This is a genomic window from Curvibacter sp. GW821-FHT09D12, assembly GCF_059416245.1.
This window is the reverse complement of the sequence record NZ_JBWKOU010000001.1, coordinates 386,529-560,684: the sequence shown is the minus strand read 5'-3', so window position 1 is coordinate 560,684 and position 174,156 is coordinate 386,529. Positions and strand designations below refer to the sequence as shown.

General features: G+C 65.8%; 154 protein-coding genes, 1 tRNA gene and 5 riboswitches. Of the genes, 77 read left to right on the top strand and 78 right to left on the bottom strand.

What is annotated here, in order from left to right:
- The 4 genes from AC07PT_RS02610 to AC07PT_RS02595 form a co-directional block, all read right to left on the bottom strand.
- Positions 1 to 833, bottom strand: an 833-nt coding sequence (locus tag AC07PT_RS02610; protein ID WP_494655672.1) for a branched-chain amino acid ABC transporter substrate-binding protein, incomplete at its 3' end; no start/stop codon positions are given.
- Between the two features lie 149 nt (positions 834 to 982).
- Positions 983 to 1,282, bottom strand: coding sequence for a hypothetical protein (locus AC07PT_RS02605; protein ID WP_494655671.1), 300 nt, complete (start codon positions 1,280 to 1,282; stop codon positions 983 to 985).
- Positions 1,282 to 1,716: a DNA polymerase III subunit chi gene (locus AC07PT_RS02600; protein ID WP_492345368.1), complete on the bottom strand. Its 435-nt coding sequence runs from the start codon at positions 1,714 to 1,716 to the stop codon at positions 1,282 to 1,284. Before AC07PT_RS02600 ends, AC07PT_RS02605 begins: the two co-directional genes overlap by 1 nt.
- The gene (locus AC07PT_RS02595) at positions 1,713 to 3,296 is read right to left on the bottom strand and encodes a leucyl aminopeptidase (RefSeq protein ID WP_494655670.1); all 1,584 of its coding nucleotides are present in this window, start codon (positions 3,294 to 3,296) and stop codon (positions 1,713 to 1,715) included. Before AC07PT_RS02595 ends, AC07PT_RS02600 begins: the two co-directional genes overlap by 4 nt.
- A gap of 22 nt (positions 3,297 to 3,318) precedes the next feature.
- Between AC07PT_RS02595 and lptF the strand changes: the two genes are divergently transcribed.
- The 5 genes from lptF (at position 3,319) to AC07PT_RS02570 (ending at position 8,136) form a co-directional block, all read left to right on the top strand.
- Entirely contained in the window at positions 3,319 to 4,425 is a 1,107-nt protein-coding gene (gene lptF / locus AC07PT_RS02590; RefSeq protein ID WP_494655669.1) for an LPS export ABC transporter permease LptF, read from the top strand.
- Positions 4,422 to 5,519, top strand: a complete 1,098-nt coding sequence (gene lptG / locus AC07PT_RS02585; RefSeq protein WP_494655668.1) for an LPS export ABC transporter permease LptG — start codon at positions 4,422 to 4,424, stop codon at positions 5,517 to 5,519. Before lptF ends, lptG begins: the two co-directional genes overlap by 4 nt.
- Positions 5,520 to 5,557: 38 nt before the next feature.
- A complete protein-coding gene (locus AC07PT_RS02580) occupies positions 5,558 to 5,917 on the top strand; it encodes a sirohydrochlorin chelatase (RefSeq protein ID WP_494655667.1) in 360 nt (119 codons plus the stop codon).
- Between the two features lie 72 nt (positions 5,918 to 5,989).
- On the top strand, positions 5,990 to 6,931 hold the full coding sequence (locus AC07PT_RS02575; RefSeq protein WP_492345363.1) for a CysB family HTH-type transcriptional regulator: 942 nt from the start codon (positions 5,990 to 5,992) through the stop codon (positions 6,929 to 6,931).
- A gap of 26 nt (positions 6,932 to 6,957) precedes the next feature.
- A complete protein-coding gene (locus AC07PT_RS02570; protein WP_492345362.1) occupies positions 6,958 to 8,136 on the top strand; it encodes a pyridoxal phosphate-dependent aminotransferase in 1,179 nt (392 codons plus the stop codon).
- Positions 8,137 to 8,209: 73 nt separating this feature from the next.
- Here AC07PT_RS02570 and AC07PT_RS02565 read toward each other — a convergent pair whose 3' ends face one another.
- Positions 8,210 to 9,439: a cyclic di-GMP phosphodiesterase gene (locus AC07PT_RS02565; protein WP_494655666.1), complete on the bottom strand. Its 1,230-nt coding sequence runs from the start codon at positions 9,437 to 9,439 to the stop codon at positions 8,210 to 8,212.
- A 166-nt stretch (positions 9,440 to 9,605) separates the two neighbouring features.
- Between AC07PT_RS02565 and AC07PT_RS02560 the strand changes: the two genes are divergently transcribed.
- The 3 genes from AC07PT_RS02560 (at position 9,606) to AC07PT_RS02550 (ending at position 12,460) form a co-directional block, all read left to right on the top strand.
- Positions 9,606 to 9,878, top strand: a complete 273-nt coding sequence (locus AC07PT_RS02560; protein WP_492345360.1) for a hypothetical protein — start codon at positions 9,606 to 9,608, stop codon at positions 9,876 to 9,878.
- A gap of 158 nt (positions 9,879 to 10,036) precedes the next feature.
- A complete protein-coding gene (locus AC07PT_RS02555; RefSeq protein ID WP_494655665.1) occupies positions 10,037 to 11,089 on the top strand; it encodes a P1 family peptidase in 1,053 nt (350 codons plus the stop codon).
- A 9-nt stretch (positions 11,090 to 11,098) separates the two neighbouring features.
- Positions 11,099 to 12,460, top strand: coding sequence for a TAXI family TRAP transporter solute-binding subunit (locus AC07PT_RS02550; RefSeq protein ID WP_492345358.1), 1,362 nt, complete (start codon positions 11,099 to 11,101; stop codon positions 12,458 to 12,460).
- 33 nt (positions 12,461 to 12,493) lie between these two features.
- Here AC07PT_RS02550 and AC07PT_RS02545 read toward each other — a convergent pair whose 3' ends face one another.
- Entirely contained in the window at positions 12,494 to 15,061 is a 2,568-nt protein-coding gene (locus tag AC07PT_RS02545; RefSeq protein WP_494655664.1) for a DUF1631 family protein, read from the bottom strand.
- 79 nt (positions 15,062 to 15,140) lie between these two features.
- On the bottom strand, positions 15,141 to 16,802 hold the full coding sequence (gene ettA / locus AC07PT_RS02540; protein ID WP_492345356.1) for an energy-dependent translational throttle protein EttA: 1,662 nt from the start codon (positions 16,800 to 16,802) through the stop codon (positions 15,141 to 15,143).
- 231 nt (positions 16,803 to 17,033) lie between these two features.
- On the opposite strand from ettA, the gene AC07PT_RS02535 reads away from it, so the two are divergent.
- Complete coding sequence (locus tag AC07PT_RS02535; RefSeq protein ID WP_494655663.1) at positions 17,034 to 18,851, top strand: DEAD/DEAH box helicase; 1,818 nt, start codon at positions 17,034 to 17,036, stop codon at positions 18,849 to 18,851.
- An 8-nt stretch (positions 18,852 to 18,859) separates the two neighbouring features.
- Complete coding sequence (locus AC07PT_RS02530; protein ID WP_492345354.1) at positions 18,860 to 19,915, top strand: endonuclease/exonuclease/phosphatase family protein; 1,056 nt, start codon at positions 18,860 to 18,862, stop codon at positions 19,913 to 19,915.
- A gap of 25 nt (positions 19,916 to 19,940) precedes the next feature.
- Here the strand turns inward: AC07PT_RS02530 and AC07PT_RS02525 are convergent, their stop codons facing one another.
- Entirely contained in the window at positions 19,941 to 20,360 is a 420-nt protein-coding gene (locus AC07PT_RS02525) for a cupin domain-containing protein (protein WP_494655662.1), read from the bottom strand.
- A 91-nt stretch (positions 20,361 to 20,451) separates the two neighbouring features.
- Between AC07PT_RS02525 and AC07PT_RS02520 the strand changes: the two genes are divergently transcribed.
- Positions 20,452 to 21,255, top strand: a complete 804-nt coding sequence (locus AC07PT_RS02520) for an SDR family NAD(P)-dependent oxidoreductase (protein WP_492345352.1) — start codon at positions 20,452 to 20,454, stop codon at positions 21,253 to 21,255.
- 16 nt (positions 21,256 to 21,271) lie between these two features.
- Here the strand turns inward: AC07PT_RS02520 and AC07PT_RS02515 are convergent, their stop codons facing one another.
- A complete protein-coding gene (locus tag AC07PT_RS02515; protein WP_492345351.1) occupies positions 21,272 to 21,775 on the bottom strand; it encodes a MarR family winged helix-turn-helix transcriptional regulator in 504 nt (167 codons plus the stop codon).
- Positions 21,776 to 21,828: 53 nt separating this feature from the next.
- Here AC07PT_RS02515 and AC07PT_RS02510 point away from each other — a divergent pair, with 53 nt between their 5' ends.
- The gene (locus tag AC07PT_RS02510) at positions 21,829 to 22,422 is read left to right on the top strand and encodes a PaaI family thioesterase (protein WP_492345350.1); all 594 of its coding nucleotides are present in this window, start codon (positions 21,829 to 21,831) and stop codon (positions 22,420 to 22,422) included.
- A 57-nt stretch (positions 22,423 to 22,479) separates the two neighbouring features.
- Entirely contained in the window at positions 22,480 to 22,926 is a 447-nt protein-coding gene (gloA, locus tag AC07PT_RS02505) for a lactoylglutathione lyase (protein ID WP_494655661.1), read from the top strand.
- 62 nt (positions 22,927 to 22,988) lie between these two features.
- On the opposite strand, the gene AC07PT_RS02500 is transcribed toward gloA, so the two are convergent.
- The 10 genes from AC07PT_RS02500 to AC07PT_RS02455 form a co-directional block, all read right to left on the bottom strand.
- The gene (locus AC07PT_RS02500; protein WP_494655660.1) at positions 22,989 to 24,251 is read right to left on the bottom strand and encodes a type II toxin-antitoxin system HipA family toxin; all 1,263 of its coding nucleotides are present in this window, start codon (positions 24,249 to 24,251) and stop codon (positions 22,989 to 22,991) included.
- A 16-nt stretch (positions 24,252 to 24,267) separates the two neighbouring features.
- Positions 24,268 to 24,810, bottom strand: coding sequence for a helix-turn-helix domain-containing protein (locus tag AC07PT_RS02495; RefSeq protein WP_494655659.1), 543 nt, complete (start codon positions 24,808 to 24,810; stop codon positions 24,268 to 24,270).
- A 158-nt stretch (positions 24,811 to 24,968) separates the two neighbouring features.
- A complete protein-coding gene (locus tag AC07PT_RS02490) occupies positions 24,969 to 26,432 on the bottom strand; it encodes an N-acyl-D-amino-acid deacylase family protein (RefSeq protein ID WP_494655658.1) in 1,464 nt (487 codons plus the stop codon).
- Complete coding sequence (locus AC07PT_RS02485; RefSeq protein WP_494655657.1) at positions 26,422 to 27,330, bottom strand: MurR/RpiR family transcriptional regulator; 909 nt, start codon at positions 27,328 to 27,330, stop codon at positions 26,422 to 26,424. Before AC07PT_RS02485 ends, AC07PT_RS02490 begins: the two co-directional genes overlap by 11 nt.
- 12 nt (positions 27,331 to 27,342) lie before the next feature.
- The gene (locus AC07PT_RS02480) at positions 27,343 to 28,647 is read right to left on the bottom strand and encodes an alanine racemase (RefSeq protein WP_494655656.1); all 1,305 of its coding nucleotides are present in this window, start codon (positions 28,645 to 28,647) and stop codon (positions 27,343 to 27,345) included.
- Positions 28,644 to 29,630 (bottom strand): ABC transporter ATP-binding protein, encoded by a 987-nt coding sequence (locus tag AC07PT_RS02475; protein WP_492345343.1) that lies wholly within the window; start codon positions 29,628 to 29,630, stop codon positions 28,644 to 28,646. Before AC07PT_RS02475 ends, AC07PT_RS02480 begins: the two co-directional genes overlap by 4 nt.
- Positions 29,627 to 30,688, bottom strand: coding sequence for an ABC transporter ATP-binding protein (locus tag AC07PT_RS02470; protein ID WP_492345342.1), 1,062 nt, complete (start codon positions 30,686 to 30,688; stop codon positions 29,627 to 29,629). Before AC07PT_RS02470 ends, AC07PT_RS02475 begins: the two co-directional genes overlap by 4 nt.
- Entirely contained in the window at positions 30,685 to 31,557 is an 873-nt protein-coding gene (locus AC07PT_RS02465; protein WP_494655655.1) for an ABC transporter permease, read from the bottom strand. The genes AC07PT_RS02470 and AC07PT_RS02465 overlap by 4 nt, the downstream gene beginning before the upstream one ends.
- A complete protein-coding gene (locus AC07PT_RS02460) occupies positions 31,554 to 32,504 on the bottom strand; it encodes an ABC transporter permease (RefSeq protein ID WP_492345340.1) in 951 nt (316 codons plus the stop codon). The genes AC07PT_RS02465 and AC07PT_RS02460 overlap by 4 nt, the downstream gene beginning before the upstream one ends.
- A 14-nt stretch (positions 32,505 to 32,518) precedes the next feature.
- Positions 32,519 to 34,117 (bottom strand): ABC transporter substrate-binding protein, encoded by a 1,599-nt coding sequence (locus tag AC07PT_RS02455; protein ID WP_494655654.1) that lies wholly within the window; start codon positions 34,115 to 34,117, stop codon positions 32,519 to 32,521.
- Positions 34,118 to 34,226: 109 nt separating this feature from the next.
- On the opposite strand from AC07PT_RS02455, the gene AC07PT_RS02450 reads away from it, so the two are divergent.
- Entirely contained in the window at positions 34,227 to 34,628 is a 402-nt protein-coding gene (locus AC07PT_RS02450; protein ID WP_492345338.1) for a RidA family protein, read from the top strand.
- A gap of 121 nt (positions 34,629 to 34,749) precedes the next feature.
- Here AC07PT_RS02450 and eda read toward each other — a convergent pair whose 3' ends face one another.
- Positions 34,750 to 35,418: a bifunctional 4-hydroxy-2-oxoglutarate aldolase/2-dehydro-3-deoxy-phosphogluconate aldolase gene (gene eda / locus AC07PT_RS02445; protein WP_492345337.1), complete on the bottom strand. Its 669-nt coding sequence runs from the start codon at positions 35,416 to 35,418 to the stop codon at positions 34,750 to 34,752.
- A complete protein-coding gene (gene edd / locus AC07PT_RS02440) occupies positions 35,409 to 37,232 on the bottom strand; it encodes a phosphogluconate dehydratase (protein ID WP_494655653.1) in 1,824 nt (607 codons plus the stop codon). The genes eda and edd overlap by 10 nt, the downstream gene beginning before the upstream one ends.
- 447 nt (positions 37,233 to 37,679) lie before the next feature.
- On the opposite strand from edd, the gene AC07PT_RS02435 reads away from it, so the two are divergent.
- The 15 genes from AC07PT_RS02435 to AC07PT_RS02365 all read left to right on the top strand — a co-directional run bounded on the left by AC07PT_RS02435 (position 37,680) and on the right by AC07PT_RS02365 (position 52,194).
- A complete protein-coding gene (locus tag AC07PT_RS02435) occupies positions 37,680 to 38,123 on the top strand; it encodes a universal stress protein (RefSeq protein ID WP_492345335.1) in 444 nt (147 codons plus the stop codon).
- Between the two features lie 378 nt (positions 38,124 to 38,501).
- Positions 38,502 to 40,223 (top strand): allophanate hydrolase, encoded by a 1,722-nt coding sequence (gene atzF, locus AC07PT_RS02430; RefSeq protein WP_494655652.1) that lies wholly within the window; start codon positions 38,502 to 38,504, stop codon positions 40,221 to 40,223.
- A 38-nt stretch (positions 40,224 to 40,261) separates the two neighbouring features.
- Positions 40,262 to 41,269, top strand: a complete 1,008-nt coding sequence (locus AC07PT_RS02425) for an ABC transporter substrate-binding protein (protein WP_494655651.1) — start codon at positions 40,262 to 40,264, stop codon at positions 41,267 to 41,269.
- A gap of 5 nt (positions 41,270 to 41,274) precedes the next feature.
- A complete protein-coding gene (locus AC07PT_RS02420; protein ID WP_494655650.1) occupies positions 41,275 to 42,150 on the top strand; it encodes an ABC transporter permease in 876 nt (291 codons plus the stop codon).
- Positions 42,151 to 42,153: 3 nt separating this feature from the next.
- On the top strand, positions 42,154 to 42,975 hold the full coding sequence (locus AC07PT_RS02415; protein ID WP_492345332.1) for an ABC transporter ATP-binding protein: 822 nt from the start codon (positions 42,154 to 42,156) through the stop codon (positions 42,973 to 42,975).
- Positions 42,972 to 43,238, top strand: a complete 267-nt coding sequence (locus AC07PT_RS02410; RefSeq protein WP_494655649.1) for a DUF4089 domain-containing protein — start codon at positions 42,972 to 42,974, stop codon at positions 43,236 to 43,238. Before AC07PT_RS02415 ends, AC07PT_RS02410 begins: the two co-directional genes overlap by 4 nt.
- The gene (locus AC07PT_RS02405; RefSeq protein WP_494655648.1) at positions 43,228 to 44,664 is read left to right on the top strand and encodes an AtzE family amidohydrolase; all 1,437 of its coding nucleotides are present in this window, start codon (positions 43,228 to 43,230) and stop codon (positions 44,662 to 44,664) included. Before AC07PT_RS02410 ends, AC07PT_RS02405 begins: the two co-directional genes overlap by 11 nt.
- 42 nt (positions 44,665 to 44,706) lie before the next feature.
- Complete coding sequence (hpxZ, locus tag AC07PT_RS02400; protein WP_494655687.1) at positions 44,707 to 45,081, top strand: oxalurate catabolism protein HpxZ; 375 nt, start codon at positions 44,707 to 44,709, stop codon at positions 45,079 to 45,081.
- A gap of 89 nt (positions 45,082 to 45,170) precedes the next feature.
- Positions 45,171 to 46,286, top strand: a complete 1,116-nt coding sequence (locus AC07PT_RS02395) for a BMP family ABC transporter substrate-binding protein (RefSeq protein ID WP_492345329.1) — start codon at positions 45,171 to 45,173, stop codon at positions 46,284 to 46,286.
- A gap of 20 nt (positions 46,287 to 46,306) precedes the next feature.
- Positions 46,307 to 47,380 (top strand): ABC transporter permease, encoded by a 1,074-nt coding sequence (locus tag AC07PT_RS02390; protein ID WP_492345328.1) that lies wholly within the window; start codon positions 46,307 to 46,309, stop codon positions 47,378 to 47,380.
- Positions 47,377 to 48,294, top strand: a complete 918-nt coding sequence (locus tag AC07PT_RS02385; protein WP_492345327.1) for an ABC transporter permease — start codon at positions 47,377 to 47,379, stop codon at positions 48,292 to 48,294. The genes AC07PT_RS02390 and AC07PT_RS02385 overlap by 4 nt, the downstream gene beginning before the upstream one ends.
- Positions 48,295 to 48,330: 36 nt before the next feature.
- The gene (gene biuH / locus AC07PT_RS02380; protein WP_494655647.1) at positions 48,331 to 49,059 is read left to right on the top strand and encodes a biuret amidohydrolase; all 729 of its coding nucleotides are present in this window, start codon (positions 48,331 to 48,333) and stop codon (positions 49,057 to 49,059) included.
- 36 nt (positions 49,060 to 49,095) lie between these two features.
- The gene (locus AC07PT_RS02375; RefSeq protein ID WP_494655646.1) at positions 49,096 to 50,712 is read left to right on the top strand and encodes an ABC transporter ATP-binding protein; all 1,617 of its coding nucleotides are present in this window, start codon (positions 49,096 to 49,098) and stop codon (positions 50,710 to 50,712) included.
- A gap of 60 nt (positions 50,713 to 50,772) precedes the next feature.
- Positions 50,773 to 51,450, top strand: coding sequence for a cysteine hydrolase family protein (locus AC07PT_RS02370; protein WP_492345324.1), 678 nt, complete (start codon positions 50,773 to 50,775; stop codon positions 51,448 to 51,450).
- A gap of 12 nt (positions 51,451 to 51,462) precedes the next feature.
- Positions 51,463 to 52,194: a GntR family transcriptional regulator gene (locus tag AC07PT_RS02365; RefSeq protein WP_492345323.1), complete on the top strand. Its 732-nt coding sequence runs from the start codon at positions 51,463 to 51,465 to the stop codon at positions 52,192 to 52,194.
- Between the two features lie 266 nt (positions 52,195 to 52,460).
- Here AC07PT_RS02365 and AC07PT_RS02360 read toward each other — a convergent pair whose 3' ends face one another.
- The 11 genes from AC07PT_RS02360 to AC07PT_RS02310 all read right to left on the bottom strand — a co-directional run bounded on the left by AC07PT_RS02360 (position 52,461) and on the right by AC07PT_RS02310 (position 62,555).
- Positions 52,461 to 53,603, bottom strand: coding sequence for an FIST C-terminal domain-containing protein (locus AC07PT_RS02360; protein ID WP_494655645.1), 1,143 nt, complete (start codon positions 53,601 to 53,603; stop codon positions 52,461 to 52,463).
- 78 nt (positions 53,604 to 53,681) lie between these two features.
- The gene (locus AC07PT_RS02355) at positions 53,682 to 55,043 is read right to left on the bottom strand and encodes an FAD-binding oxidoreductase (RefSeq protein ID WP_494655644.1); all 1,362 of its coding nucleotides are present in this window, start codon (positions 55,041 to 55,043) and stop codon (positions 53,682 to 53,684) included.
- Positions 55,044 to 55,092: 49 nt separating this feature from the next.
- Positions 55,093 to 55,920, bottom strand: a complete 828-nt coding sequence (locus AC07PT_RS02350) for an ABC transporter permease (protein WP_494655643.1) — start codon at positions 55,918 to 55,920, stop codon at positions 55,093 to 55,095.
- The gene (locus tag AC07PT_RS02345; RefSeq protein ID WP_492345599.1) at positions 55,917 to 56,765 is read right to left on the bottom strand and encodes an ABC transporter ATP-binding protein; all 849 of its coding nucleotides are present in this window, start codon (positions 56,763 to 56,765) and stop codon (positions 55,917 to 55,919) included. The genes AC07PT_RS02350 and AC07PT_RS02345 overlap by 4 nt, the downstream gene beginning before the upstream one ends.
- Before the next feature lie 73 nt (positions 56,766 to 56,838).
- The gene (locus tag AC07PT_RS02340; protein ID WP_494655642.1) at positions 56,839 to 57,849 is read right to left on the bottom strand and encodes an ABC transporter substrate-binding protein; all 1,011 of its coding nucleotides are present in this window, start codon (positions 57,847 to 57,849) and stop codon (positions 56,839 to 56,841) included.
- A gap of 64 nt (positions 57,850 to 57,913) precedes the next feature.
- Positions 57,914 to 58,762, bottom strand: coding sequence for a creatininase family protein (locus tag AC07PT_RS02335; protein WP_494655641.1), 849 nt, complete (start codon positions 58,760 to 58,762; stop codon positions 57,914 to 57,916).
- A 28-nt stretch (positions 58,763 to 58,790) separates the two neighbouring features.
- The gene (locus AC07PT_RS02330; protein ID WP_494655640.1) at positions 58,791 to 59,249 is read right to left on the bottom strand and encodes a RidA family protein; all 459 of its coding nucleotides are present in this window, start codon (positions 59,247 to 59,249) and stop codon (positions 58,791 to 58,793) included.
- The gene (locus tag AC07PT_RS02325) at positions 59,246 to 60,544 is read right to left on the bottom strand and encodes an amidohydrolase family protein (protein ID WP_492345598.1); all 1,299 of its coding nucleotides are present in this window, start codon (positions 60,542 to 60,544) and stop codon (positions 59,246 to 59,248) included. Before AC07PT_RS02325 ends, AC07PT_RS02330 begins: the two co-directional genes overlap by 4 nt.
- Positions 60,545 to 60,573: 29 nt before the next feature.
- On the bottom strand, positions 60,574 to 61,161 hold the full coding sequence (locus AC07PT_RS02320; RefSeq protein WP_492345316.1) for an NAD(P)H-dependent oxidoreductase: 588 nt from the start codon (positions 61,159 to 61,161) through the stop codon (positions 60,574 to 60,576).
- A gap of 145 nt (positions 61,162 to 61,306) precedes the next feature.
- A complete protein-coding gene (locus AC07PT_RS02315) occupies positions 61,307 to 62,002 on the bottom strand; it encodes a TetR/AcrR family transcriptional regulator (RefSeq protein WP_492345315.1) in 696 nt (231 codons plus the stop codon).
- A gap of 10 nt (positions 62,003 to 62,012) precedes the next feature.
- Positions 62,013 to 62,555 carry a nucleoside deaminase gene (locus AC07PT_RS02310; protein WP_494655639.1) on the bottom strand — a complete coding sequence of 181 codons (543 nt, stop codon included), beginning with the start codon at positions 62,553 to 62,555 and terminating at the stop codon, positions 62,013 to 62,015.
- 209 nt (positions 62,556 to 62,764) lie between these two features.
- Between AC07PT_RS02310 and AC07PT_RS02305 the strand changes: the two genes are divergently transcribed.
- A complete protein-coding gene (locus AC07PT_RS02305; RefSeq protein WP_494655638.1) occupies positions 62,765 to 64,933 on the top strand; it encodes an NAD(P)-binding protein in 2,169 nt (722 codons plus the stop codon).
- Here AC07PT_RS02305 and AC07PT_RS02300 read toward each other — a convergent pair.
- Positions 64,911 to 68,159: an AAA family ATPase gene (locus AC07PT_RS02300; protein ID WP_494655637.1), complete on the bottom strand. Its 3,249-nt coding sequence runs from the start codon at positions 68,157 to 68,159 to the stop codon at positions 64,911 to 64,913. The two genes, AC07PT_RS02305 and AC07PT_RS02300, sit on opposite strands and share 23 nt — an antisense overlap.
- Positions 68,160 to 68,319: 160 nt before the next feature.
- Entirely contained in the window at positions 68,320 to 69,765 is a 1,446-nt protein-coding gene (locus AC07PT_RS02295) for an oxygenase MpaB family protein (RefSeq protein WP_494655636.1), read from the bottom strand.
- Positions 69,766 to 69,985: 220 nt separating this feature from the next.
- Between AC07PT_RS02295 and AC07PT_RS02290 the strand changes: the two genes are divergently transcribed.
- Positions 69,986 to 70,594, top strand: coding sequence for a gamma-glutamylcyclotransferase (locus AC07PT_RS02290; RefSeq protein ID WP_494655635.1), 609 nt, complete (start codon positions 69,986 to 69,988; stop codon positions 70,592 to 70,594).
- Positions 70,595 to 70,612: 18 nt separating this feature from the next.
- Here the strand turns inward: AC07PT_RS02290 and AC07PT_RS02285 are convergent, their stop codons facing one another.
- From AC07PT_RS02285 to AC07PT_RS02275, 3 genes are all read right to left on the bottom strand, one after another.
- The gene (locus AC07PT_RS02285; RefSeq protein WP_494655634.1) at positions 70,613 to 71,194 is read right to left on the bottom strand and encodes a nucleotidyltransferase family protein; all 582 of its coding nucleotides are present in this window, start codon (positions 71,192 to 71,194) and stop codon (positions 70,613 to 70,615) included.
- A 136-nt stretch (positions 71,195 to 71,330) separates the two neighbouring features.
- Positions 71,331 to 71,969 carry a CoA transferase subunit B gene (locus tag AC07PT_RS02280; RefSeq protein ID WP_492345308.1) on the bottom strand — a complete coding sequence of 213 codons (639 nt, stop codon included), beginning with the start codon at positions 71,967 to 71,969 and terminating at the stop codon, positions 71,331 to 71,333.
- A gap of 2 nt (positions 71,970 to 71,971) precedes the next feature.
- A complete protein-coding gene (locus AC07PT_RS02275; protein WP_492345307.1) occupies positions 71,972 to 72,679 on the bottom strand; it encodes a CoA transferase subunit A in 708 nt (235 codons plus the stop codon).
- Between the two features lie 103 nt (positions 72,680 to 72,782).
- Here AC07PT_RS02275 and AC07PT_RS02270 point away from each other — a divergent pair, with 103 nt between their 5' ends.
- The gene (locus tag AC07PT_RS02270) at positions 72,783 to 73,337 is read left to right on the top strand and encodes a helix-turn-helix transcriptional regulator (protein WP_494655686.1); all 555 of its coding nucleotides are present in this window, start codon (positions 72,783 to 72,785) and stop codon (positions 73,335 to 73,337) included.
- A gap of 75 nt (positions 73,338 to 73,412) precedes the next feature.
- The gene (locus tag AC07PT_RS02265) at positions 73,413 to 73,919 is read left to right on the top strand and encodes a DUF1993 domain-containing protein (RefSeq protein WP_494655633.1); all 507 of its coding nucleotides are present in this window, start codon (positions 73,413 to 73,415) and stop codon (positions 73,917 to 73,919) included.
- 327 nt (positions 73,920 to 74,246) lie between these two features.
- Here the strand turns inward: AC07PT_RS02265 and AC07PT_RS02260 are convergent, their stop codons facing one another.
- Positions 74,247 to 75,698, bottom strand: coding sequence for a catalase (locus AC07PT_RS02260; protein WP_494655632.1), 1,452 nt, complete (start codon positions 75,696 to 75,698; stop codon positions 74,247 to 74,249).
- A 178-nt stretch (positions 75,699 to 75,876) separates the two neighbouring features.
- On the opposite strand from AC07PT_RS02260, the gene AC07PT_RS02255 reads away from it, so the two are divergent.
- The gene (locus AC07PT_RS02255) at positions 75,877 to 76,458 is read left to right on the top strand and encodes a peroxidase-related enzyme (protein WP_492345304.1); all 582 of its coding nucleotides are present in this window, start codon (positions 75,877 to 75,879) and stop codon (positions 76,456 to 76,458) included.
- 10 nt (positions 76,459 to 76,468) lie between these two features.
- Positions 76,469 to 77,338 (top strand): metal-dependent hydrolase, encoded by an 870-nt coding sequence (locus AC07PT_RS02250; RefSeq protein WP_494655631.1) that lies wholly within the window; start codon positions 76,469 to 76,471, stop codon positions 77,336 to 77,338.
- 4 nt (positions 77,339 to 77,342) lie between these two features.
- On the opposite strand, the gene AC07PT_RS02245 is transcribed toward AC07PT_RS02250, so the two are convergent.
- Both AC07PT_RS02245 and AC07PT_RS02240 read right to left on the bottom strand, forming a co-directional pair.
- On the bottom strand, positions 77,343 to 77,765 hold the full coding sequence (locus AC07PT_RS02245; protein WP_492345302.1) for an acyl-CoA thioesterase: 423 nt from the start codon (positions 77,763 to 77,765) through the stop codon (positions 77,343 to 77,345).
- A gap of 11 nt (positions 77,766 to 77,776) precedes the next feature.
- Positions 77,777 to 78,559, bottom strand: coding sequence for an SDR family oxidoreductase (locus tag AC07PT_RS02240; protein WP_492345301.1), 783 nt, complete (start codon positions 78,557 to 78,559; stop codon positions 77,777 to 77,779).
- Between the two features lie 127 nt (positions 78,560 to 78,686).
- Between AC07PT_RS02240 and AC07PT_RS02235 the strand changes: the two genes are divergently transcribed.
- The 7 genes from AC07PT_RS02235 to gcvP all read left to right on the top strand — a co-directional run bounded on the left by AC07PT_RS02235 (position 78,687) and on the right by gcvP (position 88,346).
- Positions 78,687 to 80,378 carry an electron transfer flavoprotein-ubiquinone oxidoreductase gene (locus AC07PT_RS02235; protein WP_492345300.1) on the top strand — a complete coding sequence of 564 codons (1,692 nt, stop codon included), beginning with the start codon at positions 78,687 to 78,689 and terminating at the stop codon, positions 80,376 to 80,378.
- A gap of 257 nt (positions 80,379 to 80,635) precedes the next feature.
- A complete protein-coding gene (locus AC07PT_RS02230; RefSeq protein ID WP_492345299.1) occupies positions 80,636 to 81,610 on the top strand; it encodes a TRAP transporter substrate-binding protein in 975 nt (324 codons plus the stop codon).
- Between the two features lie 107 nt (positions 81,611 to 81,717).
- The gene (locus AC07PT_RS02225; RefSeq protein WP_492345298.1) at positions 81,718 to 82,230 is read left to right on the top strand and encodes a TRAP transporter small permease; all 513 of its coding nucleotides are present in this window, start codon (positions 81,718 to 81,720) and stop codon (positions 82,228 to 82,230) included.
- A gap of 18 nt (positions 82,231 to 82,248) precedes the next feature.
- Positions 82,249 to 83,541 carry a TRAP transporter large permease gene (locus tag AC07PT_RS02220; protein ID WP_494655630.1) on the top strand — a complete coding sequence of 431 codons (1,293 nt, stop codon included), beginning with the start codon at positions 82,249 to 82,251 and terminating at the stop codon, positions 83,539 to 83,541.
- A gap of 31 nt (positions 83,542 to 83,572) precedes the next feature.
- A riboswitch (glycine riboswitch) is annotated at positions 83,573 to 83,684 on the top strand.
- Between the two features lie 9 nt (positions 83,685 to 83,693).
- A riboswitch (glycine riboswitch) is annotated at positions 83,694 to 83,806 on the top strand.
- Positions 83,807 to 83,856: 50 nt separating this feature from the next.
- On the top strand, positions 83,857 to 84,999 hold the full coding sequence (gene gcvT, locus AC07PT_RS02215; protein ID WP_494655629.1) for a glycine cleavage system aminomethyltransferase GcvT: 1,143 nt from the start codon (positions 83,857 to 83,859) through the stop codon (positions 84,997 to 84,999).
- Positions 85,000 to 85,045: 46 nt separating this feature from the next.
- Entirely contained in the window at positions 85,046 to 85,420 is a 375-nt protein-coding gene (gene gcvH / locus AC07PT_RS02210; RefSeq protein ID WP_494655628.1) for a glycine cleavage system protein GcvH, read from the top strand.
- Positions 85,421 to 85,448: 28 nt separating this feature from the next.
- A complete protein-coding gene (gene gcvP, locus AC07PT_RS02205; protein ID WP_494655627.1) occupies positions 85,449 to 88,346 on the top strand; it encodes an aminomethyl-transferring glycine dehydrogenase in 2,898 nt (965 codons plus the stop codon).
- Positions 88,347 to 88,411: 65 nt separating this feature from the next.
- Here gcvP and AC07PT_RS02200 read toward each other — a convergent pair whose 3' ends face one another.
- Positions 88,412 to 88,639: a HepT-like ribonuclease domain-containing protein gene (locus AC07PT_RS02200; RefSeq protein ID WP_494655626.1), complete on the bottom strand. Its 228-nt coding sequence runs from the start codon at positions 88,637 to 88,639 to the stop codon at positions 88,412 to 88,414.
- Between the two features lie 126 nt (positions 88,640 to 88,765).
- Complete coding sequence (locus AC07PT_RS02195) at positions 88,766 to 89,056, bottom strand: nucleotidyltransferase family protein (protein ID WP_494655625.1); 291 nt, start codon at positions 89,054 to 89,056, stop codon at positions 88,766 to 88,768.
- 241 nt (positions 89,057 to 89,297) lie between these two features.
- Here AC07PT_RS02195 and AC07PT_RS02190 point away from each other — a divergent pair, with 241 nt between their 5' ends.
- From AC07PT_RS02190 to AC07PT_RS02175, 4 genes are all read left to right on the top strand, one after another.
- On the top strand, positions 89,298 to 91,451 hold the full coding sequence (locus tag AC07PT_RS02190; protein WP_494655624.1) for a PAS domain-containing hybrid sensor histidine kinase/response regulator: 2,154 nt from the start codon (positions 89,298 to 89,300) through the stop codon (positions 91,449 to 91,451).
- Between the two features lie 34 nt (positions 91,452 to 91,485).
- On the top strand, positions 91,486 to 92,364 hold the full coding sequence (locus AC07PT_RS02185) for an RluA family pseudouridine synthase (protein ID WP_494655623.1): 879 nt from the start codon (positions 91,486 to 91,488) through the stop codon (positions 92,362 to 92,364).
- A gap of 10 nt (positions 92,365 to 92,374) precedes the next feature.
- Positions 92,375 to 92,947, top strand: a complete 573-nt coding sequence (locus AC07PT_RS02180) for a flavin reductase family protein (protein WP_494655622.1) — start codon at positions 92,375 to 92,377, stop codon at positions 92,945 to 92,947.
- Between the two features lie 77 nt (positions 92,948 to 93,024).
- Positions 93,025 to 93,783, top strand: coding sequence for an SDR family NAD(P)-dependent oxidoreductase (locus AC07PT_RS02175; protein WP_492345289.1), 759 nt, complete (start codon positions 93,025 to 93,027; stop codon positions 93,781 to 93,783).
- Positions 93,784 to 93,792: 9 nt separating this feature from the next.
- On the opposite strand, the gene AC07PT_RS02170 is transcribed toward AC07PT_RS02175, so the two are convergent.
- Positions 93,793 to 95,871: a TonB-dependent receptor gene (locus tag AC07PT_RS02170; RefSeq protein WP_494655621.1), complete on the bottom strand. Its 2,079-nt coding sequence runs from the start codon at positions 95,869 to 95,871 to the stop codon at positions 93,793 to 93,795.
- A 219-nt stretch (positions 95,872 to 96,090) separates the two neighbouring features.
- Positions 96,091 to 96,302: riboswitch (cobalamin riboswitch) on the bottom strand.
- 148 nt (positions 96,303 to 96,450) lie between these two features.
- On the opposite strand from AC07PT_RS02170, the gene bktB reads away from it, so the two are divergent.
- On the top strand, positions 96,451 to 97,635 hold the full coding sequence (bktB, locus tag AC07PT_RS02165; protein ID WP_492345287.1) for a beta-ketothiolase BktB: 1,185 nt from the start codon (positions 96,451 to 96,453) through the stop codon (positions 97,633 to 97,635).
- Between the two features lie 56 nt (positions 97,636 to 97,691).
- Here the strand turns inward: bktB and AC07PT_RS02160 are convergent, their stop codons facing one another.
- Entirely contained in the window at positions 97,692 to 98,210 is a 519-nt protein-coding gene (locus tag AC07PT_RS02160; RefSeq protein ID WP_494655685.1) for a peroxiredoxin, read from the bottom strand.
- Between the two features lie 203 nt (positions 98,211 to 98,413).
- On the opposite strand from AC07PT_RS02160, the gene AC07PT_RS02155 reads away from it, so the two are divergent.
- Positions 98,414 to 99,955: a phospholipase D family protein gene (locus AC07PT_RS02155; protein ID WP_494655620.1), complete on the top strand. Its 1,542-nt coding sequence runs from the start codon at positions 98,414 to 98,416 to the stop codon at positions 99,953 to 99,955.
- Positions 99,956 to 99,999: 44 nt separating this feature from the next.
- Here the strand turns inward: AC07PT_RS02155 and AC07PT_RS02150 are convergent, their stop codons facing one another.
- From AC07PT_RS02150 to AC07PT_RS02135, 4 genes are all read right to left on the bottom strand, one after another.
- Positions 100,000 to 100,212, bottom strand: coding sequence for a DUF2788 domain-containing protein (locus AC07PT_RS02150; protein ID WP_492345594.1), 213 nt, complete (start codon positions 100,210 to 100,212; stop codon positions 100,000 to 100,002).
- Entirely contained in the window at positions 100,209 to 101,054 is an 846-nt protein-coding gene (locus AC07PT_RS02145; protein WP_492345286.1) for a DUF2189 domain-containing protein, read from the bottom strand. Before AC07PT_RS02145 ends, AC07PT_RS02150 begins: the two co-directional genes overlap by 4 nt.
- A 156-nt stretch (positions 101,055 to 101,210) precedes the next feature.
- A complete protein-coding gene (locus AC07PT_RS02140) occupies positions 101,211 to 101,648 on the bottom strand; it encodes a universal stress protein (protein ID WP_492345285.1) in 438 nt (145 codons plus the stop codon).
- A gap of 88 nt (positions 101,649 to 101,736) precedes the next feature.
- On the bottom strand, positions 101,737 to 102,495 hold the full coding sequence (locus AC07PT_RS02135) for a 2OG-Fe dioxygenase family protein (RefSeq protein WP_494655619.1): 759 nt from the start codon (positions 102,493 to 102,495) through the stop codon (positions 101,737 to 101,739).
- A 49-nt stretch (positions 102,496 to 102,544) separates the two neighbouring features.
- On the opposite strand from AC07PT_RS02135, the gene AC07PT_RS02130 reads away from it, so the two are divergent.
- Positions 102,545 to 102,685: a hypothetical protein gene (locus AC07PT_RS02130; RefSeq protein WP_494655618.1), complete on the top strand. Its 141-nt coding sequence runs from the start codon at positions 102,545 to 102,547 to the stop codon at positions 102,683 to 102,685.
- Positions 102,686 to 103,146: 461 nt separating this feature from the next.
- Here the strand turns inward: AC07PT_RS02130 and AC07PT_RS02125 are convergent, their stop codons facing one another.
- The 5 genes from AC07PT_RS02125 to hrpA form a co-directional block, all read right to left on the bottom strand.
- The gene (locus AC07PT_RS02125; RefSeq protein WP_494655617.1) at positions 103,147 to 104,004 is read right to left on the bottom strand and encodes an ion transporter; all 858 of its coding nucleotides are present in this window, start codon (positions 104,002 to 104,004) and stop codon (positions 103,147 to 103,149) included.
- A 48-nt stretch (positions 104,005 to 104,052) separates the two neighbouring features.
- Entirely contained in the window at positions 104,053 to 105,711 is a 1,659-nt protein-coding gene (locus AC07PT_RS02120) for a methyl-accepting chemotaxis protein (protein WP_494655616.1), read from the bottom strand.
- 373 nt (positions 105,712 to 106,084) lie between these two features.
- The gene (locus AC07PT_RS02115; protein WP_494655615.1) at positions 106,085 to 107,713 is read right to left on the bottom strand and encodes a methyl-accepting chemotaxis protein; all 1,629 of its coding nucleotides are present in this window, start codon (positions 107,711 to 107,713) and stop codon (positions 106,085 to 106,087) included.
- 325 nt (positions 107,714 to 108,038) lie between these two features.
- A complete protein-coding gene (locus tag AC07PT_RS02110; RefSeq protein WP_494655614.1) occupies positions 108,039 to 109,724 on the bottom strand; it encodes a long-chain fatty acid--CoA ligase in 1,686 nt (561 codons plus the stop codon).
- A 133-nt stretch (positions 109,725 to 109,857) separates the two neighbouring features.
- On the bottom strand, positions 109,858 to 113,943 hold the full coding sequence (gene hrpA / locus AC07PT_RS02105) for an ATP-dependent RNA helicase HrpA (protein WP_494655613.1): 4,086 nt from the start codon (positions 113,941 to 113,943) through the stop codon (positions 109,858 to 109,860).
- An 87-nt stretch (positions 113,944 to 114,030) separates the two neighbouring features.
- Positions 114,031 to 114,187, top strand: a riboswitch (FMN riboswitch).
- Positions 114,188 to 114,307: 120 nt separating this feature from the next.
- On the opposite strand from hrpA, the gene AC07PT_RS02100 reads away from it, so the two are divergent.
- From AC07PT_RS02100 to rbp, 10 genes are all read left to right on the top strand, one after another.
- On the top strand, positions 114,308 to 114,826 hold the full coding sequence (locus tag AC07PT_RS02100; protein WP_492345278.1) for a 6,7-dimethyl-8-ribityllumazine synthase: 519 nt from the start codon (positions 114,308 to 114,310) through the stop codon (positions 114,824 to 114,826).
- A 138-nt stretch (positions 114,827 to 114,964) separates the two neighbouring features.
- Positions 114,965 to 116,311, top strand: coding sequence for an amino-acid N-acetyltransferase (argA, locus tag AC07PT_RS02095; protein WP_019575251.1), 1,347 nt, complete (start codon positions 114,965 to 114,967; stop codon positions 116,309 to 116,311).
- A 262-nt stretch (positions 116,312 to 116,573) separates the two neighbouring features.
- Entirely contained in the window at positions 116,574 to 117,200 is a 627-nt protein-coding gene (locus AC07PT_RS02090) for a protein phosphatase CheZ (protein ID WP_492345276.1), read from the top strand.
- Between the two features lie 310 nt (positions 117,201 to 117,510).
- Positions 117,511 to 118,884 (top strand): OprD family outer membrane porin, encoded by a 1,374-nt coding sequence (locus tag AC07PT_RS02085; RefSeq protein ID WP_494655612.1) that lies wholly within the window; start codon positions 117,511 to 117,513, stop codon positions 118,882 to 118,884.
- Positions 118,885 to 118,902: 18 nt separating this feature from the next.
- Positions 118,903 to 119,718, top strand: a complete 816-nt coding sequence (locus tag AC07PT_RS02080; RefSeq protein ID WP_494655611.1) for a histidine phosphatase family protein — start codon at positions 118,903 to 118,905, stop codon at positions 119,716 to 119,718.
- 103 nt (positions 119,719 to 119,821) lie between these two features.
- The gene (locus tag AC07PT_RS02075) at positions 119,822 to 121,090 is read left to right on the top strand and encodes an MFS transporter (RefSeq protein WP_494655610.1); all 1,269 of its coding nucleotides are present in this window, start codon (positions 119,822 to 119,824) and stop codon (positions 121,088 to 121,090) included.
- 40 nt (positions 121,091 to 121,130) lie between these two features.
- A complete protein-coding gene (locus tag AC07PT_RS02070) occupies positions 121,131 to 123,887 on the top strand; it encodes a beta-glucosidase (protein ID WP_494655609.1) in 2,757 nt (918 codons plus the stop codon).
- A gap of 108 nt (positions 123,888 to 123,995) precedes the next feature.
- Entirely contained in the window at positions 123,996 to 126,122 is a 2,127-nt protein-coding gene (locus tag AC07PT_RS02065) for a glycoside hydrolase family 3 N-terminal domain-containing protein (RefSeq protein ID WP_494655608.1), read from the top strand.
- Between the two features lie 429 nt (positions 126,123 to 126,551).
- The gene (locus AC07PT_RS02060; RefSeq protein ID WP_494655607.1) at positions 126,552 to 126,761 is read left to right on the top strand and encodes a hypothetical protein; all 210 of its coding nucleotides are present in this window, start codon (positions 126,552 to 126,554) and stop codon (positions 126,759 to 126,761) included.
- Positions 126,762 to 126,881: 120 nt separating this feature from the next.
- The gene (gene rbp, locus AC07PT_RS02055) at positions 126,882 to 127,232 is read left to right on the top strand and encodes an RNA-binding regulator (protein WP_492345269.1); all 351 of its coding nucleotides are present in this window, start codon (positions 126,882 to 126,884) and stop codon (positions 127,230 to 127,232) included.
- A 230-nt stretch (positions 127,233 to 127,462) separates the two neighbouring features.
- Here the strand turns inward: rbp and AC07PT_RS02050 are convergent, their stop codons facing one another.
- The 8 genes from AC07PT_RS02050 to AC07PT_RS02015 all read right to left on the bottom strand — a co-directional run bounded on the left by AC07PT_RS02050 (position 127,463) and on the right by AC07PT_RS02015 (position 135,411).
- On the bottom strand, positions 127,463 to 129,160 hold the full coding sequence (locus AC07PT_RS02050; RefSeq protein ID WP_494655606.1) for a glycoside hydrolase family 3 protein: 1,698 nt from the start codon (positions 129,158 to 129,160) through the stop codon (positions 127,463 to 127,465).
- On the bottom strand, positions 129,138 to 130,172 hold the full coding sequence (locus tag AC07PT_RS02045; protein WP_494655605.1) for a helix-turn-helix transcriptional regulator: 1,035 nt from the start codon (positions 130,170 to 130,172) through the stop codon (positions 129,138 to 129,140). Before AC07PT_RS02045 ends, AC07PT_RS02050 begins: the two co-directional genes overlap by 23 nt.
- A 217-nt stretch (positions 130,173 to 130,389) precedes the next feature.
- Positions 130,390 to 130,896, bottom strand: coding sequence for a disulfide bond formation protein B (locus AC07PT_RS02040; protein ID WP_492345266.1), 507 nt, complete (start codon positions 130,894 to 130,896; stop codon positions 130,390 to 130,392).
- A gap of 1 nt (position 130,897) precedes the next feature.
- Complete coding sequence (locus tag AC07PT_RS02035; protein WP_492345265.1) at positions 130,898 to 132,013, bottom strand: sulfate/molybdate ABC transporter ATP-binding protein; 1,116 nt, start codon at positions 132,011 to 132,013, stop codon at positions 130,898 to 130,900.
- An 11-nt stretch (positions 132,014 to 132,024) separates the two neighbouring features.
- Positions 132,025 to 132,957, bottom strand: a complete 933-nt coding sequence (cysW, locus tag AC07PT_RS02030) for a sulfate ABC transporter permease subunit CysW (RefSeq protein ID WP_492345264.1) — start codon at positions 132,955 to 132,957, stop codon at positions 132,025 to 132,027.
- Positions 132,954 to 133,817 (bottom strand): sulfate ABC transporter permease subunit CysT, encoded by an 864-nt coding sequence (gene cysT, locus AC07PT_RS02025; RefSeq protein ID WP_492345263.1) that lies wholly within the window; start codon positions 133,815 to 133,817, stop codon positions 132,954 to 132,956. The genes cysW and cysT overlap by 4 nt, the downstream gene beginning before the upstream one ends.
- A 5-nt stretch (positions 133,818 to 133,822) precedes the next feature.
- Positions 133,823 to 134,833: a sulfate ABC transporter substrate-binding protein gene (locus AC07PT_RS02020; RefSeq protein ID WP_492345262.1), complete on the bottom strand. Its 1,011-nt coding sequence runs from the start codon at positions 134,831 to 134,833 to the stop codon at positions 133,823 to 133,825.
- Positions 134,830 to 135,411 carry an RBBP9/YdeN family alpha/beta hydrolase gene (locus tag AC07PT_RS02015; protein ID WP_494655604.1) on the bottom strand — a complete coding sequence of 194 codons (582 nt, stop codon included), beginning with the start codon at positions 135,409 to 135,411 and terminating at the stop codon, positions 134,830 to 134,832. The genes AC07PT_RS02020 and AC07PT_RS02015 overlap by 4 nt, the downstream gene beginning before the upstream one ends.
- A 361-nt stretch (positions 135,412 to 135,772) precedes the next feature.
- Between AC07PT_RS02015 and AC07PT_RS02010 the strand changes: the two genes are divergently transcribed.
- Positions 135,773 to 136,384 carry an FMN-dependent NADH-azoreductase gene (locus AC07PT_RS02010; RefSeq protein WP_492345260.1) on the top strand — a complete coding sequence of 204 codons (612 nt, stop codon included), beginning with the start codon at positions 135,773 to 135,775 and terminating at the stop codon, positions 136,382 to 136,384.
- 95 nt (positions 136,385 to 136,479) lie between these two features.
- Here the strand turns inward: AC07PT_RS02010 and AC07PT_RS02005 are convergent, their stop codons facing one another.
- The 11 genes from AC07PT_RS02005 to ssuE form a co-directional block, all read right to left on the bottom strand.
- On the bottom strand, positions 136,480 to 136,959 hold the full coding sequence (locus AC07PT_RS02005) for a cupin domain-containing protein (protein WP_492345259.1): 480 nt from the start codon (positions 136,957 to 136,959) through the stop codon (positions 136,480 to 136,482).
- Positions 136,960 to 137,032: 73 nt separating this feature from the next.
- Entirely contained in the window at positions 137,033 to 138,331 is a 1,299-nt protein-coding gene (locus tag AC07PT_RS02000; RefSeq protein WP_494655603.1) for an O-acetylhomoserine aminocarboxypropyltransferase/cysteine synthase family protein, read from the bottom strand.
- 157 nt (positions 138,332 to 138,488) lie between these two features.
- Entirely contained in the window at positions 138,489 to 139,283 is a 795-nt protein-coding gene (locus tag AC07PT_RS01995) for a MetQ/NlpA family ABC transporter substrate-binding protein (protein WP_494655602.1), read from the bottom strand.
- Positions 139,284 to 139,353: 70 nt separating this feature from the next.
- Complete coding sequence (locus AC07PT_RS01990; protein WP_492345256.1) at positions 139,354 to 140,019, bottom strand: methionine ABC transporter permease; 666 nt, start codon at positions 140,017 to 140,019, stop codon at positions 139,354 to 139,356.
- Positions 140,012 to 141,052: a methionine ABC transporter ATP-binding protein gene (locus tag AC07PT_RS01985; RefSeq protein WP_494655601.1), complete on the bottom strand. Its 1,041-nt coding sequence runs from the start codon at positions 141,050 to 141,052 to the stop codon at positions 140,012 to 140,014. Before AC07PT_RS01985 ends, AC07PT_RS01990 begins: the two co-directional genes overlap by 8 nt.
- 186 nt (positions 141,053 to 141,238) lie before the next feature.
- Complete coding sequence (locus AC07PT_RS01980) at positions 141,239 to 142,054, bottom strand: ATP-binding cassette domain-containing protein (RefSeq protein ID WP_494655600.1); 816 nt, start codon at positions 142,052 to 142,054, stop codon at positions 141,239 to 141,241.
- A 40-nt stretch (positions 142,055 to 142,094) separates the two neighbouring features.
- Positions 142,095 to 142,988: an aliphatic sulfonate ABC transporter permease SsuC gene (gene ssuC, locus AC07PT_RS01975; protein ID WP_492345253.1), complete on the bottom strand. Its 894-nt coding sequence runs from the start codon at positions 142,986 to 142,988 to the stop codon at positions 142,095 to 142,097.
- A 13-nt stretch (positions 142,989 to 143,001) separates the two neighbouring features.
- Positions 143,002 to 144,174: an FMNH2-dependent alkanesulfonate monooxygenase gene (gene ssuD / locus AC07PT_RS01970; RefSeq protein WP_494655599.1), complete on the bottom strand. Its 1,173-nt coding sequence runs from the start codon at positions 144,172 to 144,174 to the stop codon at positions 143,002 to 143,004.
- A gap of 42 nt (positions 144,175 to 144,216) precedes the next feature.
- Complete coding sequence (locus AC07PT_RS01965) at positions 144,217 to 144,450, bottom strand: hypothetical protein (protein ID WP_494655598.1); 234 nt, start codon at positions 144,448 to 144,450, stop codon at positions 144,217 to 144,219.
- Positions 144,451 to 144,489: 39 nt separating this feature from the next.
- Positions 144,490 to 145,458 carry a sulfonate ABC transporter substrate-binding protein gene (locus tag AC07PT_RS01960; protein WP_494655597.1) on the bottom strand — a complete coding sequence of 323 codons (969 nt, stop codon included), beginning with the start codon at positions 145,456 to 145,458 and terminating at the stop codon, positions 144,490 to 144,492.
- A 60-nt stretch (positions 145,459 to 145,518) separates the two neighbouring features.
- A complete protein-coding gene (gene ssuE, locus AC07PT_RS01955) occupies positions 145,519 to 146,106 on the bottom strand; it encodes an NADPH-dependent FMN reductase (RefSeq protein WP_492345249.1) in 588 nt (195 codons plus the stop codon).
- Positions 146,107 to 146,357: 251 nt separating this feature from the next.
- On the opposite strand from ssuE, the gene AC07PT_RS01950 reads away from it, so the two are divergent.
- The 11 genes from AC07PT_RS01950 (at position 146,358) to AC07PT_RS01900 (ending at position 159,798) form a co-directional block, all read left to right on the top strand.
- Entirely contained in the window at positions 146,358 to 146,630 is a 273-nt protein-coding gene (locus AC07PT_RS01950) for an oxidative damage protection protein (protein WP_492345248.1), read from the top strand.
- A 74-nt stretch (positions 146,631 to 146,704) separates the two neighbouring features.
- Positions 146,705 to 148,447: an FAD-dependent 5-carboxymethylaminomethyl-2-thiouridine(34) oxidoreductase MnmC1 gene (mnmC1, locus tag AC07PT_RS01945; RefSeq protein WP_494655596.1), complete on the top strand. Its 1,743-nt coding sequence runs from the start codon at positions 146,705 to 146,707 to the stop codon at positions 148,445 to 148,447.
- A gap of 140 nt (positions 148,448 to 148,587) precedes the next feature.
- On the top strand, positions 148,588 to 149,379 hold the full coding sequence (locus tag AC07PT_RS01940; RefSeq protein ID WP_494655595.1) for a sulfite exporter TauE/SafE family protein: 792 nt from the start codon (positions 148,588 to 148,590) through the stop codon (positions 149,377 to 149,379).
- A 21-nt stretch (positions 149,380 to 149,400) separates the two neighbouring features.
- Positions 149,401 to 151,188 carry a nitrite/sulfite reductase gene (locus AC07PT_RS01935; protein ID WP_494655594.1) on the top strand — a complete coding sequence of 596 codons (1,788 nt, stop codon included), beginning with the start codon at positions 149,401 to 149,403 and terminating at the stop codon, positions 151,186 to 151,188.
- Positions 151,189 to 151,213: 25 nt separating this feature from the next.
- Positions 151,214 to 151,597, top strand: coding sequence for a DUF934 domain-containing protein (locus tag AC07PT_RS01930; RefSeq protein ID WP_494655593.1), 384 nt, complete (start codon positions 151,214 to 151,216; stop codon positions 151,595 to 151,597).
- A gap of 45 nt (positions 151,598 to 151,642) precedes the next feature.
- On the top strand, positions 151,643 to 152,416 hold the full coding sequence (locus tag AC07PT_RS01925) for a phosphoadenylyl-sulfate reductase (RefSeq protein WP_494655592.1): 774 nt from the start codon (positions 151,643 to 151,645) through the stop codon (positions 152,414 to 152,416).
- Complete coding sequence (gene cysD, locus AC07PT_RS01920; protein WP_492345243.1) at positions 152,413 to 153,384, top strand: sulfate adenylyltransferase subunit CysD; 972 nt, start codon at positions 152,413 to 152,415, stop codon at positions 153,382 to 153,384. The genes AC07PT_RS01925 and cysD overlap by 4 nt, the downstream gene beginning before the upstream one ends.
- A complete protein-coding gene (locus tag AC07PT_RS01915) occupies positions 153,384 to 154,685 on the top strand; it encodes a sulfate adenylyltransferase subunit 1 (protein WP_494655591.1) in 1,302 nt (433 codons plus the stop codon). Before cysD ends, AC07PT_RS01915 begins: the two co-directional genes overlap by 1 nt.
- Before the next feature lie 150 nt (positions 154,686 to 154,835).
- The gene (fdxA, locus tag AC07PT_RS01910; protein ID WP_492345241.1) at positions 154,836 to 155,165 is read left to right on the top strand and encodes a ferredoxin FdxA; all 330 of its coding nucleotides are present in this window, start codon (positions 154,836 to 154,838) and stop codon (positions 155,163 to 155,165) included.
- A 38-nt stretch (positions 155,166 to 155,203) separates the two neighbouring features.
- Positions 155,204 to 156,277, top strand: a complete 1,074-nt coding sequence (locus AC07PT_RS01905; protein ID WP_494655590.1) for an NAD(P)/FAD-dependent oxidoreductase — start codon at positions 155,204 to 155,206, stop codon at positions 156,275 to 156,277.
- 473 nt (positions 156,278 to 156,750) lie between these two features.
- The gene (locus AC07PT_RS01900; RefSeq protein WP_494655589.1) at positions 156,751 to 159,798 is read left to right on the top strand and encodes a hybrid sensor histidine kinase/response regulator; all 3,048 of its coding nucleotides are present in this window, start codon (positions 156,751 to 156,753) and stop codon (positions 159,796 to 159,798) included.
- Between the two features lie 85 nt (positions 159,799 to 159,883).
- On the opposite strand, the gene AC07PT_RS01895 is transcribed toward AC07PT_RS01900, so the two are convergent.
- From AC07PT_RS01895 to thiD, 6 genes are all read right to left on the bottom strand, one after another.
- Positions 159,884 to 160,144, bottom strand: coding sequence for a hypothetical protein (locus AC07PT_RS01895; protein ID WP_494655588.1), 261 nt, complete (start codon positions 160,142 to 160,144; stop codon positions 159,884 to 159,886).
- 10 nt (positions 160,145 to 160,154) lie between these two features.
- A complete protein-coding gene (locus AC07PT_RS01890) occupies positions 160,155 to 161,303 on the bottom strand; it encodes a hypothetical protein (RefSeq protein WP_494655587.1) in 1,149 nt (382 codons plus the stop codon).
- A gap of 92 nt (positions 161,304 to 161,395) precedes the next feature.
- Positions 161,396 to 162,874 (bottom strand): hypothetical protein, encoded by a 1,479-nt coding sequence (locus tag AC07PT_RS01885; RefSeq protein ID WP_494655586.1) that lies wholly within the window; start codon positions 162,872 to 162,874, stop codon positions 161,396 to 161,398.
- Positions 162,875 to 163,102: 228 nt separating this feature from the next.
- A complete protein-coding gene (locus tag AC07PT_RS01880; RefSeq protein ID WP_494655585.1) occupies positions 163,103 to 165,961 on the bottom strand; it encodes a hypothetical protein in 2,859 nt (952 codons plus the stop codon).
- A 293-nt stretch (positions 165,962 to 166,254) separates the two neighbouring features.
- Entirely contained in the window at positions 166,255 to 166,857 is a 603-nt protein-coding gene (locus AC07PT_RS01875) for a hypothetical protein (RefSeq protein ID WP_494655584.1), read from the bottom strand.
- Positions 166,858 to 167,208: 351 nt separating this feature from the next.
- Positions 167,209 to 168,087, bottom strand: coding sequence for a bifunctional hydroxymethylpyrimidine kinase/phosphomethylpyrimidine kinase (gene thiD / locus AC07PT_RS01870; RefSeq protein WP_492345233.1), 879 nt, complete (start codon positions 168,085 to 168,087; stop codon positions 167,209 to 167,211).
- 117 nt (positions 168,088 to 168,204) lie between these two features.
- A riboswitch (TPP riboswitch) is annotated at positions 168,205 to 168,336 on the top strand.
- A 166-nt stretch (positions 168,337 to 168,502) separates the two neighbouring features.
- Here thiD and AC07PT_RS01865 point away from each other — a divergent pair.
- The 6 genes from AC07PT_RS01865 (at position 168,503) to AC07PT_RS01840 (ending at position 174,155) form a co-directional block, all read left to right on the top strand.
- Entirely contained in the window at positions 168,503 to 169,618 is a 1,116-nt protein-coding gene (locus AC07PT_RS01865) for an FAD-dependent oxidoreductase (protein ID WP_492345232.1), read from the top strand.
- A 4-nt stretch (positions 169,619 to 169,622) separates the two neighbouring features.
- Positions 169,623 to 169,820: a sulfur carrier protein ThiS gene (gene thiS, locus AC07PT_RS01860; RefSeq protein ID WP_492345231.1), complete on the top strand. Its 198-nt coding sequence runs from the start codon at positions 169,623 to 169,625 to the stop codon at positions 169,818 to 169,820.
- Between the two features lie 3 nt (positions 169,821 to 169,823).
- On the top strand, positions 169,824 to 170,645 hold the full coding sequence (locus AC07PT_RS01855; RefSeq protein WP_494655583.1) for a thiazole synthase: 822 nt from the start codon (positions 169,824 to 169,826) through the stop codon (positions 170,643 to 170,645).
- 5 nt (positions 170,646 to 170,650) lie between these two features.
- Positions 170,651 to 171,592, top strand: coding sequence for a thiamine phosphate synthase (locus AC07PT_RS01850; protein ID WP_494655582.1), 942 nt, complete (start codon positions 170,651 to 170,653; stop codon positions 171,590 to 171,592).
- A gap of 213 nt (positions 171,593 to 171,805) precedes the next feature.
- Positions 171,806 to 174,037 carry a TonB-dependent siderophore receptor gene (locus AC07PT_RS01845; RefSeq protein ID WP_494655581.1) on the top strand — a complete coding sequence of 744 codons (2,232 nt, stop codon included), beginning with the start codon at positions 171,806 to 171,808 and terminating at the stop codon, positions 174,035 to 174,037.
- 42 nt (positions 174,038 to 174,079) lie between these two features.
- Positions 174,080 to 174,155 (top strand) — tRNA-Asn (locus tag AC07PT_RS01840).
- The last annotated feature ends 1 nt before the right edge of the window (position 174,156 follow it).

The window sequence follows — 174,156 nt, the reverse complement described above, 5'->3', positions numbered from 1 at the left end:
GCGCACACCACGTTCTCCAGCGTCTTGGCGCCCGCGGCCAGCTTGGCCAGCTCGGACGTGCAGATGCCGTCACCACCAAAGTACTTCACGTTGCCCAGACCCAGTTGCTCCATCTGGCGCAGCATCGGGCCGCCTTGCGGGTCCATGCCACCGAAGAAGATGCCGTCCGGGTTCTTGGCCTTGATCGAGGTCAAGATGGCCATGAAGTCAGTCGCCTTGTCGGTCGTGAACTGCTCGTCCACCACGGTGATGCCCTTGCTGGCGGCAATCTTCTTGAACACATCGGCCACGCCCTGGCCATAAGCCGTGCGGTCGTCGATCACGGCCACGCGCTTGAGCTTCAAGGTGTCAGCCGCATAGAAGGCCAGACCAGCGCCCAGCGCGTTGTCGTTCGAAATGATGCGGTAGGTGGTCTTGTAACCGGGCTTGGTCAGGTTGGGGTTGGTGGCCGCACCGGTGATGTGCGGGATGCCGCAGTCGTTGTACACCTTGGCAGCCGGGATGGTGGTGCCCGAGTTCAGGTGACCGACCACGCCAGCGACCTTGGCGTCGCACAGCTTCTGTGCAGCGGCCGTGCCTTGCTTGGGGTCGGCTGCATCGTCTTCAGCGGCCAGTTCCCACTTGATCTTCTTGCCCCCGATCACGATGTTTTGCGTGTTCAGGTCTTCAACGGCCATGCGCGCGCCGTTCTCGTTGTCCTTGCCGTAGTGGGCCTGGGCGCCCGACATCGGGGCGACGTGGCCGATCTTCACGACCTGAACGTCTTGTGCCGAGGCAGCGCCTGCCAGAACTGCCAGGGCAGCAACAGCGGTGATTTTCAACTTCATTTGCATAAAAGACTCCGAGATAAGTGCTGAGGTTGATCTTGACTCAGTGAAAAGCACGATAGCGCAATCCTCACAACAGAAACATCAGGGAACACGATAAGTCATCAAAAACAACAGCCCCGGCATGAGGTGGGTCAAACAGGCTTCACGCGTGCTCAGCGCGGCGATGCGAGTTCCTGCGCGAGCGCCTCGGTGACCGAGCCTCGCACCACGGAATCCAGCTCTTCCCGCAGCCGGGGCAGCAGGCTGCGTGTCTGCTCCTCGATCACGTGGGCCACGGCCTGCTGCACCCGCTGCTCCAGCAAAGCGTCCACGCGCTGCATGACACGGTGCACCAGTTGCTCTTCAAAGGCCAGCGCATCCAGGGCCGGGGCCGCCACGGGCGGCGCAGCCACCTGCACCACCTCGGTCAAGGTGGGCACGAAGCGCGGAGGGACTCGGGGGGGTTGGTTCATCATGCGCCTCCTTTGACCTGGATGTCGTGGCGCTGAATGGCGTAACCACGATCGGCATAGTGACGCCAGCGGGCCCGCCCGGCCTGGCGGTCTGCGTCTTCCAGACTGACCATTTCGATCACTCGCTCAAAACGCTCAAAACCGGCCGGCACCTCGGCGCCGACGTTGACCAAGACCTGGGGCTGGCTTTGCAAAGAGAGATCGGCGGTGAGCAGCACGGGGGAATGCTGCAGCACATGGGCTTCAGCGCCTGCCGCACAGTGAGGGATGAACTCATGCGGAGCCAGCTCCCACAGGCGGGTATCCACCGTGCGCAACTGGGTCTCAGCCCCGGTCACCGTCACGCGCGCCCCTGCTGCCACCGCCTTGCGGATCAGCCGCAGCACATAGGGCAGCTTCTGCGGCATGTTGAAGTGAAAGGCGATTTCGGTCATGCCTTCTTGGCGGCAGAGGGCTTGGCACGCGCCGTACCGGCTTTGACAGCCGCCTTGACGGGCGGCTTGGTCGGCTTGTTGGCGGCAGCGGTCTTCACCGGCGCCTTGACGGCGGGCTGATCCGCATCGTGGCTGGCCTGGCTCAGCAGGTACTCCAGCAACAAGCCCACCGGCCGCCCCGTGGCGCCCTTGGCGCTGCCGCTCTTCCAGGCCGTGCCCGCGATGTCGAGGTGGGCCCAGGGGAACTTGCCCGCAAAGCGCTGCAAGAACTTGGCCGCCGTGATGGCGCCACCCGCGCGGCCGGCCACGTTGGCCACATCGGCAAAATTGCTCTTGAGGCCCTCGGCGTAGTCGTCGTCCAGGGGCAGGCGCCAGCACAGGTCCTGGGCCCGGTCGCCCGCCGCCTGCAGGGCATTGGCCAGCGTGTCATCGGTGGCAAACAGGCCGGAGCGCACCGCACCCAGGGCCACCACGCAGGCCCCGGTGAGGGTGGCGATGTCAACCACTGCACGCGGCTTGAAGCGCTCGGCGTAGGTCAGCGCGTCGCACAGGATCAGGCGGCCTTCGGCATCGGTGTTCAGGACCTCGATGGTCTGCCCGCTGAGGCTGGTCACGACATCACCGGGTTTGAGGGCACGGCCGTCGGGCATGTTCTCGCAGGCCGGGATCAGGCCCACCACATTGATCTTGGGTTTGAGTTCAGCCAGCGCACGAAAGGTGCCCAACACGCTGGCGGCGCCACACATGTCGAACTTCATCTCGTCCATCTCGCCCGCCGGCTTGATCGAAATGCCGCCGGTGTCGAAGGTGATGCCCTTGCCCACCAGCACCACCGGCGCCTGGGTGCGGGCGGCGCCCTGGTAGCGCAGCACGATGAAACGCAGTTCCTGCTCGGAGCCACGGGCCACCGCCATGAACGAACCCATGCCCAGCTTGGCCACATCACGCGGCAGCAGAACCTCGCATTGCACCCCCGAGCCCCGGCTGGCCAGGGCCTTGGCGGCGGCCGCCAGATCGGTGGGGGTGGCATGGTTGGCTGGGCGATTGCCCCACTCTTTGGCCAGTTCGATCCCCGTCACGGCAGCGCTGGCCTGGGCCAGGGCGGCACGCTGCTCGGCGTTGGGGGTGGTCGCGAGGCCCAGCGTCACTTTTTGCAACACACGGCCTTCGGCACGTGATTTGGTGGCGGTGTAGACGTAACTGCCATCTGCCAAGGCCTGAACAGCCGAGCGCACGGCCGAGGCGGAGACCTCGGCGCCGGCAAACACCACCGACAGGCGCTTGACGGACTCGGCACGTACCGTGGCCACCGCGGCCTGGACGGCCTGGCGCACAGGCTTGGCGCTGCCATCGCCCACACCGGCAAACACGACCCGGGCACTGCTGACGCCGGCCAGCCGGTAGGCCGACAACAAACGAGCCGCCTTGGTACCGAAATCTTCGGCCTTGAGGGCTTGCGCGAGCACGGCGGACAAGGTGTCCTGGCCGGGCTTGAAGCCCTCAGGCACCAGGATCACCAGAAGATCAGCCTTCTCGGCAGCGGCCGCAGACAGGCTGAGGGGTTTCAGTTCAAAGTTCATAATCACCCTTTTATCTCGTTCTATGTTATTCCATTCAACTCTGCGCAAGGAACTGGCCCGCAGTTTCGGCGCCACGCTGGTGGTGCTGGCCACGGTGGTCATGACCATGATGCTGATCCGCACGCTGGGGCAGGCCTCGCGGGGTGCCGTCAGCCCGTCCGACGTGATGATGGTCATGGGCTACACGGTGCTGGGCCACCTGCCCACCATCCTGGCGCTGAGCCTGTTTGTTTCGATTGTCGGCACCTTGTCACGCATGTACCGTGACAGCGAGATGGTGATCTGGTTTGCCAGCGGACGGGGCTTGGCCAGCTTTGTCTCCCCCCTGTTCCGCTTTGCCTGGCCCGTGCTGCTGGTGATTGCCTTGCTGGCCCTGGTGGGCTGGCCCTGGTCCAACCAGCAGGTGCAGGACATGCGTGACCACTATGAAAAGCGCGGCGACGTGGAGCGGGTGGCCCCAGGGCAGTTCCAGGAATCAGCCAATGGGGCGCGGGTGTTTTTTGTGGACAAGCAGTCCAACGACAACACCACCGGCAACAACGTGTTCATCGCGGCCCAGGAGCACGGCAAGGAGGCGGTCACCTCGGCCCGCACGGCGCGCATCGAAACCCTTCAACACGGGCGCTACGTGCTGCTCAGCCAGGGGCAGCGCATGGAGCAATTGATGAGCGATGGCAGCATCAAAGTCAGCGATTTCAGCGAATACGGCACCCTGATCGGCAGCAACAGCCTGGGCGATGCCGATGACGGCCCGACCAAGGCCATGTCGACCTTGCGCCTGTTGCGCGAGCCCACCCCCCCCAACCTGGGCGAACTGACCTGGCGCCTGGGCCTGGCCCTGGCGGGCCTCAACTTTGTGGTGCTGGCCCTGGCAGTTTCGGTGGTCAACCCACGGGCCGGGCGCGCGGGCAGCCTGGTGTTCGCCCTGTTTGCCTTTGTGGTGTATTACAACTTCATCAACCTGGGGCAGAACTGGGTGGCCAACAGCAGCATTCAGGCGGGGCAGTTCATGCTGTTGCTGCATGGGGGTGCCGGCATCGTGGGCCTGGCCTTGCTGGCCAAGCGCCATTACAACTGGAGTTGGCGCCACCTGCTGCTTCGCCGGCTGAGCGCGAGGGAGTCGGCATGAACACGATCCGCCGCTACCTGTATGGGCAGATCCTGAGCGCGGTGTCCTTTGTGACCCTGGGCTTTCTGGCGCTGTTCTTCTTTTTCGATCTGGTGGATGAATTGCGCTGGGTGAACCAGGGCGGCTACCACATCACCCAGGCCTTGATGTATGTGGGCCTGGCCATTCCGAGCCACCTGTATGAGCTGTTTCCGATCACTGTGCTGATCGGCACCATCTTCGTGATGGCCAACCTGGCTCAAAGCTCCGAGTTCACCATTCTGCGTACCAGCGGCCTGGGGCCCTGGCGGGCGCTGGGCACCCTGCTGGTGCTGGGCCTGGCCTTTGTGCTGACCACCTTTGCCGTGGGCGACTACCTGGCGCCGGCAGCCGAGCGAGCAGGCCAGTTGATGAAGGCCCGCTACCAGGGCCGCCTGACCACCGGGCAGACCGGTGCCTGGATGAAGGAGCGCCAGGCCTACAGTTCGTATGCCGTGAACATTGCGCGGATGCGGCCGGATGGCGGCATGCAAAAGATCCGCATCTTCGAGTTCGACCCGCAGGGGCACCTCGTGTCGATGACGCGTGCGGAGACCGGACACTTCAACAAGGACGATTCGTGGCAGCTGGAGGACGTGCAGCGCAGCGAGTTCCCCAACGAAGAGCGATCCAGCGCGCGCATCGACCAGAGCAAGGTGCCTCATCTGCGCTGGCCGACCCAAATCACCGCCGAAATGGCCTCGGCCGCCCTGCTCAAGCCCGACCGCATGCGCACGATCGACCTGTTCGAATACATCCAGCACCTGGATGCCAACGGACAAAGTGCACAGAGCTATGAGATCGAGTTCTGGCGCAAGGTCTTCTACCCGCTGAGTTGCCTGGTGATGGTGGTGCTGGCCCTGCCCTTTGCCTACCTGCACTTCCGCTCGGGTGGCATTACCACCTATGTGTTTGGCGGCGTGATGGCGGGCATCAGCTTCTTCCTGCTCAACAACGTGTTCGGCTACATCGGCAACCTGCAGAACTGGGTGCCCTGGGTGGTGGCTGCCGCGCCTGGCCTGATCTATTCATTGATGTCGCTGGCCGCTTTTGGCTGGCTGGTGTTGCGACGCTGACCCCGACCGCCTGCCGTCCGAGAAACGAGACCCGAACCATGACCGCCATCATCTTGTTTGCCCACGGCTCCCGCGATCCGGCCTGGGCACGCCCCATCGAAGCCGTGGCCCAGCGCGTGCGCGAACGCTCGCCGGGCACCCGCGTGTGCTGCGCCTACCTCGAACTCACCGCCCCCAGCCTGCCCGAGGCCGCAGCCGCACTGATCGCCGAGGGCGCCACCCAGGTGCGCGTGGTGCCCATGTTCCTGGGGGTGGGCCGCCATGCCCGCGAAGACCTGCCGGTGCTGATGGCCGAGTTGGCCCGCCAGCACCCGGCGGTGGTGTTCGATCAAAGCGATGCAGTGGGTGAACACCCCGACATCCTGGACGCCCTGGCCGTGGTCGCCCTGGCACCGTGAAGGGAGCCAGGGGCGGCCAGTTTCAATAGACTTCTGCAGCATAATGCCCAGAATCTTTAGCTGATATTCGATATGAACCTGCACCAATTCCGCTTCGTCCAGGAGGCCGCCCGGCGCAATCTGAACCTGACCGAAGCCGCCAAGGCGCTCCACACCTCGCAACCCGGTGTGTCCAAGGCGATCATCGAACTCGAAGAGGAATTGGGGGTTGAAATCTTTGCCCGGCACGGCAAGCGCCTCAAACGCATCACCGAGCCGGGCCAGCACGTGCTCAAAAGCATCGAGTTGATCATGCGCGAAGTGGGCAACCTGCGCCGCATCGGCGAACAGTTCAGCGCCCAGGACAGCGGCACGCTGTCGATTGCCACCACCCACACCCAGGCCCGCTATGTGCTGCCCGTACCGGTGGCGCGACTGCGCGAGGCCTACCCCAAGGTCAACGTCAGCCTGCACCAGGGTGCCCCCGACCAGGTGGCGCGCATGGTGCTCGACGAGATCGCCGAAATCGGCATTGCCACCGAATCCCTGGCCGACTATGCCGACCTGGTCACCCTGCCCTGTTACGAATGGCAGCACGTACTGGTGCTTCCGCCTGAGCACCCCTTGGCGCAGAAAGAGCGCCTCAGCCTCGAAGACATTGCCCACGAGCCGTTGATCACCTATCACCCCTCGTTCACTGGGCGCACCCGCATCGATCAGGCCTTTGCGGCCAAGAAGTTGCAACCGCGCATCGCGCTGGAAGCCATCGACTCCGACGTGATCAAGACCTATGTGCGCCTGGGTCTGGGCGTGGGCATCGTGGCCGAGATGGCGGTGCGCGACGACCCCATTGGCGATCTGGCCGTGCGCCCCATGGGGCATCTGTTTGGCCAGAACGTGGCCCGCGTGGCCTTCAAGCGCAGCGCCTACCTGCGCAATTTCGTGTTCAAATTTGCCGAGTTGCTGAGCGACCGCCTCAGCCGAGACCTGATCGCCAAGGCCCTGAGCGGCCACGTGAACGACTACGAACTCTGATCCACCTCACCCATTCGCCTCCAGCCATGAGCACCACCGCCAGCCCGGCCATCGGCCGCACCCCTCCGCTGCAAACCAAGCTGCCTGCCGTGGGCACCACGATTTTCACGGTGATGTCGGCCCTGGCCACCGAGACGGGCGCCGTCAACCTGGGCCAGGGCTTCCCCGACTTCAACTGTGACCCGCGCCTGGTGGACGACGTCACCCAGGCGATGCAGCAGGGTCTGAATCAGTACCCCCCGATGGCCGGCGTGCCAGCGCTGCGCGAAGCCATCTCTCGCAAGATCGAAGCCCTGCATGGCCGCCACTACAGCGCCGCCGACGAGATCACCGTCACGGCCGGCGCCACGCAAGCCATCATCACCGCCATCCTGGCCATCGTGCGGGCTGGTGACGAAGTGATCGTGCTGGAGCCTTGCTATGACAGCTACGTGCCCAACATCGAATTGGCCGGCGGCGTGGTGGTGCGCGTGCCACTCACACCTGGCACCTTCCGCCCCGATTTCGACCTGATTGCGGCCGCCATCACGCCGCGCACCCGCGCCATCCTGATCAACTCGCCGCACAACCCCAGCGCCACCGTGTGGAGCGAAGCTGACATGCTGCGCCTGCAAGACCTGCTGGCCCCGACGGATATCTTCCTGATCAGCGACGAGGTTTACGAGCACATGGTGTTCGACGGCCAGACCCACCAGAGCGCCGCGCGCTTTGCCGGCCTGGCAGCGCGTGCCTTCATCGTCTCGAGCTTTGGCAAGACCTACCACGTGACCGGCTGGAAAGTGGGCTATGTGGCCGCACCGGCCCCTTTGACGGCCGAGTTCCGCAAGGTGCACCAGTTCAACGTGTTCACGGTCAACACCCCGGTGCAGCATGCACTGGCCCGCTACATGGCCGACCCCAGCCCCTACCTGGAACTGCCAGCCTTCTACCAGCGCAAGCGGGACCTGTTCCGTGCCGGCCTGGAGCGCACCCGCTTCAAGCTGCTGCCCAGCGAGGGCAGTTACTTCCAGTGCGTGGACATTTCCGAGGTCAGCGATCTGGGCGAGGCCGACTTTGCCCAGTGGCTCACGCGCGAGATCGGCGTCGCCGCCATCCCGCTGTCAGCCTTTTATGGCAATGGCTTTGATCAGCGGGTGGTGCGTTTCTGCTTTGCCAAGAAGGATGAAACCTTGCAGGCAGCGCTCGACCGGCTGGCCAAGTTGTAAGCGGGCCACGGGGCCCGTGCTGGCATCGGCCCCACCGCCCGGCCCATTCCTGGGCGGGCCACCACCAAGGTCCTCAGGCCTCTGACCAGATCTCGTCCAGGTACTTGAAGCCCCACTTTTCCTTGTCTTCCACGGCCACGATCTTCTCGTGGCTGTGACGTCCCGCCAAGTCCAGTACCTGGCGCGAAATGGGCTCGTTCGACTTGAGCGAGAAGAACACCGTGACCTTGGGGGTGAGCAGCGAGCTGTCGTTCTGCTCGGTCACCACCGCCAGGCGCCCGGACTCCAGCCGGACCAGCGAGCCCACAGGGTAGATGCCGATGCTGCGGATGAAGGCCTTCAGGATCACAGGGTCAAAATGGCCGGCCCACGAGTTCATGCGCCGGATCGATGTGCCCGGATCCCAACCGGCCTTGTAGGGCCGGTTGGACGTGACGGCGTCATACACGTCGCAAACTGCACCCATGCGGGCCATCAGCGTGATGTCGGTGCTCTTGAGGCGGTGCGGGTAGCCGGAGCCATCCACCTTCTCATGGTGATGAAGTGCGATGTCCAACGTGGCCTCCGTGGCACCACCGCCCTCCTTGAGCAGCGTCCAGCCGGCCTCTGGGTGGCGTTTCATGATGCCGTACTCGCCTTCGGTCAGACTGCCGGGCTTGTTGAGCACCTCAAGCGGCATCAAGGCCTTGCCCAAGTCGTGCATAAGGCCGCCCATGGCCGCATCACGGCTTTGGGTCTCATCCAGCCCCAGTTGGCGGGCCAGCGCCACCATCAGGGCGCACACCGCCACTGAGTGCATGTAGGTGTAGTCGTCTCGGTTCTTCAGCCGCACGATGCTGACCAGGGCGCCGGGATTGCGCATCACCGAAGAAGTGACCTCTTCTACCAGCGGCAGGGCCCCGTTGACGTCGATGGCCTTGCCAAGGCGCACATCATTGAACAAAGAAGTGACGGCATCCCGGCTTTGCAGCAGGATGCGCTTGGCCTGCACCAACTCCTGACTCATGCTGGTGGCCGGCTGGCGTACCGGGGCGGCAGTCGCGGGCGCAGCAACCGGCGCAGCGGGGGGGGCCGACACCACCTCGACAGTGGGCACAGGCGCAGGCGCAGGTTCGGGCAAACCACAGCCGCGGGAGAGATCGATCCACAGCTCGGTGACCCCGCTGGCCATGATCGAGTCGAGGTCTTTTTGATCTTCCAGCAAAAAGGCACTGCGCCAGAAAGGGTGGTGCAACCAGGACCCTTCGAACTTGTGCACATACATGCCGAGCCTCAATTGCTTGGCATTTATGAGTTTCAACATGTTTCTATTCTAGGAAGTGACAAGCCCTGTCCCAGGGGGCGGATCAAAAAATCAGCGAATTCAAGGAAAATGCCGCAAGACAAATGCGAATGCGATCAGAAATTTCGCATTTCCTCCGTCCAACGAACAAAGTCCACCGGTGCCGAAGGCGCCCCGCCCAGCCCCCATGACGCCATCCCATCAACTTGACGCCCTGACCTCCTTGTTCGACAGTTTGCGCAGCGGCAGCCTGTCACCCCACGAGTTCAGTCACCAGGCCCGCCTTTTCGAGATCTTGCTGGCCGCGCTGCCCCCCGCATTTGGCGAGGTTCTGGGGCAGTTGCTGGACCGGCTGGAGTCTTCGGCCCTGTTCTCGGAAGAGAGCTGCTCGTTCAGCCAACAGGGCCTGATCGACCACCTGCAGGTCTGGATCGACAAGGCGCGCAGCCGCCTGGCCTGAGCTGGCCCAATGCGCCGGCCAGCCCGGTTCGCGAAAATGGGCGGCCGGTCGGGCGCCTTGGGCAAGTCGTGGGCGCCTGAGGCACGCAGGGCTTGCCAGCCACCTGCGCCCATAATCGGGCGCTGCCTTTCATCGCCCTCGCCCCCCAGCCACACCGAATGACCCAAGCCGTCCGCTCCCCCCTCCCCACCCCGGCCACCTTGCGCCGCCGCCACCCTGGCAGCATCACCGACGTGCCCGGCATCGAGGTGGGACATTTCACCGACCCGCGCCGACCCACCGGCTGCACCGCCATCCTGGCCCGCGAAGGTGCGGTAGCCGGTGTGGACGTGCGCGGCGCGGCCCCTGGCACGCGCGAGACCGACTTGCTCGACCCCTCCAACCTGGTTCAGCAGGTGCATTCCATCGTGTTGGCCGGTGGCAGCGCCTGGGGGCTGGAGGCCGCCACGGGTGCCGTGCGCTGGCTGGAGGAGCAAGGCGTGGGCTTCAACGTGGGCGTGGGTCGCCTGCCCATCGTGCCCTCCGCCGTGCTGTTCGATCTGCTGGTCGGCGACATGCGCATCCGCCCGGACGCGGCTGCGGGTTACGCGGCCTGCGCGGCGGCCGGCACCCGACGACCTGCCGAAGGCAACGCCGGCGCCGGCACGGGCGCCGCCGTGGGCAAGATCTTCGGCATCGACCGGGCCATGAAAGGGGGCGTGGGCACCGCTTCGTTGACCGTGGCCGGGGTCACGGTGGGCGCTTTGGTCGCCTGTAACGCGCTGGGGGATGTGATCGACCCCGACACCGGCGCCGTCGTCGCCGGCGCCCGCACCCTGAACGGAAAAAATCTGCTGGACAGCCGACGCGCCCTGCTGCGCGGCGAGCCACCCAAACCTTTGCTGCCTGGCACCAACACCACCCTGGCCGTGGTGGCCACCGATGCCCCCCTGAGCAAGACCCAGGCACACCGGCTGGCCGTCTCAGGGCATGACGGCCTGGCCCGGGCCATCAACCCGGTGCACACCCCCTCGGACGGCGACACCGTGTTCGCATTGGCGACCGGGCGTGCCGCCAGTTCGCCGGGCATGATGGTACTGGCCACCTTGGCTGCCGAAGTGACGGCCCGCGCCACCTTGAACGCCGTGCTGGCAGCCCGTGGCCTGACCACGGCAGAGGGCCTGCGCCTGCCTGCGGCCGCCGATGTGTACCGGCCACGCCGAGCACGCTGAGGAGTCGCCATGTCCAGCCTGTCACGCACCCTGCGTTATTACCTGCTCACCCTGCGCGACCTGCTGGTGTCTGCGGGGCCCATCGCTCTGTTGCCCGTGCTGTTGCTCGGGCTGGCCTACTGGTGGCTCAACCCCAACCCGCCACGCGAGGTGACCCTGGCCACCGGCCCAGCCCAGAGCGCTTACGAACGCTTTGGCAAGGCCTATGCCGAGGCCTTGGCCCGCGAAGGCATCACCGTGCACTTGCTACCTTCCGAGGGCTCGGCCGCCAACCTGCAGTTGCTGGCTGAAGGTCGCGCCGACCTGGGTTTTGTACAGGGCGGCACAGCCTCGGCCGAGACCGCCGACGACGACCAGGCCCTGGTGTCGCTGGGCAGCCTGTTTGTCGAACCGATCTGGGTGTTTTACCGGCCCAGCGCGACAGCCGCAGAGCAGGCCAGCAGCAGCCGCCCACTCAACAGCCTGGTTCAGTTGCGTGGCCTGCGCGTCAACGTGGGGGCCCCCGGTACCGGTGTGCCGGCCTTGATGAACCAGATGCTGCAGGCCAATGGCCTGGACCCGGCCAAACTCAAGCTGTCGCACCTGGCCCAGACCGAGGCCACGGTGGCGTTTCTGGCGGGTGAACTGGATGCGGTGGTGTTTGCCTCGGCCCCCGAATCGGCCTTTGTGCGCATGCTGCTTCAGACCCCCGGCGTGCAGTTGATGAATTTTGTGCAAAGCGAGGCCTATGCACGGCGCTTTCCCTACCTGAGCCCGGTCACCCTGCCGCGTGGCATGGTGGATCTGGCACGTGACTTGCCGGGGCGGGACCTGCGCCTGGTGGCCTCGACCACTTCGCTGCTCGCCCACGAAGACACCCACCCGGCCCTGCAGCAGCTGTTTGCCCAACAGGCCTTGCGCCTGCATGGCGGGGCGGGCTGGTTCAACCGGGCGCGCGAGTTTCCCAATCTCAACCACAGCGAACTGCCGCTGAGCCGTGAAGCCGAGCGCGCCTACACCGAGGGCCCGTCGATCCTGCAGCGGCACCTGCCCTTCTGGCTGGCCAACCTGGTGCAGCGCATGGCCCTGGCCCTGGGCGTGATCGTGGCCATCGTGCTGCCCTTGAGCCGGGTGGTGCCACCGCTGTATACTTTCCGGGTGCGCTCACGGGTGTTCCGCTGGTACGGGCGCCTGCGCGACATCGAAGGCCGCTTCGACCGCCAGGAAGCCGATGCGCCCAGCCTGTTGGCCGAGCTTGACGAGGTGGAACAGCAACTCAGCCACATCCACCTGCCCCTGTCCTACACCGACGAGTTGTACGCGCTGCGCAGCCACCTGCTGTGGGTGCGCCGCCGCCTGAGCGGCGAGCCCGTGCCCAGCACCACCGCCTGAGCACGAAACAGGAAAAAGCACCACAGGCCCCCCTCAGCCTTTGTCAGGCCGGGGATCTGAGGCCGCGTCGGCCCCGGGTGTGGAGACAGTGTTGCGCAAGGCGGTGCGGGCCACTTCGTCCAGGGCCCCAGCCACCACAGGCTGGGTGCTGAGCACGCGCATCAGGCCCTCGCGCATCATGCGTTCGCGCATGCGCCGGGTCATCGACTGGGTACTGCCATCGGGGCGGGTGAACAAAAACAAGGTGCCATGTGGGCTGGCCCAGGTCAGCTGGGTGCGTTGCCAACCTTTGCCCGTGTTCATCTCGACCCAGTTGCCCAGCTCCAGGGCCGGCATCGCTTCGTTGATCAGGGGCGGCAACAGGGGCGGCGCATCGTCCTGGGCAGGTGGCTCGGACGGCAATGTCAGGAACCCGGAGTCCCGCGCCTCTTGCGGCGCCAGCCAGGCCGGGTTGTCATCCAGTTCAATGGCTTCGGGCCTGCCCGGTGGCGGCTCTGAGGGGGCCTTGGGCGCAGTGGACGGCAGTTCAGCGGGGGCCGGCGGCGGCGGCAGCACACCCGTGCGGTAGCCCGCCTGGTGCAGCACGATCAGCTTTTCCAGAAAGGCGCTGGTCTGCACCGGCGGGTAGTCGATGGTCTTCAGCCCCTCACGCAGGCGGCCCAGCAGGCTGGGAATCAGCCGCGTCAGACGCCCCGGGTTGCGTCGCGTGAGCACGGGCTGAGCACTCCACAGCAGTTCGTCAACCAGCGCGAGGTAATGCCCAGGGTCGCCCTCAGAAGCCCGCTCGCCCAACCGGGCCTGCGCCATCACCTGTGCCCACGGGCCCAACAGGAACTCACTGACCTCGGCAGGAACCTGAGCCAGGTCCGGCAGGCCCTTGATCTCCTGGCGCATGCGGATCGCCAGCAGATTGCGCTGCTCGGCATGCAGCAATGCCTTCACCGCCAGATCACGCTTGCGGCGCTCAGCCTCATGGTGCTCGTTCCAGGCACGCTCCAACTCCTTGAACGCCACCTCGAACGGACCCGGGCCATCCATGGCGGCCTTGCCCAGCATCGCCACCACCTGGTGCACCGGGGCCATGAAAGCCTCAAAACCCGGTGCGTTCTCGTTCTCGAAAGCCAGGCTGCGCTGGGTCAGTTCGTCGAGCAGGCGGCGCGCCGGATGGGCCTTGTCGCTGAAAAAACGCTGATCCACCACCACCAACTGGGCCAGTGGCGTCTCCAACTCACGCACGGTCTGGCGCACGACCTGTGGCAGCCGTGTGTCGCGGGTGATGTTGTCAATCATCAGGGCGACCACCTCCAGCGCCACCAGCGGCCCCACCTCCTGACCTTGTCGGCGCAGTTGTTCACGCAGTTCACGCACGCTGATCGTGCGCCCTGCCGGAGCCACCGCCCCCTGGCGCTGGGCCAGGCGCTGAAGAACCTGGCTCACCTCACGTTCGTTGCTCAAGGCATCGAAGGCTGCCGGCAGCGTGCTGTCGAAGTCAGTGTGGTTCACCTCATCCGGCTCGCCCTCAAACTGCCGCTCGAATTGCTGGGCGAAGCTTTCCAGCCGCGAGGCATCCGGCCCGGCGCCACGGCCCGCCGCTCCCCGGCTGTTGCCATCGCTGGCCAGCAGGCGGCGCAACTGATCAACCGTCAGCGCACTGGCCTCGTCCGCGTCACGCGGCCCCAGGGGGCCCGGCAGAGACTGTGGCAAGGCATCCAGGTAGAGCGGCGGAGCCCCCGCGCCACTGCGGCGTGGCGGCACCGATCCGCCTGCGGTGGCAGAGCGATCAACGGACGAACCCGCCCGCACCGCCGGCCCGCCCTGCCCCCGGCCCACGCCGGTGCCGGCCCCCGGGCCTCGAGCAACGCTGCCAACACCCGCTGAGGGCGGGGCCGCGGCGGGCAGCACCTCCGGCACATAGACCGGTCGGTTGCTGCCCTCCTGCTGGGCAACCGTGTAAAGCGCCGGTTTGATGCCACGCTGGTGCAGCTTGTGATTGAGAAAGCGGTAGAAATCGTTGAGCTCTTTGCCCAGCAGACTGCACATCTGCTGGGTCCAGACCATGCGCACGGCCGCCGACACGGGCACGCTCTCCAGCGAGTGCTGAAGGGCACGCAAATACATTTCTGGCCGGAAGGGATTGCGCTCGGGAATCACCACCGGCAGGCCCTGCAAGGCGCAGCTCAAGGTGTTCAGCTCGGGCAAGGTGGGGTCCACGGCGTGCAGGGTCATCTGCAAGGCCCGCGCCAACTCCACCCGGCTTTGCACCTGATCCTCGTCCATCAGCTCCAGCTGATCGAACTTGAGTTGCATCAGCGACTGGCTCTGGGATTTTTCCGTTGTCGCCTGCGGCGACTCCAGCAGCCCCTGGTTGACGCGGGTCACAAAGCCGTCGACCAAGACCCGCTGATGGCGCCCCAATTCATCGATGGCCGCGGTGACCGCGTTGCGGTCGGTGAAGCTGCGCCCGGTGCTCTCGCGCTGACGCAGGTTGTGGCGGGTGAAATCGACCAGCTTCTCGATCAACAGGCGCGCCTCACGACGCGCATCTTCCAGACACTCCTGAAGCACGGCAGAGGGCGGGCTGCTGGGCGGCTGGGCGGACATGGGTAGGCTCCTAGGGTGCAGCCCGGCCCGACACAAAAACGGGGCCATGGGGCCCCGTCATTGTTTCAGTTTTTTACGCTTATTTCAGTGCCTTGAATCGGACACGCTTGGGTTTGGCGCCTTCTTCACCCAGACGCTTCTTCTTGTCGGCTTCGTACTCCTGGTAGTTGCCGTCGAAGAAGTTCCACTGGCTGTCGCCTTCGGCCGCCAGGATGTGGGTGGCGATGCGGTCCAGGAACCAGCGATCGTGGCTGATGACCAGGATGGTGCCCGCGAATTCGAGCAAGGCATCTTCCAGGGCGCGCAGGGTTTCCACGTCCAGGTCGTTCGAGGGTTCGTCCAGCAACAGCACGTTGCCGCCGGCAATCAGGGTTTTGGCCAGGTGCAGACGGCCGCGCTCACCACCCGACAGCAGACCCACCTTTTTCTGCTGGTCGCCACCGTTGAAGTTGAAGCGACCGCAGTAGGCGCGGCTGGCCATCTGGAACTTGCCCACGGTGAGGATGTCCAGCCCACCGGACACGTCTTCCCAGACGGTCTTGTCGTTGGCCAGTTCGTCGCGGTTCTGGTCCACATAGGCCATCTTGACGGTCTGACCCACCACCACTTCGCCCGAATCGGGTTGCTCGCGGCCGGCGATCATCTTGAACAGGGTCGATTTACCGGCGCCGTTCGGGCCGATGATGCCGACGATGGCACCCGCCGGGATGTTGAAAGTGAGGTTGTCGATCAGCACGCGGTCACCGAAGGACTTGCTGACGTTCTTGAACTCGATCACCTGGCTGCCCAGGCGGTCGGCCACAGGAATGAAGATTTCCTGAGTTTCGTTGCGCTTCTGGTATTCGTAATCGCTCAGTTCTTCGAAGCGGGCAATGCGGGCCTTGCTCTTGGCCTGACGGCCCTTGGCGTTCTGGCGCACCCATTCCAGTTCTTTCTTGAGCGCCTTGGCACGGGCTTCTTCGCCCTTTTGCTCGGACTCCAGGCGAGACTGCTTCTGGTCCAGCCAGGTGCTGTAGTTGCCCTTGTAGGGAATGCCGTGGCCCCGGTCGAGTTCCAGAATCCACTCGGCGGCGTTGTCCAGGAAGTAGCGATCGTGGGTGATGGCCACCACGGTGCCCGAGAAGCGGGCCAGGAACTGCTCCAGCCAGTCGACCGATTCGGCGTCCAAGTGGTTGGTGGGTTCGTCGAGCAGCAGCATGTCGGGCTTGGACAGCAGCAGGCGGCACAGCGCCACGCGGCGCTTTTCACCCCCCGAGAGCTTGCCGATCACGGCATCCCAGGCCGGCAGGCGCAGCGCGTCGGCCGCGATTTCAAGCTGGTGGTCGGAGGCGTCGCCAGCGGTGGCGATGATGGCCTCCAGCTTGGCCTGTTCGGCGGCCAGGGCATCGAAATCAGCGTCTTCCTCGGCGTAGGCGGCATACACCTCTTCGAGGCGCTGCTGGGCGGCCTTGATCTCACCCATGCCGCTTTCAACCGACTCGCGCACGGTTTGTTCGGGATCGAGTTGGGGCTCTTGGGGCAGGTAGCCGATCTTCAGCCCGGCCATGGGGATGGCTTCGCCCTCGATCTCCTTGTCGATGCCGGCCATGATCTTCAGCAGGGTCGACTTGCCCGAGCCGTTCAAGCCCAGCACGCCGATCTTGGCGCCCGGGAAGAAGCTCAGCGAAATGTCCTTCAGGATCTGACGCTTGGGCGGCACGATCTTGCCGACTCGGTTCATGGAAAAAACGTATTGGGCCATGTTCTGCTTTGATGGAAAAAGTGACGATTCAATCCGTGATTATCGACTCATGCGACAATCCCCCTCGTTGCGCTCACCAGTAAACGCAACATCAGCGATCTGCTGCGGGCCAGAAGGGCCTGAACCAAGCCCTTGCCTGACCCACCCTGAAGTTCATCTGCCTAGACTGGCCCAGCGCTGCCAAGCGCCTGGACAGGCCGATTCCCCAGTGCCCGGCAAGGGCACCACACCATGACTTTTGACGATCTGAACCTCGCTCCGGCGATTCTCAAAGCCGTTAGCGAACAAGGCTACGAAAACCCAACCCCGATTCAGGCACAGGCCATTCCCGCTGTGCTTGAAGGCCAGGATCTGCTGGCAGGTGCCCAGACTGGCACCGGCAAGACCGCCGCTTTCACCCTGCCCGTGCTGCACAAGCTGAGCCTGGGCAACCGTGCCACCAACCGCACCGGCGGCGTCGGCATCCGCGCCCTGGTGCTCACCCCCACCCGCGAACTCGCGGCCCAGGTGGAAGAGTCGGTGCGCGACTACGGCAAATACCTGCAACTGAGCTCGGCCGTCATCTTCGGCGGCGTGGGCATGAACCCGCAGATCAGCACCCTCAAGCGCGGCGTCGACATCCTGGTGGCCACACCGGGCCGCCTGCTCGACTTGCAACAGCAAGGTCACCTGGACCTGTCCAACGTGCAGATCCTGATCCTGGACGAAGCCGACCGCATGCTCGACATGGGCTTCATCCACGACGTGAAGAAGGTGCTGGCCCTGGTGCCCAAGGAAAAGCAGAGCCTGCTGTTCTCGGCCACCTTCAGCGACGAGATCCGCGACCTGGCCGCCACCTTGCTGCGCAACCCGCAAAGCATCCAGGTGACCCCGCGCAACACCACCGTGCAACGCATCACCCAGGTGATCCACCCGGTGGGCCGCGGCAAAAAGAAAGCCCTGTTGACCCACATCATCCAGGAACACAACTGGAGCCAGGTGCTGGTGTTCACCCGCACCAAGTTCGGCGCCAACAACGTGGCCGAATACCTGACCAAGAATGGCATCAAGGCCATGGCGCTGCACGGCAACAAGAGCCAGAGCGCCCGCACCCAGGCCCTGCAGGGCTTCAAGAGCGGCGACATCCGCGCCCTGGTGGCCACCGACATCGCGGCCCGCGGCATCGACATCGATGAACTGCCGCACGTGGTGAACTACGAAATCCCCAACGTCAGCGAAGACTATGTGCACCGCATCGGCCGCACCGGCCGCGCCGGCGCCAGCGGCGAGGCCGTGAGCCTGGTCTGCCTGGACGAAGAAGGCTTCATGCAGGACATCGAGCGCTTCACCAAGCAGAACATCGACGTCAAGATCATCGACGGCTTCGGGCCCGAACCCGGCGAGCGGGCCGAGCCCATCGCCATGGGCCGCCAGACCATCTGGGGCGGGGCTGGCAAGCCGCCGAGCCGTGAAGTCATGGCCGCTGCGGCCAAGGCCGCGCGCGCCGAAATGATGCAGCGCATCCGCGAGAACAAAGCCGGCCAAGGTGGCGGCAACGGTGCCGCCCAAGGCAATGGCAATGGCAATGGCGGCGGTGGTCGTGGCCAAGGCGGCGGTGCTGCCGGTGGCGGCCAGCGCAACGGCAACGGCCAAGGTCAAGGCCCCCGTGGTGGCCGCCCGGCCCGCGACGGCCAGGGTGAAGGCGGTGCTCAACAACGCGCCCAGGCACCGCGTCCGCCACGTGCCCCGGGCCACGGCCAAGGCCCACGTGGCCCCCGCCAAGGCGGGGGGGGAGGCGCTGACCGATTTGAAAGCCAGGCCGGCGTTCGTCATGACGCCTCGGCCGCACTGGCCAGCCTGACCGGCCGTGCCGTGCCCGCGCAGCGCAGCACGCCTGCGGGCCAGCCCGACCCGATGCGCACCAGCGTCGACAGCATGGCCGATCGCGGCCGGGGCGGCCGCGGTGGTCGCGGCGGCTTCGGTGGTGGTGGTGGTGGCGGTGGCCGCTCCGGCGGTGGCGGTGGCTTCGGTGGCAACCGCTCCGGCGGTGGTCGTTCGTTCGGTCGTTGATCGGCGCCATGTCGAAAGACCTGGCCCCCCCTTCCGGCTCCTCCGGCAGCACCCGGTACGCCACCCTCTCGGTGGCGACCTGCAATGTGCTCAACCTGGCCAACCCTGGCCGGGTTTACTACCCCAACCAAGATCCCTATACCCAGCACGAGTTTGAACACAAACTCGCCTGGCTGGGTGAGCGCTTTGCCACGCTGAACGCCGACATCCTGGCGGTGCAAGAGGTGTGGGACGAGGCCGCCTTCAAAGGGGCGATCCACCGCAGCAAGCTGCACTACAACGAGATCCGCGTTCCCGGTGCCGAGAACAACGCTCACCAGCAGGGGGCCAGCGGCACACCCCGGCTGGGCCTGGCCACGCGCCTGGGGGTGGAAGAGATCCGTTCGCTCACCGACTATGCCCTGCCCCAGGCCCTGGACATCCCGGGCTGCGGCGTGCACGGGCAATTCGAGCGCCCACCTCTGCTGGCCGTGTTGCGCATGAAGCATGGGCAGCGCATCCGCCTGCTCAATGTGCACCTCAAATCCAAACGCCCGCGCTTCCTGCTTGACGAGCAAGGCCGGTCGCTGGAAGACCGTGACGACCCCAAGATCATGGCCCTGGCCACCTTGCGCTCGCTGATGATGCGAGGGGCCGAGGCCGCCGCCTTGCGCGGCCTGGTGGTGGACCTGCTGAACACCGACAACGCCCCGCTGGTGATGGTGGGCGACTTCAACGACAGCCCGACCAGCGTCACCACTCAATTGGTGGCGGCCACCTCCGAGGTGGCCTACGACAAGTCGGCACGCCGCCTGGCCTTGTTCAATGCCTACGACGTGCAAAGCGAGATGGCACTGCGCAAGGACGTGGCCTATTCCCACATCCACCAGGGCCGCCCCGAGGTGCTGGACCAGATCCTGGTCAGCGAGGGCTTTCTGGCCGAAGGCCGTTTCAGCCTGGGCGATGTGCGCCGCATCCAGTACTTCACCGACCACCTCAACGAGGGGCACAGCCGTACCCGGTCCGACCACGGCTTTGTGCGCGCGCTGCTGCGCCTGCGCCTGCCCGAGGATTACCGGCCCTGAGGCCAGGGCCTTCGGGCCCCCAAGCTCAGTCGCGCAGGAACACGGTCACCAGAGGATCCGGGCCCACCTGCCGGCTCCAATGGCCGTGCACGACAGGGTCAAACACCTCGCCTGCCGGCAAGGTGTCGGCCGAGTAGAAGTGCTGCCCGGGCCCGAACACCCGCGAGACCCCGCCCTGCAGGCCGATTTCCATCTGCCCCTGCAGAATGAACACCCACTGTGGCTCACCGGTGCAATGGAAATCACTGCGGAACCCCACCGGGCTGTGGCGCAACTGGTAACCCTGGGCACTCATGAAGGGGCTGAGTTGCGAGGCCGGCTTGCCTTCGCTCAACGGCAGCGACTCTTCGTGAAAATAGGCACGGCCATCGGCGCCGGTGGCCAACACCACGCGGGTGAAACTGGACTGGCCGCTGGCGGCATCGGTTTGGATCAAGGGTGACATCTGAAAGGGAGCCCGGAGGCTGAAATGAGCGCCGAGCATAGCGCCTGCGGGCCCGGTCCAGCGCAAAAGGACAAGCTGTTAGCATGCCCCGATGACTTCTCACAACGCTTCCATCTCGTTCGGCCTGCAAGGCCGTGTGGCCATCGTCACCGGTGGCTCGCAAGGCATCGGCGAGGCCTGTGTGCGCCGCTTTGTTCGTGAACAGGCCCAGGTCGTGATCGCCGACGTGGCCGATGCCCGCGGTCAGGCCCTGGCGGCCGAGACCGGCGCCCTGTATGTGCACTGCGACGTCAGCCGCAAGGCCGACGTTGAGGCCCTGGTGGCGGCCACACTGCAGGCCCATGGCCGCATTGACATCCTGGTCAACAACGCCGGCATCTTCAAGGCCGCCGATTTTCTGGACATCACCGAAGCCGACTTCGATGCTGTGCTCGACGTCAACCTCAAGGGCGCATTCCTGGTCGGCCAGGCGGTCGCGCGCGCCATGGTGCAGCAGGCCAGCACCACCCCCGAACGGGCCCCCGGGTCGATCATCAACATGAGCTCGGTCAATGGCGTACTGACCATTCCGACCATTGCCAGCTACAACGTGAGCAAGGGGGGCATCAACCAGCTCACCCGGGTGATGGCCCTGGCCCTGGCCGATCAGGGCATCCGCGTCAATGCCGTGGCCCCGGGCACCATCGCCACCGAGCTGGCCGCCCAATCGGTGCTGACCAGTGACGAGGCCCGGCGCCGCATCATGAGCCGCACCCCATTGAAACGCCTGGGCACGCCTGAAGAGATGGCCGACGTGGTGGCCTGGCTGGCCAGCGATGCCTCCAGCTATGTGACCGGCGAGATCGTCGTGGCCGACGGGGGCCGCATGACGCTCAACTACACCGTCGCTGCCTGAACCCCGGGCCTGACGCTCAAGCCCCGGCTGCCTGCTCAGCCGCCACCGGCTCGGCGGCCGGCTCGACCAGAAGTTCCATGCAGTCGTCGATCAACCCGTGCAGTGCCACCACGGTGGCCTCGCCCAGCATCTCGTTCAGGCCGAGTTGGGCCACCTTCCAGAGCGCCTGAGCTTCACGTCGTTTTTCCCGCCCGGCCTCGGTGATGTGCACCAGGCGACTGCGGGCATTCTGACCCGGGCCCAGCAGCAGCCAGCCCGCGTCCATGAGCGGGCGCAGATTGCGTGTGAGCGTTGAGGCATCCATGGCCATGCTGCGCGCCAGCTCGGAAGGCTGGATGGGTCCCAGCCGATCCACCGTGCTCAACAGGGAATATTGGGTGGTCTTCAAGCCGCAAGAACTCATCTGCGCGTCGTAATGCTGGGCTACCTGTCGCATCAGGCGGCGCAGCTTGAAATTCGTGCAGCCCTGCGGACGGGCTGTCGCGTCCTTGACAGTTTCGGAGGGGGTGCGCTTGTTCATGAGTTCATTGTATTTGCAATAATTGCATCTGCAATATTTAACGGAGTTCGACCATGCGCACTGCCAACCCACCCAGCAGCCACGCCGACGCCCATCCTACGGCAGACTCTGCTGAAGCCACGCTGCAGCGCTGGCTGCAAGAAGAAGCCGCCATCCGCGCCCAACTGGACCAAGGTGCCGGCCCCGGCGTGGCCCGCCCCGAGCAGATCGCCGGCAAGACAGGCCTGCAGCAGATGCAGGCCATGCTGGAAGGCACCCTGCCCTATGCCGAAATCGCAAGCACGCTGGATTTTCTCATCATCGAGGCCACCCAGGGCCGCGCCGTGTTCCAGGGCACGCCCCGACAGCAGCACCTGAACCCCATGGGCACGGTGCATGGGGGCTGGTTTGCCACCCTGCTCGACTCGGCTCTGGGTTGCGCGGTGCACACCTGCATGCTGCCTGGCCGGGGCTACACCACGGCCGAACTGGGGGTGAATCTGGTCAAGGCCATCACCCCCAAGATCAGCCGGGTGCGCGCCGAGGGCCGCGTCATCCACTGCGGGCGCCAACTGGCCACGGCCGAGGCGCGTCTGGTGGGGCCTGATGGCACCTTGTACGCCCATGCCACCACAACCTGCCTGGTGTTCGACCTGCCCCCACGCTGAACAAGGCAGAAAGCCGCAGAATAAGCACCTTGTCTTTGCCTTTTGATGGACCCCCGAATGCGGTTTCTGCACACCATGCTTCGCGTTGGCAACCTCCAGCGCTCGATTGATTTCTACACCCAGGTGCTGGGCATGCAATTGCTGCGCACCTCGGAAAACCCCGAGTACAAGTACTCGCTGGCCTTCCTGGGCTACGGCCGCAACCCCGAACACGCCGAACTGGAGCTGACCTACAACTGGGGCGTGGAAAGCTATGAGCTGGGCACGGCCTACGGCCACATTGCCCTGGGCGTGCCCGACGCCTACGCCGCCTGCGACAAGATCAAGGCCGCCGGTGGCAACGTCACGCGCGAGGCCGGCCCGGTCAAGGGCGGCAGCACCGTGATCGCCTTTGTGACGGATCCGGATGGGTACAAGATCGAGTTGATCCAAAGACCACCAACAGCTGACGCCAAGGGCCAGCGCCCGCAGGCCCAAGAGGCCGATCCGCTGCGCAGCGCCTAGCAGGCAGGCAGGCAGGCAGGCAGGCAGGCAGGCAGGCAGGCAGCCTACGCCTGCCTGAGCCATCAAGGCGACAGCGCGAGTTTGAACACACCGGCCATCCGCAGCTGCTCGCGATCAGGAATTTTCAAACCCTGGGCGATCGCCGGCCACTGGCTCACGACGTTTTTGCACCGCAAAATGATCTCGTCCGCCTGTTTCAGTGAGACCCGAAAGTAGCCAGCAACCGATCGGGCCAGCTCAAGATCAAGCGAGTTGTCGGTTGGCCCCACATTGAGCTTCAAGCCCAACGAGTCCGGGACAGGGTTCATGTCGTAGACCTCGGACAGCCGCCAGCCCTTGCCTGGAACCCAGATGAATCCGTGGTTGCGCAGGTGATCGTCGGTGTTGGACACCAGCATGTTGAACACGATCCGGCTCCACAACTCGCGCAAGTCAGCGGCTGGCTGGCAACCCTGCTCGATCAGCACCCGTGCGATCTCCAAATAGCTCACCCCCGTCGACGCGTCTTCGCCATCGAGGTGCCCTGTCAGCGTCATCGCAGAGGCAAAGTGCAGCCTCCCTTGTGGCGTGCGATCAAAGCGCTTCACCAAAAAGGTGTGATGCGCACTCGCAAACCTGCGCCCCAGGCTGGTGGCAACGCGCAGGCCGCACGCCTTGGCCAGGGTCTGAAGCACCAATTCCCAGGCCCCGACGTCGTGCTCGTCTCGAACGCTGGGAAATTTCGCAATCCATAGCTGGCCTTGCGGATCGACCACACTGGCCTTGGGACGCGCACCGCCCAGAGAACCGCCGGGCGCGATCAACAGGCGCAGCCAGTCGTCAGCCGCAGCGGCTGTGTTGTCCTCGTCACGCTCCAATGCCAGGCTGGCCGCCTCCAATTCGCGCAGTTTGACGAAGGGTGGTGCGGCGCTTCCGTGCTGGTTGTCCAGAAATTCTCCTTCACCGTCCAGCTTGAAACGCAGCGCCCCTGAGCGGTAGGTGTCGTGCACGCCCAGCAGGTAATCCGACTCGTACAAACGCACCGTCTTGTCGACGGTGCCGGCGCGCTGAGCTCTCTCAAGACGCCGCCGCATCAGCACCCGCCCCCATCGATCGGGGCTCGAATCGGCGAAGACACCAAAAATCTCATGTCCTTGCGGTGGGTGCTGAGGTCCTTCGAACAGCCCCAGCCGCGGATCCAGGTGCAAGCCCTGAAAACCGCGGTCAGCCAATGCGGACGGCTCAAAGGCGAACTCGAACACTTCACGCCCCGCGCCACGTCGGGCGTACAGCCATCCAAGCCGCGTCGGCCCATCGAGCCCCACCCAATCCGCGTAGACGGCCATGGGGGTGCTCATGGGATCAGCAGCCTGCCTTAGCAGGCGTGACAGCCTTGGCGATGAGGCTGGACAGCGCATCGGCACTGGCGAAGTCGCCGTGCTCGATCCAGCCCTCAAGGTCTGCCTCGACAGCCGGCGTGGGCCCAGCAGGCTGACCGGGTTCTGTCTGAGCTGAGGGAATCGGCGGGCCCAACTGGGACCGACCTCCATCGCTTGCTGAGGAATTGGACAATCGCCTCGTCAGCGGTCCGGCAATCCGCCGTGTGGCACTGACTGCGGGGTGTAGCCGTGCGTCCTGCAGCGCTCGCCCAAGGGGATCGGCCCTTGCCAAAAGATCGAGATCGCCTTCAATCCCAAGCACCTGCATGACCGCAAGGTAGGCCCCCATGGTCACGCCGGCGCCTCCGCGTTCAAGGCTGCGCAAAGTCATCGGAGACATCCCGGCACGCTCAGCCACTTGCTTTGCCGAAAGCTGCCTTCTCAGCCGTGCAAGCCGCAGGCGCTCCCCAAACTGCCGAAGCAGCTCGTCAACAGACGGGAGGAGCGGGGCAGTCTTTTTAGCCATGGTGAAGTTATTTTGCCGTAATGGCTCAAAAATCGCCAAAATATTTACACATCCAAGGGATGGGAGCGGCACCAACAGGCCGGCGGCCGATCGGGCTTGCCAGCCCCAAAGGAAGCCCCTTTTCTCGACGCCGCCCTCCGAGGCCGATCAATTGCCCCTCATTCAGCCCTGCGCGGCAAAAAGCGGCCGGCACGGGCCCGTTCCTGAGCCTCTCCGCCCACAAAACTCAGCACGCCATTGACCCACACCTGCTCAATGCCCTCGCTGAACTGCTGGGGCTGCTCGAAGGTGGCCCGGTCACGCACCCGTGCCGGGTCAAGCAGCACCACATCGGCATGGGCACCTGGGCGCAGTTCTCCCCGATCGGCCATGCGGAAACGGCGTGCCGACAGGCCAGTCATCTTGTGGATCGCCAACTCCAGGCTCAGCATCCCGGTGTCGCGCCAATAGCGGCTCAGCACGCGTGGAAAAGCCCCCCATAGCCGCGGGTGCGGACGTTCGTCGTGGGGCAAGCCGTCTGAACCGATCATGGACAGCGGGTGGGTCACCACCCGATCCACGTCGTCCTGATGCATTTGAAAATAGCAGGCGCCGCCGGGCATGAGGCGCTCGCAGGCCTGCACTTGGCTCAGGCCCCATTCGCGGGCAATGTCTGCCAGGTGCCGGCCCGCCATCTCGGGGTGCGGGACGCTGCCGGTGATGAGAATGTCAATGACACCATCCACCAGATCGCTGCGCAGCACGGTCGAACCGGCGGTGTAAGGGTAGACGTCCAGACCCAGTTCCTGCTCGCGGGCCAAGGACTCCAGCAGGGGCAGGGTTTCACGGGTGCGGCCCCAATTGGCCGGGCCGGCGCATTTGTGGTGCGAGATCACCAGGGGCAAACCGGCCTGACGTGCCGTGCCCGCGGCCTCCAGCAGGGCGGGCAGGATGGCGTCGAGCTCATCCCGGATGTGGGTGGCATACACGCCACCAGCCCGGGCCGCCACGCTGGCCAAGGCCACCAGTTCGTCCTGATCAGCGGCATAGGCTTCCTGGTAGAACACCCCGGACGAAAGCCCCAGTGCCCCCGCGGCCATGGCGTCTTGCAGATCGGCCTGCATGGCAGCGCGTTCTGACGCATTGGCGGGCCGGCTCAGATCATCCATGTGGCGAATGCGCAGCGCGCTGTGCCCCACCAGCGCGGCCACGTTGACGGCGGGCTGCGCCTGCCCCACGGCCGCCGCATAGTCGCTCATGCGCGGATGCCGAAACTGGTGCGGGCCGAGCAGCTTGAGCAGGCCCGGCGGCTCCTGGCTGAGCACCGGCACCAGTGAAATCCCGCAGTTGCCCACGATCACCGTGCTCACGCCCTGGGACAGTTTGGGCAGCATGGCCGGGTGATCCAGCACCGCCGCATCGTCATGGGTGTGGACATCGATGAACCCGGGGGCGAGCACCCTGCCCCGGCAATCCACCTCGCGGCAAGCCGGATGGTCGGCCAGCAGGGGGGGCGGGACCTGGCCCACAGCCACCAGCCGATCGCCCACGATCAACAGGTCGCCCACATAGCCCGCGCGGCCCGTGCCGTCGACGATCAGGCCCTGGCGCAACAAGGTGGCATCGGCTCGATCAGTCGGCATGGCGGCGCTCATCGGGGTTCATGCCGATAAATTCGGCACTGTCAAAGCCATGCTGCTCCAGCAGTTGCCGGAACTGCTGCAGGCCCTGGGTGGCCACCGGGCCCATTTTCTGGGCCAGGCGCACGGTCAGGATTTCGATCATGACGAGGTGAGCCAGGTAGGCCTCCGTGCCCACCCGCATGACAGCGTCCGGCGGTACCGACACATCGAGCAGCAGGTCGGCCATGTCCGCCAAAGGAGTTCCGGGCTGGGTCAGTGCCACCACGGTGGCACCGCGCGACTGGGCAAAGCGGGCGGCCTCCAGGGTGTAGGGCATGCGCCCCACATGGGACACGACAAAGGCCACGCCTTGCGGCCCCAGGGTGTGCGCCGACACCAGTTGCTGATGCGCATCGAAAATGGCATGGGCCGGCCGCCCCAGGCGGAACAGCCGGCTTTGCAACTCGCTGGCCATGAAGGTCGAAGCTGCCCCCACCGAGTAGCAATCGATGCGTGAGGCCGCAGCCAGTTTTTCCACCACCTGGTCCATCCGGTCGGGGTTGATGCGGCGCCCCAGATCGGTCAGCGACGACACCGCCGCATGGATGATCTTGCTGGCCACGTCCGAGCCCGAGTCCTCGTTCAACACCGAGCGATGCAGGTGCGACCCCGTGACCGCCAGGTCTTGAGCCAGGCTGACCATGAACTCGCGCACCGAGTCGTGCCCAAAACTGCGCGCCGTGCGCACGATGGTGGGCATGGACACACCCGCCTGCTGGGCCAGTTGCTCGACCGTGGCGGCCACCGCAGCGCGGGGGTCAGACAATACCAGTTGCACCACACGGCGTTGGGCCTCAGGCAGGTCAGCCTGCCGATCACGCATCTGCCGCAGCAGGCTGGGGTGGGTAAATTCAGACATTCGCCGGTGGCCTCAAAAATGGGTGCTGATGGCAGAAACAACGCGCCCCTGCTCGTCGAGCACGGGCATCCAGCGCCATTTGTCGAACGTGGTGCAGGGATGTGAGATCCCCAGGGCCACCCGATCACCCACCACCGGGCAAGGGCCAGCGGGATCGAAACGCAGGTAGGCGTGGTGGTCGTTGAGGGACTCGATGCGCCAATCGGCCGGTACCGCCTGTGCCTGCAGCAGGTTGCGCACGCCACGAGCGGCGATGCGCAAGGGCACGGGCATCTCCAGGTCGTAGGACAGATCCCGGCGGCCACACGACAGCAAGGCCAGGCCTGGCTCAGGCACCGACTGCACCAAGGCCCACACGGTCAGGGCGGGCTGCAGCGAATCCGCCAGGCCCTCACGCTGCTCCAGCAGCTTCAAAAAGCGCTGGTAGTTGCCATGGTCATGGGTGATGTAACAGCCTGAGCGCAGAACACCCCACACCGGGCGCGACAGGCCTTGCGCCTGCAACAGAGGCAAGACCAGATCAAACACCGCCGAGCCTCCTGCCGTCAGCAGGATCTGGTCGCCCGCCAGCAGCCCCTCCGAATCGCAGGCCCGTGCGATGGCCAGCACCCGGCGCACCAGATCGGTGACCTCACGGCTGTCGTGGGCGTTGTCACCGATGGCCGCGCCGCCCTCGTAGCACTCGATGCCCCCCAGGTGCACGGCCTTCGAAGCCGCCAGGGCGCGCGCCAGGGTCAGCGCTTCTTCCAGGCTACGGCAGCCGGTGCGTTTACCGGCAATGCCCACCTCCAGCAGCACATCGAAAGGCTGCACCGCGCTGCGGCGGGCAGCCCAGTCTTCGATCAGGGCAAGTTGGGCGATCGAGTCGACCAGAAACCAGACCCGCAGATCGGGGTGCTGCCCCCGCAGGGCCTGCAAGCCATCGAGATCGGCATCGGCCAGAACCTGGTTGGCAATGATCACCCGTCGGGCCCCTGCCGCCACGCCCACGGCCGCCTGATAGACGGTGGCAAAGGTCAGTCCCCAGGCACCCGCCTGCAGTTGCAGGGCGAACAGTTCGGGTGACAAACTGGTCTTGCCATGCGGCGCCAAATGCACCCCGCGGTCGTTGGCGTAGCGCTGCATCCAGGCCAGGTTGTGGCGCAAGGCGGCTTCGCTCAACACGGCCATCGGGTAAGGCAGGTCGTCGTTCAGCAATTGCCAGTTCAGCTGGCCCAGCGCTGCAGCCGGTGTGGCCGGTGCGGCCTGGGGAAAGTTTTTGTAGCCCCCTGTCAGGGTGAAGCCAGCCAACAGGGTGTCGGGAATCAAAGAGCTCATTCATCTCTCCAGCAAGCCGTCCAATGGCCTGCGGACACTTCGCGCAAGGGGGTTGCAGATTCGGCACAACGGGCCTCAGCCTGCGGACACCGGGTACGGAACACGCAACCCGAGGGCGGATGGGCAGGGCTGGGCAGATCACCCTTCAAGGGGGTGATCGTGCGGCGCTGCGTCGGATCCAGCACCGGGGCCGCCGCCAACAAGGCCTGCGTGTACGGGTGCCGGGGGCGACTGTACAGCGTGGCCGTGGGGGCCATCTCCATCACCCGCCCCAGGTACAGCACCACCACCCGGTCGCAGAGGTATTCGACCACATCCAGGTCGTGTGAAATGAACAGCAGCGTCAGGCCCAGCTGCTCTTTCAGGTCGCCCAGCAGGTTGACCACCTGGGCCTGGATGGACACATCCAGGGCCGACAGGGGCTCGTCGGCCACGATGAACTCCGGTTGCACCGCCAGCGCACGGGCAATCCCGATGCGCTGGCGCTGGCCCCCCGAAAACTCGTGAGGCAGGCGATCGGCATGTTCGGGGCGCAAGCCCACCTGCTGCAGCAGCTCCTGGATGCGCGGCTCGCGGGCCGCACCGCGGGCCAGCCCATGGGTGTCCAGGGCCTCGCCCAGCACCTGGCGAATGCGCATGCGCGGGTTCAGGCTGGCATAGGGGTCCTGGAAGATGATCTGCAGCCGGGCGCGCAGGGGGCGATAGGCCGCCGCACTCAAGGCGGCCAGGTCGGTTGGACCCTGCTGGCTGTCCTGGTAAAGCATTTGTCCGGCGTTCGGGTCGAGCAGGCGCGTGATCAGGCGCCCGATCGTGCTCTTGCCCGAGCCCGACTCGCCGACCAGGCCCAGGGTCTCGCCCCGAGCGATTGAAAAGCTCACATCGCTGACGGCCCGGACCGGATGCGGCCCGGCGCCAAAATGCTTGCTCAGGCCCCGGATGTCAAGCAAGGGCGGCGCTGCGTGGGGATTCAAGATCGTGCTCATGCCGTGACCTCGCGGTTGGAAAGGATGCACCGGGACTGCCGCTGCCCGCTCAAGGCCCGCAACTCGGGCACCTGCAACTCGCACGCGGCCTCGCGCTGGCTGCAGCGCGGCCCGAAGGCACAGCCCGGCGGCGGCGCCAAGGGGCTGGACACCTGGCCCGGGATGGCCACCAGGCGTTGCCGCCCGCCTGCCTGGCCCGCCAACGCCGTGCCCGCCCGTTCGGCCTGGCGCCGCGCCATGCCGGGCAGGCAGGCCAGCAGCCCCTGGGTGTAGGGGTGGGTCGGGGCACCAAACAGGGCCTGCACGGGGGCCGACTCCACAATGCGCCCGGCATACATCACGGCCACGTGATCGGCGTACTGCGCCACCACGCCCAGGTTGTGCGTCACGAACAGCATCGTCATGCCGGTCTGCTGTTGCAGTCGCCCCATCAAGGCCAGGATCTGGGCCTGAATGGTCACGTCCAGTGCTGTTGTCGGCTCATCGGCAATCAGCAGGCTGGGTTCACAGGCCATGGCCAAAGCGATCATCACGCGCTGACGCATGCCGCCAGACAGTTGATGCGGGTACTCGCCCAAGCGTTGCGCAGCGGCTGGGATCTCGACCCAATCCAGCATTTCACGCGCTCTGGCCAAAGCGGCCCGCCGATCCAGCCCCTTGTGCAGGCGCACCGATTCGGCGATCTGCTCACCCACCGTCAGCACCGGGTTCAGGCTGGTCATGGGCTCCTGAAAGACCATGGCCACCTCGTTGCCCCGCAGGCGCCGCATCTCGGCCTCGGGCAGGGCCAGCAGATTGACACGCTGTCCATCACGACGCACAAACCAGGCTTCGCCGGCCACTTCGGGACGAGCGCTGCGTGCATGCAGCCCCATCAGCGACAGACTGGTCACCGATTTGCCGGAGCCCGACTCGCCCACCAGGGCCAGGGTCTGGCCGGCCGGAATCTGAAAAGACACGTCGGCCACGCTCTGGATGCGCCCCTCGGGCGTCCCGAACGAGGTGGACAGACCCAGCACCTCCAGACGTGGCTGGCAACTCTCAAGCGGCTTGTTCATGCGGCCTTCCTCAGTTTGGGGTCCAGCAGATCGCGCACGCCGTCACCCAGCACCTGCAGCGACAAGGCCGTGAAGACAATGGCCAGACCCGGATAAAGAATCACCCAGAGGGCACGGTCGGCATAGTCGATGCTGCCGGCGATCATCGTGCCCCAGGTCGGGATCTCGGGCGGCACGCCCACCCCCAGAAACGACAACCCGGCCTCGCACAAAATGGCATAGGCAAAGATGAAAGTCAGTTGCACCAGGATCGGCGAGGCCAGATTGGGCAGGATGTGGCGCCACAGAATCCAGGGTGTGCGCACCCCCAGGGCCCGGGCCGCGTCGATGAACAGCAGCTCCCGCAGCACCAGGGTGGCGGCCCGCACCACGCGGGCGACCCGCGGGGTGTAGACGATGACCAGGGCCAACACCACGTTCCACAGCGAAGGCCCCAGAATCGCCACCAGCGCAATGCCCAGCAGGATGTCCGGGAACGACATCATCGCGTCCACCAGTCGCATCAGAGGCGCATCAAGCCGCCTGAAGTAGCCGGCCAACAGGCCCAGCAAGGTGCCCAGCACCACCGCCCCTGCCGCCGTCACCGAGCCGATCAACAGCGAGAACCGGGCCCCATGCACGATGCGCAGCCACACATCACGGCCCAGTTCGTCGGTGCCTGCCCAATGCACGGCTGACGGGGCTTGAAGGCGCGCGCTGATCTCAATGGCACCGGGGTCGGCGCTCGACAGGACCGGCCAAACCGAGGCCACCGCCACCACCACGCCCAGCAACACGGCCGCCAGCAGCACCACGCGCCTGCGAAACAGGCGCCCCAACACCTGACGCCAGGCCGAGGCCGGGCTCCCCATGGCTTGCAAGGTCGTCATTTGGCCTCCAGGCGAATGCGCGGGTCGACCACGGTGTACAACAGGTCGACCCCCAGGTTGATCAAGACATACACCGCAGCGATCACCAGCAAGGTGCCCTGAATCACGGGGTAATCGCGACGCAGCACCGCACGCACCACCAGATTGCCCACGCCCGGCAGGTTGAAAACCGTCTCGGTCACCACCGCCCCGCCAATCATCAGCGCCAGCGTCAACCCCAGCACGGTGACGATGGGCACCAGGGCGTTTCGCAGCACGTGGTGCCACAGAATGTGGTGTTCGGGCAGGCCCTTGGCCCGCGCCGTGCGCACATAGTCCTCGCCGAGGATGTCGAGCACCGAGGCCCGCGTGAAGCGGATGATCAAGGCCGAGTTCAACAGCCCCAGCACCAGGGCTGGCAGCACCAGGTGGTGCAGTCGCTCCAGCAGGGGCGTGTCGGGGTCGCCATAGCCCGAGGCCGGAAACCATCCGAGCTTGACGGCAAAGAACTGCATGAACAACAGCCCCAGCCAGAAGCTGGGCACGCTCGCCCCCAACATGGCCACACCACTGAGCAGCTGGTCGGCCCAATGCCCGCGCCAGACGGCGGCCACCGTGCCGCAGGGGATGCCGATCAGGGCCGCCACCAGCACGGCAAAACCGGCCAGGAACAAGGTGGGCTCGGCACGTTCCAGCAAGGCCTGGGTCACCGGGCGTTGCAGAAACAGCGACTCACCCAGGTTGCCCTGGGCGACCTGGGCCAGCCACAGCAGAAACTGGGTGCCCAAGGGGCGATCCAGCCCATACTCGGTGCGCACGCGGGCGATGTCGGCCGCCGTGGCCTGATCACCGAGCAACAGGGCCACCGGGTCGCCCGAGGCGAGCCGGGTCAGCAGGAAGACCAGCACCGCCACCAGGGCGAGCACCATCAAGGCACCGGCCAGACGCCGGATCAGAAAGCGAAGCATCTTGCGGCCCCTGTTCAGCCCAGTCGCACGTTGCAGAAGAACGGCCAGACCAGTGGCACATAGCCTTGCAGCTTGCTCGACCGCGCCGACAGGGCATTGAACTTGCCCAACTCCATGAACGGCACCTCGTCATAGACCAGCTGCTGCACGCGCCCCCAGAGCGCCGCGCGCTTGCCCAGGTCGGCTTCCTGGTTGAAGGCCGCCAGGTGTTGTTTTTTGGCCGGGCTGTCCCACCAGCCTGGGGCATCGTCGCCCATCTGCGGCGGCGAGACCATGGGCTCAGGGAACAGCCCCGAGTGCGTGAAATACACGTCCCAGAGTTTGGGATCGTTGCGACGCTGCACCAGCGTCGCCCAGTCCACCACCTGCAGCTCGGTCTTGAAACCCGCCTTCTTGAGCTGTTCGGCCAGCACCAGCGCCATGTTGTAGTGAAACTCGTACTGCCGGCTGGCCATGATGCGGATCGGCTGCCCGCTGTAGCCGGCCTTGGTGGCCTGATCGCGCGCCTGTTGCGGGTTGCGCTCGTTGTACAGCGTCGCGCCTGCGGTCGAGAAATACGGTGTGCCCTTGGGAAAGAAATTGGGCTCAACCGCAAAAAATCGCCCATCACCAAAGCCCGCCGCCAGCATCTCGCCGCTGCCAGAGGCTGTTTGCACCGCCCGGCGCAAGGCCTGCGAGGCCAGCACACCCTCGCGGGTGTTGAACACCACGTACGGAAAGCCGAAGTTGGGCGTGAGAATGGCCTGCACGGCGGGCGCCCCCTTCTCCAGGCGCCCCATGGCCTCGACCGGCAACAGATCGGAAAAATGGAACTGCCCGGACAAGGCCCCTTCGACGCGCGTGTTGGCGTTGGGCACAGGCACAAAGCGCAGCTCATCGATCAGGGCCTGACGACGGCCGGCATAGCCGTCGGCCGCCTCACTGCGCGCTGCGTAGGCCGCGAACTTCACCAGCACCGTGAACTGATCGGGTCGGCGCTCCTTGAAACGGTAGGGGCCGGTGCCAATGAACTCCTTGAGTTGAGGGGCCAGGCTCTCCTTGGGCATGACGGCGGCCATGGCCCCAGGCAAGGCCAATTGGGCCAGCAAGGGGGCATAGGGGGCCTTCAGTCGAATCTCCACCGCCAAAGGCCCGGTGGCCGTGAGCGACGCCACCTCTTTGGCCACCGCCTTGCCCCGGGCGGCCAGTTCCATCCAGCGCTGCAGCGACGCCACCACATCGCCCGAGTTCATCTCGCGGTCGTTGTGAAAGCGAACACCTTTGCGCAAGGCGATGGTGTAGGTCAGCCCATCGCGCGAGACCTTGGGCAAGGCTTGCGCCAGCATGGGCGCCACGTTCCAGCGCGAATCGAAGGTGTAAAGCGGCTCATACACGTGCTGCATGATGGTCGCCACCAAGTCCGACGAGCTGAGCATCGGATCCAGGCTCTGAGGCTCGGCCACCATGGCCAGGTTGACCGCACTGATGCCCTGGGCCTGCGCCACGCCCATCGTGGAGGACAGCCCCCCGAGCACGGCAGCGCCCGCCAGGCCCAGGCAGGTTCGGCGGTCGAGCAACGGGCCCGGGAGCCCGTGAGAAACATGAATGCTGGCTGAGTCTGGACACTGAGTCATGGCGCCTCCAAGTAAAATTATTACAATATTAACGAACAAAGCGAAAATAACACCCAGTATTTCCACCTACTTCGCTTTGTTCATGTAAATTTCTTACAAAGGCTAACGGATGATTACCTCTTCACGTGTCGAAATGTTGGGTCAGGCACCCTTGGCGTCAGATCGTCTGGCCCGCCCTCTTTCACCCGCCACCCGCGCCGGTGACTTTGTTTTTGTATCGGGCCAGGTGCCTACCGATGACAAGGGCCAGGTGATCGTGGGCGGCATTGAAGACCAGACCCGCCAGGTCTTCAAGCGGGTTGAGGAGGCCCTGGCACTCGCCGGTGCCACGCTGCAGGACGTCGCCAAGGTCAGCGTCTGGCTGGCCGATGCCCGTGACTTCGGCAGCTTCAACAGGGTCTATATGGAGTGCTTTGGTGAGCACCGTCCCGCCCGGTCGACGGTTGAATCAAGGCTGATGATCGACGCCAAGGTGGAAATCGACGTCACCGCCTACAAACCGCAGGCTTGAGCGCGAGAGCCGCCCACCCGTGGGGTGGCGGCTTCAGGTTCGGCGTGCCGGGCCCTTCACGCAGGGGCCCGGCAGCCTGCCTGGCGTGTGGCCCGCGCAGGCCACACGCCAAGGCCCGCGGTCATCCAGCCCGCGGCAACTGGCTGGCCTGGCGGGCCAGCGATTCAATGCGGGCCCAATCGCCCTGGGCCACCGCATCGGCCGGGGTGAGCCACGAGCCCCCCACGCAAGCCACATTCGGCAAGGCCAGAAACTCGTTCGCATTGGTGGGGCTGACGCCACCCGTGGGGCAGAAGCGGATGTCGCCAAAGGGGCCATGCCAGGCTTTCAGCATGGCCGGGCCGCCGGCTTGCATGGCCGGGAAAAACTTCAACTCAGTCAAGCCGTCTTCCATGGCGGCCATGATCTCGCTGCCGGTGGCCACGCCGGGCAGCAGGGGCAGCGCCAGGTCACGGCAGGCCTGGCCCAGCGCCGAGCTGTAGCCCGGGCTGACCCCGAAACGTGCGCCTGCGTTGACCGCAGCCTGGGCATCGGCCGCGCTGCGCAGCGTGCCGGCACCGGCCACGGCCTCGGGCACCTCGCGGGCAATCGCCTCGATGCAGGCCAGGGCCTGCGGGGTGCGCAGTGTCACCTCCAGCATGCGGATGCCGCCCGCCACCAGGGCGCGGGCCAGCGGGACGGCATGGGCCACGTCGTTGAGCACGATCACCGGGATGACCGGCGCATCGCGCATCACCGCCAGAGCGGTCAATGGTGTGGCGAGAGGGGGGGCAAGGGGTTTCACAGCCATGTGCAGGCTCCTTCTTCAGCGGTGAGGGCATGCCTGCGCATGCCCGTGAACAGTTCGCGCCCGCAACCGAGCGCATTCGCAGCCTGCAACTCGGCAGGCATCTGGGCCAGCGCTCGGCCGGCCCAGGTGGTTTCATCGACCAGAATGTCGAGGGTACCGGCCACAGCATCCAGTCGGATCAGATCGCCGTCTTGAACCTTGGCCAGCGGACCGCCGGCCAAAGCCTCGGGAGAGACGTGGATGGCCGCCGGCACCTTGCCCGAGGCGCCACTCATGCGGCCATCGGTCACCAGCGCCACCTTGAAGCCGCGGCCCTGCAACACGGCCAGCGGCGGCGTCAGCTTGTGCAGTTCAGGCATGCCGTTGGCCCGCGGCCCTTGCCAGCGCACCACGCAGACCAGGTCACGGTCGAGTTCGCCGGCCTTGAAGGCGGCATGGAGTTCGTCCTGCGAGTTGAACACCCGGGCCGGCGCCTCGATCACATGGCGGTCTTCGGGCACCGCCGACACCTTGATCACGCTGCGCCCCAGGCGTCCCCGCAACAAGCGCAAGCCCCCGGTGGCGCTGAACGGCTGGCTGGCCGGCCGCACCACGCTGTCGTCGCCGCTGGCACCGATGTCGCGCCATTGCAAGGCCTGGCCCGCCCCCCCTGCTTCAGGGATGCGGGTGTATTCACGCAGCCCCCCGGAGCGCACGGTCAGCACATCCTCATACATCAGGCCGGCGTCCAGCAGTTCGCGGATCACAAAGCCTGGGCCGCCCGCCGCCTGGAACTGGTTCACATCCGCGCTGCCATTCGGGTAGACACGCGTCAGCAGCGGCACCACCTCGGAAAGTTCGGAGAAATCGTTCCAGTCAATCAGGATGCCCGCCGCACGGGCCACGGCCACCCAGTGGATCAGGTGGTTGGTCGAACCGCCCGTGGCCAGCAGGGCCACCATGGCGTTGACGATGCAGCGTTCGTCCACCACCTGCCCGATCGGGGCAAACCGGCGCGCCCGGGTGATGCCCAGCACGGTGCGGGCCGCCTCACGGGTGAGCTCGGCGCGCAGCGCCTGGCCAGGGTTCACAAAGGCCGTGCCCGGCACGTGCAGGCCCATGGCCTCCAGCAGCATCTGGTTGCTGTTGGCCGTGCCGTAGAACGTGCAGGTGCCTTCGCCGTGGTAGGCCTTGATCTCGGCCTCCAGCAGGGCTTCGCGCCCGACCAGGCCTTGGGCGGCCTGCTCGCGCACCTTGGCCTTGTCATTGTTCGACAGACCCGAGGTCATGGGCCCCGCCGGCACAAACACCGTGGGCAGGTGGCCGAACTGCAGGGCGCCGATCAGCAACCCTGGCACGATCTTGTCGCACACACCCAGCATCAAGGCGGCATCGAACACGTCATGGCTCAGGGCCACTGCCGTGCTCATGGCGATCACGTCGCGGCTGAACAGGCTGAGTTCCATGCCCGCCGTGCCCTGCGTCACGCCATCGCACATGGCTGGCACGCCGCCGGCCACCTGGGCCGTGGCCCCATGCAGCCGGGCTTCGGACTTGATCAGGTCCGGGTAATGCTGCAACGGCGAATGCGCCGACAGCATGTCGTTGTAGGCCGTGACGATGCCGATGTTGGGGGCCTTTTCGGCCACGATGCGAAAGCGGTCGTGACCGGGCACACCGGCAAAGGCGTGGGCCACATTGGCGCAGCCCATGCGGTCGGCGCCTCGGGGCTGGCGCGCGGCCGCCTCGATGCGGGCCAGGTAGGCTTCGCGGCCCGGGGCACTGCGCTCGACGATGCGGCGCGTGACAGCTTCAACGGTGGGATGGAGTTTCATGGTTTATGTAACTAAATTACAACGCTATGGTAACGCCGAAGACCGGGCTTTGGGCCCAGCCCTGGTTACAGAATGGGTACGAACTCTGTGGCCGCCCTGTTGGCTTCAGGATCCAGCAGCCGACCTCGCCCGGCGCGTCGGCCAATCCTGCAGCTGTTTGACCATGGTCAAATTTCTACGCTAGCGCCCCCACGCGGCGGAATCAAGCTTCTGAAACAATTCAGACATGCCCTTACCGCTGTCCCCCCGTCCCCGGTTGCAGGCGCTGCCCCGGTGTGCCGGGGCTCAGCACCCCCGGGCACTACGTAGCATCCACACGCCCACCCTGGCGGGCCTGGGTGACACTTTGCTGGGCGCTTACGCACCCAAAAAACAAATTCAAGCCAACTCATCATCCTATGTGCGCCACCTGGCGCCTTGATGAATCCATCTGAGGAGAAAGACAGCATGTACAAACACCTTTTCGTCCCCGTCGACGGCTCTGAACTGTCCCACCGTGCCATGGATGGCAGCATCGAACTCGCGCTGCAGCTCGGCGCCAAGATCACGGGCTTCGTGGTCGAACCCGACATGCCGCTGTCCACCATCAGCAGCGACGCCACGGTGGCCACCGCCCGCATGAAAGAGCATGAAGACCGCAACCTGAGCCACGCCAATGCCTTGTTGACGCAGTTTGAAGAGCGCGCCCAGGCCGCTGGCGTGACCTTTGCCGGCCTGACCGTGACTGCCTACGCCGTCGACCACGCCATCCTTGAAGAAGCCGAAAAGGCCGGTTGCGACATGATTGTCATGATCACCCACGGACGCGGCCCGCTGGGCGAGTTTGTCTTCGGTTCGCACACCAAGAAGATCATCGCCCGCAGCAAGCTGCCGGTGCTGGTGCTGCACTGACCTCGCTCCCTGGCGCCGGAGCGCCGGCCCCCTGCCCGCCGGCGGGTGCCCGGCTCTGCCGGCGCCAGCCTCCCTGTGCCGACCTCGGTCCCTGCCTGCCACGGGCCTCATGCAGGTGCCGGCACCCTTTCTGCCCCTGTCACGCCCCAGTCTGAGGCCTGGCCCAAGCGGGTGACGCACCATTTTCCAACCTGCCTGAAGCCGCAGGTTCGGTTCATGCCCAGGCCTGGGCACCCTGTGCTTTCCACACTTTTCCCTCTGTACGCAGGCCCTTGAACGATGGCGCGGGCCACACACGGCCCTGTGATCGACCCTGCGACCGGTGGGGTTGGCACAGCCTTTGCATTCCTTCTTGTATCCAAGCTTGAATGCATTGACATGGTGCACCACCCAATTTCCCAGCCGACCGCCCAGCCCCAGGCCCAGCCCGCCACCGAACCGGCATGGCTTCATCGGCTGCATTCACCCCTTCAAACCAGCCTCGACGGCCCCCTGGCGGGCTTGACGTTTGCGGTCAAGGACAACATCGACGTGGCAGGCCTGCCCACCACGGCGGCCTGCCCCGCCTTCAGCCTGACCGCCGCGTCCCATGCGACCGTGGTGCAGCGGCTGCTGGCCGCGGGCGCCAGCCTGCACGGCAAAACCAATATGGACCAGTTTGCCTGCGGCCTGAACGGCACCCGTTCGCCCTACGGGCCGGTACCGAACGCGTTCGATCCCGAGCTGGTCAGCGGCGGCTCCAGCTCGGGTTCGGCCTGGGTGGTGGCCACCGGCCAGGTGGATTTCGCCCTGGGCACCGACACGGCTGGCTCGGGCCGGGTGCCGGCCGGGCTGAACAACATCGTCGGGCTGAAGCCCTCCAAGGGCCTGATCAGCGCCCACGGCGTGCTGCCCGCGGCCCAAAGCGTGGACTGCGTGTCCATCTTCGCCCGCACCGTCGAAGTGGCCGTGCAGGTGCTGCACACCCTGGCCGCCCATGACCCGGCCGACCCTTTCTCGCGCCATCTGCCCCTGCTCGACCAGCCGCTGCCTGCCCGCTTTGTGTTCGGCGTGCCCGACCGCCTCGAGTTCTTCGGTGATGACCTGGCCCGCAGCGCCTTTGACCAGGCCCAGGCGCGCCTGGCCTCGTTGGGCGGCACAGCGCGCACCATCGACTACGCCCCGCTGGCCGAAGCCGCAGCCCTGCTTTACGAAAGTGCCCTGGTGGCTGAGCGATATGCCGCCGTGCGCGACTTCTTTGACGCCCACGAGACCGAGGTCATCGAGCCCGTGCGCAGCATCCTGGGGGCTGGCCGCCGCTACAGCGCCGCCGATCTGGTGCAGGCCCAGGTCCGCCTCAAGGCCTGCGCCCAACGCGTGGTCGACCTGTGGCAGCAGATCGACGTGCTGCTGGTGCCCACCGCGCCAACCCACTACAGCATCCAGGCCATGCTGGCCGACCCGGTGACACTGAACCGCAACCTGGGCCAGTACACCAACTTCGTCAATCTGCTCGACTACGCCGCCTTGTCGGTGCCCAGCAGCCTGCGCCCCGACGGCCTGCCCTTCGGGATCACCTTGATCGGCCCCTGCGGCAGCGATCTGCAACTGGCCGAGCTGGGCCAGCGCTACCAGCAGGCCGCCGGTCTGCCTCTGGGCGCCACCGGCCAGGCCTTGCCCGCCCCCAAACCCCTGCCCGGCCTGCACCGAGCCAGCGCCCCCGCCCACCTGAAACTGGCCGTGGTCGGCGCCCACCTGTCAGGCATGCCGCTCAACCACCAGCTCACCGAGCGGGGCGCGACCCTGCTGGAAGCCACCACCACGTCGGCCCACTACCGGCTGTTGGCGCTGCCGGGCACCACCCCGCCCAAACCTGGCCTGCAACGCCGGCCCGGCCAAGGCGCGCCCATCGCGGTCGAGGTCTGGAGCCTGCCCATGCCCCAGGTTGGCGGCTTTCTGGCCGGGGTGCCGGCGCCGCTGGGCCTGGGCAGCCTCGAACTTGTCGACGGGCGCTGGGTGCATGGCTTCATCTGCGAAGGCCATGCCCTGGACGGCGCCACCGACATCACATCACACGGTGGCTGGCGGGCCTACATGGCCGCCAGCCAGGCCCGCCGCTGACCCCCACCCACCGACCACCCCAGACCAGGAGCCCACCCATGAGCCCAGCCTCCCGTTCCCGCCAAGCCCTGAACCGGCGCCAGGTGCTGCAAGCCGGCAGCGCCGTCGCCCTGGCCAGCCTGGCCGCCCCGACCGTTCTCCACGCCCAGACGGGCCCCAAGATCCGCATCGGTTACTGGCCCATCGCCGCCGGCCTGCCCTTCTACGCGGCGGTGGAGATGGGCTTCTTCAAGGAGGCCGGCCTCAATGTGGAGGTGCAGCGCCACGCTGGCGCCCAGCAGATCATGGAGGCCATGCTGTCCGACCGCTGCGACGGCAGTGCCAATGGCACCGGTTCGGCCAACATCGCCATCGGCGAGCTGGCGGCCCCGGGCACCTTCAAGATCTTCTGCTCCAACCCCAGCAACGCCAAATACGTGCTCGACGAGGTGCTGGTGCCCAGTGCCAGCCCGGCCAAGGTGATGGCCGACCTGAAGGGCAAGCGCGTCGCGTCGGGCCCTGGCATCCAGAACGTGACCCTGGCCAAGACCGTGCTGGAGCGCGGCGGGGCCACCGGCGCCACCGTCGTCGAGCTGCCCATCGGCCAGCATGTGGCGGCTCTCGCGGCCGGCCAGGTCGATGGCTGCTACACCCTGGAGCCCACGGGCACCATCGGGCGCCTGAACAGCAGCACCCGCGTGCTGGAGGCCGGCGTGATCTCCCGCTACGTGCTGGGCGATCCCATGGCGCCCTGGTTCGGTGGCTCGGCCTCACTGACCGCGGCCTTCATCAAGAAGTACCCGGCTGAGGCCCACAAGTTCATTGCCGCCTACGCCAAGGGCGTGGCCCATGTGCGCAGCAAACCGGCCGATGCACGTCAATACCTCCAGGGCTACACCGCGATTGAAGGCCCCCTCACCGGCGAGGTGCCTCTGGCGGCCTATACGCTGTACAACGAGTTCACGGCCGCTGACATCGCGCATTTCCAGAAGTTCTTCGACCTGTTCTCGGACAAGGGCATCTTTGCTTCGCGCCTGCTGGTGGACAGCATGCTCTACAAGGCTTGAGCGCCATGGGCAGCCCCCTTCCCTCCCCCATCGCAGCGCCAGGCCAGACGCCTGCCCTCACGCCCGACACCCCGCAGCCCTGGCAGGCCCCCTCGGCCCAGCAGCTGCCCGCCCCGCGCCGCTTCTCGGCGTCGGCTTCGGCCGCCTTGCCCCTGGCCGGCCCCCTGCTGCTATTCATCGCCTGGGATCTGGTGGTGCGCGTGGGCTGGGTCAAACCCATCCTGCTGCCGGCGCCGGCCGACACCCTGGCCACCCTGATCACCGGGCTGGCCGGGGGTGCCCTGCTGGGCGACTTTCTGACCACTGTCTGGCGCACCGTGCAGGCCTTTGTGCTGGCCGCCGTGCTCGGCGTGCCCCTGGGCGTGCTGCTGGGCAGCCAGGAGCGCGCCTACCGCAGCGTCGAGTTTCTGATCGACTTCTTCCGCTCCACGCCCTCGTCGGCCCTGATCCCGCTGTTTCTGATGATCTTTGGCGTGTCCGACGTCAACAAGATCGCCATCGCGGCCTTCGGCGCCTGTCTGATCGTGGTCTTCAACAGCGCCTATGGCGTGATCAACGCGCGCAAGCAACGGGTGATGGCGGCCCAGGTCATGGGGGCCAGCCGCTGGCAGACCTTCCGCGACGTGTTGATCTGGGAGAGCCTGCAGCCCAGCTTCGTCGGCCTTCGCTCGGCCGTGTCCATGGCCTTGGTCATCGTCATCGTGGCCGAGATGTTCATCGGCGCCGACAGCGGCCTGGGTCACCGCATCATCAATTCACAACAGGTGATGAACGTGCGCGACATGTACGCCTCGATCCTGGCCGCCGGGGCCCTGGGCTATGTGCTGAACATCAGTTTTCTGCTGGCCGAACGCCGCATCGTCCACTGGAGCGGGAGATAAGCCATGAGTGTGGTCGCCAACGCCCCCGTCTTCGCCGACCTGCCCACGCCGGCCTTTCGCCCCGGCCCGGCCGGAACCCATATCACCCTCCGCGGCCTGACCAAGTACTTTGCTGGCTGGCCGCTGTATGAGAACTTCGACCTCGACATCCCCAAAGGCAAGATCGTTTCGGTGTTCGGGCCCAACGGCTGCGGCAAGAGCACCCTGATCAACATGATCGCCGGCCTGGTGCCCATCGATTCGGGCGAGGTGCTGTTCGACGGCAAGTCGCTCAAGGACACCCAGATCGGCTACGTGTTCCAGAACTACCGCGAGGCGCTGTTCCCCTGGATGCGCACCCTGGACAACATCGCCTACCCGCTCAAGCTGCAAGGCTGCAGCAAGGCCGAGGTGGATCGCCGCATGGAGGAGCTGGTGGCCTCGTTCGATGTCAAGTTCGACCTGCGGCGCTACCCCTACGAGCTGTCGGGCGGCCAACAGCAGACCGCCTCCATCATGCGGGCGCTGGCACCCCGCCCCGAAGTGCTGTTTCTGGACGAGCCTTTCTCGGCGCTCGACTTCGAGATGACCTTGTTCATCCGCGAGAAGCTGCAAGAGGTGTTCATGCAGACCGGCACCACCATGCTGCTGGTCTCGCACGACCTCGAAGAGGCGGTGTACCTGGCCGACGAGGTGCTGCTGCTGACCAAGCGCCCCACCCGGGTGGCCGAGATCCTGCGCTATGACGCCCCTCGCCCGCGCACCGTCGACACCCTCAGCGAGCCCGATTTTGTGAGCACCCGGCGCCGCAGCCTGGAGATCTTCCAACGCGAGGTGCGCCGATGAGCCGAGACACCTCCCCTGAAGCCCTGGCGCGCTACGTGGATGCCGCAGCCCTGGTCCTGGGCCTGCCGCTGACAGCCGAGCAACGACCGGGCGTGCTGGCCTACTTCGGCATGGCGGCGCGCTTTGCCGCCGTGCTCGAAGCCACCGAACTGCTGCCACACGACGAATCGGCCCTGCGCTTCGAGCCGGTACCCGCACTCCCCCCGCCCCCCGCTCCAGTCGACCCACTGGCCACGCCCACCGGAGACGACCATGCCCCATGAAGCCAGCCCCTGGCTGGGCCAGGACGCCTGCGCCATGGCCCAGGCCGTGCGCACCGGCCAGCTCAGTGCCAGCAGCCTGATCGAGGCCAGCCTGCAGCACATCGAACGGCACAACCCACAGCTGAACGCCTTTACCGCGGTGCTGGCCGAACGGGCCCGCCAACGCGCCCGCCAGCTCGACGCCGACCCGCTGCTGCGCCACGGCCCCCTGGCCGGCGTGCCCTTTGCCGTGAAAAATCTGTTCGACATCGCCGGGCTGCCCACCCTGGCCGGATCGCGCATCGAGCGTGACAGCCCGGGCGCCACGGCCGATGCGTTGCTGGTGCGCCGCCTGGAGGCCGCGGGCGCGGTGCTGGTGGGCGCGCTCAACATGGACGAATACGCTTACGGCTTCACCACCGAGAACAGCCACGAGGGCCCCTGCCGCAATCCGCACGACCCGGCACGCATCGCGGGCGGCTCGTCGGGCGGCTCTGGGGCCGCCGTGGCCGGTGGGCAGGTGCCGCTGAGCCTGGGCTCCGACACCAACGGCTCGATCCGCGTGCCGGCCTCGCTGTGCGGTGTGTTCGGCCTCAAGCCCACCTTTGGCCGCCTGCCGCGCACGGGCAGCTACCCCTTTGTCTCCAGCCTGGACCACCTGGGCCCGTTTGCCCGCTCGGTGCGCGACCTGGCCCTGAGCTACGACCTGATGCAAGGCCCCGAGGACGACCGTCAGGCCCGCGACCCGGGCTGCGCCCAACGACCGGTGCAGGCCTGCAGCCCCTTGCTGGCCCAAGGCGTGGGCGGCCTGCGCATCGGCATCCTGGGGGGGTGGTTCGAAGAGCAGGCCAGTGCCCCGGCCCGCCGCGCGGTGCAGCAGGTGGCCCAGGCCCTGGGGGCCAGCACCCGCCACGAGCTGCCCCTGGTCGAGGCCGGGCGGGCCGCCGCCTTTGTGATCACCAATGCCGAGGCCGCCAGCGGCCACCTGAACGACCTGCGCCAGCGCGCCGACGACTTCGAACCCCTGTCACGCGACCGCTTTCTGGCCGGCGCGCTGATCCCGGCCGCCTGGGTGAGCCGCGCCCAACGCGTGCGCCTGCGCTATGCCCAGGCCGTGGCGGCGATGTTCCAGCAGGTGGACCTGCTGCTGGCGCCAGCCACCCCCTGTGCCGCCACGCCGATCGGTGCCGAAACCCTCCAGATCGACGAGCGCCAGTGGCCCCTGCGCCCCAGCATGGGCCTGCTCACCCAACCCATCTCGTGCATCGGCCTGCCGGTGTGCAGCGTGCCGGTGTGGGCATGCGACCCGGCCCTGCCCCACCTGCCGATCGGTGTGCAACTGATCGCCGCCCCCTGGCGGGAAGACCTGGCCTTGCGCGCCGCCGCCGCACTGGAGGCCCTGGGCGTGACCCGGGCCCCGATCGCGTCGGCATTCCAGCCCCATTGAAAGCCCATGCCCATGCCCATGCCCATGCCCATGCCCATGCCCATGCCCATCAATCTTCCCGACGTGCTCAGCGAAGTACAGACCGTCTTTGCGCGCTACGAAGACGCCCTGGTCAACAACCGCGTCGAGGTGCTCGACGAGCTGTTCTGGAACAGCCCGCACACCCTGCGCTATGGCGCCACCGAAAACCTGCTGGGCTACGAGGCGATCCAGGCCTTTCGCGCCGGGCGATCGCCACAGGGCCTGGCGCGCAGCCTGCACAACACCGTGATCACCACCTACGGCCAGGACTTCGCCACCGCCAACACCGAGTTCCGCCGCACCGGCAGCCCGCGCCTGGGCCGGCAGAGCCAGACCTGGATGCGCACGCCCGAAGGCTGGCGCGTGGTGGCCGCCCATGTGAGCCTGCTCGACTGACCCCGCTATTTCTCTTGGGCAGCGTGGACCGGGGTTCCCGCTGTCACCTTTTGCAAGTGCCCCCGACCTGAACCCATGGAGCCTGAAACATGAACCGCAAGCTGAATCGCCGTCTCGCCCTGCAAACCCTCGCCAGCACTGGCGCCGTGGCCTCGTTCGGCCCGCTGAGCCTGCTGGCCCATGCCCAGAAACCACTCACCGTGGGGGTGGTCTACGTCGGCCCCCGCGATGACTACGGCTACAACCAGGCCCATGCCCAGGCCGCCGCCGAGCTCAAGAAGCTGCCCGGCATCAAGGTGGTCGAAGAAGAGAACGTGCCCGAGACGGCGGCCGTGCAAAAGACCATGACCGGCATGATCGCCCAGGACGGCGCCAGCCTGCTGTTCCCCACCTCGTTCGGCTACTTCGACCCGCACATCCTGGCCCTGGCCCCCAAATACCCCGATGTGCGCTTCTCGCACTGCGGCGGCCTGTGGACCGAAGGCAAGCACCCCAAGAACGTGGGCAGCTTCTTCGGCTACATCGACGAGTGCCAGTACCTCAATGGCGTGGTGGCTGGCCACATGAGCAAAAGCCGCAAGATCGGCTTCGTGGCTGCCAAGCCGATTCCACAGGTGCTGCGCAACATCAACGCCTTTTTGATGGGCGCACGCTCGGTGCACCCGGACATCACCTGCAGCGTGATCTTCACGGGCGACTGGTCCATGGCCGTCAAGGAGGCCGAGGCCACCAACAGCCTGGCCGACCAGGGCGTGGACGTGTTCACCATGCACGTCGATGGCCCCAAGGTGGTGGTCGAAACCGCGGCCAAGCGCGGCAAGATGGTCTGTGGCTACCACGCCAGCCAGGCCAAGCTGGCCCCGGCCGCCTACCTGACGGGCGCCGAGTGGAATTGGCTCACCGCCTACAAGACCATCATCGAAGCCGCTCAGGCCGGCAAGCCGCACCCCAACTTCCTGCGGGGCGGCCTGAAAGAAGGCTACGTGAAGATGTCGCCCTACGGCGCCAGCGTGAGCGACGCGGCCAAGAAGAACGCCGACGAGGTCAAGGCCAAGATGCTGGCGGGCAGCTTCGACATCTTCAAGGGCCCGCTCAAGGACAACAAGGGCAACACCATCCTGGCCGCGGGCAAGGTGCTCAAGCAGACCGACCTGGAGCTTGAGAAGATGAACTACCTTGTCGAAGGCGTGGTCGGTTCGATCTGACACCCGCGCGGCCCATCGTCATGCGCAACGCCCTGCGGGAAATCGCTCTGCCCATCGGCGCCCTTGCGGCGGCGCTGCTGGTGTTTGGTGCACTGGTCTGGCTGGCCGGTGTGGATCCATTCGACATGGCCTGGCTGCTTTTCAAAGGGGCCTTCGGTGATGCCTTCTCGTGGCAGAACACCCTGCAACGCGCCGCCCCGCTGATGCTGACCGCGCTGTGCGTGGCCCTGCCGGCCCAGGCCGGCCTGGTGGTGATCGGAGGCGAAGGGGCCCTGGTGCTGGGCGGTCTGGCCTGTGCCACGGTGGCCACCCAGTGGCCCCTGCCGGCCAACCTGGCCGGCAGCGTGCTGGCCTGCGCGGCGGGCGCCTTGGCCGGCGCACTGTGGGTGATGTTGGCGGGGGCCCTGCGCCAGTACCGCGGCATCAATGAAACCATCAGCAGCCTGTTGCTGGCCTATGTGGCGATCGGCCTGTTCAAGCACCTGGTCGAAGGGCCGCTGCGCGACCCAGGCAGCCTGAACAAGCCATCCACCCTCACGCTGTCCGAGGGCCTGCGCATCGGCGGCATCGCCGGCTCCGATGTTCACTGGGGCCTGGTGCTGGGTGTGCTGGCCTGCGGGCTGCTGGGCGGCTGGCTGCACCTGACCGCTTCGGGCTTTGCCCTGCGGGTGGTCGGCGGCAACCGGCGCACGGCCCAGCTCATGGGCCTGCCCGCCACCCGCCTGGTGCTGCTGGCCTGTGCCCTGGGCGGGGCCTGTGCCGGCCTGGCCGGCGCGGTCGAGGTGGCCGCCGTGCACACCAACGCCAACGCCTCGCTGATCGCGGCCTACGGCTATGCGGGCATCCTGGTCTCGTTCATTGCCCGCCACCAGCCCCTGGCCATCGTGCCGGTGGCCATCCTGTTCGGCGGCTTTGGCGCCGCCGGAAGCCTGCTGCAACGTCGGCTCGGCCTGCCGGACGCCTCGGTGCTGGTGCTGCAGGGCCTGACCTTTGTGTTCATCCTGGCCAGCGAGGCCTTGCGCCAGGGCGACCCTGCGGCGCTGTGGCGCCGCCTGTGGCCGACCAGCCCGGCGCTGAAGGAGTCCAGACCATGAGCAGCGACCAATGGATCACCCTGCTGGCGGCCATCGCAGGCGGGGCCTTGCGCGTGGGCGCGCCTTTTCTGTTCGTCAGCCTGGGGGAATGCCTGACCGAGAAATCAGGTCGCATCAACCTGGGCCTGGAAGGGGTGCTGGTGCTGTCGGCCATGGCCTCTTTCGGTGGCGCCTACCTCAGCGGCTCGCCCTGGGTGGGCGTGCTGTGCGGGGCCCTGGCAGGCGCCGCCCTGGCCAGCCTGCACGCGGGCCTGTGCAGCCTGCCCGGCGTCAACGACGTGGCCACCGGCATCGCCCTGATGCTGTTCGGCACGGGCCTGGCCTTCTACCTGGGCAAGGCCCTGATCCAGCCTCAGGCCCCGCAATTGCCAGCCCTGCCCCTGGGCCAATGGAGCAGCAACGCCGCCGTGCAGGCCGCCCTGCAGGTGAACGTGCTGCTGCCGCTGGGCCTGGTGCTGGCCGCGCTGATGAGCTGGGCCTTTGCCAACACCCGCCTGGGCCTGTTGGTGCGCCTGGCCGGCGACTCGGCCGACGCCGCACGCGCCCTGGGCTACTCGGTGGGCGGCATCCGCTGGGCCGCCACGGCCTGCGGCGGCTTGATTGCCGGCCTGGGTGGGGCATCGCTGACGTTGTTCTACCCCGGCAGCTGGAACGAAGGCATCTCCAGCGGCCAAGGCTTGATCGCCGTCGCCCTGGTCATCTTTGCCCGCTGGAGCCCGCTGCGTTGTGTGGGCGCGGCCGCCCTGTTCGGCGGTGCGGGCGCCATCGGCCCCGCCTTGCAGTCGGTGGGCATCGGCTGGGGCTATCACCTGTTCAACACCGTGCCCTACGTGCTGACCCTGCTGATCCTCGTGATCACCTGCCGCCCCGGCAGCGTGGCCGCCGGCAGCCCCGGTGAACTGTCATCACGCTGATCCAGTTGGCCCCCAATCAACCAAGCCCCTGACACCATGAGCCCCCTCCTTCCCACCCCGACCTCGCTCCACGTGGATGCCCAGCCCTACGCCTGGCCCTGGAACGGCGCGCTGCGCATCGACAACACCGCCCTGATCGTGATCGACATGCAGACCGATTTCTGCGGCCACGGTGGCTATGTCGACGTGATGGGCTACGACATCTCGCTCACCCGGGCCCCCATCCAGCCCCTGCGCCGGGTGCTGGCCCGCCTGCGCGCCCTGGGCCTGCTGGTGATCCACACCCGCGAAGGTCACCGCCCCGACCTGTCGGACCTGCCCGCCAACAAACGCTGGCGCTCACGCCAGATCGGCCGGGACGGCCTGGGCATTGGCGACGCCGGGCCCTGCGGCCGCATCCTGGTGCGGGGCGAGCCAGGCTGGGAGCTCATCCCCGAGCTGGCCCCCTTGCCCGGCGAGCTGGTGATTGACAAGCCCGGCAAGGGCTCGTTCTACGCCACCGACCTGGACATGGTGCTGCGCCTGGCCGGCATCGAGAACCTGATCCTGGGGGGCATCACCACCGACGTGTGCGTGCACACCACGATGCGCGACGCCAACGACCGCGGTTTCGAATGCCTGCTGCTGTCCGATGGCACGGCCGCCACCGACCCGGCCAACCACCAGGCCGCGCTCGACATGATCACCATGCAGGGGGGCGTGTTCGGCGCCCACGCCAGCTCGGACCAACTGCTGCAGGCCCTGGCGGGGCTTTCATCCATCTAGTGCACCTTGACGTCCTCAAGCCCCCAGGAGCCCACCATGCCCGGCACCACCCCAACCCCTTTGTCTGGCCAGCACCAGCACCCACACCCCATCGGGGCGCTGCCCGCAGGCACCGGCGCCCTGGCGCTGGACACCTACCGGCTCACCAAGCGCTTTGGCGCCTTCACCGCTCTGGACAGCGTGGACCTGAAGGTGGCCGCCGGCAGCGTGCACGCCCTGCTGGGTGAAAACGGCGCCGGCAAGAGCACGCTGGTGAAATGTGTGGCCGGCTTCCAGCGTGCCGAAGAGGGCAGCGTGCTGATTGACGGACGCGAACAGGCCATCAGCAACCCCGTGGTCGCCCGGGCCTTGGGCATCGGCATGGTGTATCAGCACTTCACGCTGGCCCCGGGCATGAGCGTGGCCGAAAACCTGCTGCTGGCCGGCGGTCAGGTGCCGGGCCTGATCCACTGGCACGAGCGCCGTGGCGAGCTCAAGCGCTTCATCGAATCCACACCGTTCCGGCTGGACCTGGATGCCCGGCCAGCCGAACTGGCGGCCGGCGAAAAGCAGAAGCTGGAACTGCTCAAGCAGTTGTACCTGCGCCCGCGCCTGCTGATCCTGGACGAACCCACCTCGGTGCTGACCCCACAAGAGGCCAACGAAGTCCTGGGCCATGTGCGGGAACTGGCACGCCAGCGCCTGTGCACGGTGCTGATCATCACGCACAAGTTCCGCGAGGTGATGGCCTATGCCGATGCCGTGTCGGTGCTGCGCCGCGGCCAGGCCGTGCTGCACGCCGAAGTGGGTGACACCAGCCCGGCCCGGCTGGCCCGCGCCATGATGGGCGAGGCCGAGAGCCCGCCTGACGCGCCCGCCGGCGGCCTGTCCGAAACCGCCCCCCACCGCCCGCTGGCGGCCGATGCCCCGGTGGCCCTGGAAGTACGGGGCCTGCAGGCACCCGGCGACCGGGGCCTGCCCGCCGTGCACGACCTGAGTCTGCAGGTGCGGGCGGGCGAGATCCTGGGGGTGGCCGGGGTGTCCGGCAACGGCCAGCGCGAACTGGTCGAGGCCCTGGTGGGCCAGCGTGCACGCACTGCGGGCAGCGTTCTGGTGGCAGGCCAGGCCTATCACGCCCGGCGCGAAGAGACCCGCCGCCTGCGGGTGCGCAGCCTGCCCGAAGAGCCGCTGCGCAACGCCTGCGTCGGCGAACTCAGCGTGGCGCAGAACATGGCCTTGCGCGACTTCGACCAGCCCCCGCTGAGCCGCCACGGCTGGCTGAGGCCGCGCCTGTGGCGCCAGCGCGCACGCGACTGGATTGCGGCCTACGGCGTCAAGACCCGCAGTGAAAACGCCCCCATCAAGAGCCTGTCGGGCGGCAATGTGCAGCGGGCCGTGCTGGCCCGCGAACTGGCCGGCGACATCCAGGTGCTGATGGCGGCCAACCCGGTGTTCGGCCTGGATTTTGCCGCCGTGCGTGAGATCCACCAACGCATCCTGCAGGTGCGCGAGCGTGGCGGTGCCGTGCTGTTGGTCAGCGAAGACCTGGACGAACTGCTTGAGCTGGCGGACCGGGTGGTGGTGATGAGCGAGGGCCGCATCGTTTACGAAACCGCTGCCGCGGGGGCCGACCGACTTCAGCTGGGGGCCCACATGGGCGGCGGTGCCCATTGAGGGACCGCCCTCCAGTCACCCCTCTCCCCTGCCCCCCATTCCATCCGCACGGAGCCCACCATGAGCACCCTCACCCTTGCCGCCCGACCCTTCGACTACGTGTTCGACCCGGCCCACACCGCCCTGTTGATCATCGACATGCAACGCGATTTCGTGGAACCCGGGGGATTTGGCGAATCACTGGGCAACGACGTGAGCCTGCTGCAGGCCATCGTGCCGGCCTGCCAGGCCGTGCTGCAGGCCTGGCGCGACCTGGGTGCCTGTGTCGTGCACACGCGCGAAGCCCATCGCCCCGACCTCAGCGACTGCCCGCCCGCCAAGCGCCTGCGGGGCCAGCCACGCCTGCGCATCGGCGACCCAGGTCCGATGGGACGCATCCTGGTGGCCGGAGAACCCGGCAACCAGATCATCCCCGAGCTGGCCCCACTGCCCGGCGAAATCGAGATCGACAAACCCGGCAAAGGCGCTTTTTATGCCACCGGACTGCATGAGCGGCTGCAACAGCGCGGCATCAGCCACCTGATCGTGATGGGCGTGACCACGGAGGTCTGCGTCCAGACCAGCCTGCGCGAGGCCAATGATCGCGGCTACGACTGCCTGTTGCTGGAAGACTGCACCGAAAGCTACTTTGCCGCCTTCAAGGCAGCCACCCTGGACATGGTGAGCGCCCAGGGCGCCATCGTGGGCTGGGTCGCGCCCAGTGCCGCCCTGCTCGGCCTGCTGGGCATGTCAGCCTGATACAGTCCTGCCGTGCACACCACAGGTCAACAGATTCCCCGCGCTCACCGCGCTCCCGCCCGCCGTTCGCGCGCCGACGACGTCTACGATCAGCTCAAGGCCGACATCGCGGGCTTCCAACTGGTGCCCGGCGACCGCTTCTCCGAAAACGAGCTGTGCGAGCGGTTGCAGGTCTCGCGCACGCCGGTGCGCCAGGCCCTGGTCCGGCTGCAGCAGGAAGGCTATGTCGAGGTGCAGTTTCGCAGTGGCTGGCGGGTGCTGCCGTTTGATTTCGAGCAGTTCGAGCAGCTGTACGACCTGCGTCAGGTGCTGGAATCAACCGCCGTGCAGCGCCTGTGCTCGGGTGACGAGAAGGTGGACCAGGCCTTGCTGCGCCAGCTCGAAGGCATCTGGCTGGTCCCGGAGGCCGAACGCAGCCACGACGGCACCGAGGTGTCGCGCTGGGATGAGGCTTTTCACTGCGCCCTGGTCGAGGCCGCCGGCAACCGCGAGATGGCCCGCGTGCACCGGGAGGTGACCGAGCGCATCCGCATCATCCGCCGACTGGATTTCACCAAGCAGGACCGGATTGCCGCCACCTATGAAGAGCACGGCAAGATCCTGAGCGCCATTCGCTCGCACCGCAGTGACCAGGCCGTGATGCTGTTGCGCGCCCACATCCAGACCAGCCAGGCCGAGGTGCGCAAGATCACCCTGCACCAGGTCCACCTGGCCCGGGCCGCGTCGACGCCACCGGGGCCTTAGAGCCGGTTCACGATCTCGCATGGGCCGCGTTGGAGCGCAATCGGGATGAGTGGGTGGCCCGGGTGCGCCGCATGGGCTCGTGCCCATGCAAGCAGCTGGGGCGCCCAATCGCCCGATTTCGCTCCAACCCCTCGGGCAGTGGCCTTTTCGGGCGGTCTGCGGCGTCGCGGCGCTTGTCGATAGCCGGGCTATCGACGGCGCACCGTGCCTTGCATCCCATCCCGAAAAGACCGCTGCGCGACCCGTGGGAGATCGTGAACAGGCTCTCAGCCCAGGGCCACCAGGCAGGCGTTGTGAAAACGCGGCAGGCGCGGCAGGCCCACCGCGTCCAAGGTGTCGATTTCGCCCAGGGTCAGTGCGCCCATCAGCGCCATCGGCCCGCTCTGCTGTTGCAGACCTTTCAGCTCTTGCAGCGCCTGCTCACCCAGGTGCAGGCGGCGCCCGGCACAGTAGAAATGCAGCCAGCTGCGTGGGGACGAGCCGGCCTGGCGTTCGGCCACAAAGTTGGCGAGTTCGGTCACGGCCGTGCCCTGCCCGGCCTCGGGCGCGCGCAGCAGGCGCATCAAGGTGTTGGGCGGGATCTCGCCCACGCAGATCAGCGAGCCGTCATCGCCCAGGGCCACCGGGATGCGCACCAGCACATCCACCATCGTCACCAGGCCGAAAGGGAAATGCACGGCGTAGTCGTAGAAGTTCTCGCGTGTCAGGTGCACGCCGTATTCCGCCAGGATCAGCTGCTGGTAGACATCGAAGGCCGGCCGGTGATCGATGGTGTCGATGCGGTTGCCCTGGCCCGAGGTCGCGGTCATCAGCGCGCGGCTGATCGGGTAGCCATGGCGGGTCAAGGCCTCCGCCGCCGGGGGCAGCAGCAGACAGATCACGCCCATGCCAGCCTGCCGCTCGGCATCGAACAGGCAGGCCATGGGTTGGAAGGTCTCACTGCCCGCGTTCACGCCTGAATAGCGCAGGGGCTGCTCCAGCGACATGTGAAGCTCTTCCACCAGCGAACCCACGTTGGGCAACATGCCGTCAAAAATCATGAACAACAGCGGTTCGGCCCCGGCCTGGGCGGGCTGGGTGGCCTGCATGAAGCGAACCGCTTCGTACCAGACCTCGCGACCCGCCTCGTCGAGCACGGTCTGGAACAGCCAGGGCGGCATCGGAGCGAGGCACAGGAGCAGCACCTGATCGGCGACAAAGCCGTGGGCGGTGAGCAGGCTGGGAAACACAGCCCCCACCAAGGGCACGCCCCGCCCGCGGCATTGGGCCTGCAGATCGGGCACACAGGCGGCCAAGGCTTCAGGCACCAGGGCCAACACGCCCATGTCAGGCCAGCGGGCCTGCCAGGCCGAGAGCGTGGCAGACAGGTCGTGGAGATCGGCGGAGGTCAGGTGCTGGGCGGCAAACATGGGCACGGCGGGGTACAGGCAAGACCGCCTATTTTCACACGCGGCCCGACCTTGCCCTGCGATTTCAAGCCTCCAGGCTTACGGCGTCGCCGGCGCCCAGCTGCGCAGCTTGCCTGGGTTGAGCAGTCCTTGCGGGTCGAAGCGGTGCTTCATCTCCAGCACCCCCTCGGCCAGCTTGCCAGCCTGCTTGCCGTCCTCCACCACAAAGACGTGCGGGTTGTTGATGAACACGCCATGGTCGCGGTAGATCTGCATGATGGCGTTGAGGCGTTCCTCGGTGCTGTAGCGGATGATCTGCAGCCCGCTGCAGGTGAAGACGCCCTCCTTGGTGCGCAAGAACTCCAGGTGGGTCATCACCTCGCCGGCCAGGGCCTGCTCCAGGGCCAGCACCTGAGCCAGGTGGCGACCCGGGTCGAAGCCGCTCTGGATGTAGGTGAGCCCCTTGTCCACCTTGAGCGCGTGCAGGGTGCTGTGGTTCCAGGTGTACTCAAGCAGCGTGCGGTGGCTGTCGGCCACTTCCTCGGCGGTCTTGCGGTAGCTGATGCGCCCGCCATGGCGCGCCAGCAGGGCTTGCATGCCGGCCTCGGCCGCCGGGGCCAGGATCAGCAGCACGGCGTGGCTGCCGGCCGGCAGGTGCTCGGCCAGGTTGACGAAGTAGTCCGGGATCGGTGCGCCCAGAAAGCACACCTCCTTCTTGAGCAGCCCGGGTGCCGCCCCGAATTCACTGGCAAAGCGCAGCCCGCCCTCGAAATCATCAAACACCGCGATGCATTCCAGCCAGGGCGTGGCCGGGGCCAGGGCCACCTCCAGCTCCAGCACGATGCCGTTGGTGCCATAGGTGTGGTGCAGCAACATGGCGTCTTCGCCACGCAGCTCGGTGATCTGCGGCTCGGGCTCGACCGACATCACCCGCACCCCCAGCACATTGCCGCTGGCGGCGAGTGGGCCCCAGGTGATGGAGCCGGCCCCGCCAAAGCCGCCGCCGAACAGGCCGCCCAGGGTGGCACTGCGGTAAGTGGAAGGCAGCCAGCGCAGCTCCCAGCCCAAGGGCTGGCTGCGCTGGTCGAAATCGGCCAGGCGGATGCCGGCCTGGGCCCGGCCCACACCGTCGCGGCACCACATGAAGCCGTTGTAGGCGCTCAGGTCCAGCACCACGCCGCCCGACAGCGGTGTGCTCTGGCCGTAGTTGCCAGTGCCGCTGCCGCGCACCGTGACGGGCACGCCCTGGCGCGCGCACAGCGACACCACCTGGCGTATCTCGTCCTCGGTGCGCGGGCGCACCACGACCTCGCCCACCTTGCCGCCCAGCTCGCGCTTGAGCACAGGGCTGAACCAGGCAAAGTCCTGCGACAGGCGGGCCACCCGTGAGGGGTCGGTGATCCAATCGATCTGGGGCAGTTGGTCGGGCAGTTCGGCAGCGCTCAGGCTGGAGGCGGTCATGGTCAGGTCTCCGGAAAGCGGGGGATGGACGTCAGGGACAGGAAAAGGGTCACTCGTGGGCGGTTTCACTGGCGTGCCAGCCGCTGAGGGCCCGCCGGCTCAGCCAGGCCATCAGCGCAAACAGCGCCACGCCGGTCAACGAAATCAACAGCAGCGCCGCAAACATGCGCGGGATGTTGAGCTGGAAGCCTGCCTGCAGGATCTGGTAGGCCAGCCCGGCGCCGCTGCCGCCGGTGCCGGCCACGAACTCAGCCACCACCGCGCCGATCAGGGCCAGGCCGCTGGAGATGCGCAGGCCACCGAAGAAATACGGCAAGGCACTGGGGATGCGCAGGCGCACCAGCGACTGCCAGCGCGTGGCATGGTTGAGCCGGAAGTAGTTCTGCAGATCGGGCTCGACGCTGCGCAGGCCCAGCGTGGTGTTGCTGATGATCGGAAACAGCGCCACCAGGGCGGCGCAGATCACCATCGACAGCGTGGCATCGCGCACCCAGATGATGATCAGCGGGGCCACTGCCACGATGGGGGTCACCTGCAGCAGCACCGCGTAGGGAAACAAGGCGGTCTCGATCAGGCGGCTCTGCACGAACAGGAAGGAGATCAACACGCCCACCACCACGGCCAGGACGAAGGCGAACAGCGTGATCTTGAGGGTGACCCACAAGGCCAGGCCCAGGGTGGCCCAATCCTTGATCAGGGTCTGCAGCATCAGGCCCGGCGAGGGCACCAGGTAGGGCGGCAGCTCCAGCCCGCTGACCAGGCCCTGCCAAAGGGCCAGCAGGACCAGGCCCACCAGCAGTGGGTACACCACGCGCTGCACCTCGGGGCGGTGCAGCCAGGCCACAGGGGCCTTGGGGGCGGGGACGATCGAGCTCATGGCTGGGTCTCCTCGGCGCTGGCGCGCAACAGACTGTCCTGCAACTGACGGGCGTATTGGCTGAACTGCGGTGAGACCATGAAGTCGGCCGCCCGCGGGTGCGGCTCGTCGATGAAAAACTGCTCTACCACCCGGCCGGGGCGGGCCGCCATCATGACGACGCGGCTCGACAGGAACACCGCCTCGTGGATCGAATGGGTGACGAAGATCACAGTGAGCTTCTTCTTGCGCCACAGCTCCAGCAGGTCGGCGTCGAGCTTGTGGCGGGTGATCTCGTCGAGCGCGCCGAAAGGCTCATCCATCAACAGCAGATCGGGCTCGGTGACCAGCCCGCGGGCAATTGACACCCGCATCTGCATGCCGCCCGACAGGGCCCGGGGCAAGGCCCGGTCGAACTGGGACAACCCCACCAGGGCCAGCACCTCGCTCACGCGGGCCTCGGCCTCGGCGCGGGGCACACCGGCCAGGTCCAGGGGCAGGCGCACGTTGCTGCGCACCGTGGCCCAGGGCATCAGCGTGGGCGACTGGAACACAAAGGCCATGCGGCGCCCGGTCTGGGTCAGCTCGGCCACGGGCTTGCGCCACAACAGCAGGCGCCCGTCGCTGGGCTCCAGCAGGCCGGCCACCATCTTCAGCAAAGTGCTCTTGCCGCAGCCCGAGGGCCCCAACAGGGTCACGAATTCGCCCTCGCGCAGGCTCAGATCCACCGGCAACAGGGCCCGGGTCCCGTTGGGGTAGATTTTCTCGGCCGACAGAATGTCAACGGCGGGCACCTCGGGCACGGGGGCCGGATCGACGACGGGGGGCCGAGGCGCGGACGGCAGGCGACTGGGGTCGGGTTTCATGGCGGGGCTTTCGGGGTCGAAGCGGCCTGTGAGCAGTCGCAGGCCGTGGTCAGCACGGGTCAAGGCAGCAGGATCAAGGCAGGACCTTCACGTCCTTGACGAACTCGGTGCTGTAGGCCTCGTTCATCTTGACCTTGGCCGGGTCGATCAACTGGGTGCTGACCAGAAAGTCGTAGCTGGCCTTGATGCGCGTGTCGGTCATCACCCCGATGCCCAGCTTGGCTGCATCGCCGCCCCCCACCATGCCGGTTTCCTTGAGCTTGCTGACGCTGTAGGCCAATTGCTCATCGGTCATCTGCGGGTTGTCCTTCTTGATCAGGGCGTTGCCAGGCGCCGGATCGGCCAGGTAGCTCTTCCAGCCCTCAATGGAGGCCTTCACAAAGGCAGCCACGGCTTTTTTGCGGGTCTGGGTGGTCTTGTCCATGCACGAGATGGTGGTGGCATAGGCCGGGAAGCCGTGGTCGCTGAACATCAGGGTGTTGGCCTTGACACCGGCCTTCTGGATGGCGAAAGGCTCGCTGGTCAGGTAGCCCTGCTGGGCCGTGTTCTTGTCGGCCACAAAGGGCTGGATGTTGAAGGTGTAGGGGCGGGTCTGGGCATCGGTGAAACCGTACTTGGCCTTGAGCCAGGGCCAGAAGCCCTTCTGGGCCGAGCCCGCGATCAGGATGGTCTTGCCCTTGAGGTCTTCGAACTTCTTCACGTCCTCATGCGCGATCAGCACCTGCGGGTCTTTCTGGAACAGGGCGGCCACGTTGACCACGGGCACGCCGCCTTCGCGGATCTGCACCATCTGCAGGTCGCTGGAGCCCATCACGCAGTCGGCCTGACCGGCGGCCATGATCTGCACCACATTGACCTGGGGGCCGCCCATCTTGATGCTCACATCGAGGCCGGCCTTCTTGTACAGGCCGGTGGCCAGGGCCTGGTAGAAGCCGCCATGCTCGGCCTGGGCATACCAGTTGGTCATGTACACAAAGGGCTCGTCGGCCCGCGCGACACCGGTGCCCAGGGCAAGGGCCAGGCTGGCCAGGGCCAGCGGGCGCAGGGGGCGGCGAAGAGTGGACGGCACGGCAGAGAAGGTCATGGCATAGCTCCAGTGGGGGTTGAGACAGGGGGTGAAAAGACAGTGGCGATGCAGGGCTAGGGCCTCAGGCCTCGATGTGTCCGCTGTGGTGGGCCCGGCCCCAGGTGGCCTCGGCACGCGGCGCCCAGTTCAGTTCGTGCAGTTCGGTGATCGCCTGGGCCCAGCTCTCGGCCAGTGAGTCGAGGATGGCCTGGCCCTGCTCGGCCGTGGCCGGCAAGGGGTCACCGATGACCCCGCTGGGGCCGAAGTCGCGTGCGCTCCAGGCGCAGGCGGGTCGGCCATCGGGCGACAGCAGGCGCGAGGGAAACTCGGGCGGGTAGTTGCTCACGGCCAGCGACATGTCCACGGTGTCGGGGGCCAGGGCCAGCATGAGTGCGGTTTCGGCATGGCCGGCATGCATGGCCAACTTCTTCTCGCGCTCCGACAGGTAGCGTCCCGCCACATGGGGCACGCGCCAGGTGAAGCTGGGCACCACGATGAAGTCGCCGTGGCGCAGGCGCAGCTCGCGAGCCGCCATCTCCATCACCTGGGGCTGGCCGCCGTGGCCATTGACGATCAGGAGCTTGCGAAAGCCGGCCCGGTACACCGATTCGCCCACCTCGTTCATGGTGGCCAGCAGGGTCTCGCCACTCAAGGTCATGGTGCCGGGAAAGTGCAGGTGCTCTTCGCTCTTGCCGTAGGTGATGGGGGCCATGGCGTAGGCTGGCACCGAGGGGCTCAGGCGGGCCAGTGCGTGGCCCACCACGCCGGCGGCAATCACCGAATCCACGGCACACGGCAGGTGCGGCCCGTGCTGCTCGGTGGCGCCGGTGGGCAACACGATGACCGTGTTGGCCGGGTCGGGCAGGTCGGCGATCTGGCGCCAGCTCAGGTAAGGCAGGTAGCGTTGGGGCGGGTTGTAGCCGTGCAGCATGGGCAGTCCTTGGGTTCGACGCTTCGGTTCAGCGAAGTGGCAGGTAGGCCGTGGCCTCGACCTCGATCACGATGTCGGGGCTGGGCAACATGCCGCTGACCTCGACCACGGTGGAGGCCGGCGGCTCGCCCGGGAAAAACAGCCGGCGCACGCGGCTGTAGCGCGGAAAGTCGTCCAGGCACTTGAAGTACTGGACCAGCTTGAACACATCGCTCATCTGGCCGCCCGCAGCCTCGACGGTCAGGCGGATGCGGTCGAGCACAAACCAACTCTGGGCCAGGATAGGGCCGTCCTTGTAATCGCTGGAGAACTCACCGGTGCGGCCGATGAGTTCGGCCGCCTCGTCCGGGATGTCGGCAAAGCCGCGCACGATCTTCTGTTCTGCCGGCTCGACCGCAATCACCCCCGACAGGAAGATGAAATCACCGGCACGGCGCCAGGCGGCATAGCGGGCCAGGGGTTGGGCGATGGTGGCTTGCGGGCTCATGGTGCGACCTCTTGCAGTGGGTGGGGCGCAGCCAGGCGCCGGCCTTCGCGCAGCACCACCCGCCGGGCTGTGCGCGAGGGAAAGCCCCAGGCGTTGGCCTCGGGAAAGATCAGCAGGTCAGCCGGGCTGCCCACGCCCCAGGGGCGGGCTGAGCCGGCGCGCGCCAGCCAGTCGCGGCGGCACAAGGTGTCGGTCCAGTCGTCGAAGGCCTGGGACGCCTGGGCCCATTGGCCCATGGCCACGCCGGTGGCAAAGGCCTCCAGCGGGTCGAAGCTGCCCAGCGGACAGAACGGGTCTTGCACGTTGTCGCTGGCCAGCAGCAGCGGGATGCCGCGCGCCCTCGCCTCTTTCACCAGCGTCAGCCCGCGCTGGCGCGGCGTGCGCCCGGTGACGGCGTCCTGCAGCAACAGATTGGTGATGGGCAGGGTGACCAGGGTCAGGCCGGCGCGGGCCACCGCGTCGAGGATGGGCAGCGCCCGCTCCTCGGGCATGGCGGCCAGGGCACAGGTGTGGCCGCACACCACCCGGCCTTGCAGGCCCAGGGCCGGCACCAGCTCGGCGACGTGGGCCAGCCCCTGAGCCTCGGCGTGCAATTCTTCGTCCACATGCAGGTCCACATCCAGATCGTGCTGGCGGGCCGCCATCAGCAGGTGGCGCAGGGCCTGCGGGTTCCAGTTGGTGCTGTGCACAAACCCTCCGAGGCAGGCCCCGGGCCCAGAGGCCGCCACCCGGGCCGCCAGCGAGAGCGCGGTGTCGAGTTCGGCAAACAGGTGCAGCGGGATCAGGCTGACGCGGTCAAGCTGCAGCCGGCCGCGCCAGTCTTCGGCCAGTTCGCGCAACACGGGCCAGGCCACGGGCGTGACCTCGGGCTCCCACCAGTCGCAGTGGGTGCGCAGGTGCACCACCCCGGCGGCATGGGCCCATTGCAGGCCCTGGCTGGCGCGCTGGCGCACGTCCTCGACGCTCCAGTGGGCGCGGTCGGCCATCATGGCCTCGATGGCGCCCAACAGACCGGGCTGGACTTGCCCCATGCGCGACAGGGTGAAGGCCTTGTCGAGGTGGGTGTGGGCATCCACCAGCCCCGGCAACACGGGCGCGCCGCCCAGGGCCCAGGCGCCTGGGGGCAAAGGCCCACTGCCTTGGGGGCGAACAGCGCTGATGCGCCCGCCCTCCAGCAGCACATCGGCCAGCGCGGGCAGGCCCTGGCTGCGCGGCCAGTCGGCCGGCAACGCCCAGGCCGGCAGGCGCGCTCCGCCCAGGGCCGGCAGTGCATCGCCCTGGCCCACAGCGGCCATCGGGACGGATGGATTCAGATCGGAGAGATTCATGCGAAGCGCCTCATGGCCTGGCCGACACGGGCCTTGAAGGCCTCCAGCGTCTTCGGGGTGGCCACATTCATGTGGTAGTGGGCGTGGTAGCTGACCTTGGCCCCACCTCCAGTGAGCAGGCGCAGGTAGCGAGAGATCACCTTGCGCGGCGGGTCGCCCATCAGCAGCGCCGTCCAGCGCGGGCGGCCATAGGTGACCACGGCCGAGATGTGCCGGATGTGGGTGAGCGAGGGCTTGACGTTCTGCGGGTCGCTGATGTCGAACGCCACGCCGGGCATGAGCACCCGGTCAAAAAAGCCCTTGAGGATGGCCGGCAAGCCGAAGCACCAGGTCGGAAAGCAGAACACCAGGGCCTCGGCCCACATCAGGCGGTCTACATAGCGTTGCACCGGGCGTTGGTTGTGCGGCACCTCGTGGTAGCCCAGCCGCTCTTCGCGCGACATCACCGGATTGAACTCTTCCGCGTACAGATCGCAGTCATCGACCTCATGGCCCGCCTGCCGCAGGCTTTCCAGCACCTGGCGGTGCAGCGCCGCATTGAAGCTGGTCTCCACCGGGTGGGCATAAATCACCAGAATCCGCATCGACTTCTCCCCTTTCGTGGCGAAGGCATCAACCCCAGCAAGACCCCATCGGCTGAAAGTTGACCGTTTGATTTGATCAATCGGTCAAATCACTTGCAAAGCCTGTGCCAGGCTGGATTCGAGGTGGCAGCGGGCATGACCCGGGTCAAGCAGGCCCGGATGCCCCAGGGCGATGCACCGCTGCGTCATCCGCGGGCAGTCCGCAGCCCAGCAGCACGAAATTGGTGAGTTCATGCACGATGGGCTCGCGTTCGATCGGTGCATCGGGCGCCAGCCCGAGCATCACCCGCACCTGCACGCCGTAGTCGGCGTAATGCTGGGTCATGCCCCAGATCTGCATCAGCAGCACGCGTGGGTTGAGGGGGCGGATCAGCCCCCGGGACATCCAGCGTTCGATGACGGCCACCTTGTCGTCAGTGGACTGGCGTGCTACCGGCCAGTAGCGCCCCAGCTTGCGTCCGCCGGCCAGCACCTCGCTGGTGAAGATGCGCGACAGGCCGGGGTTGTCCAGCGCGTAGTCCAGCTTGCGGCGCACGTACTCCCGCAGCACCTCGCGCGGCTCGTCGGCATTGCCGTCAAACACGAAGGCGTTGCTCCAGCCGGCCAGCACCGAGCCCAGCAGCTCTTCGTACAACTCGTCTTTGCCCCGGATGTAGTAGTGCAACTGGGGCTTGGTCAGGCCGGCCCGCTCGGCAATCGCCTGGGTCGACGCGCCCTTGAAGCCGTGCAGGCTGAACTCGGCAATCGCCGCCTCGCGGATCAGGGCCAACGTGCGCTCACGGCCCAGCCGCTGTCGGGTCTGAGGGCCGGTGTCGTCCAGGGCCTTGGGCTGGGCGTTCATGCGAGGCCCGTCAAGCCTTCCAGGCGCCGACGTGCGAGCGGCTGGCTTCGTCGATCAGCGCTGGGCCGATGCATTCGATGGCATAGGGCGAGGCCTCGAACACATCGCGGCATGACAACTCGGCATCGCGCTGGTCCAGGCGTTCGCCCCGGAAGGCACGCAGACGCCAGGCGTCAATGCCGTACACCACGCGCCGGATGTTGGACCAATAGATGGCCCCGGCACACATCACGCAGGGCTCGCCCGAGGAATACAGGGTGGCCTGGGCCAGTACCTCGCGGGTGTAACGCGGGCTGACCGCGCGCACCAGGCTGGTTTCGGCATGCCCGGTGCAGTCGCCTGTTTCGGTGGTATTGCACCAGGCTTCGCCCATGACCTCGCCTTCAGGCGACACCAGCACCGCACCAAAAGGCCGGTTGCCGCGCGAGCGCCCCAGGTCGGCCAGACCAATGGCCTGACGCAGGTAGCGGCCGTCGCGCTCATCCAGGGGCACTTCAGTGGGCAAGAGGTCAGCGGCAGCAGCAGGGGCTGTCAGAGGGGAATCAGAGGTCATCAGGTGGAGGCCCAGGGGACAGAGGAACACAGAAGGCACGGGCCCGGACGGCCCGCTGCCCTGCCCCGGATCATGCATTTCCCATGCCATGCGGCAGGGCCTGCAGAGGCTGGCCCTGCCTCAAAAAACGACTTGACCCCATACAGAACGTCCCCGGATACTCGCCGCTGATCGGAAAAATGATCATTATTAACAATTAAGAACGCTCCATGAACAAAGCGCAGAACGCTTCAGGCAAGCAGAAGATCGCGATTCTGGGAGGTGGCGTCGGCGCCATGACCAGCGCCTTCCAGATCACCAGCGAACCGGGCTGGCAGGACCGTTACGAGGTCACGGTGTACCAGATGGGTTGGCGGCTGGGCGGCAAGGGGGCCAGCGGGCGACGCGCCCCGCATTGGCGCATCGAGGAACACGGGCTGCACATCTGGCTGGGCTTCTACCACAACGCGTTTCGCATGATGCAGCAGGCGTTGACCGAGCTGAACCCCGACGCCGAACCCGTGGCTGTGGGCCACACCCCGCCGCGCATCGCCAAGGGCGTGTTCCTGCGGTGCGAGGATGCTTTCGAGCCGCACAGCTATGTGGGGGCTTACGAAGCCTTCGACGGCGACCCCACGCCCTGGATGATGCAGATGCCCACCAACGGCCAACGGCCCTGGCAAGGTGGTGCCCTGCCCTCACTGTGGTCCTACCTGTCCGAATTGGTGCAGTTGCTGCTGGGGCAGGCCGGCCAGTCGGTGCATGCGCGGGTGTACCGCAACGAGCACCCGATCCATCACCATGGCCTGATCGGCTGGATCAAGGAGCAGGCCGAGGAGCTGGCCCTGACAGTGGAAGAGGTGGCCGTCAGCGCTGGCTTGGGTGCCCTGGTGCTGCTGCAGCAATTGCTGGCCCGCCTGGCCAAAGACCCCAAGGCACACCAGGCGCGCGAGCGCGAACTGATCGAAAGCCTGCTCGGGCACCTGCAGACCTGGGTGGCCCATGAGTACGAACGACTGGACCCGGACGACCTGGCCGCCCTGCGCCATCTGCTGATGGTCGATCTGGTGGTGTCGGTGTTGCGGGGCCTGCTGATCGACCAGGTGCTGGAAGGCCGGCCGCTGGGCGAGCTGGACGAGGAGATCCGGGTCTGGCTGCGGCGCCACGGGGCCATGCCCGCCACCCTGGACACCCGTGTCAACCCCTTGCTGCGACTGTTCTACGACTTTGTGTTCGCCTTCGACCAAGGGGACAGTCAGGACACCGAACGCAGCGCCAACTACGCCACGGCCCCCACGGTGCGCACCCTGTTCCGCATGTGCTGCACCTACAACGGTGCGATCTTCTGGAAGATGCGTGCCGGCATGGGTGACACCATCTTCACCCCGCTGTACAAGGCCCTGGCCCAGCGCGGGGTGCAGTTCCGCTTTTTCCACAAAGTTCAGCGCCTGAGCCTGTCGGAGGACGGCCGCGCCATCGAACGCATCGGCATGGCCCGCCAGGTCGACACCCCCAGCCCTTACCAACCGCTGGTGAACGTGAAAGGCCTGGACTGCTGGCCGGCCGAGCCCGACTACAGCCAACTGAGCCAGGGCGAGGCCTTGCGCCAGGCCGCGACCGAACAGGGCCTGGACCTGGAGTCGCTGTGGTTCCGCTGGGACAACGCAGCCGAGTTCGAGCTGCAACGCGGGCGTGACTTTGACACCGTGGTGTTCGGCATCTCACTGGGCAGCGTGCCCCTGCTGTGCGACGAGCTGTGCCGGGCCGAGCCGCGTTGGCAGACCATGGTCGACCGGGTCAAGACCGTGTGCACCCAGGGCGTGCAGTTCTGGCTTCGCCCCCCTCTGGCCGAACTGGGCTGGACCGCCCCGCCGCCGATCGTCGACTCCTTCATCGAGCCGCTGGACAGCTGGGCCGACATGAGCCACCTGCTGCCCATGGAGATCTGGCCCGAAGGTCAGGCCCCGCGCAACGTCGCCTACTTCTGCGGCGCACTGGATGAGCCCCCACTGGACCCGCAAGACGCGGCCACACCCCACCGGGCACTGGACAAGGTCAAGGCCGCCACCGAGGTGCTGACCCGCGAGCACGTGCGCCTGCTGTGGCCCCAGGCCGTGAACGGTGCGGGCGCCCTGCCCGCCGACGCCGTGGTCGAGGTCTACCAGCGTGCCAACGTCGATCCCTCGGAGCGCTACGTGATGTCGGTGGCGGGCAGCGCCTCGGCGCGCATCAAGGCCAATGAAACCGGCTTTGACAACCTGGTGATCACGGGCGACTGGATCGACAACGGCTTCAACGCCGGCTGCGTGGAGGCGGCCGCCATGGCCGGGCTGCAGGCTGGCAACGCCGTGCTGGGCCGCCCGCTGTACGAAGGGGTTACAGGGCAGGATCTGTGCTGAGCGGGCAGGTGCTGGCCGCCAGGGCCGCGCGCGCCTCGCGCACGACCCAGGTATCCTGACCTTCGGTCACCTGGGCCAGCAGCTCGGGCAACCAGGGCGCCGGCGGGCCCCCGGCCTGCGCGGCCCGCCACAACTGCGTGGCGATGCGCAGCCCCCAGGGCAGCTGGTGCAGGCGCAGCGCCAGCTCCAGGCCGGCACGCAGATGGCCCAAGCCCAGTTCGGGCTCTTGAGGGTGGCGGCGCCATTCGATCTCGCCCCGAACGCGCAGGATCTCGATGCGGCAGAAGAAATCCTCGTTGGCCTCGCAGGCCTTGAGCGCCGACTCGATCTCATCGGAGGCATCCTGGTACTGGCCATTCAGCATCAGGGCCTCGGCCAGCTTGCATCGCCACTGCGGCTGGATGACGCCGACGCCAATCGAGCCCTGGAAGGCCAGCGCTGCGCGCAGGGCCTCGATGCCCTCGGTCAGGCGGCCGCTCATGGCCAGGGCCCAGCCTCGGCTGGCGGTGGTGGTGGCCAGCCAGAACACATGGCCGACCTCGCGGCAATAGGCGATGTGCTGGTCGATCTCCTGCAAAAGGCGTTCAGGCTCATGAACCATCACGTTGTAGGCGCTGCGGAAGGCCAGGGTCCAGGCCTGGCTGAAGGGATGGTTCAGCGCACTCGACCAGCGCCCGGCTCGCTCGATGGCTGCCTGGGCCTGATCGGTGAGGCCCAGCGCCCACAAGGCATAGGACCGGTAGCATTCGGCGGCCACGCGCGGGTCGGAGCCATAGATGCGACAGGTCTCGGCATCGCGCACGGGGTCGTAGACCTCGACCGCGCGCAAAAAGGTTTCGTTGGCACCCCGGAAATCGCCGGTCCACAGCAGGGACACCCCCACCGAGAAAGTGGCCTGGGCCAGCATGGTGGGGGCCCCGGCACGTTGCACAAAGGCCAGGTTCTGCTCCGCCAGTTGCACCAGGCCGGCCTGCTGCCCCTTGACCTGCCGATACCCCCAGACGCCATTCAGGGCCACGAAGATCTCAGGCCGATCCGGCATGACCTGGCACAGGGCTTCGACCCGGGCATACAAGGTTTCCAGCTCGGGTGCGGTGAAGCCCCGCGTGACCTTGATGGCTGGGGCCAGCGTGCTCAACAGGCTGAGTTCGAGCTGAGCCCCCTCTTCTGGCGTGAGATGGCCCACCAGCGCCAGACCGGCGCGCAGGTGCAGCACCGCCTCGTGGTTGGCCGAGCGGGCCAGGGCCATCTGCCCGGCGCGCAACCACAGTTGCACGGCTTTGGACCATTGATGGGCTTCGCTGTGGTGATGGGCCAGCAGCTCGGGCTGGCGCTGCATCAGGCCGGGGTCGCGCCGCAGCAGCTCGCCCGCCAGCAGTCCATGCAGCATGAGCCGGTCGCGCCGCAGCATCGAGTCGTAGGCGGCGGCCTGAACCAGCGCGTGTTTGAACTCGAAATCCTGGTCGCTGCCCTCCAGGGCGAACACCAGGCCTGCCGCCAGCAGCTCCTGCAACCCTTGCTGGACCAGCGCCTCGTCGGCACCGCACAGCGCGGCCAGCAGACTGCGCCGGAAGCGCCGGCCGATCACCGAGGCGCGGCGCGCCACAGCGCGGCCGGCATCGAGCCGGTCCAGACGCGCGGCCAGCGAGTCACGCAGGTTGTCCGGGATCAGCGCCACCGGCAGGGCCACACGCAACTCGAAGCCGCCCGGGGTCTCTTGCAGCACATCGGACTCCAGCACGGTGCGGGTGAACTCCTCGATGAACAGAGGCACGCCATCGGTGTTTTCGATGATCCGGGCTACCACCACGGCGGGCAGGCGTTTGCCGCCCATGCAGTGCAGCAGCAGGGCTTCGGCCGCCTCGCTGGGCAAGCGGTCCAGCACCAGGTGTCGGGTGCTCGGCGTCGGGGCCCAGCGGGCACTGTCGCCAGCGCGCTGGGTCAGCACCAGCAGCAGGCGCTGCGAGGCCATCTGCTCGGCCAGGGATCCGACGAGCGCCAGGGTGGAAGGGTCGGCCCAGTGCAGGTCCTCGATTGCCAGCATCATGGGATGCTGCCGCACCACCAGACTCAACCAGCGCAGCACGGCGGCTTCGGTGCGCTTCTTGGCCAATGCGGGCGCCAGGTTCAAGGCAACGGCTGGGCCGTCGGGAGACGCCCGGAGCAGCCGGGCCAGCAACAGAACGTCTTGCTCATGCTCGGCCATGCCGGGGGGCAGGCAGGCCTGCAGCTTGCGGTAGCGCTCGTGGGCGTCGTCCTGGGGCTGGAACTGGGCCAGGCGCTCCATGCCTTCAATCACTGGAAACCATTCGCTGGCCGCGTGGTACGGCGAGCAGCGCAACACCAGCGACAGGGCGCCGTCGCCCCGGGCCTTCTGCCTCAACTGGGCCAGCAGGTGCGACTTGCCAATCCCGGGCTCGCCCTCGATGAGAACCATCCGCGGCTGGCCAAGCAGTGCCTGTTGCCAGTCCTGCAAGAGCTGACCCAACTCGCCGTCACGCCCGATCTGACGCCGTGCCGGGCCGGGCCCGCCCACCGTGCCGGACTCGCCAAGCCGGCACAGGCGCCAGGCCTCCACCGGATGGGCCACCCCGCGCAAGTGGAGCTCGCCCAGCGCCTGCCAGGGCAAGGCATCGCGGATGGCCTGATGGGTGCTGCCCGACACCACCACTTCATTGCCTTGGGCCACGGCCTGCAGGCGGGCTGCGATGTTGGGGGTTTCGCCGATGGCCAGGCGCTCATGCCGGGCCCCTGCCCCGACCTGCCCGACCACCACCATGCCGGTGTGAATGCCGATGCGCACCTGCAGATCCAGCGTGGTGATGTGGCGCAGGCGGGCACTCAGGCGGGGCAGCGCGGAGATGATGCCCTCGGCCGCGCGCAAGGCGCGTGTCGGTGAATCCTCGTGCGCCCGCGGATAGCCAAAGTACACCAGCAGACCATCGCCCAGGTACTGGGCGATGTAACCGTCGTACTGGCGGATGATGTCGGCCGCAATCGCCTGGTAGGCCTGGATGATTTCGCGCAGGTCTTCCGCGTCGACCACCCCAGACAGGGCCGTCGAGTCGACCAGGTCACAGAACAACACGGTCAGGTGGCGCTTCTCGGCCGAGTCTTTCAGCGCTCCGTCAGACTGACCTTGCAGTTGAAAACTCAGTCGGGCACCGCACGAGGCACAGAACCGATGGGTCGCAGCCGCCGGCGTGCCGCAGGTTGAACAGCGCATGCGCTGATCCTGTCCACAGCCAGCGCACTGCGGATCTCCATCGGCCAACACGCCGTGACAGGCAATGCACAACATCTAACGAACTCCTGGTGGACGCGACACGGGCCGTCTCAAGCACATGGCGACAGCCAAAAAACAGACGGCCGGGCCAACAAGACCTTCATGGTTGGGTGGTACCGGACGCGCTGGCCAATCGGGGGCCATGAACCCACCGTTCGATCGCATTGAGCCAACGCGGGGCTTTGGGGTCGACCGACCAGGTGTTCAGGGTGGCATGGACCTCGCCCAGCAACTCGGTGGGCAACACCAGAGGCCGTGTCTGACTGAGCAGAAAAGCCCACACATACTGCTGCCCAATCAGACGGGTGAAGAAGCGCGCCAGCGAAAACCCGGGCACGAACACGCGCACAAGGGCATCCAGCCCCCGCGTGAGCGCCATGCCCAAATTGAAGATCAACACGCTCAAACCACCCGCCGGGGTGCTCACGCCGATCTCGCTCGCCACCTCCTGACCGCACAGATGTTGGATCATCAAAGGGCCCACCGGCTTGAGCAGGCGCAAGGGAACCACACTTTCGAGGTTGGCCACCAGTGCTTGACCCAGCAGGGGGCGCACGTCTGGCAAGGGGCGGCCCGCCCGCGCCCGTTGCTGGATCAGGGCGAACAACTCGGCCGCGCTGTCGTAGCGGCTGGCCAGCATGGCATCGCTCACGCCCAGCAGACGCGCGGCCCGGTTCCAGCAATGCAGGTAGGCGGTCTCCTGCTCGGGCAAGAGCCCGAGCCCCAGGCGACGCAGGCTGCGCAGAAAGACGTAGCTGAAGGTCAGCAAGGTGTAGCCCAGCTCCTCCTGGTTGCAGGGCATGCCGTGCTGTTGAAGATCCCAGCCATGGGACAACAGGCTGGCCTGCAGACCCTGCACTGGCGTGGCCGACGACAGGGGTGGCACCATGCCTTGGGGGGTACCAGCGGCCCTGCGCACCGAGGCGAGCACCGCTTGAGGTTCCCCGCGCAGGATCAGGTGGCGGATGGTGGCGTGGATCAGACGCACCTTGAGGATCTGCCCCACCCCGCGCCCGCTGGCCGAGGTCAGCCCCCCCGGCAACATGACCGGAAAGATCATGGCGGCGGTGGCGCGGATGCGGTGGTCGGTGTGCTGCTCCAGCTGGCCCGCCACATGCAGGACGTCCGACAAATCGGGCACCACATAGCATTCGGGCAGGCTTGCACAGAATTGAATCAGACAGGACAACACGCCCAGTTCGGCAAAGACCTGCTCGGCCTGGTTGACCAGGGGGTCCGGCGCCCAGTCATAGTCCTGCAGGGCCTGCCGCACATAGTCGACCAGCACGTCGGCCAGATCGGGATAGGCCGGGGGCGGCAGCGGTCGCCAATCGGCCAGGCCACCATTGACCGGCATCTGTTGCAGCAGGCGCGTGGCCGCATTCAGGCGCTCCAGAGGCACCTGATTGAGCTGCTGCAACTGCTCCAGAGTCGGCCCGGCCGGGGGGGACACCCAATCGTGCATCAGCCGGGCCACCGTGGCGTCCGCCAGTGGATCGCCCGCGTACCGCAGGGCATCCAGCGCTTCATTGCTCCAAGACTCCATGAGATCCTTTTTGAGATCAGTGCTCGAAAATATCATATTGAATCGAACAATCTGGTTAATTGCTGTCGCCAACGATGAATTCAACGCTTTTCGCGCTTTCAAATCGATGGGAATGTCGGCAGGCTCGTTCCAAAAACCACACACCGGCTGACCAGCCGGCCGAGCGGGCGCAAAATACCACCTTCATTCCGACCCCAGTGCCCTGGATTTCGAAGCAGCCATGAGTGAATTCACCCCGGCAGGCATGACCGCCTTGCGCGACCCTGGTCCCATGCTGGAGCACACCCGACGCCAATGGGGCGGGCAACACGATTTGTGGGTTTTTGCCTACGGATCGCTGATCTGGCGCCCCGAATTTGCGTTTGACGAGCAGCGGCCGGCGCGTGTGCACGGCTGGCACCGCGCCCTCAAGATGTGGAGCCGCATCAATCGGGGTACACCAGAGTGCCCGGGCCTGGTGTTCGGCATGCTGTCGGGCGGTAGCTGCCAGGGTGCGGTGTTCCGCATTCCACGCCACGAGGCCGAGTCGGCCCTGGTGCGGCTGTGGCACCGCGAAATGATGACCGGCGTCTACGACCCGCGCTGGCTGCGCTGCCAAACCCCGACGGGCACCGTGTCGGCGCTGGCCTTCACGTTGTCGCGACGCAGCCCCAGCCACACCGGGAACCTCAGCGAGGCCGATTACCGGCGCATCTTCAGCCAGTCCTGCGGCAAATTCGGCACCACCCTGGATTACGTGCGCCAGACGCACGAGGGGCTGCTGAAGCTGGGCATCCATGACCGCAGCCTGGCCCGCCTGCTGCGCCTGGCCCCCCACAGCACCGAATAGGGGCCTGTCGACAGGCCCCTACCTGGACAGCCGGCAGGCCGCGCGAGCCAGGTCATCCAGGGTGTCGATGTCGGTCACGATGCCGGCGTCGTCCAGATCCAGCGTGAGCACCTGCCCCAGGGCCAGCCACTGGCGCAGCACCGAGGCCGCCCCCACATCGCCCGACAAGGCCAGCAAGCCGTCGCGACAGGCCGGGCCAAACCCCACCGGATGCCCTTTTTCACCCCCATGGCGTGGCAGGACCACCGGCCAGGTCGACAAGGCCCGGGCCACGGATTGCAGGCTCTCAGGTCGCACCAGGGGCAGATCACCGGGCAGGATCAGCCAGCCCGCCGCCTGGGCCGTGGCCTGCACGGCCGCCGCGATGCTGTCGCCCATGCCGGGGTGACCCCGGTCCTCCAGATGCCAGGGCAGCCCGCTGGCGCGCACCGCGTCCAGGGTGCGCTGCAGCACCGTGCGCCCGCCCAGGTCGGCCTGCAGCTTGTGCGTCAGCCCACCCGAGGCGCGAAAACGCTCGCCGCGGCCCGAGGCCAGCACCAGCACCACCGGGCCGGGCGGGGCCCGCGTGACGTCGAAGGCCATCCTGTGCTCATGTTCCATGGGCCCGATTCTGCCCATCTGCCCCCCAGGGTGCTGGCGTGGCACGAAAAAAAGACGAGGCCAGGCTCGTCTTCAGGGCGACCGCCCCTCGAAACACTCGGGGCGGTCAGCAGGTGCTGGCGGATTCAGGCCGCGATCAGATCAGCGTGACGCCGGTCTTGGATTGCAGCAACTCGCGGGTCACGCCGGGGGCCAGTTCCACCACCTTGAGGCCTTCGGGGGTAACGTCCATCACGGCCAGATCGGTGATGATGCGGTCCACCACGCCCACGCCAGTCAAAGGCAGGGTGCATTGCGGCAAGATCTTCAGGTCTTCGGTGCCGTCCTTCTTCTTGGCCACGTGCTCCATCAGCACGATCACGCGCTTGACGCCCGCCACCAGGTCCATGGCGCCGCCCATGCCCTTGACCATCTTGCCGGGGATCATCCAGTTGGCCAGATCGCCTTTTTCGCTGACCTGCATGGCGCCCAGGATGGACAGGTTGATCTTGCCGCCACGGATCATCGCAAAGCTGTCATGGCTGCCGAAGATCGACGAGCCCTTGATGGTGGTGACCGTCTGCTTGCCGGCGTTGATCAGGTCGGCGTCGACCTCGTCTTCGGTCGGGAAGGGGCCGATGCCCAGCATGCCGTTCTCGGACTGCAGCCACACCTCGATGGTGGACGGCACATGGTTGGCCACCAGGGTGGGGATGCCGATGCCCAGGTTGACGTAGAAGCCGTCTTGCAGTTCGTGCGCGGCACGGGCCGCCATTTGGTCTTGATTCCAGGGCATGTTCAGACTCCTGCCTTTTCGGTGATGGTGCGTTTCTCGATGCGCTTCTCGGGCTGGGCGTTGAGCACCAGGCGGTGCACATAGATGCCGGGCAGGTGCACGTCATCGGGGGCGATCTCGCCCACTTCGACGATCTTCTCGACCTCGACGATGCACAGCTTGCCGGCCATGGCCACGGCGGGGTTGAAGTTGCGCGCGGTGTAGCGGAAACGCAGGTTGCCGGCCTTGTCGGCCACGTCGGCTTTCACCAGGGCCACATCGGGCACCAGCGAGCGCTCCATCACATAGGTTTCGCCATCGAATTCACGCAGTTCCTTGCCGTCGGCTACCACGGTGCCCACGCCGGTCTTGGTGAAGAAGGCCGGGATGCCGGCACCACCAGCGCGCAGCTTTTCGGCCAGCGTGCCCTGGGGCGTGAACTCCAACTCAAGTTCGCCAGCCAGGTATTGGCGCTCGAACTCCTTGTTTTCGCCCACGTAGCTGGAGATCATTTTCTTGATCTGGCGGGTTTCGAGCAGCTTGCCCAGGCCAAAGCCGTCAACGCCGGCATTGTTTGAGATCACGGTGAGGTTCTTGGCACCGGTGTCGCGCAAGGCGTCGATCAGGGCCTCGGGGATGCCGCAGAGGCCGAAACCGCCGACGGCCAGCAATTGCCCGTCACTGACGACGCCCTTGAGCGCTTCGGTGGCGGAGGGAAAAAGTTTGTTCACAAATGTCTCCTGAAGATGCGTGCAGGTGGAACTTAGAATGCAGAAGATACTACTTATTTGGATACGTAGAAGCTCGTAAGCAAGACTCTGTAGGACGCCCTTGATCGAACTCGACTACCGCCTGGCTTTCGACCTCGCCCCCGTGGGCCTGGTGTTGTCGCGCCACCGCGCCATCGTGGACTGCAACCTCCATGTGTGCGAGATGTTCGGCACCACGCGGGACCAGTTGGTGGGCCAGTCTTTCAGGGTGCTGTACCCGAGTGCTGACGAATACGAACGCACCGGCGAGCGCATCGCCCCCATTTTGAATGTCCATGGGCATTATTCAGACGACCGGGTCATGAAGCGGGTCGATGGTCGATTCAAGGGCGAGACCTTCTGGTGCCACGTCACCGGCCGGGCCCTGAATCGGGACAACCCGCATGAAGCCGGCATCTGGACCTTTGAAGACCTGAGCTCACGCCGCCCGGTCAAGGCCGAATTGACGGCCCGTGAACGCGAGGTGGCGGCACACCTGATGAATGGTTTGACGTCCAAGGAGATCGGCCGCTCGCTGGCCATCAGCCACCGCACCGTCGAGATCTACCGCGCCCGCCTGATGCGCAAGTACAAGGCCAACACCACCGCCGATCTGGTGCACCGGCTGCTGGCGGGGTGATGCGGCACCGGTCGGCACGAAGACCGGTTTTGGCGGATCATGGCGGTTTTCAAGCAACACCCCCAGGAAAGCCCCATGAGCATTTCGATGTACCAGGCCAGCGTGCCCGTTTTTGTGCGCCAGTTGAGCGCCCTGTCCAGCATTCTGGAAAAAGCGGCGGCCCATGCCGCCACCCAGGGGATCGACCCCGCCACCTACAGCCAGTTGCGCCTCGCACCTGACATGCTGCCCCTGACCAGCCAGGTCTTCATCGCCGCCGACACCGCCAAAGGTTGCGCCGCACGCCTGGCCGGTCTGGAAGCCCCGGCCTTCCCGGACACCGAAGTCACTCTGGCCGAGTTGCAGGCCCGCATCGCCAAGACGCTGGACTACCTGAAGACCATCGCCCCGGCACAGATCGATGGCTCGGAAGCCCGTGAGGTGGTGTTGAAGCTGCGCAGCGGCGACCGACACTTCACCGGCATCGACTACCTGCTGAGCTTTGCACTGCCCAACTTCTTCTTCCACGTGACCACGGCCTACGACCTGCTGCGCCATCAGGGCGTGCCCCTGGGCAAGCTGGACTACCTGGGCGCACGCTGAAGCGCTGCCCTAAAAATAAAAAGGCCACCCCTCGGGGTGGCCATAACGCCGGCAGTTGCGCTACCGGTGTTTAACTTGAATCGGGGGGCGGGTTGCGTCATTCGCATGCAGCCCAGCAGGAATTCCGACCTTCAGGCCGCCGTGCCCTGCCCCACCGATGCCGCCCAGGATTGCAGGGCCTGCCAGAACTCATCACGCCAGGGAAACTGGCGCGCGGACGTCGCGGTGCGAGCCCTCATGCGCCCACCCCATGCGAAGTCAGGCTCTGCAACACCACCGCCAGACCCCCGACATTGAGGGCCAGCCCCAACCACAGGCGGGCGCGCATCATGCCCCCCGACCGAGTTTGCGGGCCACGTCGGCACCGTACTGGGCATCGGCCCGGCTGAAGTGCGCGATCTGGCGATCCTGGATCTCGCGCGGCACGCTGGACAGGGCACCGGCAATGTTGCTGGTCAGGTCGTCTTTCTCGGCAGCGGACAGCAGGCGGTACAGATTGCCGGCCTGGGTGAAGTCGTCCTCGTTGCCACGGGCGTCGTAGCGAGCGGCCGCCGCCACCAGGTCCCACGCCGGCTCACCGTGGCCCATGCCTTGCGGCGCGGTGCCCGCAGCAGCCACGTTGGCGTAATGGGTCGCCGAGCCTCCGTTGTCGATGGCCATGGCGCCGTCGCGCTGCTGGTTGTGGAAGGGGCAGCGCGGGCGGTTCACCGGCAGGTGCTGGTGGTTGGTACCCACCCGGTACAACTGCGCATCGTGGTAAGCGAACAAGCGGCCTTGCAACATCTTGTCGGGGCTGTAGCCCAGGCCCGGCACCACGTTGGCAGGGCTGAACGCGGCCTGCTCGACCTCGGCATGGTAGTTGGCGGGGTTGCGGTTGAGTTCAAGCACGCCCACGGGCAGGCGCGGAAAATCGCTGTGCGGCCAGACCTTGGTCAGGTCAAACGCGTTCCAGCCGGTGCGGGCCTCCCAGGCCAGGCGCTGTTCGTCGGTCATCACCTGGATGAACACATTCCAGCGAGGGAAATCGCCCTGGGCAATGGCCTCGAACAGATCGCGCTGGGCGTAGTCGGGATCAGCGCCCGCAAGGCGGCCGGCCTCGGCAGCAGACAGGTTCTTGACGCCTTGCTGGGTCTTGAAGTGCCACTTGACCCAGACGCGCACACCTTCGGCATTGATCAGGCTGAAGGTGTGGCTGCCAAAGCCGTCCATGTGGCGGTAGCCATCGGGCGTGCCCCGGTTGCTGAACAACATGGTGACCTGGTGCAGGCTCTCGGGCGCCTGGCTCCAGAAGTCCCACATCATGGTGGGCGACTTGAGGTTGGTCTGCGGATCGCGCTTCTGGGTGTGCACAAAGTCCGGGAACTTGATCGGGTCCTTGATGAAGAACATGGGCGTGTTGTTGCCCGCGAGATCCCAGTTGCCTTCTTCGGTGTAGAAGCGGGTGGCAAAGCCACGCGGATCGCGCTCGGTGTCGGCACTGCCGCGCTCACCTCCCACGGTCGAGAAACGGGTGAAGGTTTCAGTCTGCTTGCCGATCGTGCTGAACAGGCTGGCCTTGGTGTAGCGGGTGATGTCGTGGGTCACCGTGAAGGTGCCGTACGCCCCCGAGCCCTTGGCATGCACGACGCGCTCAGGGATGCGCTCGCGGTTGAAATGCTGCAGCTTTTCGATCAGGTGAACGTCCTGCAGCAGGATCGGGCCCCGGGGGCCGGCCGTGAGGCTGTTCTGGTTGTCTGCGACCGCAATGCCGGAGGCCGTGGTCAGGGTGGGCTGGCTCATGATGTTGTCCTAGGATGCAAAGGGAGCTGGATGAAGGAATGGTAGAAAGCCACTCAAAATAAACAAAACAAATTGCCTCTAAATAATCAATAGTTTTTATCAACCCAAGGCTTTCATCGAGGAAAGCCCCTCCCTTTGCAACCCTATGATGGCAAGCACAAGCACCATGGAGACCGAAATGAACCGTTCACGCTATGAGCCGCCAGAGTTGAACAATGTCCCAGACGATATTCGGGAAAAAATGCTGGCCGTGCAGGACAAAGCCGGGTTTGTGCCGCAGGTTTTTCTGACGTTGGCGCGCCGCCCTGCCGAGTGGCGGGCCTTTTTTGCCTACCACGATGCCTTGATGCTCAAGGAAGAAGGCTCCCTGAGCAAAGGCGACCGGGAGATGATCGTCACCGCCACCAGTGCCGCCAACCAATGCCTTTACTGCGTGGTGGCCCACGGCGCGCTGCTGCGGATTTATGAAAAAAAGCCGCTGGTGGCCGACCAGGTGGCCATCAACTACCGCAAGGCCGAGATCAGCCCGCGTCAGCGCGCCATGCTCGACTTCGCCATGAAGGTCTGCGAACGCTCGCACGAAGTGGACGAAGCGGATTTCGCACCGTTGCACGCGCACGGGTTCTCGGACGAGGACATCTGGGACATCGCGGCCATCACCGCGTTCTTCGGCATGTCCAACCGCATCGCCAGTTTCAGCGGCATGCTGCCCAACCCCGAGTTCTACCTGATGGGGCGCGTGCCCAAGGCCAAGGCTTGAGGGGGGTGCGATGACGACCCCAGGCCCATTGAACGTTCGCAGGCTGGATATCGACCTGAGCGCCGGCTTTGAGCGCCATTGGCATGGCGGCGACGCTTTTCGCAGCATGTTTTTCAATGCGCTGTCGATGAGCTTTCCGGTCGGCGAACAGTTCTTCATCGACTCGGTGCGCGAAGCGCTCAAGGCCTTGCCCGAGGGGCCGCAGCATGCCGTGTTGCGCGAGGCGATCCAGGGCTTCATCGGACAGGAAGCCACCCACCGGCGGGTGCATGGCCTCTACAACGAGCAGTTGGAGCGCCAAGGACTGGTCAATCGCTGGCAGCACTGGGCGCAGCGGCGCATTGAGCGAGCACGCCACCTCAAGGCCCTGCACCCTCTGGCCGTGACCTGCGCTTATGAGCATTGCACAGCGGTGCTGGCCGACCTCACACTGCGCCACGACACCTTGCTGGCCGGTGCCGAGCCCCGCATGCAGACCTTGTGGCGCTGGCACGCCGCCGAAGAGACCGAGCATGGCGCCGTGGCATTTGACCTCTACCAGGCACTGGGCGGCAACCTGACCTGGCGCCGCCGCTGGTTCACCTATGTGCTGATCCTCTTCAGCCTGGACTGCCTGGGCCAGGCCGTGCTCAACCTGAAGCGGGACGGCAGCCTGTGGCGCCTGAGCACCTGGCGCAGCGCCCTGCACTTCATGCTGGGTCGACACGGTGTGTTGCGGCTTTCCGTACCGGCCCTGCTGCGCTATTACCGGGCCGATTTCCATCCCGCGCATCAGGCCGACAGCCAGCCTGCCCAAGGAGAGCACGCGGGCGTCTCGGCCCAACAACTGGCAGAGCGCTGGCTTCAGGCCAACGCCGATCGTTACCGCGTGCTGCGCTGAGACCTCAATCCGCCACGTGGGCGCGCATCCAGTCGGGCAGTGCCACGGCCTTCTGCTTGGGGAAATCCACCCAGATGGTGGTGGCCCCGCCCGCCGCGCAAATCACATCAGGCTCGTCCACCCGCGCCAGCGTGGCCCAGGTCTCGAAGGTGGTGCGGGCCGGGTCGCTCACATACATGCGCGCCAGCACCTCGCCCGGGTACTCCAGTTGGCGGTAGAAATTGCAGAATGCGTTGACGATGACCGGCCCTTCGCCCTGCGGCGCGGGCGGGCAGCCGATGGCTTGCATCCAGTCGATGCGCAGGGTTTCGAGGTAACGAAAATAGCTGGTGTTGTTGACGTGGCCCATGGCGTCCATGTCACCCCATCGGATGGGGATGCGCATCTCATGGACCAGGCGCTTGCGCTCAGGGATTTCGATCCGCACCGCGCCGCCCCTCAGACCGCAAAGCCGTCGTCAGCGGCGATGATCGCGCCGTTCACAAAATGGCTCTGATCGCTGGCCAGCATCACCAGCAAGGCGTCCAGGTCTTCGGGCTTGCCGATGCGCTTGCGTGGCAGCATGTTGACCAGCTTCTGGCCCTGCTCGGTCTGCCAATGGTGGTGGTTGATCTCGGTGTCGATGTAGCCGGGGCAGATGGCGTTCACGTTGATGCCAAAGCGGCCCCACTCCAGCGCCATGGCCTTGGTCATCTGCACCACCGCGGCCTTGCTCATGCAGTAGGCGCCGATCTGGGGCAGCACCTTCAGGCCGGCCATCGACGCAATGTTGATGATGCGCCCGCCGGTGTAGGTGCCGGGCGCCGCCCCGCGGGCACGGGCCAGCATGCGCTTGCCGACCTCCTGCGCCACAAAGAACGAACCCTTGACGTTGGTGTTGAAGATGAAGTCGAAATCGTCCTCGCCCACGTCCTGGATGCGCTGGGTGGTGCTGACCCCCGAGTTGTTGACCAGGATGTCGATCGAGCCTACCTCGGTCTCGGCATGGGCCACTGCGGCACGGATGCTGTCCAGATCGGTCACATCCAGGGGCAGCACATGGGCGCTGCCGCCCTCGCCCTCGATGTGGGCACGCAGCTCCTTGAGCTTCTCGACGCGGCGGCTGGCCAACACCACCGCAGCACCGGCCCGGGCCAGCGTGCGGGCAAACTGGGCACCCAGGCCGCTGGAGGCGCCGGTGACAAAGGCCACGCGGCCCGACAAATCGATGCTGAAAGCCATTTACAGTGTCTCCACAAGGACAAAAAAACGAACGACCGTTCTAATTCAGCCATGCTGCGAATAAAATGCCGCGCAGCCGGTTACAACTGAGTCACCGAACCCAAATCATTATCCAGCGAGACGCCCCATGACCAACGAAGAAATCCTGTCCCAATACGGCCCGCGAGAGGCCATGGAATACGACGTCGTCGTCGTTGGGGGTGGCCCGGGCGGGCTGGCCACCGCGATTCGGCTCAAGCAACTGGCCGCCGAAAAAGGCACCGACGTGTCGGTGGTGGTGCTGGAAAAAGGCTCCGAGCCCGGTGCCCACATCCTGTCGGGCGCCATCATGGACCCCAAGGCCCTGACCGAACTGCTGCCGAACTGGAAGGCCGACGGCGCCCCGCTGAACCAGCCGGTGACCGACGATGCCTACATCTTTCTGGGCGAGAAATCGGGTTTTCGCGTGCCCAACTTCCTGCTGCCTCCGTTTGCCCACAACCATGGCAACTACATCGTCAGCCTGGGTGCCGTCACCAAGTGGCTGGGTGAGCAGGCTGAAGCCCTGGGCGTGGAAATCTTCCCGGGCTTCAGCGCCGCCGAAGTGCTCTACAACGAGGACGGCTCGGTCAAGGGCGTGGCCACCGGCAACATGGGCATCAACAAGGAAGGCGAACCCACCGGCGACTTCCAGTTGGGCATGGAACTGCACGCCAAGTACACCGTGTTCGCTGAAGGCGCCCGCGGCCACCTGGGCAAGCAACTGATTGCCCGCTTCAAGCTCGACGAGGGTCGCGACCCGCAGAGCTTCGGCATCGGCATCAAAGAGCTGTGGGAGATCGACCCCGCCCGCCACAAGCCCGGTTTCGTGATGCACACCGCCGGCTGGCCAATGGCGTCCGACACCTATGGTGGCGCCTTCCTGTACCACCTTGAAGGCAACAAGGTGGCGCTCGGCTTTGTCACCGGACTGGGCTACACCAACCCTTACCTGAGCCCGTTCGAAGAACTGCAGCGCTGGAAAACCCACCCCAACGTGCGTTACTACTTCGAAAACGACCAGGGTGAGGTCACGGCCAAGCGCCTGTCCTATGGCGCCCGCGCCATCAACGCCAGCGGCATCAATGCCCTGCCCAAGACGGTGTTCCCGGGCGGCGCGCTGGTGGGCTGCAACGCCGGCTACCTCAACGTGGGTCGCATCAAGGGCAGCCACGCCGCCATCAAGACGGGCATGCTGGCCGCCGAAGCGGCCTATGACGCCGTGGTGGCCGGCCGCCAGCACGACGAGCTGACGGCCTACCCTGAGGCTTTCGAGCACAGCTGGCTGCACACCGAGCTGAACAAGGACCGCAACTTCAAGAACTGGTTCAAGTACGGTCTGACCACCGCCACGTTGATGAACGGCTTCGAGCAGTTCGTGCTGCGCGGCCACATCCCCTGGACGCTGCGCCGCACCAAGCCGGACCATGCCTACCTGAAGCCGGCCGCCGAGTGCCAGCCGATCAACTACCCCAAGCCCGATGGCAAACTGACATTTGACCGCCTGTCCAGTGTCTTCATCAGCAACACCAACCACGCAGAAAACCAGCCCGCCCACCTCACGCTGAAAGACGCGTCTGTGCCGGTGAAGGTGAACCTGGCCAAGTACGCCGGCCCCGAGGCCCGCTACTGCCCGGCCGGCGTGTACGAGTTTGTCAAGAACGACGACAACAGCGACCGCCTGCAGATCAACGCCCAGAACTGCGTGCACTGCAAGACCTGCGACATCAAGGACCCGACCCAGAACATCGTCTGGGTGACCCCCGAAGGCGGCGGCGGCCCGAACTACTCGGGCATGTGAGCATGGGGGCTGCCAACGCGGCAGACCCCTCTCCCCCCCTTCACCCCCCTTCAAAGCGCCCCTTGTGGGCGCTTTTTCTTTGCCACCTCCCCTTGAAGGCGGCTGGAAGTCACCTGGACGACCCGCAGGCGTTGGTGGCCCGCCAAAGCTAGCGAAAACCCGGATTCAGCCGTCTGTCCCTGCCCCGCATAATGAAAAAGTTGTATGACAAATTTACTTTGAATCGCAACAGAAACAAGCACAAGCAAGGAGACAAGATGACCCTTTCCCGCACCGCCCTGTCCATGATGCTGGCCGCCGGCCTCACCGGCACCGCCTTCGCCCAGACCACCACGCTGAAGATCGGCTACGCCACCACCAAGGACTCGCATTACGGTGTCGGCTCCACGGTGTTCTGCGACGAGATCGAAAAAGGCACCCAAGGCCGCTACAAATGCCAGCAGTTCCCCAGCTCTGCCCTGGGGGGAGAGCGCGAGATGATCGAGGCGGTGCAGTTGGGCACCCAGGACCTGGTCAACACCTCGACCGGCCCGGTCGGCAACTTTGTGCCCGAGGTGAAAATCGTCGACATCCCCTTCCTGTTCCGCGACTATGACCACGCCCGCAAGGTGATGGACGGCCCGATCGGCCAGGACCTGCTGAGCAAATTCCCCTCCAAGGGCCTGATCGCCCTGGCCTGGACGGAAAACGGCTTCCGCCACATGACCAACAACAAGCGCGACATCGTCAAGCCCAGCGATGCGGCCGGCCTGAAGATGCGCACCATGGAGAACAAGGTGCACATGGAGGGCTACAAGACCTTCGGCATCCTGCCGACGCCCATGGCCTTCCCTGAGCTGTTCGGCGCCCTGCAGCAGGGCACGGTCGACGGGCAGGAAAACCCCATTCCGGTGATTCTGTCGTCCAAATTCGCCCAGGTGCAAAAACACCTCTCATTGACGGGCCACGTCTACTCGCCCGCCCTGCTGCTGGTGTCCCAGCGTGTCTGGAGCAAGCTCAGCGACGCCGATAAAAAGGTGTTCCAGGAGGCCGCCAAGAAAGGCGCCGTGGCCCAGCGCAAGAAGGTCAACGACGACGAGAACAACGGCATTGCCCAGTTGGAAAAAGACGGCATGACCGTGACCCGCAAGGTCGACGGTGCCGCCTTCCGCGAAGCCCTCAAGCCCGCCTATGTGAGCTACGCCAAGGAATTTGGCGCCGACAACATCAAGAAGATCCAGGACGTGCGCTGAGCATCGCCCTGCCGGCCGGCTTGCCCCAGCTGCAAGCGGGCCGGACCCCGCGCCGCCTTGCTGGCAGCGCGCTCTCCCCTGCCCTGGGCGCACCGCGCTGAATCCTCATGAACACCTTTGAACGCTACTTCGTGGCCACCAACCGCTGGGCCCTGATCGTGCTGCTGGCGGCCATGTCGGTCATCATCTTTGCCAACGTGGCCTTGCGCTACCTGACCAATGCCTCGATCGAATGGGCCGAAGAGGTGGCCCGCCACATGATGATCTGGCTGACCTTCATCGGCTCGGGCATGGTGATGCGCTACGGGGGTCACATCGCGGTCGAGAACCTGCAAGATGCTTTCCCACGCCCGGTGGGCCAGGCCATCCGCGTGCTGGTGGCCATCCTGTTGATGGCCTTCTTCGTGATGATGACCTGGATCGGCTGGCAATACACCCAGCGCGCCATGTTCCAGTTGACGGCCGCGACCCAGATCCCCTTCGGCTACATCTACATGGCCATTCCGGTGGGCGGGCTGCTGCTGTGCATCCATTTCCTGCTGGTGCTGCGCCACTACATCACCGACCGCCAATTCGCCACCGATGCGCAGTTCGATGCCACGGCCAGCGCCTCTATCTGACCTCGCAGAGCCTTCCCCATGAACCCCAGTTTTGTTCTGATCATTGCGGCCTGCGTGTACCTGGCCATCGGCGTGCCCGTGGCCTTTGCGTTGGGCCTGGCCACCGCCACCGCCCTGGTGTTGACCGACAGCTACCCGCTGCTGGTGCTGCTGAAGGAAACCTTCACCGGCGTCGACAGCTTTCCACTGATGGCCGTGCCCTTCTTCATCCTCGCTGCCGAGTTGATGAGCGGTGGCTCGCTGACCGAGGTGCTGCTCAAATTTGCCGGCCAGTTCGTCGGCCACAAACGCGGCGGCCTGGGCTACACCAATGTGGTGTCGCTCACCTTTTTCTCGGGCATTTCGGGGTCGGCCCTGGCTGATGCGGCCGGCCCGGGCTCGATGTTGATCCGCATGATGGACAAGGCCGGCTACGACAAGTCGTATGCCGCCGCCCTGACCGCCTCGACCGCCATCGTGGGCCCCATCATCCCGCCATCCATCACCATGATCGTCTACGCCCTGCAGGACGAGAGCGTCTCGGTGGGCGCGCTGTTCGTGGCGGGCATTCTGCCCGGCATCCTGATTTCGATCGCCATGTGCGTTGTCAACTGGCATGTCTCGAAAAGACGCAACTACAAAGGGGCTGGCCAACTGCCCCCGCTCAGAGAGATCCTGGTCAACACCTGGAAGGCCTTGCCGGCACTGATGCTGCCCATTCTGATCCTGGGCGGCATGCGCGCCGGCTGGTTCACCCCCACCGAGGCCTCGGTCGTGGCCGTGTTCTACGCGCTGTTCTGCGGCAAATATGTGTACCGCACCCTGAAGTGGTCCGCCGTGCCCAACATCCTGGCCTACTCCTCGCTGTTGACCGCCTCGGTGCTGATCATCATTGGCCTGTCGGGTTCGTTTGCCTGGCTGCTGACCATCGAGGGCCTGCCCCAGCTGATGGCCGACTGGCTGATCGGCATGAACCTGTCACCCTGGATGTTTCTGATCGTGGTGAACGTGTTCCTGCTGGTGTTCGGCATCTTCATCGAACCGCTGCCCGGCGTGATGGTGCTGGTGCCGATCCTGGCGCCGGTGGCCCTGAAGCTCGGCGTGGACCCGATCCAGTTCGCCATGATCGTGATCTACAACCTGACCCTGGGCATGATCACACCGCCCGTGGGGGGCTTGCTGTTCGTGACCTCGAACGTGTCCAAGGTGCCGCTGTCCGAGCTGACCCGCGAGCTGATGCCCTTCCTGTGGGCGCACGGCGTGGTGTTGGTGGTGATCACCTTCGTGCCGGCCCTCAGCAGCTGGCTGCCGCACGTGCTCGGTTTCAAATAATCGGCCCCAGGCCTGGGCGCGCACGTTATACTGCCGCCCGTCAGGAGAGAGCCCGATCCCGAATCGGGCCGCCGAAGGCGAAAGCGAAGCGCAACAACCGGTGCATCGCCCTAACGCTCAGGCAGAAGGACTGACAGCCGTCTGGCAACAGACGTTTCCCAGCTGGAGAGAGGCTGCCCACCATCAACGCATGGCGCAGCCCACCGAAGGAGCAAGCCCGCATCGCCGGGTGAATCTCTCAGGTAAAGCGGACAGCCGGGGCCCCTGCGCAGCAGCCGTTGTGGCTGCGCGTGCCGTGCCCCCTCTGCCAAAGGCTTGACCGTGACCGATTCCGCTCTGCTGACCACCCCCCTGAACGCCCTGCACCTTGAACTCGGCGCCCGCATGGTGCCTTTTGCCGGCTACTCGATGCCGGTGCAGTACCCGGCCGGCCTGATGGCCGAGCACCTGCACACCCGCAGCGCCGCCGGCCTGTTCGATGTGTCGCACATGGGTCAGTTGCGACTGGTGGGGCCGGACGCTGCTGCAGCCTTCGAAAGCCTGATGCCGGTCGATGTCATCGGCCTGGGCGTCGGCAAGCAGCGTTACGGGCTGCTGCTCAATGAGGAGGGCGGCATTCTGGACGACCTGATGTTCGTGAACCGGGGCGACGATCTGTTCGTGATCGTGAACGGCGCCTGCAAGGTGGCTGACATCGCCCACATCCAGGCCCGCATCGGCCAGCGCTGCCAGGTGATTCCCCTGCCCGATCAAGCCTTGCTGGCCCTGCAGGGCCCGCAGGCCGTGACCGCCCTGAGCCGCCTGGCCCCGGGCGTGGAGCAACTGGTGTTCATGACCGGCGGCGTCTTCAGCATCTGCGGCATCGATTGCTACGTGACCCGCAGCGGCTACACCGGCGAAGACGGCTTCGAAATCTCCGTGCCCGCGGCCCGGGCCGACAGCCTGGCACGCACGCTGCTGGCCCAGCCCGAAGTCAAGCCCATCGGCCTGGGCGCCCGCAATTCACTGCGTCTGGAAGCCGGGCTGTGTCTGTATGGCAACGATCTGGACACCACCACCACCCCGGTCGAGGCCGGCCTGACCTGGGCCATCCAGAAGGTGCGACGTGCCGGTGGTGAGCGCGAAGGTGGCTTCCCGGGTGCCGCCAAGGTCCTGGCCCAATTGGCTGATCTGCAGGGCACTGCTGGCGTGCTGACCCGCAAGCGCGTAGGCCTGGTGGCCCTGGACCGGGTGCCGGTGCGCGAACACACCGAGTTGCAGACCCTGGCGGGCGAGCGCATTGGCGAAGTCAGCAGCGGCCTGCTCGGCCCCAGCATCAACCAACCCGTGGCCATGGCCTATGTGCGCGCCGACCAGGCCGCCCTGGGCACCCGGCTGAACGCCATCGTGCGCGGCAAGCCCGTGGCGATGCAAGTTGCTGCCATGCCCTTCGTTCCCAACCGATACTACCGGGGCTGATTTGCATCCAGCCTCCCAAGCAACACACCTATTTCAGGAGAAATTCATGAGCGTCAAATTTTCCAAAGAGCACGAGTGGATCAACGCCGCCGACAGCAACGCCGCCGTGGTCGGCATCACGGTCCATGCGCAAGATGCGCTGGGTGATGTGGTGTTCGTCGACCTGCCCGAAGTCGGCAAGACCTTTGCGGCCGGCGACGTGGCCGGCGTGGTCGAGTCGGTGAAGGCCGCGGCCGACGTCTACATGCCGGTGGACGGCGAGATCGTCGAAGTCAACGAAGCCCTGCGCGACGACCCCTCACTGGCCAACAGCGACCCGTTGGCCAGTGGCTGGTTCTTCAAGGTCAAGCTGTCCAACCCGGCCCAGCTCAACGGCCTGATGGACGAGACCACCTACTCCGACTTCACCAAGAACGCCTGAGCCCAGGCGCCCCACCCCGAGTTTTCCCATGCTGATGCAATCCTCCCTTCCCCTCGCTGAACTTGAGAACCCGGCCGAATTCCGGGCCCGCCACATCGGCATCGGCCCCGAAGACGAAGCCCACATGCTGAGCACCGTGGGCGCCGCCTCGCGCCGGGCCCTCATCGAAGGCATCGTGCCGCGCAGCATTGCGCGCGGCACGGCCATGGACCTGCCCGCCCCCGTGACGGAAGCAGGCGCCCTGGCCGAGTTGAAGGCGATGGCATCCAAGAACAGAATCCTGCGCAGCCACATCGGCCAGGGCTATTACGGCACCCACACCCCTGGCGTGATCCTGCGCAACATTCTGGAAAACCCCGCCTGGTACACCGCCTACACGCCGTACCAGGCCGAAATCTCGCAAGGCCGCATGGAGGCGCTGGTCAACTTCCAGACCCTGGTGTGCGACCTGACCGCCATGCCCATGGCCAATGCCTCGATGCTGGACGAAGCCACGGCTGCCGCCGAGGCCATGACCCTGGCCAAGCGCTCGGTCAAATCCAAAGCCAACGCCATCGTGGTGGCCGGCGACTGCCACCCGCAAAGCATCGAAGTGATCCAGACCCGTGCCGCACCGCTGGGCTTCGAAGTCATCGTGGCCCGCAGCGCTGCAGAATGGGCCACCGCCCTGACTGAGCGCGACTACTTTGCCGCCGTGGCCCAATACCCCGGCACCTTCGGTGAACTGCGCGACTTCAGTGCCGACGTGGCTGCAGTGCACGCCAAGCAGGCCGCCTTCATCGTGGCGGCCGACCTGCTGGCGCTGACCGTGCTCACGCCGCCCGGCGAATGGAACGCCGACATCGTGATCGGCAGCACCCAGCGCTTCGGCATGCCCATGGGCGCGGGCGGCCCGCACGCTGCCTTCATGGCCTGCCGCGATGAGTTCAAACGCTCCATGCCCGGCCGCTTGGTGGGCGTCAGCGTCGACAGCCACGGCCAACCAGCCTACCGCCTGGCCCTGCAGACCCGCGAGCAGCACATCCGCCGTGAGAAAGCCACCTCCAACATCTGCACCGCGCAGGTGCTGCCCGCGGTGGTGGCCAGCATGTACGCCGTCTACCACGGCCCCGCCGGCCTCAAGCGCATCGCCAGCCGCATCGCGGCCTACACGGCGGTGCTGGCCGCCGGCCTGCAGCAGCTGGGTCACTCGATCCAGCAAAGCGGTGCCTTCGACACCGTGAGTGTTGCTGCCGGCGCACAAGCCCAGGCCATCCTGGCCAAGGCCCTGGCCGCGGGTGTGAACCTGCGCCTGTCAGAGGGCGGCACACTCAGCGCCTCGCTCGACGAGACCACCACCCGCGAACACATCGAAGACCTGTGGCGCTTCTTTGCCGCTGATGGCCAGGCACTGCCCGCCATGGCCGCGTTCGAGAAAGGCATCGAACCGTTGATCCCGGCCGAACTGCGCCGCAGCAGCCGCTACCTGACGCACCCGGTGTTCAACAGCCACCACAGCGAAACCAGCATGCTGCGCTACCTGCGCCGCCTGGCCGACAAGGACCTGGCCCTGGACCGCAGCATGATCCCGCTGGGCAGTTGCACCATGAAGCTCAACGCCACCAGCGAGATGATCCCCATCACCTGGCCCGAGTTCGCCAATCTGCACCCTTTCGCGCCTGCCGACCAACTGCAGGGCTACAAAGAACTGGACGAGCAACTGCGCCAGTGGCTTTGCCAGGCCACCGGCTATGCCGGCATCAGCCTGCAGCCCAATGCCGGCAGCCAGGGCGAATACGCCGGCCTGCTGGTCATCAAGGCCTGGCACGCCTCGCGAGGCGAAAGCCACCGCAACATCTGCCTGATCCCCTCCTCGGCCCACGGCACCAACCCGGCCAGCGCCCAGATGGTGGGCCTGCAGGTGGTGGTCACGGCCTGTGATGCCAACGGCAACGTCGATCTGACCGACCTGCGCGCCAAATGCGAGCAGTACAGCGAGCGTCTGGCCGCGGTGATGATCACCTACCCCAGCACCCACGGCGTGTTCGAGACCAGCGTCAAAGAGCTGTGCGCCCTGGTGCATCAACACGGTGGTCGCGTCTATGTGGACGGCGCCAACATGAACGCCCTGGTCGGCGTGGCGGCGCCGGGCGAATTCGGCGGCGACGTGAGCCACCTGAACCTGCACAAGACCTTCTGCATCCCGCACGGCGGCGGCGGGCCCGGTGTCGGCCCGGTGTGCGTGGTTGAAGACCTGGTGCCCTTCCTGCCCGGCCATGCCACCGCAGGCCTGCCAGTCAATGGCGTGGGCGCCATCAGCGCAGCGCCGCTGGGCAATGCCGCCGTGTTGCCCATCAGCTGGATGTACTGCCGCATGATGGGCGCCGAAGGGCTGCAGGCGGCCACCGAGGCCGCGATCCTGTCGGCCAACTACATCAGCGCCCGCCTGAAAGACCACTACCCCACGCTGTACGCCAGCGAGAACGGCCATGTGGCGCACGAGTGCATCCTGGACCTGCGCCCCCTGAAAGACGCCACCGGTGTGGCTGCCGAAGACGTGGCCAAGCGCCTGATCGACTACGGCTTCCACGCACCGACGCTGAGCTTCCCCGTGCCCGGTACCCTGATGGTCGAGCCCACCGAGAGCGAAACCCGCGACGAGTTGGACCGCTTCATCGACGCCATGATCGCCATCCGCGAAGAGATTCGCCAGGTCGAAGCCGGCACCTGGCCGCAAGACGACAACCCGCTGAAGAACGCCCCCCACACCGCCGCCAGCCTGATGGGCGCCGACTGGGCCCACCCCTACTCGCGCGAGGTGGCCGCCTACCCGGTGGCCAGCCTGCGCCAGACCAAGTACTGGTCGCCCGTGGGCCGGGTCGACAACGTGTGGGGCGACCGCAACCTGTTCTGCAGCTGCGTGCCGGTGAGTGAGTACGCTCAGTAAGCGATGCGCCCTGTCCCTGCAGGGCATCGCTTGCTGAAGCCTAAGGTGCCGGGCCGAGCGCCTCTTCAGCCCCCGGCATCCTGGCGCACCGAGGGCAGTTGCCCAAGCAAGGCTGGCAACCATGCCTGCACGGTCTCCCAGACGACATCCAGGTTGATTTCAAAGTAGCCGTGCGCCATGCGGTTGCGCATATTGCGCATGCTGCGCCATGGCACACCAGGGTGCTTTTGAGCAAACGTGGGGTACGAATCCATGACGTTGGTGGCCGCCTCGCCGATGACGATCAAACACATGATGACCGCCATTTGGGTGCGCTTGTCAGCCTGAAAATCGTCTCGCCCCATGCCCCCCCCCAAAGCTGCAGGCATCGGTGGCGGCCAGTTCGATATGCTCCAAATACTCAGGAAGGCGATTCCGGTTCATACCGGCTGCGCCTCTCCCAGGACATGGTCACGAAACTTGGAGGGCAGATCGCCGGGTGTCAGCAAATCGACGGACACACCAAGCAGTGATTTCAGCTCCTCCTGCAAATCGCCCAAATCCAGCAATGTGATACTCGGCAAGGCATCGACCAGGATGTCAATGTCGCTGCCGTCCTGATCGCTGCCATGCAGTACCGAGCCGAAGACGCGTGGGTTTTCCACACGATAGCGGCCTGCGGTTTCCCGCACTTCGCATCGTTTCAACTCAAGCGCAACGGACGGTCGCATGGACACCCTTTGTCAAGGCCAATTTTCGAGAGGATAGGCAAACAAGACCGGTGTTTCAAAATCAACAGGCCACCAGCGGGAACCGTGCCTTGATCCCCAAGCGCATGGCCGTCCCATATGGCATGGCTGCTTGTTGTTCGGAGCCGCGCTGATCCTATTGCCTCAGCGTGTCAGCAACCGGCTTAGCACGCCACAGTGTCAGCCGTCAGTCATTACACTTGGGCCTCAGTTTCGACCGCCCATGACATCACCCGCCTTTTACTCCCAGGATATGGCCGATCCGGCACGCCCTTTGCCGACCGACGGTGCCGAGGTGCTGCGCCAGCTTGTGGCCGAGCTGCAAAGCCAGAACGAGATCCTGCGCTACAGCCAGGCCAATGCTGAGAGTGCCTCAGAGCGCTTCGAGACCCTGTTTTCGAGTGTGCCGCTGCCGCTGATGGTGATTGACGAGCACGACATCGTGGCCCAGGCCAACTCGATGGCGCACCGCCGCTTCCAGCCCACCGAAGCCGATCGTCCACTGGTGTCACTGATGCCTTTTGTGAGCGAGGCCCATGTCGGCAAGGTTCAGCAGGCCCTGGCTCTGGCCCAGAGCGAAGGCCAGGCCGAGGCCACCGAAGTGGTGTTTGCCATCGGTGACAGTGGCCAGTTGACTGGCGACCTGCATGTGCGCCGGCTCGAAACCCACCAGGATGGCGCGCCCCCCCTGGTGCAGTACATCTGCGCGGTGATCGACCAGGGCCCCTTGTTGGCGGAACGCCGCGCGTTGCAGGAAAGCGCCGCGGCCCTGCAGGAGCGCAACGAACAACTGCACGCCAGCGAACGGCGCCTGGAAGCCATCATCAACTCGGCGCTGGATGCCATCGTGTGCGTGGACAAGGACCAGCGCATCACCGTGTTCAACCCCACGGCGGCGGCCCTGTTCCAGTGCCCCGCCAGTGACGCGCTGGGCAGCCCGCTGGAGCGCTTTCTGCCCAACGCCAGCGAGGCCCTGGCCTTCACCCAGACCGCCAGCCAGGCCCTGCTGGGCGACCTCACGGCACGCACGGCCGGCGGCAAGGAGCTGTCGGTCGAAGTCAGCGTCTCGGTCGAGCGGCATGCCGAGGGCGAGACCATCACCGTGTTTGCACGCGACCTGACGGCCCGCAAACGGGCCGAGGCCCACCGGGCCGAGCTGGAGGTGCAACTGCGCGAATCCCAGAAGATGCAGGCGGTGGGCACCATGGCCGGTGGCATTGCGCACGACTTCAACAACATCCTGGGGGCCATTCTGGGCAATGTCGAATTGGCCCGGGGCGACCTGGCCACTGAATCGCCGGCCCTGATCAGCCTCAACGAGATCGACAAGGCCGGCCGGCGCGCCCGCGAACTGGTGCGCCAGATCCTGACCTTCAGCCGCAACGAGGCACCGCGGCGCAGCCCCCTGGCGCTGGAAGAGGTCGTCCACGAGACCGAACGCCTGCTGCATGTCACCTTGCCGCCCGGCATCACCCTGAACCTGGACCTGGCACCGCACACCCCGCGCGTGCTGGCTGACGCCACCCAGGTTGAGCAGGCCCTGCTGAACCTGTGCACCAACGCCATCCACGCCATGGAACCGGGGCCGGGCCGGGTGACCATCCGGCTGGCCCCGCTGATGCCGGAGGCCCGCTTGCGCGAGCGCCTGCGCCTGACCCCAGGCCCCTACCTGTGCCTGAGCGTGCACGACAGCGGCCAGGGCATGGACGCCGCCACCCTGCAGCGCATCTTCGAGCCCTTTTTCACCACCAAGCCCGTGGGACAAGGCACCGGCCTGGGCCTGGCCGTGGTGCACGGGGTGATGCGCACCCACGACGGCGCGGTCGACGTGCAAAGCAAACCCGGCCAGGGCAGCACCTTCTCGCTGTACTTTCCTGCGCTGCGTGGGGCCCAGGCCATCAATCCGTTCCACGAGACGCACCCGACCGCGAGCGAACCGACACCGCCAGCCGCGGCGCCGGCCCCCGGCCAGACCGCTGCCGCGAAGACCGCGCCCCCAGCCTCTGAAGGCCGGGGCCAGCGCGTCATCTATGTCGATGACGACACGGCCCTGGTGTTTCTGGTGGAGCGCCTGCTGCGCCGCCGCGGCTACCACGTCACCACCTACACCGACCCCCAGGAGGCCGCAGCCGCGCTGCGTGCCGACCCTCAGGCCTGCGACCTGCTGGTGACCGACTACAACATGCCAGGCTACTCAGGCGTCGACCTGCTGCGTGAGGTGCGTGGCATCCGCGCCGATCTGCCCGTGGCGCTGGCCTCGGGCTACGTGACGGCGGAGATCGAGCGCAGCGCGCTGGCCGAAGGCGCCAGGGCCCTGATCCACAAACCCAACGATGTCGAAGAACTGTGCGCGACAGTGCAGCGCCTGCTGAGCTGAAGCCGCCTGGCCTGCAAAGCCCCTCTGAATCTCCATGCCGACCTTTCATGTCCGCGCTGCCGACGGCAGCCTGCAAGCCCCCCTCCCCGCCGCGCCATCCCAGGGCGCCCCAGCGCCTGAACCCCGGCCTGCCCTGACCGGCCGCGCCGCCCGCAAAGAGCGGGCCGCCCTGGCGGCAGCCGCCCGGCCCGAGCCTCCCGCCGTGGTCGCCCCATCGAGCCTTGAACTGGGTAGCGGCAACACTCAGCCAGCCCGGGAGCTGAACACCCCGGCCGGGCCCATCACCTGCCTGTATGAGGACGCCAGCGTGCTGGCCTTCGACAAGCCAGCGGGCATGCACTCGGTGCCCGGCAAGGGGGAGGACAAACAGGACTGCCTGTCCGCTCGCGTGCAAGCCCTGTTCCCCGAGGCCCGTGTGGTGCACCGGCTGGACCTGGACACCTCCGGCATCATCGTGATGGCCCGTGGTGCCGAAGCCCAGCGCCGCATCAACCGCAGCTTCGAGCAGCGTGAGGTCGACAAGCGCTATGTGGCCGTGGTGCAAGGCTGCCTGCAGGCCCCCGACGATGACTGGGGCCTGATCGACCTGCCCATCGCGCTGGACTGGGTCAACCGGCCGCTGCACATCGTCGACGCGGCCACGGGCCGACCCAGCCAGACCCATTGGCATCTGCTGGCCGTCGACGAGGTGGACAACAGTTCGCGCGTGCTGCTGGAACCGTTCACCGGACGGTCACATCAGTTGCGTGTGCACCTGCAGGCGCTCGGCCACCCCATTCTGGGCGACCGCCTCTACGGCGGCCCGATCGCCACCCCCCGCGCGCCGCGATTGCTGCTGCACGCCACCCAGATCCGGCTGCCCCACCCGGACAGCGGTGCGCCCCTGTTCATTGAAAGCCCGGTTCCCTTCTGAGCCCGACCCCATGACACGCCTTGCCGTCGACCTCGCCAAAGCCACCCGCCTGCTCAACCATGGGCCCACCGTGCTGGTGTCCAGCGCGCACGCCGGGCGCCACAATGTGATGGCCGCGGCCTGGTCCATGCCTTTGGACTTCGAGCCACCCAAGGTGGCGGTGGTGATCGACAAGGCCACGCTGACGCGCGAGCTGGTCGACGCCTCGGGCGAGTTCGTGCTCAACATCCCGCCGACCGCCATGGCCCAGGCCACCCTGCGCCTGGGGCGTGAAAGCGGTCACGAGCAACCCGACAAACTGGCCCGCAGCAGCATCCAGTTGGACCCGGCCAGCCGGGTGCAGGCCGGGCTGGTGCAGGGCTGCATCGGCTGGCTCGAATGCCGCGTGCTGCCCACCAGCACCGCCGTGGCCGGCCCGCACGACCTGTTCCTGGCCGAGGTGCTGGCCGCCTGGGCCGATGAGCGCGTGTTCCGCGACGGGCACTGGCATTTCGACGACGCCCCGGACGAGCTGCGCAGCCTGCATTACGTGGCAGGGGGACATTTCTACCAGGTGGGTTCCGCACTGGACGTGGAACTCTGAGCCGTTCGCCAAGGCGAAGGTGTTGGGCCGGAACAACCCTGTCAACACCTTCAGTCGCATCGCGCTAGCATGGCGTCATGACCACCTCCTTGTACATCCTCACCGGCGCCTCGCGCGGCATGGGCTTGGCCTTGGCTGAGCAACTGCTGCAAGCGGGCAACACCTTGCTGACCCTGCAGCGCAACCCCCACCCCGACCTGCCGGCCCTGGCCGAGGCCCGGGGGGCCCATTTGCTGAGCTGGTCGGTCGACCTGGCCGACAGCACAGGCGCCGCCCACGAACTGGGCCTGTGGCTGCGCACCCAGGACGCGGCCGCTTACCAGCGAGCCGTGCTGATCAACAATGCGGGGGTGATCCCGCCGATCGCACCGCTCTCCGACAGCGACCCGGCGCTGGTGGCGGCGGCACTGCGCATCGGGTTGGAAGCGCCCATGCTGCTGTGTGCGGCCTTTTTGAATGGCACCGCCGACTGGGCGCTGCCACGCCAGGTGCTGAACATCTCCTCGGGCCTGGGTCGGCGGGCCATGGCCTCGCAAGCCCCCTACTGTGCCGCCAAGGCCGGCATGGACCATTTCACACGCTGCCTGGCACTGGACGAGGCCCTGAAGCCCAACGGGGCCCGGGTCTGCTCACTCGCGCCGGGCGTGATCGATACCGACATGCAGGTGCAACTGCGCAGCGCGCCGGCCGAGGCCTTCCCTGATCAGGGCAACTTTGCCGCGCTCAAGGACAAGGGCCAGCTGACGTCGCCCCAGGAGGCCGCCGCCCGCCTGCTGGCCTACCTGCAACGGCCCGACTTCGGCAGTCAGCCTGTGGCCGACGTGCGCGACGCCTGAACGCCCGGCTCAGAAGCTGAGCCGCAGGCCCACGCGCAGGGTGCGCGGCTCCAGGGGATGGATCAGCCGGCCCTCGATGACCGAGCCGCTGCCGCAGCCGCCTGTGCCGCCCAGGGCCTCGCGCTGGGTGCAGGCGCCGCCCCAGTACTCGATGTCGTTGGCACGCCGGTCAAACAGGTTGAGCACATCCAGGCTGGCCTGCCATCGGTTTGACCCGGCCTGGAAGCGGTAGCCCAGCTTCAGGCTGCCCAGCCAGTACCCGCGCGACTGCTGCTGCCCGGTCTCCTCCAGGTCATAGGCCCCCAGGTAACGCAGGCGCAGCCCACCGAACCAAGGCCCGCCGGGATCCCAGCTCAGGCCCATCGAAGCCGTCAGCGGCACGGCGTTGGGCACGTGGCTGCCGCCATTGACCGCCTGCACAAAGCGCGCCCGTGACCAGGCCAGGTTGCCATCCCACGCCAGACCGGGCGCCAGTTGCACGTCCTGGGCCCACTCCAGCCCCCACCGCCGTGAGGCGCCCCGGGGCTCGGTGACGCCCTCGTCACCGACAAACACCAACTCAGAGGCCAGTTGCATCTGCCAGAGGCTGAGGCGGGTCTGCCAACCCGGCAGGGGCTGGGTGCGCAGGCCGATTTCATGGCCGCGGGCCTTGACCAGCAACGGCACCGGGCTGGCGCCGCTGCCATCCTGCGGGCTGGTGCGGGTGGTGGCCCCACGAGCGTCGTTGCTGTGAAAGCCCTGACCTGCATTGACAAAGAATTCGGTGCCGCCCAAAGCCGGGAACGGCCCCAGCACCAGACCCAGACGGGGGCTGAGCTGGCGTGCCGACACGTTGCCGCCATTGTCGGCATTGAAGGCCCCCGCCAGCGGTGTGACCCGGGCCTGCAGGTGGTCCTGGCGCAGGCCCAGGCTGGTGCGCAGCCAGCTCTGCCAGCTGGTACGGGCCTCGAGCGACAGGCCGACAGCGGTCTCGGTGATGCGGTCCTGCCGAATCACCTCGGTGCGCTGGCGGTTCACCGTGCTGAACAGGCCCACGTTGCTGATCCGGTCCTGCCGCAGCAGGCCACCCAGCGTCAGCTCGGTGGACCCGACACCCTCGCCCAGAAACCAGCTGTGCTGCCACCCGCCGCCCCACAAAACACGCTGGTCGGCCTGTTCATGCTGGTCGCCCGAAAGACCGTTCACAAAGCCTGAAGGCGCCGAAAACAGATTCAGTCCGTAGTCGACCACATAGGCTTGCGCCCGGCTGGCGCTGGCAGCGCCGCTGTCGGCCCATTCGGCCGACAGGCTGTAGCGGTGGGTGCGCCCGCCGTCGCCGGGGGACAGCACGCCGTAACGCCCGATTTCGCCCGACACGATGGCCCGCTCGGGCACATGCTCGGTGGCCTGCCAGTCGGCCTGGTACAGCAGAGCGCTGATCGAATAACCGCGCGCCACGGTGCCAGACGAGAGCTTGAGCACCGCGTTCTGCTTGCCCAGGCGCTCGGGCTGCTGCCAGGGGCCATTGTTGTGCGTCAGCTCCAGGGCCATCAGGAGCTGCTTGTCATCGATCACCCGGCTGTCTGCCACGAGGCTGCGCCGGTAACCCCTGGGCCCCAGACCCAGCTCGATGAAGGGCGCAGGCAACTGCCGCACATGGTCGATCCGGGCGCTGCCGGCCACGGCAAAGTCGGCGTCTTCAAGGTGGTACACGCCCTTGCGGTATTGCAGGCTGCTGACCAGCTCAGGGATCAGGAAGTTCAGGTCCATGTAGCCCTGGCCATGGGCGTGCGACACCATGTTGATCGGCATGCCCATGAGGTGGGTGGCAAAGTCGCTGCCATGGTCGAGATTGAAACCCCGCAGAAAGTACTGGTTGGCCTTGCCATCGCCCGAATGCTGGGTGACCACCAGCCCAGGCACCGACTCCATCAGATCCGCCGGGCGAAGCAAAGGGCGCCGGGCCAGGCGTGTGGCCGTGACGTAACCCTCACTGGCGCTGTCGGACTCCCCCGCCGCGAGAGCCTCGCCCGCCGTCACGCGGATCTCGGCCAGTTGTGGCAAGGCGGGCTGGGCCAGCACTGGGAAGGTGGCGAGGCAGCCCAGCAAGGGGCCGAACCGCCAAGGGCGGCAGGCGGGTTGAACGTGGCCTGCAAAAACAGGGCCGAGACATGAGAACAAGAGCATCTCCGGTGGGACTGCAGAGGCGGCACCGCGCCAAGACGAACCGGAAAAGCCCACGGGCACCCACGCGCTGGCGCCCAGGCAAAAGCATGCCCAGGGCCCCGAAGGGTGTCCGACAGAACCCTTCCCTCACCCCGAGGACTGGCACCACGCGTGGATCAGGCCGGTCTTCTGGCTCGCCTTCATCCTTCCCCGGGCCTTCCCATGCAAGTTCATGCACAGTGGCGTCGTCCGGCGTCGTCTGGCTTACAGCAGCGGGGGCTGCGCCGGAATGGTTGATTGCATCAACGTCACCGGCTTCCCGTTTAACCCACGCGTCGAGAGCGACGGCAGGCACCTGAAACGGGTGCGAGTGTAACCAACTTAACAATCCCTTGACGAGCCAAGCCCCTCCGCGCCGCGCCCGTGACAGCACCCAGGCCGGGTGGCCTTCGGCAGCAGCTAAGATCAGCAGGCTGAATTCGTAATTAAGAATTCAATTCAATTTCAACCCGAGGAGTCAACATGTCCCGTGAAGTCGTCGTTGTCAGCGGTGTGCGCACCGCCATTGGTACCTTTGGCGGAAGCCTGAAGGACATCCCGCCCACCGCCCTGGGCGCCCAGGTGGTGCGCGAGTCGCTCAAACGTGCGCAGGTCGACGGTGCCGACGTGGGCCACGTGGTGTTTGGTCATGTGGTGAACACCGAGCCACGCGATATGTACCTGTCGCGCGTGGCCGCGATCGACGGCGGCTGCGCTGAAGGAACGCCGGCCTTCAACGTGAACCGCCTGTGCGGTTCTGGCTTGCAGGCCATTGTCTCGGCCAGCCAGGCCATCTTGCTGGGTGACGCCGACATCGCCATTGGGGGCGGCGCCGAGAACATGAGCCGAGCCCCTTATGTCAGCCTGGCCACCCGCTTTGGGGCCCGCATGGGCGATACCAAGATGATCGACATGATGGTGGGGGCCCTGCACGACCCCTTCCACACCATTCACATGGGCGTGACGGCCGAGAACATTGCCGCCAAGTGGGGCATCACCCGCGCCGACCAGGATGCCCTGGCCGTGGAAAGCCACAACCGCGCCGAACGCGCCACGGCGGCAGGCTATTTCAAGGAGCAGATCACCCCGGTGATGCTCAAAAGCCGCAAGGGTGAGGTGGCCTATGACACCGACGAGCATTTCCGGGCCGGCGCCACGCTGGCCGACATGGAGAAGCTCAAGCCTGTGTTCGTCAAGGAGAATGGCACGGTCACGGCCGGCAACGCCTCGGGCATCAATGACGCTGCCGCCGCCGTGGTGCTGATGGAAGCCGGCACCGCCAAGGCGCGCGGCCTGCAGCCCCTGGCCCGCCTGGTGGCCTATGCCCACGCCGGCGTTGACCCCAAGTACATGGGCATCGGCCCGGTGCCGGCCACCCAGTTGGCGCTCAAGAAGGCTGGCCTCACCGTGAACGACCTGGATGTGATCGAGGCCAATGAGGCCTTTGCTGCCCAGGCCTGCGCCGTGAGCCGCGACCTGGGTCTGGATCCGGCCAAGGTCAACCCCAATGGCTCGGGCATTTCGCTGGGCCACCCGATCGGTGCCACCGGTGCCGTGATCACGGTGAAAGCCCTGTACGAGTTGCAGCGCATCCAGGGCCGTTATGCGCTGGTGACCATGTGCATCGGCGGCGGCCAGGGCATCGCCGCGATCTTCGAACGACTCTGATCGAGCCAAACTGAGGCGCTTGGCCTGCCGTCTGCCCCCAGCGGCAGGCCAGGGCCTCAGGGCTGCTGAACCATGCCCGTCTTGGCCCAGTTGCGCAAAGCCGTCAGCGTGTTGCTGACGTGCTTCATCGGGTTCAGGCTGGTGTACTGGTAAATGATCTTGCCATTCGGGGCGATCACATAGGACACCCGGTTCGCATAGTCGGGCCGGAAATGCAGCACCGCGTCATAGGCCTTCATGATCGACTGATCGGCGTCCGAAGCCACCGGGAACTTGCCCCGGCATTCCTGCACCGAGAATTTCTTCTGGGTCTCCAGGTCGTCGCGGGACACCCCCACTACCGAAGCACCCAAGGCTTTGTAGTCGTCCAGCGCCTCGGCAAATTGGTGCGCTTCAATCGAGCAGCCCACGGAAAATGCAGACGGAAAGAAATACAGCACCACCGGGCCCCGGCTCAATTCATCATGCAGAGAATAGCTCTGCAGATTGCCGGCCAGAGCCACCTTTGCCGTAAACTCCGGCGCAGCCTCCCCAATGTCGAGCGCGGCTTGGGCCGAGCCCCACAACAGGCTCATCCCGCAAAAGACAACCGTCCTAGACCATGCGTTCATCGCGTTACCTGATGGCAGCTTTGTATCCGTATCAGTATAGCGACCACCATGGAGCGGCTCCGGCGTCACGCTCATGCCCCGCCCCCCAACCCAGGCTCTCGGGTCTGGCGGGCCGCCACGGGGCTGAGCGATGGCCGGCAAGGCTGCTGCTGTGGGGCCTGGGGCTTATGTTGCTGGCGCTCGCCGGCTGCGCCACCCGCCTGCCACCGGTGGACCGGGTGCGGCTGGCCAGCGAAGCGATCCCGGCTTCGGCGCACAGCACGCTGGGCCGCATCGCACAGGAATCCCAGCCGGCCCCCGATCAGTCGGGCTTCCGACTCATGCCGCTGGGCACCTTCTCCCTTGATGCGCGGCTGCAACTGGCTCGCCGCGCTGAGGTTTCACTTGATGTGCAGTACTACAACATCGAGGCCGACGCCACCGGCCGCTACTTTCTGCGTGCCCTGCGGGACGCGGCACAACGAGGCGTGCGGGTTCGCCTGCTGATCGACGATCTCTACACCGGGGGACACGACCCTTTGTTTCTCGGGCTCACGGCCTACCCGAACGTCGAGGTGAGGCTTTTCAATCCCTTCTGTTGTGCCCGAGGGAAAGGGCAAGTCACCCGTTTCCTGGCTTCTACCGGCGACTGGAGTCGGCTCGATCACCGCATGCACAACAAGATGTTCATCGCCGACGGCGCGATGGCCATCATCGGTGGACGCAATGTGGCCAATGAGTACTACCTGAGAGGCGCCACTGACAATTTCGTCGATGTCGATGCCTTCACGACCGGGGCAGTACTGCCGGCCATGCAAGCGCTGTTCGACCGTTACTGGAACAGTCTGGCGGTCTACCCCCTGACCAGCATTGCCAGCAGCCCCTTGAGCCCCGAGGCGCTGCGGCAACAGTTCGAGACCGCCACCGGTCCAGCCACCACTGCGGCACCGGCCCCCTTGCCACCCAATGATGTGCTGGGTTACGCGCCGATTGCCGATGACCTGGATGCCGGCCGCCTGGGCCTGAACTGGGGCCAGGCCTATGTTTTTGCCGACCATCCCGACAAGCCCTTCGACGGGGTCGCCGGTGGCGAGCTTCTGGAAACCAGTGTCACCTACAACGTTCTGGAAGCCGTGGCCAAGGCCAAGAAGGAAGTGGTCGCCTCGTCGCCCTACTTTGTGCCTGGCCCGAAAGGCATGGCGTTTTTGAAATCCCTGCGCGACCAGGGCGTCAAGGTGACGGTGCTGACCAACTCGCTGAGTTCGACCGACGAACCTGCTGTCCATGTCGGCTACAGCCGTTACCGGGAAGACATGCTGAAGATGGGGGTCGATCTCTACGAGCTCAGCCCCTCGAAGGTCAGCAACAACAAGCATCCCTTCCTGTTCGGAAAATCCCTGGGGCGACTGCATGCCAAGCTGTTCGTCATCGACCGGCGTACCTCCTTCATCGGCTCGATGAACCTGGACCCCCGCTCAGCCACCATCAACACCGAGTTCGGTGCCGTGATCGACAGCCCTGAGGTGGCGCGTGAGCTGATCCGCATCATCGACATCGACCGGCTTCAAAGCGCCTACCGACTGCGCCTGGCCCCGGATGGCCGCGGTCTGCAATGGCTGGGCTTTCAGGACGACAGTGAAATGGTGCTGGACACCGAGCCCGATGCCTCTTTGAAACTGCGGCTCAAGGCCTGGCTGCTCGGGCCGCTGGTGCCTGAAGAATTGCTTTGAAACCTGGACGCACTCAGGCGCTGGGCCGTGGCTAGGGCCTCAGCCTACTTGGTCATGTACCACTGGATCACAAACTTGGCGGCAAAACCCACCATGCCGAGGCCCAGCCCCAGAAACAGCACAAAGGTGCCGAATTTGCCGGCCTTCGACTCCCAGGCCAGGTGGCCAATGATGAACAACATGTAGAGCATGAAGCCCCCCACCCCGAACGTGAGGCCGAAGGTGGAGATCTGCTCTTCTGAAAAACCAAACATCAGTGTCTGACCTGAACAAAAACGGGGGCCAACGCTGCATCCCGGGAGGGCAGCGTCGAAACGTCCACCAGGTCACGGTAAGCATGCCAGCTGGCGTGCCCCAACATGGGCATGACCGCAATCAGGCCCAACAAAAGAGACCCGACCCCCAGCAGCGTGAAGCCGGCAATCAAGGCCGCCCAGAAAGCCATCGGAATCGGGTTGTAGAGCACGGTGCGCCAACTCGTGAGCACCGCCTGCATCAGGGTGATACGGCGGTCCAGCAGCAAGGGGATCGACACCACGCTGGAAGCAAAGATGGGCGCTGCCAGAAAGCCGCCCAATGCCAACCACAGCTCGAACAGCCCCGACTCGGGGTCGGCCACCACCACCCGCAGGAAATCGACCGGCGTGTGCACCGGCTCAGGCGCCAGCAAGGTGATCAGGGCCGCGGAGGTCAGCACCCAGGTGGTGGCGGCCAGGGCCAACAACAGGCCGAACTGCACCAGACACCAGTATTGATGGGTCCACTTGCTGAAATGACTGTGTTGCCAGTTGAACCAGGTCTTGAACACGACTTGCATCGAGGCCGGTTCACCGCGCTCCAGGGCCCGGCTCAGCGCATACAGGCTGGTGGCCAACACAGGTGCCACCACCAGAAAACCCGACAGTGCCCCGGCCAGCAACCAGAAACGGTTGCCGGCGACGGCGATGATGAGCCCGCCGAAGACGGTCATCGCCAGGCCATGGGCGAAGCTGATCCAGCCCGCGCGAGCCATGTCGCGCCAGGCCAATGCCAGCCAGGTCAAGGGTTGCATGATGCCGATGGTACGAACCAGGGGAAGCGTTTCCGGGGTGGAAGACATGGTGGTATGGGCCTGGGGCGCAAAGTGCAGATCGTGCAACCATGCTATCAAGCCTGACCAACGGAGACAGCCCCCAGGTGCCCCAACCTAGGGACAACCATGAGAGCCATTTCCCGCCCCTGGTTCAAAGGCCCCGAAGGGCCAGACAGGCGGTGTTCAGTCGCGCACCACCAGCACCGGCAGGTGGGCATCCGACAGCACCTTCTGGGCCACGCTGCCGAGCACCAGCTTCTCGATACCGCGGCGGCCGTGCGAGCCCATCACGATCAGGTCGGTGCCCAGGCTCTGGGCCGTGTCCAGGATGCCACGATGGATGGCATGGCCTTCAACCACGGTCGTCTTCACCGGCACAGACGCGGCCTCGAAGGCAGCACGCGCGCTGGCCAACGCGGCATTGGCTTCAGCCGTGGCAGCACTCAGGTACTGCGATTGCCCATAGGCAAAATCAGCGCCGACGCCGGTGAACGGATAAGGATCGATGACGTAGATGACGGTCACATCGCTGGCAAAAGCCTTGGCCAGACCAATCGCCTTGTCCACGGCCAGCGTCGCCGTGGCAGAACCGTCGACCGGAATCAGGATGTGCTTGAACATGGAGAGCTCCTTGTGGGTTGATGTCAGGAAGTGTGCCGGAATGTTCGCCAGCCGCATTGACACGCATCAAATCGGAAAAAGAACGGTGTCAAACCGGCAATCCCTGGAACCCGCCAGCGCGGCAGGTCAACACCAGCGTATCGCGGTGGGCGCCCTCAGCCAAGGGCTGAATGGGGGTGGACTCGTGGATCACGCGCGCATCGTCGAGCAGCAAGAGCGACCAAGGCTCGGACAAGGTGAAGCGCTGCCCGTTGGGGCCGTCGGCTTCAAACACACGGGTTTCGCCGCCTTTGATGCCGCTGCGTTCGATCAGGAACACAGCCACCAGATCCACGCCATCACGGTGGGCCCCCTCCGGGGTGGGGCGGCCGATGCCGTCGGTGGTGTCAATGCGGAACTGGTGCGCCTCGATGAACCAGGGCTCGGGGCGGGCACCTGCCGGCCGCTTGAGGGCCGCCGTGGTACCGGCCACCGCACACAACAGTTGCGCCCACACGGGCTGGGCCACGGTGCCAGGCAACATGGGTTCAAACCAGCGCTCCATGCCGCCATGCAAGGCGTTGTACTCCAACGGTTGCCAATGGGATCGGTGAGGCACCTGCTCGACATGCTCACCCTGCACCACAAAGCAGGAATGGCGGCGCCGCCGATAACGGCCCCCGTCCTTGAGGAAATTGTCCGGCGGCAAGCCGTCCCAGTCCGGCCGCAGCCCCTGCAGGTCAGGCAGTGCGCAGGTGGCCCATTGGCTGACGGTGGCCGCGTTCAACACCGCATAACCGCGTTCACGAAGCTGGGGCAGCACTTGATCGGCCTCAACGGCCGGAGGAGGAAAAGTGGGGGTGGTCATGGCCTTGGAGCTTACCGCGTGCCGGCGCCCACACCACCACTCAAGCAACGTGACTTCTTCTTATTCAGCCGCGCCTGAGCTCGGACCCGTGGCCTCGGCCGCCGGCGCCGTCGGCTCGGTGCGAGCCGCCTGGACCTGGGCCCAGCGCGGCGCATCGACAAAATACACCGGCGTCGCACAGGCCCTGTGACGGGCGCAATGCTGGGCCCAGTGGCGACTTTCGGCCGGAGGCACATTCAGATAGATCGGCTCGACAGCTTGCCCGGGTGTCTTGCGTACCTGCACGGGTCGGTCATTGAGCACAGGGGGTGTCTGCTCGCCCCATTCGCTGACGCGGCCATAAACTCCAGCGACAACGCCCTCCGCAGCGGGGGTACCCCCCAATGGCCCGGCCCAGGCCAGCACGCCGACCCCGCAGCCCAGGCCGACTTGCAACAGCCACCGACCGATCACGGCGCCACCCCGGGCAGCGCAGACCGATGTGCAGCCGGGATGGCCAGCCAGGGAAGCAGAGAAAACAGGGCCATGGGTATCGTGCTGCGATCGGGCAGCGAGTTGTCATCAGAAAACGATATTTGTAACCCATTTCGACGACAAAACCGCCACACAACCCGGCCAGGCCGTGACAGATGTCACCATGGCACGCCTGCGTCAGGGCAAGGCGGCACCGCAGTGGTAGCAATACCGAGCCGCCGCGAGATGCCCTTCGCTGAGGCATTCCGGACAGCTGCGGGTGCTGGGCAGCGGTGCGGCCTGACGGCGCTTTTGCGCCATTTCGCTGGTCACGATCCCTGTGGGCACGGCCAGGGTGCCCCAGCCGAGCAGCATCATGGCCGAGGCGATGAAACGCCCCAGATCGGTCTTGGGCGTGATGTCGCCAAACCCGACCGTGGTCATGGTCGTGATGGCCCAGTACATCGAGGTGGGAATGCTGGAGTAACCGTTCTCGGCCCCCTCCACCAGGTACATCACCGTGCCGGCCACCAGCACGATCATCAGCACCACCGACATGAAGATCAGGATCTTGCGCCGGGTGGCCACCAAGGCCTCGGTCAGCATCTGGTACTCGTTGACGTAGGCGGCCAGCTTGAACACCCGGAACACCCGCAACAGACGCAGCACACGGACGTCGATCAGCAAATGCAGCTCGGGCACGAACAAGGCCAGGTAGGTGGGCAGCAAAGCCAGCAAGTCCACCAGGCCGAAAAAGCTCAGGGCGTAGCGCCAGGGATGACGCACGCACAGAAGACGCAACAGGTACTCGGCCGTGAAGATGGCGGTGAACAACCACTCCAGCAGATTGAATGTCGGGCCAAAGCGGCCACGCAAGGCCTCGACACTGTCAGCCATCACCACGGCCACGCTGAGCAAAATGGTGACAATCAGGCTGTAGTCAAAGACCCGGCCGGCTCGGGTATCGGCCTCGAAGACGATGCGAAAAAGGCGCTCACGCCAGCCATCAGCCGGCAGGTGGGCGAAACGGGCAGCGCCCGGAGGAGAGGAAGACATGGGCCCAGAGTTTAGGGGGCGGGCCCGACCGCTCGTCGCCGCTCAGCGTCAGGCAGGCAGACGGAAGCGGGACACCTGCCCTGCCAGCTGGGTGGCCTGGTCGCGCATTGCGCTGGCCGCAGCGGCGGTCTGCTCGACCAGGGCCGCGTTCTGCTGGGTCATGCGATCCAGTTCCTGCAAGGCCTGGCCCACCTGCCCCACCCCCTGGGCCTGCTCACGCGCACCCACCGAGATCTCGCCCAGCAACACGTTCACACGGCGTGCCGAATCGACAATGCCCTGGATCGCGCTGCCCGCGCGGTGGACCACGCCCGTGCCCTGCTCGACCTGCTCGACGCTGGTGCTGATCAGGCTCTTGATCTCGCGGGCCGCCTCGGCGCTGCGCTGAGCCAACATGCGCACCTCGCCAGCCACCACGGCAAAGCCACGCCCCTGTTCACCGGCACGCGCAGCCTCCACGGCGGCATTCAGGGCCAGGATGTTGGTCTGGAAGGCAATGCCGTCGATGGTGCCGATGATCTCGGCGATGCGCGCCGACGAGCCCCGGATGCGGTCCATGGTGGACACCACCTCGCCCATCACCTGGCCACCTTCCATGGCCGACTCGGCGTTGGCATTGGCCACGCGGGTCGCCTCGTCGGTGTTGGCATAAGTCACCTTCACCGTGGCCGAGATCTGCTCCATCGAGGCGGCAGACTCTTCCAGGCTGGCCGCTGCCTGCTCGGTGCGCGATGACAGGTCCATCGACCCCAGGGCCACCTCGTTGCTCGAATGAACAATCTGGTCACTCGACTGCCGCACCAAGGCCACCATGTCCCGCATCGAAGCCTGCATGTTGCGCAACTCGAGCATGAGCTGGGCCGCCTCGTCACGCCCCCAGGGGGACGGTGAGGTGGTGAGATCGCCATCGGTCATGGCGCGCAGATGGCGGCGGGTCTCCTTCAGACCACCGTCCATCACACGGTAAAAGCTCAGGAACAGATACCCCGCCACCAGCACCGCAGCCAGCACGATGGCCACGCTGTACATCACCGTGCGCTGCACGTCGGCCCGCAGGTCATCGACATAGATGCCTGAGCCGATCACCCAGCCCCAAGGGGCAAAGCCCTTGACGAAACTGACCTTGTCCACGGGCTTGTCGTGCCCGGGCTTGGGCCACTGGTAATCCACAAAGCCCTCGCCATGGCGTTTGGCCATGTCGGCAAATGCACTGAACAAGGCCAGACCATTGGGGTCTTTGAGGCCCGACACGTCCTGGCCATTGAGCTCAGGCTTGAACGGGTGCATCACCACCCGTGGCTGCAGGTCGTTGATCCAGAAATACTCCTGCTTGTCGTAACGCAGGCGGCTGATGGCCTCCTTGGCCATGTCCTGTGCCTGGGTTGAACTCAGCTTGCCCGATGTCTCCTGCTCATGGGCCCATTCCAGCAGGCCGTAGGCGATCTCGACGTGCTGGCGGGTGGCAGTCTTGCGAGCCTCCATCGCCTTCTCGGCGTGGTCATCCAGTTGCCAACTCAGCAAAGCCAGCAGCGGCAACAGAAAGGCCAGCGAGATGATCAGGGCCTTGGAGGCAAATCGCAACTTGCGAAACAAGCGCACCCCCGGCGCCCAAGCACCGTGGTAAGCAAAAAAGCCGGTGTCATGGCCATCGCCGCGAGACGCGGGTGTGGACGCTTGGGGTGCTGCAGAGGGGATCAGGGCTGACATGCGGATGAGCTTCAGTGGGGTGAACAGAAATGTCAGAAATGACAGGATTCATTTCCTTACATTATGTCCACTCACATGTTAAGGTTTTCCACTAGCCGAGACGCCCAATCCAATGGAGTGCCGCCTGCCCCCTCGAATGACGAAGCCAAAGAACCAGGCCCGCGGAGCGCCGAACCTGTCTGAATCAACATCAAGCGGATGCGTCCACCTGACGCACACAAACTGCGCTCAATTTGCGCGCTACCCGCCGCTTTCTCAGACCCATGACTTCGTGACATCACAAGCGCTGCCGCGCGCCTTCGCCAGCCATCGCGAAAGACGATGGCAAGCAGACTCGCCGTTGCAGCGGGCCCGCCTTTCAACCCGGGGAAACTCAGCTTGACCAGGCCAATCTGGCTTGCCTGGAGAGGTCTGTGCCGTCGCCCAAGGCCTGCACATCATCCTGCCCGTCCGGCAAGCGGAACAGCGACACGCCATCCAGCAATTCCTGCGCCTGCTGGCGCAGACTGGAGGCCGCCGCGGCGCTTTCCTCCACCAGCGCCGCGTTCTGCTGGGTGACCTGATCGATCTGCCCGACGGCCGCCACCACCTCGGACACACCGGTGCTCTGCTCCGCACTGGCGTCGCTGATGGCGCCGACCACTTCGCTGACCCGCTCGATCTCGACCACCACATCGTTCATCGCACGCCTTGCCGCATCGACCAGGCGGCTGCCTTGATCCACCCGCTCGACACTGGCGCCAATCAAGGCGCGCACCTCGCGCGCCGATTCCGCGCTTCGCTGAGCCAGGCGTCGCACCTCGCCCGCCACCACGGCGAAGCCACGCCCCTGCTCGCCGGCTCGGGCCGCCTCAACGGCCGCGTTCAGCGCGAGGATGTTGGTCTGGAACGCAATCCCGTCAATCGTGCCCACGATGTCTGAGATCTGGCGCGAGCTGTCGTTGATGGTCTTCATGGTGTCGACCACCTCGCCCACCACCGCGCTCCCCCGGGCGGCCACCTCACGGGCCCCATGGGCCAGTTGTTTGGCCTGGCGCGCATGGTCCGCGTTCTGGCGTACCGCATCGTCCAGCGCCGCCATGGCCCCCGCCGTTTCTTGGAGGGCCGAGGCCTGGCGTTCGGTGCGATCGCTCAAATCATGGTTGCCGCTGGCAATCTCGGCACTCGCCTGGGCCACCTGACGGGCGTTTCCCCTGACCTGACCGACGGTCCGAACCAGGCTGTCCTGCATGCTGCGCAGGGCGCCCTGCAGTTGCGCGGTCTCGTCGCGTCCGTTCACTTCGATGGGTTGGCTCAGATCACCAGCGGCCACCCGGTGGGATACCTTGACGGCCTCCATCAAAGGCACCGTGATGCTGCGGATGATCAACACCGCCAAACCCAGGCTCGCCATCACCGACACGACCGAGATCAGTATCAGCAGGGCCGTGTTGCGTTCGATTTCCTGGGCAGCCGCCGCCTCATCCTGCTCGGTCTGGCGGCTGGCGACCAGCACGGTGGCGTCGATGGCCTGACGGTGCACGTCGTACAGACCGCTCAGGCGCTCCAGCGCTTGCTGGGTCGCGGCAGCATCTGCCTGGCGCACCGCCGGCAACAGGCTCTGCTCGGCAGCTCCAAAAAAGACCCGTGCCGACACGTGGGCTCGCTTCAGGAGCAGATCGGTCAATTCAGGGCCCAGGCCGGCACGCTCCCAGTAGGCATGGCGCTCGTCATAAGCTTTGCGCAGGGCACTCCACTGGTCGAGCAGCCGGGCTTGGCGAGCCGGGTCGGTGGTGCTGGCCAACTGAAAGCAGACCAGGTAGGGCTCCAGCACGTATTCGGGCGGCGGCAGGATGTCGGCCACCAAGTCTTTGCCCTGCACGATGTGCGCATACAGCGGCCCGTTGACCTTGAGGTAGCTCAGGGTTCGCAGCGACCAGAAGCCGGTCACCAGAAAGCCCAGCAGAAACAAGGCCAGCAAGGCCACGAACCGCTGACGGATGGACACGTGGGACAACTTCATGGGGAAACTCCAGCAACAAGCACAAAAAGCATCGGATGACATGACGACAACCAAGGTCGGACCAAGGTCAACGATGGCAGGTCGTCAAGTGCGACAGCTCACAGCCGTCTGAAGCAAATTATATGATCAATGTTAAATTTAATTGATATTTATGAAAATAAGATCTCATTAAAACAATATATTGATTAAATATGATATTTATCGGTTTTGTGCGTACAACGAAAAACCCGGCCGGCGAATCGATCACTCGATCCCCCGGCCGGGTCTGTGCCGTGCTGCAGGGCCGTGACCAGGCCCACACCTGGTCTGCCTTGAATCATGCTGATCAGGCGGCTTCGCTCTCCTGCAGTTGCCGCCACATCACCTTGCCGCTGCCGCTCTTGGGCAGTGCGTCCACAAACTGCACCACCCGGGGCACTTTGTAGACGGCCATGTTCTCGCGGCACCAATCGATGATGTCGGCCTCGGTCAATTCTTGATGGCTGGCGCGGCGTACTACCACGGCCTTCACCGACTCCCCGCGGTAGGCGTCCTTGGTGGCGATGATGCAGGCCTCCTGGATGCCTGGGTGACGAAACATCAAGGCTTCAACCTCGGCCGGCCAGACCTTGTAGCCCGAGGCATTGATCATGCGTTTGAGCCGGTCGGTCATGAAGAAATAGCCGTCTTCATCCACCCGGCCCATGTCCCCCGAGCGGAAGAAACGCTTGCCCTTGAATTCGATGAAGGCTGCGGCCGTGGCATCGGGCCGTTTCCAGTAGCCCTGGAACACCTCAGGCCCATGGATGATGATCTCGCCGGCTTCGCCCTGCGGCAACTCCTGCAGCGTGTCGGGGTCGATGACATAGGCCTCGGTGCTGAGAAACGGAATGCCCAGACACTGCTGCTTGGGTGCATCGACCGGGTTGGTGTGCGAGGGCGCCGAGGTCTCGGTCAGGCCATAGCCTTCGACATAGCGCAGGCCATAGTTCTCGAACAGGCGCTGAGCCACGGCCTGAGGCATGGCGGCCCCGCCACCGCCGATGTAGGTCAGCGAGGACAGGTCGTACTGATCGAAATGCGGGCTGCCCAGCAGATCGATCACCATGGTGGGGATGTTGGTCCAGTTGGTGACCCGGTAGCGCGAGATCAGGCGCCCGGCCAGATCGCGGTCCCAGCGAGGCATCAGGATCAGGGTGCCCCCCACATAGAGCGTGGCGTGCATCACGGCCACCATGCCGGTGATGTGGAACATGGGCACCACCCCCAACACCACGTTCTCCGAGGTGGCGCTGCCCCAGGCGGCGCTGGCCACGGCGTTGTGCATCAGGCTCGAATGGATGTGGATGCAGCCCTTGGGCAAACCCGTGGTGCCACTGGTGTAAGGCAACACGGCCATGTCGGCACCGCCGGTTTCGGGCGCGGGGGCTGGGCCCTGCCCGGCCAGCGACTCTTGCCAACTGTGCACGGCCCCGCCTGCCAGCGGCGGGGTCGGGCGCTCGGCCAGCAGCCAGGGCTCCCAGGCCGGGGGCAAGGCATCACCATTTACTTGCGTCGGATCGAACGCATCGGTGAACCGGGTCACGATCAGGTGCTTGAGGCGCTGGGCTTCAGGCAGCTCGTTGCTGGCCTTGGCCAATTCAGCCGCCAGATCGGCGGTGGTGAGGGCCACGGCGGCGTCGGGGTCGGTGATGTAGTGCTTGAGTTCTTCGGCACGGTTCATGGGATTGACCGGCACCACCACCGCATTGGCCCGCAGGATGGCCAAATGAGCCACCACCAGTTGGGGGCAGTTCTGCATGTTCAAAAGCACCCGGTCACCCTTGCGCACCCCCAGGGCATGCAGCTTGGCGGCCAGTTGCTCGACCTGCGCCAGCAGTTCGCGGTAGGACGTGCTACGCCCCAGAAAGACCAGCGCCGGCTTGTCGGGAAAACGGCGGGCGTTCACAGCCACGTTGTCCCAAAGCGGCGTGGCCGGAGGCGTGATTTGGCGAGGCAGCCGCTTGGGCCAGAACTTGTCATGCAGGCTCATAAGATCTCCTTGCGCGGAGCTTACCGAGGTGCTCCCCCGCACGCATCGGGGAAGGCCCGGGGCCTGGTCGTCACATTCGTGACCAATCTTCCGGCGGTTTTATTGCTGCAATCAAGCCCGAGCGCTCGACTCTTCAACTGTTGATCTGGGCCCAGGCCTTGTCCAGGCGCTTGATGCTGACCGGCTGCGGGGTGCGCAACTCCTGCGCAAAAAAGCTCACCCTGAGCTCTTCGAGCAGCCAGCGGAACTCCTGCATGCGGGCATCCACGGCCCCCTTGCGCTCGGCCACCAGACGCCAGTAGCGCTGCTCCTGCGGGCGCAGTTCGGCCAGTCGCGAGGCGTCACGCGCCGGGTCGGCTCGGTATTTGTCCAGGCGAAGCGTGATGGCCTTGAGATAGCGCGAAAAATGCTGCAATTGGGCCCAGGGTGTGAGGGCCAGGAACTTCTTGGGCATCAGGCGCTGCAGTTGCTGGGCCCCATCGGCGGTGGCCTCGGGGGCGTTCTTGGTGTCCTTGATCTTGCGCGCCGCTGCGGCGTACTCCAGAAGAATGGTCCCGGCCAGGCGCGCCACCTCATTGGCGATCAGGGTCAGGCGACCCCGGCCTTCTTCGATGCGACGCTTGAAGGCGTACTCGTCGGTGGGCAATGGTTCCAGCAGAAAAGCGCGCTCCAGCGCCACGTCCAGGATCTGCTCGCGCAGTTCCTCCTGCGTGCCCAGCGGCATGTAGGCCACCGCCATCTTCTGCAGGTCGGGGATGTTCTTTTCGAGGTACTTGAGCGCGTCCCGGATCTGCAGCGCAAACAGCCGCCGCAGGCCGGCGCGGTGCCGGGCTGCGGCCACATCAGGCTCGTCGAACACCTCGATACTGACCGCATCGCCGCCATCGATCAGCGCCGGAAAGCCGATCAGCGTCTGCTGACCGCGGCGGATCTCCATCAGCTCGGGCAGTTCGCCAAAAGTCCAGGCGGTGTAGCGCTGCTCTGCACTGCGCGCCGGGGGGGCAGCGGCTGCGGGGGCCGCCTTGCCCCGGCCCGCCGGCTCGGGCTGGCGGGCTTCTGCCGTGGGCACAGGAGCCGGTGTCGCCGCCACCTTGAGACCAGCCAGGGCCTGGAAAGCACCTCGCGCCTTCGACCCCAGCTCGGCCTTGAGCGCCCCGAGGTTGCGCCCGATGCCCAGTTGCCGGCCGTGCTCATCGACCACCCGGACGTTCATGAACAGGTGTGCGGCGAGCATGTCAAGCTTGAAGTCGGCGCGCTTCACATCCAATTGCACCTGCTCGCGCACCAGCTTGAGCAAGGCATCGGTCAAGCTGCCATGGCCGTACACGGCCGGCTCGATCAAGCGCTCGGTGAAACGGCTGGCGCTCTCGGGCAAGGGCACCAGGCGTGCGCGCGGTTTTTGCGGCAGGCTCTTGAGCAAGGCCTGCACCTTGTCCCTGAGCATGCCGGGCACCAGCCACTCGCAGCGCTCGTCGTTGACCTGGTTGAGCACGAACAGTGGCACATCCACGGTCACGCCATCCTTGGCATCACCGGGCTCGTGCAGGTAGGCCGCCACACAGTCCACCCCGCCCAGGCGCACATGGCGTGGAAATGCGCTGGTGGTGATGCCGGCGGCCTCGTGGCGCATCAGCTCTTCGCGCGTCAGGTGCAGCAGCTTGGGGTTGAGGCGCGACGCTTCGCGGTACCAATGCTCCAGGGTGGCGCCGCTGTAGACGTCGGGCGGCAGCAGCTTGTCGTAGAAGGCATAGATCAGCTCTTCATCGACCAGCACGTCCTGCCGGCGGGATTTGTGCTCCAGGTCTTCCACCTGGCGGATCAATTTCTGATTGGCGGCCAGGAAGGGCAGCTTGGTGTCGTATTCACCCTCCACCAGGGCCTGGCGGATGAAGAGCTCGCGCGCCGCCACCTGATCGATGCGGCCATAGCTGATGCGCCGCCCGCTGTACACCACCAACCCATAGAGGGTGGCGCGCTCGTAGGCCACCACCTCGGCACCCCGTTTTTCCCAGTGCGGGTCGAGCATCTGCTTTTTCAGCAGGTGGCCGCCAATCTGCTCCAGCCATTGCGGCTCGATGTTGGCGATACCGCGGCCGAAAAGGCGCGTGGTCTCCACCAGTTCGGCACAGACGATCCAGCGGCCAGGCTTCTTCTTGAGGTGGGCCCCGGGGTGGCGATGAAACTTGATGCCCCGCGCGCCCAGGTATTCGCCGGAGGCGCCTGCCCCTCCCTCTTCATCCATCTTCCAGCCGACATTGCCCAGCAGGCCGGCGAGCATCGACAGGTGGATCTGCTCGTAACTGGCGGGGTTGCGGTTGATCACCCACCGGTGCTCAGTGACCACGGTCAGCAACTGGCTGTGGATGTCGCGCAACTCGCGCAGGCGGCGCACATTGATGAAGTTCTGGCGCAGCAGGTTTTCGTACTGCCGATTGCTCAACTTGTGGGTGGCCGCTGCCGGTTCGGGCGGCGCAATGATGGCGGGCGCCTGCAGGCGCTGGGCCACCGGCAGCACCGCGGCGCTGGCACGGCGCTGGGGCGGCGGCGGCGGCACCGCCTGGCCGCGCCGGGTCAGGGGGATGGCGCCGCCCCGCGCGTCGGCCAACCATTGCCACAGGCGGATGTAGCCGCTGAATTCGCTCTTTTCATCGTCCCACTTGGCATGCGCCTGATCGGCCTGGGCCTGGGCCTCCATGGGACGATCGCGCACGTCCTGTACCGACAGCGCGGCCGCGATCACCAACACCTCTTCGAGCGCGTTGCGATCCCGCGCCTCGATGATCATGCGCCCCACGCGCGGATCCAGCGGCAGGCGGGCCAGCTCCTGGCCCATGGGCGTCAGTTCGTGGGCATCGTCCACCGCGCCCAGTTCGGACAGCAGCTGGTAACCGTCGGCAATCGCGCGGCCCGAAGGGGATTCGAGAAACGGAAACTCTTCCACCACCCCCAGGTGCAGCGACTTCATGCGCAGGATCACGCCGGCCAGCGAGCTGCGCAGGATTTCAGGGTCGGTGAATCGGGGGCGGGCCGTGAAGTCCTTCTCGTCGTACAGGCGAATGCAAATGCCGTTGGCCACCCGGCCGCAGCGCCCGGCCCGCTGGTTGGCCGCCGCCTGGCTGATGGGCTCGACCAGCAACTGCTCCACCTTGCTTCGAAAGCTGTAGCGCTTCACGCGCGCGGTGCCGGCATCCACCACGTAGCGGATGCCTGGCACCGTGAGCGAGGTCTCGGCCACGTTGGTGGCCAGCACGATGCGCCGCCCGGTGTGTCCGTCAAAGATGCGGTCTTGCTCGGCCTGCGACAGCCGCGCAAACAGGGGCAACACCTCGGCATTGCGCAAATGCGGCAGGTGGGCCAGGTGGCCGCGCAGGTGGTCGGCCGCCTCGCGGATCTCGCGCTCGCCAGGCAGAAACACCAGGATGTCGCCACCCGCATTGCCTTGCCACAGTTCATCGACCGCATCGGCAATCGCCTCGTTCAAGCCGTAGTCGCGCGACTCTTCAAAGGGCCGGTAGCGTTGTTCGACCGGAAAGGTGCGGCCCGACACGTAGATCACCGGGGCCGGGCCCTTGGCCGAGGCAAAGTGCTCGGCAAAGCGATTGGCGTCGATGGTGGCCGAGGTGACCACGATCTTCAGGTCCGGGCGGCGCGGCAGGATCTGGCGCAGGTAGCCCAGCAGAAAGTCGATGTTGAGGCTGCGCTCATGGGCCTCGTCGATGATCAGCGTGTCGTAGGCCTTGAGCAGCGGATCGGTCTGGGTCTCAGCGAGCAAAATGCCGTCGGTCATCAGCTTGACCGAAGAATCCTTGGACAAGCGGTCCTGGAAACGGACCTTGTAACCCACTACATCCCCGAGCGAAGTCTTGAGCTCTTCGGCAATGCGCTTGGCCACTGAACTGGCCGCAATGCGGCGCGGCTGGGTGTGGCCGATCAGTTGGCCCTTCTGGCCTGGCGCCGCATTGAGCCGGCCGCGCCCCATCGCCAGGGCAATCTTGGGCAGCTGCGTGGTTTTGCCCGAGCCCGTCTCGCCGCACACGATGATCACCTGGTGCTGCGCCAGCGCCGCCATGATCTCGTCGCGCTTGCCCGAGACGGGCAGCGATTCAGGAAAGTCGATCTGGAGCGGGGCTGTGGACAAGGGCGTGACCGGTTCAAAAATGGACAACCCGTGATTATCCCTCTCCGTCTGACCCGCCCTGCCCGGCGGGCCAATGCCCATTCAGCGTCAGGCCTGTCGCGGGCGTGCCGGCAACGCTTCAAATCTGGGCCTAGAATCCGACCGTTGGCGCTTTGTTGCGCCAGCAACAAGCGTTCTCAGGGCGGGGTGAAACTCCCCACCGGCGGTGATGGCAGCCTTGGCTGCACAAGCCCGCGAGCGCCCGGCCACCGCTGCGTGGCCGGGGTCAGCAGACCCGGTGTGACTCCGGGGCCGACGGTCACAGTCCGGATGAAAGAGAGCGCGACCACCCCGCCCCACCAGCGCCAGCCTGCCTGCGCGCCGGAGGGGTGGGTGTTCGTGCGACCCTGATTTCTGGAACCTGCGGCCCCTGTTCGGGGCCCTTCATGGAAACCACGAGTCAGTCATGAGTCACAAAGACTTTTCCCTTCCCCCCCTCGACCTGCAAGCCGCCCAGGCCCCTCTGCAGTTGCCCCCCGATGCCCGCTACGCCTTTGTGGAAGCGGCCTGGCACGCCGACATCGTTCAGCAGGCCCGCGCGGCCTTCCTGCACGAGATGGCACGCCATGGTGTGGCGGCCAGCGCGATCGACGTGATCGGCGTGCCCGGGGCCTTCGAGATCCCGCTGCATGCGCAGCGCCTGGCCCGCAGTGGGCGCTACCAGGCGGTGGTGGCCTGCGCTCTGGTGGTCGATGGCGGCATCTACCGCCACGAGTTCGTCGCCCAGACCGTGATCGAGGCCTTGATGCGGGTGCAACTCGAAACCGATGTGCCGGTGATCTCCGCCGTGCTCACGCCGCACCACTTCCACGAACATCTGGAACATCGCAAGTACTTCCAGAACCACTTCAATGTGAAGGGCACCGAGGCGGCCCTGGCCTGCGTGCAGACCGTGTCCAGCCTGCGCGCGCTGAGCGCAGCCTGATCTCCGGCCCCTCCCCCCACACTGGGACGGGCGGGGCCGTGCTGCAGTGCAACGAGGGCGCTACACTTTGCGCCCTCGCATCCGGAAATTGCTGAAAACAGGCCGGATATCCCCGTAGCCCCTCCGCCCACGCCCACCATGTCCGCTGTTTTCAATTTCACTTTCGTGCCCTGGTTCCGCTCGGTGGCGCCTTACATCCACATGCACCGGGGCAAGACCTTTGTGGTCGGCATCGCGGGCGAGGCGATTGCGGCGGGCAAGCTGCCGCACATCGCGCAAGACCTCGCGCTGATCCAGAGCATGGGGGTGAAGATCGTGCTGGTGCATGGCTTCCGGCCCCAGGTCAACGAGCAACTGCGCGCCAAGGGCCAAGAGCCACGCTACTCCCACGGCATCCGCATCACCGACGAAATCGCGCTCGACTGTGCGCAAGAGGCCGCGGGTCAACTGCGCTACGAGATCGAAGCCGCCTTCAGCATGGGCCTGCCCAATACCCCCATGGCGGGCTCCACGGTGCGCATGATCTCGGGCAACTTCCTGACCGCACGGCCTGTGGGCATCGTCGACGGCGTCGACTTCAAGCACTCGGGCCTGGTGCGCAAGGTCGACGTGGCCAGCATCCAGCGCTCGCTCGACTTTGGCGCCATGGTGCTGCTGTCGCCGTTCGGCTTCTCACCCACCGGAGAGGCTTTCAACCTCAGCATGGAAGAAGTGGCCACCCGCGTGGCCACCGAATTGCAGGCCGACAAGCTGATCTTCCTGACCGAGGTGCCCGGCATTCGCCAGGACCCGCTGGCCCCCGAGGGCGAAGACAACCCCATCGACACCGAACTGCCACTGGCCGCCGCCGAAAAGCTGCTGGCCCTGCTGCCCAAGCCGCAGCAACCCACCGACACCGCCTTCTACCTGCAGCACTGCGTTCAGGCCTGCAAGGGCGGCGTTGAGCGCAGCCACATCCTGCCCTTTGCGGTGGACGGTTCGCTGCTGCTGGAGGTCTATGTTCACGATGGCATCGGCACGATGGTGGTGGACGAAAAGCTGGAAGAACTGCGCGAAGCCACGGCGGACGACGTGGGCGGCATCCTGCAGCTCATCGAGCCGTTTGAAAAGGACGGGACCCTGGTCAAGCGCAGCCGCACCGAGATCGAACGCGACATCGAGGCCTACAGCATCATCGACCACGACGGCGTGATCTTTGCCTGCGCCGCCCTCTACCCCTACCCCGAGGCCCGCACCGCCGAAATGGCTGCCGTGACGGTCTCCCCTCAGAGCCAAGGCCAGGGCGACGGCGAAAAAATCCTCAAGCGCATCGAACAGCGGGCCCGTGCCATGGGCCTGCAAAGCATATTTGTGCTCACCACCCGCACCATGCACTGGTTCATCAAGCGCGGCTTCCAGCCCGTGGACCCCGACTGGCTGCCCGAAGCCCGCAAGCGAAAGTACAACTGGGACCGCAAGAGCCAGGTATTGGTCAAGAAACTCTGAGCGGCCTGGCAGGGCCATACCGAGCCTTGCCACGCATGGCCAGTTTCAGAGATCCGGGCAGGTATTGCGGACCTCCTGCAGGGGGTTTTGGTGAAACCCCTGCGGGGTTTTCCCGAAAATTGAGGGCTTGCCTGGGATCAGCCGATGGAAATCACTGAACCAGCGCTTGGGTCAGGCTATATTGTGAAAATTGTGACGAAAGTCTACAAACCCCGGTGTGACCAACCGCGTGCCCCCACGCTTCAGCCCAGCCCCAACGCCCATGACCGACGACCACGGACCTGAAATTGCCCACAACCAGGATGAAGTCGATGTCCACTTTCGCCTGGGCCAGCTCACCCGTCAGTTGCATGACTCGCTCAATGCCCTGGGCATTGCCGACAAATTGCACGGCGCGGCCGAAGAGCTGCCCGATGCCAAGAGCCGACTGAGCTACATTGCCCGCCTGACCGGCGAGGCCGCCGAAAAGGTGCTGAACTCGGTCGACAAGACCAAGGCGGCGCGCGAACCGGTGGATGTGGAAACCCGGCGCCTGACCGAGCTGATCGAGCGCTATCCCGGCACCACCTTCACGGGCAAGGATTTGCTGACCTACCTGCACCTGGTCAGCCAGTCGAATGCGGCGATGGACGAAAACCTGACCGACATCATGATGGCTCAGGACTTCCACGACTTGACCGGCCAGGTCATCGCACGGGTGGTCAATCTGGCCTCCGACATCGAAAAGCAGTTGCTGGACCTGCTGGTCAGCACGGCTCCTGACGGCAGCAGCAGCCCGGCCCCGGCGACCAAGGACCTGCAAGGCCCGGTGGTGGACGGCCAGGCCAACCGCGAGGTCGTGACCAACCAGTCGCAGGTGGATGACCTGCTGGCCAGCCTCGGATTCTGAGCCCCTTTCCAACCCCTCTGTGGCGCTTCGGCGCCCTCCCGCATCGGCCTGGCCACCGCCCGGGCCAGCCCTGCCCAACCGGCGCGCCACCCCGGCGCCACGCCGCATCGGCCTGAATACCCCCGTACTTTCCCGCACAGGTCAGGATTTGCCCCTGTGCCTGTCAGCTTTTGGCGCAGACGCCATGGCGATCTCTTTGAAGAATGCGCTCGTCCGATTCGCAGCTGCGGATTCGTCGCTGCGTGACGCAGGCCACCCTGCGTGACGCCAGCACAGCGCGGGTCGGACGACGACCACAAGGAGACTCTTTTTGATTCAAGCCCCCACCCGCCTGCGCCCCCTGCTCGGGCTCGCGACCTTCGCCCTGATCGGCGGCCCCGCGATGGCTCAGGACAGTGCAGCCGACAACACCAGCAGCGCGGCCAAGCCCGCCTGGCACACCGGATACGCCCTGATCGACGACAGCCACCTGAGCCTGCACCTGCGCAACCTGTACAAGGCCGGCACCAGCACCCCCGATGCCGCGCTGCCGCCCAACTACCACACCTGGGTTCAGGCGTCATCGCTGGACTTCAGCAGCGGCTATTGGGCTGATGCGGTCGGCTTCGACCTGTCCTACGACACCGCGCTGAACATCAGCACCGGCACCGATGCCAGCGGCTTCACCGACGGCACCCTGCCACGCAACCCGGCCAGCTTCAGCCGCATCGGTGAACACGCGCTCAAGCTCAAGTGGCAGGCCGACGAAACGAACTTCAAGTCGCGCCTGGGGGTGCAGAAGGTGTCCAACATGGGCATGCTGCACGCACGCGACAGCCGTGCGCTGGAGAAGCTCTACAGCGGCGCCCGCCTCGATGCCCAGCAAGGAGCCTGGAGCGGGCTGGTCGCCGTGGTGGATGCCAGCATCGACCGCAACGAGACCTTCAAGCGCCGCTTCACCACCGCCAAGGGCACGGCCATCGACTACCTGGCCACCGCGCAGATCAAGTGGGAACCGCAAAAGAACCGCTCGCTGCTGTACTTTGCCGGTGCCGCACCGCACTACGTGATGCGCGAAGGCCTGGAAGGCGTCTGGCAGGCCGACCCCAGCCAAAAGGGCTCGCTCAAGACCGAGGGCTTTCTGTACCACAACCGCGCCCTCAGCGTGTGGCAGCAGGAAAACGCCAATTCCCGCCGCGGCTTCGACCGTGACGCCTACCACACGGCGGTTCGCTTCAGCGGCCAAGCCGACAAAACCCTGTTGCAGGGCGGTGCCACCTACACCCACGCCCCGAACAGCAACCCCAACGGCATGGGCTTCTTTGAGTACAACATCGCGCGCAATGCCGTGGGCCGATTCGTCAGCCCGGCCTACAACGGGATGATCGACTACATGAACCACCGCGAGCTGATGGTGTTCGGCACAGCGGTACAGCCACTGGACCGCGAATTCAGCGTGGGCGCCGGCGCCTACTACGGCAGCGGCATGAAGTTCAAGGGCGTGGGCCTGTCGCATGGCGACGTGATGGTGTTCGTCGAATACAAGCCCAGCTTCCTCAAGGGCCTGCACACCGTGGTGGCCTATGACTGGTCGCGCAACTGGCGCGAGGTTCAGGGCGTGCCCGACGTCACCCAGGGCCGACAGCTCAATGCCAGCAAGACGGGGCCGATGATCCGCCTCGACTACCGGCACGAATTCTTCTAAACCCGCAGGAGACACCTCATGATCCTCAAGAACATCCTGCGCCGGAGCTTTGGCCTGAGCCTGCTCGCTCTGGCCCTCGGCGCCCCCATGGCCCAAGCCGCACCGGCCGAAGAAGCGGAAGTCCATCTCTTCCTGACCCGCCATGGCAAGACCATGCTCAACATCAGCGACCGCGTCCAGGGCTGGTCGGATGCCGTGCTGACCCCCGAGGGCATCGCGGTGGCGCAAGACCTGGGCCGCGGCCTGAAAAACACGCCCTTCGCGGCGGTGTACAGCAGCGACAGCGGACGCGCGATGGAAACCGCCCGCGTGGTGCAACAGTTCAGCGGCCAGACGCAGTTGCCCCTGCAGATCGACTCGCGCCTGCGCGAGTTCAACTTCGGCAGCTATGAGGCCGACCTCAACGCCACCCTGTGGGACGACGCGGCACGTTTTGACGGCTTGCCTCTGGGGCCTTGGCTTGAAAAGTTCACGCCCAAGCGCTTTGCCAACACCGTCGCTGCCATGGACCGCCAGCGTGGCACCACGCATGGCAAGACCTGGCCGGCCGAGGACTACGCCACCATCACCCAGCGACTGACCAGTGCCCTGACCGACATCGCCAGCCAGCAGGCACTCAAGGGTGGCGGCAAGGTGCTGGTGGTTTCGCATGGCCTGGCCATCGCGGCCGTGGTGGACACCCTGGCCCCCGGCAACAACTACCCGCTGCACAAGCCGCTGTCCAACGCCAGCATCACCGAGGTCGTCTACCGCGGTGGCCGTTTCGAGGTGCTGACCTTCAACGAAATGAAGTACGTCAAGGCAGGCCAGGCAGCCGCCAAGGGCAAGCCGTAACCCAGCCCCCCGCGCACGCCTGTGCGCCCCTGCCCGGCTCCAGCAGGCCCCTGCCCGGGGCCGGGCCCCGACGCGCCCCTACCTCACCCCCCCCCACACCTCCATGACCACAGCCCAACGCGCCCCCGACACCCTGCTGCCCGGGCGCACCGCCCCGGCGCGCGCCTCACGCCGCTTCATTGCTTTGTACGGCCTGGCCACTTTCGGCTTCTGGATGGCCGTGATGACCCCGGTCATCGTCACCATGGCCCTCAAGGTGAACCAGTTGGCCCCCGACAGCAAAGAGTCCACCCTGGCCTGGGTGCTCGGCATCGGGGCCTTCGTGGCCATGATTGCCAACCCGGTGGCCGGACTGTTCAGCGACCGCACCCGCTCGCGCTTCGGCATGCGCCGCCCCTGGCTGGTCGGCGGAGCGCTGCTGGGCTTGGCCGGCTTGGCCATCGTGGCCATCAGCCCGTCGGTGTGGATGCTCATGGTCGGCTGGTCGATCGCCCAGTTGGCCTACAACGCCGTCCTGGCGGCCCTGATGGCCTTGATGCCCGACCAGATTCCTGAATCTCAGCGTGGCGCCGTCGGCGGCCTGCTGGGCATGTGCATGCCGGCCGGCATCCTCGCCGGGGTGTACGTGGCCCAGGAGACAAGCAGCCTAGCCCAGATGTTTTTGTTGCCCGCGGGCCTGTTCACGGTCTTCGTGCTGGTGCTGTGCGCCAGCATGCGCGACCGCATGGCCCCCGCACAGTTGCCCGAAGCACTGGGCCTGTCGGGCTTTGCCCGCAGCTTCCTGATCAGCCCGCATGGCGCCCGCGATTTTCTGTGGGCTTTTGCCAGCCGCTTCATGCTGCTGCTGGGCATCGCCACCCTGATGACCTACCAGGTGTTCTACATGCTCGACAAGCTGGGGGCGAGCACCGAGGCCGTGCCCGACATGATGTTCCGCTCTACCCTGGTGTCGTCCATCACCATCGTGCTGTCGAGCCTGGCCAGTGGCTGGCTCAGCGATCGCAGCGGGCGGCGCAAGGCCTTTGTGCTGATGGCCGCGCTGATCTACGCGGCCGGTCTGCTGGTCATCGGCGTGGCCCATGACTTTCAGGGCCTGCTGCTGGGCGTGGGCGTGTGCGGCCTGGGCCAAGGCATGTATGTGGCGGTCGACCTGGCCCTGGTGACCGAAGTGCTGCCCAACCCCGATGAGGCCGCCAAAGACCTGGGCCTGTTCAACCTGGCCAGCGCCATGCCGCAATCCGTGGCGCCCATGATCGCCCCCCTGTTCCTGGCCTTGGGCGGCCCCCAGAACTACAGCGCGCTGTTCACCGCCGCGGCCGTGTTCGCCTTGTTGGGCGCACTGGCCGTGCTGCCCATCCGCAAGGTGCGCTGATCCCCTCTCTTCAACAGAAACTTCCTGCAGCCCTGATCCCATGAACACCCTGAATCCCCTGCACGCCGACTGGCGCCACCAACCCGGCCTGAACGAACGCGTGGCCGAACTGCTGGCCCGCATGAGCCTGAACGACAAGATCGAACTGGTCAGCGGTGACCTCAACTACAACTTCGGCTTCTACAGCGCGGCCGTGGCCGGCCCCGGCCTGCCCGAACTGACCATGGCCGACGGCCCTTGCGGCGTGCGCATCAACAATGGCGCCGTGCATGGTGGCCGCGCCACCGCCCTGCCAGCGCCGATCGCCCTGGCCGCCAGCTGGAACACCGAACTGGCCCAGCGCTATGGCGACGTGCTGGGCTGGGAGGCCCGCGCCAGCGGCCACAACGTGATCCTGGCGCCGGCCGTGGACATCGCACGTGTGCCGGTGGGCGGGCGCACCTTCGAATCCTTTGGTGAGGATCCCCTGCTCAATGCCCGCATGGCGCTGGCGGAGATTCCGGCCATCCAGGCTCACTCGGTTGCCGCCTGCCTCAAGCACTACGCCGTCAACAACCAGGAGCACGAACGCGCCAGCGTGAACGCCGCGGTGGACGAAGCCACCCTGCGCGAAATCTACCTGCGGCCGTTCGAGGCCGTGGTGCGCCACAGTGCCGTGGCCTCGCTGATGGGGGCCTTCAACCGTGTCAACGGCGTTTTTGCCTGCGAGAACCACTGGCTGCTGGACCAGGTGCTGCGCCGCGAGTGGGGCTTTGCGGGCTGGGTGATGAGCGACTATGCCGCCACCCACAGCACGGCGCCCTCGGCCCTGGCCGGCCTGGACCAGGAGCAACCCTCGGGCCAGCACTATGGTGAGCGCCTGCAACAGGCCGTGGAGCAAGGCCAGGTGCCCCTGGCCACCCTGGACGAGATGTGCCGCCGCATCCTGCGCACCATGGTCGGCCTGCAGCTGATTGAGCGCCCGCCCGTCATCGCCCCCTTGAACGACGAAGCCCACCGCAGCGTCGCCCAGGCCGTGGCCGAACAGGCGGTGGTGCTGCTGAAGAACGACGACGCTCTGCTGCCGGTGCGCCCCGAGACCCTGCGCCGCGTGGTGGTGATCGGCCCGGACGTCGACAACGCCAGCGTGGCCGGTGGCGGCAGCAGCCGGGTGCAACCGGCCCATGCCGTGAGCCTGCTCGAGGGTCTGCGCCAGCGCCTGGGCCCCGATGTGCTGGTACAGCATGCCGTGGGCAGCGACCCCATCTCGTCGGCCGATCTGCTGCCAGGGCCCGATTCCCTGCCCAGTGGCTGCCTGCGCAGCGGCCCCGAGGCCGATGCTGGGCCCGGCCTGCACACCCGCTTCTGGAACAACCCCCACCTGGGCGGCGAGTCCTGCTTTGAATGCGTGATGCCCCAGGTGGCCCTGAACGGCGGCTTCTTCAATTTCCCGGGCTTCGACGCCAACTCCAGCCGCTACCCCAAGCTGCCCAATGAACTGTCGGGAGGCATCTCGGCGCGCTTCACAGGCCGCCTGGTGGTGCCCACCAGTGGCCGCTACGAGCTCTGCGCCACCTTGTTGGGCACACTGCGCATCTGGCTCGACGGCGAGTTGGTGCTGGATGCCTTCCGCGCTGGCGGCGGCTCGGCCAGTGGGGCCGGTGCCTCCGGCGCTGCCTGGGGCGCCCATGCTGACGTGAAACGCGCCACCGATGGAAGTGACAGCCCGGTGGCACCCGACTGGCCCGTGGCCCAGGCCCAGATGAACCTGCGCGCCGACAGCCTGCCCGAAGCCCGCGAACTGCCACCTCAGCCACTGGGCAGCGGCGGCGGCGAGGCGGGCCCGCCCCCCGAAACAGCCGGCGTCGCCCTGGAACTGCAGGCGAGTGCCCAGGGCCATGAGCTGTGCATCGAGTACCTGGCCAACGCCCCCTCGCAAGGCTGGCTGACCGGCGCCCAGGTGCGCCTGGGCTGGCGCCCGCCCAGTGAAAGCCCTACCGCGTCGGCGCGCGAAGCCTGCGCTCTGGCCGAAGGCGCGGACCTGGTGGTGGTGGCAGTGCGCAGCTACGAAACCGAGCAGATGGATCGCCCCGACCTGCGACTGCCCAACAACCAGGCCGCCCTGGTGCGCGCCGTGGCCGCGGCCAACCCGCGCACCGTGGTGATCAACATGAGCGGCGGCCCGGTCGAGACCGAAAGCTGGGAAAGCGGCGTGCCCGCCATCCTGCAGGCCTGGTACCTGGGGCAGGAACAAGGCAGTGCCCTGGCGCGCATTCTGGTCGGCGATGTGAACCCCTCGGGCAAACTGCCGGTGAGCTTTCCACTCAGCGCCCATGGCCTGCTGCGCAGCCGCGCCCAGTACCCGGGCGAGGACGGCACCGTGCATTACAGCGAAGGCCTGCAGGTGGGCTACCGGGGCTTCGATGCACGGGCCTTGCCGGTGCGCTTTGCCTTCGGCCACGGCCTGTCCTATACCCGCTTTGAGTACAGCGATCTGCAAGTGCAAGCCGATGCCGACGGGCTGGAGCTCAGCTTCACGGTACGCAACAGCGGAGCGTGTGCCGGCCGCGAAGTGGCCCAGGTCTACCTCGGCCTGCCCGTGCCCGGCCAGCCACCCCATCGCCTGGTCGACTTTGCATCCCTGCCGCTGGCTGCCGGCGAAAGCCACCGGGTGCACCGCCGCATCAGCCGCAACGACCCGGGCCACCCCCTGAGCGTCTGGACCGAGAGCGGCTGGCAATGTGCCCGCGGCCCGTTGCGGGTGGAGGTTGGCAGCTCCTCACGCGACCTGCGCCTGACAACCCAGGTGCTGTTCTGAATTGCCCAACACAGCCTCGCCAGACCCTGCAGGCCTTCTGCGGACCATCTGCGGGCTCTGGCGAAACTCAAACCCCCGGGTCGGCCTGGTGCCGGCCCTGCCCTCCCTATGACCGAACACGACATCGAGCAACTGATTTCCCGCATGACCCTGGCCGAGAAGCTGGGCCAGATGACCCAGGTGCAGCCGCATGGCCGCGACCAGGAAGAGCGCGTGCGCCGGGGTGGCGCCGGCTCCCTGATCAACGTGGTGGGTGACGATGCCTACCATTACCAGTGGCTGGCGGTGGAACACTCCCGCCTGGGCATTCCGCTGCTGCTGGGCCGGGACGTGATCCACGGCTTTCAGACCGTGTTTCCGATCCCCCTGGGCCAGGCCGCCGCCTTCGACCCCGAGCGCGTGCGCCAGGCCGCCGCGCATTCGGCGCGCGAAGCCGGCGCAGCCGGCGTGAACTGGACCTTCTCACCCATGCTGGACGTGGCCCGTGACCCGCGCTGGGGGCGGATTGCCGAGAGCTTTGGGGAAGACCCGCTGCTGATCTCGCGCCTGGGCGTGGCCATGGTGCAGGGCTACCAGCAAGAAGGCGTGGCGGCTTGCGCCAAGCACTTTGTGGGCTATGGCGCGGCCGAAGGCGGGCGCGACTACAGTGCCACCGACCTGGCCCCGAGGGCCTTGCTCGACACCTATCTGCCCCCCTTCCTGGCAGCCCAGCAAGCCGGTGTGATGACGGTGATGAGCGCCTTCAACGACCTCGACGGCGTGCCCGCCACCGGCCACGAAGACCTGATCCGTGGCACGCTGAAAGAACGCTGGGGCTTTGATGGCCTGGTGGTCAGCGACTGGTGCTCGGTGACCGAGATGATTGCCCACGGCTTTTGCGAAAACGCCGCCGCGGCCGCCCATGCCGCCGTGAGCGCCGGCGTCGACATGGAAATGGCCAGCACCAGCTATGGGGACCACATTGCGGGTCTGATCGAACAAGGCCTTCTGGACGGGGCCCTGGTCGACGACGCCGTGCGCCGCATCCTGCGCATCAAGGCCCGACTGGGCTTGTTCCAGCACCCCTATGGCGCACCCGACCGCACCCCAGCCCAGCGCCCGGCGGCCACCCAACTGGCACGCAGCCTGGCCCGCGACAGCTGCGTGCTGCTGAAAAATGAGCACGGACTGCCCTTGGGCGAGCACGCACGGCGTGTGGCGGTGATCGGCCCCCTGGCCGACGCCCCAGGCGAACAACTGGGCTGCTGGGTGTTCGATGGCGAACGCCAGCACAGCCAGACCGTTTTCGCGGCCTTGCAGGAGCGCCTGGGCCCCCGGCGCGTGGTGCATGCCCGCGGCCTGGAGCACTGCCGCAGCCACGATCTGGACGGACTGGACGCGGCGGTCGCCCTGGCCCGCAGCGCCGAGGTGGTGGTGCTGTGCCTGGGCGAGGACGCCGGTCTGAGCGGCGAAGCCCACTGCCGAGCCCACCTCGACTTGCCCGGCGCGCAGCAGACCCTGCTGGAGGCCGTGGCCGCCACCGGCGTGCCCGTGGTGCTGGTGATCATGGCCGGCCGCCCCCTGGTGCTGGGGCCGGTGCTGCCGCACGCCCAGGCCGTGCTGTACGCCTGGCACCCGGGCAGCCAGGGCGGCCCGGCCATCGTCGATGTGCTGTGCGGCGAGTCCCCCAGCGGACGCCTGCCGGTGAGCTTTCCGCGCAGCGTGGGCCAGATCCCCATCTTCTACAACCACAAAAACACAGGTCGCCCGCCCCATCCCGATGCACCCAGCATCCCCTCGGGCACCCCGCTGGACCCGAGCGGCTTCTTTGCCGCCTACCTCGATGAGGACCACCGGCCCCTGTTCCCGTTCGGCTTCGGCCTGGGCTATACCCGCTTCGAGTACAGCGACCTGCAACTGTCGGCCAGCCAGCTCACACCGGGCGGCACCCTGTGCGCCTCGGTGCTGCTGAGCAACACCGGGCACCGCAGCGCCACCGAAGTCGTGCAGCTCTATGTGCGCGATCTGGTGGGCTCGGTGACCCGCCCGGTGCGCGAGCTGAAAGACTTTCAGCGCATCAGCCTGCTACCCGGCGAAAGCCAGCGCGTGAGCTTCGAACTGCACACCGACGCACTGCGCTTTCATGACCGGCATCTGCGTCTGGTCTGCGAGAGCGGACGCTACGAGCTGTGGATCGGGCCCGATTCGGCCTCGGGGCCGAGCGCGGGGTTTGAGGTGACCACGTCGCAGGCGTGAGGCCTCAGGGCACCAGGCGCCGCAAAGCGACTGCGGCATCCACAATCCCAATCCCCTGGTAAGACGCCAGGGGGGGCAGATTTTGTTTGTGTCCAGGCACGATCAGACCTGGGCGTGCCGGCCCCATGCCAGCCCGGCCACGCCTTGTTGGTTGGTAAAAGCACTCTTTTTGTGAAAGCACTCTTTTATTCCAAAAAAGTATTTATTCATGAAACAACATGAATTACTGTTATATTCACCGGGTGGTGGCCGGAGCCAACAAAGCTGGCAAAAACCAGGAACCACACACAAAAGAGTGCGCCGCCTCATTGTTGATGCAGCCCCTTCAGTTGGTTTGTAGAGCTGCAGCCAACAGCGTTTCCAATGCTCACGCGGCTCGATTCGAGCCTGCGCTTCTGAATGAATCAGATTTCAAAGACCTCCATTTCCATGGGCAAGTACGTCGTTTCGCCCACGACACATCAGACCGATTGCGGCCGCTTCCGTGCCTCTTTTTCGGTCCACCGCTCTCTCGGCAATGGCAGCTACTGCCGCGTTTTCCGCTTCGACAAGGCCTTCGCCTCGCGTGATGCGGCCCGGCTCTATGCCGTGACACAGGGCTGGTTGCAAACGTGCATGGCCTCGCCTCCCGTTTGCTGACGACTCGCTCCAGGCAGATCCGATCCAATCCCCCCCCAGCTGCAGCGCGCCTCAGTGGCGCCCGCCAGCATCATGAATGGGTGCCACCAGCTGCGCACCGCACCTCAGAAAGGCTCCAACATGAGCACCAAAATCTACGTGGGCAATCTGCCCTACTCCGTCGACGACGCCAGCCTGAAAAGCAATTTTTCCGAGTTCGGCAGCGTTTCATCCGCCAAGGTGATGATGGACCGCGAAACCGGTCGCTCCAAGGGCTTCGGCTTTGTGGAAATGGCCTCCCTTGAGGTGGCCCAGGCCGCCATCACCGGCCTGCACGGCATGTCTGTCGATGGCCGCTCCATTGTGGTGAACCTGGCCCGCCCGCGCGAAGATAACAACAAGTCCGGCGGCTACAGCGCTGCCGGTTACACCGCCACCCAACGCAAGGATGTTGGCTATGGCACGGGCGGATACGGCGGCGGACGCTACTGATCTCCGAACTGCACAACTGCACAGTTGAAAGGCCTGCTCTTGCGAGCAGGCCTTTTTTCATGGCGCGTCCGACACCGGCGCACACGTCCTTTGGGATTGAGGGGCGAGAATCCCCCAGAAGACTCGGACTTCAAGCACCTGTCGAGGTGTCGGGGCCCTGATCTTTTCAAACAGCGCGCCCACGGCCTGGGTGTGCAGGGTGTTCGCTCTGTGAAAATCGCATGGGGACGCTAGCGCAAAGCGCCCCAAGCCGCCATCGCGGCCCCCACTTCCACGGGGCTGCGCCCCGACCAGGGTGCCCGGCCCAGCAGGGCTTGTACGCAGGCCTGCTGCATGGCCGGCACGGGCGAGTAGGCATTGATCCAGCAGCGGCAACCCGAGGCATCCGCCAGGTGATAGGGGTTGCCAAAGGAGATCAGCAGGTGTGGCAGGGTGTGCCAGTGGCGCTCCATGGCGCGGGCGGTGTCGCCGTGCAGGCGCTTCCAGTCCAGGCGCAGGCTGCCCCGGCACATGCCGGCCTCACGGGCCAGCACATAGATCAGCACGTCGTGCAGGTCGGGATCGACCAAGGTGTGGGGACGGTAGCGGGTCACGACAAAGCCCTCGGCCTGCAGCAGTTCAGCCATGCGCAGATCGGGCAAGGGCTGGCCGAAGGGGGTTTGTCGCTCGCCCTCTTCCACCAGCAGGATGCGGCGGTGGCGTTGGGGCACCAGAGGCAGCAGGCCGTCCAGGTCGCGCACCCGGGTCAGGGCCGCAGCGGCACATTCGCGGGCCCATTGCTGTTCCTGGTCGCGTTCGGTGGTCTCATCGGGCCCAACCGAAGGGGGGGCACCGGAGCGTCGCGGTGACGGTACCAGGCCCAGCACGCATTGCAGCGCCAGCACCCGCGCCAGGGCTTGGTTGACCCGGGCCCAACTCAGGCGCCCCTCGGCCAAGGCCCGCTCCAGATACGCCACATCAAGCTCGGGCTGCCCCGAGAACAGCAACATGTCACAACCCGCAGCGACCGCCTGAGGCAGGGTCTGCCAACGGGGACCACAGGCTGAAAAGCCGGCCATCAGCGTGGCATCCGACAGCAAGAGCCCCTCAAAACCCAGTTCACCGCGCAGCCACTCGGTGCTGAGCACCGGCGACAGGCTGGCGGGCCGGCTCAGCCCTTGGTCCAGGGCGGGCAGCCCGATGTGGCCACACAAGACGGTGCGCACGCCCGCCTCGATGGCGGCGCGCCACACCGGGGCATAGCGGGCCAGCCAGGCCTCACGCGACAGGCTGTTGCAACTGGGCTCCAGGTGGTGGTCCCGCCAGTCCACACCATCGCCGGGCCAGTGCTTGGCGCTGGCGGCCAGCCCCTGTGCCTGCAATCCTTGCACAAAGGCCCGCGACAAGGCGGCCACCTGGGCCGGTTCGACACCGAAGGAGCGGGTGTTGACCACCGGGTTGTGCGGATTGAGGTCCAGATCGACCACGGGCGACAGCACCCAGTTGACCCCGCAACGCCGCGCCGCCTGGGCCGCAGCCTGCCCCATGCGGCGGGCCCAGACGGTGCGCCCGGTGGCGGCCACCGCCATGGCGTTCGGAAAACCCAGCCCATCGGCACCGGTGTGCTCACCAAACTCGATGTCGGCTGCGACCAGCACATCCGCCCGCCCCAATGAGCGGGCATGGGACTGTAGCTGGCTCACCAACCGGGCGCTGTGCTCATCAGGGGCGCCCGGCACAAACAATCCACCCACGCCTTGTGCCACCCAGGACTGATAGCGCTCCGGGGTGCCGTCGGCCAGGGCCAGCACCAACAGCCGCCACAGGCGCTGACGTGGCGGCAGGGTTTGCAACTGCTGCGTCACCCAGGCACGCTGCCAGGGCTTGAGGCTCAGTGGTCCCGACGCCGGCAAGGCGTCTGCAGGCTCAACTGTTCGAGGGCGGGACATAAGCTTGCAGCAGACGCATGGCGTCCAGCTCGTTCGCCGCGCCGTAGGCGCTGCCAGCGCGCCCGGGGACCACCCGATGGGCCAGGCGCCATTCACCTGGGGTGCAACCCAGCGCGCGGCGAAAGGCCAGGTTGAACGCCTTGGCATTGGGAAAGCCACAGGACAGCGCCACATCGAGCAAGGTGCCGGTGACGGGCCGACTCAGGGCATCGAGGGCCCGGCGCAGCCGCACCAGGGTGATGAACTGGCCGAAGGTGTTGCCCGTCTCGGCCTTGAACAGCCGGGCCAGGTAGCCGCTCGACCAGCCCAGGGCCTGGGCCACCTCCCCCACCGAGATGGGCTCGGCCACATGGTCCTGCACATACTGGCAGACCCGCTGCAGGCGCCGGCCCAGGGCCTGCTCCTCCTCGGGCAGCAGCATGGGATGGGCCTCGGGCCCCAGCGCCGAGGGCAGGCCACGGATCAGGCACGACACCATTTGCAAGACACCGGCCTCGATTTCGAGCTTCCAACCCGGGCGCTGCAGGCGCTGCTCCCACATCATGGACGCCAGCAGCCCGCGCAGTCGGTCTCGCAAGGGGCGCAAACTGGGCTCGCTGTTGAGCCCCTCGATCTGAAAACGCCGGCGTCGAAACTCCGGGTCATGCCGCGCACCGGCGGGGTCCAGTTGCAGGCACAACACCAGATTGGCGCCCCCCAGGTCGTGGCTGGCATGGGGCTCGCCCGCATGCACCAGGGCCAAATCACCCGTCCGTACCCGCTGCAAGCCCATCGCGGTGTGCAACTCGACCTCGCCGTTGAGCACCAGCAAAAGCTCGAAGGCCGAATGCAGGTGCAGCCCCACGTCTCGCACATCGTGGAAAAACAGGCGCAGAGGCAACTCGGCCGGAAAGCCAATGCGCTCTACCTGCCAGCCCAGGGTGCGAGGTGGCCCAACGGGCGCAGCCAACGGCGTGGCCTCAGGCAGATTGCTGTCGTCAAGTGAAAATGCCGAACCAATTTCCAAGGCCATGTGCCGCGCTCCAGTGCGTGTCATGCGGCGGATCACTGACCCAGTTCCGGCGCAGGAACGGCGCGGATTCTGGCCCCAAAGGAGGCGCTGGCTTGTCAGCGAACACCTCGTATTGCTCCGATCGTCGCTAAAAACGCACCGGCCAACGGCTCCAGACGTGAAAAAGCCGCCCCAAAGGGCGGCTTCTTGGCTGAGGGGTCGCAACGGTTGGAACGACTCAACGACGGCGTTGGCGCAGCAGCAGCAGCACCGAAGCCAAGGCCAGGCCGACAAACACCACGAACGACCAGTTGGCGATCGAGCCCCCCAGAAAGGTCCAGTCGATGGCCGAGCAATCACCGCTGCCCTTGAACACCATGGGGATCACGCGCTGCAGCGGAAAGGCCTCGATCATGCCGTAGAGGTCGCGGCCGCAGGTCAGCACCTCGGGCGGGTTCCATTGCAGCCAGCTCTGGCGTGCCGCCACAAAGGCGCCAAAGCCCGAGGTCAGCAGGATCAGCACACCACCGGCCAGCCAGCCGCCGCGGCGCGGCGACAAGGCTGCCAGCCCGGCCCAGACCGCCACCAGCAGCAAAGCGTAGCGCTGCACGATGCACATCGGGCAAGGCTCCAGCCCGACCACGTGTTGCAGGTAAAGCCCGAAGGCCAGCATGCCCAGGCAAGTGGCGCTGGCCAGGGCCAGCAACAGGCGCGGTGCGCGGTCGAACCAGTTCAGCAAAAACAAATCAGTGTCCTTCAACAAACACGCGAGCGCGGCGTGGCGTGACCACCAGCAGCTCGCCTTCACGGAAACCCAGATCACGGTATTGTTGCGCAGGGATTTGCGCCTCGATGATCGTGTCCTGGGTGCGATTTTCCGCTGTTTGGTGATCTTCGGACGGAATAAGTTCCAACCTGGCGATCGGCCCCACCACGATGGCCCGGCTGAGCTGGGCCACGATGCCCCGCGGGCGGCCCTGCGCATCGATGCCGGCCCCCGGCACGTGGCGCTCGACCTCGAAGTCGTGCGGGCGCACATAGGCTGAAGCCTTGGCGTTCTGCGCACTGGCGTGTTCGGGTGAATCGATCTGCAAGCCCTCCAGATGCACCTGGCCTTCGTGAGCCCGGCCATGGAACAGGTTCACATCGCCCAGGAAACCATACACGAAGGGACTGGCCGGGTGATCCCAGACCTCTTGGGGCGAGCCGCTCTGCTCGACCTGGCCCTGGTTCATCAGCACCACGCGGTCGGCCACTTCGAGGGCTTCTTCCTGGTCGTGGGTCACGAAGATGCTGGTCACGTGCAGCTCGTCATGCAGGCGGCGCAGCCAGCGGCGCAGTTCCTTGCGCACCTTGGCGTCCAGCGCACCAAAGGGCTCGTCCAGCAGCAGCACCTTGGGCTCGACCGCCAACGCGCGCGCCAGGGCAATGCGCTGGCGCTGGCCGCCCGAGAGCTGGCTGGGGTAACGGTCGGCCAACCAATCCAGTTGCACCAGCTTGAGCAGGTCGTGCACCTTGGTCTTGATCTGGGCATCGCTGGGGCGCTCGCCGCGCGGCTTGACGCGCAGGCCGAAGGCCACGTTCTCGAACACCGTCATGTGCCGGAACAGCGCGTAATGCTGGAACACAAAACCCACGCCGCGCTCACGCACGTGCACGTCGGTGGTGTCCTCGCCCGAAAACAGGATGCTGCCGGTGTCGGGGGTTTCCAGGCCGGCGATGATGCGCAGCAAGGTGGTCTTGCCACAGCCCGAGGGGCCAAGCAGGGCGATGAGTTCGCCCGAGTCGATGTCGAGGCTGACGTCCTTCAGGGCATGGAAGTCGCCGAAATGCTTGCTGACGTTGCGGATCTGAATGCTCATGTTCTTCTTCCTCAGGCGATGGCGCCCTGGCGGGCCTGGACGGCGGATGGGGCGGTTGGGGTCGCCGGGGCTTCAGGCGGCTGGGCCTCGGCGTCGCGCATTTCCTTCTCGTGGCGCCACTCGACCACCGACTTGATCAGCAGGGTGACCAGCGCCAGCAAGGCCAGCAGCGTGGCCACGGCAAAGGCCGCCACCGACTGGTATTCGTTGTAAAGGATCTCGACGTGCAAGGGGATGGTGTTGGTCTGACCCCGGATGTGGCCGGACACCACCGAGACAGCACCGAACTCGCCCATGGCGCGGGCATTGCAAAGGATCACGCCATAGATCAAGCCCCACTTGATCTTGGGCAGGGTGACCAGCCAGAAGGTCTGCCAGCCGCTGGCGCCCAGCACGATGGCGGCCTGCTCCTCGTCGCTGCCCTGGGCCTGCATCAGCGGGATCAGCTCCCGGGCGATGAAGGGAAAGGTCACGAACACAGTGGCCAGCACGATGCCGGGCACGGCAAAGACAATCTTGATGTCGTGCGCCTGCAACCAGGGGCCGAACCAGCCCTGTGCACCGAACATCAGCACATAGATCAGGCCGGCCACCACGGGCGACACCGAGAAAGGCAGGTCGACCAGGGTGGTCAGAAAGGACTTGCCCGGAAACTCGAACTTGGCGATCGACCAGGCTGCGGCGATGCCAAACACCAGGTTCAGCGGCACGGCCACGGCGGCGGTCAGCAAGGTGAGGCGGATGGCCGACCAGGCATCGGGCTCCTTCAGGGCCTCAACGAAGGGCCCCAGGCCTTTGCGCAAGGCCTCGGTGAACACCGCGGCCAGCGGCAGGAACAGGAACAGGGTCATGAACACCAGCGCCAGGCCGATCAACAACCATTTGACCCACACGGCCTCGGTGGTGCCGGCCTTGACGCGGGCGATGGGCTTGCGTGCGCTCATGCCGGAGCTCCTGAATGACGGCGCTGCCAGGTTTGCAGCGCATTGATGACCAGCAACAGCACAAACGAGATCATCAGCATGACCACGGCCACCGCCGTGGCACCGGCATAGTCGTACTGCTCCAGCTTGCCAATGATGATCAGGGGGGTGATCTCGGAAATCATGGGCATGTTGCCGGCAATGAAGATGACCGAGCCGTATTCGCCGATCGCACGCGCAAAAGCCATGGCAAATCCGGTCAGCAAGGCGGGGGCGATGGACGGCAGGATGACCCGCAAAAAGGTCTGCAAGCGGGTGGCGCCCAGGCAGGTGGCGGCTTCCTCGAGTTCTTTTTCAGCGTCTTCGAGCACGGGCTGCACGGTGCGCACCACGAAAGGCAGGCCGATGAAGATCAGCGCGATCACCACGCCCGCCGGCTTGAAGGCCACCGGCATGCCCCAGGCCTCCAGGTACTGGCCCACCCAGCCATTGCCGGCCAGCAATGCCGTCAAGGAGATGCCGGCCACGGCGGTGGGCAGCGCGAAAGGCAGGTCCACCAGCGCGTCGACGATCTTCTTGAACGGAAAGGTGTAGCGCACCAGCACCCAAGCCACCAACAGGCCGAACACCACGTTGACCAGGGCCGCAATCAGAGAGGCACCGAACGTCAGGCGGTACGAGGCCAGCACGCGCGGTGCCGTGACGGCATGCCAGAACTGATCCCAGCTCAGGGTGCTGGTCTTGAACAGCAGCGCCGACAGCGGAATCAACACAATCACGGCCAGGTACATCAGGGTGTAGCCCAGCGTGAGACGAAAACCGGGCAGCACCCGTTTCGCGCCCCCCCGCTTGGGGGGCGCATGGCTGACAGAAGTGGTCATGGGGTTTACCGGGCGCCAGGGGCGTAGAGCTTGTCGAACTGGCCACCGTCATTGAAGTGGACCTTCTGGGCCTCGGCCAGGGAGCCGAAGTAGTCCGACACGGCAAACAGCTGGATGGGCTTGAAGACGTCGGCGTGCTTCTTCAGCACCGTGGCCGAGCGGGGGCGCAGGGCATGCTTGGCCGCGATTTCCTGAGCCTCTTCGGAATACAGGTAATCCAGGTAGGCCTTGGCGAGTTCGCCCGTGCCCTTCTTGGCCACGGTGCGCTCCACCACGGCCACCGGGTTCTCGGCAATGATGCTGATCGAGGGGTGCACCGCATCCACCTTGCCGGCGCCGAACTCGCGGTCGACCGACACCACTTCGGATTCGAAGGTGACCAGCACGTCGCCGATGTTGCGCTGCAAAAAGATCGTGGTGGCATCGCGCCCGCCCTTGGCCAGCACAGGCACGTTCTTGTAAAGCTTGCTGACAAATTCGGCCGCCTGGGCATCCGTGCCGCCCTTCTTGCGCACATAGCCCCAGGCCGCCAGGTAGGCCATGCGGCCATTGCCGCCCGTTTTGGGGTTGACCACGATGACCTGGATGCCGGGTTTGATCAGGTCGTCCCAGTCCTTGATGTTCTTGGGGTTGCCGTTGCGGGTCAGGAACAGCATGGTCGAGGTGGTGGGCGAGGCGTTGCCCGGGAAGCGTTTGGCCCAATCCTTGGCCACCACGCCGGTGCTGGCCAGAAAGTCGACATCGGTGGTGGTGTTCATGGTCACCACGTCGGCCTCCAGCCCGTCGTTGACGGCGCGCGCCTGGGCGCTGGAGCCGCCATGGGCCTGGTCGATCTTCACGTCCTTGCCCGTGGTCTTCTTCCAATGGGCGACGAAGGCCGCGTTGTAGTCCTTGTAGAACTCGCGGGCCACGTCGTACGAGGCATTGAGCAAAGTGGTGGTCTGTGCGCCTGCCAGCGTGCCGGTCGCCAGCATCAGGGTGGCCAGGGCCAGTTTGATTTTTGTCTTCATGGTCATTCTTGTGTCGAGGAAACAGGGTGTGGGGTGACAGGTTGGCCCAGGGCCAGATCACCCGCCAGGGATTGCAACAGGGCCAGGCCCAAGGGCCACTCGCCATGCCCGGACTCCACATTGATGTGGCCGGCGTCCTGCAAGCGAACCAGCTCGCTTCCCCAGGACCGCGCATAGGCGCCGGCCAGCCGGATCGGGCAAAACGGGTCGTTGCTGCTGGCCACGAGGATACTTCGGTATGGCAAACGCTCACACGGCGCCGGGGCAAAGTCACTGAGCACAGCGCGGCGTTCCGGGTCGGCCGGAGCCACCAGCAGCGCCCCTTTGACGCGCTCACGCAGGTCGGCAGGCAAGTGCACCACCGCCATGCACCCCAGGCTGTGCGCCACCAGGACCACCGGGGCCTCAGCGGCCTCGATGGTCTCCCCCAGCGTGCGCACCCAGGCCGCCCGGCTCGGCGTGATCCAGTCATCCTGGCGCACACGACGCGCTGCCGGCAGGCGCTCAGCCCACAGGCTTTGCCAATGGCCGGGGCCGGAATCCCGCCAGCCCGGCACGATGATCACAGAGGTTGAGCGGGCCACGGCCTCAGCCCCACACCGGGACGCCACGCGCCATCAAGGCCTGGGCGCAGGCCGGTTGGGCGGAAAGGTCAAAAGCCGTCATGCAAACATCCTGATTAGAAGCGTCGGACGCATTCTGCGAACAAGGCTTTAAAACGAGAACGAATAGTTCGTTGTTTGTTTATGCGAAATTTCGCATGTAGAGCACCAACCCGTCCGAGTCAGCGGCCGTCTTGCAACCGCCATCCAAGGTGCTCCCCGTCGATTGGACTCACAAATGGAACAATGCATTGCAAAAATGCTGGCTTATCAGCAATTGGCGCGCCGGTGACAATTCACACACCGCCCAACGGGCCCTTTTCTACCCTCGAAGGAAGATTCCATGAAACTGCTTCACATTGACTCCAGCGTGCTCGGCGACAACTCGGTTTCGCGTCAACTGACGGCACAGACCGTGGCCCAGTGGAAAGCACGCAACCCGGGCGCCGAAGTCAGCTACCTGGATGTGGCCGCACAAGCCCCCAGCCACCTGAACGGCGACTCGCTGGGCTTTCGTCTGCCCGCAGGCAGCGCGCTGACCGAAGTGCAACAACGTGAAAACGCCATCTCGGAAGCCCTGGTGACGCAATTTCTGGCGGCCGACGTGATCGTGGTCGGTGCCCCGCTTTACAACTTCAGCGTCCCCAGCCAGCTCAAGGCCTGGATCGACCGCATCTGCCAGGTGGGCCGCACCTTCAAGTACACCGACAAGGGCCCCCAAGGCCTGGCCGGTGGCAAGACCGTGGTCGTGGTGTCGACACGGGGTGGCAAGTACTCCATCTCGGAAGCCGGCAATGCCATGGAACACCAGGAAAGCTACCTGAAGACCGTGTTCGGCTTCCTGGGCATCACCGACGTGCGCATCGTTCGCGCCGAAGGCCTGAACATGGGCCCCGAGGTCAAGGCAGAAGCCCTGGCCTCTGCCGAGAAAGACCTAGCCACCGCCCTGGCCTGACGGCGCGCGGCCTGATCGGCCGCCCTGCCCCCCCACAAGCCCACCAGCCCATCCGTGCGGTGGGCTTTTTTGTACCCAATTGCGCTCGGCCGTGCTCAGTCAGGCCGTTGCAAGCGCCTGAACGCCCGCACCAGGCGCCCGGGCTCGTGCAGGCTGAAGGCCTTGCGCGCGTGCTGGGGCACATGCCAGACCGCTCGCGTTCCGGCGATGAAGGTGGCGGTGTCGCCCGGCTTGAGGGTGAATTCGCGTCCCTGGTACTTCACTTCGACCAAGCCCTCAAGCAGGTGCACAGTTTCATCGACACCAAACTGCCACTCGAAGGTGCTGGGGCCGTCGCAAGCCCACAGCCCGGTAGTGGTGCGCCCGTCGGGCGACCTGCTGATCTCGGTGGCGCGGAAGTTCGGGCTACCCTCCAGCACCCACTCGGGGTTCACATTGAAGGAGGTCAGGGGGCGGTGAACCGAAGCCATGGACGGCGGGTTCGCATGGCGCAGGTAGGTGACGCCATCCCAGGCGGCCACCAGGGCCAGCGCGGTCAGAGCCCCACCCAGTGCAATGGAGACGTTTTTTTTCATGACGGTATCAATTATGCCGAAACCGTCACGACGTTAACGCTTTGTAAAGACGCCCCTCCTGAAGTGCCTCTCCTCAGACCTGGTCGAGTGCCTGGGCCAGGTCAGCCAACAGGTCGTCTGCGTGCTCGATGCCCACGCACAAGCGCACAGTGTCTTCACCGACACCCGACTTCTTCAGCTCTTCGGGCGACAACTGGCGGTGAGTGGTCGAGGCCGGGTGGGTGGCCAGTGACTTGGCGTCGCCGATGTTGACCAGGCGGGTGAAGAGTTGCAACGCATCCAGGAAGCGCGCCCCGGCTTCTCGGCCACTGCCGCTGCTGGCCTTGACGCCAAAGGTCAGCAGGCCGGAAGGCTTGCCACCCAGGTACTTTTGCGCCAGCGCATGGTCCACATTGCCCGGCAGGCCGGCGTAGTTGACCCAACCCACCTTGGGGTGCTTTTCAAGAAACTGGGCCACCTTCAGGGTGTTCTCGTTGATGCGGTCCATGCGCAGCGCCAGGGTCTCGATGCCTTGCAGGATCAGGAAGGCATTGAACGGCGACAGGGCTGCGCCCATGTTGCGCAAGGGCACCACGCGGGCCCGGCCGATGTAGGCGGCGGCCCCCAAGGCCTCGGTGTAGACCACACCGTGGTAGCTGACGTCGGGCTCGTTGAGGCGTTTGAAGCGCGCCTTGTGCTGAGCCCAGGGGAATTTGCCCGAATCCACGATGGCGCCGCCGATGCTGGTGCCATGCCCGCCCAGGTACTTGGTGAGCGAGTGCACCACGATGTCGGCGCCATGCTCGAAGGGGCGCAGCAGGTAGGGCGTGGCCACCGTGTTGTCGACGATCAGGGGCACGCCATGGCGGTGGGCGATCTCTGCCACGCGGGCAATGTCGGTGACGTTGCCTTGCGGGTTGCCCAGCGATTCGACAAACACGGCCTTGGTGCGCTCGTCGATCAGTGCCTCGAAGCTGGCCGGGTCGCGGTGGTCGGCAAAGCGGGCCGTGATGCCGTACTGCGGCAGCGTGTGGGCAAACAGGTTGTAGGTGCCGCCGTACAGCGCGGTGGACGACACGATGTTGTCGCCGGCTTCGGCAATGGTCTGGATGGCGTAGGTGACGGCCGCCTGGCCCGAGGCCACGGCCAGGGCACCGATGCCCCCCTCCAGGGCTGCGACGCGCTTTTCGAGCACGTCGGCGGTGGGGTTCATGATGCGGGTGTAGATGTTGCCCGGGACCTTCAGGTCGAACAGATCGGCGCCATGCTGGGCGCTGTCGAAGGCATACGCCGCGGTCTGGTAGATGGGCACCGCCACCGCCTTGGTGGTGGGGTCGGGCGAATAGCCCGCATGGACCGACAGGGTTTCGAATTTCCAGTTTTCAGAAGACATCTCGGGCTTTCTATGAGCAAGTGAACGGACCGGCCTCCCCGGTCATCGATGCCCCCCACGGGGGTGCACCGATTGGAACACCGACCATAGGGTCGGCGTACGACGTTTTCCCTGCTTGCTTATGCGAAGTCCGTGAGGTCGCCGGGGCCAAGAGTGCTCAGAAGCCCGCCAGCACCGAGCCCTTGAACTCGGTCTGGATGAACTTGCGGGTCTCCTCCGAGTGGTAGGCCTTGAGCAACTTGGCCACCCAGGGCTTGTCCTTGTCCTGCTCGCGCACGGCAATGATGTTGACGTAAGGGCTCTTGGCGTTTTCCTGGGCGATGGCGTCCTTGCCCGGGGTCAGGCCGGCCGACAGCGCGAAATTGGTGTTGATGGCGGCGGCGTCCAGGTCATCCAGGGCCCGCGGCAGTTGCGCGGCTTCGAGTTCGATGAACTTGAGTTTCTTCGGGTTGTCGATCACGTCCAGCGGGGTGGCCTTCAGGCCGGCCTCGGGGCGCAGCTTGATCAGGCCCTGATCCTGCAACACCAGCAGCACGCGGCCGCCATTGGTGGGGTCGTTGGGCAGGCCGAAGCGGGCACCGGGCTTGAGCTCGCTCAGGGCCTTGATCTTCTTCGAGTAGATACCGATCGGGTAGTTGACGGTGTAGCCCACCGACACGATCTTGTAGCCGCGGTCCTTCACCTGCTGGTCGAGGAAGGGCTTGTGCTGGTAGCTGTTGGCATCCAGGTCGCCCGAGGCCAGGGCGGCGTTGGGCTGGATGTAGTCGCTGAACTCGACGATCTGGATCTTCAGGCCGTCTTTTTCGGCCACTTTCTTGACCTGCTCCATGATCTGGGCGTGCGGGCCGGCGGTGACGCCGATCTTCAGGGGCTTGTCCTGGGCCAGGGTCAGGCCGGTGGACAGTGCGGCGGCAGCCAGCACCAGGGATTTGAGGGCAAAACGCTTGTTCATGGGATTTCCTTGTGAGAAAGAGCGGGTAGAAACAGGGGACAGGGGGGCGGTCAGCCCCCCCAGGGGTTCATCAACGGTGGGCCAGGCGGCGCACCAACCAGTCGCCGGCACTTTGCAGCGCCTGCACAAAAACGATCAGCACCAGCACCACCACAGCCATCACCTCGGGCAAAAAGCGCTGGTAGCCGTAGCGGATGCCCAGATCCCCCAGGCCGCCGCCGCCGATGGCGCCCGCCATGGCCGAGTAGCCCGTCAGGCTGACCAGGGTGATGGTGATGCCAGCCACGATGCCCGGCAGGGCTTCGGGCAACAACACCTTGAACACGATCTGCCGCGTGCTGGCCCCCATGGCCTGGGCGGCCTCGATCAGGCCGCCATCCACCTCGCGCAGCGAGGCCTCGATCAGGCGCGCCGCAAACGGGGCGGCAGCCAGGGTCAGGGGCACCACGGCAGCCGCGGTCCCGATGGACGACCCCGTCAGCAAGCGGGTCAGCGGAATCACCGCCACCAGCAGGATGATGAACGGGGTGGAACGCACGGCGTTCACCACCGTGCCCACCAGGCGGTTGGTCCAGCGGTTCTCCAGCACCCCACCGGCGTCGGTCAGGCGCAGGTACACGCCCAGTGGCAGGCCGATCAGGGTGCCCAGCAGGCCTGAAATGCCCACCATCAGCACCGTCTCCCAGAACGAATCCAGCATGAGCTGCAGCAGCTCGGCGGTGAAGCGATCAAACATGGCTCAACTCCTCCACCTGCAGGCCGGCGAGACGCCAATGTGTCACCGCCTCAGCCACCCGGCCGGCCGGGCCGCGCGCCAGCAGCGACAGCGAGCCGAAGGGCTCACCCTGCACCTCATCCACCTGACCGTGCACGATGCTCAGGTCCAGGTCGAAGCGGCGCACCGCCTCGGACAGGATGGGCCGCTCGCCTTCGGCGCCGGCAAACACCAGGCGCAACAGGCGGGCGCTGTGATCGGGGTCCGCTGCCAGCTGGGCGCGCACCCGCTCGCGCACGGCCTCGGGCAGGGCCTGGGGCACCACGTCTTCGATCAGGCTGCGGGTCAGCGCCTGCTGAGGCTGGCTGAACACCTGCAGCACCGGTCCGCTTTCGATGATGCGGCCCGCATCGATCACGGCCACCCGGTCGGCCACCTGCTTGATCACCTGCATCTGGTGGGTGATCAGCACGATGGTCAGGCCCAACTCGCGGTTGATGTCGCGCAGCAGACCCAGGATGGAACGGGTGGTCTCGGGGTCGAGCGCCGAGGTGGCCTCGTCCGACAACAGCACCTTGGGCTGGCTGGCCAGGGCCCGCGCAATGCCCACACGCTGCTTCTGCCCACCACTGAGCTGCGACGGAAAGCGATCGCTGAAGGCCGCCAGGCCCACCAGCTCCAGCAGCGGGGCCACCCGGTCACGGATGCGCCGGGCGTCCCAGCCCGCCAGTTCGAGCGGCAGGGCCACGTTGTCGAACACCGTGCGCGAGGACAGCAGGTTGAAATGCTGAAAGATCATGCCGATGTCGCGCCGGGCCTCGCGCAGTTCGGCGTCGTTGAGGGCCAGCAGATCGCGCCCGGCCACCCTGACGCTGCCCCGCACCGGGCGGTTCAGCAGATTGATGGTGCGCACCAGCGAGCTTTTGCCCGCGCCACTGCGCCCGATGATGCCGAACACCTCGCCGGCCGCGATGCGCAGGTCGATGCCGCGCAAGGCCTCCACCGGGCCTTGTGGGCCGGGGTAGGTCTGGTAGATACCTTCTAAATCGATCATGAAACCCTGTTCAACGGTCTGTCACCCCAGCGGGAGGCCAGAGGAAGGCGTCGAATTTAAGGGTTTACCCCTTGATTGCTAAATATTATTTAATTACGTCATTAAAACCTGTGTTCATATAACGCAATCGATCTGAAAGACTGAAGAGGGGCGCAGGCTTGGCCCTGCCCTTCTTGGGTCTGGCGCTCAAACCGCCCAACGCAGCCCATGGGCCGGCACGCCGAGCCACTGGGAATCGACGGGTTCAGGCCCGGCCGCCTCGTGCTGCAACACCCGGTCCAGGATGCGCTTTTCCAGTGCCGCGAAGGCAGCGTCACCGCGTGAACGGGGTCGGGCCAGAGCCACGCGCTCGTCCAGGGCGATCACACCGTCCTCGATCAGGATCACGCGATCGGCCAAGGCCACGGCCTCCTGCACGTCGTGGGTGACCAGCAAGGCCGTGAAGCCGTGCCGACGCCACAGGCCTTCGATCAGCTCATGCATCTCGATGCGCGTCAGCGCGTCCAGGGCACCCAGCGGTTCGTCCAGCAGCAGCAGGCGCGGCTGGTGCACCAGGGCCCGGGCCAGGGCCACGCGCTGGCGTTGACCGCCCGACAGGCGAGCCGGCCACTCCTGGGCGCGCTCGGCCAGACCGACCTGGGCCAGCACGGCCTCGGCACGCGGGCGCTGCTCGGGCGGCAGGCCCAGGGCCACGTTGTCAAGCACGCGCTTCCAGGGCAGCAGGCGCGAATCCTGGAACATGATGCGGGTGTCGGGGTTGAGGCCATTGACGGCCCGGCCATCGATGTCGAGCTGGCCCCGGGTGGCCGACTCCAGGCCGGCCACCAGGCGCAGCAAGGTGCTCTTGCCACAGCCGCTGCGACCCACGATGGCCACAAATTCGCCGGGTTCGATGCTCAGGTCGGCCTGGCGCAGCACTTCGCGCTCGCCATAGCGTTTGGTCAGGCCGCGCAGCTTGAGGCGCACGCCGCCCGAGGAGGTGTTGGATGAAGAGGTGCTCATGTCAGCGGTCCGTGGGGTGATTCGTTCGATTCGTCCTGGCTCAGGCGCTCTTCTGGTAGCCGGGGTGCCAGCGCAGCCAGTAGCGCTCCAGGCCCTTGGCAAACAGGTCGGCCAGCTTGCCCAGCAAGGCGTACAGCAGGATGCCCACCAGCACGATGTCGGTCTGCAGGAACTCACGCGCATTCATCGTGAGGTAGCCAATGCCGGCCTGGGCCGAAATGGTCTCGGCCACGATCAGGATCACCCACATCAGGCCCAGCGAAAAGCGCAAGCCCACCAGGATGGACGACATGGCGCCGGGCAACACGATCTGCCGGTACAGCGCCCAGCGCCCCAGGCCGTAGGTGCGGCCCATCTCGATCAGGCCCGGGTCCACATTGCGGATGCCGTGAAAAGTGTTGAGGTAGATCGGGAAGAACACCGACACCGCGATCAGAAACAGCTTGGCCGACTCATCGATGCCAAACCAAAGGATGACCAGCGGGATCAGCGCCAGCGCCGGGATGTTGCGCACCATCTGCAGCGTGGAGTCGAGCAGGGTCTCGGCCCAGCGCACGGAGCCGGTCAACAAGCCCAGCAGCAGGCCCAGGCCGCCGCCGATGGCCAGGCCCAGCAGGGCCCGCCCAGCGCTGACCTTGACGTGGGTCCACAGCTCGCCAGACGCTGTCAGCGTCCAGGCGGCCTTCAGTACATCGAGCGGCGCGGGCAGCACCCGGGTCGAGATCCAGCCCTGGGCCGAGGCGATCTGCCAGCCCACGATCAGGGCCACCGGCACCAGCCAGGGCAGCAGGCGCTGGCCCAGCTGGCGGCTCAGGCGCAGCAGCGCGGCCAGCGCCGGGGCCCCGCTCTGAGCGGCATTCAAGAAGCCCAGGCCGGGCGCGTCGAAGACCTCAGGCACGGGGGTTACGTTCAGTTCACGGACAGGTGACGTCATTTAAAACACCTTTTCAGCTGGCCGAGGCCTGCGGCACATACAGATTGCCCACCACCTCGCCACGCGGCCCGCCCGCCAGCGGGGCGGCCAGCGCATCGCGCAAGCGTTGTGGCAGCAGCGGGAACACCAGCTCGGCAAAGCGGTAGGCCTCTTCGAGGTGCGGGTAGCCCGACAGCACAAAGTTCTCCAGGCCCAGGGCGGCGTATTCCTGAATGCGATCGGCCACCTGCTGGGGGTTGCCTACCAGGGCCGTGCCGGCACCACCCCGCACCAGGCCCACGCCCGCCCACAGGTTGGGGCTGATCTCCAGCGCGGCCCGGCTGCGGCCTTCGGCAGTGACCGGGTTCTTGTGCAACTCGGCCATGCGGCGTTGGCCGGCCGAGTCCATGCGGGCGAACACCGCCTGGGCCCGCGCCACCGTGGCATCGTCGACGTGGCTGATCAGCGAATCGGCGGCAGCCCAGGCCTCGGCCTCGGTGTCGCGCACGACCACATGCAGGCGGATGCCGAACTTCACTTCGCGGCCATGACGGGCGGCGCGGGCCCGCACATCGGCCACCTTCTTGGCGACCTCGGCCGGAGGCTCGCCCCAAGTCAGGTAGGTGTCGGTCTGCGTGGCGGCCAGTTCGTGGCCGGCCTCGGACGAGCCCCCAAAGTAGATCGGCGGGTAAGGCTTTTGCAAGGGCGGGTACAGCAAACGGGCACCGTTCACCCGCAAGTGCTTGCCGGCGTAGTCAAAGGTCTCATCACCATGGCTGCGGGTCAGAATCTCACGCCAGATGTGGATGAACTCGGCCGACTGCTCATAGCGCTCAGCATGGTTCAGGTAGACCCCATCGCCTTCGAGTTCGGTCTGATCACCGCCAGTGACCAGGTTGATCAGCAAGCGCCCACCCGAGAGGCGGTCAAACGTGGCAGCCATGCGCGCGGCCAGCGCCGGCTGGTGCAGGCCCGGGCGCACCGCGACCAAAAATTTGAGCCGGCGCGTCACCGGGATCAGGCTGGAGGCGACCACCCAGGGGTCTTCGCAGGAGCGCCCGGTGGGGATCAGCACGCCCTCATAGCCCAGGCTGTCGGCCGCACGGCCCACCTGCTGGATGTAGTCAAGGCTGACCTCACGGGCACCTTTTTGCGTGCCGAGGTAGCGTGCGTCGCCATGGGTGGGGATGAACCAGAAAATCTTCATGAAAGAACTCCAGGGGGTGAGTGAAGCAGCGCTCTGCGGCGCCTACCAGGCCAGACCGGGCAAAGGCCAATGCGAGGCCGCGCCGGTGGACCACAGGATCGGGGTCTGCAAGCGCTCGTGGCTGCGCCGGCGCCGACGTGACAACAGGGCTTGCGGGGGGCGCCGGTGCAGCAGGCGTCCGCCCTCCGGCACCGGCGGGGGCAAGCCCCAATCGGCCGCAGTGACACACAACACACGCCAGGCACGGGAAGTGGTATCGGACAGCTCTGCGCTCATGGAAACGCCTTTCAGATCAAGGGTGGGGTCGCCGCGCCCTCACAGATCAACCGGTGCGGCATGCAGCAGGTTGAGCTTGCGCGGGATCAGCTTGAGGTCGAAGAAGGTGTCGGCAATCGACTGCTGCTCGGCCAGGATGTCGCGGGTGACAGGCGCTGCGCCGTAGGCCACGCGGTTCAGGAACAGCTCGGTGATGCTCTTGTCCAGACCCAGCACGGCCGACAACTCCACCGCGGCGGCAGGCTTGTTCTTCGAGATCCATTGCTCGATGGTGTTGATCTCTTCGATCGCGATGCGCAGTACCTCGGCGTGGCGGGTGGCAAAGTCGCGCGAGGTGAAGTAGTAGGCCCGGTTGTTCACCACGCCCTTGGCATCGGCCAGCAGGCGGGCGTCCAGCGTCTTCTGGGCAGCCGCCAGGAAGGGGTCCCAGATCACCCACGCATCGACCGCGCCCTTTTCGAAGGCGGCACGGGCATCGGGCGGCGCCAGAAATACCGACTGCACGTCGCTGTACTTCAGGCCGTGCTTCTCCAGCAGCTTGACCAGGAAGTACTGCACATTCGAGCCTTTGTTGTAGGCCACCCGCTTGCCCTTGAGATCGGCCACGCTGCGGATGGGCGAATCCTTGGGTACCACCACCGCCTCGACGCCCGGTCGCGGCACGGTGGCACCGGCATAGACCAGCGGCGCGCCGGCGGCCTGGGCAAAGATCGGCGGGGCTTCGCCCACGTCGCCGAAATCGATCGATCCCACGTTGAGGGCTTCCAGCTGCACCGGGCCGGCATTGAACTCGGTCCAGGTCACGCTGATACCCAGGGGGGCCAGGCGCTTTTCCAGCGTGCCACGGGCCTTGAGCAACGACAGCCAGCCTTTTTGGTGACCGATGCGGAACACCTTGTCGGCTTTCTGTGCCCAGGACGGCAAGGAGGCGGCAGACCCCGCCAGGGCCAGGGCGGCAGCCAGGGCCTGACGCCGGTGGGCGGAAAAAGACGAGAGGGAGGAACTCATGGGATTTCTTTCAATAGGGGGATTCAGCTCAGACCCGTGACGGGGGCAAGCACGGAGACCTCAGACGCTGCATCGCACCTGGGCAAAGGGGATGGGTTCGAATTCGAAGGGAGCGGCACTGCGCTCATAGGCCTCGGCCAGCAGCAGGCCCACGGCGTCGTCGAGGCGGTCCGAAATCTCGGGGCTGACCTGGTAGGCGCCTTCGGGTGTGACGGTGATCTGGGCGTCGGTGGCGTACACGCCCGGCAGGATGTGGCGCGCCGCGAGTGACTGCAGCACCGGCCGCAGCGTGTAATCGAGCGCCAGCATGTGGTGCGGGCTGCCGCCGGTGGCCAGGGGCAGCACGGTCTTGCCCTTCAGGGCGGTCTGCGGCAGCAGATCCAGAAACACCTTGAGCAAGCCGCTGTAGGCGGCTTTGTAGACGGGCGTGGCCACCACGATGGCCGACGCCTGGGCCACCTGATCGGCCGCTGCGGCGATGCTGGCCTCAGACACATCGGCCAGCAAAAGCGAGCGCGGCGTCAGTTCGCGCACCAGCACACTGCCAACCTGGGCCCCGCGGCGTTGCAGGCGATGGCCCACGCTGTCGAGCAGGGCCTGGGATCGGGAACGGGCCGACGGGCTGCCGGCGATCAATAAAACAGACATGGGTTCTTTGCGGCGGGGGTTGAAGTTGGGCTCGATTCTGGAAACACCTGCTTCAAACTCAAACGCATAAGAAATCATTTATTTATCTGATTTCTGTTGACTGACACAGCGCAAAACCCGCGCACACACAGAACACCCCGGCCCTGAGGGGACAGGCATCCGATGGGATAATCGGCGCCGAATCCGGGGCTGCCTCCAGCGCCGCACCCGCCCAAGCTCACTGAACCCAACACCGCAACAAGGATCCCCACATGGCACGCATGGTCAACTGCATCAAGCTCGGCAAGGAAGCCGAAGGCCTCGACTTCCCGCCCTACCCCGGCGAACTGGGCAAGCGCCTGTGGGAAAGCGTGAGCAAGGAAGCCTGGGCCGCCTGGCTCAAGCAGCAGACCATGCTGGTGAACGAAAACCGCCTGAACCTGGCCGATGCACGCGCCCGCCAGTACCTGGTGCGCCAGATGGAAAGCCATTTCTTCGGCGGCGGCGCCGACGTGGCCCAAGGCTACGTGCCCCCTTCGGCCTGAGGACCTGAACCATTTCCGACCGCTCCCCCCTCCCTCCTGATGACACCCCGGGCTGGCAAGGCCAGCCCCGCTGGGTGGAATTGCAGACCCGCTTTGGCCTGGGCGAGGCATTTCTGGCCCGCTGGCAAGCCTGGCGACAGGCCCCTCAGCGCCCGGCCCACCTGCACGTGGTGGCCATCGAGCCCAGCCCCGTCGATCTGGCAGGCCTGCAGCAACACCTGGCCCGCACCGGCGACAACAGCCCGCAGGCGCAACAGTTGTGCGCCCAGTGGTGGGGCCTGGCGCCGGGCTTTCATCGCCTGAGCTTCGAGGAGGGGCAGCTTGAACTGACCCTGTGTGTGGGGCCCCTGCCCGACACCCTGCGCGAATTGCAACTGGAGGCCGACAGCCTCTGCTGGTGCGACCCCACCCCCCCCACCACCGCCCCCACCAACCCCGAGCCCTGGGACGAGGGCCTGCTCAAGGCCCTGGCCCGCCTGTGCCGGCGTGGCACCCGGTTGAGGGCCGACCGAGACACCCCTGGGCTGCGCGAGGGGCTCAAGCAGCTGGGCTTTGTGTTGTCCAGCGAGGCCTCGGGCCTGCAAGCGAGCTATCTGCCGGCCTGGGAGCCGCGTCGCTCGCCCCCTCTGGTGGCGCCCTGGCCGCGAGACACGGCACGCGATGCGGTGGTCATCGGTGGGGGCCTGTCGGGCCTGGGCACCGCGCATGCCTTGGCCCGACGCGGCTGGCAGGTGACGGTGCTCGACGCCTGCTCCGAACCCGCTGGCGGGGCTTCGGGCCTGCCGGCAGGCCTGTTCTCGCCCCATGTGTCTCCTGACGACAACCGCATCTCCCGCCTGACCCGCACCGGCCTGCGCATCACCCGGCAAACCGCCCTGCGCCTGCTGGCCGAACGACAAGACTGGGCCCCCAGCGGCGTGCTGGAGCACCGGGTGCATGGCAAGGCCGGCCCTCGCGCCGATGCCGATGGCGAAGCCACCGGCAGCGAAGAGGCCAGCGCCGCCCTGAAGCAGGCCGCCGGCTTGCCCCCTGACGCGCCGGCCACCTGGCATCGCCATGCCGGCTGGGTGCGCCCGGCCCGCCTGGTGCAGGCCCTGCTGGCCGCCCCCGTGTCAGGCCGCATCCGCTGGCAGGGGGACAGCCGGGTGGCCCGACTGCAGCACGATGGCGCCACCGGCCTTTGGCAGGCCCTGGATGAGACCGACCGACCGCTGGCCCAAGCCGCCTTGATGGTGGTGGCCGCCGGTCCGGGCAGCCGGGCCCTGGCCGAACCCCAGGTGCCGCTGCAAGCCCTGCGCGGCCAGCTGACCAGCGCCCAGCAAGCCGACAGCGACCGACTGCCCCCGCTGCCGGTGAACGGCCAGGGCAGCCTGATCCCGCACCTGCCGGGCGATGGGGCCCTGAGCTGGCACACGGGCTCGACCTTTGACCGCGGGCACCCCGCGCAAGCTGCGGGCGAGCCCACCCCTTGCAAGCCCGAGGATCACGCCACCAACCTGAGCAAGCTGGCCACGCTGCTGCCGGCCACGGCAGCCAGTCTGGGTGAGCCTGCCGGGCGCCTGCAGGCTTGGGCCGGTATCCGCTGCACCTCGCCTGACCGCCTGCCCCTGGTCGGCCCGGTGGACCCCGGCCGGCGCCCGGGCCTGTGGCTGTGCACCGCCTTGGGCACGCGCGGCCTCACTTGGGGCCTGTTGTGCGGGGAACTGCTGGCCTCCGAGCTGGTGGGCGACCCCCTGCCCGTGCCCTTGTCGCAGGCCCGCGCCCTGCTGGCCAGCCGCCCGGCACCTGGGCGCCAAGCCCCTGCCGGCGACGAATGATCGGGCCCGGTTTCTATATCCAGATCACGCGTCCAATCCCTCGCCAGGCCGCATGGCACAAGGCGCATAAGCTTATCCGCATAAAGCACGAACTAAAAAATCGTTTGTGTCCATAAGGGCCCTCACCACAATACCGCCCCATGCAAGAATTGGCTTTCATCGTGGCAGGTTTGGCGGTTGGTCTGGTCGTGGGCCTGACCGGGGTGGGTGGCGGCTCGCTGATGACCCCGATCCTGATTTTTTTCTTCGGCATGAAGCCGCACCTGGCCATCGGCACCGACCTGCTGTTTGCGGCCGGCACCAAGTTCAGCGGGTCGGTCAAGCTGGCCCGCAGCCGCACCATCGACTGGCCGGTGGTGCTGCACATGGCCTATGGCAGCGTGCCAGCCTCGCTGCTCACGCTGTTTTTGCTGGACCACTTTGGCGCCACCAGCCCGGCCGTGCAACACGCCATGACGAGCACGCTGGGTGCCGCCCTGCTGCTGACCGCCGTGGCCACCCTGTACAAGGCCTTGTTTGGCAAGACCCAGGGCAGCCATGCCTCGGGCCCTCAACTGAAAGACCCGGCCCGACCGCTGCACGGTGCCTTGCCGGTGCTGTTCGGCGCGGTCATCGGCTGCTTGGTAACATTGACCTCCGTTGGCGCGGGTGCCATCGGGGTGCTGGTGCTGATGCTGGTCTACCCGGCGCTGCCGCTGCAGCGCATCGTGGCTGCCGACATCGCCCATGCGGTGCCGCTGACCTTGGTGGCCGGCCTGGGCCATGCGGGCCTGGGCACGGTCGACTGGCTGCTGCTGGCCAAGCTGCTGGCGGGCTCCATCCCAGGCATCTGGATCGGCTCGCACCTGAACCACAAATTGCCCGAGCGTTTCATCCGCTCTGTTCTATCGCTGCTGCTGGCCTATGCCGGCAGCAAACTGATCGCCCTCTGAAAATCAAGAAGTAGACCCACGATGTACCAATACACCGACTTCGACAAGCAGTTCGTCAAGCTGCGCGCTGCCCAGCACCGTGACCAGCTCGAACGCTGGCAGGCCGGCAAGCTGGCCGACGAAGAGTTCCGCCCCTTGCGCCTGCAAAACGGCTGGTACGTCCAGCGCTACGCCCCCATGCTGCGTGTGGCTGTGCCTTATGGTGAGCTCTCCAGCGCCCAGCTGCGCGTGCTGGGCACTATCGCCCGCGAGTACGACGAACCCGAAGCCGGCGTGTACGCCGAGGCCCTGAAGATCCAGGGAGCCCTGGGTTCGGCCAAGCTGCCCACCCACTACGCCCACTTCACCACGCGTCAGAACGTGCAGTTCAACTGGATCCCGCTGTCCAAGTCGGCCGACGTGATGGACCTGCTGGCGAGCGTGAACATGCACGGCATCCAGACCAGCGGCAACTGCATCCGCAACATCACCAGCGATGAGCGCGCCGGCATTGCGGTGGACGAAGTGGCCGATCCGCGCGCCTTCGCCGAGATCCTGCGCCAGTGGAGCACGCTGCACCCTGAGTTCGCCTTCCTGCCACGCAAGTTCAAGATCGCCATCATCGGGGCCAGCGAAGACCGCGCCGCCACGGCTTGGCACGACGTGGGCCTGCACGTGATCAAGAACGAAGGCGGCGAGATCGGCTTTCGCGTGCTGGTGGGCGGCGGCATGGGCCGCACCCCGATCCCCGGCACCGTGATCCGCGAGTTCCTGCCCTGGAACCAGATCATGAACTACCTCGAAGCCGTGGTGCGGGTCTACAACCGCTACGGTCGCCGCGACAACATGTACAAGGCCCGCATCAAGATTTTGGTGAAGGCCGAGGGCCAGCGCTATTTCGATGACGTGGAAGCCGAGTTCAAGGCCATCGTCGAGCACGATGGCGGCGCCCACACCATCCCGCAGGCCGAGTACGACCGCGTGGCCGCCTCTTTCGTGCCCCCGAGCCTGGCCGATCGCCCAGTGGTGAGCGCCGAAGCCGTGGACACCCAGTTGCGCCACGCCGCCGATGCCGACCCGATGTTCGCCCGCTGGCTGGCGCGCAACGTGGCCCCGCACAAGAACCCGGCGCTGCGCGCCGTGACCCTGTCCTTCAAGCGCCGCGGCCAGGCCCCGGGCGACGCCGACGCCGACCAGCTCGACACCCTGGCCGGTCTGGTGGACCGTTTCAGCGCCGGCGAGGCCCGCGTCACGCACGACCAGAACGTGCTGCTGCCCTGGGTCTCGGCCAGCGAACTGCATGCGCTGTACACCGCCGCGCGTGCAGCGGGCTTTGCCAGCCCCAATGTGCACCTGCTGACCGACATGATCGCCTGCCCGGGCGGCGACTTCTGCGCCCTGGCCAACGCCCGCTCGATCCCGGTGGCCGAAGCCATCACCGAGCGCTACCAGGACCTGGACGAACTCGACGACCTCGGTGAGATCGACCTGCACATCAGCGGCTGCATCAACTCCTGCGGTCACCACCACACCGGCCACATCGGCATCCTGGGCGTCGACAAGGACGGCAAGGAGTGGTACCAGGTGACCCTGGGCGGCTCGGACGGTTCCGACCTGAGCGGCACGGCCGTGCCCGGCAAGGTGGTGGGGCCTTCGTTCTCGGCCGCCGAAGTCCCGGACGTGGTCGAAGCCGTGCTCAGCACCTACCGCGACCTGCGCGTCAACGGCGAAACCTTCATCGCCACGCTGCGCCGCGTCGGCCATGACCCGTTCAAGCTTGCCGCCAACGCCGCCCGCGCCGTACCGGCCCACGCCCACGTGGCCGCCTGAGCCCCCAACACCTGCGAGTCAGACCATGAAGATCATTGAAGCCAAAGACCACACCAGCGCGGAAGGCCAAGCCGGCGTGCTGGTGCTGGACAACACCGTTGACCCCCAAACCCTGTCGCTGGACGGCGTGACCCGCGTCGATCTGAACTTTCCGAAATTCACCGATGGCCGCGCCTACAGCCAGGCCTACCTGTTGCGCCGTCGCCTGGGTTTCGCCGGCGAAATCCGCGCCACCGGCGATGTGCTGATCGACCAGTTGGTGCAGATGAGCCGCAGCGGCATTGACGTGGCCGTGCTGCGTGCCGGCGTGGACATCGCCGATGCCCAGCGCCAGTTCGACCGCTTCTCGGGCTTCTACCAGGCCGACGCGGTGAACACCCAGCCGCTGTTCGCACGCCAGGCCGCCTGAGCCCAGCGGCATTCACACGCCATCAAAACAAAGCCCCCCGCGACCATGAGTGCCATTTCCCTCTACGCCCACACCGCCTCGAAAGACTTCGAGGCCAAGGTGAAAGCCAGCATCGCGCTGCTGCAGCGCGCCGTGGCCGAGTACACGCCCATCACCCAGGCCTCCAGCCTGGGGGTGGAGGACATGGTGATCACCGAGTTGATGCACCAGGCCGGCGTGCTCACAACCGAAGGCGTCAGCGTCTTTGTGTTGGACACGGGCAAGCTGCATGCCGAAACCCTGGCCCTGATCGGGCAGATCGAGGCGCGCTACGGCAACACCGTTGACGTCTACCGCCCCGACGCCGCTGCTGCAGACGCCTTTGTGGCGGCCAACGGCGAAGACGCCATGTACAAGAGCATCGAACTGCGCAAGGCCTGCTGCGACATCCGCAAGATGGTGCCCCTGGCCCAGGCCCTGGAAGGCAAGAAGGCCTGGATCACCGGCCTGCGCCGCGAGCAATCCAATGCCCGCGCCGAAGTACCCGACATCGACAGCAGCGGCGAGCGTGCCAAGGTCAACCCGCTGGCCAACTGGACGCTGGGCGATGTATGGCGCTTCATCGAGCTGAATGCCGTGCCCTACAACCCGCTGCACGACCAGTTCTTCCCGAGCATCGGCTGCGCCCCCTGCACCCGTGCCGTCACCCTGGGCGAAGACTTCCGCTCGGGCCGCTGGTGGTGGGAGCAGGAATCTGCCAAGGAGTGTGGTCTGCACGTTGCCAAGGATGACGATGCACCGGCCTCCAGCATCATCCCCATCCGCCCGGTGAACGCATGAACACCCGAACCGATCCCCAATTGCTTGAGCCTCAGAACATGACCGTCAACGGCACCCAGAACCTCAGCCACCTCAGCAACGCCCACCTGGACGCGCTGGAAGAAGAGACCATCTTCATCCTGCGCGAGGTGGCCGCCGCCTTCGAACGCCCCGCCCTGCTGTTTTCGGGCGGCAAGGACTCGCTGGTGATGCTCAAATGCGCCGAAAAGGCCTTTGGCGCGGGCCGCATTCCCTACCCGTTGTTGATGATCGACACCGGCCACAACTTCCCCGAGGTGACGGCTTTCCGCGACTTCCGGGCCCAGGAGCTGGGCGCCGAGCTGATCGTGCGCAACGTGGAAGACTCGATGAAGCGCGGCACCGTGCGCCTGGCCCACCCGGGCGAGTCGCGCAACGTGCACCAATCGGTCACCCTGCTGGAAGCGATTGAAGAATTCCGCTTTGACGCCCTGATCGGTGGCGCCCGCCGCGACGAAGAGAAGGCACGCGCCAAGGAACGCATCTTCTCGCACCGCGACAGCTTCGGCCAATGGCAACCCAAGGCCCAGCGCCCCGAACTGTGGACCCTGTTCAACACCCGCCTGGCCCCGGGCGAGCACTTCCGGGTCTTCCCGATCAGCAACTGGACCGAGCTGGACGTGTGGCAGTACATCGACCGTGAGCAGATCGCCCTGCCCTCGCTGTATTACACCCACCAGCGCCCGGTGGTGGACCGCCGTGGCCTGCTGGTGCCGGTGACCGAGCTGACCCCTGCCAAGGACGGCGAAGAGGTGCAGTTGCGCGACGTGCGCTTCCGCACCGTGGGCGACATCACCTGCACCTGCCCGGTGGAGAGCACGGCCGCCACCCCGGCCGACATCGTGATCGAAACCCTGGCCGCCGACGTGAGCGAGCGCGGCGCCACCCGCATGGACGACAAGACCTCTGACGCCTCGATGGAAAAACGCAAGAAGGACGGTTACTTCTGATGAGCACGACTGAATTGAACCCCACCGCCCCCGTGAGCAGCACCGAGCTGCGCCCCGCCCTGCGTTTCATCACCTGCGGCTCGGTCGATGATGGCAAGAGCACCCTGATCGGGCGCCTGCTGGTGGACAGCAAGGCCGTGCTGCAAGACCACCTGGCCGGTGTGCAGCGCCAAGGCGAAACCGACTTGGCCCTGCTGACCGACGGTCTGTCGGCCGAGCGCGAACAAGGCATCACCATCGATGTGGCCTACCGCTACTTCGCCACCGAAAGCCGCAAGTTCATCATTGGCGATGCGCCTGGCCACGAGCAGTACACCCGCAACATGGTGACCGCCGCCAGCAGCGCCGATGCCGCCGTGGTGCTGGTGGATGCCACCAAGCTGGACTGGAAGAACCCTGAGCTCGAACTGCTGGTGCAGACGCGCCGCCACTCGCTGCTGGTGAATCTGCTGCGCGTGACCTCGCTGGTGTTTGCCGTGAACAAGCTCGATGCCGTGGAAGACCCAGCCTTGGCCTTCCAGCACATCAGTGCGGCCCTGCACAAGTTCGCTGCCGCGGCGGGCATCACCGTGCGCGCCACCATCCCGGTGTCGGCCCTCAAGGGTTGGAACGTGGTCGATGCCCAAGCCGACTGGTGCGGCTACCAGGGCCCCAGCCTGCTGCAGTTGCTGGAGCAATTGCCCATCACCCACGCCGACGTCGAGCAGCCGTTTGCCTTCCCGGTGCAGTGGGTCGAAAAGTTCTCGTCCTCGTCCGACACCAGCCAGGGCCGCCGCGTGTTCTGGGGCCGTGTGGCCGCCGGCAGCGTGAAACCCGGCCAGGCCATCACCGTGCTGCCCAGCGGGCAGAGTGCCACGGTGGCCCAGGTGCTGGACCACGCCCGCCGCCCAGGTGACATCGAAGCCGGCCACAGCGCGGGCATCGTGCTGGACCGCGAGGTCGACGTGTCGCGCGGCGACTGGTTGCTGGCTCCAGGCCAGATCGAAGCCCAGCGCAGCCTGAAGGCCACCGTGTCGTGGCTGGACGACGAGCCGCTGGTGCCTGGCCGTGTCTACTGGGCACTGCACGGGCACCGCTGGGTCAAGGCCAAGGTGAGCCGCATCGTGCACAAGCTCGACATCAACACCCTGGCCGAGGAAGACGCCACCGAGTTGCCCCCCAACAGCATCGGGCACATCGAACTGGCGCTGCAAGAGGCCGTGGCCACCCTGCCCTTTGCCCAGGCGCGGGCCCTCGGCTCCCTGATCCTGGTGGACACCGCGAGCAACAAAACCGCGGCTGCGGTGCTCGTGAACGCTTGATCCGACGCAAAAAATAGGCCCTTGACGCCGGCATGTGGGCCCCACATGCCGGCAGGGCTTGTGAAAATCCCTAAAATCCAGGGTTTTTCCGAATGCTGAGCCGATGCGCGGCAGCATCCGGGATGCCCACCCCACCGAACAGAGCCCCTCATGACTCACGTCGTTACCGAAAACTGCATCAAGTGCAAATTCACCGATTGCGTGGATGTGTGCCCCGTGGACTGCTTCCGCGAAGGCCCGAACATGCTCGTCATCGATCCGGACGAGTGCATCGATTGCGCCGTCTGCATCCCGGAATGCCCGGCCAACGCCATCTTTGCAGAAGAAGACACCCCTTCGGATCAGATCGCCTTCATCAAGCTCAACGCCGAACTGGCCCAGGCCGATGGCTGGAAGAGCATCACCAAGCGCAAGCCGGCCTTGCCTGACGCCGACGCCTGGAACAACAAGCCCGGCAAGCTGGCTGACCTGATCCGCTGATCCCGCGGGGCACCTGCCCCACGGAGCCGCCGCAGCCCATGAGCCCTGCCCTCCCCATCGAAACCGATGCCCTGGTGATTGGGGCGGGCCCGGTCGGGCTGTTCCAGGCCTTTCAACTGGGCCTGCAGGGCCTTCGCGCCCAGGTGGTGGACACCCTGCCCGAAGCCGGGGGACAGTGCGTCGCGCTGTACCCCGACAAGCCGATCTACGACATTCCGGGCATCCCGCGCTGCACGGGTCGTGAGCTGGCGTCCCAGTTGCTGGCCCAGTTGCGCCCCTTTGCACCAAGTTTCCATTTCAACCAGGAAGTCTGCAGCCTGCAACGGCAGGTCGACGGCCGCTGGCTGGCCGACACCACCCGGGGCCAGCGCTTTTTGGCCCGCACGGTGTTCGTTGCCGCCGGCGTCGGCGCTTTTGTGCCCCGGACCCTGCGGGTTGAAGGATTGGCGGCCTTTGAAGGTACCCAGGTGCACTACAACCAGACGCCCGACGCCGCCCCCCTGGCGGGACAACGGGTGGTCGTGACGGGGGGCGATGCATCGGCCGTGCAGGCGGCAATCACGCTGGCCGCCGCTGGACAGGCTGGGGCCCCTGGCCCGCGTCAGGTGACGCTGTTGCATCGCAAAGATGTGTTTGACGCTGAACCAGCCCTGCTGCAAACCCTGCAACAGCTGCGTCAGACCGGCCTGCTGCGTGTGCAGCTGGGCCAGCCCATTGGGGTGCAAACCCATGCCACGCCGCAGGGTGAGCGCCTGACAGGGCTGCTGATCGCCACCGATGACGACACCGAGCACACCCTGCCTCTGGACAGTCTGCAGGCCTACCTGGGCCTGTCACCTCGCCTGGGCCCGCTGGCCCAGTGGGGCCTGGCCATGGAGCGCAAGCTGCTGCCCGTCGACCCGGCCACCTTCAGCACGGCCGAGGCCGGGCTGTTTGCGGTGGGCGACATCAACCAATACCCAGGCAAGCGCAAGCTGATTCTGTGCGGCTTCCATGAAGCCACCCTGGCAGCCTTTGCCGCCGTGGCCCTGGTGCACCCCGAGCAGTCGGTGCGCCTGCAATACACCACCACCAGCACCCTGCTGCAACAGCGCCTGGGCGTGACGCACTGACGCGGCCACGCCAGACACCCTGTGGTCCGGGGCCCGGCCCCAGAGGGCACCACGGCATCGGCAGCGCAGATGAACGCACAGCAGATCCAGATTCACGGATCTCATATTTGTTCTTCAGGCGATCTTCCTGTCTCTTTCATCGCGAAAGAGCGCATGAATGTCTCATTTTTTTAAATGCCCCTGACCATCGACGCATTTAATTGTTTATTAAAAACATTTGAACTTGCATAAATTAACAGTTCAAGGGCTTGAATATCCAGCCCAGGCAGGCAGCATAGGCCATTGCCAATGGGTCGCCTGAGTGCCAGCGACTGGGACATTTATTGACAAATCAAGCCAATAAATAGAGGATCGAGCGCTTTACTGACCAGAACCCGCTTCAAGCTCGGCATTCAAGACCCTCTCAATCCAGAATGGAATTTTTCATGCTTCGGTCTTTGAATTTATCTCGACGCCTGTACCTGCTGATTGTCATGTTCACAATCAGTTTTTCCATTTTCGGACTCTGGTCGTTCAAGACACTGCATGAAATCAAAGTGGGCGGGGAGGTCTTTCACCGCATCGGAGAATCAAAAGACCTGGTCTCCGATCTGCTGCCGCCACCGCTTTATATTGTTGAATCGTATTTGCTGTGCTTGCAACTGGAGCGTGCAGCCGATTCAAGCCCCTCTTCGGATCTGGTGCAGCGTTTGAGGTATCTGGAGACCCAGTACCGGCAGCGCCATGCCCATTGGCAGGAACGCCTTGCCGATCTGGGACTGCCCAGCACGATGCTGGACGAGCTGAACTTTGCCGCAGACGCATTTTTTGACGAGGTGTGGCAACACTACCTGCCCAGCCTGGAAAACCACGCCCCTCAGGCCCACAAGGCCTCTCTTGCCAAGCTCAACGCCCTGTATGAGCAACATCGTCATGCCGTGGACATGACGATCCCGGCCGCCGAAGCCCACAGTGCCCGGGAAGAAGAGTGGGTGGCCCAACGTGTCACTTCAGAAACCCTGTGGCTGCTGGGGGTGCTGGCCCTGTCGCTGTTGGCAGCCATCGGTCTGGCCCACCTGATTCGGCGCAGCATTGCCGGCCCACTGGCCAAGGCCGTGGAGGTGGCGCAGCGTGTGGCCGCCGGCGACTGGCAGCCCACCCCCGAATGCCAGGGGTACCACGATGAGCCCGGGCAGCTGCTGACGGCCCTTTACGCCATGGCGGCGAAGCTGCACCAGCAGATGGAGGCTCTGGGCAAATCAGAGGCCCGGTCCCGCCACGCACGCGAGTTGCTGGAAAAGCTGATCGAGTCGGCCGACATCATCGTGGTGGGGGTCGATCCTCAAGGCCACATCACCCTGTTCAACGACGCAGCGGCCCGTGCCAGCGGTTACCAGCGCGGCGAAGTATTGGGTCTGGAGTGGTCCGCCATCCAGGCCCGCCTGAACCCCGAACTGCGCCTGGACGACATCGGGTCCGATCAGCGCAATGCCGTGCAGGAACGCACTTACGACATCACCCACCTCAGTGGCGAGCGGCGGCGCATCATCTGGCGTTTCACCGAACCCTTGCCTCAGGACGTCATGCACGTTGAGGATGGCGATGTGGCTGAGATCTCGTTCGGCATCGACGTCACCGAACAGTTGCAGGCCGAGAAGGCCCTGCGCGACGCCATGGCCGCCGCCGAGGCCGCCCACCGCAGTCGTGACGATTTTCTGGCCGGCATGAGCCACGAGATTCGCACCCCCATGAACGTCATCATGGGCATGACCGGACTGGCCCTGCGCACCGACCTGCCCGAACGGGCCCGTCATCACCTGAACCGCGTGGTGGCCGCTTCGCGCAGTTTGATGCGGGTCATCAATGACGTGCTCGATTTCTCCAGGATCGAGACCGGCAAGCTCTCCTTCGAACACCGCCCCTTTTTGCTGTGCGAGGCGCTGGACACACTGACCAGCCAGACCGTGCTGGAGGCCGACGAAAAAGGCCTGGGCCTGCGTTTCGAGGTCAGCCCCGAGGTGCCCTCGACCCTGGTGGGTGATCAGATGCGTCTGGGGCAGGTCCTGCTGAACCTGGTGGGCAGCGCCCTGAAGTTCACGGAAGAGGGCGAAATCCGAGTTCGCGTCGATTGCCTGGACAAGGACGACACCCAGGCACTGCTGCGTTTCGAGGTGCGCGATACCAGCCTGGGCCTGACACCCGAGCAGATCGCCGGCCTGTTTTCAGCGCTGGTCCAAGTCGACGCTGCACCGGTCCGTTCCCCCTTGGGCACCGGCTTGGGCCTGGCCATCTCGCGCCACCTGATCGAGATCATGCAAGGGCAGGTGTGGGTGGAAAGCGAACCAGGGCAAGGGACTCGGTTTGTCTTCACCTGCAGGCTGGGTGTGCCCAGCGTGGGCAGCCCCCACCTCCCCCCACCGCCCCGGCTGCAGGACCTGCGGGTGCTGATCGCCGACGACGAACCTGGCTCTCGGGAGGTGCTGGTCAGCATCCTCGGCTCCCTGCACCCCCAGGTCCATGCCGTCACCAATGGCCAGCAAGCCTTGGCCGAACTGCAGAACGCCCGGAGCCGGGGTGAGCCTTACCACCTGGTGCTCATGGACTGGCAGATGCCCGACATGGACGGACTCGAGACCGTGCGCCGAATGCAGCAATCGGCTGACAAAGGGCCGCCGTTGTCCGTCATCATGGTCACAGCCCACAGCCGAGATGACCTTTTGGAGGCGGCCCGGGGCATGAAGCTGGCCGCGGTCCTGGAGAAGCCGGTCAGTCCGAGATCGGTCCAGGATGCACTGCACCAGGCCTTGCATGAGTTGCAACGGTCTGCAATGCCCTCGCCGCAAGGCGTGGCCTGCCCGCCCACCGAACACCAACCTCTGCCCTTGGCGGGGCTTCGCGTGCTGGTGGTGGAGGACAACGATGTCAACCAAGAGCTGGCGACCACCCTGCTGACCGAGGCCGGCGCCGTGGTCAGCACGGCCGCCAATGGCCAACAAGCACTGGACCAACTGCATCAAATGCCCTGCGATCTGGTGTTGATGGATTGGAAGATGCCGCAAATGGACGGTCTTGAAGCCACCCGCCGGCTGCGAGCCGACCCCCGTTTTGCTGATCTGCCCATTGTGGCCATGACCTCCAGCGCCTTGCCCAGTGACAAGCAGGCCTGCCTGCGGGCCGGCATGAATGACCACCTGAGCAAACCCATTGACCCCGTCCTGCTGGTCAGCATGGCGGCACGCTGGGGCCGCCGTGCGGGCCAAGGCAGACCGGCCGGTGTCGCAAATAGCATGACTGTGCGAAGCCCGCTCAGCCAGGCGCTGCGAAACCTCGTGAGCCCCCTGTGGGCCGAACTTGAAACCCTGCTGTCCGAGCGTGACACCCATGCGGCCAGCCTGGCCCGCCCGATTGCCCATCTGCTGCATGACCACCCCAATGCCAGTGCGTTCAAACGGGTGGCCTCGTTGATCGAGGCCGGCGAATTTGCCAAGGCCTTGAATGAACTTCGCCAGCTCAGCGGCCAGTTGCAATTGCAGGGCTCATGACACCGTCCTCAAGACGGCCAGCAGAGCGGTTCGGCTGGGTTCGGCCTGGGTCAAGCGTGAGCACCAGGCACGGCAGCACCGGAGTTCAGCTCTGGATCTGCACGCAGAACATCACTGACCCGCTGCTTCCTGGCTGCAGGCCGACTGCCAGGGCGCTGGCCGGCGCATCACTCAGGTCCCATTGCAGGGCACCGGTCCCGCCCGGCGCCGGCTGCTGCGTCAGCTTGCAGGCCTGCAAACCAGAGGGCACCGTGCCGCAGCCAGCCGAACGGTAAACCGTGTAGGCCGGCACCGAGTCAGACAGGCGGATGGACGTCAGCGGCCCGGCCGAGTTGTTGCTGTACACCACCTGGTACTCAACGTACTGGCCTGGCTGCGCCTGGTTCACCGTGGCAAAGGGCTGGGTGTCGGCCGCCGTGCTCGGGCAGGCGACCGGGATTGGTCTTGCTCAAACTCAAAGGAGGCGCAGTGACCGTGTGAGCCAACACCGCGCACCCAGCAGGGTTGTTGGTCGCCGTGCAAGCCACTGGGTTCTGGGCGGCGTTCTGGCTGCTGGGATCGATTTGGGCCTTGTTGGTCACGGCCTGGCCGATCAACACTTCCGCCGGCGTGACCTGCAAATCAATTTGCACATTGCCCCCTGCGGGAACCCCTCCTGGTGGCAGTTGCACCGAGCAGGCCAGCAACAGGCCCGTGTCCAAGCTCGTGCCGTTGAGCACCGTGCACACCGGTGCGCTCAGCAGGTTCACCGTGCCGCCGGGGTTTGCCACCGCCCCGGCGTAGGCCATCTTGGGGGGCAGTTGCTCGTAAAAAGTCAGCGTCGGATTGCTGCCGCCGGTACCGCTGTTGCTGATGGTCAACGTGTAAACCCCTCGAACACCGCCCATCAAGCCGGTCGTGGCCTTGCTCATGCTGAGCAGCGATGGCAACGGTGTGATTGCCCAGGCCCCAGCCTGGCCAGCGTTGGCACCGGCGGCCAGCGCCGGAGCGCCATAAAACTGCCCACTGGCCGTGCTGTAGCACGAGGCTCCGGCAGACGATTGAGTGCCCTCGGCTGTGCGATCCCGGTGCCCCGTCCCGCCAAGACCCGCCACCGCCCCGGACCCTCCGCCACCGCCGCCACCGCCATCCAGAGTGCTTCCGAGGGATTGCCCCGCGGTGCCGGGGAGGATGGAACAACTGGCCGCAGTGGCCAAAGCCGGGGCACTGCCAGCGCCGCCGACCCACGCCGTGCTCAGGTAAGCCGCTCCCTGCGCACCGCCGCCCCCACCGGCGACCAGCACAGTGGGACCGGCCGGCGAAGCCAGGGTCAGGCTGGAAGCCCCGCCGCCACCGCCGCCACCGCCAGACGTCCCGACACCACCGCCCGTTCCGCCAGCCCCAGCAGCGACCCCCACGCCCACCCAGCCGCCAACACCGCCGGCCCCGCCCGCCGCCACCAGGCTGGACGAAGCCCCGACACTGCCGGCACCACCGACCACGCCCGAAAAGACCTGCCCGGGCATCACGTTGATGAGCGCTGTGACTTTGCCGCCAACCCCACCCGAAACCCCCAGCGTGGTCCCGTCATTTCCCCCGGCGCCGCCGCCACCCCCCGTCAAAGAGGCACTGATCTGGTAGATGCCCGCCGGCACCGTGTACTGGAAAGTAGATGACGGTGCTGGCGTCGGAGGCGCTGTGCCCGCAGACACGGTGGCCGGCACGGTGATGGCACAACCTTTGGGGTTGAGCCCTCTTTGCGCAGGGTGAAGCTGGTCACGCTGGGGGTGACCGCCTGCAAAATCAGGTCGACACTGGAATAGGCCCATGCGAGCACATTGGCGCTGCCAGCCCGGCTGGCCTGAGCCCTTGCGACCGTGCCACCCGCCCAGGCCCAGGCCTTGTTGCTGACCAGCGCACCGGTGGTGACAAACTCAGGCTTCAGCGTGAGCTCGACCGTGATGCTGATGGCATCGCTTTGGCCGGGCGCGAGGCCCTGTGTGCCGTTGAGCAAGTCCAGCGTGCTTGAACTTGGGAAATCCAATGGTGCCGCGCTTCCGCAATCTCCCACCCCACGACCTGTGTAGGCCGCAGACGGCGTCAGGACCCCGGTTTTGGACAAGGGGGCGGAAAGCAGGCGCCACGAGGCCACCGCGCCTTCCGCTTGGCCAGTCAGGAACGTGCAGTCCAGGTTGTCAATGAGGTGCAGCGCGGGGGCGATGGCGCCACCGATGTTGCGGACACTGAGGGTGTAGTCCACCTCATAGACCCCTGCCGTGGCGGTGGGGCGCGGGCTGCTGACACTTTTGAGCAAGGCCAGTGCCGGCAACTGGGTGGGTACGGGCGTGGGCGAGCCATCGTTCGTGGGGTCTCCGTCGCCATTGACGTCCGGGTTGACGCCGTCGACTGAATCATCACACACCGTGGTCGGCGGAGGCCCCACGGTCTGTGCACAGGCCCGGGCGCTGTTGTAAAGCAGGCCCTGACGGCCGCTGAGGTTGTACCGCACATCAAAGCGCAGGGTGAACTCGGCCCCGCGCGGCAGACTCACCTCCCCTTGCAAAAGGTTGCTGGCAGCGGTCTGGCCGGTGAAGCCTTGATTGAGCGAGCTGGCGTTGATCGGGGCCGTGGTGAACAGCAGCACCAGGCTGTTGGGCAAGACCGTGTATTGGCCGACACCCGGTACGGCATTGGGCGTGTAGCTGCCCAGTTGACTGGCCCCACTGCCTTCGATTTGATCAAGCAGGACGACCTTGGACAGGGTGTCCTGAGCGTAACTGCGCACCCGCAAGGTGAAGGACACGGTGGCCGTGCCATCCGGAGTGCCCGAGGCATCCAGATTGACGATGGGCTGGCTGGCCTGCTTGGCCACGCCAATGCGGTCGGTGTCGAAGGGAACCTGAACGTACACCTCGTTGGAAGGCTTGAGCAAGGGAAGCGTGTCAATCGACAGCAGGACCCCTGCGATGTTGGGAATCAAGGTGCCCGGGGGCGCCACGGCGGCCCAGGCACCGCAGGCCAACAGCGACGCCAGAAGCAGGGCCTGCGTCCCACGGACACAAACCGCTCGAAACAAGATGCTCAACAAACGCCACATGGCAGGTGATTCCGATGGAGGTGCACCGGGGCGGGGTCTGACCCAGCCCCCTGCGCAACAAGGGAGGCGACACCGCACCAACCCGAGCGCCCGAGGCGGGTTGCAGCAGATGCGATGTCAAGAAATTGGGGGACAGGACAGATCAGGGATCTTCCCGTCGGATGGAGGCCGGACCGGCCCCAAGTTGGAGGCCCCCGGCGCCGTCGGCGCTGGGGGCTGGATGAACACTTACTGGTTCAATTGCACGGCAAAGGTCAGCGTCATGATGCCCCCCGGGCCCATGGTCGTCGCGCTACCGCAAATCACACCCGAGGTACCTGCCTGGTGGGTCAGGCTGACCGTGCCAGTCGTGTTGGTGCTGGTGCACTGGCTGGCCGGCTGCTTGGCAGCCCAGGTGGTGTAGGCCGGCACCATGTCGTTGATCGCGACATTGCTCAGGGAAGTGGCCCCATAGTTGGTGGCCGTGATCTGGTAGATCACGCAAGTGCCTGGCTTTTGCGTCAAGGTGGCCGTGGTGAACACGGTGGCAGAGCCTGTGCAAGCCAAATCAGCCGCCTGGGTCTTGACCACCACCAATTGCTTGGCAGTCTGCACGGTGGTGCTGTCCACGTTGCTGACGGTTCCGCAATCGTCGCCGGGCGCGGGGTTGTCAGTCACGGTGAGCGTGGCATTGTTGATGTAGCCATCCGAGACACCCGCAGGCGCGGTCACCGTCAAACGGATCTTCCATTGCTTGCCCGCCAGCAACTGCGGAACGGTGCCCGTGGTGCCGATGGGGGTGGTGGTACCCGTCGCATCATCAATGTAGGCCAGCGCATAGCTCCAGCCAGCCGACACGTCGGTCGTCGGCATGCCGACGGCCACCTTGAAGCCGCCAGTACCGCAAGTTTGCGTCCCGACGTTGCTCAAGGTATGCAGATAGACCACCGAACCGGGTGTGGCCACCTGACCGGTCTGGCTGGAAGTCAGCAGCAGCTTCTTGAACTTGGCAGGCTTGACCTCCACAGCGTCCTGCAGCACGTCGCTGACGATGATGCCGGTCGATGCCGCAGCGCTCGAGATCGCCTGGAAGTAGATCGGCTGGATCACATCCGTGGTGGCTGTGGTGGCCGGGGTCACGCAGGCCATGACCTGCAGTTGAGCGCCCGCAGCTACCGCTACCGGTTGGGTCAACTGAGCGGGCATGGTGGTCGCCGGCGGCGTCGGCACGCAGGAGGTGCCGGCGGCATAGTAGGTGACCGTCCACGACGCAGGCAGATTGCCTGGGAAGGCTGCGCTGGAACTCGCGTTCAGCTGGTAGGTGTTGTCCTTCGAGTCGGTGTTCTTGATGAACAGCGGGAAGCCCACAGGCACGCCCGGGGTGGTCCCGAGGGTCATGGTCGGGCTCGGGCTGGGGCCCGCACCGAGGTCACCATTGCCCAACAGACCCGAGCCCGTGCCGGCGGCCGTGTTGGTCAAATCGACCCCGGCGACCAGCACCACTTTGCCCACCTGGTCCCAGACCGAGTCCAGCACGCTGAGACCGCCAGCCGCCGAAGTGGCCGTGATCAGCACGTTGTACGGCCCGCTGCCCACGACGGCATCAGGCGGCAGAATGGCCTTGACCACCACCACGTAGCTGGTCCCCGGGTCCAGAGGACCGGTATCGGGGACGCCGTCGTTGTTGGTGTCCAGCAATGGGGTCAACCCGTCTGACTTGAACAGATCGAATCGGGTACCTGCCGGGTAAGGGCTTTGTGCCGGATCGGTCGCTGCCTTGATGTTGAACGAATCAACCGCATTGCCGGTGTTGACGATGTAGTTGTTGAAACGCACCGAACCATTGGGGGTCACGGTCGCTTGGGTGACCAGGTTGTTCTGGGCGGTCGAAATCGCCGGAGGCGTGCTCGCATCCTTCACCGGGTTGGTATCAATGCTGGCAGCGACGACACCGTAGATCACCGAAGGCGAGAACGGAACCTTGTTGGTCGGCGTGGTGGTGCAGCTGTCGCCCGCAGAACCCGCGGTGGGGCAATCACCCGAGCCGTAGTAAGCCACGTTGGCCGTGTTCGAGCCATCGGGCTTGGCCGTGTTGTTGACCAACACGACAAAACTCAAAGTGCCTTGCTGGCCGACGGCGACGTTGGCCACCGTGGCGCGCACGGTGCTGCCGTTCACGCTGTAGATCACCGCGCCCGAGTTGGCGGGCTCGGCCAATGCAACACCGCCGTTGCCGCTCCAGACGGCAGAACCAGTGACGTAAGTCAGGCCGGTAGGCAAGGTATCCCGGACCGAGAACGCGCCGGCCTTGGCGCCTGTGTTGCTGAAGCTGATGGTGTAGACCGCGTAGGTACAGCCAGGGGCCGAACCCAGGGCCGCCGACCAGGTGGTCGAGCAGCTTGCCGCAGACGGTGGGCCACCGGTGATGGCTTTGGGCCAATCAACGCCGCCAGGTGCTTTGACACCGGGCAGGCTCAAGGACTTGGTGACCGAGAAGGCGGTACCGTCGGTCAGGTTGACCGTGTCCAGGTTGGTGACAGTGAGGTTGCTGGACGGATAGAGCGAGGGGGTCCCTGCCGCAGCCGTGACGGTCGCCTTGCTGGTCCATGTGCCAGTGGCTGTCGAGGGCACAGAGTAGGCCACCACAAAACGGAACACGCCACCATTGCCGGCCACTGTCTGATCAAAGCCTGTGGTACAGACCGTGGCGATGTCCGAGGCGCACAGCGCTGTCCCTGACGGCAAACCGGTACCGTTGGCATCTGCGTAAATGGCGATCTTGGTGAAGGGCGGCGCGCCGGCCAAGGTCTCTGCCACGCTCAACCTGAACTTGTCAGAACCGTTGCCGGTGTTGGTCAAGGTGTGAGGCATGTAGACCGTGTTGCCAGCCGACGCCGATTTGGTGTTGGCGTCCACCAGGGTAAAAGCCCCCACCTGCTGAACCACCGTCAAGGCGTTGTTGGATTTGGACTCCTGCTGAGTCCCACCCGAGTCGATGTAGCGCGCGAGCGCCTGATTGCCAATTTCAGTCCCCGCCTCGGGTGGTGCGGCGTAGGCTGAACCCAAGGTGACCAAAGAGCCCAGAACCAGGGTGCCAACCCAGTTCATGAAACTCTTGCGGCCACCACCATGTGGACCAGAGTTGATTTTCAAAATAACCTCCTGCGTCGGCCCTGGTTCAAAGTAGCTGAAATATCACGCCACCCAATTTCTCACAGGCGAGCGACATCAAAGCAATTCATCAATTGCCCAAATACCTTGAACCAAAGCCGACTTGAAGAAAAATCCCTGTCACCAGTGAATAGCAACAGGAAGAGGACACCCACACGCCGACCACTCGGCCTATGAAGATGAGATGTTTTGGATTGATCCTCAGAGAATTGGATCAATCCATGATGGGATTATTTTCGAGAGATCGGGACAGCCTGGGCTGAATCCGGTTTGACCGCAGGCTTGAACGACTCAAGCTGAGCGCGTGCAGAGACAGTTTGCGTGGCGCCGGGCGCCAACTGGCCCAACTCCCACTTGAGCGAGCGGTACTGCGCGTAGGGAACGGGTTCGACCTGAACACGGCCGTTGACACGCACCTGATGGGTCAGAGGTTCGGCCGCATAGGCCCCACTGGCAGTGGCGGACAGGGCCTTGCCCGGTCCTGGCCGGGCGGTTTTTGGGAGGTACTCCATGCCTTCTGGAATGGGCAGGATGGCCTGAAGGCCCGAGACAGGTTTGGCGTCCTGATTGGTGTAGGTCGCACGGTATTCAATCACGTCACCCGGCTTGATGGATGGGGCATCCATCAGGGTTTCCTTTCCATTCTCCAAGGTAACCACTTTGTATTGGTCGAGTCGCACCTTGATCGGGGAGGCCTTGACGCTCGCGGCTGTATCAACGGGTTTGGAAACAGGCTGAGCCCAGATTACAGGCTGGAAACCTGCCAACAAAAAAGCCACCAGAAATTTCTTGATGAAAGCATCCAATCCCGAATGACGCATATTCAAAAACATAGATAAACCTTCTTTGCGATAAACATTGACAACGCAACCGAGTGGCCACAACCGTAAAACCATTTGTTGCGTGTGTAATCTTAATAGTGCCCTTGGGACGTCAATGTAGGAGAAGGCCGCAGATTGCTATGTGAATATTTGAATCAATATGAAAGCATATCCAATGGAATCACCGTGAATTTCGCACACATATGGAAGAAATGACATCAAAGGGATCAAAAAATCGCATCAACGGCAGTTCAAATATATGCTCTGGATGCAACTGATACGTCGCAAAACATCATTACGTCTAGCTTACGGCATGCGCCTCGGCCAGCCTGGCGCGCGCCTCAGCCACCCCAGGGGGGCGGATCAGACTGGCAAGCGGTGCATGGGCAAGGGCGCAAATCCGTGGTTCAGCGGGCCATGACCTCGCCCTGTCTGCACGAAGGCGCCCGCCTCGATGGCTTGAAGAACATAAGACCTGGCGGCACGGACGGCCTGCGGCAGGGTCTGCCCCAGCGCCAATTGGCAGGCGATTGCAGAAGACAGCGTGCAGCCCGTGCCGTGCACGTTCGCACCCACAATGCGACGGCTGGCCAGGTGCAGGTGCTCACCGTCTGCAGTCAACAGCAGGTCGACCACCTCGTCTCCCGGAAGGTGCCCTCCCTTGAGCAGCACGGCCTGTGCCCCCAGCCCGATCAGCCGCTGCGCAGCGGGCAGCAGTTGTGCTGCCTCAGTGATGCGTTGACCGAGCAGGCACTCGGCCTCATCGAGGTTAGGGGTCACCAGTGCGGCACAGGGGAATAGCCTCTCGACCATCACGGAAACCGTCTCTTTGGCCATCAACAGGTCACCACTCGTCGCCACCATCACAGGGTCGACCACCACCTTCCCCCAAGCGTGACGTTGAATGGCAGCCACCACCGCGTGCACCAGCTCGGGCGTGGCGAGCATGCCCGTCTTGACGGCGTCAATGCCGATGTCCTCAGCCACGGCGTCGATTTCCTGGACCAGGTGCTCGACGGGTACGGGGTGCACAGCGCGTACACCCTGGGTGTTTTGCGCTGTGAGCGCCGTGATGGCAGTCATGCCATAACACCCGTGGGCCGCCATGGTCTTGAGATCGGCCTGGATGCCGGCGCCGCCGCCGCTGTCGGATCCAGCGATGCTCAGCACGCGCACATATCGGCAAGGTTGGGGCGGCAAAACGCTGGCAAGAGGCGAAGCCGGGGCGGCATGGAAGGTCATGAAACGAAGGTCGATAGAGCCCAAAGTAACCGATTATGGCCACCGCAAGTCCCTCGGATCGGATGCCAACGCACTGGCCCGATTGGCGGGAGGATCACCCGTTGCATAATTCGGGCGCGGATGAAACAGGGGTGCCTGTCGGAGGTTCATGCGGTGCGAACAGCGCTGTATCGACTTTGACCTGGCTGAGAAAGACCCTCATGACCCGATCCAGATCATGCTGGCGTGGGAAGTTTCAAACATCAACGACGCGTGGCCTCGTTTCGTCCTCACCCCCTGTATCCAGGTAAAGGACTGACGACATGCCCCCTCTGAACGCCCCAGGCCATCGCTTCTCAGCGACTTCGCCCCTCGTCCCAATTTCGCGATCGCCTTCGACCTGCCCTACCGTCCTGCAACCGGGCGGCAAATCGCCATGCTGATCCGACGTCACCAGAAGGTCATCATCCTGGGAGCCGGACTGATGGGCCGCTTGCTGGGCCTGCAATTGCTGCGTGCTGGCCACCCAGTGACCCTGCATGATGCGGCAGGGCCGGACGCCGATGGGTCCGCAGCCCGTGTGGCGGCGGCCATGCTGGCCCCGCTGGCCGAGTCCGCGATCACCGAACCCTGCGTCGTGCGCATGGGCCAGTACGCCCTGGAGCGCTGGCCCGAGTTGCTGGCGCTGTTGCGTCGTCCTGTGTTCTTTCAGCGTGCAGGCACACTGGTCGTCTGGCACCGTCAGGACCGGGCTGAAGCGGCGCGCTTCGAAGGTCTGCTCCGCTCAACCCAGCAGGCGGTACCAGGCCTGCCTGAGCTGCTGCGCCTGGATGCCAATGATTTCGCCCAGCACGAGCCAGCCCTTGCCCAGCGGTTTCACCAGGGCCTGCTCCTGCCCGGCGAGGGGCAACTCGACAATCGAGGCCTGCTGCAATCCCTGCTGCACGAGTTGGAACAGGAAGGCGCCAGGATGCACTGGCAAAGCCCGCAAACACCGGCTGACTTCGAATGGGATGAAGACAGCTTTGTCATCGACTGTCGCGGCATGGGGTCGCGTCCTCAATGGCCAGGCCTGCGCGCCGTGCGCGGCGAGGTGGTGCGCCTGCATGCCCCTGAGGTGAGTTTGGCCCGCCCCACCCGCTTGATTCACCCCCGCTACCCGATCTACATTGCCCCCAAGCCTGACCACGTATTTGTGGTGGGCGCGACCGAGATCGAAAGCGATGACAACAGCCCGGCCAGCGTGCGCTCGACCCTGGAGTTGTTGAGCGCCGCCTACACCGTGCACCCCGGCTTTGCCGAGGCACGCATTCTGGAGCTCAACACCCAGTGCCGCCCCACCCTGCCTGACAACCTGCCCTGCCTGAGGCGTTGCGGGCCCCGCTTGGTGCAGATCAACGGCTTGTACCGGCATGGCTTCATGATTTCGCCCGCCCTGGCGGATGTCGCCATGGCCTGGATGACCCAGGGCGATACCCAACTGGCCGAACGGCTGGGGGTGAACTTGGACCACGCGGCCCCATCCCGGCCCTGCCTTGCACAAGCCCACTGAGCCCATGGACATCGAAATCAACCAACGCCCCGTGCAATGGCCCGAAGAAGGCACCCTGGCAGAGCTGCTGAGCCACCAGGGTTTCACCCCCCCCTTCGCGGTGGCAATCAACACGCGCTTCGTGCCGCGGTCGGCTTATGCCCAAACCCGCTTGCAAGCGGGCGACCGCGTCGAAGTGATCACCCCAGTCACCGGAGGCTGAACCATGACCCCATCCATCACTCCCCCCCATGATCCGCTGATCCTCTACGGACAATCATTTGAGAGCCGGCTGATGCTGGGCACGGCGCGCTATCCCTCGCCAGCCACCCTGGAAGCCGCAGTACGCATGGCCCGGCCAGCGATGCTGACCGCCTCGCTGCGACGCCAGGCCAGTGCGGGCGCGGGCGCGGGCGCTGCCCAGCACAATGACTTCTGGCGGCTGCTTCAACAGCTGGGGGTTCCCGTTTTGCCCAACACCGCCGGCTGCCATACGCCCCAGGAAGCCATCACCACGGCCCAGATGGCCCGTGAGGTGTTTGAAACCGACTGGATCAAGCTGGAGCTGATCGGTGACGACTACACCTTGCAGCCTGACACGCTGAACCTGGTCCCGGTGGCCGAACAACTGATCCGCGATGGTTTTCGCGTGCTGCCTTACTGCACCGATGACCTGGTGCTCTGCCAGCGCCTGGTCGACGTCGGATGCCAGGCCGTGATGCCCTGGGCAGCCCCCATTGGCACCGGCAAGGGCCCGATCAACCCCAGTGCTTTGCAAACCCTGCGCGAGCGACTGGATGTGCCGCTGATCGTCGACGCCGGCCTGGGGCGGCCTTCGCACGCCTGCACCGTGATGGAATGGGGGTTTGACGCCGTGCTGCTGAACACGGCCGTGGCACTGGCACATAACCCTGTCCAGATGGCCGGCGCCTTCGCCCAGGCCGTGACCGCCGGGCGACAAGCCCGCTTGGCCGGCACCATGCAGGCCCAGGACAACGCCCAACCCAGCACCCCAGTGCTGGGTACTCCTTTCTGGCACCACGCCTGAGCACCATGACACACCCCTCCCCCCCTGAACTGCTGGCCCAGGCCATCCTGAGCACCCACCAGGCTCGCTTCGGCGGGCCTGGCCGACTGCCACCCGCCCCCGTGTCGCCTGAATGGCCGCCCTTGCAGCAGGCCGCCTGGCAGGCCTGCAGGGCCCTGGGTTTCATTGACATCGACGCCCATTGCCTGGCCCGGGCCTGGCAGTCACGCGCCGAACGCACCGGACAATGCGACGATCTGAGTTGGCCCGACCAGCCACAGGACTTCGGCCTGGGCCGCTATCCCACCGACCGGCCCGCGTTTGCGCCCTGCCCTCGGGCGCTGGGGCTGTATGTGGTGGCACCGGATGCCGACTGGATCGCACGCCTGGCCCACATGGGCATCCCCACCTTGCAACTGCGGTTCAAATCTCAAGACCTGTCGGCCGTGCGTGCAGAAATCAAGGCCGCCATCGCCGCCGTCCAGGGCACCGATATTCGACTTTTCATCAATGACCACTGGCAAATCGCCCTCGATGAGGGCGCCTGGGGCATTCACCTGGGTCAGGAAGATCTGTCAGATCTGGCTGATACGGACCTGGTGGCCATGCGTGACGCCGGAGTGCGCCTGGGAGTCAGCACCCATGGCTACGCCGAAATGGTGTTGGCTGATCAGGTCCGCCCCAGTTATATCGCCATGGGCGCGGTCTATCCCACCACCTTGAAAGCCATGCCCACTGCGCCTCAGGGCATCGCCCGCCTGATGGCGTACGCCGATTTGCTGAACCGCCAGCAGCCTCCCTACCCCCTGGTGGCCATCGGCGGCATTGACCGCGCGCGCCTGCCCGAGGTTTTGCCCAGCGGGGTCGGCAGTGTGGCCGTGGTGCGCGCCGTCCTGGCCGCCGCCAATCCCCAAGCCGAAGCACAGGCTTTCATCCAGGCCATGAAAGGCTCGGCCGCCGAGCCTTGACGGCCTGTTTACAATGCCGCCATCTCGCTGTCACATTGACCGCGAGGCCGCTAGGGGTGTCCCGGAGGTTTGCCTCCAGGACTGAGAGAGTCCCTTTGAACCTGATTGAGATCATCCTCGCGCAGGGAAGCCCGACGTGCCGGCCGCAGCATTGCCCATGCCTGCGAGCCCCGCCACACGACTGCTTTGCGCCAGGATCACGGAAGCCGAACCATGACCTGCCGACACCGTTACCCCACATCCCCCTTGACGCCTTGCGCCATCGCGGCCTTGCTGCTGATGGGGCCATTGGCCTGGGCACAGGATGCCAGTCTTCAACCCGTTGTCGTGAACGAGCGCAGCTCGGCGCCCGTGGCCGACGTGACGGGCTTCGGGGATGTGCCAGTCCGTGAGGTACCCGCGTCGGTCACGGTGATTGGCCGGGAGCAACTTGACGCCCTCGGGGCGCGCCGGCTGGCCGATCTGACCACCCTCGATGCCTCGGTCACCGATGGCTACAACGCACCCGGTTATTGGGATTTTCTGACCATTCGCGGCTACACGCTCAACCAAAATTACAACTACCGGCGCGAGGGCCTGCCGATCAGTGCCGAAACCGTGATCCCGCTCGACAACAAGGATCACATCGAAATCCTGAAGGGCACCAGTGGCATCCAGGCCGGGACCAGCGCGCCTGGCGGCCTTGTCAATTACGTGGTGAAACGCCCCACCGAAACGCCCTTGCGCGAATTGACTCTGGGCCTCAGCGAACGGGGCACCCGCCTGATGGCGATGGACCTGGGCGGCAGGACCGAGAACAAGGTGATCGGCTACCGGCTCAACGTTGCCCATGAGGACATGCGCCCCCTGGTCGATGCCACGAACGGTCACCGTGATCTGTTCGCCTTGGCATTGGATGCCCGCGTCAGCCGCAACACCGTGGTCGCTGGCGAATTCGAATGGAGCAGCCTGACACAGCCCAGCGTGCCCGGACAAAGCCTGTTGGGTAACCAGTTGCCGGCGGTGGGTGACCCCAACGTCAACTTGAACAATCAGCCCTGGTCCAAGCCCAACCACTTTGACAGCCTCACCGGCACGCTGCGGGTCGACCAACTGATCAACGAAACCTGGAGCTGGCAGGCCCAGTACGGGCGCCAGAAGCTCAAGAGCGACGACCGCCTGGCCTACCCCTTTGGTTGCAGCGACCCGGTCAGTGGCGCCTACTATGCGGACCGATATTGCCCATCCAGCAGCACCGGCAAGACCAACGTGGGCCTGGCCGACATCTACCAGTTTGAAAGCAACAATGAACGGCGCAGCCAACAGGCGGCTCAATTCAAACTGCTCGGCAATGTGCGCTGGGGCAGCGTGCAGCACCAGGTCAGCACCGGCCTGTTGCGCAGTGTGCTGAACAACCGCTTTGGCTTCCAGGCCGATGCCTCGGCGCCCGTGGGCCAGGCCACCACCGATGGACAGACCCGCATCCCCAGCCCCAACCCGCCCCTGGCCTTCATCACCCCCAACACCAACCGGGACGAATACTCGACCGAAGTGTTTGTGCAGGACATGGCGCGCTGGACCCCTCGTTTTGTGACCTGGGCCGGGCTGCGCCACACCGAGCTGGATCGCCACAGCATCCAGACCGACGGCGGGCAGGAAACCCGCTATCGGCAAAGCTTCAACAGCCCCTGGCTGGGCGCCAGCTATGACCTGGGATCGGGGTTGTCGCTGTACGGTAGTTGGGGACGGGGGACAGAATCCGCAGTCGCCCCCAACCGTCCCTACTACGCCAACGCAGGCTCGGCCATTCCAGTAGCGGTCAGTACCCAGAAGGAAATCGGGTTCAAACAGGCCCTGACCCAGGGCGCCTGGCAAGTGAACTACTTCGACATCCGCAGACCCGCCTTGTATGAAACCCAGTTGGCTGGGACGGCAGGTGCCAACACGGCCCAGCTCTGCCCCGCCAGCGCCAGTGATTGCCGGGTGCAAAGCTTTGACGGCGACGCCCACCATCAAGGACTGGAGCTGTCTGGCGACCATCGCATGGGCGCCTGGCGCCTGGGCGGAAGTGCCATGTGGCTACGTGCCGTGCGCGACAGCGCAGATGCGAGCCTCAACGGCCACGCGCCCACCAACGTGCCCTCACGGGTGCTGCGCCTGCGCGCCGACTACACAGTGGCCCAACTCCCAGGTTTGACCGTGGGCGGTGGCATCAGCCACGAGGGACCACGCAAGGTGATTGACAACAGTGCCGAGCAGGTGTCGCTGGCCTCTTGGACCCGGGTTGACGCCCTGCTGAGTTTTCAACAGAAGCTCTCGCCAGAAACCCGAACGCTCTGGACTTTGGGCGTGACCAATCTGTTCGACCGCCGCTACTGGCGTGAATCGCCAACCAGCTACGGGCACCTCTACCTGTACCCTGGTGCGGCGAGAACTTGGCGTCTGACGATGAAAACAAGCTTTTGAGTTCTCAAGCCCCAATTTTTGTGTATATAATCTAAGTCTTGTTCCTCGATAGCTCAGTCGGTAGAGCGCCGGACTGTTAATCCGTAGGTCCCTGGTTCGAGCCCAGGTCGAGGAGCCAT

Bases quoted from the DNA above. Each gene is read 5' to 3' on its own strand.
- AC07PT_RS02605 (WP_494655671.1), bottom strand. From the start codon at position 1,282: ATGAACCAACCCCCCCGAGTCCCTCCGCGCTTCGTGCCCACCTTGACC.
- AC07PT_RS02600 (WP_492345368.1), bottom strand. From the start codon at position 1,716: ATGACCGAAATCGCCTTTCACTTCAACATGCCGCAGAAGCTGCCCTAT.
- AC07PT_RS02595 (WP_494655670.1), bottom strand. From the start codon at position 3,296: ATGAACTTTGAACTGAAACCCCTCAGCCTGTCTGCGGCCGCTGCCGAG.
- lptF (WP_494655669.1), top strand. From the start codon at position 3,319: ATGTTATTCCATTCAACTCTGCGCAAGGAACTGGCCCGCAGTTTCGGC.
- lptG (WP_494655668.1), top strand. From the start codon at position 4,422: ATGAACACGATCCGCCGCTACCTGTATGGGCAGATCCTGAGCGCGGTG.
- AC07PT_RS02580 (WP_494655667.1), top strand. From the start codon at position 5,558: ATGACCGCCATCATCTTGTTTGCCCACGGCTCCCGCGATCCGGCCTGG.
- AC07PT_RS02575 (WP_492345363.1), top strand. From the start codon at position 5,990: ATGAACCTGCACCAATTCCGCTTCGTCCAGGAGGCCGCCCGGCGCAAT.
- AC07PT_RS02570 (WP_492345362.1), top strand. From the start codon at position 6,958: ATGAGCACCACCGCCAGCCCGGCCATCGGCCGCACCCCTCCGCTGCAA.
- AC07PT_RS02565 (WP_494655666.1), bottom strand. From the start codon at position 9,439: ATGTTGAAACTCATAAATGCCAAGCAATTGAGGCTCGGCATGTATGTG.
- AC07PT_RS02560 (WP_492345360.1), top strand. From the start codon at position 9,606: ATGACGCCATCCCATCAACTTGACGCCCTGACCTCCTTGTTCGACAGT.
- AC07PT_RS02555 (WP_494655665.1), top strand. From the start codon at position 10,037: ATGACCCAAGCCGTCCGCTCCCCCCTCCCCACCCCGGCCACCTTGCGC.
- AC07PT_RS02550 (WP_492345358.1), top strand. From the start codon at position 11,099: ATGTCCAGCCTGTCACGCACCCTGCGTTATTACCTGCTCACCCTGCGC.
- AC07PT_RS02545 (WP_494655664.1), bottom strand. From the start codon at position 15,061: ATGTCCGCCCAGCCGCCCAGCAGCCCGCCCTCTGCCGTGCTTCAGGAG.
- ettA (WP_492345356.1), bottom strand. From the start codon at position 16,802: ATGGCCCAATACGTTTTTTCCATGAACCGAGTCGGCAAGATCGTGCCG.
- AC07PT_RS02535 (WP_494655663.1), top strand. From the start codon at position 17,034: ATGACTTTTGACGATCTGAACCTCGCTCCGGCGATTCTCAAAGCCGTT.
- AC07PT_RS02530 (WP_492345354.1), top strand. From the start codon at position 18,860: ATGTCGAAAGACCTGGCCCCCCCTTCCGGCTCCTCCGGCAGCACCCGG.
- AC07PT_RS02525 (WP_494655662.1), bottom strand. From the start codon at position 20,360: ATGTCACCCTTGATCCAAACCGATGCCGCCAGCGGCCAGTCCAGTTTC.
- AC07PT_RS02520 (WP_492345352.1), top strand. From the start codon at position 20,452: ATGACTTCTCACAACGCTTCCATCTCGTTCGGCCTGCAAGGCCGTGTG.
- AC07PT_RS02515 (WP_492345351.1), bottom strand. From the start codon at position 21,775: ATGAACAAGCGCACCCCCTCCGAAACTGTCAAGGACGCGACAGCCCGT.
- AC07PT_RS02510 (WP_492345350.1), top strand. From the start codon at position 21,829: ATGCGCACTGCCAACCCACCCAGCAGCCACGCCGACGCCCATCCTACG.
- gloA (WP_494655661.1), top strand. From the start codon at position 22,480: ATGCGGTTTCTGCACACCATGCTTCGCGTTGGCAACCTCCAGCGCTCG.
- AC07PT_RS02500 (WP_494655660.1), bottom strand. From the start codon at position 24,251: ATGGCCGTCTACGCGGATTGGGTGGGGCTCGATGGGCCGACGCGGCTT.
- AC07PT_RS02495 (WP_494655659.1), bottom strand. From the start codon at position 24,810: ATGGCTAAAAAGACTGCCCCGCTCCTCCCGTCTGTTGACGAGCTGCTT.
- AC07PT_RS02490 (WP_494655658.1), bottom strand. From the start codon at position 26,432: ATGCCGACTGATCGAGCCGATGCCACCTTGTTGCGCCAGGGCCTGATC.
- AC07PT_RS02485 (WP_494655657.1), bottom strand. From the start codon at position 27,330: ATGTCTGAATTTACCCACCCCAGCCTGCTGCGGCAGATGCGTGATCGG.
- AC07PT_RS02480 (WP_494655656.1), bottom strand. From the start codon at position 28,647: ATGAGCTCTTTGATTCCCGACACCCTGTTGGCTGGCTTCACCCTGACA.
- AC07PT_RS02475 (WP_492345343.1), bottom strand. From the start codon at position 29,630: ATGAGCACGATCTTGAATCCCCACGCAGCGCCGCCCTTGCTTGACATC.
- AC07PT_RS02470 (WP_492345342.1), bottom strand. From the start codon at position 30,688: ATGAACAAGCCGCTTGAGAGTTGCCAGCCACGTCTGGAGGTGCTGGGT.
- AC07PT_RS02465 (WP_494655655.1), bottom strand. From the start codon at position 31,557: ATGACGACCTTGCAAGCCATGGGGAGCCCGGCCTCGGCCTGGCGTCAG.
- AC07PT_RS02460 (WP_492345340.1), bottom strand. From the start codon at position 32,504: ATGCTTCGCTTTCTGATCCGGCGTCTGGCCGGTGCCTTGATGGTGCTC.
- AC07PT_RS02455 (WP_494655654.1), bottom strand. From the start codon at position 34,117: ATGACTCAGTGTCCAGACTCAGCCAGCATTCATGTTTCTCACGGGCTC.
- AC07PT_RS02450 (WP_492345338.1), top strand. From the start codon at position 34,227: ATGATTACCTCTTCACGTGTCGAAATGTTGGGTCAGGCACCCTTGGCG.
- eda (WP_492345337.1), bottom strand. From the start codon at position 35,418: ATGGCTGTGAAACCCCTTGCCCCCCCTCTCGCCACACCATTGACCGCT.
- edd (WP_494655653.1), bottom strand. From the start codon at position 37,232: ATGAAACTCCATCCCACCGTTGAAGCTGTCACGCGCCGCATCGTCGAG.
- AC07PT_RS02435 (WP_492345335.1), top strand. From the start codon at position 37,680: ATGTACAAACACCTTTTCGTCCCCGTCGACGGCTCTGAACTGTCCCAC.
- atzF (WP_494655652.1), top strand. From the start codon at position 38,502: ATGGTGCACCACCCAATTTCCCAGCCGACCGCCCAGCCCCAGGCCCAG.
- AC07PT_RS02425 (WP_494655651.1), top strand. From the start codon at position 40,262: ATGAGCCCAGCCTCCCGTTCCCGCCAAGCCCTGAACCGGCGCCAGGTG.
- AC07PT_RS02420 (WP_494655650.1), top strand. From the start codon at position 41,275: ATGGGCAGCCCCCTTCCCTCCCCCATCGCAGCGCCAGGCCAGACGCCT.
- AC07PT_RS02415 (WP_492345332.1), top strand. From the start codon at position 42,154: ATGAGTGTGGTCGCCAACGCCCCCGTCTTCGCCGACCTGCCCACGCCG.
- AC07PT_RS02410 (WP_494655649.1), top strand. From the start codon at position 42,972: ATGAGCCGAGACACCTCCCCTGAAGCCCTGGCGCGCTACGTGGATGCC.
- AC07PT_RS02405 (WP_494655648.1), top strand. From the start codon at position 43,228: ATGCCCCATGAAGCCAGCCCCTGGCTGGGCCAGGACGCCTGCGCCATG.
- hpxZ (WP_494655687.1), top strand. From the start codon at position 44,707: ATGCCCATCAATCTTCCCGACGTGCTCAGCGAAGTACAGACCGTCTTT.
- AC07PT_RS02395 (WP_492345329.1), top strand. From the start codon at position 45,171: ATGAACCGCAAGCTGAATCGCCGTCTCGCCCTGCAAACCCTCGCCAGC.
- AC07PT_RS02390 (WP_492345328.1), top strand. From the start codon at position 46,307: ATGCGCAACGCCCTGCGGGAAATCGCTCTGCCCATCGGCGCCCTTGCG.
- AC07PT_RS02385 (WP_492345327.1), top strand. From the start codon at position 47,377: ATGAGCAGCGACCAATGGATCACCCTGCTGGCGGCCATCGCAGGCGGG.
- biuH (WP_494655647.1), top strand. From the start codon at position 48,331: ATGAGCCCCCTCCTTCCCACCCCGACCTCGCTCCACGTGGATGCCCAG.
- AC07PT_RS02375 (WP_494655646.1), top strand. From the start codon at position 49,096: ATGCCCGGCACCACCCCAACCCCTTTGTCTGGCCAGCACCAGCACCCA.
- AC07PT_RS02370 (WP_492345324.1), top strand. From the start codon at position 50,773: ATGAGCACCCTCACCCTTGCCGCCCGACCCTTCGACTACGTGTTCGAC.
- AC07PT_RS02360 (WP_494655645.1), bottom strand. From the start codon at position 53,603: ATGTTTGCCGCCCAGCACCTGACCTCCGCCGATCTCCACGACCTGTCT.
- AC07PT_RS02355 (WP_494655644.1), bottom strand. From the start codon at position 55,043: ATGACCGCCTCCAGCCTGAGCGCTGCCGAACTGCCCGACCAACTGCCC.
- AC07PT_RS02350 (WP_494655643.1), bottom strand. From the start codon at position 55,920: ATGAGCTCGATCGTCCCCGCCCCCAAGGCCCCTGTGGCCTGGCTGCAC.
- AC07PT_RS02345 (WP_492345599.1), bottom strand. From the start codon at position 56,765: ATGAAACCCGACCCCAGTCGCCTGCCGTCCGCGCCTCGGCCCCCCGTC.
- AC07PT_RS02340 (WP_494655642.1), bottom strand. From the start codon at position 57,849: ATGACCTTCTCTGCCGTGCCGTCCACTCTTCGCCGCCCCCTGCGCCCG.
- AC07PT_RS02335 (WP_494655641.1), bottom strand. From the start codon at position 58,762: ATGCTGCACGGCTACAACCCGCCCCAACGCTACCTGCCTTACCTGAGC.
- AC07PT_RS02330 (WP_494655640.1), bottom strand. From the start codon at position 59,249: ATGAGCCCGCAAGCCACCATCGCCCAACCCCTGGCCCGCTATGCCGCC.
- AC07PT_RS02325 (WP_492345598.1), bottom strand. From the start codon at position 60,544: ATGGCCGCTGTGGGCCAGGGCGATGCACTGCCGGCCCTGGGCGGAGCG.
- AC07PT_RS02320 (WP_492345316.1), bottom strand. From the start codon at position 61,161: ATGCGGATTCTGGTGATTTATGCCCACCCGGTGGAGACCAGCTTCAAT.
- AC07PT_RS02315 (WP_492345315.1), bottom strand. From the start codon at position 62,002: ATGAACGCCCAGCCCAAGGCCCTGGACGACACCGGCCCTCAGACCCGA.
- AC07PT_RS02310 (WP_494655639.1), bottom strand. From the start codon at position 62,555: ATGACCTCTGATTCCCCTCTGACAGCCCCTGCTGCTGCCGCTGACCTC.
- AC07PT_RS02305 (WP_494655638.1), top strand. From the start codon at position 62,765: ATGAACAAAGCGCAGAACGCTTCAGGCAAGCAGAAGATCGCGATTCTG.
- AC07PT_RS02300 (WP_494655637.1), bottom strand. From the start codon at position 68,159: ATGCGCTGTTCAACCTGCGGCACGCCGGCGGCTGCGACCCATCGGTTC.
- AC07PT_RS02295 (WP_494655636.1), bottom strand. From the start codon at position 69,765: ATGGAGTCTTGGAGCAATGAAGCGCTGGATGCCCTGCGGTACGCGGGC.
- AC07PT_RS02290 (WP_494655635.1), top strand. From the start codon at position 69,986: ATGAGTGAATTCACCCCGGCAGGCATGACCGCCTTGCGCGACCCTGGT.
- AC07PT_RS02285 (WP_494655634.1), bottom strand. From the start codon at position 71,194: ATGGAACATGAGCACAGGATGGCCTTCGACGTCACGCGGGCCCCGCCC.
- AC07PT_RS02280 (WP_492345308.1), bottom strand. From the start codon at position 71,969: ATGCCCTGGAATCAAGACCAAATGGCGGCCCGTGCCGCGCACGAACTG.
- AC07PT_RS02265 (WP_494655633.1), top strand. From the start codon at position 73,413: ATGAGCATTTCGATGTACCAGGCCAGCGTGCCCGTTTTTGTGCGCCAG.
- AC07PT_RS02260 (WP_494655632.1), bottom strand. From the start codon at position 75,698: ATGAGCCAGCCCACCCTGACCACGGCCTCCGGCATTGCGGTCGCAGAC.
- AC07PT_RS02255 (WP_492345304.1), top strand. From the start codon at position 75,877: ATGAACCGTTCACGCTATGAGCCGCCAGAGTTGAACAATGTCCCAGAC.
- AC07PT_RS02250 (WP_494655631.1), top strand. From the start codon at position 76,469: ATGACGACCCCAGGCCCATTGAACGTTCGCAGGCTGGATATCGACCTG.
- AC07PT_RS02240 (WP_492345301.1), bottom strand. From the start codon at position 78,559: ATGGCTTTCAGCATCGATTTGTCGGGCCGCGTGGCCTTTGTCACCGGC.
- AC07PT_RS02235 (WP_492345300.1), top strand. From the start codon at position 78,687: ATGACCAACGAAGAAATCCTGTCCCAATACGGCCCGCGAGAGGCCATG.
- AC07PT_RS02230 (WP_492345299.1), top strand. From the start codon at position 80,636: ATGACCCTTTCCCGCACCGCCCTGTCCATGATGCTGGCCGCCGGCCTC.
- AC07PT_RS02225 (WP_492345298.1), top strand. From the start codon at position 81,718: ATGAACACCTTTGAACGCTACTTCGTGGCCACCAACCGCTGGGCCCTG.
- AC07PT_RS02220 (WP_494655630.1), top strand. From the start codon at position 82,249: ATGAACCCCAGTTTTGTTCTGATCATTGCGGCCTGCGTGTACCTGGCC.
- gcvH (WP_494655628.1), top strand. From the start codon at position 85,046: ATGAGCGTCAAATTTTCCAAAGAGCACGAGTGGATCAACGCCGCCGAC.
- gcvP (WP_494655627.1), top strand. From the start codon at position 85,449: ATGCTGATGCAATCCTCCCTTCCCCTCGCTGAACTTGAGAACCCGGCC.
- AC07PT_RS02200 (WP_494655626.1), bottom strand. From the start codon at position 88,639: ATGTGTTTGATCGTCATCGGCGAGGCGGCCACCAACGTCATGGATTCG.
- AC07PT_RS02195 (WP_494655625.1), bottom strand. From the start codon at position 89,056: ATGCGACCGTCCGTTGCGCTTGAGTTGAAACGATGCGAAGTGCGGGAA.
- AC07PT_RS02190 (WP_494655624.1), top strand. From the start codon at position 89,298: ATGACATCACCCGCCTTTTACTCCCAGGATATGGCCGATCCGGCACGC.
- AC07PT_RS02185 (WP_494655623.1), top strand. From the start codon at position 91,486: ATGCCGACCTTTCATGTCCGCGCTGCCGACGGCAGCCTGCAAGCCCCC.
- AC07PT_RS02180 (WP_494655622.1), top strand. From the start codon at position 92,375: ATGACACGCCTTGCCGTCGACCTCGCCAAAGCCACCCGCCTGCTCAAC.
- AC07PT_RS02175 (WP_492345289.1), top strand. From the start codon at position 93,025: ATGACCACCTCCTTGTACATCCTCACCGGCGCCTCGCGCGGCATGGGC.
- bktB (WP_492345287.1), top strand. From the start codon at position 96,451: ATGTCCCGTGAAGTCGTCGTTGTCAGCGGTGTGCGCACCGCCATTGGT.
- AC07PT_RS02160 (WP_494655685.1), bottom strand. From the start codon at position 98,210: ATGAGCCTGTTGTGGGGCTCGGCCCAAGCCGCGCTCGACATTGGGGAG.
- AC07PT_RS02155 (WP_494655620.1), top strand. From the start codon at position 98,414: ATGTTGCTGGCGCTCGCCGGCTGCGCCACCCGCCTGCCACCGGTGGAC.
- AC07PT_RS02145 (WP_492345286.1), bottom strand. From the start codon at position 101,054: ATGTCTTCCACCCCGGAAACGCTTCCCCTGGTTCGTACCATCGGCATC.
- AC07PT_RS02140 (WP_492345285.1), bottom strand. From the start codon at position 101,648: ATGTTCAAGCACATCCTGATTCCGGTCGACGGTTCTGCCACGGCGACG.
- AC07PT_RS02135 (WP_494655619.1), bottom strand. From the start codon at position 102,495: ATGACCACCCCCACTTTTCCTCCTCCGGCCGTTGAGGCCGATCAAGTG.
- AC07PT_RS02125 (WP_494655617.1), bottom strand. From the start codon at position 104,004: ATGTCTTCCTCTCCTCCGGGCGCTGCCCGTTTCGCCCACCTGCCGGCT.
- AC07PT_RS02120 (WP_494655616.1), bottom strand. From the start codon at position 105,711: ATGTCAGCCCTGATCCCCTCTGCAGCACCCCAAGCGTCCACACCCGCG.
- AC07PT_RS02115 (WP_494655615.1), bottom strand. From the start codon at position 107,713: ATGAAGTTGTCCCACGTGTCCATCCGTCAGCGGTTCGTGGCCTTGCTG.
- AC07PT_RS02110 (WP_494655614.1), bottom strand. From the start codon at position 109,724: ATGAGCCTGCATGACAAGTTCTGGCCCAAGCGGCTGCCTCGCCAAATC.
- hrpA (WP_494655613.1), bottom strand. From the start codon at position 113,943: ATGGGCATTGGCCCGCCGGGCAGGGCGGGTCAGACGGAGAGGGATAAT.
- AC07PT_RS02100 (WP_492345278.1), top strand. From the start codon at position 114,308: ATGAGTCACAAAGACTTTTCCCTTCCCCCCCTCGACCTGCAAGCCGCC.
- argA (WP_019575251.1), top strand. From the start codon at position 114,965: ATGTCCGCTGTTTTCAATTTCACTTTCGTGCCCTGGTTCCGCTCGGTG.
- AC07PT_RS02090 (WP_492345276.1), top strand. From the start codon at position 116,574: ATGACCGACGACCACGGACCTGAAATTGCCCACAACCAGGATGAAGTC.
- AC07PT_RS02080 (WP_494655611.1), top strand. From the start codon at position 118,903: ATGATCCTCAAGAACATCCTGCGCCGGAGCTTTGGCCTGAGCCTGCTC.
- AC07PT_RS02075 (WP_494655610.1), top strand. From the start codon at position 119,822: ATGACCACAGCCCAACGCGCCCCCGACACCCTGCTGCCCGGGCGCACC.
- AC07PT_RS02070 (WP_494655609.1), top strand. From the start codon at position 121,131: ATGAACACCCTGAATCCCCTGCACGCCGACTGGCGCCACCAACCCGGC.
- AC07PT_RS02065 (WP_494655608.1), top strand. From the start codon at position 123,996: ATGACCGAACACGACATCGAGCAACTGATTTCCCGCATGACCCTGGCC.
- AC07PT_RS02060 (WP_494655607.1), top strand. From the start codon at position 126,552: ATGGGCAAGTACGTCGTTTCGCCCACGACACATCAGACCGATTGCGGC.
- rbp (WP_492345269.1), top strand. From the start codon at position 126,882: ATGAGCACCAAAATCTACGTGGGCAATCTGCCCTACTCCGTCGACGAC.
- AC07PT_RS02050 (WP_494655606.1), bottom strand. From the start codon at position 129,160: ATGTCCCGCCCTCGAACAGTTGAGCCTGCAGACGCCTTGCCGGCGTCG.
- AC07PT_RS02045 (WP_494655605.1), bottom strand. From the start codon at position 130,172: ATGGCCTTGGAAATTGGTTCGGCATTTTCACTTGACGACAGCAATCTG.
- AC07PT_RS02035 (WP_492345265.1), bottom strand. From the start codon at position 132,013: ATGAGCATTCAGATCCGCAACGTCAGCAAGCATTTCGGCGACTTCCAT.
- cysW (WP_492345264.1), bottom strand. From the start codon at position 132,957: ATGAGCGCACGCAAGCCCATCGCCCGCGTCAAGGCCGGCACCACCGAG.
- cysT (WP_492345263.1), bottom strand. From the start codon at position 133,817: ATGACCACTTCTGTCAGCCATGCGCCCCCCAAGCGGGGGGGCGCGAAA.
- AC07PT_RS02020 (WP_492345262.1), bottom strand. From the start codon at position 134,833: ATGACCATGAAGACAAAAATCAAACTGGCCCTGGCCACCCTGATGCTG.
- AC07PT_RS02010 (WP_492345260.1), top strand. From the start codon at position 135,773: ATGAAACTGCTTCACATTGACTCCAGCGTGCTCGGCGACAACTCGGTT.
- AC07PT_RS02005 (WP_492345259.1), bottom strand. From the start codon at position 136,959: ATGAAAAAAAACGTCTCCATTGCACTGGGTGGGGCTCTGACCGCGCTG.
- AC07PT_RS02000 (WP_494655603.1), bottom strand. From the start codon at position 138,331: ATGTCTTCTGAAAACTGGAAATTCGAAACCCTGTCGGTCCATGCGGGC.
- AC07PT_RS01995 (WP_494655602.1), bottom strand. From the start codon at position 139,283: ATGAACAAGCGTTTTGCCCTCAAATCCCTGGTGCTGGCTGCCGCCGCA.
- AC07PT_RS01990 (WP_492345256.1), bottom strand. From the start codon at position 140,019: ATGTTTGATCGCTTCACCGCCGAGCTGCTGCAGCTCATGCTGGATTCG.
- AC07PT_RS01985 (WP_494655601.1), bottom strand. From the start codon at position 141,052: ATGATCGATTTAGAAGGTATCTACCAGACCTACCCCGGCCCACAAGGC.
- AC07PT_RS01980 (WP_494655600.1), bottom strand. From the start codon at position 142,054: ATGAGCACCTCTTCATCCAACACCTCCTCGGGCGGCGTGCGCCTCAAG.
- ssuC (WP_492345253.1), bottom strand. From the start codon at position 142,988: ATGACGTCACCTGTCCGTGAACTGAACGTAACCCCCGTGCCTGAGGTC.
- ssuD (WP_494655599.1), bottom strand. From the start codon at position 144,174: ATGAAGATTTTCTGGTTCATCCCCACCCATGGCGACGCACGCTACCTC.
- AC07PT_RS01965 (WP_494655598.1), bottom strand. From the start codon at position 144,450: ATGAGCGCAGAGCTGTCCGATACCACTTCCCGTGCCTGGCGTGTGTTG.
- AC07PT_RS01960 (WP_494655597.1), bottom strand. From the start codon at position 145,458: ATGAGTTCCTCCCTCTCGTCTTTTTCCGCCCACCGGCGTCAGGCCCTG.
- ssuE (WP_492345249.1), bottom strand. From the start codon at position 146,106: ATGTCTGTTTTATTGATCGCCGGCAGCCCGTCGGCCCGTTCCCGATCC.
- AC07PT_RS01950 (WP_492345248.1), top strand. From the start codon at position 146,358: ATGGCACGCATGGTCAACTGCATCAAGCTCGGCAAGGAAGCCGAAGGC.
- AC07PT_RS01940 (WP_494655595.1), top strand. From the start codon at position 148,588: ATGCAAGAATTGGCTTTCATCGTGGCAGGTTTGGCGGTTGGTCTGGTC.
- AC07PT_RS01935 (WP_494655594.1), top strand. From the start codon at position 149,401: ATGTACCAATACACCGACTTCGACAAGCAGTTCGTCAAGCTGCGCGCT.
- AC07PT_RS01930 (WP_494655593.1), top strand. From the start codon at position 151,214: ATGAAGATCATTGAAGCCAAAGACCACACCAGCGCGGAAGGCCAAGCC.
- AC07PT_RS01925 (WP_494655592.1), top strand. From the start codon at position 151,643: ATGAGTGCCATTTCCCTCTACGCCCACACCGCCTCGAAAGACTTCGAG.
- cysD (WP_492345243.1), top strand. From the start codon at position 152,413: ATGAACACCCGAACCGATCCCCAATTGCTTGAGCCTCAGAACATGACC.
- AC07PT_RS01915 (WP_494655591.1), top strand. From the start codon at position 153,384: ATGAGCACGACTGAATTGAACCCCACCGCCCCCGTGAGCAGCACCGAG.
- fdxA (WP_492345241.1), top strand. From the start codon at position 154,836: ATGACTCACGTCGTTACCGAAAACTGCATCAAGTGCAAATTCACCGAT.
- AC07PT_RS01905 (WP_494655590.1), top strand. From the start codon at position 155,204: ATGAGCCCTGCCCTCCCCATCGAAACCGATGCCCTGGTGATTGGGGCG.
- AC07PT_RS01900 (WP_494655589.1), top strand. From the start codon at position 156,751: ATGTTCACAATCAGTTTTTCCATTTTCGGACTCTGGTCGTTCAAGACA.
- AC07PT_RS01890 (WP_494655587.1), bottom strand. From the start codon at position 161,303: ATGCCCGGGCAGGTCTTTTCGGGCGTGGTCGGTGGTGCCGGCAGTGTC.
- AC07PT_RS01885 (WP_494655586.1), bottom strand. From the start codon at position 162,874: ATGTGGCGTTTGTTGAGCATCTTGTTTCGAGCGGTTTGTGTCCGTGGG.
- AC07PT_RS01880 (WP_494655585.1), bottom strand. From the start codon at position 165,961: ATGAACTGGGTTGGCACCCTGGTTCTGGGCTCTTTGGTCACCTTGGGT.
- AC07PT_RS01875 (WP_494655584.1), bottom strand. From the start codon at position 166,857: ATGTTTTTGAATATGCGTCATTCGGGATTGGATGCTTTCATCAAGAAA.
- thiD (WP_492345233.1), bottom strand. From the start codon at position 168,087: ATGACCTTCCATGCCGCCCCGGCTTCGCCTCTTGCCAGCGTTTTGCCG.
- AC07PT_RS01865 (WP_492345232.1), top strand. From the start codon at position 168,503: ATGCTGATCCGACGTCACCAGAAGGTCATCATCCTGGGAGCCGGACTG.
- thiS (WP_492345231.1), top strand. From the start codon at position 169,623: ATGGACATCGAAATCAACCAACGCCCCGTGCAATGGCCCGAAGAAGGC.
- AC07PT_RS01855 (WP_494655583.1), top strand. From the start codon at position 169,824: ATGACCCCATCCATCACTCCCCCCCATGATCCGCTGATCCTCTACGGA.
- AC07PT_RS01850 (WP_494655582.1), top strand. From the start codon at position 170,651: ATGACACACCCCTCCCCCCCTGAACTGCTGGCCCAGGCCATCCTGAGC.
- AC07PT_RS01845 (WP_494655581.1), top strand. From the start codon at position 171,806: ATGACCTGCCGACACCGTTACCCCACATCCCCCTTGACGCCTTGCGCC.